Annotated in this window: 189 protein-coding genes, 3 tRNA genes and 1 pseudogene; 83 read left to right on the top strand and 110 right to left on the bottom strand. The window is 63.8% G+C overall.

Features of this window, described 5'->3' with window-relative positions:
- Nucleotides 1-137: pseudogene (locus I2488_RS19890) on the top strand (IS30 family transposase); the annotation flags it as partial.
- A 28-nt stretch (nucleotides 138-165) separates the two neighbouring features.
- On the opposite strand, the gene I2488_RS12230 reads toward I2488_RS19890, so the two are convergent.
- Entirely contained in the window at nucleotides 166-774 is a 609-nt protein-coding gene (locus tag I2488_RS12230; protein WP_196276083.1) for an HAD-IA family hydrolase, read from the bottom strand.
- A gap of 132 nt (nucleotides 775-906) precedes the next feature.
- Nucleotides 907-1,032 (bottom strand): type B 50S ribosomal protein L36, encoded by a 126-nt coding sequence (ykgO, locus tag I2488_RS12225; RefSeq protein WP_011446910.1) that lies wholly within the window; start codon nucleotides 1,030-1,032, stop codon nucleotides 907-909.
- A gap of 133 nt (nucleotides 1,033-1,165) precedes the next feature.
- Here ykgO and I2488_RS12220 point away from each other — a divergent pair, with 133 nt between their 5' ends.
- Nucleotides 1,166-1,975 carry a hypothetical protein gene (locus tag I2488_RS12220; RefSeq protein WP_196276082.1) on the top strand — a complete coding sequence of 270 codons (810 nt, stop codon included), beginning with the start codon at nucleotides 1,166-1,168 and terminating at the stop codon, nucleotides 1,973-1,975.
- Here the strand turns inward: I2488_RS12220 and galE are convergent.
- On the bottom strand, nucleotides 1,969-2,970 hold the full coding sequence (gene galE, locus I2488_RS12215; RefSeq protein WP_196276081.1) for a UDP-glucose 4-epimerase GalE: 1,002 nt from the start codon (nucleotides 2,968-2,970) through the stop codon (nucleotides 1,969-1,971). The two genes, I2488_RS12220 and galE, sit on opposite strands and share 7 nt — an antisense overlap.
- 118 nt (nucleotides 2,971-3,088) lie before the next feature.
- Here galE and I2488_RS12210 point away from each other — a divergent pair, with 118 nt between their 5' ends.
- From I2488_RS12210 to I2488_RS12195, 5 genes are all read left to right on the top strand, one after another.
- Nucleotides 3,089-3,757, top strand: coding sequence for a DUF4136 domain-containing protein (locus tag I2488_RS12210; RefSeq protein WP_196276080.1), 669 nt, complete (start codon nucleotides 3,089-3,091; stop codon nucleotides 3,755-3,757).
- Between the two features lie 80 nt (nucleotides 3,758-3,837).
- Nucleotides 3,838-4,431: a DUF4136 domain-containing protein gene (locus tag I2488_RS12205; protein ID WP_196276079.1), complete on the top strand. Its 594-nt coding sequence runs from the start codon at nucleotides 3,838-3,840 to the stop codon at nucleotides 4,429-4,431.
- Nucleotides 4,428-5,558, top strand: a complete 1,131-nt coding sequence (locus I2488_RS12200) for a M14 family metallopeptidase (protein ID WP_196276078.1) — start codon at nucleotides 4,428-4,430, stop codon at nucleotides 5,556-5,558. Before I2488_RS12205 ends, I2488_RS12200 begins: the two co-directional genes overlap by 4 nt.
- Nucleotides 5,559-5,723: 165 nt before the next feature.
- On the top strand, nucleotides 5,724-5,855 hold the full coding sequence (locus I2488_RS19720) for a hypothetical protein (RefSeq protein ID WP_281390062.1): 132 nt from the start codon (nucleotides 5,724-5,726) through the stop codon (nucleotides 5,853-5,855).
- Between the two features lie 62 nt (nucleotides 5,856-5,917).
- Nucleotides 5,918-6,961, top strand: a complete 1,044-nt coding sequence (locus I2488_RS12195) for a Tat pathway signal sequence (protein WP_196276101.1) — start codon at nucleotides 5,918-5,920, stop codon at nucleotides 6,959-6,961.
- A 3-nt stretch (nucleotides 6,962-6,964) separates the two neighbouring features.
- Here I2488_RS12195 and arsC read toward each other — a convergent pair whose 3' ends face one another.
- Nucleotides 6,965-7,306: an arsenate reductase (glutaredoxin) gene (gene arsC, locus I2488_RS12190; protein WP_196276077.1), complete on the bottom strand. Its 342-nt coding sequence runs from the start codon at nucleotides 7,304-7,306 to the stop codon at nucleotides 6,965-6,967.
- Between the two features lie 187 nt (nucleotides 7,307-7,493).
- Between arsC and I2488_RS12185 the strand changes: the two genes are divergently transcribed.
- Nucleotides 7,494-9,584: a TonB-dependent receptor gene (locus I2488_RS12185; RefSeq protein WP_343071060.1), complete on the top strand. Its 2,091-nt coding sequence runs from the start codon at nucleotides 7,494-7,496 to the stop codon at nucleotides 9,582-9,584.
- Nucleotides 9,585-9,639: 55 nt separating this feature from the next.
- Here I2488_RS12185 and I2488_RS12180 read toward each other — a convergent pair whose 3' ends face one another.
- Nucleotides 9,640-10,149: a (2Fe-2S)-binding protein gene (locus I2488_RS12180; RefSeq protein ID WP_196276076.1), complete on the bottom strand. Its 510-nt coding sequence runs from the start codon at nucleotides 10,147-10,149 to the stop codon at nucleotides 9,640-9,642.
- Between the two features lie 32 nt (nucleotides 10,150-10,181).
- Complete coding sequence (locus tag I2488_RS12175) at nucleotides 10,182-10,946, bottom strand: class II aldolase/adducin family protein (protein WP_196276075.1); 765 nt, start codon at nucleotides 10,944-10,946, stop codon at nucleotides 10,182-10,184.
- Between I2488_RS12175 and I2488_RS12170 the strand changes: the two genes are divergently transcribed.
- A complete protein-coding gene (locus I2488_RS12170; protein WP_343071059.1) occupies nucleotides 10,935-11,627 on the top strand; it encodes an SOS response-associated peptidase in 693 nt (230 codons plus the stop codon). The two genes, I2488_RS12175 and I2488_RS12170, sit on opposite strands and share 12 nt — an antisense overlap.
- Before the next feature lie 3 nt (nucleotides 11,628-11,630).
- Here the strand turns inward: I2488_RS12170 and I2488_RS12165 are convergent, their stop codons facing one another.
- Nucleotides 11,631-12,323, bottom strand: coding sequence for an HPP family protein (locus tag I2488_RS12165; protein WP_196276073.1), 693 nt, complete (start codon nucleotides 12,321-12,323; stop codon nucleotides 11,631-11,633).
- 64 nt (nucleotides 12,324-12,387) lie between these two features.
- Between I2488_RS12165 and I2488_RS12160 the strand changes: the two genes are divergently transcribed.
- A complete protein-coding gene (locus I2488_RS12160; RefSeq protein WP_196276072.1) occupies nucleotides 12,388-13,668 on the top strand; it encodes a chloride channel protein in 1,281 nt (426 codons plus the stop codon).
- A gap of 190 nt (nucleotides 13,669-13,858) precedes the next feature.
- Here the strand turns inward: I2488_RS12160 and rpsI are convergent, their stop codons facing one another.
- From rpsI to I2488_RS12140, 4 genes are all read right to left on the bottom strand, one after another.
- Nucleotides 13,859-14,398 (bottom strand): 30S ribosomal protein S9, encoded by a 540-nt coding sequence (gene rpsI, locus I2488_RS12155; protein WP_196276071.1) that lies wholly within the window; start codon nucleotides 14,396-14,398, stop codon nucleotides 13,859-13,861.
- 2 nt (nucleotides 14,399-14,400) lie between these two features.
- On the bottom strand, nucleotides 14,401-14,880 hold the full coding sequence (rplM, locus tag I2488_RS12150; RefSeq protein WP_196276070.1) for a 50S ribosomal protein L13: 480 nt from the start codon (nucleotides 14,878-14,880) through the stop codon (nucleotides 14,401-14,403).
- A 138-nt stretch (nucleotides 14,881-15,018) separates the two neighbouring features.
- Complete coding sequence (cutA, locus tag I2488_RS12145; RefSeq protein WP_196276069.1) at nucleotides 15,019-15,345, bottom strand: divalent-cation tolerance protein CutA; 327 nt, start codon at nucleotides 15,343-15,345, stop codon at nucleotides 15,019-15,021.
- Nucleotides 15,342-16,406, bottom strand: coding sequence for a COX15/CtaA family protein (locus I2488_RS12140; RefSeq protein ID WP_196276068.1), 1,065 nt, complete (start codon nucleotides 16,404-16,406; stop codon nucleotides 15,342-15,344). Before I2488_RS12140 ends, cutA begins: the two co-directional genes overlap by 4 nt.
- Nucleotides 16,407-16,538: 132 nt before the next feature.
- Here I2488_RS12140 and I2488_RS12135 point away from each other — a divergent pair, with 132 nt between their 5' ends.
- Both I2488_RS12135 and thiS read left to right on the top strand, forming a co-directional pair.
- Entirely contained in the window at nucleotides 16,539-16,910 is a 372-nt protein-coding gene (locus I2488_RS12135; RefSeq protein WP_196276067.1) for a MerC domain-containing protein, read from the top strand.
- Nucleotides 16,911-16,953: 43 nt separating this feature from the next.
- Nucleotides 16,954-17,949: a sulfur carrier protein ThiS gene (gene thiS, locus I2488_RS12130; protein ID WP_196276066.1), complete on the top strand. Its 996-nt coding sequence runs from the start codon at nucleotides 16,954-16,956 to the stop codon at nucleotides 17,947-17,949.
- 106 nt (nucleotides 17,950-18,055) lie between these two features.
- Here thiS and I2488_RS12125 read toward each other — a convergent pair whose 3' ends face one another.
- Both I2488_RS12125 and I2488_RS12120 read right to left on the bottom strand, forming a co-directional pair.
- Nucleotides 18,056-20,320, bottom strand: a complete 2,265-nt coding sequence (locus tag I2488_RS12125; RefSeq protein ID WP_196276065.1) for an NADP-dependent malic enzyme — start codon at nucleotides 20,318-20,320, stop codon at nucleotides 18,056-18,058.
- A 142-nt stretch (nucleotides 20,321-20,462) separates the two neighbouring features.
- Nucleotides 20,463-22,109: a hypothetical protein gene (locus I2488_RS12120; RefSeq protein ID WP_246465637.1), complete on the bottom strand. Its 1,647-nt coding sequence runs from the start codon at nucleotides 22,107-22,109 to the stop codon at nucleotides 20,463-20,465.
- A gap of 138 nt (nucleotides 22,110-22,247) precedes the next feature.
- Between I2488_RS12120 and mutS the strand changes: the two genes are divergently transcribed.
- Nucleotides 22,248-24,824: a DNA mismatch repair protein MutS gene (gene mutS / locus I2488_RS12115; protein WP_196276098.1), complete on the top strand. Its 2,577-nt coding sequence runs from the start codon at nucleotides 22,248-22,250 to the stop codon at nucleotides 24,822-24,824.
- Nucleotides 24,825-24,920: 96 nt separating this feature from the next.
- Nucleotides 24,921-25,538 carry a 5'-methylthioadenosine/S-adenosylhomocysteine nucleosidase gene (locus tag I2488_RS12110; protein WP_196276064.1) on the top strand — a complete coding sequence of 206 codons (618 nt, stop codon included), beginning with the start codon at nucleotides 24,921-24,923 and terminating at the stop codon, nucleotides 25,536-25,538.
- A gap of 119 nt (nucleotides 25,539-25,657) precedes the next feature.
- On the opposite strand, the gene I2488_RS12105 is transcribed toward I2488_RS12110, so the two are convergent.
- Nucleotides 25,658-26,914 carry a NupC/NupG family nucleoside CNT transporter gene (locus I2488_RS12105; RefSeq protein ID WP_196276063.1) on the bottom strand — a complete coding sequence of 419 codons (1,257 nt, stop codon included), beginning with the start codon at nucleotides 26,912-26,914 and terminating at the stop codon, nucleotides 25,658-25,660.
- 91 nt (nucleotides 26,915-27,005) lie between these two features.
- Here I2488_RS12105 and I2488_RS12100 point away from each other — a divergent pair, with 91 nt between their 5' ends.
- The 8 genes from I2488_RS12100 (at nucleotide 27,006) to I2488_RS12065 (ending at nucleotide 32,515) form a co-directional block, all read left to right on the top strand.
- Nucleotides 27,006-27,671 (top strand): queuosine precursor transporter, encoded by a 666-nt coding sequence (locus tag I2488_RS12100; protein WP_196276062.1) that lies wholly within the window; start codon nucleotides 27,006-27,008, stop codon nucleotides 27,669-27,671.
- Nucleotides 27,672-27,747: 76 nt separating this feature from the next.
- Nucleotides 27,748-28,656 (top strand): acetylglutamate kinase, encoded by a 909-nt coding sequence (gene argB, locus I2488_RS12095; protein ID WP_196276061.1) that lies wholly within the window; start codon nucleotides 27,748-27,750, stop codon nucleotides 28,654-28,656.
- 72 nt (nucleotides 28,657-28,728) lie between these two features.
- Complete coding sequence (locus I2488_RS12090; protein WP_196276060.1) at nucleotides 28,729-29,259, top strand: hypothetical protein; 531 nt, start codon at nucleotides 28,729-28,731, stop codon at nucleotides 29,257-29,259.
- 162 nt (nucleotides 29,260-29,421) lie between these two features.
- Nucleotides 29,422-29,721 (top strand): YggT family protein, encoded by a 300-nt coding sequence (locus tag I2488_RS12085; protein WP_196276059.1) that lies wholly within the window; start codon nucleotides 29,422-29,424, stop codon nucleotides 29,719-29,721.
- A gap of 31 nt (nucleotides 29,722-29,752) precedes the next feature.
- Nucleotides 29,753-30,646 carry a bifunctional methylenetetrahydrofolate dehydrogenase/methenyltetrahydrofolate cyclohydrolase FolD gene (folD, locus tag I2488_RS12080; RefSeq protein ID WP_196276058.1) on the top strand — a complete coding sequence of 298 codons (894 nt, stop codon included), beginning with the start codon at nucleotides 29,753-29,755 and terminating at the stop codon, nucleotides 30,644-30,646.
- A 50-nt stretch (nucleotides 30,647-30,696) separates the two neighbouring features.
- Complete coding sequence (locus I2488_RS12075; protein WP_196276057.1) at nucleotides 30,697-31,467, top strand: hypothetical protein; 771 nt, start codon at nucleotides 30,697-30,699, stop codon at nucleotides 31,465-31,467.
- 4 nt (nucleotides 31,468-31,471) lie between these two features.
- Nucleotides 31,472-32,092 carry a MarC family protein gene (locus I2488_RS12070; protein ID WP_196276056.1) on the top strand — a complete coding sequence of 207 codons (621 nt, stop codon included), beginning with the start codon at nucleotides 31,472-31,474 and terminating at the stop codon, nucleotides 32,090-32,092.
- Nucleotides 32,093-32,140: 48 nt separating this feature from the next.
- A complete protein-coding gene (locus I2488_RS12065) occupies nucleotides 32,141-32,515 on the top strand; it encodes a helix-turn-helix domain-containing protein (protein ID WP_196276055.1) in 375 nt (124 codons plus the stop codon).
- A 3-nt stretch (nucleotides 32,516-32,518) separates the two neighbouring features.
- On the opposite strand, the gene I2488_RS12060 is transcribed toward I2488_RS12065, so the two are convergent.
- Both I2488_RS12060 and I2488_RS12055 read right to left on the bottom strand, forming a co-directional pair.
- Entirely contained in the window at nucleotides 32,519-33,148 is a 630-nt protein-coding gene (locus I2488_RS12060; RefSeq protein ID WP_196276054.1) for an LON peptidase substrate-binding domain-containing protein, read from the bottom strand.
- A gap of 5 nt (nucleotides 33,149-33,153) precedes the next feature.
- Nucleotides 33,154-34,050: a tetratricopeptide repeat protein gene (locus I2488_RS12055; protein WP_196276097.1), complete on the bottom strand. Its 897-nt coding sequence runs from the start codon at nucleotides 34,048-34,050 to the stop codon at nucleotides 33,154-33,156.
- Between the two features lie 206 nt (nucleotides 34,051-34,256).
- On the opposite strand from I2488_RS12055, the gene I2488_RS12050 reads away from it, so the two are divergent.
- A tRNA-Gly gene (locus I2488_RS12050) sits at nucleotides 34,257-34,331 on the top strand.
- Between the two features lie 426 nt (nucleotides 34,332-34,757).
- Here the strand turns inward: I2488_RS12050 and I2488_RS12045 are convergent.
- Together I2488_RS12045 and I2488_RS12040 are read right to left on the bottom strand one after the other, a co-directional pair.
- Complete coding sequence (locus tag I2488_RS12045) at nucleotides 34,758-35,777, bottom strand: phenylacetaldoxime dehydratase family protein (RefSeq protein WP_196276053.1); 1,020 nt, start codon at nucleotides 35,775-35,777, stop codon at nucleotides 34,758-34,760.
- 33 nt (nucleotides 35,778-35,810) lie between these two features.
- Entirely contained in the window at nucleotides 35,811-36,815 is a 1,005-nt protein-coding gene (locus I2488_RS12040; RefSeq protein WP_196276052.1) for a carbon-nitrogen hydrolase family protein, read from the bottom strand.
- 148 nt (nucleotides 36,816-36,963) lie between these two features.
- Here I2488_RS12040 and I2488_RS12035 point away from each other — a divergent pair, with 148 nt between their 5' ends.
- From I2488_RS12035 to I2488_RS11985, 11 genes are all read left to right on the top strand, one after another.
- Nucleotides 36,964-37,941, top strand: a complete 978-nt coding sequence (locus tag I2488_RS12035) for an AraC-like ligand-binding domain-containing protein (protein ID WP_196276051.1) — start codon at nucleotides 36,964-36,966, stop codon at nucleotides 37,939-37,941.
- 102 nt (nucleotides 37,942-38,043) lie between these two features.
- Nucleotides 38,044-40,401: a TonB-dependent receptor gene (locus I2488_RS12030; protein ID WP_196276050.1), complete on the top strand. Its 2,358-nt coding sequence runs from the start codon at nucleotides 38,044-38,046 to the stop codon at nucleotides 40,399-40,401.
- A 72-nt stretch (nucleotides 40,402-40,473) separates the two neighbouring features.
- Nucleotides 40,474-41,433 (top strand): MBL fold metallo-hydrolase, encoded by a 960-nt coding sequence (locus I2488_RS12025; protein WP_196276049.1) that lies wholly within the window; start codon nucleotides 40,474-40,476, stop codon nucleotides 41,431-41,433.
- A gap of 5 nt (nucleotides 41,434-41,438) precedes the next feature.
- Nucleotides 41,439-43,052 carry an FAD-dependent oxidoreductase gene (locus I2488_RS12020; RefSeq protein ID WP_343071058.1) on the top strand — a complete coding sequence of 538 codons (1,614 nt, stop codon included), beginning with the start codon at nucleotides 41,439-41,441 and terminating at the stop codon, nucleotides 43,050-43,052.
- Entirely contained in the window at nucleotides 43,049-43,261 is a 213-nt protein-coding gene (locus tag I2488_RS12015; protein ID WP_196276048.1) for a DUF2783 domain-containing protein, read from the top strand. Before I2488_RS12020 ends, I2488_RS12015 begins: the two co-directional genes overlap by 4 nt.
- Nucleotides 43,258-43,806, top strand: a complete 549-nt coding sequence (locus I2488_RS12010; RefSeq protein ID WP_196276047.1) for a VOC family protein — start codon at nucleotides 43,258-43,260, stop codon at nucleotides 43,804-43,806. The genes I2488_RS12015 and I2488_RS12010 overlap by 4 nt, the downstream gene beginning before the upstream one ends.
- Nucleotides 43,803-44,804: a fumarylacetoacetate hydrolase family protein gene (locus tag I2488_RS12005; RefSeq protein WP_196276046.1), complete on the top strand. Its 1,002-nt coding sequence runs from the start codon at nucleotides 43,803-43,805 to the stop codon at nucleotides 44,802-44,804. The genes I2488_RS12010 and I2488_RS12005 overlap by 4 nt, the downstream gene beginning before the upstream one ends.
- 88 nt (nucleotides 44,805-44,892) lie before the next feature.
- Nucleotides 44,893-45,576, top strand: coding sequence for a maleylacetoacetate isomerase (gene maiA / locus I2488_RS12000; protein WP_196276045.1), 684 nt, complete (start codon nucleotides 44,893-44,895; stop codon nucleotides 45,574-45,576).
- Nucleotides 45,573-46,280 (top strand): 3-oxoacid CoA-transferase subunit A, encoded by a 708-nt coding sequence (locus tag I2488_RS11995; RefSeq protein WP_196276044.1) that lies wholly within the window; start codon nucleotides 45,573-45,575, stop codon nucleotides 46,278-46,280. Before maiA ends, I2488_RS11995 begins: the two co-directional genes overlap by 4 nt.
- The gene (locus I2488_RS11990) at nucleotides 46,280-46,918 is read left to right on the top strand and encodes a CoA transferase subunit B (RefSeq protein WP_196276095.1); all 639 of its coding nucleotides are present in this window, start codon (nucleotides 46,280-46,282) and stop codon (nucleotides 46,916-46,918) included. The genes I2488_RS11995 and I2488_RS11990 overlap by 1 nt, the downstream gene beginning before the upstream one ends.
- A gap of 2 nt (nucleotides 46,919-46,920) precedes the next feature.
- Nucleotides 46,921-47,817 (top strand): LysR substrate-binding domain-containing protein, encoded by an 897-nt coding sequence (locus I2488_RS11985; RefSeq protein WP_196276043.1) that lies wholly within the window; start codon nucleotides 46,921-46,923, stop codon nucleotides 47,815-47,817.
- On the opposite strand, the gene I2488_RS11980 is transcribed toward I2488_RS11985, so the two are convergent.
- From I2488_RS11980 to I2488_RS11910, 15 genes are all read right to left on the bottom strand, one after another.
- Complete coding sequence (locus I2488_RS11980; protein WP_196276042.1) at nucleotides 47,805-48,032, bottom strand: DUF2274 domain-containing protein; 228 nt, start codon at nucleotides 48,030-48,032, stop codon at nucleotides 47,805-47,807. The two genes, I2488_RS11985 and I2488_RS11980, sit on opposite strands and share 13 nt — an antisense overlap.
- Nucleotides 48,029-49,213 (bottom strand): TraB/TrbI/VirB10 family type IV secretion system protein, encoded by a 1,185-nt coding sequence (locus I2488_RS11975; protein WP_196276041.1) that lies wholly within the window; start codon nucleotides 49,211-49,213, stop codon nucleotides 48,029-48,031. The genes I2488_RS11980 and I2488_RS11975 overlap by 4 nt, the downstream gene beginning before the upstream one ends.
- Nucleotides 49,210-50,217 (bottom strand): P-type conjugative transfer protein TrbG, encoded by a 1,008-nt coding sequence (trbG, locus tag I2488_RS11970; RefSeq protein ID WP_196276040.1) that lies wholly within the window; start codon nucleotides 50,215-50,217, stop codon nucleotides 49,210-49,212. Before trbG ends, I2488_RS11975 begins: the two co-directional genes overlap by 4 nt.
- Nucleotides 50,214-50,897: a conjugal transfer protein TrbF gene (gene trbF / locus I2488_RS11965; protein WP_196276039.1), complete on the bottom strand. Its 684-nt coding sequence runs from the start codon at nucleotides 50,895-50,897 to the stop codon at nucleotides 50,214-50,216. Before trbF ends, trbG begins: the two co-directional genes overlap by 4 nt.
- A gap of 5 nt (nucleotides 50,898-50,902) precedes the next feature.
- The gene (gene trbL / locus I2488_RS11960) at nucleotides 50,903-52,219 is read right to left on the bottom strand and encodes a P-type conjugative transfer protein TrbL (protein WP_196276038.1); all 1,317 of its coding nucleotides are present in this window, start codon (nucleotides 52,217-52,219) and stop codon (nucleotides 50,903-50,905) included.
- 1 nt (nucleotide 52,220) lies between these two features.
- Nucleotides 52,221-52,550, bottom strand: coding sequence for a putative entry exclusion protein TrbK-alt (gene trbK-alt / locus I2488_RS11955; protein ID WP_196276037.1), 330 nt, complete (start codon nucleotides 52,548-52,550; stop codon nucleotides 52,221-52,223).
- Nucleotides 52,551-52,554: 4 nt separating this feature from the next.
- The gene (gene trbJ, locus I2488_RS11950; protein ID WP_196276036.1) at nucleotides 52,555-53,319 is read right to left on the bottom strand and encodes a P-type conjugative transfer protein TrbJ; all 765 of its coding nucleotides are present in this window, start codon (nucleotides 53,317-53,319) and stop codon (nucleotides 52,555-52,557) included.
- Nucleotides 53,320-53,324: 5 nt separating this feature from the next.
- Nucleotides 53,325-55,796: a conjugal transfer protein TrbE gene (gene trbE, locus I2488_RS11945; RefSeq protein WP_196276035.1), complete on the bottom strand. Its 2,472-nt coding sequence runs from the start codon at nucleotides 55,794-55,796 to the stop codon at nucleotides 53,325-53,327.
- Between the two features lie 5 nt (nucleotides 55,797-55,801).
- A complete protein-coding gene (locus tag I2488_RS11940; RefSeq protein ID WP_196276034.1) occupies nucleotides 55,802-56,077 on the bottom strand; it encodes a VirB3 family type IV secretion system protein in 276 nt (91 codons plus the stop codon).
- Nucleotides 56,077-56,409 (bottom strand): TrbC/VirB2 family type IV secretion system protein, encoded by a 333-nt coding sequence (locus I2488_RS11935; protein WP_196276033.1) that lies wholly within the window; start codon nucleotides 56,407-56,409, stop codon nucleotides 56,077-56,079. The genes I2488_RS11940 and I2488_RS11935 overlap by 1 nt, the downstream gene beginning before the upstream one ends.
- The gene (gene trbB, locus I2488_RS11930; RefSeq protein ID WP_196276032.1) at nucleotides 56,406-57,389 is read right to left on the bottom strand and encodes a P-type conjugative transfer ATPase TrbB; all 984 of its coding nucleotides are present in this window, start codon (nucleotides 57,387-57,389) and stop codon (nucleotides 56,406-56,408) included. Before trbB ends, I2488_RS11935 begins: the two co-directional genes overlap by 4 nt.
- 229 nt (nucleotides 57,390-57,618) lie before the next feature.
- The gene (locus I2488_RS11925) at nucleotides 57,619-59,649 is read right to left on the bottom strand and encodes a Druantia anti-phage system protein DruA (RefSeq protein WP_343071057.1); all 2,031 of its coding nucleotides are present in this window, start codon (nucleotides 59,647-59,649) and stop codon (nucleotides 57,619-57,621) included.
- Between the two features lie 70 nt (nucleotides 59,650-59,719).
- Complete coding sequence (locus tag I2488_RS11920; RefSeq protein ID WP_196276030.1) at nucleotides 59,720-61,408, bottom strand: ATP-binding protein; 1,689 nt, start codon at nucleotides 61,406-61,408, stop codon at nucleotides 59,720-59,722.
- 1 nt (nucleotide 61,409) lies between these two features.
- Nucleotides 61,410-62,060: a hypothetical protein gene (locus I2488_RS11915; RefSeq protein WP_196276029.1), complete on the bottom strand. Its 651-nt coding sequence runs from the start codon at nucleotides 62,058-62,060 to the stop codon at nucleotides 61,410-61,412.
- Nucleotides 62,061-62,215: 155 nt separating this feature from the next.
- Nucleotides 62,216-64,153 carry an ATP-binding protein gene (locus I2488_RS11910; protein ID WP_196276028.1) on the bottom strand — a complete coding sequence of 646 codons (1,938 nt, stop codon included), beginning with the start codon at nucleotides 64,151-64,153 and terminating at the stop codon, nucleotides 62,216-62,218.
- A 237-nt stretch (nucleotides 64,154-64,390) separates the two neighbouring features.
- Here I2488_RS11910 and I2488_RS11905 point away from each other — a divergent pair, with 237 nt between their 5' ends.
- Together I2488_RS11905 and I2488_RS11900 are read left to right on the top strand one after the other, a co-directional pair.
- Nucleotides 64,391-67,438, top strand: coding sequence for a hypothetical protein (locus tag I2488_RS11905; protein ID WP_196276027.1), 3,048 nt, complete (start codon nucleotides 64,391-64,393; stop codon nucleotides 67,436-67,438).
- Nucleotides 67,435-70,407 carry an SNF2-related protein gene (locus tag I2488_RS11900; protein ID WP_196276026.1) on the top strand — a complete coding sequence of 991 codons (2,973 nt, stop codon included), beginning with the start codon at nucleotides 67,435-67,437 and terminating at the stop codon, nucleotides 70,405-70,407. Before I2488_RS11905 ends, I2488_RS11900 begins: the two co-directional genes overlap by 4 nt.
- 3 nt (nucleotides 70,408-70,410) lie before the next feature.
- Here I2488_RS11900 and I2488_RS11895 read toward each other — a convergent pair whose 3' ends face one another.
- The 5 genes from I2488_RS11895 to I2488_RS11875 all read right to left on the bottom strand — a co-directional run bounded on the left by I2488_RS11895 (nucleotide 70,411) and on the right by I2488_RS11875 (nucleotide 82,295).
- Nucleotides 70,411-71,406 (bottom strand): hypothetical protein, encoded by a 996-nt coding sequence (locus tag I2488_RS11895; RefSeq protein WP_214652354.1) that lies wholly within the window; start codon nucleotides 71,404-71,406, stop codon nucleotides 70,411-70,413.
- Nucleotides 71,399-73,138 (bottom strand): nuclease-related domain-containing DEAD/DEAH box helicase, encoded by a 1,740-nt coding sequence (locus I2488_RS11890; RefSeq protein ID WP_196276024.1) that lies wholly within the window; start codon nucleotides 73,136-73,138, stop codon nucleotides 71,399-71,401. Before I2488_RS11890 ends, I2488_RS11895 begins: the two co-directional genes overlap by 8 nt.
- 3 nt (nucleotides 73,139-73,141) lie before the next feature.
- Nucleotides 73,142-79,432 carry a DEAD/DEAH box helicase gene (locus tag I2488_RS11885; RefSeq protein WP_196276023.1) on the bottom strand — a complete coding sequence of 2,097 codons (6,291 nt, stop codon included), beginning with the start codon at nucleotides 79,430-79,432 and terminating at the stop codon, nucleotides 73,142-73,144.
- 500 nt (nucleotides 79,433-79,932) lie between these two features.
- Nucleotides 79,933-80,313, bottom strand: a complete 381-nt coding sequence (locus I2488_RS11880; RefSeq protein ID WP_196276022.1) for a ribbon-helix-helix protein, CopG family — start codon at nucleotides 80,311-80,313, stop codon at nucleotides 79,933-79,935.
- Complete coding sequence (locus I2488_RS11875; protein ID WP_196276021.1) at nucleotides 80,310-82,295, bottom strand: conjugal transfer protein TraG; 1,986 nt, start codon at nucleotides 82,293-82,295, stop codon at nucleotides 80,310-80,312. The genes I2488_RS11880 and I2488_RS11875 overlap by 4 nt, the downstream gene beginning before the upstream one ends.
- 214 nt (nucleotides 82,296-82,509) lie before the next feature.
- On the opposite strand from I2488_RS11875, the gene I2488_RS11870 reads away from it, so the two are divergent.
- Nucleotides 82,510-82,707 carry a hypothetical protein gene (locus I2488_RS11870; RefSeq protein WP_196276020.1) on the top strand — a complete coding sequence of 66 codons (198 nt, stop codon included), beginning with the start codon at nucleotides 82,510-82,512 and terminating at the stop codon, nucleotides 82,705-82,707.
- 3 nt (nucleotides 82,708-82,710) lie between these two features.
- On the top strand, nucleotides 82,711-83,010 hold the full coding sequence (locus tag I2488_RS11865; RefSeq protein ID WP_196276019.1) for a hypothetical protein: 300 nt from the start codon (nucleotides 82,711-82,713) through the stop codon (nucleotides 83,008-83,010).
- Here the strand turns inward: I2488_RS11865 and I2488_RS11860 are convergent.
- The 10 genes from I2488_RS11860 to I2488_RS11815 all read right to left on the bottom strand — a co-directional run bounded on the left by I2488_RS11860 (nucleotide 83,007) and on the right by I2488_RS11815 (nucleotide 89,774).
- Nucleotides 83,007-84,746 (bottom strand): relaxase/mobilization nuclease domain-containing protein, encoded by a 1,740-nt coding sequence (locus I2488_RS11860; protein ID WP_196276018.1) that lies wholly within the window; start codon nucleotides 84,744-84,746, stop codon nucleotides 83,007-83,009. The genes I2488_RS11865 and I2488_RS11860 overlap by 4 nt on opposite strands.
- Nucleotides 84,747-84,993: 247 nt before the next feature.
- A complete protein-coding gene (locus tag I2488_RS11855) occupies nucleotides 84,994-85,671 on the bottom strand; it encodes a lytic transglycosylase domain-containing protein (RefSeq protein WP_246465636.1) in 678 nt (225 codons plus the stop codon).
- Nucleotides 85,672-85,689: 18 nt separating this feature from the next.
- The gene (locus I2488_RS11850) at nucleotides 85,690-86,019 is read right to left on the bottom strand and encodes a DUF736 domain-containing protein (protein WP_196276016.1); all 330 of its coding nucleotides are present in this window, start codon (nucleotides 86,017-86,019) and stop codon (nucleotides 85,690-85,692) included.
- 3 nt (nucleotides 86,020-86,022) lie between these two features.
- Nucleotides 86,023-86,598 (bottom strand): S26 family signal peptidase, encoded by a 576-nt coding sequence (locus I2488_RS11845; protein ID WP_196276015.1) that lies wholly within the window; start codon nucleotides 86,596-86,598, stop codon nucleotides 86,023-86,025.
- Nucleotides 86,595-87,281, bottom strand: a complete 687-nt coding sequence (locus I2488_RS19605) for a DUF2840 domain-containing protein (protein WP_196276094.1) — start codon at nucleotides 87,279-87,281, stop codon at nucleotides 86,595-86,597. Before I2488_RS19605 ends, I2488_RS11845 begins: the two co-directional genes overlap by 4 nt.
- Nucleotides 87,281-88,174 carry a replication initiator protein A gene (locus I2488_RS11835; protein ID WP_196276014.1) on the bottom strand — a complete coding sequence of 298 codons (894 nt, stop codon included), beginning with the start codon at nucleotides 88,172-88,174 and terminating at the stop codon, nucleotides 87,281-87,283. The genes I2488_RS19605 and I2488_RS11835 overlap by 1 nt, the downstream gene beginning before the upstream one ends.
- Before the next feature lie 9 nt (nucleotides 88,175-88,183).
- Nucleotides 88,184-88,456 (bottom strand): helix-turn-helix transcriptional regulator, encoded by a 273-nt coding sequence (locus tag I2488_RS11830; RefSeq protein WP_196276013.1) that lies wholly within the window; start codon nucleotides 88,454-88,456, stop codon nucleotides 88,184-88,186.
- Nucleotides 88,457-88,580: 124 nt separating this feature from the next.
- Nucleotides 88,581-88,910 carry a DUF2285 domain-containing protein gene (locus tag I2488_RS11825; protein WP_343071056.1) on the bottom strand — a complete coding sequence of 110 codons (330 nt, stop codon included), beginning with the start codon at nucleotides 88,908-88,910 and terminating at the stop codon, nucleotides 88,581-88,583.
- Between the two features lie 175 nt (nucleotides 88,911-89,085).
- Nucleotides 89,086-89,355: a transcriptional regulator domain-containing protein gene (locus tag I2488_RS11820; RefSeq protein WP_281390061.1), complete on the bottom strand. Its 270-nt coding sequence runs from the start codon at nucleotides 89,353-89,355 to the stop codon at nucleotides 89,086-89,088.
- A gap of 161 nt (nucleotides 89,356-89,516) precedes the next feature.
- The gene (locus I2488_RS11815; protein WP_196276010.1) at nucleotides 89,517-89,774 is read right to left on the bottom strand and encodes a DNA -binding domain-containing protein; all 258 of its coding nucleotides are present in this window, start codon (nucleotides 89,772-89,774) and stop codon (nucleotides 89,517-89,519) included.
- Nucleotides 89,775-89,966: 192 nt separating this feature from the next.
- Here I2488_RS11815 and I2488_RS11810 point away from each other — a divergent pair, with 192 nt between their 5' ends.
- Entirely contained in the window at nucleotides 89,967-90,227 is a 261-nt protein-coding gene (locus I2488_RS11810; RefSeq protein WP_246465635.1) for a helix-turn-helix domain-containing protein, read from the top strand.
- Nucleotides 90,228-90,275: 48 nt separating this feature from the next.
- On the opposite strand, the gene I2488_RS11805 is transcribed toward I2488_RS11810, so the two are convergent.
- From I2488_RS11805 to I2488_RS11790, 4 genes are all read right to left on the bottom strand, one after another.
- Nucleotides 90,276-90,596 carry a DUF736 domain-containing protein gene (locus I2488_RS11805; protein ID WP_100868183.1) on the bottom strand — a complete coding sequence of 107 codons (321 nt, stop codon included), beginning with the start codon at nucleotides 90,594-90,596 and terminating at the stop codon, nucleotides 90,276-90,278.
- A gap of 11 nt (nucleotides 90,597-90,607) precedes the next feature.
- Nucleotides 90,608-90,976: a hypothetical protein gene (locus I2488_RS11800; RefSeq protein ID WP_196276009.1), complete on the bottom strand. Its 369-nt coding sequence runs from the start codon at nucleotides 90,974-90,976 to the stop codon at nucleotides 90,608-90,610.
- A 227-nt stretch (nucleotides 90,977-91,203) separates the two neighbouring features.
- Complete coding sequence (locus I2488_RS11795) at nucleotides 91,204-91,608, bottom strand: hypothetical protein (protein ID WP_196276008.1); 405 nt, start codon at nucleotides 91,606-91,608, stop codon at nucleotides 91,204-91,206.
- 144 nt (nucleotides 91,609-91,752) lie between these two features.
- A complete protein-coding gene (locus I2488_RS11790) occupies nucleotides 91,753-91,917 on the bottom strand; it encodes a hypothetical protein (protein ID WP_196276007.1) in 165 nt (54 codons plus the stop codon).
- Nucleotides 91,918-92,172: 255 nt separating this feature from the next.
- Here I2488_RS11790 and I2488_RS11785 point away from each other — a divergent pair, with 255 nt between their 5' ends.
- Nucleotides 92,173-92,706 carry a hypothetical protein gene (locus I2488_RS11785; protein WP_196276006.1) on the top strand — a complete coding sequence of 178 codons (534 nt, stop codon included), beginning with the start codon at nucleotides 92,173-92,175 and terminating at the stop codon, nucleotides 92,704-92,706.
- Nucleotides 92,707-92,723: 17 nt separating this feature from the next.
- On the opposite strand, the gene I2488_RS11780 is transcribed toward I2488_RS11785, so the two are convergent.
- The 6 genes from I2488_RS11780 to I2488_RS11755 form a co-directional block, all read right to left on the bottom strand.
- Nucleotides 92,724-93,635 (bottom strand): DUF2493 domain-containing protein, encoded by a 912-nt coding sequence (locus tag I2488_RS11780; protein WP_196276005.1) that lies wholly within the window; start codon nucleotides 93,633-93,635, stop codon nucleotides 92,724-92,726.
- 341 nt (nucleotides 93,636-93,976) lie between these two features.
- Entirely contained in the window at nucleotides 93,977-95,026 is a 1,050-nt protein-coding gene (locus tag I2488_RS11775) for a DUF7146 domain-containing protein (protein ID WP_196276004.1), read from the bottom strand.
- A 1-nt stretch (nucleotide 95,027) separates the two neighbouring features.
- On the bottom strand, nucleotides 95,028-99,377 hold the full coding sequence (locus I2488_RS11770) for a strawberry notch family protein (RefSeq protein WP_196276003.1): 4,350 nt from the start codon (nucleotides 99,375-99,377) through the stop codon (nucleotides 95,028-95,030).
- Nucleotides 99,378-99,420: 43 nt separating this feature from the next.
- Entirely contained in the window at nucleotides 99,421-99,636 is a 216-nt protein-coding gene (locus I2488_RS11765) for a DUF6117 family protein (RefSeq protein ID WP_196276002.1), read from the bottom strand.
- A gap of 66 nt (nucleotides 99,637-99,702) precedes the next feature.
- A complete protein-coding gene (locus tag I2488_RS11760) occupies nucleotides 99,703-101,772 on the bottom strand; it encodes a ParB/RepB/Spo0J family partition protein (RefSeq protein ID WP_196276001.1) in 2,070 nt (689 codons plus the stop codon).
- 125 nt (nucleotides 101,773-101,897) lie between these two features.
- A complete protein-coding gene (locus tag I2488_RS11755; protein ID WP_196276000.1) occupies nucleotides 101,898-103,091 on the bottom strand; it encodes a DUF932 domain-containing protein in 1,194 nt (397 codons plus the stop codon).
- A 484-nt stretch (nucleotides 103,092-103,575) separates the two neighbouring features.
- Here I2488_RS11755 and I2488_RS11750 point away from each other — a divergent pair, with 484 nt between their 5' ends.
- From I2488_RS11750 to I2488_RS11735, 4 genes are all read left to right on the top strand, one after another.
- Nucleotides 103,576-103,890 carry a hypothetical protein gene (locus tag I2488_RS11750; RefSeq protein WP_196275999.1) on the top strand — a complete coding sequence of 105 codons (315 nt, stop codon included), beginning with the start codon at nucleotides 103,576-103,578 and terminating at the stop codon, nucleotides 103,888-103,890.
- 7 nt (nucleotides 103,891-103,897) lie between these two features.
- On the top strand, nucleotides 103,898-105,328 hold the full coding sequence (locus I2488_RS11745; RefSeq protein WP_196275998.1) for a competence protein CoiA family protein: 1,431 nt from the start codon (nucleotides 103,898-103,900) through the stop codon (nucleotides 105,326-105,328).
- A complete protein-coding gene (locus I2488_RS11740; protein ID WP_196275997.1) occupies nucleotides 105,325-106,125 on the top strand; it encodes a TIGR02391 family protein in 801 nt (266 codons plus the stop codon). Before I2488_RS11745 ends, I2488_RS11740 begins: the two co-directional genes overlap by 4 nt.
- Nucleotides 106,126-106,191: 66 nt before the next feature.
- The gene (locus tag I2488_RS11735) at nucleotides 106,192-106,788 is read left to right on the top strand and encodes a sce7726 family protein (protein WP_196275996.1); all 597 of its coding nucleotides are present in this window, start codon (nucleotides 106,192-106,194) and stop codon (nucleotides 106,786-106,788) included.
- Here the strand turns inward: I2488_RS11735 and I2488_RS11730 are convergent.
- The 4 genes from I2488_RS11730 to I2488_RS11715 all read right to left on the bottom strand — a co-directional run bounded on the left by I2488_RS11730 (nucleotide 106,745) and on the right by I2488_RS11715 (nucleotide 110,914).
- The gene (locus I2488_RS11730; RefSeq protein WP_196275995.1) at nucleotides 106,745-107,830 is read right to left on the bottom strand and encodes a beta family protein; all 1,086 of its coding nucleotides are present in this window, start codon (nucleotides 107,828-107,830) and stop codon (nucleotides 106,745-106,747) included. The genes I2488_RS11735 and I2488_RS11730 overlap by 44 nt on opposite strands.
- An 11-nt stretch (nucleotides 107,831-107,841) precedes the next feature.
- Nucleotides 107,842-109,107 (bottom strand): XRE family transcriptional regulator, encoded by a 1,266-nt coding sequence (locus tag I2488_RS11725; protein ID WP_196275994.1) that lies wholly within the window; start codon nucleotides 109,105-109,107, stop codon nucleotides 107,842-107,844.
- A complete protein-coding gene (locus I2488_RS11720; RefSeq protein WP_214652353.1) occupies nucleotides 109,104-109,559 on the bottom strand; it encodes a DUF6932 family protein in 456 nt (151 codons plus the stop codon). Before I2488_RS11720 ends, I2488_RS11725 begins: the two co-directional genes overlap by 4 nt.
- Before the next feature lie 95 nt (nucleotides 109,560-109,654).
- Nucleotides 109,655-110,914, bottom strand: coding sequence for a tyrosine-type recombinase/integrase (locus tag I2488_RS11715; protein ID WP_196275992.1), 1,260 nt, complete (start codon nucleotides 110,912-110,914; stop codon nucleotides 109,655-109,657).
- 512 nt (nucleotides 110,915-111,426) lie between these two features.
- Here I2488_RS11715 and katG point away from each other — a divergent pair.
- Nucleotides 111,427-113,646 (top strand): catalase/peroxidase HPI, encoded by a 2,220-nt coding sequence (gene katG / locus I2488_RS11710; protein WP_196275991.1) that lies wholly within the window; start codon nucleotides 111,427-111,429, stop codon nucleotides 113,644-113,646.
- A gap of 36 nt (nucleotides 113,647-113,682) precedes the next feature.
- Here katG and I2488_RS11705 read toward each other — a convergent pair whose 3' ends face one another.
- From I2488_RS11705 to I2488_RS11670, 8 genes are all read right to left on the bottom strand, one after another.
- Nucleotides 113,683-114,675, bottom strand: coding sequence for a bile acid:sodium symporter family protein (locus I2488_RS11705; protein ID WP_196275990.1), 993 nt, complete (start codon nucleotides 114,673-114,675; stop codon nucleotides 113,683-113,685).
- Between the two features lie 106 nt (nucleotides 114,676-114,781).
- The gene (locus I2488_RS11700; protein ID WP_196275989.1) at nucleotides 114,782-115,747 is read right to left on the bottom strand and encodes an RDD family protein; all 966 of its coding nucleotides are present in this window, start codon (nucleotides 115,745-115,747) and stop codon (nucleotides 114,782-114,784) included.
- The gene (locus I2488_RS11695) at nucleotides 115,747-116,814 is read right to left on the bottom strand and encodes a stage II sporulation protein M (RefSeq protein WP_196275988.1); all 1,068 of its coding nucleotides are present in this window, start codon (nucleotides 116,812-116,814) and stop codon (nucleotides 115,747-115,749) included. Before I2488_RS11695 ends, I2488_RS11700 begins: the two co-directional genes overlap by 1 nt.
- The gene (locus tag I2488_RS11690) at nucleotides 116,811-118,139 is read right to left on the bottom strand and encodes a DUF58 domain-containing protein (RefSeq protein WP_246465634.1); all 1,329 of its coding nucleotides are present in this window, start codon (nucleotides 118,137-118,139) and stop codon (nucleotides 116,811-116,813) included. Before I2488_RS11690 ends, I2488_RS11695 begins: the two co-directional genes overlap by 4 nt.
- Nucleotides 118,136-119,092, bottom strand: a complete 957-nt coding sequence (locus I2488_RS11685; protein WP_196276091.1) for an AAA family ATPase — start codon at nucleotides 119,090-119,092, stop codon at nucleotides 118,136-118,138. Before I2488_RS11685 ends, I2488_RS11690 begins: the two co-directional genes overlap by 4 nt.
- 17 nt (nucleotides 119,093-119,109) lie before the next feature.
- Nucleotides 119,110-120,393, bottom strand: coding sequence for a DUF4350 domain-containing protein (locus I2488_RS11680; RefSeq protein ID WP_196275987.1), 1,284 nt, complete (start codon nucleotides 120,391-120,393; stop codon nucleotides 119,110-119,112).
- The gene (locus I2488_RS11675) at nucleotides 120,390-121,055 is read right to left on the bottom strand and encodes a DUF4129 domain-containing protein (RefSeq protein WP_196275986.1); all 666 of its coding nucleotides are present in this window, start codon (nucleotides 121,053-121,055) and stop codon (nucleotides 120,390-120,392) included. The genes I2488_RS11680 and I2488_RS11675 overlap by 4 nt, the downstream gene beginning before the upstream one ends.
- Nucleotides 121,056-121,118: 63 nt before the next feature.
- Nucleotides 121,119-122,012: a prephenate dehydratase gene (locus I2488_RS11670; RefSeq protein ID WP_196275985.1), complete on the bottom strand. Its 894-nt coding sequence runs from the start codon at nucleotides 122,010-122,012 to the stop codon at nucleotides 121,119-121,121.
- A gap of 170 nt (nucleotides 122,013-122,182) precedes the next feature.
- Between I2488_RS11670 and I2488_RS19885 the strand changes: the two genes are divergently transcribed.
- Together I2488_RS19885 and I2488_RS11660 are read left to right on the top strand one after the other, a co-directional pair.
- Nucleotides 122,183-123,079 carry a c-type cytochrome gene (locus I2488_RS19885; RefSeq protein WP_196275984.1) on the top strand — a complete coding sequence of 299 codons (897 nt, stop codon included), beginning with the start codon at nucleotides 122,183-122,185 and terminating at the stop codon, nucleotides 123,077-123,079.
- Between the two features lie 121 nt (nucleotides 123,080-123,200).
- Nucleotides 123,201-123,560 carry a hypothetical protein gene (locus tag I2488_RS11660; protein WP_196275983.1) on the top strand — a complete coding sequence of 120 codons (360 nt, stop codon included), beginning with the start codon at nucleotides 123,201-123,203 and terminating at the stop codon, nucleotides 123,558-123,560.
- 4 nt (nucleotides 123,561-123,564) lie between these two features.
- Here the strand turns inward: I2488_RS11660 and I2488_RS11655 are convergent, their stop codons facing one another.
- From I2488_RS11655 to I2488_RS11645, 3 genes are all read right to left on the bottom strand, one after another.
- Complete coding sequence (locus I2488_RS11655; protein WP_196275982.1) at nucleotides 123,565-124,005, bottom strand: surface-adhesin E family protein; 441 nt, start codon at nucleotides 124,003-124,005, stop codon at nucleotides 123,565-123,567.
- A 99-nt stretch (nucleotides 124,006-124,104) separates the two neighbouring features.
- Entirely contained in the window at nucleotides 124,105-124,791 is a 687-nt protein-coding gene (locus I2488_RS11650; RefSeq protein ID WP_196275981.1) for an RlmE family RNA methyltransferase, read from the bottom strand.
- Nucleotides 124,792-124,804: 13 nt separating this feature from the next.
- Complete coding sequence (locus I2488_RS11645) at nucleotides 124,805-126,115, bottom strand: Ppx/GppA phosphatase family protein (protein ID WP_196275980.1); 1,311 nt, start codon at nucleotides 126,113-126,115, stop codon at nucleotides 124,805-124,807.
- 158 nt (nucleotides 126,116-126,273) lie between these two features.
- Between I2488_RS11645 and I2488_RS11640 the strand changes: the two genes are divergently transcribed.
- Nucleotides 126,274-126,347, top strand: a tRNA-Gln gene (locus I2488_RS11640).
- A gap of 395 nt (nucleotides 126,348-126,742) precedes the next feature.
- Here I2488_RS11640 and I2488_RS11635 read toward each other — a convergent pair.
- From I2488_RS11635 to I2488_RS11595, 9 genes are all read right to left on the bottom strand, one after another.
- Complete coding sequence (locus I2488_RS11635; RefSeq protein ID WP_196275979.1) at nucleotides 126,743-129,925, bottom strand: Eco57I restriction-modification methylase domain-containing protein; 3,183 nt, start codon at nucleotides 129,923-129,925, stop codon at nucleotides 126,743-126,745.
- A 152-nt stretch (nucleotides 129,926-130,077) separates the two neighbouring features.
- Nucleotides 130,078-130,638 carry a hypothetical protein gene (locus I2488_RS11630; protein WP_214652352.1) on the bottom strand — a complete coding sequence of 187 codons (561 nt, stop codon included), beginning with the start codon at nucleotides 130,636-130,638 and terminating at the stop codon, nucleotides 130,078-130,080.
- A gap of 245 nt (nucleotides 130,639-130,883) precedes the next feature.
- The gene (locus I2488_RS11625; protein WP_196275977.1) at nucleotides 130,884-131,198 is read right to left on the bottom strand and encodes a hypothetical protein; all 315 of its coding nucleotides are present in this window, start codon (nucleotides 131,196-131,198) and stop codon (nucleotides 130,884-130,886) included.
- Nucleotides 131,195-131,395 (bottom strand): hypothetical protein, encoded by a 201-nt coding sequence (locus tag I2488_RS11620; RefSeq protein WP_196275976.1) that lies wholly within the window; start codon nucleotides 131,393-131,395, stop codon nucleotides 131,195-131,197. Before I2488_RS11620 ends, I2488_RS11625 begins: the two co-directional genes overlap by 4 nt.
- A 187-nt stretch (nucleotides 131,396-131,582) precedes the next feature.
- On the bottom strand, nucleotides 131,583-131,786 hold the full coding sequence (locus I2488_RS11615) for a helix-turn-helix domain-containing protein (protein ID WP_196275975.1): 204 nt from the start codon (nucleotides 131,784-131,786) through the stop codon (nucleotides 131,583-131,585).
- An 81-nt stretch (nucleotides 131,787-131,867) separates the two neighbouring features.
- Nucleotides 131,868-132,674, bottom strand: a complete 807-nt coding sequence (locus I2488_RS11610) for a hypothetical protein (RefSeq protein ID WP_196275974.1) — start codon at nucleotides 132,672-132,674, stop codon at nucleotides 131,868-131,870.
- Entirely contained in the window at nucleotides 132,671-133,981 is a 1,311-nt protein-coding gene (locus I2488_RS19805) for a phage integrase central domain-containing protein (protein WP_196275973.1), read from the bottom strand. Before I2488_RS19805 ends, I2488_RS11610 begins: the two co-directional genes overlap by 4 nt.
- A gap of 413 nt (nucleotides 133,982-134,394) precedes the next feature.
- The gene (locus I2488_RS11600) at nucleotides 134,395-135,768 is read right to left on the bottom strand and encodes an alginate export family protein (protein ID WP_246465633.1); all 1,374 of its coding nucleotides are present in this window, start codon (nucleotides 135,766-135,768) and stop codon (nucleotides 134,395-134,397) included.
- 168 nt (nucleotides 135,769-135,936) lie between these two features.
- Nucleotides 135,937-137,349 (bottom strand): sulfatase family protein, encoded by a 1,413-nt coding sequence (locus tag I2488_RS11595; RefSeq protein WP_196275972.1) that lies wholly within the window; start codon nucleotides 137,347-137,349, stop codon nucleotides 135,937-135,939.
- Nucleotides 137,350-138,042: 693 nt separating this feature from the next.
- On the opposite strand from I2488_RS11595, the gene I2488_RS11590 reads away from it, so the two are divergent.
- The 3 genes from I2488_RS11590 to I2488_RS11580 are packed head-to-tail and all read left to right on the top strand — an operon-like array spanning nucleotide 138,043 to nucleotide 142,804.
- On the top strand, nucleotides 138,043-140,442 hold the full coding sequence (locus I2488_RS11590; RefSeq protein ID WP_196275971.1) for a TonB-dependent receptor: 2,400 nt from the start codon (nucleotides 138,043-138,045) through the stop codon (nucleotides 140,440-140,442).
- 10 nt (nucleotides 140,443-140,452) lie between these two features.
- Nucleotides 140,453-141,814 (top strand): MFS transporter, encoded by a 1,362-nt coding sequence (locus tag I2488_RS11585; RefSeq protein WP_196275970.1) that lies wholly within the window; start codon nucleotides 140,453-140,455, stop codon nucleotides 141,812-141,814.
- 36 nt (nucleotides 141,815-141,850) lie between these two features.
- A complete protein-coding gene (locus tag I2488_RS11580) occupies nucleotides 141,851-142,804 on the top strand; it encodes a TauD/TfdA dioxygenase family protein (RefSeq protein ID WP_196275969.1) in 954 nt (317 codons plus the stop codon).
- A gap of 256 nt (nucleotides 142,805-143,060) precedes the next feature.
- On the opposite strand, the gene I2488_RS11575 is transcribed toward I2488_RS11580, so the two are convergent.
- The gene (locus I2488_RS11575; protein WP_343071055.1) at nucleotides 143,061-144,599 is read right to left on the bottom strand and encodes a family 43 glycosylhydrolase; all 1,539 of its coding nucleotides are present in this window, start codon (nucleotides 144,597-144,599) and stop codon (nucleotides 143,061-143,063) included.
- Nucleotides 144,600-144,809: 210 nt separating this feature from the next.
- Here I2488_RS11575 and I2488_RS11570 point away from each other — a divergent pair, with 210 nt between their 5' ends.
- Both I2488_RS11570 and I2488_RS11565 read left to right on the top strand, forming a co-directional pair.
- Entirely contained in the window at nucleotides 144,810-145,688 is an 879-nt protein-coding gene (locus tag I2488_RS11570; protein ID WP_196275967.1) for an LOG family protein, read from the top strand.
- A gap of 4 nt (nucleotides 145,689-145,692) precedes the next feature.
- A complete protein-coding gene (locus I2488_RS11565) occupies nucleotides 145,693-146,208 on the top strand; it encodes a GNAT family N-acetyltransferase (protein ID WP_196275966.1) in 516 nt (171 codons plus the stop codon).
- On the opposite strand, the gene thiD is transcribed toward I2488_RS11565, so the two are convergent.
- Genes thiD through glmM form a run of 3 tightly spaced genes read right to left on the bottom strand, consistent with a single transcriptional unit; the run spans nucleotide 146,193 to nucleotide 148,497 of the window.
- Nucleotides 146,193-146,939, bottom strand: coding sequence for a bifunctional hydroxymethylpyrimidine kinase/phosphomethylpyrimidine kinase (gene thiD / locus I2488_RS11560; RefSeq protein WP_196275965.1), 747 nt, complete (start codon nucleotides 146,937-146,939; stop codon nucleotides 146,193-146,195). The two genes, I2488_RS11565 and thiD, sit on opposite strands and share 16 nt — an antisense overlap.
- Entirely contained in the window at nucleotides 146,936-147,160 is a 225-nt protein-coding gene (locus tag I2488_RS11555; RefSeq protein ID WP_196275964.1) for a DUF1272 domain-containing protein, read from the bottom strand. Before I2488_RS11555 ends, thiD begins: the two co-directional genes overlap by 4 nt.
- A complete protein-coding gene (glmM, locus tag I2488_RS11550) occupies nucleotides 147,160-148,497 on the bottom strand; it encodes a phosphoglucosamine mutase (protein ID WP_196275963.1) in 1,338 nt (445 codons plus the stop codon). The genes I2488_RS11555 and glmM overlap by 1 nt, the downstream gene beginning before the upstream one ends.
- 85 nt (nucleotides 148,498-148,582) lie before the next feature.
- Between glmM and I2488_RS11545 the strand changes: the two genes are divergently transcribed.
- Nucleotides 148,583-149,869, top strand: coding sequence for a dicarboxylate/amino acid:cation symporter (locus I2488_RS11545; RefSeq protein WP_196275962.1), 1,287 nt, complete (start codon nucleotides 148,583-148,585; stop codon nucleotides 149,867-149,869).
- 114 nt (nucleotides 149,870-149,983) lie between these two features.
- Nucleotides 149,984-150,598: a superoxide dismutase gene (locus tag I2488_RS11540; RefSeq protein ID WP_196275961.1), complete on the top strand. Its 615-nt coding sequence runs from the start codon at nucleotides 149,984-149,986 to the stop codon at nucleotides 150,596-150,598.
- Here I2488_RS11540 and I2488_RS11535 read toward each other — a convergent pair.
- From I2488_RS11535 to I2488_RS11525, 3 genes are all read right to left on the bottom strand, one after another.
- A complete protein-coding gene (locus I2488_RS11535; protein ID WP_343071054.1) occupies nucleotides 150,586-151,758 on the bottom strand; it encodes an AI-2E family transporter in 1,173 nt (390 codons plus the stop codon). The two genes, I2488_RS11540 and I2488_RS11535, sit on opposite strands and share 13 nt — an antisense overlap.
- Nucleotides 151,759-151,884: 126 nt before the next feature.
- Nucleotides 151,885-152,520 (bottom strand): sigma-70 family RNA polymerase sigma factor, encoded by a 636-nt coding sequence (locus I2488_RS11530; RefSeq protein ID WP_196275960.1) that lies wholly within the window; start codon nucleotides 152,518-152,520, stop codon nucleotides 151,885-151,887.
- Nucleotides 152,513-152,698: a NepR family anti-sigma factor gene (locus I2488_RS11525; protein ID WP_246465632.1), complete on the bottom strand. Its 186-nt coding sequence runs from the start codon at nucleotides 152,696-152,698 to the stop codon at nucleotides 152,513-152,515. Before I2488_RS11525 ends, I2488_RS11530 begins: the two co-directional genes overlap by 8 nt.
- Before the next feature lie 87 nt (nucleotides 152,699-152,785).
- Here I2488_RS11525 and I2488_RS11520 point away from each other — a divergent pair, with 87 nt between their 5' ends.
- Complete coding sequence (locus tag I2488_RS11520) at nucleotides 152,786-154,639, top strand: CHASE domain-containing protein (protein ID WP_246465631.1); 1,854 nt, start codon at nucleotides 152,786-152,788, stop codon at nucleotides 154,637-154,639.
- A gap of 36 nt (nucleotides 154,640-154,675) precedes the next feature.
- Here I2488_RS11520 and I2488_RS11515 read toward each other — a convergent pair whose 3' ends face one another.
- Together I2488_RS11515 and I2488_RS11510 are read right to left on the bottom strand one after the other, a co-directional pair.
- A complete protein-coding gene (locus I2488_RS11515; protein ID WP_196275959.1) occupies nucleotides 154,676-155,470 on the bottom strand; it encodes a response regulator in 795 nt (264 codons plus the stop codon).
- Nucleotides 155,471-155,517: 47 nt separating this feature from the next.
- Nucleotides 155,518-155,937, bottom strand: coding sequence for a response regulator (locus tag I2488_RS11510; RefSeq protein WP_196275958.1), 420 nt, complete (start codon nucleotides 155,935-155,937; stop codon nucleotides 155,518-155,520).
- Nucleotides 155,938-156,047: 110 nt separating this feature from the next.
- On the opposite strand from I2488_RS11510, the gene I2488_RS11505 reads away from it, so the two are divergent.
- The gene (locus tag I2488_RS11505) at nucleotides 156,048-156,866 is read left to right on the top strand and encodes a Crp/Fnr family transcriptional regulator (protein WP_196275957.1); all 819 of its coding nucleotides are present in this window, start codon (nucleotides 156,048-156,050) and stop codon (nucleotides 156,864-156,866) included.
- Between the two features lie 234 nt (nucleotides 156,867-157,100).
- Here I2488_RS11505 and I2488_RS11500 read toward each other — a convergent pair whose 3' ends face one another.
- Both I2488_RS11500 and I2488_RS11495 read right to left on the bottom strand, forming a co-directional pair.
- A complete protein-coding gene (locus I2488_RS11500; protein ID WP_343071053.1) occupies nucleotides 157,101-157,556 on the bottom strand; it encodes a response regulator in 456 nt (151 codons plus the stop codon).
- Between the two features lie 102 nt (nucleotides 157,557-157,658).
- Complete coding sequence (locus tag I2488_RS11495) at nucleotides 157,659-158,816, bottom strand: N-acetyltransferase (RefSeq protein WP_196275955.1); 1,158 nt, start codon at nucleotides 158,814-158,816, stop codon at nucleotides 157,659-157,661.
- A gap of 165 nt (nucleotides 158,817-158,981) precedes the next feature.
- Between I2488_RS11495 and I2488_RS11490 the strand changes: the two genes are divergently transcribed.
- Nucleotides 158,982-160,085 (top strand): fatty acid desaturase family protein, encoded by a 1,104-nt coding sequence (locus tag I2488_RS11490; RefSeq protein WP_196275954.1) that lies wholly within the window; start codon nucleotides 158,982-158,984, stop codon nucleotides 160,083-160,085.
- A gap of 19 nt (nucleotides 160,086-160,104) precedes the next feature.
- On the opposite strand, the gene I2488_RS11485 is transcribed toward I2488_RS11490, so the two are convergent.
- From I2488_RS11485 to lptF, 3 genes are read right to left on the bottom strand one after another with little or no spacing between them, the layout of a single operon-like run.
- Entirely contained in the window at nucleotides 160,105-160,614 is a 510-nt protein-coding gene (locus tag I2488_RS11485; protein ID WP_196275953.1) for a rhodanese family protein, read from the bottom strand.
- 51 nt (nucleotides 160,615-160,665) lie between these two features.
- On the bottom strand, nucleotides 160,666-161,766 hold the full coding sequence (gene lptG, locus I2488_RS11480; protein WP_196275952.1) for an LPS export ABC transporter permease LptG: 1,101 nt from the start codon (nucleotides 161,764-161,766) through the stop codon (nucleotides 160,666-160,668).
- Nucleotides 161,756-162,997, bottom strand: a complete 1,242-nt coding sequence (gene lptF / locus I2488_RS11475; RefSeq protein ID WP_196275951.1) for an LPS export ABC transporter permease LptF — start codon at nucleotides 162,995-162,997, stop codon at nucleotides 161,756-161,758. Before lptF ends, lptG begins: the two co-directional genes overlap by 11 nt.
- A 227-nt stretch (nucleotides 162,998-163,224) precedes the next feature.
- Between lptF and I2488_RS11470 the strand changes: the two genes are divergently transcribed.
- Nucleotides 163,225-163,668: a hypothetical protein gene (locus tag I2488_RS11470; protein ID WP_196275950.1), complete on the top strand. Its 444-nt coding sequence runs from the start codon at nucleotides 163,225-163,227 to the stop codon at nucleotides 163,666-163,668.
- A gap of 75 nt (nucleotides 163,669-163,743) precedes the next feature.
- Here the strand turns inward: I2488_RS11470 and clpS are convergent, their stop codons facing one another.
- The 3 genes from clpS to I2488_RS11455 form a co-directional block, all read right to left on the bottom strand.
- A complete protein-coding gene (gene clpS, locus I2488_RS11465) occupies nucleotides 163,744-164,082 on the bottom strand; it encodes an ATP-dependent Clp protease adapter ClpS (RefSeq protein ID WP_196276086.1) in 339 nt (112 codons plus the stop codon).
- 251 nt (nucleotides 164,083-164,333) lie between these two features.
- Nucleotides 164,334-165,194 carry a phasin family protein gene (locus I2488_RS11460; protein WP_196275949.1) on the bottom strand — a complete coding sequence of 287 codons (861 nt, stop codon included), beginning with the start codon at nucleotides 165,192-165,194 and terminating at the stop codon, nucleotides 164,334-164,336.
- Nucleotides 165,195-165,326: 132 nt separating this feature from the next.
- The gene (locus tag I2488_RS11455; protein ID WP_196275948.1) at nucleotides 165,327-167,210 is read right to left on the bottom strand and encodes a PHA/PHB synthase family protein; all 1,884 of its coding nucleotides are present in this window, start codon (nucleotides 167,208-167,210) and stop codon (nucleotides 165,327-165,329) included.
- Nucleotides 167,211-167,403: 193 nt separating this feature from the next.
- On the opposite strand from I2488_RS11455, the gene I2488_RS11450 reads away from it, so the two are divergent.
- The 5 genes from I2488_RS11450 (at nucleotide 167,404) to I2488_RS11430 (ending at nucleotide 171,700) form a co-directional block, all read left to right on the top strand.
- Nucleotides 167,404-168,603: an LL-diaminopimelate aminotransferase gene (locus I2488_RS11450; RefSeq protein ID WP_196275947.1), complete on the top strand. Its 1,200-nt coding sequence runs from the start codon at nucleotides 167,404-167,406 to the stop codon at nucleotides 168,601-168,603.
- Nucleotides 168,604-168,751: 148 nt separating this feature from the next.
- Nucleotides 168,752-169,549 carry a crotonase/enoyl-CoA hydratase family protein gene (locus I2488_RS11445; protein ID WP_196275946.1) on the top strand — a complete coding sequence of 266 codons (798 nt, stop codon included), beginning with the start codon at nucleotides 168,752-168,754 and terminating at the stop codon, nucleotides 169,547-169,549.
- Nucleotides 169,550-169,570: 21 nt separating this feature from the next.
- The gene (locus I2488_RS11440; protein WP_196275945.1) at nucleotides 169,571-170,959 is read left to right on the top strand and encodes an RNB domain-containing ribonuclease; all 1,389 of its coding nucleotides are present in this window, start codon (nucleotides 169,571-169,573) and stop codon (nucleotides 170,957-170,959) included.
- Between the two features lie 75 nt (nucleotides 170,960-171,034).
- Nucleotides 171,035-171,108, top strand: a tRNA-Cys gene (locus I2488_RS11435).
- Nucleotides 171,109-171,205: 97 nt separating this feature from the next.
- Nucleotides 171,206-171,700 carry a CinA family protein gene (locus tag I2488_RS11430; protein ID WP_196275944.1) on the top strand — a complete coding sequence of 165 codons (495 nt, stop codon included), beginning with the start codon at nucleotides 171,206-171,208 and terminating at the stop codon, nucleotides 171,698-171,700.
- Here the strand turns inward: I2488_RS11430 and I2488_RS11425 are convergent.
- The 6 genes from I2488_RS11425 to I2488_RS11400 all read right to left on the bottom strand — a co-directional run bounded on the left by I2488_RS11425 (nucleotide 171,697) and on the right by I2488_RS11400 (nucleotide 181,605).
- On the bottom strand, nucleotides 171,697-172,299 hold the full coding sequence (locus I2488_RS11425; protein ID WP_196275943.1) for a hypothetical protein: 603 nt from the start codon (nucleotides 172,297-172,299) through the stop codon (nucleotides 171,697-171,699). The two genes, I2488_RS11430 and I2488_RS11425, sit on opposite strands and share 4 nt — an antisense overlap.
- Nucleotides 172,296-173,657, bottom strand: coding sequence for a sensor histidine kinase (locus tag I2488_RS11420; protein WP_196275942.1), 1,362 nt, complete (start codon nucleotides 173,655-173,657; stop codon nucleotides 172,296-172,298). The genes I2488_RS11425 and I2488_RS11420 overlap by 4 nt, the downstream gene beginning before the upstream one ends.
- Nucleotides 173,654-174,340 carry a response regulator transcription factor gene (locus I2488_RS11415; RefSeq protein WP_196275941.1) on the bottom strand — a complete coding sequence of 229 codons (687 nt, stop codon included), beginning with the start codon at nucleotides 174,338-174,340 and terminating at the stop codon, nucleotides 173,654-173,656. The genes I2488_RS11420 and I2488_RS11415 overlap by 4 nt, the downstream gene beginning before the upstream one ends.
- A gap of 103 nt (nucleotides 174,341-174,443) precedes the next feature.
- Nucleotides 174,444-175,292 carry an SH3 domain-containing protein gene (locus I2488_RS11410; RefSeq protein ID WP_246465630.1) on the bottom strand — a complete coding sequence of 283 codons (849 nt, stop codon included), beginning with the start codon at nucleotides 175,290-175,292 and terminating at the stop codon, nucleotides 174,444-174,446.
- Between the two features lie 176 nt (nucleotides 175,293-175,468).
- Complete coding sequence (locus tag I2488_RS11405) at nucleotides 175,469-180,298, bottom strand: hypothetical protein (protein ID WP_196275939.1); 4,830 nt, start codon at nucleotides 180,296-180,298, stop codon at nucleotides 175,469-175,471.
- Nucleotides 180,299-180,315: 17 nt separating this feature from the next.
- Entirely contained in the window at nucleotides 180,316-181,605 is a 1,290-nt protein-coding gene (locus I2488_RS11400; RefSeq protein WP_196275938.1) for a tetratricopeptide repeat protein, read from the bottom strand.
- A gap of 145 nt (nucleotides 181,606-181,750) precedes the next feature.
- Between I2488_RS11400 and I2488_RS11395 the strand changes: the two genes are divergently transcribed.
- The 4 genes from I2488_RS11395 to galK all read left to right on the top strand — a co-directional run bounded on the left by I2488_RS11395 (nucleotide 181,751) and on the right by galK (nucleotide 186,317).
- A complete protein-coding gene (locus I2488_RS11395; protein ID WP_196275937.1) occupies nucleotides 181,751-182,662 on the top strand; it encodes a LysR family transcriptional regulator in 912 nt (303 codons plus the stop codon).
- Between the two features lie 88 nt (nucleotides 182,663-182,750).
- Nucleotides 182,751-184,070, top strand: coding sequence for a family 1 glycosylhydrolase (locus I2488_RS11390; RefSeq protein WP_196275936.1), 1,320 nt, complete (start codon nucleotides 182,751-182,753; stop codon nucleotides 184,068-184,070).
- A gap of 85 nt (nucleotides 184,071-184,155) precedes the next feature.
- Nucleotides 184,156-185,181: a UDP-glucose--hexose-1-phosphate uridylyltransferase gene (locus tag I2488_RS11385; protein WP_196275935.1), complete on the top strand. Its 1,026-nt coding sequence runs from the start codon at nucleotides 184,156-184,158 to the stop codon at nucleotides 185,179-185,181.
- Complete coding sequence (gene galK, locus I2488_RS11380) at nucleotides 185,178-186,317, top strand: galactokinase (protein WP_196275934.1); 1,140 nt, start codon at nucleotides 185,178-185,180, stop codon at nucleotides 186,315-186,317. Before I2488_RS11385 ends, galK begins: the two co-directional genes overlap by 4 nt.
- 34 nt (nucleotides 186,318-186,351) lie before the next feature.
- On the opposite strand, the gene I2488_RS11375 is transcribed toward galK, so the two are convergent.
- Entirely contained in the window at nucleotides 186,352-189,528 is a 3,177-nt protein-coding gene (locus I2488_RS11375; RefSeq protein WP_196275933.1) for an autotransporter domain-containing protein, read from the bottom strand.
- A 310-nt stretch (nucleotides 189,529-189,838) separates the two neighbouring features.
- On the opposite strand from I2488_RS11375, the gene I2488_RS11370 reads away from it, so the two are divergent.
- Genes I2488_RS11370 through I2488_RS11360 form a run of 3 tightly spaced genes read left to right on the top strand, consistent with a single transcriptional unit; the run spans nucleotide 189,839 to nucleotide 191,778 of the window.
- Nucleotides 189,839-190,486, top strand: a complete 648-nt coding sequence (locus I2488_RS11370; RefSeq protein ID WP_246465629.1) for an RNA polymerase sigma factor — start codon at nucleotides 189,839-189,841, stop codon at nucleotides 190,484-190,486.
- The gene (locus I2488_RS11365) at nucleotides 190,486-191,253 is read left to right on the top strand and encodes a hypothetical protein (protein WP_196275932.1); all 768 of its coding nucleotides are present in this window, start codon (nucleotides 190,486-190,488) and stop codon (nucleotides 191,251-191,253) included. The genes I2488_RS11370 and I2488_RS11365 overlap by 1 nt, the downstream gene beginning before the upstream one ends.
- A gap of 33 nt (nucleotides 191,254-191,286) precedes the next feature.
- Complete coding sequence (locus I2488_RS11360) at nucleotides 191,287-191,778, top strand: asparaginase domain-containing protein (protein ID WP_196275931.1); 492 nt, start codon at nucleotides 191,287-191,289, stop codon at nucleotides 191,776-191,778.
- A gap of 153 nt (nucleotides 191,779-191,931) precedes the next feature.
- On the opposite strand, the gene I2488_RS11355 is transcribed toward I2488_RS11360, so the two are convergent.
- Nucleotides 191,932-193,635: a class I adenylate-forming enzyme family protein gene (locus tag I2488_RS11355; RefSeq protein ID WP_196275930.1), complete on the bottom strand. Its 1,704-nt coding sequence runs from the start codon at nucleotides 193,633-193,635 to the stop codon at nucleotides 191,932-191,934.
- A 154-nt stretch (nucleotides 193,636-193,789) separates the two neighbouring features.
- On the opposite strand from I2488_RS11355, the gene lgt reads away from it, so the two are divergent.
- The 5 genes from lgt to I2488_RS11330 all read left to right on the top strand — a co-directional run bounded on the left by lgt (nucleotide 193,790) and on the right by I2488_RS11330 (nucleotide 198,736).
- Nucleotides 193,790-194,689: a prolipoprotein diacylglyceryl transferase gene (gene lgt, locus I2488_RS11350; protein WP_196275929.1), complete on the top strand. Its 900-nt coding sequence runs from the start codon at nucleotides 193,790-193,792 to the stop codon at nucleotides 194,687-194,689.
- A complete protein-coding gene (locus tag I2488_RS11345; RefSeq protein WP_196275928.1) occupies nucleotides 194,686-195,732 on the top strand; it encodes an SAM-dependent methyltransferase in 1,047 nt (348 codons plus the stop codon). Before lgt ends, I2488_RS11345 begins: the two co-directional genes overlap by 4 nt.
- Nucleotides 195,733-196,018: 286 nt before the next feature.
- Nucleotides 196,019-196,582: a ubiquinol-cytochrome c reductase iron-sulfur subunit gene (petA, locus tag I2488_RS11340; protein WP_196275927.1), complete on the top strand. Its 564-nt coding sequence runs from the start codon at nucleotides 196,019-196,021 to the stop codon at nucleotides 196,580-196,582.
- Between the two features lie 11 nt (nucleotides 196,583-196,593).
- Nucleotides 196,594-197,883 (top strand): cytochrome b, encoded by a 1,290-nt coding sequence (locus I2488_RS11335; protein WP_196275926.1) that lies wholly within the window; start codon nucleotides 196,594-196,596, stop codon nucleotides 197,881-197,883.
- Nucleotides 197,884-197,914: 31 nt separating this feature from the next.
- Complete coding sequence (locus I2488_RS11330; RefSeq protein ID WP_196275925.1) at nucleotides 197,915-198,736, top strand: cytochrome c1; 822 nt, start codon at nucleotides 197,915-197,917, stop codon at nucleotides 198,734-198,736.
- A 182-nt stretch (nucleotides 198,737-198,918) separates the two neighbouring features.
- On the opposite strand, the gene I2488_RS11325 is transcribed toward I2488_RS11330, so the two are convergent.
- Nucleotides 198,919-199,800, bottom strand: coding sequence for a LysR family transcriptional regulator (locus tag I2488_RS11325; RefSeq protein WP_196275924.1), 882 nt, complete (start codon nucleotides 199,798-199,800; stop codon nucleotides 198,919-198,921).
- A 94-nt stretch (nucleotides 199,801-199,894) separates the two neighbouring features.
- Here I2488_RS11325 and I2488_RS11320 point away from each other — a divergent pair, with 94 nt between their 5' ends.
- The 5 genes from I2488_RS11320 to I2488_RS11300 are packed head-to-tail and all read left to right on the top strand — an operon-like array spanning nucleotide 199,895 to nucleotide 203,425.
- Nucleotides 199,895-200,605, top strand: a complete 711-nt coding sequence (locus I2488_RS11320) for a CoA transferase subunit A (RefSeq protein WP_196275923.1) — start codon at nucleotides 199,895-199,897, stop codon at nucleotides 200,603-200,605.
- Nucleotides 200,602-201,453, top strand: coding sequence for a hypothetical protein (locus I2488_RS11315; protein ID WP_196275922.1), 852 nt, complete (start codon nucleotides 200,602-200,604; stop codon nucleotides 201,451-201,453). Before I2488_RS11320 ends, I2488_RS11315 begins: the two co-directional genes overlap by 4 nt.
- 18 nt (nucleotides 201,454-201,471) lie before the next feature.
- Nucleotides 201,472-202,134, top strand: coding sequence for a CoA transferase subunit B (locus tag I2488_RS11310; protein WP_196275921.1), 663 nt, complete (start codon nucleotides 201,472-201,474; stop codon nucleotides 202,132-202,134).
- 12 nt (nucleotides 202,135-202,146) lie between these two features.
- Nucleotides 202,147-202,695, top strand: a complete 549-nt coding sequence (locus I2488_RS11305; protein WP_196275920.1) for a glutathione peroxidase — start codon at nucleotides 202,147-202,149, stop codon at nucleotides 202,693-202,695.
- A 46-nt stretch (nucleotides 202,696-202,741) separates the two neighbouring features.
- A complete protein-coding gene (locus I2488_RS11300; protein WP_196275919.1) occupies nucleotides 202,742-203,425 on the top strand; it encodes a glutathione S-transferase family protein in 684 nt (227 codons plus the stop codon).
- 45 nt (nucleotides 203,426-203,470) lie between these two features.
- On the opposite strand, the gene I2488_RS11295 is transcribed toward I2488_RS11300, so the two are convergent.
- Together I2488_RS11295 and I2488_RS11290 are read right to left on the bottom strand one after the other, a co-directional pair.
- Complete coding sequence (locus I2488_RS11295; RefSeq protein WP_196275918.1) at nucleotides 203,471-205,159, bottom strand: GMC oxidoreductase; 1,689 nt, start codon at nucleotides 205,157-205,159, stop codon at nucleotides 203,471-203,473.
- 26 nt (nucleotides 205,160-205,185) lie between these two features.
- Complete coding sequence (locus I2488_RS11290) at nucleotides 205,186-205,695, bottom strand: gluconate 2-dehydrogenase subunit 3 family protein (RefSeq protein WP_196275917.1); 510 nt, start codon at nucleotides 205,693-205,695, stop codon at nucleotides 205,186-205,188.
- A 121-nt stretch (nucleotides 205,696-205,816) separates the two neighbouring features.
- On the opposite strand from I2488_RS11290, the gene I2488_RS11285 reads away from it, so the two are divergent.
- Entirely contained in the window at nucleotides 205,817-207,037 is a 1,221-nt protein-coding gene (locus tag I2488_RS11285) for an MFS transporter (RefSeq protein WP_214652350.1), read from the top strand.
- Nucleotides 207,034-208,017, top strand: coding sequence for a sugar phosphate isomerase/epimerase family protein (locus I2488_RS11280; protein ID WP_196275916.1), 984 nt, complete (start codon nucleotides 207,034-207,036; stop codon nucleotides 208,015-208,017). The genes I2488_RS11285 and I2488_RS11280 overlap by 4 nt, the downstream gene beginning before the upstream one ends.
- The last annotated feature ends 450 nt before the right edge of the window (nucleotides 208,018-208,467 follow it).

The raw sequence follows: 208,467 nt of genomic DNA, 5'->3' as shown, positions 1-208,467 counted from the left end.
CCCAACAGCAACTCGATGCCATCCTCGCCAACTACAACAACACGCCCAGAAAATGCCTCGGCTTCAAAACTCCAGCCGAAACATTCAACCCGTTGCACTTCGGATGTGAATCCACACCCGGGTCAAGTCCGGGATGACGTTGTTTCTAGGGGAGCGAAATTTCGACTAAAGCAGGCCCAGCGCCACCAGCCGCGCTTCGAGCACGTCCGGATCGCCCACGAAGTGGTGGACGTGCCAGCCCAGCGCCTTGGCGGTGGCGATGTTGGCGGCGTTGTCGTCGATGAACAGCATAGTCTCGGGCGCGCGGTCGAAGCGGCGGGCAGCGAGATGGAAGATCGCCGGGTCTGGCTTGATCAGGCGCTCGACCGCCGAGATCACGATGTCCTGCATGTGATCGAGAATCGGGAAGGTCGGGCGGAACAGCGCCCACGAATCGATGCCGAAATTGGTAATCGCGTATTGCGGCACGCTCCTCGCGGCGAGGCGCACGATCAGGGCGTGCGTGCCGGGCACCGGGCCGGGCAGGCTGGCGAGCCAGTTGTTGGCATAGAGCGCAATCAGATCGGCATGTTGCGGGAACTGCGCGGTGCGCGTGGCAACCATTTCGGCGAACGATACGCCTTCGTCATGCTGGGCGTGCCAGTCTTCGGTGACGACTTCGGAGACGAATCGGGCGCGCTCTGCCGAATCGGGAATCGCGTGAGCATAGATGCCGGTGAGATCGAACTGCACCAGCACGCGGCCGATGTCCCAGACTACTGCCTCTACGCCCATCGCAGCCTCACCGCAGGTGGCCCATAAACGACTGCGCCCCCGCGTTTCGGCGGGGGCAGCGTGGCTCGGCAAGGAGCCGGTCGGTTTCCGGTGCAGCCCCGCCGTCGCGAGACTGCACCGAAACTTGTGAGATCAGCCCTGGCGCGCCTTGAAGCGCTTCTGGGTCTTGTTGATCACGTAGACGCGGCCACGGCGGCGGATCACGCGGTTGTCCCGGTGGCGGTCCTTGAGCGACTTCAGGCTGTTGCGAATCTTCATGTCGAATCCCTTTGCCCGAAGCTGACCGGGCTGAAAACTGAAGCGTGGCCGTTAGTGGGGGCAGACACCCAAGTCAACCCTGCGCAAGGCAATTCGGCCCGCCAGCGCGCTTTCTTGCAAAGGCGGTTTCCCTATGCAAACACCGCTGGATCAGGCGGATCGGGCCTGCAACGGGTATGGGCAGGCCAGCATGTTGATCCAGCCGCAGGGCGTCATCCATAAGCCGGGTGAGCCGTTCTTCCTCAACCCGGCGCTGCTCGCGCTGAACGTGTTCGAGACGGGCATTGCGCCAGACGTGCTCGCGGAGCTGGAAGCGCTGGCTCCGGAAACGCGGGCGATGGAAGAGCTGGGCGGCCGCTATGTCCTGTCCAGTGGCGTGAAGCTCAGCAACGATCGGCCGCGGCACTGGCGCAGCGACATCTGCTGGCTGAGCCATGCCGACGAGGAATCGTTCGCCTGGTTCGATGGCCTCTATGCGCGGCTGGGCCTGGCGGAACTGGTGGCGCCGTTCGTGCCGCATGACCGCGAGGTCCGTCTCTACGCCGGGTTCTTCGTGACGCGCAGCCGCTGCGATGCGCTCGACATGCACTATGACTGGACGCTGGAGAGCAACGAGGCCTTCACCCTGATGGCCCCGCTGACCGCCAACGGCGGCGATCTGGGCATGACCTACGACACCGTCATGGGCGAGCGGCGCGATCTGGCGTACCGGCGGGGCAAGGGCCTCGTGTTCGGGCCGTCGTTCCTGCATTCGACTGCCGTGGGCGCGCTGGACGAGCGCGCGGTGTTCCTGTGCCTGAACTTCGGCACGGACCGCATGGACAACTGGGCGCGAATCGGTGCGACGACCGCGCGGCAGTGCGAATTGCTGCGCCAGCCGGATGGCTCGTTCATCCGGCAGGAGGAATGGCGTCGGCTCTACGGGAGGACCGGCGCCTATTGACCGCGGATCTCGCCGAGCTTGCGTTCCCAGGCGAGGGCGTGGGTCACGATCGTGTCGAGATCGGCGTACTGCGGGACCCACGGCAGCGTGGCCTTGATGCGGCTGTTGTCGGAGATCAGCGAGGCGGGATCGCCGGGGCGACGGCCCTGCAATTCGCGCACGATCTTGCGGTTGGTGACGCGATCGACCGCGTCGAGCACTTCGAGGACAGAGAAGCCCCGCCCGTAGCCGCAGTTCATCGTGAGCGATTCGGACGGGGCAGCGATCAGCGCCTCGAGCGCGAGGACGTGGGCGGCGGCGAGATCGGAGACGTGGATGTAATCGCGCACGCCGGTGCCGTCGGGCGTATCGAAATCGGTGCCGAAGACGCCGACCGAGGCGCGCTTGCCCAGCGCTGCCTCGACCGCGACCTTGATCAGGTGAGTGGCCCCGGCGGTGGACTGGCCGGTGCGGCCCTGTGGGTCGGCGCCGGCGACGTTGAAGTAGCGCAGGGCGCAGTAGTTGAGCGGGTGGGCGGCGGCGACGTCGGCCAGCATCGCCTCGGTCATCAGCTTCGACATGCCGTAGGGATTGATCGGCCGCTGTGGCGCGTCCTCGGTAACAGGCGAGACTTCGGGCGTGCCGTAAGTTGCGGCGGTGGAGGAGAAGATGAAGTGCGGCACACCGGCTTCGACCGCGGCGGCGATCAGCGCGCGGCTCTTGGCAGTGTTGTTGTGGTAGTACTTGAGCGGATCGGAGACCGATTCGGGCACGACCACGGAACCGGCGAAATGCATGACGGCGCGGGTGCCCTGTTCGGCAAAGATGCGCGCGAGCAGTTCGGCGTCCTCGATATCGCCCTGATAGAAGGGAACGCCATCGGGCACGGCAAAGCGGAAGCCGGTGACGAGGTTGTCGATCACTGCGACCGGATAACCGGCGTCCTTCAGCGCCAGCACCGCATGGCTGCCGATGTAGCCTGCGCCGCCGGTGACGAGAACGGGGGGCTTCGACATTGGCATTCTGCTCCTTTGCGCGCAGGGTCTGGCCCGCAAGCGCGTTCATGACTGCGACAGCGCGTGCGCTTTACACGCTCGGGCGGGTCCGCATCAGCCCCTTACGGGATAAATACGAATGAACCGCAAACTGCTTCTGTCTGCCGTCGCGACTTTCATGTTTGCCGGAACGGCTGTGGCGCAGCCGATGGGCGGGCGGTGGGACGGGCCGATGGACCAGCGCCTGCGCGGAACTGACGGCAGGCGCTCGATCGAACCGGCCAAGCGGGTCGAGGTCGAGGCGTTTCAGGCCGCCGATGCCGCGCCGCTGCTGGGCAAGGGCCCGATCACCGTGGCTGCGGCCGATGGCGCGGAGGCCGAATGGAAGCTGCCGGTCTATGAGGCAGCGGTCGTCGATCAGCTGGCCAAGCTCGGTTACGATACGGCGGTGAGCGGTGCGGACGGCGGGCAGATCGCGCAGATCGGCATTCGGCATGAGCAGGTCGTGCCCGAGGAGGCCAAGCGCAAGCCGGTTTCGGGCGCGATGGAAGTGGGCGTTTCCAATCGCGGCAACTATACCGCGATGGCGCTGAACATCGATCTGACCAAGGCCAAGAAGGCGATCATCGCCACCCGGCTCGACGTGCGCATCCGCGACAAGGCGAGCAATCGCGTGTTGTGGGAAGGCCATGCCGAAGCGCAGACGCGCGAGGACGACGACGGGCTGAACAACGGCGCGGTGGCGGCGCGGCTGGCCTCGGCGCTCTTCGCAAAGTTTGCCGATGCGCAGGTGGTTCCGGCGAGTTGAGCACCAAAGCTGTGCCAATTGGCATTGCGGCAGGCAGCGCGGCGTTGCACCACACCTGCATGACAATGGGACGCCGAACAATGAACCGCCTTGCCGCCACTTTTGCCCTGACTGCCCTGGTTGCCACGCCGGTCCTTGCCAAGCCGGCGCCGATCGATGTGACGCGGTTCCATACCGCGCAGACCCTGCCTCGGCTGAAAGGTGCGGCGGTGATCGTGGAAGCAGCGCCCGGTGCTGACCAGTCGAGCCTTGAAAATCAGGTGTGGCTGGCCGCCGTGCAGAAAGAACTCTTCGCCAGCGGCTTTGGTAGCGCGACGCCGGGCGCGGCGGATGTGGTGGCCGAAGTGCGCGTCGACCGGGAGGTGCAGAAGCGCGAGAAGACGCGCGGGCCGGTCAGCGTCGGCGTGGGCGGATCGACCGGAAGCTACGGCGGTGGCCTTGGGGTAGGCCTTGGCTTCAACCTGGGCGGCGGGCCGAAGGAATTCGTGGTGACGCGCCTTGCCGTGCGCATCCGCGACCGCAAGACCGGCGAGGCACTGTGGGAAGGCCGCGCCGAAAATCGCGAGAATGCCAAGGCCAAGGAAGCCGATCCGGCCATGGCTGCGCCGCGTCTTGCGCATGCCCTGTTCTCGGGCTTCCCTGGCACGTCGGGTGATACTATCACTGTTAAATGACAGACATCCGCATCAATGCCGCGTTCGATTCCGGCAACATCGAAGTTCTCTCGGTTTCCGGGGCGAGCGCACGGCTGGCGATCCGCAAGGACCGCGACTCAGAGTTCTTCCAGTGGTTCCACTTCCGCGTAGATGGTGCGGCGGGTCGGGAGCTGGAGCTGAAGATCACCGGTCTTGGCAAGTCTGCCTATCCGGGCGGCTGGCCGGGGTATCGCGCGGCGTTTTCGGAAGATCGCGAGTATTGGGGCCGCACCGAGACCACCTATGATCCGGGCGAGGACGGCGGCACGTTGACCATTCGCCACACGCCGGAGGCCGGCACCTGCTGGTTCGCCTATTTCGCACCGTATTCGATGGAGCGGCATCACGATCTGGTGGCGCAGACGGCGGCGCTGCCGGGCGTGACACACCGCAACCTCGGCACCAGCATCGAGGGCCAGCCGATCGACTGCCTCGAGATCGGTGCCGGTCCGAAACAGGTGTGGCTCTATGCCCGCCAGCATCCCGGCGAATCGATGGCCGAATGGTGGATGGAAGGCGCGCTCGAGCTGCTGACCGACCCGGCCGACCCGCATTGCCGCAAGCTGCGCCAGCTGTGCCGCTTCCACGTGGTGCCCAATGCCAATCCGGACGGGTCGTGCCGGGGGCACCTGCGCACCAATGCCGTGGGCGTGAACCTCAACCGGGAATGGCATGAACCGACGCCGGAGCGTTCGCCCGAAGTGCTCGCGATCCGCAATGCCATGGACGAGAGCGGCGTAGACTTCGCCATGGACGTTCATGGCGACGAGGCGATCCCGCACGTGTTTCTGGCCGGGTTCGAGGGCATTCCTTCGTGGACCGACGAACTTGGCGCATCTTACGAGCGCTATCGCCGCATCCTCGAACGTCGCACGCCCGATTTCCAGACGCGACGTGGCTATCCGATTGCCGCGCCTGGTCGCGCGAACCTGACGATGTCGACCAACCAGGTCGCCCACCGCTTCGGCTGCGTGGCGATGACGCTGGAAATGCCGTTCAAGGACAACGACGACCTGCCCTGCAAGGAGCAGGGCTGGAGCCCGGAACGCTCGAAGCTGCTGGCGCGCGACTGCCTGGCGTCGCTGCTGGAGTGGCTTGAGGGTTAGTCCTCTAATTGTTCGTCATTGCGAGCGACCGCAGGGAGCGCGGCAATCCAGAGCGATTCCGCGCCAACTCTGGATTGCTTCGTCGGCTTTGCCTCCTCGCAATGACGAAGGTGAGAGTTTGCGCCCTTTACGCAAAGTTAAGAGATGAGGGCGCATTGCTGCCGCATGGCCCGCACCATCGCCCTCATACATGCGCCCCTCGCCGACGTCTCGGCGATTGAACTGGCGCGCAAGGCGATCGTGCTCGGCTGCGCCGCCGCGCTGATCATGGCGGGCAAGCCGTTCCTGTTTTTCTGATCCTGCCAAACTGACAGCATCCCTGCTTGCCGCTCCCGGCGATCCGCTGGAGCATGCTGGCGATGGTGTGTTTGCGGTTCCTTGCCAGTGCAGCGCTGATCGCCGGTCTTGCCGGATGTGGCGGCGGGGACGCCAGCGGCCCGCCCGTCGTCGTGCCCTCGCCCACGCCTTCACCGACTGCAACGCCCACGCCAACTCCCAGCCCTTCGCCGACTGCCACCGCGCACGCCGACCTTTCGACCGCTTCCGGGCGGCCGGTGGCAGAGCCCCTGCGCGGGTTGACGATCGAGACCCTCGCCGATCCCGAGGCAAGCTTCACCGCAATCTCCGCACACGCCCGTGCGCCCACAGTGCGGCTGGTGTTCCAGCAGGGCGTGCCTCCCTCGACCTACCGCGCCTTCGTAACCCGATTGCGCCCGCGGGCCTTTATCGTCGGCGAACTGATCGATTCCGATGCCGTGGCCACAACCACCGTGGCCGAGGTGCGCCAGCGCGCCAGCGACTACTGGGCCGCGTTTGGCAGCGATATCGACCTCTGGGAAATCGGCAACGAACTCAACGGCGAATGGGTCGGTACGGGCCCGGCGGAGATCAATGCCAAGCTTGCTGCGGCCTATGACGTGATCGTGCGCCAGCACCATGCCAAGGCGATGATCACGCTCAATTACTGGTCTGGACCGGACTGCTACGCCAATAGCTGGGAAGCCACGGTCAGCTATGCACGCACCATCCCCGAAGAGATCAGGCTTGGCACCGACTACCTTGCCTTGAGCCTTTACGAGACCGCGTGCTCGCCACGCCAGCAGCCCGATGCGGCAGCGATTGCGGCTACGATGAACACGGTCGCGCCGCTGTTCCCCAACGCCAGACTGCTGCTGGGCGAAATCGGGGCGCAACGCTCTGCTGATGGCGTGCCGAATCCTGACCTTGCCGAGAAACAGCGCGTAGCGAACCGCTACATGGGCATGCACGGCGATCTCGCGCGGCTGGTCGGGTCCCGCTTTGTGGGCGGCTACTTCTGGTGGTACTACGCCGATGACGCGGTGCCGCGCGATGCGCCAGGCTCACTCTGGCCGACGATCGAGGCGCAGTTCAACGCCATGTAAGCGTCAGAGAATCTCCAGCACCTTTTCCTTCGGACGGCACAGGCGGACGCCCTTGTCCGTTTCGACCAAAGGGCGTTCGATCAGCTTTGGCTCGGCGGCCATCGCGGCGAGGGCGGTGGCATCGTCGGCTGAGGGCAAGCCGCGTTCTTCGGCGTCGGTGCCGCGCAGGCGCAGGCCTTGTTGCGGGGTGAGGCCGGCGTCGCGGTAGAGCTGGGCGAGCTTTTCGGCGCTGGGCGGGTTCTTGAGGTATTCGATCACGGTCACGTCGGCGCCTGCTTCTTCAAGCATCGCCAGCGTGTTGCGCGAGGTGCCGCAGTTGGGGTTGTGCCAGATCGTTGCCTTCATCGGTGCCTCCTGCGGTTTGCGGTACTGCTTCATAGCCTGACGCTGCAGGCCTGCAACGGCCGCGTTTTGACGCAGGTCAATGTTATTGCGAAAAATTCTCAAAAAACTCCTTGCAACTGCGATTGAGTCGCAATACTCGCCTTCTTGCGAATGATTATCGCAAACAGTGATTGCCAAGGGGACTACCGTGAACCGTCTTTCCAGCCTGCTGCTCGCCGGAACCATGCTGATGCCGACCGCTGCCTTTGCGGAGGATCTGGTGCCCGCTGATGCCGCACTGGATGCCGAGAGCGGGAATACCGTCATCGTCGTGACCGGTACCGCCGACGGCTATCGCCCGGTCGATGCCAACGCGGTGAAGACGCCGACCCCGCTGGTCAATGTGCCGCAGACCATCACCGTGCTGACGCGCGAGCAGCTGGACGATCAGGGTATCACCCAGCTGGGCGATGCGCTGCGCTACGTCCCCGGTGTCGTGCTCGGCCAAGGCGAGGGCCACCGCGATCAGGTGAACCTGCGCGGCCAGAACACCACTGCCGACTTCTACCTTGATGGCCTGCGCGACGACACGCAGTACTACCGCTCGCTCTACAACATCGAGCGCGTGGAGGTGTTGAAGGGCGCCAATGCGCTGCTGTTCGGCCGTGGCGGCGGCGGCGGCGTGATCAACCGCGTCAGCAAGACGCCCGACCTGACCCGCGAGAAGGGCGAGGCCAGCGCCAATGTCGACAGCTTCGGCGCCTTCGCCCTTGCCGCAGACTGGAACCAGCCGTTCGGCGAGACCGTCGGTGCCCGCTTCAACGGCACTTACGAGGAATTCGACAACCACCGCCAGGACTTCGAGGGCCGCTTCATCGGCGTGAACCCGACGGTCGCGTTCGAGCCGGGCGAGAAGACCCGCATCGAGCTGTCCTACAACTATGACGACGATCGCCGCACCACCGACCGTGGCGTGCCATCGCGGGGTGGCAAGCCGCTGACGGGGTATGACGATACGTTCTTCGGCCGCACCGACACAAATATCGCAACGGTACAGGCGCATATCGCGCAGGCCCGGCTCGATCACGAGCTGGCCGATGGCCTCAGCTTCAACGTACTCGGCCAGTACAGCCACACCGACAAGTATTATGGCAACGTCTTTGCCGGCAGCGCGGTCAACGCCGCCAACCAGTTGACGCTCTCGGGCTATTCCAGCGCCAACGTGCGCGAAAGCTGGGTGGGGCAGACCAACCTGGTGTGGGAAGGCAGGACCGGCGGCATCGGCCATACCGTGCTGGCGGGGCTGGAGGTTTCGAGCCAGGACACCTCGAGCCTGCGTTCGGATCCGGTGTTTGCCGGTTCCACTACGGTGACGCTGGCCAAGCGGCTGACGATCCCGGCAGTGACTTTTGCCGCGCCCAGCCGCTCGACCTTCAGCCGGGTCGACACCTGGTCGGCCTACTTCCAGGACCAGATCGAGCTCGCCTCGTTCCTGCAGGTGGTGGCAGGCGTGCGCTTTGACGAGTTCAAGATCAGCGCCGACAACCGCATCCCGCCGGTGACGACGAACAGCCGTACCGACCGCAAGTGGTCACCGCGCTTCGGCGTGATCCTCAAGCCGCAGGAGAACGTCAGCTTCTATGGCAGCTTCACCCGCACCTTCCTGCCGCAGTCTGGTGACCAGTTCGGCGCGCTCGACGCCACGCAGGCGACGCTGGCGCCCGAGCAGTTCGAGAACCTTGAGGCAGGCGTGAAGTGGGACGTGAACCCGAACCTTGCCTTCACGGCGGCGGTCTATCAGCTGGACCGCGAGAACTCGCGCTTCAACAACCCCGTCACCGGCTTCCCCGAGCTTTCGGGCAAGACGCGGGCGAAGGGCTTGGAGCTTTCGCTGGCAGGCCGCGTGCTGCCGCAGCTGCAGGTGAGTCTGGGTTATACGCTGCAGGATGGTGAGGTGCGTTCGGCAACGACCTCTGCCCCGGCGGGGCGCAAGCTGGCGCAGCTGCCGCGCCATCAGGCCTCGGCGTGGACGCGTTATGACGTGACGAACAAGCTCGGGCTTGGCCTGGGCGTCACGCACCAGTCGAAGAGCTTCACCACGATCAGCAATGCGGTGACCCTGCCTGCGTTCACCCGCGTCGATGCGGCGGTGTTCTACGATGTATCGGAGCGCTTCTCGATCCAGCTCAACGTCGAGAACCTGACCGACACCGACTACTTCCCCTCGGCGCACACCGACAACAACATCACCACCGGCGAGCCGATCAACGCCCGTTTGACGGTGCGCGCGAAGTTCTGAAACACCCCCGGCGCTCGTCCCTTCCCCCCTCCCTGAGGGGCGGGCGCCAACCCTTTCAGCCTGCGCCCGGCGCCACGATCGCGGGTGGCGGTGCCGCGCTGATGGTCTCCTCGCCGCGCATGACGCGGGCGGCGCGCTGGATTGCGCGGGTCAGGCGGGGATAGACGCCGCAGCGGCAGATGTTGGTGATGGCGCGGGCGATGTCGTCATCAGTCGGGCTGGCGTTGCTGGTCAGCAGAGCCGCTGCGGCCATGACGATGCCGGGCGTGCAGAAGCCGCACTGGATCGCCTGCTCGGCCACCAGCGCCTGCTGCACCGGGTGAGAGCGATCACCCGACAGGCCTTCGATGGTGGTGACGTTGCGGCCCTCGGCCTCGCCCAGCGAGAGGGTGCAACTCGGCATCGCCTGACCGTCGACGATGACCATGCAGGCGCCGCATTCGCCGGTGCCGCAGCCGTATTTGGTGCCGGTGAGGTTGGCCGCATCGCGCAGCGCCCAGAGCAGCGGGGTATCGTCCTCGAGACGATACTGCACGGGCTGGTTGTTGACGGTGAGGCGGGCCATGGCCGTGGCTTAGCCCGCCGCCACCCGGTCAATCAATCCCGCCAGCTGCGGTCGATCCGGTCGATGCGGCGGGTCCATGCGGCGAAGTCCGCCTCGCCGACGCGGCCACCGGCATTGACCTGCGAGAGATCGCGCTGGTGGACCTTGATCACGTCTTCGCCGACGTGGATCGGCGGGCGGCCCATCGACAGCGTCGCCATCTGGATCTCGCAGGCGCGCTGCAGGCTCCACTGCATGATGAACATCTGCTGGAGCGTCTGCGCCATGACCACCGGGCCATGGTTCCTGAGCATGAGGATGCGCTTGTCGCCAAGGTTGGCGAGCAGGCGTTCGCCCTCTTCGGCGCGGACGGTGACGCCTTCGAAATCGTGATAGGCGAGCTGGCCGATGAAGTTGCAGGCGTAGAAGTTGATCGGCATCAGCCCTTCCTCAAGGCTGCACACCGCCATGGTCTCGGTCGTGTGGACGTGTGCGATCGCGTGGGCCCAGGGCAGGTGGCGGTGGAAGTAGGCGTGCTGGGTAAAGCCGGCCTGGTTGACCGGATAGGGGCTGTTGTCGAGCTTGTTGCCGTCGATGTCGATCTTGACGAGGTTCGAGGCGGTCACCTCGCTGTAGAGCAGGCCGAACGGGTTGATCAGGAAGGCGCCTTCCTCGTCCGGCACTTTCAGCGAGATGTGGTTGTAGATCGATTCGGACCAGCCGAGGTGATCGTAGATGCGGTAGCAGGCGGCGAGTTCCTGACGGGCATGCCATTCGGCGTCGCTGCATTCGATATTCGGCCGCAAATGGGTGGCCATGGCGCTCTCTCCGGCTATGATCTCGTTGCTATGTGCAACTTGTATCGCATGACCAGCAACGTGCAAGCCATCGCGCAGATGTTCGCGCCACTGGCCAATACGCAGGTGAACTTGCCCGCGTTTTCCGAGATCTACCCCGATGCCGAAGCACCCGTGCTGATCGCGCGAGGGCCGACCCGGCGGCTTGGGACAATGCGCTGGGGCTGGCCTCCGTTCGGCGACGTGAAACGTCCGGTGACCAATATCCGCAACCTTGCCTCGCCGATGTGGCGGGCGGCACTGGAGGACCCGAACCGGCGGTGCCTCGTGCCCGTCACGGCCTTCTCGGAGTGGTCGCAGGCGCCTGATCCGGCGACAGGACGCAAGCGCAAGCACTGGTTCGCACTGAAGGAGCAGGAGCTGTTCGCGTTTGCTGGCCTGTGGCGACCGACGGCGGAAGGGCCGCGCTTTGCGTTTCTCACTTGCGCGGCAAACGCGGTGGTCGGGCGGGTGCATCCCAAGGCGATGCCGGTGATCCTCGGCACGGCGGAAGCGGCGCACCAGTGGATGACCGCGCAGGGCGATGCGGCGGTGGCGATGCAGCGGCCCTTTGCCGATGAGGGGATGATGGAGATCGAGGTTGAGGAAACCGCTCCTCCCCCGCCACCGCCGCGCAAGCCGGAGCAGCCCAGCCTGTTCTGACGCCTACTTGTGATCGTCCTCCCAGCGCCGCAGCACGCGGCGTTCGACCGCGCGGAACAGCGCATCGAGATCGTCGGGCTCGACGTCGAGCGTTTCGTCCCAGTCAGCGAGGACGGCGTCGAGGTCTTCGCGGTCGTAGGTCACTGTGCGGATCGGGGCAGGCGAGGGCGGCACGACCGGGATGTGCGGCCACGGGTGGCCAGTCGCGGCGTTGTAGAGCCAGCCGACGCCGACGATGCCGATCACGTTGAGGGCCAGCGGCGCCAGCGGCCCCGGCAGGTGCGCGGCGGGTGCGATTCCGGCCATGGCGCCAAGGATCGCCGCCGCCCCGCCCGGCGGATGGGTGCAGCGCGTGAGCGCCATGACGGCGATAGCGCCGCCGACTGCCAGGCTGACGGCAACCGGCGCACCGATGCCACCAAGCGCGCAAAGCTTGCCCACGGCCATGCCGACCATGACCGAGATGAGATTGCCGCCCACGACCGGCCAGGGTTGTGCGAGCGGGCTGGCCGGGACAGCGAAGACGAGTACCGCCGACGCGCCCACCGGAGCCATGATCCAAGGCAGGCCTTCGCTTGCCGGGATGAGATGGCCAAGCAGCGCAGCGAGCGCAATGCCGAGCAAGGCGCCGAAGGCACCCCTTGGCCAGCCCGTGCGGAACCAGCCGAGCCTTGTGGCCCCCGTTGCGGAACTCATTACCCGTCCTCTCCTTGCCCACCCTCTCCTTGTCGGCCCGCTCATGGCGGTCTAACCCGCTGACATGCAAGCCCCTGATTTCCGAAAGCTGTTTTCGAAGGCGAACTTGCCGACGGCGCGCGCACGGGTCGCGGCGCTGGGTGGGGCGATTTTGCTCAGCGTCGTCGCCGTGCTGTTCGCGCGGGCGGGGGAGTGGGCGCAGACGCTGTTCGCGGTGCTCTACCGGGTAGCGCCGCTCAGTCCGCTTGTCCTGACGCCGCTGGTCTTTGCGGGCGTGGTCTGGGCAACGCGGCGGTGGTTTCCCGCAGCGCGTGGCTCGGGCATTCCGCAGGTCATGGCGGCGGGGCACAACCCTGCCGCTTCCGCGCAGGGGCCGCTGGTCTCGGTTAAGAGCGCGGCGGGCAAGCTGTTTGGCACCACGGCGCTGCTGCTGGTCGGAGGCTCGGCGGGGCGCGAAGGGCCGACGGTGCAGGTGAGCGCGGCGCTGATGGTGGCGGTCCACCGCTGGCTGCGAGTGCCGGTGACGGCGGGCGTAATCATCGCGGGCGGCGCGGCAGGCGTAGCGGCGGCGTTCAATACACCGCTGGCAGGCGTCGCTTTTGCGATCGAGGAATTGGCATCGGCGTTCGAACAACGGCTGGCGGTGCTGGTGATGGCCGTGGTGATGATCGCGGGCGTGGTCAGCCTCGGCCTGTCAGGCGATTACGTCTATTTCGGGGCGATGGCGCAGCGCCTGCCGCTGGCGGACCTTTTTGTCCTCGCGCCACTGGCCGGGCTCGTCGGCGGGGTGCTGGGCGGACTGTTCTCTAGGGCGCTGATCGGGATGGCGTTCTCGCAGAATGCCGCGCTGATTCGGGTGCGGGCGCATCCGATCCTGTTTGCCGCAGGGTGCGGACTGATTGTGGCCCTGACGGGTCTTGCCACCGGCGGATCGAGCTGGGGCACCGGCTATGACACGACCAAGCTCCTGCTCGGCGGCGGCGATGCCTCGCTGCTGTTCGGACCCGGCAAGTTCGTCTCGACTCTGGCGACGGCGCTGAGTGGCGCGCCGGGGGGCATCTTCGCGCCATCGCTGTCGGTCGGGGCGGGCGTCGGGCAACTGCTGGCGGCCAGCTATCCGGGCGACGCGCCCGGCGCGATCGTGGTGCTGGGGATGATCGGCTATTTCACCGGGGTCGTCCGTGCGCCGCTGACGGCCTCGATCATCATCATGGAGATGACGGCGGACCGCACAATGGTCCTGCCACTGTTCGCGACCGCGCTGATTGCCGACTGGGCCTGCGCCAAGGTGTGCAAGCCCAAGCTCTACCACACGCTGGCGAGGCAGTTCGCGCCTGCGGATTGAGAGGGCATCCGCCTTCGGTCGTCATTGCGAGCGTAGCGAAGCAATCCAGTGCGGCTCTGCGCCGACTCTGGATTGCTTCGTCGACTGCATCTCCTCGCAATGACGAAGCGAGAGGCAGGCGCCAGCCCATGAAAAAAAGGGGCCGGTCCGAAGACCAACCCCTGATTTGGTTCTGCCTTGCGGCGGAAGCTTAGCGCTTCGAGAACTGGAAGCTGCGGCGTGCCTTGGCGCGGCCGTACTTCTTGCGCTCGACCACGCGCGGGTCGCGCGTGAGGAAGCCGGCGGCCTTCACGGCGCTGCGCAGTTCGGGTTCGAACTTCGACAGGGCCTGGGCGATGCCGTGCTTGACCGCGCCGGCCTGGCCCGAAAGGCCACCGCCCTTGACGGTGCAGACGATGTCGTACTGGCCTTCGCGACCGGCGACTTCGAACGGCTGGTTGATCACCAGACGCAGGGTCGGACGGGCGAAGTAGACTTCCTGATCACGGCCATTGACGGTGATCTTGCCCGAGCCGGGCTTCAGCCACACGCGGGCCACGGCGTCCTTGCGGCGGCCAGTGGCATACGAACGGCCCTGCGCATCGACTTCGCGAGCGCGGATCACGGCAGCGGGGCCGGTGCGGACGGGAGCGGCTTCACCAGCTTCGGCCGGAGCAGCGGCCACGGGAGCGGCAGCGGTCAGGTCCTTGAGGTCGGCGAGGCTCGACACAGTGTTTTCGGTTTCGGCCATGATTATGCACCCACCTTGTTCTTGCGGTTCATCGAAGCGACGTCGAGCGCCACCGGCTGGGTGCCGCCATGCGGGTGCTCGGCACCGGCATAGAGGTGAAGGGCGCGCATCTGCGCACGGCCGAGGGGGCCGCGCGGGATCATGCGCTCAACCGCCTTTTCAAGCACGCGCTCGGGGAAGCGACCACCGAGGACCTTGTCCGCGGTGACTTCCTTGATGCCGCCGGCATAGCCGGTGTGCTTGTAGTAGGTCTTGTTCTTCAGCTTGTTGCCGGTGAACTTGACCTTGTCGGCGTTGATCACGACAACGTGATCGCCGCAATCGACGTGCGGGGTGAAGCTCGGCTTGTGCTTGCCGCGCAGATGGTTGGCGATGACGACGGCGAGACGGCCGACGACCATGCCTTCGGCATCGATCAGATGCCACTTCTTCTCCACCTCGGCCGGCTTGATCGACCGGGTGACCTTGCTGAGAGCCTTCATGGCTACGGGTTCCCTGGATTTCAGTGCGTCGATCCAAGCGGGAATCCGCTGCTTCACGACGAAGGAAGCGCGCCTTTGTTGCAAATGCCCGCCAGAGTCAAGCAAACTGCGGGTTTTCGGAGAGGTAAAATAATACCGCTACACTTTGCTTGGCCCGCAATCCGTTTCCAGCCAGCCCAGCGTGGCTGCTCCCGCAGCGTCGCAGCGCCAGCCGGAGATCGCGGGCGCATCGTAGGGATGTAGCGCTTCGAGGCGGGCGACCGCCGCGTCCAGCAGGTCCGCGCGGGTCTTGAGCAGGACGGCGACCTCGTTGCCCTCGCCCCGCTCGCCGTTCCAGCGGTAGAGCGAGCGGACGGCAGGGAGGATGTTGGCGCAGGCGATCAGGCGTTCTTCGAGCAGCGTGTCTGCCACTGCTTCAGCGCTTTCCGCGTTGCCGAAGGTGGACCAGATCAGCGCGGCGGTCATTGCTGGCGGTGCCTCGGGCTGCCGAGGATGTGGGCGCACCATACCGTCGTTGCCACGAGCAGTGCGCCGACCAGCTGGTGCAGCACGCCGAGCCAGATCGCGACACCGCTCCATACGGTGACGATGCCGAGCAGGACTTGCGTGCCGAAGACGGAGTGAAGCACGACCGAGGCCTTGCGGTCGGTCCGGCGCAGCTTGCGGGCGACGACGACCAGCACCGCGACGACGGCCCAGGCCCACCAGCGGTGGATGAAGTGGACCAGGAAAACGTCGGACAGCAGCGCGTGGGCCGCGCCCATCGCCCAGTCGACGCCATCGGGATAGACCTTGCCCTGCATCAGCGGCCAGGCGTCCCAGTTGAACCAGCCGCCACCCGCCGAAGTCCCGGCGCGCAGGCCCGCCACCAACGCGCCATAGAACAACTGGAACACCAGCATGACCAGCGCCACCAGACCGACACCGCGCAGACGCGAGCGCCCTTCGCCCCTGCCCAGCGCGATCAGGTCAAGCGCGGTCCAGACGAGACCAGCGAGCGTGAACAGCGCGACCAGCAGGTGCGTGGCGAGGCGGAAGTGGCTGACCTTGACGTCGTTGACGATGCCGGACTTGACCATCCACCAGCCGACCGCACCTTGCAGCGCGCCCAGCGCCAGCAGCGCGAGCAGGCGGGGCTTGTAGCCCTCGGGGATGCGGCGCTTGATCCAGAACCATGCCAGCGGCGCGGCAAAGACGAGGCCGATGGTGCGGGCGAGCAGCCGGTGGACCCACTCCCAGAAGAAGATGAACTTGTAGGTCGATAGCGTCATGCCCGCCGGGCCGTTGACCAGCTGGTACTGCGGCGTGGCGCGATAGGCATCAAACTCGGCCTGCCACTGCGCCTCGGTAATCGGCGGCAGGGTGCCGCTGACCGGCTTCCATTCGGTGATCGAGACGCCCGATTCGGTAAGCCGGGTGATGCCGCCGACAACGACGATGGCGAGGACCATGAAGGCGACGACGAACAGCCAGCGCGACAGGGCGGTGGCGTCGCTGCGAAGCTTGGGCGAGACGCTGTTGCTCATGGCGCTGCCACTGCTCCTGCCCTCGCGGAATCGCAAGAGCGATTGTCGGGCAGGACCGTGGACCTTTGGTCAGGAGAGAAATTCAGGCCGCCGCCTTGTGCGATGTTACATTATAACATATATGACCCCGCGATGAGTGATGCCCTGCTTGCCTTGCGTGCCCGGCTTGACCGGATCGGCGTGCTCCTTTCGGGGCTGTGCCTGATTCACTGCGTGGCGGGGCTGTTCCTCGTCGGCATGCTCGGCGTGGGTGGCGGCGTGCTGCTCAATCCCGACATCCACCGCTGGGGCCTCGCCTTCGCGCTGGTGATCGGCGCGGCGACGATTGGGATCGGTGCGCTGCGGCATGGACGGTTCCTGCCGCTGGCGATTGGCGGGACGGGACTGGCGCTCATGGGCGCTGCGGTGGCCGTGGGCCATGGCGATGCCGAAGTGGCGCTGACGGTCGGTGGCGTGATCCTCGTCGCAACCGCGCACTTCATCAACATGCGGCACTCTCACTAAGGCCACACTTGCGCCCTGCCTCTGCGCCGCTAAAGCGGGCCGCATGACCGGAATGCTCTCCCTTACTGTCAACGGCGAACCGCGCCGTGCCACGCCCGGATCGATTGCCGATCTGGTGCGCAGCCTTGAACTCGAGCCGACCAAGGTCGCAGTCGAGCGCAATGGCGAGATCGTGCCGCGCTCGACGCTGGCCGATGTGGCGATTGCCGAGGGCGACGTTCTGGAGATCGTGCATTTTGTGGGTGGAGGACAGAGCGACGTGGCCGAATCGAATGATACCTGGACCGTTGCCGGCCGCACCTTTCGCTCGCGCCTGATCGTCGGCACCGGCAAGTACAAGGACTTCGAGCAGAACGCCGCGGCGGTCGAGGCATCAGGCGCTGAAATCGTCACCGTGGCAGTGCGCCGCGTCAACGTATCGGACCCCAAGGCGCCGATGCTGACGGACTATATCGACCCCAAGAAGATCACCTACCTGCCCAACACCGCCGGTTGCTTCGATGCCGAAAGCGCGATCCGCACGCTGCGCCTGGCGCGCGAGGCGGGCGGCTGGGACCTGGTGAAGCTGGAAGTGCTGGGCGAGGCGCGCACGCTCTATCCCAACATGATCGAGACGATCCGCGCGACCGAAGTGCTGGCAAAGGAAGGCTTCCTGCCGATGGTCTACTGCGTGGACGATCCGATTGCGGCCAAGCAGCTCGAGGACGCAGGCGCGGTGGCGGTGATGCCGCTGGGGGCGCCGATCGGTTCGGGCCTCGGCATCCAGAACAAGGTGACGGTGCGGTTGATCGTCGAAGGCGCCAAGGTGCCGGTGCTGGTCGATGCGGGCGTCGGCACGGCCTCGGAAGCTGCCGTAGCGATGGAGCTGGGCTGCGACGGCGTGCTGATGAACACCGCCATTGCCGAGGCCAAGGACCCGATCCGCATGGCCCGCGCGATGAAGCTGGCGGTGCAGGCCGGGCGCGATGCCTACCTCGCGGGCCGGATGCCGACGCGCAAGTACGCCGATCCGTCGAGCCCGCTGGCGGGGTTGATCTGAGGCACGATGGCGCGTCCCCGCGCAGGCGGGGACCTCGTGCGTTTTACTGAACGGTTCCGTCACAACACCGAGGCCCCCGCCTTCGCGGGGGCGCAAGGTGTGGGCGTTATCCTACAACCCCCGCTGCCGCCAGCACCGCCAGCGTCAGGATATCCGGCGCGAGCGAGGTCATCGGGGCGATCTGGACGGGCTTTTCCATGCCGATCAGCATCGGGCCGATCACCGCGTTGCCAGCAAGTTCGCGCAGCAGCTTGGCCGAGATGTTGGCCGACTGCAGGCCCGGCATGATCAGCACGTTAGCCGGACCGGAGAGGCGGCTGAACGGATAGTTCGCCATGACCTTGGGATTGAGCGCTGCGTCGGGCGCCATTTCGCCTTCGTATTCGAAGCCGGGGTCCTCGGCATCGAGGATCGCCACCGCGCCGCGGATCGATTCTAGCCAGCGGCCATAGGGATTGCCGAAGGTCGAGTAGGACAGGAACGCGACGCGCGGTTCGTGGCCCATGCGACGGGCGACGGCGGCAGTCTCGCGCGCGATCTGGGCGAGGTCTTCGGCGGAGGGGCGCTCGTTCACGGTTGTGTCGGCCAGGAACACGGTGTAGTTCTTGGCCACCATCAGATGGATGCCGAAGGGCAGGTGGCCGGGCTTGGGATCGAGTACCCGGCGCACTTCCTTCATCGACTGCGCGAACGTGCGCGTCATGCCGGTGATCAGCGCATCGCCATGGCCAAGCGCAACGAGCAGCGAGGCAAAGACGTTGCGGTCCTGGTTGACCATGCGCTTGACGTCGCGTTCCATGTAGCCGCGGCGCTTCAGGCGTTCGTAGAGGTATTCGACCATGCTCGGCACCAAGGGCGAGACGGCGGAGTTGTGGATCTCGTAGGATGCCGGATCGCTGACGCCGAGTTCGGTCAGCAGGTCGAGCACCGGCTGGGTGCGGCCGACCAGCACCGGCGTGCCATAGCCGAAGTCCTTGAACTGGATCGCGGCGCGCAGCACCACTTCGTTTTCGGCCTCGGCAAAGACGACGCGCTTGGGGTTGTCCTTGGCCTGGGCGAAGACGTTGGTCAGCACCGAGGTCGTCGGGTTGAGGCGAGCCTTGAGGCTGGTGCGGTAGGCGTCGAAATCCTCGATCGGCTTCTGCGCCACGCCCGAATCCATCGCCGCCTTGGCGACAGCCGAGGAGACAACTTCCATCAGGCGCGGATCGAACGGCGCGGGGATTATGTAATCGAGGCCAAAGGTGTGGTTGATGCCGTAAGCGGCGGCCACTTCCTCGGGCACTGGCTCACGCGCGAGCTGGGCGATTGCTTCGGCGGCGGCGATCTTCATCTCCTCGTTGATCGCGGTTGCCTGAACGTCGAGCGCGCCACGGAAGATGAAGGGGAAGCCGAGCACGTTGTTGACCTGGTTCGGATAGTCCGAACGGCCGGTGGCGACGATGCAGTCCGGGCGGACGGCCTTGGCATCGGGCGGGGTGATTTCCGGATCCGGATTGGCCATGGCGAAGATGATCGGCTGGGGAGCCATCTTGGCCATCCAGTCTGGCTTTAGCGCGCCAGCTGCCGACAGACCGAGGAAGATGTCGGCACCGACAAGTGCGTCCTCGAGGCTTCGGGCGGAAGTGTCGACCGCGTGCGCGCTCTTCCACTGGTCCATGCCGGATTCGCGGCCGCGATAGATCACGCCCGAACGATCGCACATGATGACGTTGTCGTGGCGGACGCCCATGGCCTTGATCAGCGCAGTGCAGGCGATGGCAGCAGCGCCCGCACCGTTGACGACGACTTTGACCTCGTTGAGCTTGCGCCCGGTCAGGTGGCAGGCGTTGAGCAGACCGGCGGCAGAGATGATCGCCGTGCCGTGCTGGTCATCGTGCATGATCGGGATCTTGAGGCGTTCCTTGAGCGCCTGCTCGATGATGAAGCATTCGGGCGCCTTGATATCTTCAAGGTTGATCCCGCCGAAGCTGGGCTCCATCAGGGCGACCGCTTCGATGAACTTGTCAGCGTCTTCGGTGGCCAGTTCGATGTCGATCGAATCGACGTCGGCGAAGCGCTTGAACAGGACCGCCTTGCCTTCCATCACCGGCTTGGAGGCGAGCGCGCCAAGATTGCCAAGACCAAGGATCGCGGTGCCGTTGGAGATCACCGCGACGAGGTTGCCCTTGGCGGTGTAATCGTAGGCTGTCGCTGGATCGTTGGCGATGGCGCGCACCGGAACGGCAACGCCAGGGGAATAGGCGAGCGAAAGGTCGCGCTGCGTCGCCATCGGCTTGCTGGCGATGATCTCGATCTTACCGGGGCGGATCGTGTTGTGGTAGAAAAGCGCCTCGCGTTCGGTGAAGCGGACGTTGCTTTCCTCGGACATGGTTCCCCCAAGTTTAATCGACAATAGGCAAAGGCAGTGTCCGACCTTTGACGCTACGTCAAGGCGCGCAGGATTGCTGCAACAGTTCGAAAGAACCAAACTTGCCGGAACCGTACAATAGCCGTGCTACGTGCGGTCACGGTCAGAAATCCTTGGGCTTCCACGTCGGGATGCCGAGCGGGCGCACCTTGAACAGCAGGCTCCGGCCTTCCTGCCAGACCAGTTGCAGGCGCGGATCGGCGCGGCGGGGCAGACCGGTGTCGATCAGCCAGACGTAGTCCACACGCTCGACCGGGGCGTACTTCAGCGCGGTGTCGACGCTGCGGCGCCAGCCACCGGCACAGCGACGCGACCATACGAACTCGGACGGGTCCGCGGTAAAGTTGCGGCCCGGGCGGAACCGGGGGACGACCATGTGCAGGCCGGGCACAGCCCAGTTGTCGTTCACCCAGGCCTGGCGATAGAGGCTGGCGAGGCTGGCGAGGTGATCGCGGCGAGTGTTGCGCCAGGATTCATCAAGGCACGAATGCTCGACGAAAGCGAGTACGCGGCTGCCGGGCTCGACGTGGGTCAAGGCCGAAAGCTGCTTGTTGTAGTCCTCGGCATAGCCGTTGAAGCTCCAGGCCGTGACCGTAAGGCGGACCGCGAGCAGCGCCATGCCGGCATAGGCGACGATCCGTGCCCACCCCGGACGACGCGCGCCGCTCCAGTCCTGCAGGCCGAGGCCGAGCATGGCGGCGACTGGCAGGATGCGGATGTCGACGAAGGCAGAGCCGTTGATGTCGCTCGGGATGGCGAGGAACAGCAGGAACACCATCAGCGCGGGCAGGCCCTGACGGAAGCGCCACTTAGCGCCGAGGAAGGGGCCGACCAGAACCAGCAGGCAGGCGATGATGGTCGTACCGGCATCGAGCAGCTTTGACTGATCGCGCAGGGTGAGGACGAAGGACCAGGCCTTCTGGTCCCAGCGCCAGATGTTCATCGACTTGACCGGCGGCGAGAACGCCTTCCACAGCGCGATCGTGACGATCGTGGCGAGCAGCGGCCAGCAAGCCTGCCACAGGCGCAGGCCGATGGCCTTCCAGTCGAGCGTCTTCAGCCACTGGCGGTTGGTCAGGTCACGCCAGCGCCAGCCTTCGGGCAGTTCGTCCAGCGTACGGCCGAGCGCATGCGCACCGACCAGCAAGGCAAGCAGTAGCCCGCCAATGGCGTGGCACAGCATCGCCACGGGCTGCGCCACGACGAGCATCGCGGCTCGAGCCTTGGGATTGCGCTGTTCGAGCCACAGCGAGGCGCCGAATGCCGTCAGGGAAAGACCGGTGGCAAGGATGTAGTTGAGGAAGCCGGTAAGCAGCGGGAAGCTGAACACGAACATCAGCGACCATGCCGCTGCGTGTCCGCCCTTGGCGTTGAGCATGCGGATCGTCCACAGGCAGCCGCCCGCAAACAGGCCAGTGGCAAGCACCGTGCTCCACCACCCGGCGGCAAGGATGCCGAACTGCGCGCCCAGCACCTTCATCAGCACGCCGCCGCCGATGTTAAGGGTGAAGACCCATTTCCAGGTGAAGTATTGTTCGAGCGGATTGCCGGGGCCGGCTGCTTCGATCGCGGCGGCACCCATATGGCCGGGCACGTCGATCAGCGGCGGCACCTCGACCAGCGCGAAGGGGGCGCAGACCAGCAGCACGGCGATGAGGATGCCGGGGCCGGAAAGCCACGGCAGGGCTCCGGCACGAGCAATCGCAGCCTTCAGGGCGCCGAGCCAATCCTTTTCGCGGACTTGCGTCAAACCGTAAGTACCCCCACAAGACCGGAACCCTCTCCACGGCAGTTGCGCTGGAGTTGCGGATATCCCGGTGTCGATGGTTTGAGAAACACGTCGCGCTCGTCTAGCCACGTGCGCGTGACGCCTAATGCCCCAACTCCGATGATGGCGCAATATCTTGCGCTTAAACAGCAGGCTGGTAACTGCCTGCTGTTCTACCGCATGGGCGACTTCTTCGAGCTGTTCTTCGACGACGCCAAGATCGCCGCGCAAGTCCTCGACATCGCCCTGACCAGCCGTGGCGAACATGGCGGCGCGCCGATCCCGATGTGCGGCGTGCCGGTCCATTCGGCGGAAGGATACCTTGCCCGGCTGATCAAGGCGGGGTGCCGCGTCGCCATCGCCGAACAGGTCGAAACGCCTGAGGAAGCGAAGAAGCGGGGCGGTTCCAAGGCGCTTGTGGCTCGCGACATCGTGCGATTCGTTACCGCAGGAACGCTGACCGAGGAGGCGCTGCTCGAACCGCGCCGGGCCAATGTGCTGGCGGCGGTGTGCGAGGTGCGCGGGTCCATCGGGATTGCCGCCTGCGACATTTCGACAGGTCGCATGGAGCTTGAGGAATGCGCGCCGGACCAGATGGGGGCGGCGCTGGCAAGGCTTGGCGCGAGCGAGGTGGTTGCGCCCGAATCGTGGGAGAATGCGCCAGTCGGTTGCGTGCCGAGGCCGAATCGGTCGTTCGGCAGCGATGAAGGCGAGGTCCGGCTCAAGGCCGTGCATGGCGTCTCGACGCTGGACGGCTTCGGGCAATTCACGCGGGCGATGCTGGCAGCGGCGGGTGGTCTCGTTACCTACCTGGACCATGTCGGGCGCGGTGCGTTGCCGCTGCTCTTGCCGCCCGTGGCGCGCGAGGCGGGCACGCACATGGCGATGGACGAGGCGACACGGAGCAGTCTCGAGATTCTGGTCAGTTCCGGGGGCACGCGGCGCGGTTCGCTGGTCGAGTCCATCGACCGCTGCGTGACGGGTGCCGGTGCGCGGCAGCTGGCCGAGGACCTGTCCGCACCGCTGACCGATGCCCGCGCGATCAACCGGCGGCTGGAACTGGTCAGCTGGCTGCATGACGATCCGCTGCTGCGCGGCGACATTCGCGGCATCCTGCGCGCGCTGCCCGATGTCGGGCGTGCGCTCGGTCGCGTGGTAGCCGGACGCGGGTCTCCGCGCGATCTCGGGCAGTTGCGCGATGGGTTGAGCGAAGCCCGTCGCCTGCACGATCTGCTGCGCGCGCGCAGTGACCGTCCCGAGCCGCTCGACGCGATGTTGCCCTCGCTCGCGGGGCATGGCGCGCTGTGCGATCTCTATGCCCGCGCGCTGGTGCCCGCGCCGCCGACGGAGCGTTCGCAGGGTGGCTACATCGCCGAAGGCTACGACGCTGTGCTCGACGAGTTGCGCCGGGTTTCAGGCAATGCCCGCCGCGCGATTGCGGCGCTGGAGGCGAAGTACCGCGACGATACCGGCATCACCGCGCTGAAGATCCGCCACAACGGCGTGCTGGGCTACTTCATCGAAGTGCCCGCAAAGCACGCCGACCGGCTGATGGCACCGGAATCCGGCTTCACCCATCGCCAGACCATGGCCGGGGCCGTGCGCTTCAATGCGCTGGCGCTGCACGAGGAAGCAAGCCGCATTGCCGAGAGCGGCGGCCACGCGCTGGCCGCAGAAGAGGCGCATTTCGAGGAACTGGTGGCACATGCCGTCCGCGCCAAGGAAGCGATTGCCGCCACTGCTGCCGCGCTGGCCCGGATCGACGTCGCGGCAGGGCAGGCCGAGCGTGCGGCGGAAGGCGGCTGGGCTTTGCCGCGTGTGGTTGATGAGCCCTGCCTCGAGATTACCGGCGGGCGGCACCCCGTGGTCGAAGCCGCGCTGGCGGCCAAGGGCGAACGCTTTGTGGCCAACGACTGTACCTTGCGCCCGCAGGATCGCCTGTGGCTGGTCGGTGGGCCGAACATGGGCGGTAAATCGACCTTCCTGCGCCAGAACGCGCTGATCGTGCTGCTGGCGCAGGCGGGCGGGTTCGTGCCGGCGCAGGACGCGACGATCGGGCTGGTCGACCGCCTGTTCAGCCGGGTCGGTGCTGCGGACAACCTGGCGCGGGGCCGCTCGACATTCATGGTCGAGATGGTCGAGACCGCGGCGATCCTGTCACAGGCGACCGAGCGCAGCTTCGTCATCCTCGACGAGGTCGGGCGCGGTACTTCGACGTATGACGGCCTCTCGTTGGCGTGGGCCGTGGCCGAGGCGATCCATTCGATCAACCGCTGCCGCTGTCTGTTCGCCACGCACTACCACGAACTCTCGCGCCTTGCCGAAAGCTGCGATGCGCTGTCGCTCCACCACGTTCGCGCGCGGGAGTGGAAGGGCGATCTGGTGCTGCTGCACGAGCTGGCGGAAGGCCCGGCGGACAAGTCCTATGGCCTTGCCGTAGCCCGGTTGGCAGGCGTTCCCGCGCCAGTTCTGAAGCGCGCCAAATCGGTGCTGGAAAAGCTGGAGAAGGGCCGCGCCGCCACCGGTGGGCTGGCTGCGGGTCTCGATGATCTGCCGCTGTTTGCCGCCGCGATCGAGGCGGCAGAGGAGAAGGTCGATGCTTTGCGCGAGCGGCTCAATGGCCTCGACATCGACGCATTGTCGCCGCGCGAAGCGCTCGATCTGCTTTATCAATTGAAGGCGCAGGCGAATGGTTGAACCCCAGTTTCGTCATTCCCGCGAAGGCGGGAATCCAATCTGGCGCAGCGCTAAATGGTTTCCGGCCTTCGCGGGAATGACGAGGTTTTTTAAGCGATGATCGCCAACCTGACCCCTCTCGGCAGCAAGCGCACCCTTTTCGTGATGGCGGCAGAACCCGAGTATGGCCCGCACCTGCGCGCGCGGTTCGTGCCGCTGATCACCGGCATCGGTCCGGTCGAAGCTGCTTTGCATGTCGGCATTGCGCTCGCGCGGCTGGAGGCGACGGGCGATCTGCCCGACCTGATCGTCTGCCTCGGTTCGGCCGGATCGCGGCGCTGTGCGCTGGGATCGGTCCACCAGATCGGCAGCGTATCGTGGCGCGACATGGACGCCTCGGCATTGGGCGTGGAGCCGGGCGTTGTGCCCTATCTCGACGAGCCGAAGGACCTGCCGCTGGAAACGCCGCTGGACCTGCCGGTCGCAACGCTTTCAAGCGGGGGAGATGTCGTCAGCGGTGATCACTGGGATAGGGTCAGCGCCGACATGGTCGACATGGAAACCTACGCCGTCGCCCGCGCCGCGCGCACCTTCGGCATTCCGCTCATCGGCTTGCGCGGCGTCTCAGACGGACCGGGCGAACTTGCCGGCGCGCACGACTGGCACAAGCTGCTGGGCTATCTCGATGGGGAACTGGCCAAGGCGGTGGATATGCTGGCCGCGCAATTCGGGTGATCGTCCTTTCATCGTCGCTCCGGACTTGATCCGGGGCAGGGCTTTTCTTCGGTGAACGAGAAAAGAAGCCTAGGCCCGGATCAAGTCCGGGCCTACGATTTCAAGGGTGGTGTCTAGCCTTAAAGGCTGAGGAACAGCCCCGCCAGCGCCGCGCTCATCAGGTTGCTCAGCGCGCCTGCGACCAGTGCGCGCAGGCCGAGTTTGGCGATGACCGGGCGCTGGTTGGGGGCGAGGCCGCCGGTGACCGCCATCTGGATCGCGATCGAGCTGAAGTTGGCAAAGCCGCACAGCGCGAAAGTGACGATGGCGACGGTGTGGGCCGACAGTGCGGTGTCCTTGCCCAGTTCGATGAAGGCGACGAATTCGTTGAGGACGATCTTGCTACCGAACAGTCCGCCTGCCTGCATCGCCTCGGCCCAGCCGTCGGTGCCCAAAAGGTAGAACACCGGCGCGAAGACATAGCCGAGCACCATCTGGAACGACAGGTCCGGCGTGCCGAACCAGCCGCCGATCCAGCCGAGAACGCCATTGGCAAGTGCGACCAGCGCGACGAACGCCAGCACCATGGCCCCCACGGCGACGGCGAGCTTCACGCCGGTCTGCGCGCCCTGGCTGGCGGCCATGATAATGTTGGCGGGGCGCTCTTCCTCGTCAGAGGCGAGGCTCGGCTTGACGTGCGGGTTGGGCAGCGCCTCGTCGGCGACTTCGGCGGGAACCGGCGGCTCGTCGGGCATCATCAGCTTGGCCATGAGAATGCCGCCCGGTGCCGACATGAAGGCGGCGGCCACCAGATAGTCGATGCGAATGCCCATGCTGGCGTAGGCGGCAAGGATCGTGCCCGCGACGCCGGCCATGCCCACGGTCATCACGGTGAACAGCTGGCTGGGGTTGAGTGCGGCGAGATAGGGCCGGATCACCAGCGGCGATTCGCTCTGCCCGACGAAGATGTTGCTGGCCGCGCAGAGCGATTCGACCTTGCTGATGCCGGTGACCTTCTCGAGCGCACCACCGATCCAGCGGATCACCAGCTGCATCACGCCGAGGTAGTAGAGGATCGAGATCAGCGCGGCGAAGAACACGATCACCGGCAGCGCCGAAATGGCAAAGCTGGTGCCGCCGATGGCCGGGTCTGCCAGCGGTCCGAACAGGAACTGCACGCCCGCGCGGGCGAAGCCGAGCAGGCTTTCGACGCCGCCTGCCGCGCCCTGCAGCAGGCGATTGCCGACCGGCACGTAGAGCACCAGCGCCGCGAAACCGGCCTGAAGCGCAAAGGCCGCTGCGACGACGCGCAGGCGGATCGCGCGGCGGTTCGAGGACAGCAGGAAAGCGAGGGCAAGGATGAGCACCATCCCGAGTAGACTTGAAGCGACACGCATCGGGAAGGGCTTGCTCCGATAGGCAAAAATTGGTTGCAGTAGTTCCTAATAGCGAATTGGCGCGGGCTGAAAAGCGCGCTATCGGCCCTTGATGGACGATAAAGCCGCTTCCGCTCCCGCAATCCCCCGTTCGCTGTTTGCCCTCTCGCTGCTTTATGGCGGGATGTGCGTGCTGGCGGGCGTGCTGGGCGTGAAGCTCGCCTCGTTGGGGCACTGGCCGGTGCTGGGCGATCTTGCGGTGGAATCGGGGATCTTCGCGTTCCTGCTGCTGGTGGTCATGGCCAGCGCAGTGGCCGAGCTGTTCGGGCAGGACACCGCGAACCGGCTGGTCCGCTTCGGCTTCGTGCCGCTGATCGTTTCGATGATCCTGCTGACAACGGTGATCAACTTGGTCCCGCCGGCGCCGTTCTGGGGCGATCAGGACGCCTTTGCCCGCCTGCTGGGCCAGGGCGCGCGGATGCAGTTTGCGGGGCTTATCTCCTACGGCACCTCGCAAACGCTCAACGTTTTCCTGTTCTCGCGCATTGCTGGCGGGCGGGGCAGGATGCTGATGCTGCGCGCGTGGCTGGCTTCGATGCTCAGTCAGGTGGTCGACACGGTGCTGTTCATCACGATCTCGTTCTACGGGCAGGACCTGCCGCTGCTGTCGATCATGGAAGGCCAGATCATTTCGAAGCTGGTGCTTTCGACCATCATGGTTCCTCCGCTGATCTGGGTGTTCGTGCAACTGGGCAAGCGGCTCGATCGCCCATCCTGATTGAACGGCATAAGCTGCCGCTTGCCGCGCAACGCCAATATTGGATTCCGGAGGGTTTGCGCGTAAGGGCGCGCGCATGAGCCAGAACCACGACCCCGCGATGCTTGCCAAGGCACAGACCCTGACCGAGGCGCTGCCCTATCTCCAGCGCTATGCCGGCAAGACCTTCGTGGTGAAGTACGGCGGCCACGCGATGGGCGATCCCGAACTGGCGCAGGACTTTGCCGAGGACATCGTGCTTCTCAAGGCGGTCGGCATCAATCCGGTGGTCGTCCATGGCGGCGGGCCGCAGATCGGGCGAATGCTGAAAGCATTGGGCATCGAATCGCAGTTCGTCGATGGCCTCCGCGTCACCGACAAGCAGACCGCCGAGGTTGCTGAAATGGTGCTGGCGGGCGCGATCAACAAGGAACTGGTCAGCTGGATCGCCCGCGCAGGCGGCAAGGCCATCGGCATTTCGGGCAAGGACGGCGGCATGGTCATTGCGCGCAAGGTTGAGGCGAAGAAGTCGCCCAAGGCCGTCGCAGGCGAGGATGGCGATCCGATCGTTGTCGACCTCGGCTTCGTTGGCGAGCCCGACCGGATCGATACCACCGTGATCGACACCATCGTCAACGCCGGGATGATCCCGGTGATCGCGCCGATTGGCGTCGGGCCGGATGGTGAGACCTACAACATCAACGCTGACACCATGGCGGGGGCGATTGCCGCCGCGCTGGGTGCCTCGCGTCTGTTCCTGCTGACCGACGTTCCGGGCGTGCTCGACAAGGACAAGAACCTGCTGACCGACCTGCGCCCCGCCGACATCGCGCGGCTGGCCGAAGACGGCACGATCAGCGGCGGCATGATCCCCAAGCTCGAAACCTGCGTCCACGCGGTCGAGGCAGGCTGCGAGGCGACGGTCGTGCTCGACGGGCGCGTGCCCCATGCAATGCTGCTCGAGATCTTCACGGCGCGCGGGGCGGGGACGCTGATCCGGGCCTGACTCACCCGGTCCCAATTAGATTATGTTTGGATTAAGCGCGGAACCGGATCGGTTGCCGCTCGTCCCTGCCGCATGATCCGGACCGCACTTGCCACTGCTGCCGCTTCGGCGCTCGTCTTTCATCTGGGCGGCTGCCAGAAGGGCCCCGCCCAGCCTGCCGCCGATGCGGCGACCGCAGCCGCCCCCGCGGCTGCGTCCAGCACCCTGGCAATTCCCGCGCCCCTGCGGACGACAGAGACCCATGCGTCCCAACCCTCCTTGGCAAAGCGTCCCGAGGAAGTGCTCGACGCCTTCGCTGCCGCTATCGAAGCGCGCGACTGGCATTCGGTTCGCGCATTCTGGGGTGACAAGGGCGCGCGCAGCGGCATGGACGCGGCAACGTTCGCTCAAGCCTGGGGCCGCCTGAAATCTCCCTCGGTGGTGGTAGGTGAAGGGCAGCAGGAAGGAGCCGCAGGTTCGATCTATTACACCGCGCCCGTGGTCATCACCGATGGCGACCGCACGGTCAGCGGCGAGGTCATCCTGCGCCGCGTCAACAATGTCCCCGGTGCGACGGCCGAGCAATTGCGCTGGCATGTCGACAGCACCACGCTCGCGCCCTGAGTTTGGTTGCTGGCGCACCTTGCCTAAATAGTATGTGGCACATACAAAGCGGCGCAAGTGCCGTCCCGTAGCGGCATCGCGGGCACTTGTGGCCCGCCAAGAGGGTCGGCTAGGAGCGGGGAACCGCTGCAAGCCTGCAGGGTCCCTTAGGAAACCGCGCCAATGCTGCTCTACACACTGATCTCGGTCTTTTCCCAGCTTATCGACATCGTCGTTATGGTCGTGATCGTGCAGTTCGTGCTGAGCCTGCTGATCGCCTTCAATGTGGTGAACCTGCACAACAAGGCGGTGGCCGCGGTATGGACGGCGCTGGGCGCGATCCTCGATCCGATGCTCAACCCGATCCGCCGGGTCATGCCCAACACCGGCGGGATCGACTTCTCGCCGATGATCCTCATCTTCGGCCTGCGCATCCTGGTGCAGGTCCTGTTCTTCTTCGCCTCGCTCGCCACGGCGGTTTGAGGCGCCTCACAAAACTGGACGGAATCCCGCAATGACTGCTGCCGTGATCGACGGAAAGGCCTTTGCCGCCACCCTGCGCGCCCGCGTAGGCGACCTTGCCGCTGCGTTCGAGGCCAAGGCCGGGCGCAAGGCGGGTCTCGCCGTGGTGCTGGTGGGCGAGGACCCGGCAAGCCAGGTCTATGTCCGCTCGAAGGGCAAGAGCACCGTGGAAGCGGGGATGAACAGCTTCGAACACAAGCTGCCCGCCGAAACGTCGGAAGCCGATCTGCTGGCGATGGTCGAGCAACTCAACGCCGACCCGGCGGTCGACGGCATCCTCGTGCAACTGCCGCTCCCGAAGCATATCGACGAGCAGAAAGTCATCGCCGCGATCAATCCTGACAAGGACGTCGATGGTTTCCACGTGACCAACGCCGGCCGCCTCGCGGTAGGCCAGCCGGGCTTCGTGCCCTGCACCCCGCTGGGCTGCCTGATGCTACTCAAGGACAAGCTGGGCGACCTTTCAGGCCTCGATGCCGTGGTGATCGGGCGGTCCAACATCGTCGGCAAGCCGATGGCGCAGCTGCTGATCGCGGAAAGCTGCACGGTCACGGTGGCACACAGCCGCACGAAGAACCTCGCAGAGGTGGTGAAGCGCGCCGATATCGTGGTGGCTGCGGTGGGGCGTCCCGAGATGGTCAAGGGCGACTGGATCAAACCGGGCGCGACTGTGATCGACGTGGGCATCAACCGCGTGCCGGGTGCCGAGGCGGGCAAGACCAAGCTGGTGGGCGATGTAGACTATGCCTCGGCTGCCGAGGTCGCCTCGGCCATCACGCCGGTGCCCGGTGGCGTCGGCCCGATGACGATTGCTGTACTGCTGCGCAATGCGCTGGTGGCAGCCTACCGCAACGAAGGGCTGGAACTGGCGGCGGACGCGATCTGACGAAGAGCTACGGGGTGGGCACCGCACAGCGCTTCGGCTAGGCTCAGGCCATGAAGCGTTTGATCCCCCTCGCATTGCTCGCGCTTGCCGCCCCCGCGGTCACTCAACCTGCTCCCGAATCGCAAGGCGCTGGCCGCCCGCAACGCGCCTATGCCAATCCTTCCGCCCTGATTGCTGCCGACATCGGCTTTTCCCGCCTCGCTCGCGAGAAGGGGCAGTGGACCGCGTTTCGCGAGACGGCAGACGAAAACGCGGAAATGTTCGAAGGCGGGCGCAAGCTGGCCAGGACGTTGCTCAAGGAGCGCAAGGACCCGCCTGCGCCGGTGAAGTGGGCGCCGCATCTGGCGTGGATCAGCTGCGATGGCACCGCCGGGCTGACTTATGGCGCGTGGCAAGGCCCCGGCGGCGGCGACGGCGAATACGTCACCGTCTGGCAGCGCCAGTTCAAGGGCAAGATCGACTGGAAGTGGGTGCTTGATGACGGGCAGGATCTCGCCTCCCCTTTGCGCGAAGTTGATTGGGCCGAGGGCAAGGTGGCAGACTGCCCTGCCCGCCGCCGTCCCGCGGGTGATCCACCGCCGCAGCCGGGCAGCAAGCGCGAGCGCAAGGAGGACAGCAAGCTGCCGCCGATGCGTCCGCTGGCAGGCGCAATTCCGGCCTCCGAAGGCGGCGACAGCAAGGACGGCCAATCGCGCGACGGCAGTCTTGCGTGGCGTTCCAGCGTGATGCCCGATGGCAGCCGCCGCTTCACCGCCTGGATATGGAAGGACGGCGCGATGGCCGAAGTGATCGCCCGCAGCTTCAAAGCGAACGGAGCCTGAGGCGATGTGGCAGCTGTTTCTCTCCGCCTTCGTCACGCTGTTCGTGGTGATTGACCCGCCCGGCTGCGCGCCGATCTACGCAGGGCTGACCGCCAATGCGACCGCGAAGCAGGCCTTTTCCATGGCCCTGCGCGCCTGCCTGATCGCCACCGGCATCCTGCTGGTCTTCGCGTTGTTCGGCGAGGACCTGCTGGGCGCGCTGCACATCGAACTCGACAGCTTCCGCATTGCCGGAGGCATCATGCTGTTCCTGATCGCGCTCGACATGGTGTTCGAAAAGCGTACCGAACGCCGTGAGGAGCGGGCCGAGAAGGTGCGCACTGCGCAGCCGCAGGTCGAGGACGTCTCGGTATTCCCGATGGCCATGCCGATGCTGGCCGGCCCCGGCTCGATCGCCTCGGTCATGCTGCTGACGGCGCGGGCCAACGGGATCGAGGAAACGGGCGTGATCCTCGCCGCATTGGGCGTGGTGATGGTGCTGAGCTTCGTCGCGCTTGTTGCCGCGCGCCCCCTGATCCGGGCGCTGGGCTCGCAGGTCGAGGCGGTGATCACCCGACTGCTCGGCGTGCTACTGGCAGCGCTCGCCGCTCAGTTCGTGATCGACGGGATTCAGGCGCAGTTCTAGTTTGGCTTGAGATCAAGCGTTCTAGGTACGAAAAAGGGCCTACTTATGTTGGACAAAGCTTATGCGAAGTCGGGCCAATTTATGGCGGCATCCAAGTCTCTGATCTTGATAGCCCAAGAGGGAAACGACCGGCTCACTATTAATCAAGCTGCCTTTTTCTTTATTGCTGCCACTGCCGACACAATGGGGCGGCCCATGACTCCCTCTGAAATCTTTGATGAAGCAAAAGGCGCTCTCACAAAGAGCATTAAAAATACCTACAAAGTTCTGCTTGAAGACCATCGCGAATATCGCGACATCGCCTTAGGTTGGCTGCGAGCTGAGACCGACGACCTTGATAACCGGCGCAAATTGCTGCGGCTTACAGCGAAAGGACGTTCGGTTGCTGAACGGTTCATCGAACAGTTCGCTAAGGACGTCTGAAGTTTACTGCAGCGTCACTCGCCCGCCGTCGTCGCTGTCGCGCTTGCCGAAGAACTGCATGAGTTGGACCAGCAGTTCGCAGCGGGCGGCGAGCGAATCGGCTTCGAGCAGGGCCTGCTTGGCCGCGGCATCGAACGGGGCGATCTGCGAGACGCCGTTGATCAGCGACATATCGTCGAGGCGGCCGACCGAATCCCAATCGACCGCATAGCCCTGCGCATCGGCGAAGCGGCGAGCTTCCTGTTCGAACGAGGCGCGTTCGACCGCGCTGAGCGCCTCGGCCATGTCGTCCTCGATCAGCTCGGCCTCGATCTGGCGGAACGGCGTGGTCACGTCGAGTTCGCGAATCATGCGGAAGCGCGAGATGCCTTCGAGGACGAGGTTGAAGCGGCCGTCCTCCAAAGCCTCGACATCAGCAATCCTGCCGACGCAGCCGATCCGGAACAGCGGCGCACCCTCGCCCGGTGCCTGCGGCTGGATCATCGCGATACGCCGGTCGCGCGCCAGCGAATCGCTGACCATGGCGCGATAGCGGGGCTCGAAGATATGCAGCGGCAGCTGCAGGCCGGGATAGAGGACCGCGCCTGTCAGCGGGAAGATCGACAGGCGCGTCGTGGTTGCGCTCGCGCCCATCGGGGTCAGCCGAACAGCACGGTGGAGAGCTTGCGGCGGGTGGCCGAAACCCATGGGTCCTCAAGGCCCGTCGCCTCGAAGATCTGCAGCAGGCGGGCCTTGGCGGCGCCTTCGTTCCATTCGCGATCGGCGGCAATCATGGCGAGCAGCTTGGCTGCTGCCTCGTCGCGCTGGCCTGCGGCATAGAGGCCGTTGGCGAAGGCGAGCTGGGCTTCCATGTCGGCGGGGCGCTCTGCCGCCGCAGCGCGCAGGGCGGCAAGTTCACCCTCTTCCGGCGCGTCCTCGGCCAACGCCAGCGCCGAGCGCGCCTGCGCCAGGGCCGGGTCGGCAGCGAGCTTGGGATCGAGCGAATCGAGGACAGCTTGCGCCTCGTCCTTCTGCCCTGCCGCAATCAGCGCGCGGACGAGGCCAGCGTGGGCCTGTGCATTGTCGGGCGCGATCTCGACGATCTGGGCAAAGATGCTCGCAGCACGTTCGCCATCGCCTTCGGCCAGAACTTCCTCGCCCATGGCCAGCAGCGGCGTCACGTCCTGCTCGGGCTCTCCGCCCTGAACCGGCAGTTTGGCGAGAATCTGGTCGAGGTACTGCTTGAGCTGCGATTCGGTGCGTGCGGGCGTGAGGTCGGCCACTGGCTGGCCCTGGAACATCGCATAGACTGTGGGGATCGAACGCACCTGGAACTGCGCGGCGATGAACTGTTCCTCGTCAACGTTGACCTTGGCGAGGACCACGCCCTTGTCGGCATATTCGGCAGCAACCTTTTCAAGCACCGGGGTCAGCGCCTTGCACGGACCGCACCATTCCGCCCAGAAATCGAGAATCACCAGCTTGGTCATCGACGGCTCGACCACGTTCTTGCGGAAGCGGTCTACCGCCTTCTGTTCGTCGAGATTGAGCCCCATGCTGGCCAAGATGCTTCTCCGGTCGGATGATTTCAGGTTTGCCGCACAATGTGGGAAGGCTTGGCGCTTCGGCAAGGGGAATCGGGGCTTTTGCGAAAGACTTCGCAGAACATGCATTTTTGGTGTTGCGCTCTTTCCGAGTCACCGTTAGAGGCGCCCACACCCCAGCCGGACGGGGCACTTTCCCACCGGCCAGAAACGCACGAGCGGGCGTAGCTCAGGGGTAGAGCACAACCTTGCCAAGGTTGGGGTCGAGGGTTCGAATCCCTTCGCCCGCTCCAGTTTTTTCAAATGAAATCATTCTTATATGCTGAGCACGACGGTGTGGCGCTTGCTTACAGCCTCGCTTATGCGCTTTTGTGTAAGCGCTATGTAAGCGGGTCGAGTCGTGCCTTTTCGGCGTTGAATCGAAAATATGCGTGTTAACTTCACCCTGAGCTCGACCGAACTGCTGCTCATTGGACGTTTGTCGAGCAACCAAATCGCGAAGACGGAGGATTGCAGCGAATCCCCCTCTGGACTGAAGGTGCCCGCCTCATCTGAGAAGCAATGCAACGATGGAGCGTAGGCGTCAGTCAAGAAGCCGACGCTGGCCACTCAAAGGCTTATTAGCGATCTCAGCAACAATCTGGGCTTCTTCGCTTTGCGCGACGAACGGAGTTAGAGGCGCTGGCTAAGAGAGCTGGGCCGTCGGCGCCAATCCGCAATCACGGTCGAAACCAGCGTAGAAATCCGGTGTTCGGGTGACAATTCACATACTCACATAAGCTACCCTGAGCATCCAAGATCAGGACCTCGTGCCACAGGCGCAGATCGAGCTTGCCTTCCCGCATTTCGACCATTCGAAAAAAGCTCTCGAAGATCGCCAAGTGGCTTGGATGACTTTTTGCCCAACTCTCAAGATGGGCCAGGGATGAGAATGCAGCAAGGCCGAACGATTTGGCTGCGAACTGGCCATCGAGGTCTACTTCATCCATCAGGCGGCACGATAAGCAGCCCGACTCTATGGGATTGTCGCGTAGGAAGGCCATTCCTGCCGTAAGATGTGGTCGAACGACATCCTCGTATGTCGAGCGTTCCTGTGCCCCACACTGGCTGAAATCTTGACCTGACCGGATCAGGCAGATGTTGTCCGGAAGGTCGACGCGAATCCTTTGGCGTCGAGATTCCTCAACGCTTAAGCTTGCCGATGTATGTTCGCCAGATGGTTCGAAGCTGTCGTTGGCAAGTGTCGTGTCGGCTATCCGATCTCGCATCCCGCCCCAGTAATTGTGCTCTCGCACAGGTTCTCCGAATGGACAACCCAGTGCGGCCGCGCCGGTCGGATTGCGGCTAGAAAACAGCGTTTCAAATCGCTGCGGTCGGACTGAGTAAATTTCGCGCCAAAGGCCCTCGCCCTCAGAAACGCGGTTATCGGCCGACCACCACGATGAAAACTCGGAAGTGCGCCACCAAGCTTCGTACGCCTCTAGCGACGGCCAGTAGGCGATGAACACATCATTCCTAAAGTTCGTCGCATCGACATAGGTTGCACGCGTTACAAAAGATGGCTCATGATTTCCCAGTATTGATGCTCGAAGCTGAGAGACGAATTCACCCGGTTTAGCACCCTCAGGGCGCTGCGCGCCGAAGTAAGCAAATACGATTTCACGGACACTTTCAGGATACTCGGTTTGCCAGGCCGGGACCGGTGGTTCCCAACCATCAGGAAGCTGCTTTTTGGGCATGGGCAAATCTCCGATCCGACTATACTCTGGTCATCAATCGCGCTCAGCCTCATCTACTATAGCAATGTCGCGCGGGGCCGAAGGGGCCTGCGTTTCAACCATGGCGCTTCGCCGCGTGCGGTTTGCGACTAGGTAGAAAACGTCAGCACGCGAATAATGCCCCGTTGGGTCCGCGGCTGCTTTGGCTAGGCTGATCATCGAGAGATCGATGTCTGCGTAGATCAACCCTTCCGCATCTTCGGCAAGCGCGTCGGCCAGTGGACTACCATCAGGGCCGAATATGCGGGCAGTGCCACCACCTATCGGCAAGAGTTCCTGCTTGAAGCCCGTGTCACAAATCAGATCTTGAATCTCTTGGGTAACCAAGGTCGTTGCGGCTAGAACAAAGCACTGCCCTTCTGCGGCGTAAACTTGGCTTACGGCTGTGTTGAGTTCAGGCCCGAGAGCAAATGCCTTGCCAGCGTACAGAGAGAAGCCTGGCCAAGCACCAATATGTATCTGCTCGTTCTGAGCAAACATCGCATGCTTGTTCAGCGGATTGAGATGCTCCCAGCAGCATAGAGCGCCAATTCGACCAAGCGGAGTATCACGAACAAAGAAGTCGCTACCGTCACCTTCACCGAAGATCGTACGCTCTGTGTGGGTTGCCTTCAGTTTGCGGCGGGGCGTAATGGTGCGGGTCCATGGATCGATATGGATCTGACCGATGAAAAGGCTGCCATCCTTTCGCTCGCTATAGCCCAGAACAGTATAGATTCCGCGCGCGATGGCGGCCTGCGCGATTTGTTGTACTTCGTTGCCGTCTGCAGTCATGCAGTTGGCAAAGTGGCGCTGAACATATTGCATGCCCACAGCCGGTGCATCGAGCCAAGCCCACCATGGATAGCCCGGGATCCAGCATTCAGGGAAGGCAATGAGCTTTGCGCCTGCATCGGCAGCTTCGTTAATCAGAGCGATCGTTTTCTTCACGCCCCCATCGAGATCAAAGTAGGCTGGGGCGGCCTGCACACAGGCAGCCTTGAATGGGGCGTAGGTCATTGTTCCGCTTCTCCCAAGGGGATGTTGACCTTGCCTGTTACCCAATTGAAGTCGGCACCGTTGTCCGAAGGGGGCCAACTTCTTGCCTCTACCGGCCCCGTTGTTGTGAGCCCGTGACATTTGCCGTTAGCGGCGCGATAACGGCCATATGGCAAGGAACCTATCCCTGCTGACCACTGACACGGTGCCGACCTCGCACCGCCTGCCGTATTGGCGCGATCTCGTTTGCGATGCGTTTGTCGAGCTTGGTTGCGAATTGCTGCGCCCAGCAGAAAGAGACCGATTTTACGGCCGGATCGGATCACGAACTCTTGGCGATTTGCGATACTCGCAAGTGGCATCCACCGGTCATCTTGTCAGACGGGACAAAAGTCGGATCGCCAGGTCAAGCGCCGAGCATTTCCTTGTCAGCCTCCAGGTGAAGGGAAAAGGCAGGCTGGTCCAAGATGGGCGGCTGGCACTCCTGGAGCCGGGTGATTTTGCACTCTACGACGTCACTCGTCCGTATGAACTCGTGTTCGAAGAGGACTTCGAGCAGCTGGTCATGCAAATTCCGCGGTCGCAGATTTCATCTCGGCTGTTCGATGCGGACAATTTGACGGCTGTTAGTGTTTGTGGTCGATCAGGCGTTGGCCGCCTCGCATCAATGTTGATCGCGCAAACTGCTGATCAATTGGAGGAATTGGATGCGCAGAACCTCGATCGTGTTCAGGCTAGCACACTAGATTTGCTGGCCCACGCTCTGGCTAACGTTAGTGGACGCACCGCAGATCGCGTGTCGGAATCTCAAGAACTCACGATACGGCGAGTTTTGCATTACATCGATGATCGGTTGGGCGATCCAGGCCTGACCTGCGAAGAGGTGGCTGCAGCCAACGGCATTTCCGAACGCTACCTTCGCAAACTATTTCAGTCCAAGGGACACGGTGTAGCGGAATGGATTTGGCAGCGGCGTTTGGAGCGCGCCAAGCTAGACCTTTTGGATCCTCGCCTGGCGCATCGGTCGGTTACCTCCATCGCATACGATTGGGGCTTCAAGGATGCCGGGCATTTTAGCCGCGCCTTCAAGCTGAAGTTTGCCAAGACACCCGGCGAAATGCGCAAATCAAGGGGCGATGCCGCTTAAGGCAACGTAAGGTGCCACCTCAACCAATTCTGCTTTCCCAACTGACCTAGTTCAGGCAGTCAACCGCCTGGCCTCCCCGGCAAGGCAATATGGGAGGCAGAAATGAAGACTACGAAATTTGGGGAAGATCTACGTCGCAGCCTGATTGTCGGGGGTGCCTTGAGCGCTCTTGTGCTGGCACCTTGCCAAGCTTCAGCTCAGGAAGCCCAGTCTTCCGAGGCTCAGGGCGAAACTGGCCTCGCGGAGATCGTCGTTACGGCGCAAAAGCGTGCCGAAGGTCTGCAGAACACCCCGATCGCGATCACTGCTGTATCCGGAGATAATCTCTCGGCACGGGGTGCGTCGAACATTTCGAACCTTCAATCCATCACGCCCAACCTCGTCTTCGATACGACGGCCCCCGTTTCCGGGGTGTCATCGGGCGCGATCGTTTTCATTCGTGGCGTCGGGCAAACCGATTTTCAGCTGACCACCGATCCGGGGGTGGGCACCTACGTCGATGGGGTCTACATGGCTCGTTCGGTGGGCGGCGTACTCGATGTGCTTGACCTTGAGCGCGTCGAGGTGCTCCGCGGCCCACAGGGCACGCTTTTTGGCCGCAACACGATCGGCGGTGCGATCAGCTTGATCAGCAGGCGTCCAGCAGACAAGTTTGGCGTGAGAGCTGAGGCAACAGCCGGCAGTCGCAACATGTACAATGGCATGTTGACCGTCGACTTGCCGCTTTCTGACACCGTCAAGTCCAAGTGGGTCGGATCCTTCAGGCATCAGGATGGATATGTAAGGGGGTTGGCCGACTCCCGCCTTCTCGGCAACACGCAACGGTTTTCGCTTCGGGGCACCATCGAAGCGAAGCTTGGTTCGAATCTGACGGCTACCCTGTCTGGCGATTACGGTGAGGTGCACGAGCAGAACGCGGCCAGTAAGCTTGTCGGGATCTCCATCCTCGCGCCAGGTTCATCGACCCGGACCGACTATCGCTACAACGTGGCGACCGGTGGTGTCATCACGTCAACCACGACCGTGCCTCCCGGTGCGCCGACATTGACCTTCCTGCAAAACCTCACGCCCAATACATACGATGCTCGCTACATCACACCTAATCTCGATACGACCTTCGCGACGGGACCGAACGGTACCGCACTAAAGATCTGGGGCGGCTCGCTGACGCTGGCGCTTGATGTTGGGTTTGGCGAGCTCAAATCTATTACCGCATATCGCGAGACGTCTGGTCGCTTCTCGCGTGACGCTGATGGGTCGCCCTTCGCTGTCGCGCACACTCGAAACTCTGACTATGGGCAGAATCAGTTCAGCCAGGAGCTCCAACTCACCGGATCGGCATTGAACGACAAGTTAAAGTTCGCAAGTGGCCTGTACTACTTCGATGAAAACGGCCACGATATTCTGACCGTAGATTTGCCGGTTCTTTTCGGAACGGTGAATAACTACGCATACGTCAACAACAAGAGCTACGCCGCTTATGCTCAAGGCACATATGCTTTGACCGATGCCCTCTCTGTGACTGGCGGCGTTCGGTATACCAAGGACAAGAAAGCGTATCGAGTTCCGCTCAACGGCGGCGCGATTCTCAATGGCCCTGCGGCTGTGTTCGGACCAGTCGGAACGTTCACGCCTTTCTTCCCGGCCGGCACTTCACGTCAGACATTCGAAAACACGGCGTTCAAGGGGTCGATTGACTACAAGTTCGGGCCGCGCTCCCTGATCTATCTCAGCTATTCGCAAGGTTTCAAAAGCGGAGGGTTCAATACCCGTTACCTTGTCCCTGTACCGGCCGTGGTGCCCTTCGCGCCGGAGAAGTTGAACACTTGGGAAGCCGGAGCCAAGTGGGAAGGCCTCAACCGCCGCCTTCGCCTTAATGCCGCGGCATTCTGGTCTGATTACAAGAACATTCAGTTGGTGGTCTACGATTCCGGAGCGCCGTTAACCAGGAATGCAGGCTCAGCCCGAATCAAGGGTTTCGAACTGGAAGCCACAGCACTCCCACTGGACAGCCTCGAGCTGGGCTTCTCGGCAGGTTACACCGACGCAAAGTACCGCTCAGTTTTGCCGCTCAACCCACTTGTCGCAGCTGACCAGCAAGTGACCCTGAACAGCCGTCTTCCGAACACACCGGAATGGTCGATCAACGCATATGCGGCGCACACCCTGAAGGTTGGCAATTCGGGTGAGATCCGCAGCCGTGTCGACTGGTCGTATTCGAGCCTGGTCGAGAACGACTCCGTGAATTCGATCTTCCTCCGTCAGCCCGGTTATCACCTCATCAATGCGTCGATCGGGTATCATGATGTAGACAAGGGTTGGTCGATCACCGGCTTCGTCAAGAACCTGACCGATAAGCGCTACATCGTCAGCGGCGACTCCAACTTCGGAATTGGCTTCCATGAGGCCAACTTCAACCCACCCCGCGAATGGGGCGTGACCCTTCGCTACCAATACTAGGTCCGACAGGATCTAGGGGACGGCCGTCAGCGGGTCGGCCGTCCCACTTAAACCAAAATCAGAGGAAAAATCATGGCGAAGCCATTTGCGTCGTCGGCTGACATGTCGGCCAAAACCGAGACACTCGAGGTGCTGGATAATGGCGTCTATGCCTTGACGGCAGAGGGCGACCCGAATGTCGGCGCGATCGAAGGCGAGGATTTCCTCGTTTGCATCGAGGCGCGTGCGACCCCCGCGGCGGCGCGCGACTGGCTCACAAAGCTTCGTGAACACACGGATAAGCCAATCAAGTATCTCATACTGACTCACTATCATGCGGTTCGAGTTCTTGGTGCGAGTGCGTTCGATGCCGAGCAGATCGTTGCCAGTTCTGCCACGCGCGACCTCATCGAGGAGCGAGGTCTTCAGGACTGGGCTAGCGAGTTCGGGCGGATGCCTCGTTTGTTCAAGGAGCCCGATGGGATCCCGGGGCTCACGCGCCCGACGAAGGTCTTCGACGAACATATGCGTATTGGTCTTGGCGGCGACCGCGGACACATCGACCTGCATTTCTGCGGGCGGGGCCATACAGCGGGCGACATCGTCGTATGGCACGAGAAGTCAAGAACACTATTCGCGGGCGACCTCGTGGAAGCTGAGGCGGCATTGTACACTGGTGACGCCTTCCATTTTGACTGGTCTGCCGGAACGCTCGACCGAGTGAAATCCTTCCGGCCGGAAAATCTGGTCGGCGGCCGTGGCGCAGTCGCGCGTGGTGCGACAGCCTGCGACGCAGCGATTGAGCAAACCCGTGACTTCCTGAAGTCTATGATTGAGCACACCGGTGCCGTTCACAAGCGTGGCGGAACACTTAAGGACGCGTTCCTGGCATGCCATGCTGCGCTTGAACCAAAGTTCGGCCGCTGGCCGATTTTCGAGCATTGCCTCCCGTTCGATGTCAAGCGGCTGTGGGACGAATTCGAAGGTAAGGACTGGCCAGAAATCTGGACTATGGATCTAGATCGGCTGGTTTGGGCACAGTTGCAGGACTAAGGTCGGTGGCTCGTCCTTCATCCACGATCGAAACACGCGGCAATGTGCGTGTTTGGCGCTCAATCCAACCAACCCCTGTGCCAAAGCCCACTCACAAGGGTGAGCACCGGGTGGTTATCGTTGGGACCGGCCCTGTCGGACTGGCTCTGGCGATAGATTTGGGGCAGCGCGGTCACGAAGTGCTTGTGATTGGCAAATTCGATTTCATTCCCGACGGTTCAAAGGCGATCTGCTTCTCCAAGCGCTCGCTTGATATCCTAGACCGCCTCAAGGTCGGAGGACAGGCCGTTGAACGTGGTGTGACATGGAACGTCGGTAAGGTGTTCTGGAAGGACAGCAGAGAACCGATTTATCAGTTTGATCTGTTGCCAGTTAAAAACCAGAAAATGCCGGGTTTCATCAATCTCCAGCAATATTATCTCGAAGATTTGTTGATCGGACGGATCAGTGAGTTGCCCAATGTCGAAGTGCGATGGGGCCACGAGGTTACTGATGTCAGCACCTCAGCCAGCGGAGCGAAAATTGGGGTCAAGGCCGAAGGTGGCGACTATGAGATCACATGTGAATGGCTAGTCGCTTGCGACGGCAGCAAAAGCACCATTCGCAACAAACTTGACCTGGATTTCGAGGGACGCGTCTTTGAGGACAATTTCCTCATTGCCGATGTCCGCATGAAGGGGGATTTCCCTGCCGAGCGCTGGTTTTGGTTTGACCCGCCGTTCAATCCCGGAAAGTCGGTCCTTTTGCATAAGCAGCCAGACGACATCTGGCGGATCGATTTCCAACTTGGCTGGGATATCGACCGGGAAGCTTGCATCCGCCCGGAGAACGTCAACCCGCTGGTGAAGGCCATGCTCGGCGCCGATGTTGAATTCGAACGCGAATGGTACAGCGTCTACACATTCCAATGCCGGCGGATGGCGCGGTTCGTGCACGGCAGGGCGATCTTCGCAGGCGATAGCGCCCATCTCGTCTCCCCATTTGGTGCGCGAGGCTGCAATGGTGGGCTCGCGGATATCGACAATCTCGGTTGGAAGCTGGATCTTGTGCTGCGCGGTGATGCGCCGGAAGAATTCCTCGAGACCTATAACATTGAAGCGATCACCACCGCAGATGAGAATATTCTCAACTCGACGCGCTCCACCGACTTTCTGACGCCCAAAAGCGCAGTGAGCACTGCATTCCGGGACGCCGTTCTGGATTTGGCTGGCGTGTCAGATTTTGCACGCGCCTTCGTGAACTCTGGGCGGCTTTCAACCGCCGTGGGCTACCCGGATGGTCCGTTGAATTCCCCGGATGAAGGGGATTGGTTGGGTGGCGTAGCATCTGGATACCCGGTCATTGACGCACCTCTCGACGAAGGTTGGCTGTTGGAGAAGCTTGGGGGCCGCTTCGTAATCTTGAGCAACGGCGGGCAATTTGACCCTCCCCTTGGTGTCGATCACATCGATCTAGCAGCGCGGACCAACGCTCGAATCGCCATCGAAAGGTTAGATCTGCGGCCAGGGTCAGCTTATCTGATCCGCCCTGATCAGTATGTGGCAGCCAGGTTTCGGACACCAGACGCGGACAATCTTACAGCGGCGCTGAAGCGATCAAGCCAGGGAGTGAGCGCGTGAGCGAGGCGAACATCCTTAGCACGGCGGACGCCGATACGATCTACGCGCAGCTGATAGATCTGCACCGAGGCCGATCGGATGCGGAGAGCCTCAGGCTGAATGCGCGCCTGATTCTGCTGCTCATCAACCAGATTTCTGATGTTGAGACTGTGCTGAAGCTAATCGCTTCAGCGGAATTCGACACAATGACGGGAGAAATTGCCTCGTGACCGCTCCATTCGCCCTTCAGCGGATTCACCATGTCGCATATCGATGCCGAGAGGCTAAGGAGACTGTTTCGTTCTACGAGCGCGCACTCGGGATGCGATACACAAACGCGTTCGCCGAAGACTATGTCCCTTCGACAGGTGAGTTTGACCCATACATGCACGTGTTTCTCGATTGCGGCGGAGGCAACGTGCTGGCGTTTTTCGAGCTCCCCAATCAGCCCCAGATGGGGCGCGATGAGAACACCCCCGCCTGGGTTCAACATCTAGCGTTCGAAGTCCAGGATGAAGCCGCCCTTCTGGCTGCGAAAACCCACTTGGAGGGTCTTGGTATCGAGGTCTTGGGACCGACGTACCATGGCATATTCCGTTCGATCTACTTCTTCGATCCGAACGGGCATCGGCTTGAGCTCGCCTGCAACATCGGCAGTGCGGATCAGTATGCGGAGCTGGAGCGCCTAGCGCCAATCATGCTGCAGGAATGGAGCGTCACCAAGCGAGCGCCCAAGCATGCTTCTTGGCTTCATCAGGAAGGGGCGGTCGCATGAAGCTCGGCTCACTCAAGGGCGGGAGAGATGGTCGGCTGGTCGTCGTGTCTGACGATTTGGTTTGGTGCGTCAGCGCCGAGACAATCTGTCCGACACTGCAGGCAGCGATCGAAAACTGGGAATTGATCGAACCAAGACTTCTGGACCTTTCACTGGCCCTTGAAGCTGGTACCATTGAACGGTCGCGGTTTGATGATCAGGCGGTTTCCTCCCCACTACCGCGGGCTTATCAATGGGCCGATGGCAGTGCTTATGTGAACCACGTCGCGTTGGTGCGGCAGGCGCGGTCTGCCGCCATGCCTGAGAGCTTCTGGCATGACCCGCTAATGTATCAGGGCGGCTCTGACGCCTTTTTGGGGCCCCGAGACCCAATACCTCTGGCAGACGAATGTTGGGGTTGCGACATGGAGGCCGAAATCGTCGTTGTAACGAACGATGTCCCTATGGGCATCGATCCCTATGCAGCACGCGATCATATCATTCTGGTCGGATTGACCAATGACGTTAGCCTGCGCGGTCTCATCCCCGATGAATTGGCGAAGGGTTTCGGGTTCTTTCAGTCAAAGCCGGCGAGTGCCTTTTCGCCAGTCTTTGTCACACCAGACGCCCTCGGGCCCATGTGGCGGGACGGCAAGCTCCATGGAATTCTGGAGGTTGACCTGAATGGTGCCCCATTAGGTCGGGCCAATGCAGGGATCGATATGACCTTCGACTTTGGGCGTTTGATTTCGCACGCAGCGAAGACAAGGAATCTTGCTGCTGGAACCATCATTGGCTCGGGCACTGTCTCTAATCGCGATGTCGATGGCGGGCCAGGGAAGCCAATCGCACAGGGCGGACTAGGCTACAGCTGCCTGGCCGAAGTGCGGACGGTAGAAACCATCATCCATGGTCGCCCACTTACTCCGTTCATGCGGTCTGGTGATCGCGTCAGGATCGCCATGAACGGTCCCGATGGCCGGTCGATATTCGGTGCCATCGAACAATCAGTCGCTTGATTGGAACAACAGGTCAGGAGCGCAGGCTGCTGACGATTGATCGCGTAGATCCAGAGAAGTTCAAAGCCGCCCGAAAGAAGGATTGAGCATGGAGGCTCCGGCCAATTTGGTTCAAACAGGTTTGCCGCCCATCGTGCTGCACGGCTACTGGCGTTCTGGCACCAGCTTTCGGACAAGATTAGCGCTTGAGTACAAGCGCTTGTCTTACATTCAGGTGGCGCACAATCTGCGGACCGGCCAGCAACGCGAGGCCAACTATCTCGCGTTGAACCCGATGGGCTTGGTGCCGACCGTTCAATGCGGAGATCGCATTTTCACGCAGAGCAGCGCGATAATCGAGTGGCTTGAAGAGGTATTTCCTTCGCCTGCCCTTCTTCCGCCCAAGCCACCTGCAAGGGCGATAGTGCGTGCCATGGCCATGACCATCGCATGCGATATCCATCCGCTGAACAATTTGCGGGTACTGAACGCGCTACGCAATCAATGCAACGCGAGCGCTGATCATGTGCAGAATTGGATGGAAACATGGATAAATGAGGGATTTACCGCGCTAGAGGCGATGATTGCGGAACATGGCGGCCAATATTGTTTTGGCGATCAGTTCACTATCGCCGATTGCCACTTGATCCCGCAGGTCTATTCCGCCGAACGGTATGGAGTCCCACTCGACAGCTACCCTAGGATCAGGGCTGTGGCTCTGTCAGCTCAGCCGCTAGACTGGGTTATCGCTGCGCATCCAGACAGTCAGCATGACCGAGATCTGGCACAGTGAACAAGGTCTACCCGGATGCCACGGCCGCGCTCGATGGCCTCTTGCGCGATGGCCTGCTGATCGCCTGCGGTGGCTTCGGCCTGTGCGGCATCCCCGAGCGGCTGCTCGACGCGATCCGCGACAGCGGGGTGAAGGAGCTGACCTTCGCCAGCAACAACGCCGGGATCGACAACGAGGGCATCGGCAAGCTGCTGCGCACGCGGCAGGTCCGGAAGATGATCGCCAGCTACGTCGGCGAGAACAAGGAGTTCGAGCGGCAGTACCTCGCCGGCGAGCTCGAGGTGGAATTCTGCCCCCAGGGCACGCTGGCCGAGCGGATGCGCGCGGGCGGTGCCGGCATCCCCGGCTTCTATACGAAGACCGGCGTCGGCACGCTGGTGGCCGAGGGCAAGGAAGTGAAGAATTTCGACGGCCAGGACTTTATCCTGGAGCGCGGGATCTTCGCCGACCTGTCGCTGGTCAAGGCGTGGAAGGCGGACGAGACCGGCAACGTCGTGTTCCGCAAGACCGCGCGCAACTTTAACGTCCCCGCCGCGACGTGCGGTAAGGTCTGCGTGGTCGAGGTCGAGGAGATCGTTACCACAGGCAGCCTCGATCCCGACGCGATCCACCTGCCGGGCGTCTACGTCCAGCGCCTGATCGTGGGCGCGCCCTATGTCAAGAAGATCGAGTTCCACACCGTGCGGCAGAAGGAGACCGCGTGATGGGCTGGACTCGCGATCAAATGGCCGCCCGCGCCGCGCGCGAACTTCAGGACGGCTTCTATGTGAACCTCGGCATCGGCATCCCGACGCTGGTGGCGAACCACATTCCCGCAGGCATGACCGTCACGCTGCAGAGCGAGAATGGCATGCTCGGCATCGGGCCCTTCCCGTTGGAGGGCGAGGAAGACCCCGACCTCATCAACGCGGGCAAGCAGACGATCAGCGAACTGCCGCATTCGGCCTATTTCGACAGCGCGCAGAGCTTCGCGATGATCCGCGGAGGGCACATCGACCTGACCGTCTTGGGCGCGATGGAAGTGGCCGAGAACGGCGACATCGCCAACTGGATGGTGCCCGGCAAGATGATCAAGGGCATGGGCGGCGCGATGGATCTCGTAGCGGGTGTCCGGAAAATCATCGTCGTGATGGAGCATTGTGCCAAGGACGGCAGCCCGAAGTTCGTTCGAAGGTGCACCCTGCCGCTAACTGGTACGAACGTCGTCGACATGATCGTGACCAATTGGGCGGTGTTTGAGCGCCCCGATCACAGTTCATTCTTCAGGCTGGTCGATTTAGCTCCTGGGGTGACTATGGAACAATTGATTGCGTACACGCCTGCCAATTTTTCAAATGGCTGATTGTGGCGGTGGAACTTCGACAACTCCGTTACGCGGTAATGACTGCAGATACTCAGAGCTTCTCGCGAGCAGCAGCCGCGCTAAATCTGAAGCAGTCAACCCTTAGCCGACGGGTCTTGCAGTTAGAGGAACAGCTGGGCATCAAACTTTTCGAACGTACCACCAGAGGTGCAGAGCCGACTGAAAACGGCCGTGTCTTCATCGAACAAGCGCGTCGCATCGTTACTGATGTCGACAACCTCCAGACCACAGCCCGCAACGTCAGCTATGGCCTGCAGGGACGAATAGCCGTCGGGTACTGCTCGCCATTGGCATCCGGCAACCTCAAGCTTGCGTTCACCGATTACCTGACCCGTTTTCCGGACGTCCAGTTCGACGGTATTGAAGCGGGTCCGGAAAAGCTCCTCCACGGATTGCAATCCAGGACGATCGACGTTGCCATCGCGCCCATTGGCGTCGTCGATTCCGGCGTTAAGTCTCGCCCGTTATGGTCGGAGCGATTGTTTGCCGTTCTGCTGCCCGACCATGCCCTGGCAGAGCGAGAGCGGATTTACTGGCAGGACCTGCGCAGAGAGGTGTTCGTAGTTCCAACCGCCGGAGTTGGTCCGATCTTGGGCTATCTACTTTCCGCGCGCCTCACCGAGCAAGGCTATCGGCCAGCCATCATATACCAGGATACAAGCCTTGAGAGCGTATTGAGCATGGTTACGGCCAAACGCTTCATCACGATAGCCACCGAAGCTTCGCAGGGCATCGCCTGGCCGGAGCTCAGGTTCCGCGAGATCTATGACCCTGTGGGGCCTGCCCGGCTAGAATATGCGCTCTATTGGCGCGATGATAATGGAAACCCGGCATTGCAGCGCTTTTTCAAACTGATCGAGGAGCGCTACCCAGGCTGAGCCGAGCGGCGGGATTTCGCGAAGCTTCGGTCGGTTGCAATGAACCGCTCGATCATCGGCGCGATCAATCGCTCGGGGGCCGGCGCACCTCTGGCTTCGCCGCCATTCAGGACGGCGGCATAGGCCAGCAGTTCCCGGTGCAACCGTGCCGACACCTCGACCGTCAGCCTCACTGGCTTCTCGTCCGCAAGGTCGGACAGCTTTAGCCGCGTCATTGCCCGCCTCCCAGCACCAGGTCGCGGGTCACTAGCACACGCACCGGAAAGCCGGGCCGGATCGTCAGGGTCGGACGCACATTGAGTTCGCGGCTGACAATCTGTTCGCCGGCGCGGGTTATGCTGTCCTTCGTGCCGCGCCGGACGGCGCGGGTCAGATCGCTGTCGTTGCCAGCCCCCATTTCCGAACCAGCGCCGAGCAATGTTGAAACCAGCGCAGCCTTGAACACGCTGCCCCAGTGGTAGTCGGTCCCATCCTGGAGGCCGGCGAAGCCGGAGGGATCGGAGGCGGGTTGGCGTTCGAGCACGATCGAGCGTCCATCTGGCAGGATCAGCCGGTTCCAGGCGAGCAGCACCCGGCTCTGCCCGAATGCGACATCGGCGTCGTAGTCTCCGATCAGACGCGACCCTTGGGGGATCAGCAGGACACGCCCGGTCGGGCTGTCGTAAACATTCTGCGTTACCTGCGCGGTGACGAACCCGGGGAGATCCGAACGGATTCCGGTGATGAGTGCCGCCGGAATGACCGAGCCAGCCTGCAGGATCGACGCGGCGGCGAGCCCCGTCAGTCGCTCGCCAGAAACGGTGCGCCGGTCGCTGGTCCGATCGAGAAAGGCCTGCTTGCGCACGGCCTCAGTCTGCGGTGCGGCTGATGGCGTCGCAGCTGGTAGATTTGGCTCGGGGGCGGCGGCGGCCATAGCTGCGCTCGAGGTGCTGCCGCCAAAGAACAGACGGCTGCCGCGCGCGGCTTCGCGTTCCTGCACCATGCGCTGGCGGGCAACATCGGCGGTCGCAACCGGCGGGTTCGGCGGCAAAGCCCCGGCAGGCGGCAGCGCGGCAATGTCGCCGCGCCGCTGCGCATCAAGGATTGGACGCCCGAGATCGCCCGGCAGAGGCGGACCCAGCTTGGGGACCTGGCCATAGTCCTTGGGCGCATCTGCAAGGCTGTCGGCAACCGCAGGCTTGTCGGTGTTATAAAGCTCGGTGTTGTCCTTCCGCCCCTGCGGCTGCAGCGCATAGATCAGCGCGCCTCCGACGACGGCAAAGCCGCAGGCAGACGCAATGCCGATCGCCTTGCGCGACAGCCGCATCACGCGCGGAGGATCGCCGCGAAGCCGGACCGCATGCTCCGGGTCGGCCGATGCAGGTTCGGTGCCCTCGTTGACGGCCAGATCGGTCATGCCCGCCTCCGCCGATTGACCGTGATCCGCACGGTCTGCTGACCCTTGCGGCCGCCAAGCCGCAGTTCGGCGGCGGCAAACAGGCGGTCGACGATCATGTAGCGGCCGGCGACCCGGTAGTTCACGAGCTCGGCTTCACCCTTCGCGCCGATCACGAACAGGGGCGGCAATTCGCCCTGTGCGACGCTTTCCGGAAATTCGACGAAAACGCGGACGCCGTCATCGAAGGCGCGCAGCGGGCGCCAGTCCGGCCGGTCGCCATCTATCGTGTAGCGGAAGTTGAGGCTGGCGAGGTCGAGGCCTGCGGCGACGGGCGCGGCGCGCTCGGCTTCAGCGCGGGCGAGGCGGAGCGCGATAAGCTGGTCCTGCGGATAGGTCCAAGAGACCGAGGCCATGTAGACCGAGGGGTTGGCGCGAAGTTCGAGGTGATAGGTGCGCCGGTCCGTATTGATCACGAGGTTGGTGGCGATGTCGGGACGTATCGGCTTGACCAGGATGTGGACGCGGGCCGTTGTGCCGATGCCGCTGACCGTATCGCCGATCATCCAGCGCACCGTGTCGCCCGCTGCGACAGGCCCCGATCCAACCAGTTGCTCGCCCTCCTGCAGGGCGATGTCTGTGACCTGCCCGGGCTTGGCGTAGACCTGATAAAGCGCCCCCTCGGTCCAGGGATAAAGCTGGATCGCGTTGAGGAAGCCGGTGCGCTCGGGCTGGATCCGGGCTGCTTCATTCGCCGCTCCCACCCTGTCCCGCGGCGCGGGGCGAGCCTGGGATGGATGGGAGCGGCCCGCGGCGGTGGGGGCAGCCGCCGGCGGAAGGGATTTGAGTTGACCGGGCAGCGGAAGCGGCACCGGGATCGCGACAATCTGCGGTTCGGGCGAGTTGGCCTGCGAGCCGGCACCCGCCACGGCAGGATCCTGCGCCAGCGCAGGCGCGGCGAGCGCCGTGCTCGCTGCGAGCACGGCCACGAGGGCACGGCGTGCCCCGCGAGCATTTGCAATCATGATCCAAGTTCCTTCGACCAGTTGATGGCGTTGACGAAGATGCCGAGCGGGTTCTTGCGAACGGCATCGGGGGTGCGCGGGGGCTGGACGACGATCGAGAGGATCGCGGTCCAGCGGCTCGTGTCGGCAAGGCTGCCGTCTCGGTAACGGCGCTCAACCCAGGCGATACGGAAGCTCGTCGGCGAGGCCCGGATCACGCTGGTGACGTCGACGCCGACCTGTTCCTTGCCGATCAGGGCGAAGGGATCGTTGGTCCGCGCATAGTCATTGAGCGCAAGGGCGCCCTTGTCTGAGGCGAAGTCGTAAGCCCTGAGCCAGTTTTGCCGCACGACGATGGGGTCGTCCGGAATGGAGCGGACCTCCTCGATGAACCGCGCGAGATGGAACGCGATCTGCGGGTCATTGGGGGTGTAGGCGACGTCGGCGGGGGCAACGGCCTGCGCGGCTCCAAGCTTGTCGACCTCGACAACCCATGGAACGATCGAACCGCGTGCGCCCTGCCAGATGATCCCGCCGGTGAGACAAGTCGAAAGGCCGAGCGCGCCGAAGAAAGCGAGCCGCCAACTGCGTGCCTGGACCCGGGCGGAGCCGATGCGGTCATCCCAGACCTGCGTTGCGCGCTGGTACGGCGTTTCGGGTTCTGGCGTCCTGCCGTAACGGATGGAGGGGCGTCGAAACATGCCTGTCAGTCCTTTTCGCTAACGTCGATGGAAGCGCCGCCCCCGTGGCCGTCGCTGGCCTTCAGGGTGTGAGCCGCGATCGTGGCGCCGTGCGTCAGGGTCTGGCGGTCCTTCATCGCCTTGGCCCAGGCAGGCTGTCCCTGATCGGCGCCTTCCGGCGGCGTTGGCGGGGTGTTCGGTCCGGAGGTGATGCTGCCACCCATGTTGGTGACGGCGGCGCGGCTGCCGTCGCGGAACGACTGGCGCAGGGAACTGCCGGCATTGCGGAGCGGCGATGCCGCTGCACCAATGGCGGCCTCGCCGGCGGCTGCCATCCCAGACCCGACTGCTGCTGCACCGGACTTGCCGGCTGAGCCCATGGCATAAGCCATGGTCGCCCCGCCTGCGGCACGGGAGGTGCCTTGGGCAACGTTGGAGGCAGCGCTGGCCACGGCGCCGCCCGCAATGCGGGCGCCTGCGACCGCGCCCGCGGCCGCACCGCCAGCGAGCAGCGCGGTTCCGGCGGCGCCGCCTGCGCCCAGCTGCGGGCCGCCGGAAACGATGCCATTGGCGATGCCGGGACCGAAGATGCCGAGGCCGAGCAGAGCGAGGCTCGCGAGCACGATCGAGAGCGCGTCTTCGATGGTCGGCTCGCCAGTAATCGCGCTGGTGAACTCGGAGAAGATCGTTGAGCCGATCCCCACGATTACCGCGAGGACCAGCACTTTGATACCGGAGGAGATGACGTTTCCAAGAACGCGCTCGGCCATGAAGGCGGTCTTGCCGAACAGGCCAAAGGGGATGAGCACGAAGCCGCAGAGCGTAGTCAGCTTGAATTCGATGAGCGTGATGAACAGCTGGATCGAGAGGATGAAGAAGGCGATGATCACGATCGCCCACGCGACCAGCAGGATCACGATCTGGAGGAAGTTCTCGAAGAAGCTGACGAAACCCATGAGGTCCGAGATCGAATCCAGCAGCGGGTGCGCGGCATCGAGTCCGACCTGCGCGACCCGGCCCGGTTGCAGGAGTTCGGCGGTCGAGAAGCCCGTGCCGCTGGCCTTGAGACCCAGGCCTGCGAAGCTCTCGAAGATGATCCGGGCGAGGTTGTTCCAGTTGCCGATGATGTAGGCGAAGGCGCCGACGAACAGGGTCTTCTTGACGAGCCGGGCGATGACATCGTCGTTCTCGCCCCACGACCAGAACAGCGCCGCGAGCGTCACGTCGATGACGATCAGCGTGGTCGCGATGAACGCGACCTCGCCGTGGAGCAGGCCGAATCCGCTGTCGATGTAGCGGGAGAAGATGTCGAGGAAGCGGTCGACGACGCCGGTGCCACCCATGCTACTCTCCGATTCCAGGTTGGGATTGGGCGGATGCCGAGGCCATTGCGCTCGCCGACATGGTCCGATCAGGATCGCTCGGGGCTTGCCCCAGGAACCGCCGCCGCTTTTCTACCCAGGCGGCACGGCAAAGCGGGGGCGCAAGCGCCTGCTCGCCTGATGCCGCGCACTGTCGGAGCGTCGCGGGCAGCGGGTCCACCCTGGGCTCGACGGTCATGGCGATCTCGGGCGGGGGCGCCACAGGCTCTTCGCGCAGCTGGAGCGCGGTCATGGTGAGCGCGATGGCGACGAAAGCCACGGCTCCGATCCGCGCGAAGAGCTTGGTGTCCATCGGCTCAGTTCCGGAACATCTGGACAGAAGTTGCGACGTAGCCGCGGCCGGGCGTCAGAAACCGGCGCAGTTGTTCGCGGGCTTGCGCCTTGGCTGCAGCGCCGTTGGCGGCATCGAGCGTCTGCGCCCGGCCGAGCGCGGTGACGCTGGCGATGAGGTCGGCGAGCTGCTGCGACTGCACGGCGAGAAGCTGATTGCCGGCCTGGGCGGCCTGCAGCGCACCGGTCGCCGACTGGCTCGCGCTGACGAGATCGGTCACCGCGCTGCGCGTTCCCTCGATGTTGGCGACCGCGCCGGCCTGGACCTTGAGCGCGTCCTCGAAGGCGGCGACGCTGTTCTGCCAGCGGCTCTCGGCACCTTCGACCATCGCGCGCTGCGGCGCGGTCAGGTCCATGGACTTGTACTGGCGCGCGAACTCGGTCTGGATCTGCTGGACGTCGTAGGCCATCCGCTGCGCCTGGCCGAGCAGCTGCTGGGTCTGGCGGATCTGTTGTTGGAGCGGCGCGAGGACACTGGTCGGGAGGCTTGCGAGATTGCGCGCCTCGTTGATCAGCGACGTGGCCTGGTTCTGCAGCTGGCGGATCTGGTTGTTGATCTGCTCGAGCGTGCGGGCGGCGGTCAGCACATTCTGCGCGTAGTTGGTGGGATCGTAGACGATCCCGCCAAAGCCGAACTGCGCGTAGGCCGGCGCGGGCACCAGCGCCGTCGCGGTCAGCGATAGCAGCGCGGCGCCTGCCGCCATCGCATGGGAAAACCGGTGGGACTTCATGGTCATCACTCCTTCGGTTGGCCCGAAGGGGGATTGGGGCTTCGGGCTGGGGGAACGGATCGAGGGACGGGCAGCATGTCGGCGGCCCAGGCGAGGCCGCGATGGCGTAGCCACGCCCGCGCGAAACCGTCGGTGCCATTGGCCTCGGTCAGTTCGCTGATGGTCAGCTGATCGGTCTTCGAAGAGGTCGCCGTGAAGGCGAGCGCTATCTCGCCGAGACCCAGCTCGAACAGGCGATTGCCGCGGGCTGACTGGCAGTAATAGTCTCGCTTGGGCGTCGCCCGCGCGAGGATCTCGATTTGCCGGTCGTTGAGGCCGAACCGGCGGTAGATCGATAGGATCTGCGGCTCCACAGCGCGTTCGTTGGGCAGGAAGATGCGGGTGGGGCAGCTTTCGATGATGGCCGGCGCGATCGCGCTAGTCTCCACGTCTGCGAGGCTCTGCGTGGCGAAGACGACGCTGGCGTTCTTCTTGCGCAGCGTCTTCAGCCACTCGCGCAACTGCGCTGAGAAAGCGGGGCTGTCGAGCACGAGCCAGCCTTCATCGATGATGATCATTGTGGGTGATCCGTCGAGGCGGCCCTCGATGCGGTGAAACAGGTAGGAGAGCACGGCGGGCGCGGCGGCGGAGCCGGTCAGGCCTTCGGTCTCGAACGCCTGAAAGCGGGTCTTGCCGAGGTGTTCGACCTCGGCGTCGAGCAGCCGGCCGAAAGGACCACCAATGCAATAAGGCGCGAGCGCCTGCTTGAGCGCCTGCGACTGGAGGAGGACCGCGAGGCCCGTGAGCGTGCGCTCGGCAATGGGCGCCGTGCTGAGCGAGGTCAGCGCCGACCAGAGATGTTCCTTGGTGACCGGGTCGACGGTCACGCCCTCGGCGTTGAGGATCGCCTGTAGCCATTCTGCGGCCCAGTTGCGCTCTGCATGCTCGTTGATCCGCGCCAGCGGCTGCAACAGCACCACACCGGCGCTCTCGTCGGCAAGGCTGGAGCCCAGATCCTGCCAGTCGCCGCCGCAGGCGAGCGCCGCCGCGCGGATCGATCCGCCGAAATCGAAGGCGAAGACCTGTGCCTGGTCATAGCGCCGGAACTGGAGCGCCATGAGAGCCAGCAGCACCGACTTGCCGGCGCCGGTCGGGCCGACGATCAGCGTATGCCCGACGTCGCCGACATGGAGCGCGAAGCGGAACGGGGTCGAGCCATCGGTCCGGGCGTAGAAGAGCGGCGGCGCGCGGAAATGATCATCCCACTCCGGCCCGGCCCACACCGCAGAGAGCGGGATCATGTGGGCCAGGTTGAGGGTGGAGATCGGCGGCTGCCGGACATTGGCGTAGAGGTGGCCGGGCAGCGAGCCGAGCCAGGCTTCGATCGCGTTCATGCCCTCGGCGATCACGGTGAAATCGCGGCCCTGGATCACCTTCTCGACAAGCCGGAGCTTCTCGGCCGCGAGCGCGGGATCCGCGTCCCACACGGTGACGGTCGCGGTGACGTAGGCCTGCCCGACGTGATCCGCGCCGAGTTCCTGCAGCGCCGCATCGGCATCGGCGGCCTTGTTTGAGGCATCGCTGTCGACCAGCACCGAGGCCTCGTTGGTCATCACCTCCTTCAGGATCGCAGCGACCGACTTGCGCTTGGCGAACCACTGGCGCCGGATCTTGCCGAGCAGCTTGGCGGCGTCGGTCTTGTCGAGCATGATCGCCCGGGTGGACCAGCGATAGGCGAAAGCCAGGCGATTGAGTTCATCGAGGAGGCCAGGGAATGTGGCGCTCGGAAAGCCAACGACGGTCAGGGTGCGCAGGTGGGCGTGGCCGAGACGCGGCTCGAGCCCGCCGGTCAGAGGCTCATCGGCTAGCAGCGCGTCGAGGTGCATCGGGGTTTCCGGGACGCGAACCCGGTGGCTGCGGGTCGAGATGCAGCTGTGGAGGTAGGTCAGCGTTTCGCCGTCATCGAGCCAGCGAACTTCGGGGACAAAACCGTCGATCAGGCGCAGGAGCTGATCGGTCCGATCTGTGAAGCTATCGAGCAGATCGTGCGGGTTGATGCCCTTCTCGGCCTTGCCCTCGTAAAGCCAGCTTTCCGCGAGAGCCGCGTCTTCGGCCGGCGGCATCCAGCACAACGTGAGGAAGTAGGCGCTCTCGAAATGCGCACCTTCTTCGGCGAACTGCGCGGCGCGTTCCTCTTCGATCAAGGCCGAGACGGGGTCGGGGAAGTCGCTATCGGGGTAGTCCTGTGCGGGACGGCGCACCGCTTCCACGAAAATTGCCCAGCCCGACCCAAGGCGCCGGAGCGAACTGTTGAGCCGCGCAGTCGTCGCGATCAGTTCGGCGGGCGTGGCGCTGTCGAGGTCGGGACCGCGGAACCGCGCAGTCCGCTGGAAGCTGCCGTCCTTGTTGAGCACCACCCCGGGGGCGATCAGCGCCGCCCAGGGCAGGAAGTCAGCAAGCCGGTCAGCCTTGTTCCGGTATTCGCGAAGCGAAAGCATGGCTGTCAGACCCTCATGTAATTGGGAAAGCGCAGGTGCCGGCGCGCGACGTCGACAAATTGCGGATCGCGCCGTGCCGCCCAGATTGCGACCATGTGGCCGAGCGCGAAGATCACGAGTCCGGCGATCCAGAGGCGCAGGCCCAGCCCGATCGCGCCGGCCAGTGTCGCGTTGACGATCGCGAGCCCGCGCGGCGCGCCGCCGAGCAGGATGTGCTCGGTCAGCGCGCGGTGGACCGGGGCCACGTAGCCAGGGACAGCTTCGGGCGGCACGGCGTCCATCAGACCAGAGCCCCGCCGCCGAACGAGAAGAACGACAGGAAGAAGGACGAAGCGGCAAAGGCGATCGAGAGCCCGAACACGATCTGGATCAGGCGCCGGAAGCCGCCCGACGTGTCGCCGAAAGCGAGTGCGAGGCCGGTCGAGATGATAATGATCACCGCGACGATCTTGGCGACCGGACCCTGGATTGATTCGAGGATCGACTGGAGCGGCGCCTCCCACGGCATTGATGATCCGGCGGCGTGGGCGGGCGTGCTGACTGCGAGCAGGGCAAAGCCGCAGGCAATGGCGCCGGAGAGCCGGCCGCGGGCGCGACTAAGGGAATGGGTCATGAGCAGTCTCCTTGGGGTGCTGGGGTGAGAGGGAGGATGCGGTAGTCGCCGTGGGCCTCGAGCCCGGCGACTTGGGCGAGCTCAGCCAGGCGCCGACCGGTGCCATCGCGGATGAGCACGGCGATGACGTCGATGGTTTCGGCAATCAGGGCGCGCGGGACGGTCACCACGCTCTCCTGGATCAGCTGCTCAAGCCGCCGCAGCGTGCCGAGCGCCGAGCCAGCATGGATCGTGCCGACGCCGCCGGGATGACCGGTGCCCCAGGCCTTCAGAAGATCGAGCGCCTCCGGGCCGCGCACTTCGCCGATAGGTATGCGGTCGGGCCGCAGGCGCAGGGCCGAGCGGACCAGGTCGGAGAGCGAGGCGACCCCGTCCTTGGTTCGCAGCGACACGAGATTGGGCGCGGCGCATTGCAATTCGCGGGTGTCCTCGATGAGGACGACCCGGTCGTCCGTCTTGGCGACCTCGGCGAGCAGCGCGTTGGTGAGCGTCGTCTTGCCGGTCGAAGTGCCGCCGGCGACGAGGATGTTCTTGCGGGCAACGACCGCGCGCACAAGCGCATCGGCCTGCCATTGCGGCATGATCCCAGCGGCAACGTAGTCATCAAGCGTGAACACCGCGACCGCGGGCTTGCGGATGGCAAAGCTCGGTGCGGCTACCACCGGCGGCAAGAGCCCTTCGAACCGTTCCCCCGTTTCGGGCAACTCGGCCGAGACCCGTGGGGCGCGGGCGTGAACCTCCGCCCCAACATTATGCGCGACCAAGCGGATGATCCGCTCGCCATCGGCAGCGGACATTCCGCTTCCCGTATCGGCAATCCCGGCGCCAAGCCGGTCGATCCACAACCGACCATCGGGATTGAGCATGACCTCGATTACCGAGGCATCCTCAAGCCAGGCGGCGATCTCGGGTCCGAGTGCCGTGCGCAGCATGCGCGCTCCACGCGACGATGCTTGCGACTGGATCGGAATGACGCTCATTAATTGCCTCGCGGAGGCGAGGCAGCCGACCACCGGCTGCGCTCGCGAGGCAGATCAAGGAGACATCAATCTGTAGTCACGCAACAGCTTTTTGCGGCCGGAGTAAGCTGGCGAAAAGTCAGAAGCGCTGGCGAAGTTGGAACTTGCTGCTTCGGAAATGTTGGACGATCCGGACAGTCCGCCTTGAGGTGGTCAAAGCATCCCGCGGCCGTAGGTTATGAAAGTGCGCCTAAGCAGGGTCGATAGGCAGCCGAAACTGCCCATCGGGATCGGCATGAAGGCTAGCGCGAACGCTAACCGGCCCCAGCCGCGCCAATGCCATTCGTGTTTCCTCGCGCCGGATGCGCTTTGTCAGCCAGCGCTTCCGCCAAGCCTTGGCAATCACTGCTACGCTGGGAGCCGCGCCATCGCCGCTGTCGAGACCCAAAAGCGCATCGCGCGCGCCGGCGACCAGTTCACAGCCGTAGAAAATCCGCGGCGTTGCATGATGCAGGATGGAGTCGCTCTTTATTCCGAGTGCATCGAGCCCCTCGCGGATTTGCCGTAGCCGCGGGCTCGTGCCTTCGCCGAAGCGATTATTCACTCGCCGTGCATCGTGGCGCTCGAAAGCCATTGCTCTAAGTGCCTGGGCGGTTTCTTGTCCGAGATGTAGCGTGCCGAAGCCGCCAGTTAGGCTCTTGCCAATTGCGCCCCAGCGCAGGTCATGGTGAAGCCCGTCGTGGTCGGCCGCGCGGAGGACTAGCCGGTTGTACTGGCTCGACCCCACACCATAGAGACTGGTTGTTGTAATCAGCTTGAGATTAGCGGATTTGACTATTGGCCGACCGGCCATCTGCGACGCGATGATGCTGATCTGGCCACCGTAGCGGTGTGCATAGGCATCCCGCACCTCCTGCGAGGCGAGCAGCAGGGCGACCAGTTTTCCGGACAGCAACTCGTTATACGGGTGGACGGCGCCGCAGATGCTGACGTCCGCAACTTCGCTTGATAGGCCGGCCTTACGAAACTCAGCCAGCACGGTGTCGAGCGCGCGCTTCCCGTCTCGACTTTCAAAGAGTGACTTCAGCGCCTGTGCCGGGGCCCGTTTCAGCTTGGCTGCCTGAAACACATGTTTAGCGAAGAGAAGCTTCGCCAGACCTTCAGCGCGCTTGCGCACAAAAAGAAGGTCGTTCGAGGCGTCCAGCCAGTCAGCACCCGTAGTTACGGATCTGACCTTTCCCCGATGAGGGCGAACGGCGTCACCTAAGCCACGCTCCGTCTCGAAATGGACCTTCAATTCGGCTTCGCGCGCAGCCGCAGCGCCAGCTGCGCGTTGCTCCAAACGGAACACGACCGCTTCACTCGGAGACCGAATCTCTGCCCTGCTCGCCAGATCGTCCCATCGAATTTCATCGATTGAGGCCTGCAGCCGGTTCCAGAGAGCCTGCGCGAAGGCAGTTGCCGTCCAGCAACCCTGCTCATAGAGTTGTTTCGCGCTTTCCGGCAACCAGCCGATCCATTGATCGCGCGCGGTAAGCCGCATTACCGGACTTGCAAGCATTGCGATGCCCATGATCGGCCGGTTGGGCCGGGCAGCATTGCGTATCAATACGAGCATCTGCCGACCTGGGATTGACCGATATTCATGCGCCCAAGTGTGGCGGAAATAACGCCAAATATCGATCAGCGGCAGTCCCGTATCAGCACAGTGCCGCCCGGCTTCACAGACCTCGATCACTGGATCGACGAGACCAGCTAGCGCGGCGTCCTGGTCCTCGAACGGGAGATCGCTAATCTTCGTGAGTTCGCTTGCAAGCGCGGCTCCATCGTCGATCAGATCAATCACGGCCCCTTTGATGCCATGGCGAATGCGACGCTTCTCGGTGCGTTCCAGGAACGCCCGCACCGACGGCTCGGCAAGTTGGCGCGAACGGGCCGCCTGCATGGTTAAACGGACACGCACCTTGATGTCTTCGACGGTCTCCGCAGCGCCGCGCGCAAGGCCAGGCGGTTGAAAACGGAAGCCGCCGTCGTTGCCGGTGCTGACAGACCAGCCCTGCTCAAAAAGGTCCGCCAGAAGAAGGCAGATCGCACGTAGTTTCAGGCTATCGCCATCATCGACAAAACGGCGCGCAAGCGCGCGCAATTCATCGGCGAAGCCAGGGGCTGGCGTACCCGTGAAGTCAATAACCTGCTGAAGGCGCTGATGTTCGCTCGGCGCAAGGAAGGGAGAAAAGGCCCGCGACCGCGTTGGTTCAAATGTAGGTTTGCTCGCGGACACCCAGCCTCCAGATACAGATTGGGGCCGCGCTGGCGGCCCCGCTCCGTATCGCAAATTGCGCGCCGCAAGACTAGACGGCATCGATCCATGAAGATGGGCCGACGTCAAAATCGTCGCTCTCGGCCAGATGCTGAGCCATCATGCCCAACGCAAGCTCGAGCCGCCGCGACCAAAGTTCGATCTGAATCACACTCTCAACGCTCTTGTCGAGCAGCACATCACCAAAGCTGAACAACAGGATTTCCAAGGCCGTCCGAACCTCTTGGGTAGACGACGGCCCATCATAGATGTCCTCGTAGAAGCGGTGAGCGGTGTTTATATGAAGCGTACGCGCGCCGCCCGCGCGGTCAATCCGGAAGAAGGCCTGACCGGGGAGATTTTCAAAGTGCAGACGATACGGCGAAGCTCGCAGCCCAAGGTCGAACTGCCGCTGATAGCCGTGAGCTAGTTCGGCCGTCCGACCCATAGCGCGTTCGGACAAGCTCTGCTCGCCCGGTCTAGGCGTAAGGGCGGCGAGACGCCGTAGGAGCTTGGCGTTCTTGACCTTGCCCCGCAACTGCTCGATCGCCTTCGGCAGGCCGGCTTGCTGTAGCAATTCCCAGATGCGGGGGGAAACGGTGACCTGCTGCTTCGACGTGGTCACGCCGAACAATTCGTCGAGCGTTGCCGAGAATTCGAGCTCGACCTTGATGTAGCGGTCGTTGTTGATGAACGTTGTCCATGGTGTACGAGTTTGTACGTCGATGAGCCGGCCATTACGACTGAAAATGACCCCATGAAAATCCTTCAGGATGGCAAATCGCGGATTGGCATTGAGACCGACCGCGTCGCGAGTCTTGTCAACCGATCCGAAGCTTGGCGGCAACCAAGCGTATCGAAGGGTAATTGCGCCGCAGAAATTCCCTCCGTTGCAATCACGGACTTCGACCCGGACCGGATCAAGAGCCACTGCTCGGTCGTCGTCATGATCGAACAAATGAAAGTCGGACGTTAAAAACAACGGATCAATCGGCTCGACAAATTCATTGTCGACGAAGATCGCCGCCGCATTCCGCAGCTTGTGGTATGTCACCCCAAACTGTCGAGAAAGATTTTCGCGTAGGCCCTGCGCGGTCGACCATTCTAGTCGGTCGAGTTTGTCGATTAGAATGACCGTGCCGGAGCGCCAGCCCTCCGGATGCGTTTGCGCAATCTGCTCGGCAACGAATGGCGGCAACGTCGCAACCGTTGCCGGCGGCACAACGATATCACCATGTGCATCGGTATAGGCACCTTCGGCGAGAGCGTCGAGATCAAGCCTGACACTATGCCAAGCCCCTCCAAGCGTTGCCGAATACACTGTGAAGCGCCGGCCCAAGCTCACCGAGGCGCACGGCAGGCCATAGCCGTATCGCCCAAGCCCAATGCGGTCATTTTCGCGGTGCGTGCCGCCCCACATAACCGCCATTCGGATCATGTCGGGCTCCATACCGTGCCCATTGTCAATCACCGCTACCTGGGTGGGCTTTTTGACCGACGTCGTACCGTCGTAGCCAAAGACGATGTCGATGCGATCGGCATAAGCCTGCAACGCATTGTCGATGAGTTCGGCGATCGCATCACCGTTGCTTCGATAGCCAAGATCCCGGATGCCTCGAACGAAGGCTTCCGGGACCATCAGTCCGAACTTGGACCTTTCGCGGCTTGCCGCCGCATAGGCCCGCTGGGCGGCGAGCACCGCGTCGATGCTCGCCTCCTGCACTCCGTCATCCTTTGCCATCTCAGGCCGCCGCAGCCCATGTCGCTTGGAAGGCGCCGATCCGGCGATGGAGTTGGAAGCGGCTGAGAGCGACTATTTCGGCAACCTCGGCGACGGGAATATTTTCCGTGTGGATGAGTTTGAGTGCCGTCGCAACCGGCGTGGGTGCGGTGGCTAGGATGCGGTTGATGTCGATGCGCGTTTCGATCGCCGTGATTTCGGCAGCCGCGTCTGCCGATGGCAGGCGATCGAGATCGACATAGCTGTGCTCACCCTTGGTCATGGTTGCGCGGGCCAGGGTCTCATAGTCGGGGATCATGCCGATGTGCTCGGCCGCAACGCGCGAGGGAGTTGGCGGCGCCTTGCGAGAGGGGGGACGAGAGCGATCGCCCGGCGCGGCATAACCTCGGCGGACAGTGCGGACAGCCGCGATCACCGCCTTGCGGAAGGCCTTGAGTGCCGTGCCTTGGGACAGGACACCGGCGCCGCGCCACCACAGCGTGACGAACGCCTCGTGGGCGACCTCCTCGTGGCGATCCTCGGGGAAATCGGGGCAGGCGCGATATGTGATGCGGCGCGCGTAGCGCTTGGCCTCGCGACCGAGACGGAGTTGATGGTAGGGCTGCCCGGTCAGGGCGGCCGTAAGCAAATTATCCAGAGTGACGCCGCGCATGCGGAATCTCCTTTCGCTGCAAAGACCTTCGACAATTCAGCTGAAGGCCGATGCAGCGTGGTTGATTGCGGCACATGGCCGCCGCCGACACTGGTCTCGAGCTGTAGTTCACTTAATTGCAAGAATGCGGGCGTTCGTGCGGCGGCCGCTAAAAATCATTCGGCTGCTTCGAGTGCCGCTTCACCTCCTACCGGATCGTCACCGGTTTCAGCTGATTCCTCATCGACTGGCGCCATCTTCTGCTGAAGCGATGTGTAGGCATCGTTGAGGAACTGACTCCAAGCACGCTCACGCTGCGTAAGATACCAGTTGGCTGTCTCCTCGTTCTCGACACTGAGTTCGGCTCGGGCGAGCGCGATCAGCAAGATGTCGAGTGCCTGCTTGGCCTGCGCGCCGCCATCCATCCGCAGGAGCGGATTGTAGAGCGTTTGAAAGAACGGATGCGCTCGGTTGATGAGGACGCCAACTTGCGATCCATTGAGCCAATCTGGCTTGTAGAAGGGCCCGCGCGCCTCGTCGTAGAAATCGATGACGTACGGTCGCCGTTTGGCTTCCTCCTCCAAGGCCTTGCGCGCGGCCTCGATCGAACTGGCCTCGACCTTGGAACGTGCCGCCGCCTGTTCTTCGAATTTCTCGCGCACCTCGGCCTTGATGCGGTCAGCGACACGGGGCTTGTATCCTGACATACCATCGGCGGCAGCGGCAGCGTTTTCGGCATGGGTAGGCTCCGCCGATTTCTCCGCCTTAGCCTGTTGCTTGAGCCGCTCCTCACGGCGCATCTTCCGTTGAAAGGCTTGCTCGCGGCCAAGTTGAGCATCAATCTCCTCCAGCGCAAACAACCGCCATAGATCCTCGATCGGACGCACGGTCTGCTTGTCGTTGGTGATGCCGAACACTTCGTCGAGTTCGGGATCGAAGCGCACCTCGACACCCCAGTGATAGGCATAGGACTGAAGGAGCGGCCAGTCACCGAGGCCTTTGGCGTGATCCTTCACCGATTTCGGGAAGACATCGACAGTCTCAATCTCCCGCCCTGCACGGACGAACGACATGCCACGTCGGGTTTTGCGGATTTCGAAGCGGCGATGCGCGTCGGTGGTCGCCTTCTGCTTGCTTGGCGCTGCTTCGGCGAAACCATAGGGAAAGCGGGCGACGCGAACATAAATTGCGCCCGCGGCCTCCAGAAGCGGGTCGTCGCGGCTGATCTCGCCGAGCGATTCCACTTTAGATAGCGTCATCGCCCCCGTCTCCGCATCGCGCGTATACTTGACCGGAATGTTGTAGTCGGCGCTCATCCTAGAGCCACCCTTGGCTTCATCGAGATAGTAACGGGCGCTCGGGGTAAGGAACAACGGATCGACCGGCGCGACCTGTGTCTTGTCGATATAAAGCGACACACGATCAAGCAGATAACGGTAGGTCACGCCGAAGTCGTCGAGCAAATGCTCTTTCATGAGTGCCGGCGTTTTATAGGATAGCCGGTCGGGCTCGACCCAGACGACGATTGTGCCGTGGTCGAAAGCGAGGCCTTCCTTGTCGAGATATGCTTGTACGAACTCGGGAAGCGTCGCTTCGACGGTCGGTTCAACTGAATGCAGGCCGTGCGCTTTGACGGCGCGGACATCAAGAGTCGCCTTGGTTACGGCGCTCGCTTCGACAGTCTTGGTGTAGACCTCGACCAGTCGCGTCTGATTGATCGACGCATTAGGTAGCCCGAAACCAAACTTGCCGATGAAGCCGGGGTCGTCGAAATGTGTGCCCGCACCCCAGGATAGGGCATACCGCGCCATCTTCGGGAGCATGCCCGACCCGTTGTCGATAAATGCAATCCCTGCCAGTGATTCCGCGCGCTGGTGTGGCTTCAATTGGCGCGGCCGCTCGAAGCAGATATCAATGCGGGTCGCCTTCGCCTCTATAGCGTTGTCGACAATCTCACGCGCGGCAGCTGCGGTGTTGCGATATCCGCTGCGGCGCTGCGATTCGAGCGCTTGCGCAGCGTTGAATAAGGGGAATGGAAAATCTTCCGGCAACCGGGCCAGATATTTTTCCTGCCGCTCAATCTCGGTGAGCAGCCGGTCGTTGGCTTCAAGCATGATGTCCTCCGGTGATCGCGGCACATGGCCGCAGGTGGCATCTTCACTATCGCCAGTTTTTAGCGTGCCGGTGCGCCAACATCAAAATTATTTTTGCTGACGAGACCTCGTATGTGGTTCCCGTCGCCGAACTGATGCAATCACCGCAAATGAATGGAGGTTAGGCAAAGTTTTGGTTTTCAGGCCGAAGATGCCGAGGCAACATGGCCGAAGAGTTGATGCGCTTTTTCGGGCGCAATGGAGGGGGCAATCGAAAGCGGCGCCGAAATCGAGCAACTTCACGCATTGTTGAGCGCGCATTTCGCCGGATTGCGCGCCGAGCGCGGCGACGCGCCCATCTATCTCTTCGAACATGACTTCGACAATGCCGACCTCAAAATGCTATCAGCCGCTGTACGGTCCTCGCTCGCACGGTATCCGATAGAGTCGCACTGGTGGGTACCGCGCCATCTGCCTCTGCTCGTTGCGGCAACCGAGATCGGCTATGTCTATCGTGGCACCGGCACCGACTTTTGGCCGATCTTCGGTGAGCAATTAGGCCAGACATCGCTCGGCGATCGGGGGGCCCTTTCTTCGCTGTTCCGCCAATCGGTGGCGCGGCTTGGTCTGGCTCAGCCCCCTGAGACCCCATGGAATTTTGCCTTCTGTCATATTGCCTGGCCGGTTCTCCATGCAATTCTGCCGATCGAATTGCACCAGCCGCTTGCCCGAGCGGTTCGTGACGTTCGTTCGCATATTGATCTTGGCGCTAGCGACGCTGAGCTAATCGCGCCCGTTCGCAACCGCGCGCGACTGGCCGGTGGCGTTCGGCTGATCGCCTGGCTTGAAGATCATTACACTGCTGCAGCCGTGATCCGACAACTTCTGCAGCCGAGTGGCAACCATGGTATCACCAGTTCAGCGTTGAAGAGAATTGCTGCGGATCTCGCCCAGAATGAGAGCGCCAACAACGCGCTTCGTGAAGCGCGTAAGCGCCAAAGGGCGCTGGAGGCACAACCCAAGGTGCGGCCGAGACGGCGCGCAGAAATCGAGCCTAAGTTCGCGCCGCTGATGCTACGTAAGATCGAGCAGCGACTCTCACTCGCGTTGAAGATACCGCAAATGGAACAGGCAGCGCGTGATGGCGCACGTAGCGCCCTCGACGCGATCCGGTGGCGCGCCTTCCTCTGGGGTGATGGCCGACCGGTGCCAGGGAGGAATATCTTCAGCGATTTTCCGCTACCCGTGCAGATCGACGTATTTCCGGAGCCCGATACTCCGCTGATTGCCGACGTCGCGGCCCTTCCGATTGCCCAACAAGCCAAGGATTTTCTGGGAAGCCTTCGGGTTGCATCGGCTGCGCCGATCCTATTCTCGGACTTTAGCGATGACGGCGATGCCCTGCAGCGCACCGGTGCTGTGATCGCCGACAGCGGCCACTGCATTGTGTTGGTTGGCCCTGTGCAGACGGCTCCGCCTGAGGCAGAGCAACTTGGACGCGTCGCGGGACTGCGCGGGTATCGGCTCGATGTGGCAGACCCTGCTAACCAAGCTTGGCTCGCTTCGATGGGGTTCGCGGTGCGCAAGACCACGCGTTTCTCATGGATCGGCGATGCCGAGATCGAGCAGCATCGCCCCATCCGTCGCTTTCGCGTCGGAAGTTTCATCGCATTCGAGTTGAGTTCTCCTGGTGGCAATTGCGAAGCGCGGTTGACCGCCCCCGACGGCAATCAGTCTGTCCTCTCCGGCACGGACACGTTGCTGGCTGGATTTGCTGCAAAAGACGTTGGGCTTTATCGGCTTCGTTACGGCGCCGGTGAGGAACAGCTATTTGAGGTAATCGCAGTAGATGACGCCCTTCGCCTGCTCACAATAGACATCGATGCGGGCACTGCGTCGACCACCGACCTCGCCGATCGTCAAATCACCCTGCGGTTCGACAGTGTGGCTACGGTCCAAGAGGCCGAACTCCAATTGATGCTGTATTGCGACGGCCGTGCAGTAAAGGTCGTGCGCGAAATCCTACCGGATACGCCATGCCGGCTCGGCGGCGACCACATGATCTGGGACCATCTGCTCGACACTGACACTGTCGAGCAGTTGTTGAGCGCACGCCGCGCAGAACTCTGTTTGACCGTCGCCGGGCTGGTTGAAACCTCCTTCGCGTTCGAGCAGGCTACGGCACCATTCGCATGGAGTAAGCAAGCCGACGGGCAACTCGTCGCGAGCGATGAGAGCGGTAATCTGGAGGTCTTCGCCGCCGTGCCTCAGCAACCGCTTATGCTTGCGCCAGGGACGAATTTTGCGACCATCGACGATGTAAAGCTATTTCGCGCCGGCCATGGTCGTCCATTACAGACAGGTGGCTATTGCGTCGGCCCACGCATCTGGCGTTTGGGCGACGCTCCGAGTGCGCGCAAACCAGATCGCTTGCTACGTCAGTTCGAAGTCGCTCGCGCTCGCGACTGCGAGGCCGATGGTCGCAACATCGTCGATGCGCTGATTGGTTGGGCAGCAGCTGGCGTGGATCATCCGGTCACACAGTTTCGGCGCGGCCAAATTGTGCGTCAACTTGAAGGCTGGATGGTCGAACAAATCTGCGGACACGCTTGGTCGCAGAGGGAAAATGCACTTGCCGAGCACAAAGGTAGAAGCTTCGTCGAAGCATTTCTGGCCGCCTGCGCTCGCTTGAATATCGGTTATTGTAGCCTCCAGATGTCACGAGCGCAGCGTGCATTGCTCGACCGGATATTAATGCGCCTTATCGACGCGCGGGCACTACCGATCACTTTGGACACGAGCCGTGAGCCAATCGAAGAAGACGTTGGCGTTGCACTCGATGAGGTGTTTTACGACGCCTATGTAGCGCTCGCCGACGACATCGAATCCGTCGGTGATATGTGCCCATTCAACCTTGATGACGACGTAGATGTTGGCGAGGTCAGCGAGAATTGGGATAAGGCGCTGCGTGCGGCAGCAAGGGAGGCGGCGCTCATTGAACTGGTCGATCTCCTCCGACCGCTCGACGCTGGTGACACGCTGAGCCTCGCTGATTTTGAATCGATGTTGCCGGACGATGTCGTCGATTTGCTGAACGACTGGATCAGCAAGAATCGGCCACCCCACCACGCGCGACAATGGAACCGCGATCTGGTTGAATCCGCCTACTGGCTTTTCGCGCGGCCGGCCGTCGCAGCGCGGCTGTCATGGAAGGCGGCAGCAGAGCGTCTCCTTGCCGATAGGTTTTCCGCGCGGGCGATCCGCTATGCGGCGCTACGCGCTGGCACTTCGCTGAGGGTAGAATGAGCGACCCCTATATCGATCTGTGCCTCGGAGTTCAGGCGGTCCGCCGCCGGGTCGAACGCGAAGTGGCGGGGCTTGGCGGCGCGACTGGCGTGGCCGCCGCGCCCTATCCCCATCAACTCGCCAATGTGCAGCGAGTATTGTCCGACAGCAGAATTCGCCATCTGATCGCCGATGAGGTCGGGCTCGGCAAAACTGTACAGACGCTGATGATCCTCAATGCGCTGCGCCTGCAAAACCCGCGACACCGGGCGCTCATCCTCGTTCCCGACAATATCGCGCCACAATGGCTAATCGAATGTCAGACGCGCGGACATTTCACGCCGCTGGGCCGGGCACCCGAGGAAGAGGAGACCGGCCCCCATGTCCGTTTGGCCTATTATGACCAGTTGAGTTCCGTAACTGAAATCGATCCCAACATCTATGATCTGCTAGTAGTCGATGAGTTGCAGCGGCTACAGGCCAACGCCCGTCAGCGCATTACCGATGTCGCCGCTGACTTTCGTCAGTTGCTGCTCCTCTCGGCGACGCCAAAGCTCGAGGACGTCGAGGCGTTCCGACAACTGCTCGCCATTCTCGAGCCTGAACGCATGGCAGTCGCGACGCGAACCTCTGACAAGCCCGAGGCGACGCTGCGCGCGCGCGAAGCTGCGGCGGCCGCCTTGATCGGCACTGGCAACCCTGATTCTTGGGAAGCAGCTGGTCTAATGATGCCGCCCGAGCGCGCGCAAGCGCCGACCGTCGCGATGACGCATAGCATATTGAGACGGGTCACCCACACCAATCGTCGTGACTATCCCGACCTGCTGCCCCAACGCGTACTTCACCGCATCGCGATTGAACCCACCTCTGATGAGGTCGCGCGTCAGGAGCAAGTATGGCAGTTCATCGGACATGCCGGCCGCGGATCTGCTGCTACCGATTTGGCGCGTCTTGGCCAAGTCGCGCTGCGATCGCCACGCGCCTTGAGCGAGCGGATCAACATTCTGCGCGGGCGCGATCAGCGCGACCCGCAAGGCTTCCTGGCGGCGGCAGCCAAGCATCTTGAAGCGGCCAATGGAGACAGCCGGATTGAAGCAACGATCGACCTGCTGGTCGACATCTGGAACGAAGATCCGGATGAGGCCGTGCTTATCGTCGCCGAAGATAATCCCACAGTGGACTATCTCGAGCGCATGATCCCGCAGTTCCTGCCGACGATCGGCCCGCGTGGAAAGCGTCGTCCCTTGTCGCTCGCAGTCAATCGTAACCGTGATGCTTCAGCGAGCGATGATCTGGTCGACCTGTTTGAGGAATACGACGACGGCATTGGCGGTTTCATCGCTGGCGATGACCAACTCCTGATCGCTGCTGACGTAGCGCAGGTCGGTCTCAACCTCCAACATGCTCGCAAGCTCATCTTCTTCAGTATGCCATGGTCGCCCGTCGCGGTCGAGCAGTGGATCGGTCGACTAGATCGGCTAGGCAGTGCTGCATTGGCTGATCAGCCCGGCGAACGCACGATCGACATCTACGCGATCTATCAGCGCGGCCAAGTTGATGAGCGTGTGGTCTCCGTGCTTGACGACTTCGCCATCTTTAGGCGCAGCATTCGCCTCGATGGCGATGAGATCAACGTCGTCGGTCAGCATATCGTCGATGCCGCCCTCACACCGCATACGGTCAACTGGCAGGCGCTATCCCAGGAAGCGCGCAACATCGCCAATGACAATGGCGATGCGCTGGCAACGCCGCTCTCCACTGCGCTGCCGTGGACTACGAAGCGCGCGCGGGCGCTTGCCGATCAGTTCGATCGGGCGGGTGCCTTGGGGCCTCTGCTCGAACGCTCGACGGCACGCCGGGCCATCGTCCGAATCGAGACGGGCCTTCGCGGGTGGATGCGGCTGATCGGGCGGGCTAACGGGCTCAGGCTATGGAAGGGCAAGGACCCCGACGAACCGGCCCGGACGTTCCGGATGCTGCATTATTATCGCTCGCCTTATGCGACCGGTCCGGCCGAACCGCGGTTTTCGCTTCCCGGTCTCGATCCTCGTGACGGTCAGCGCTACGCTTATCTTGATAGCCGCCGATCCCTTGAATCCCCGCCGGTGCCGACGGTCTATCTCGACGAGAACTCGGCAACGCCGCTCAACTTCCTCGATCATGGTGACCCCGTTCACGACACACTGGTCAATGAATGGGCGAAGATCGGCCAAAAGGTGCCGACATGTCTGCGGATCAAGCTTCCCGATGGGCATGACTTGGCAAGCGAAGAAGGCCGCGGTGCCTATCTGGTGGCGGTGCTGAACTGGGTGCCGGGCGAGCTATATTTTGACGACTTCGATCGCAGCCATATTGTCCAACTCTTGCAAGACTCCCGGACTCGCCAAGAACAGAAACCCTACTGGGATGCGATTCAGGCGATGGAGGAGGATCTGCGTGCCGATAGGCGCTGGCTTAACAGCCTATTCACGTCTCGCCTCGACGTGCTCGCCGCCAAGCTTGATCGTGGAGCATGGACGCTCGCTACGCCGGATCATGCCGAGGCCCTGTTCATACCGTGGGATGTGAGCGCCCGCGGAGATAAAATTGTGCTGGCAACGGGGCAACGCGCCCCGTTCACCCCGGACATCAAGGCGGCGCAGGGCGCAGGCAGCGTCCTGCTGTTGCAAGAACATAAGAGGCGGCACCAGGCATCGCTAGCCGAATGCCCTGACCTCAGGCAGTGTATCGCCAGCCGTCGCTATCTCATCGCCAGCGAGGGGGATGATCTGATCGCGGCGCGTCAAGCGCTGCTCGATGATGCGACCGCTCAAGGCATGGAGACCAGCGAGCAGGGGTTCGCACGGAGCCGCTTTCGAGCAATCCGTAACGCGCGGGACATGGCGATTCTTGCACGCGACGTCCGGCTTGCCCGGCTCGACGGTCTGATCGATGCCTTGGTTGAGCCTCGCTACAACGAGTACAAATTCATGGTGATGACGCTTGACTAGCAATTAGAGAGCGGTCTCTAGCCAACCTGAAAACGCCGCATGGGCGCCGGCACTGATGATCCATGTCCATCGCTTTTCGCCTGGACGCGCGAGAAGGCGCATCGCGCGAAGATAGTGCGCGGGGACTGGGTGCTGGAACGACAACGTGTCAGACTTCCATTCCGATCGTTCTGGAGCGCCCACCGCGTATCCGCGCGCGAGCAAAGCCCAGGCCCACTCATCCCAGTCGAACAGGTCGAGCGATACGACCTCGCTTCCTGAGACGCCGATCAGGATGGGGTGCCATTCGTTCGCGCTCCGCCCCGGGCGTGCACCGCACCAGACTCCCTCGGGTGCGCTGAGTTTCCATCTGCCAGAAACAGTTGGCTGATTGTGCTGACCGAAATAGCCGTTATGTGACCCCGGAGGATCGATAACCGCGCGCATTTGGGAAGGATCGAGAGGCTGGCCGTCATGGCGAAGCGCCGAGGTCAGCGTTGCCCAGAACTCCTGGATTGCGCCATCACCGCTGCCTGCCGTTCGACGGGCAAGGTGGCGGCGATAGCCAGGCGCTCCCATGAACAACGCGAAGTCTTCAGCACTGGCATGTTCGGGAAGCGAAGCGGAACGGCGCACATATCCATCTAAAACGCCTGCCGCCGGCCTCTCTGCATCGACATTGCCAAGGAACGCGAAGTCGTCGGGCGCGATGGCGATCCAGCGCTGCCGCGACAAAACGAGGCTCGCCTTTCCACCAAGACGCACCGGCGTTATATCGCCGACGTCGATCAGGGCATCGACGACATCGCTGACGCGCCCACGTACTAGGTCCTCGGCGAAGCCGGCGGCCAAGAACTGGCGATGCAGATAAGCCGTGACTCGTGCCCGTGCTGGTGAGCGCCATGCTCGCACGCAGGTGCGCGCAACTTCGGCGACCGACCCGACGGCTGGGCTGCCATCAGGATCGCTTGATAGCCGTAGCCTTGTGCGAAGTGTGTCGGGTGTCAGCGCTTCAAGCATCGCTTCGACTTGCCACCTCGGCTTGTTCTAGCACGCCACGGATGCGCTCATCATGGGTGATCAGGATCAGCACATGGCGGGCGCGGCTGCAGGCGACGTAGAGGTCCGCAGCGGTAAAGCTTGGGCTCAGCGCCGCTAGATCATAAACTACGACGACATCCGCCTCGAGCCCCTTGAACGAGCGCGCGGTGGAGCAGAGAACGCCTTTGCCGGCCCGCCAGTCGGCGGCGGAACTGACGATGCGCGTGCCGGCGACTTCGCTCATCCCCTTCAGACTGCCCCGATCCTTGGCGGCCGGACCGATCAGTACGATCTGTTGCGGCGTTAGTCTTTCGGTTTCGAGCAGGCGACGGAGTTCGTTCCCGACAAGTCCGGCCTGTTGAATCGGCGCGGCGGCTCGCAGCATCCTAACATCAACACCGGTCGGAGCCCCGGCGGGCGATAGCGTTTCGAGTGCTACCAAGTTGGCACTCAGGCGAGCAATGCGCTTGGTGTTGCGACAATTGACGTTGAGTGAGAATCGCGCGGGAAAATCGAAGGGCGGCGGGCTGGCCTGATCGCGCAACGACTGGGCGAGATCCATGAATACGAAGATCAGACCCTTGTCGCCGTTCTGGATCAAAGGAAACAGCGCGTACCACCAGAGTTCCGCGAAATCCTGTGCTTCATCGACGACGAGGGCGCCATAGCGCGGCTCATCGATCGCGAAAAGGCTGGCACTCGCTGCCTCAAGGATGGTCGCGGCGTCTTCATCCCAGAACTGTCGCTGCTCGGCGGGGCTTGCCGGAACATCGAACGGCAGGCCGGCTTCCCCCGCCAACTCGGCTGCCAGCGCATGGAAATGATAGACATCGATCAACTGGGCGATCTCAGCGCGATCGGGATCAGCCGCGAGTTGCTCCCGGATCCACTGCGCCAACTCCTTATTGTAGCAGACCAGCAAGCATCGAATGCCCTGCCGCGCGAATGCGAGCGCGCGCTCAACAGCGAGCAGAGTTTTACCTGAGCCGGCGACCCCTTCTATGAGTAATTGTGGGTTGGCGAACAGTCCACGAAAGGCGAGCGCTTGGTTGTCGGTTAGTTCAAGTAGCTTTTCGCGGCCCGCCTCTATCTGCGGTGACAGCGGACGCATGATTTGGAATTTCGGTAGAAGTACGTCTAGCATCTCAATGAACTCGGATCGCTGCAGCTTACCGGCCTTCTGCGGGAAGGCTCTGAACGCCTTCTCAATCATCCGCTCCAACTCCGGCATGCGATCAACATCAATGAGGACTTGATCTGCCACATCGAGCGGAAGTGTGCCGCTCGCCCGGCCATGCGGAAAGACCACGGCGAAGCCATAGACATAGCGGTTTGACGTAAGTCGACCGCCGGTACGTTCTTCAATGGCATCAGTCAGGGCGTGCATATTGCGGGCAGCCTGAACGAACGGATTGGTGATAGGCTTGTCGCGCTTAGGCAATTTGCGAAACCACTGATGGCCGCGCGCGAACATTTCCTCGCCTCCCTTTACCTCAAGCACGAGTAACCCATAGTTCGGGTGAAAAATGACGAAATCGGCTTCGCCCTCGCGTAGCGGCGCATCGATATCGTCGCGATTGGGCCGCAGCCAAGGTAGCGAATGGACGACGCGATAGACGTCCGGCAACTGATCGCGGAGCGCGATATAAACGTCGCGCTCAGAGCCGTGGATGATCTGGTCGGGCGCAACATCGGGTATCATGATCGCCATGGCTCAGACCCCCAGCACTTTATGGAAGGCGCCTAGGAATTCGAGCGCTTCGGCGTTGATCTGTTCGGCGCGAGCAGTTGGCCGGAGTGAACCATAGACGATGCGATAACGCTCCATGCCGCTGTCTTTCATGCTGGCGCCGACGAGGCCGAAGGTTACGCTACTCGACGATGCCTGAAATGATTTTCCATCGGTGCGCCTGACGAGCATCGGCGCTTTGCCTGGTGCGCTCGCGCGCGTGAACAGATGCCAGGTGCCGCGCGAAAATGGTCGCGCTTCGCCAAGTTTGGTGTTCTCCATCGTCTCGACGTCGAGTTGGACGATGAAGCTATTTTCAAGCGCTCCCTGGATATCGGCGAATTCGGCCGTAAAGGGGAGGTCCCCTCCGGAGCCGGCTAGTGAGGCAAGTGACCGATAGACTGGCACGCCCGTCTCGCTCAACGCGAAAGGCAAATCATCATTGATCGATGTCGACGTCGCGTCGAGCGCTTGAATGATGGCCGCCGGCAAAGCGCGATCGACAAGTAGCTGGTCAAGGTAGCGATCCGACGCGCCGCGACCACGAGCATGCGCCCGCATTGAACCGGGCTTCTCGCGGATCAGTGGATGGCTGATGATGAGGCTTCGATTGCCATAGTCGGGAAGGCGCAGTTCGCCTGGCTGAGGTCGCTCGATCCTCTCGCCCTTGTCTTTGAGATCGGTCGCGAGCAGGTCGAGCAGGCGATCTTCCACCTCCGTGGGCACCCACGGCCGCTCGCCATACAGGACGTGTCGCAGAAACGTCGCACCGAGATGGCGATCGAGATCGGCGTGATCCCAGCGGTTTTTGTGCGAGCGCAAGCACTTATAACAGGAGGATGAACAGGTGCAGCCCTCCAAAAGATCGACCGCGAGCTTGAGGAGGGCGGCAGGGTCGCGCGCAGCTGCGCGGACGAACCCGGCACCCCCAGGCGCCGTGTCGTAGAGAAACACTTCAACTTCGCTGCCGCGCGCGCCGCCCTCATTGAGGGCCGCCCTGTGACCACCGCCAATGTCGGCGGCATCGACGTCGAGCAAGCCCGCGGCCGCAATGCTCAATGCCTCAGCGATCGTGGTGAGCACGATGCGCCCGGCGGTCGAACCAGCTGGCACATGGAGTTCCGGAGCCAGCTTAAACGAAAACAGAGCAATATCGGTCAGGAATTCATGGCCGAGCACTAGGGCACGGCCACGCCCATCGCAAAGCTCGGGTTGTTTGCGATGATCGGGATATGGCCTTGGATGTGGCTTGCTGCTTGCCAGCTTCCCTTCCGACCAGCCAGTTGGCTCGGTACGGCCACAGGCCGGACAATAAAGGAAGCCGGTCTCAGCGGAACCGGGCTTACGTACGCCTAGGTTGGTCACCATCAGTGTCTGCTTGGACGCCCAGGCGGCGAAACCACTGCCATCGGGTCGGTCGAGCTTGCCGAGTTCATGTTGCTGTTCGAACTGCGGCGCGCTGAGCTTCGCCCGCGTCGGACGGGTCGGCAGCGGATTTTCATCGCCGGCCAATTCAAACGCTTCGTCATGCGGATGCGCGAATCCGACCGGGACTATCCAGCGCTCCGCTGGTCCCATTCCCGCCTTCTTCTTGCAGGCCGGGCAATCTTCAGTGTCACCGCGCCGGTGGGTATCGTCGATGTCCTCAAGCTTGGCGTAGCCGCACTTCCCGCACTCATAATAGAGCCGCTGGGCGCGATAGGCGTTGATTCGGTCCTTCTGGAAGCCAGAGTAGATTGCCATCGACCGAAACTTGCGGCCATCGACCCACACTTCGCGTCCCGGCGCATATTGGCTCAGGGCCTGGGTCAGGCCTGCCTGCGGAGAATAGGCGATCTCGGCGCGATATGCGGTGCTCGACGGATCGAACACCGTGAACGACACGACGTCGGTCGGGAACGCGTAGCGTGGCAGGACAGCTTTGGTGAACAGCCGGTCGAGGAGGTTTTGCGGCTTGAGCGGCGCTTCCGGGTTGACCTCGCCGGTCTCGTGAGCCTCTTCGGCAGTCGTTTCGTCCGCCGGAGTGTCGAACATGTCGGCGTCGCCACCATAATCTTCGATGCCAAAGTCGAATGCTGGACCTTCCTCGGCGGCGATCGCAGGGTCGGCCGCCACCAGTTCCACTTCGCGAGTGCCGGCTCCGACAGCTTCGAGTGAGGCAAGCAGCTTTTGAGGCACGCTTGAGAAAAAGGCGTCGGGGTCGCCTTCGATCGCGGCGGATGGGATCACGTCGCGCAACGCGGCGTCGACCAAAGCCACATTCGACGCAAGCCAGATCTTCAGCCCGGCGAACGTAAAGCCCTTGGGGTCGGGGTCGCGGAACTCGGCCAGTTTGCCCAGCGACTCGAAGATATTGGATGCCTGAGCGTCGCCATCTGTGGGCGGCGTTTCAATCCGTTCCTGCTGAAACAAGGATAGGATCAGCGCGAACGCATGCCGCTGCACGATTTCACGATTGTCGAGGTTGAGCACGGGATCGGGTACGGGCCCGCCGACCATGGTCTGCGGATCGGCAAAGAAGCGTTGGTCATGACTGTCCGAACCGGCGAAGGTTAGCACGGTCGAAAGCGATGAACCGCGACGACCGGCGCGACCCGCGCGCTGCTGGTAGTTGGCCCGACCTGGCGGCACGTTGCGCAATGCGACCGCCGTGAGGCTGCCGATGTCGATGCCGACCTCCATCGTAGTCGTGCAACTGAGCACATCCACCGCGCCGGCGCGCTCACCGCGTGGGCCAGGCACATCAAGATCCTGGAAGCGCAGTTCGTACCATTCGGCGCGCGAGAACGCCTGGTCCTGTCCAGCGTCGTTGAGTTGCGCGGTATGTTCCTCAGCGACAAACGGATAGGGCACATAGCCCTGATCACCCTCGGCCTCGAGCCGCTCGACCAGCTTACGGTAGAGATATTTGCGGGTGCGGAAGACGGTATCCGTTCTCGGGTCGAGCGGATCGGTATTCTTTCCGCATTTGACGCAAGTCTCCCCCATCAACAGGTTGGCCGGTTGCGCGAGTGTGCAGTGCCCACACCGGCGCCAATGGACCTCACTCTCTGGTCGCAATCGAACCTTTGCCGCGTTTATGAAGAAGCCTTTGGCATTGTGGTTCTGCGCGAAAGTAGTCGTCAGAAAGTCGATCCAACTCGCGTCGGCCTTCGCGTTCGCCCCAAACTGTGCTCGGTGCCATCTGCCCGTAAGCAACTTCTCCAGCAAAGCGGTATGGCGACCGCTGGTGCGTTTAATCGCTGGACCGTCGGTGGAGTCGATCCATTCACTAGGCGTGCCCTCCACCAACACGGAGCCGGCAGCGAGCGATTGGCTCAGCCATAGGTCGAGCAGTGCCTGGCGCTTCTCATCGTCCGTACCTGTGCCGATTAGCGGAGCGGGAAGCGCAGCCATTCGGCGCTTCTGGTTGTCAGTCAGTATTGCCTCGGGGGCAGCTAGCGCTAGCGGCAGAAGGCCCGTGTGGCGATTGGAAAGAACGCGTGCCAGCGGAGCCCGGACTGACTTCACATGGGTCTTGTTCAGGGTGTCAGCGAGATCACGGAATTCGGCATAGTCGCCGTCGTCGCGCATAAAGCCGTGTACTTTGCGCAAATCGCGAGCGAACTCCTCATGTTCCGCGCCAGGCAGACGGAAGTTGACGTCAAACTTGGCGCACGCATAAAGAATAGCCGGGTACGCGTAGCCGAGCGGCACCGGCTGGCCGAAACGCTCTTCAAGCATGCGCAGCCCAGTCAACAGCAGCGGCCTAATGCTATCCTGTAGGGAGAAATTCTTCAGCTTGCCCGAAAGCCGGGATGCAGCCTGCCGCCCATCGGAGAAGATCAGCGATTTGCGTCCCTTGAGTGGGGAAGTTGCTTCAACGCGCGCAGGCTGGTCGAGCAACTGGACGCTGATCAGTTCCTGAAACGGCTCATCCCCTTTGGTCTGGTGATCCATGATTTGGGAGCCATTGGTCTCGCAGTGGGGGCACTTCTCAAAATGACCGGGCTCGACGTCTTTGCTGGGGCGTGGCAACCAGATTTCGCGGGCATCGGGCGATTTGGACCCCACGCGACCTGTAAACGGATCAAGATAACTGCTGGTGCAATATTTGTCGGCGTCAAAGCCGGGGTCTTCGAGCAAAATCTGGACCGGACGGACCACTCCGTCCACATCGTCTATATCGCCGATGTCCTCTGCCCACAAAAAATCGGGCTGGCTCGGGTTCAACGCGAAGGCATTGAAATAGGCGACACCACAATCGCGACAGGTGTGGAGTTCGAACACGCGTGCGCGGCAACCGCATTCGCGTGTGGACTGTGCATACAGCATTCCCGTAGGGCCGGGCCCGATCCCACCCGGAACAAGCGCGCATGTCTCGTCGGCGCAAGCCCATAACCCTGGGAGGCCGCGGAACAGGGCATGGACGCGCGCCGCAAGCAGAGGCTGACCATCGGGCTCAGCTTTGGCGTAGGACGCAAGTTCGAGCAGCGCATCGGTTGCCGCCGAGCGCATGGCAGTTGAAATCTCGCCGTCAAACAGCAGGCTGCCCATGTCATCCAGAGCGATTGGCGCCTTTGGATCCTCGGTCGCTGGATCGCTCGAAGTCGTCGCGCCACCGGTCAGATTCACTAAGCGCCCGATAACAGGGAGTCCCTCCAGTGCGGCATGGACCGCCCGTTGTAATCCGTCGCGGACAACCAGCGTCTGACCATCTACGATGCTGATATCGGGGAGATTTGCCGATCGCCCAACCTGTATTCCGTCGGCGCCTTTCACTTCCGTCAGCGCGAGATAGGAATTGGCAGTCTGCGCGCAGCCATGTGGGTTAATCAACAGTGTCTCGCTTAAGAATTCAAGCGATGCGTTGACACCGAATACCGTTACTTCGGCCGTCTTCGATGTCGACGATGCGACAACCAATGGATCCGCAGAAAGCGCGTCACGTCGGAAAGTAAGCAGCGGCGCTAGGGCATCTATACGCTGAACGGGATCCACGTCCTTCAACTGTTCGGTTCGACAGGCAGCAAGCGCGGCGGCGAGTGGCGCGTCACCGCTCGCAGACGGCAAACGCGCATGCTTCTTCCCGCGCAGCACCTCGATCATGTCCTCATTGCGACCAGTTAGGCCGCCAATGAATGTCTTGGCGGCTTCACCATCGGAAAAGGATGCGCTGGTCGCAATGACCTGCATCCGGTCTGGTGTGAGACCTAGCCGGTTGCGCAGACGTCGGATCAGAAGGGCGACCTCGGTGCCACTGGCGCCGCGGTAGAGGTGCGCTTCGTCAAGCACGAACAGCAGCCTTTCCTCGGGATTCGCCTCGAAAAAGGCCCGCGTCCGCTCGAATATCGACCGTTCAATCGGCCGTAGCAGCATGTATTCGAGCATGGAGTAGTTGGTGATTAGGAGGTCGGGCGGCTGATCTTGCACCTCATGGCGCAAAAGCAATTCGGGGTCCTCGGGACGCTCAATAGCGCGTTGGAACTTCTGATCAGGCCCGATCCATCGCTTGCCGCTGCCCAGCCATTTGGTCATGCCATTTTCGCCATCGGCGTCAGCCGGCTTGGCAGGCCAGCGACCTAAGGATCGCAACTGATCAATCTGCGCAGCGACAGCCTTGTCGGTCTGAGCGTCGCGCTCAAGGTCTCGATAGAAATTTAGGCTCTTCAACCGCTGCTTGTTTCGGTCCTCGGTCCGCTGGCCGGGATAAAGCGAACGACCCGTGTAGCGGGCGAACTTGGCAGGACGCCCAGCCTGTTCGGTAAACCAATCTCGGACTGATGACGCTCCAAGAAGGCGGCGTAGGCGACCTAATTGGTCGTTCACGAGCGCGTTCATCGGGTAGAGGATGATCGACCGTACGGCGCGCTCCGCGAACTGTTCCGGCCGCGTGGCAGCTTCGTTCGCGAGTTTCATCAAGATTGGCAGGAGAAAAGTTTCCGTCTTGCCTGAACCCGTACCGGTCGTTGCCAGAAGGCAGCGGCCAACCGGATCGGCAATGATCTCCAACGCCTCCGATTGGTGGGGGTACGGAGGATCGAAAACAAGCTTGCCGCCGGCCTTGGTTCCGAGGTGCGTTAGAAAGTCACGCGCTTTCTGGGGAATTGCAAGGTCAGCGAACTTCTTTTGACCCTGATAGATCGGCGTGCTCTCGATGAAGGCGCGCTGTGAAATCGTGCCCGGTTGGTCGAGTATAGAACGCCGGAGGCCAACGAGGCTTGGATTTGAAATATGGTAGGTCGCCTCGATATAAGCGCTCAGTGCTCTATGTAGATTTCCAAGTTCGTTAAACATTCTGCCCCCGAGCGCAAATCGGTCTGTGCACGCCGTTCATCCGACTGACGTGCTCCCCTGATTGTTACCAGTCAGAGTAGAGTTGGCCTCCTTCATGATGGTTGGTTGAGGTGATGGCAACCTGTCAGGCTGCCCCCCCAGACTTGTTAGCCGGCGATCTCGACCGGGGGTGTCCGGCGTCGCCTTCGAAAGCGGCGCGTCCGTGTCTCCGCCCGGCGGCTCGGTTACGTGGATAAGGGCCTCGTCCGACCAATGGCATTTGCAGCGCATCAACTCTCGTAACTTCATGCCGCCGTCTGATCGCTCGCAACAAAAAGATGAGGCATCTATCGGACCGTGGAGCATTTGTGGACCTCAGTACTTAGGTGATGTCAACGATAATCAGGGCAGGTAATAGGGAAGATAATTATCTATAGAGCGCCTGGGAAAATCTAAATTCGTGCACAAATGCCGGCTTTCACTCGGTACGTTCGCGAGAATCCAAGTCGACTGTGCTGGTGTCAGTCAGCGATTCGTTCACTGCCACTGAGACGCCGAGACAAAGCTTGAATAAACCCATCGTATCGTTCCTTACCCTTGGCTTGGGCTGAAGGAGCCGCATGGTCTGGCACTTGGGGCGTCGCAGTGAGCCAGAACCGCACAAACAGCGCTAAGGCCTCATTCCCCACCTCGACGCTGTGATCCAATTCTTCCAGTTTCCGAAGCACGCGATCAATACGTCTACTGAAGGCAGCCTCCATCCGCTCGGACCCGTCTGGCGACAAGAGCGACAGCAACGCCGCCTCGACGATCTCCGCCTGCGAAACCCTGCGGCGGATTGCCAATTCGGCGAGCTGGTCCGCGACTTCGCGCGACAAGCGAAAGGTGTGCTTGGATTTCACAGATCGATCCCGTCGCCGGGGTCCAGCGCGGCCTGACGCGAGTTCGCGACCATTTTTGACCGCAGACGATCAGCCTGGATGGCATCGCCGGCGGTCTGGTCGACAGGGTCAAAATCGAACTCGTTGACTGGCGGTTTTGGCGACGGCGCGATCTCGACATGCAGCGGCAGTTCTGGCTCACGACGAATGCCGCCATTCGCTTCGTCATCAGGTCCCGCAGGGCTGGCTGCGGCGCTCAGCGTCGGCTTCACGAGCGGCAAATCGCTCCAATCGTCGGAGGTCTGTGCACTGTGACGATCTACCGAGGGCTCCGGCGCCTGCCTGATCCGTCGCTTGAGCCGGGGGTCAGCATAATAGCGCGCCTTCTTCGCCCGTACCGGCGGCGCGCCGGACAGCATCACGATCTCGTCGGTCTCGGGCAGTTGCAGGATTTCTCCCTGGGTCAGCAAGGGCCGCGAGGTCTCCGAACGCGAGATCATGAGGTGCCCCAGCCAAGGGGACAGGCGGTGACCGGCATAGTTCTTCATCGAACGCTGCTCTGTCGCGGTGCCGAGAGATTCAGACACGCGCTTTGCCGTCCGCTCATCGTTGGTCGCAAAGGCTACGCGGACATGGCAGTTATCGAGGATTGAGTTGTTCGGACCATAGGCCCGCTCAATCTGATTGAGCGATTGGGCGATGAGGAAAGCCTTGAGGCCGTAGCCGGCCATGAAGGCGAGTGCGCTTTCGAAGAAGTCAAGGCGACCAAGCGCCGGGAATTCGTCGAGCATGAGCAGCAGGCGGTGCCGGGCCTTGCCGGCTTCAAGTTCCTCGGTGAGGCGCCGCCCGATCTGGTTCAGGATCAGGCGGATCAGTGGCTTGGTCCGGCTGATGTCTGAGGGTGGAACGACGAGGTAGAGCGATACGGGGCGCTTTCCGTCGACCAGATCAGCGATCCGCCATTCGGATCGCCTGGTGACCTCTGCAATGACCGGGTCACGATAGAGGCCAAGGAACGACATGGCGGTCGACAGCACGCCTGACCGCTCGTTCTCGGACTTGTTGAGCAGCTCGCGCGCTGCGCTGGCGACCACGGGATGAGGTCCCGCTTCGCCGAGGTGGGGAGTCGCCATCATCGCTTTCAGCGTAGTCTCAATCGTGCGGCCGGGATCCGACAGGAAGGCAGCGACGCCAGCGAGGGTCTTGTCGGGCTCGGCATAAAGAACATGCAGGATCGCACCGACCAGCAGGGCATGGCTGGTCCTTTCCCAGTGGTTGCGCTTCTCGAGGCTGCCCTCGGGGTCGACCAGCACGTCGGCAACATTCTGCACGTCGCGCACCTCCCAGATACCGCGACGCACTTCGAGCAGTGGATTGTAGGCAGCGGATCGGAGGTTGGTCGGGTCGAACAGCAGAACGCGGCTGAAGCCCGAACGGAAGCCGGCGGTCAGCCCCCAGTTCTCGCCCTTGATGTCGTGCACGATGACCGAGCCGGGCCAGGTGAGCAGCGTTGGGATGACGAGGCCGACGCCCTTGCCCGACCGGGTTGGTGCGAAGCAGAGCACATGCTCAGGACCATCGTGGCGTAGATAGTTGTTGTGGAACTGCCCCAGCACCACGCCCTTTTCGGCAAACAGGCCGGCCTTTGCGATCTCACGGCGGGTCGCCCAATGGGCAGAGCCGAAGGTGTTCGAGCCGCGGGTCTCCCGGCCGCGCCAGACTGACATGGCGATCGCCACCACGATTGCAACAAACCCGCCCGAGGTTGCGATCATCCCGCCCCTGTCGAACACGTGCGGCGCGTAGGCATCGTACGAGAACCACCACCAGAATAAGTCGTAGGGCCGATAGACTGGATGGCCGAACAGGGAGAACCAGGGGCGACCGAGTTCAGGCTGGAAGCCGAGGGCTGATGCCGTCCACTGCGTGGCCGACCATATGCTTGCGAGGATGATCAGCGCTACGGCCAGGACCTGGCTCCAAAGGATCTTTGCTGCTGACAACGCCATGCTCCTGCCCGTTGTTCGGAGCGAATTCGGGTGCGATTTCGGCAGTTTTCAAGCGGTTCGGGGCAGCTGCGATGTTGTGGCGTAGGATTGGTAAGGCTGGCGCAGATCACGCCGGCAGGACCGGCGAGCCCGCACCAGCTTGAAGAACATAATAAGAACGAATATCGCTTCTGCCTGCCGATTCGGCTTCAGCACAGGAACGATGATCATGCAGCACAACATGGCGCTGCGCGAGGCTGCGCGCGCGATCTACGAAAGCGTTTATCCCAGCAGCGACTGGACCCCGGTGCCGTTCGACGAGGCTGAGCGCTACGGAACGATCCACTATCGCAATGCCGTCGATGCGGCCCGCCGGGCAGACGCGTGCCTCAATGGCGATGTCGCCCACCAACTCGTGCTGATCTGAGCCATGAAGGTCCGCATCACGGATGCCGAGCTGGCGCGCTGCATCGGGATTGGCCTCGCGGTCACCGGCAAGCGCGGGCAGAGCATGGACGCCGAGGTCAGCATCCTGCGCCAACTCGGCCGCTATGATCTCTTTCGCAATGCTGATGCGGCCGAAGCGATGTCGAGCGACGTCCCGCTGTTTCCGGATGACTATGGCGTGGCGCGCGCGAAAGAAGTCTTCGAGGCGAAGACTGCCGAGTTGCGCGCCCGGCATGGCGATTTTAACTGGCCTTTGAAGCTCGACCGCACGTCCGGCAGCTAGATCCCGATCCCGCGCGAATGGCCAAGTGTCCAGTCGATGCCCCCGCCAGCCTTGAGCGTTCCGGTGACGTGCTGGCCGAGATGCCCATCGAGAGCGGGGCGCCAGGGGACCAGCGCAAAGCCGAGGCCATCATCGATCATCGCAAAACGTCCCGATGCGAGGTTCAGCCGCTGCCGATAGGTTCCGGCAACAGGCTCGCCATCGCCCGTCGGCCGATAAGGCAGGCCCGTCTGCCCTGTAATGGCTTCGCCGACCTCTGCCAGTTCGCGCGATCGCAGCACGTTCAGAATATCCCGCGCCAGAACGACACGGCTCGCGCGGCGTGTGGCCAGACCTTCGCTGACCAGATGCTCGGCCCGATCGCGTTTGGCTTGCTCGATCTCCACGCCGAACCCGCCGCCGGTGGGAACGGGTTCGGATGCAAGCAACTGTCGGTCGAGCCAAGTGCTGCCGCGCGCTTTGACCTGATCTCCCAAAGCCAGATCAGACTGGACCCACAATGACGTACCGGGCCGGCCGCCGCGATCAGTCCAGGTTCTGAGCTCGACGATCGCGCCCGGAGCGGCATCGCCGGTCCGCTCAAGGTCGGCGAAGCGCAAATGGTGCAGCCGTCCATCGGCACCATCGATAACAGCATAGGCACTTCCCGCCAGTTCGTCGTGGAGCCCGCGTGCGACCAGGCGGCCAATGATGCGCTCGGAATGGGCGGGATCATGCAGGGCAAAGTGCTCGCCACTGCGTTCGATACCGAGCTCGCCCATCGCACGGTGCATCGTCTTGATGATGTCACGCCGGACGCCGAGCTGGCGCAATGTCGGTTCGAGATCCGGTTTTAGCGTCCAGCATCCGGGTACGACGCGCGACGCAAGACCGAGGCGCTCCAGCTTTCCGACGCGACCGATCAGGTGGCGCTCCATCGAGGTCTGCGGCCGTTGCTGCTCGGGTCGCAGATCGACCAGGCCGCCAAGTCCATCGGCGATGCGCTGCAATCTTCGGTCGAGGCTGGTCCAACGGTCGGCGCCCACCTCGCGGGCCAGTGCCCGGTCGATCTCGCGCTCGGTGCGCGGGCCGAGTTCGATCGTTACACGCTCTTCGGCGCGGTTGCGCATGCCCTCGCGGATGTAGTCCTTGTCGATGACAAGGTCGCGGCCATCGTCGGCCTTGCCCCTGACTAGAATGTGGATGTGGGGATTGTCGGTGTTCCAGTGGTCGAGCGCGACCCAGTCGAGCTCTGTTCCAAGGTCCCTGGCCATGTCACGCACCAGTTCGCGGGTGAACGTCCGGACATCGGCAAGTTCGCCCGAATCCTCCGGCGAAACGATGAAACGGAAGTGATGCCGGTCGCCAGCGCAGCGCTCGGCGAAGGCAGCGCCGTCCGGTGGTTGATCGCCTGCGCCGAACAGGGCGGCATCCTGCCCGTCGCGGGTCACGCCTTCGCGCTTGAGGTACGTGATGTGGCGCGCGAGCGGCGCGGCGGTGAACCGCGAGCCGACGTGCCGGACCACGCGCGCCTTGACCACGACGCGGCGCTGGCCCTGGCTCGCCCGCATGCGGAGCGCGGCACTGCGGCCGCGGGCGTTACGGCCGGTGCTCCGGCGGCCCCCCGCGGTAATCCCTACGCGGCCAGCCTTGTTCGACAGCGCGCGAACCTGAGCGACCAGCGACTTGGGTTTGCCCGACCTGCCGCCACGGTCGCGGACCTGTCCGGGCCTGATCCGGAAGTCTTCGTCGCTCATCTGGAGAGGCGGTGGCGGAAGGGCGACGGCGCTAAAAATGGCCGAACCGCGTGGTTTTCTGGACATCGTGCCAGCAGGGCTTGCTCGCGGCTGGCGCCGAAAGGCCAGCAATTCCAATCACCTCCAACCCACCCGACGGCGCTGCTTTTATCTTGCCATCCTCCCCGTCCCTTCCGTCCTACCAGCCCCCATAGGACCGAGCCCACGCCAATCCACGCCATCACGCGCGAGAGGGGCCAAGCGGCCTTCACTGCGACGCCGTGCCCACGACGGGAGCGAACAGGCCGCCCAAAGGGCGAGCGGGCTCCCGCGAAAACTGCAAAGGCGCGGCGGTGACAAGGGAACCGGATGCGCCGTCGCCGCGCGCCGCGAAAAGCTGGCTCTGCGTCCAGGACAGGCCGACCGGTTGCACGGGCATGGCGTCGGCGACGCTTGCCGCCATGCCCGAACCCTGCAGCCGGGGTGCAATGCGCGCGACATAGCTGACGGTCTCGGCGGGCAGCGGGCGCCCCTTGTCGCGCCAGTCCTCGTAGCGGCCAGGACCCGCATTGTAGGCGGCCAGAAAGCCGGACGCGCCGTAGCTGTCATACAGTTCGCGCAGATATCCCGTGCCAGCCAGAATGTTGTCGCGCGGATCGAACGGGTCGCTGCCGAGACGGAACCGGGCGCGCTGGCGCGCCCAGGTTGCCGGCATCAACTGCATCAGGCCCATTGCTCCTGCGGACGAGACCGCCCCGACTCGCCCCGCGCTTTCGATGCGCATGACCGCATAGATCCACGCCTCGGGAATGCCGAAGCGTTGGGCGGACTCGGCCACATGGGAAGCAATCGCGATGGTACGCGGCGGCGCCGGGTCGGCCGAAACCTGCCCGAAGGCAGGGGCGGCGGCGGCCAGTGCCAGCGCAGTCGAGGCGTGGCGAAGCATGCGGAGCGGCTCCATGGCTCAGTTAGCCGCGTCGCGCCGCGCTGGCCGCGACCAGACGAGGACATGGGCATTGCCGTCACCCTGGAACAGGTTGGCGCGCAGCGGCTGGATGAACAGCGGATCGTCGATCTGCAGCGTGAGATATGCACCGGCCTTCTCACCGGTGCGTCTCCAGGCCGCTCCGATTTCCTTGGCTTCGTCGTCTTCACCGGCGATGATGCGGTAGTCCGGTGCGTTCTCGCTGTCCGAAGGATCGGCCGGAACGAGGACGAGATCGATATCGAGCGAGAGCGTGTGCAGGTGGCCCGCATAGCCGCCTTCGGCGGCAACAAAGGTTCCTATACGCATGGTTCAGTCTCCTGCTGGGGGTTGAGGTCGGTCGAACTGACGGGGATCGGCAAACCAGACGTGGCGACCATCGCCAGCCTCGTCGGTCCACACGGGCGCTGCGCGGCCGATCACATTGCTGACACGCAGCTTGCCGAAGTAGCGGCCATCGAAACTGTCCGGTGCAGCCAGGTTCATGACGAAGAGTTCGCCGGTGTGGAGTGTGTGGCACCCCGCCCAGGCGGGGAGCGGACGGCCGTGGCTGTCGCGGGCGCGTGCCACGCCGGCGAATCTGCTGTCTATGGTCACGCCGTGCCCGAAGCGGCAGACGCGCTGACCGCTGACGGCAGCGACGCGCTTCAGCAGCGGAACGCCGGCCGGGAGATAGTGCCGTTCGGCGAGCAAAGAGCGGAGCGGTACGGGCGGCTCGATCGCCACGCGTTCGCCAACATGGAGGCTGGCGCGACCACGGATCGCGTAGAGCCCGGTGGGTACACTCGCACTGACATTCCAGACCGCATAGTGCGTTATCGGCACGGTCAGCGTGGCCAGCGTGGCGAGCGCCACGGCGGCGGCGGCGATAGTGGCCCGGGCCTTCATGGCAGCAGTTTCCGGCGCAGCAGCCAAGCATGATGGCGCGCGGGACTGTAATCACGGGGCTGCTCGCGGCCCGCCAGGCGGTTATGGATGTGGCGCCAGTGATCGGGCGCGACCTCGCAGGGATCGATCCCGGCGCCTTCGATCTGGTCGATCAGACGGAAAACCTGCGCCACCTTCGGCCACCCGCGCACGGCCAGCAGTAGGTCGCCGCCCGGTTGAACTTGCGGCACTGGCGTGCACGTTTTGCCCGGCTCGACTGCGCGAACAATGTCGAGCGATGAGCGCACCGTCCCGTACTGGTTGGACGCCCAGCGCACGAGGCCGAACACCTGGCCGGCAGCGTAGCTCTCTTCCCGGCAGTGGCGATCGATGATCCGCTCGGCGACGGGCTTGCCGAACTTGAGCCAATCTTCCTGCCGACCCTCGTGCCAGACCAGCGCGACGCGGGTCAGCCCGCGGTCGCTATCGTCTCCCGTTTCGGCGGGGAATTGCGGCGGTGCGGCGCCGTTCGTCCACAGGCGCGGCTGCGTTAGCAGGAATCCGAAGGATTCCTTGTTAGCATAGTTAGGAGCGTCAGAACCCGAGGATTTCTGTGCCTTTGCGGGCGATTTCGGTTCCCGATGGTCCGAGCTTGCGGTTCCTAATCGTCCGAGCGGCGCGGTTCCTGATAGTCCGTGTGCCATCACGACATATCCACAGGCTTGGAGGTGACTGGGCGCAGACCGACACGCCGCATCGCGACTTCAAAACTGTCGGCAGGGTGAGCGACGAAGATCAGCCGCTCGCGGCCAAGCGCATGTTCAATGGACAGCGCGTAGCCCGGTAGTGCCTGCCGGCGGACGATATCGCGCAGCTCGAACGCGAAGCGCTTGGGCGGCGACAGCGCTCCGGACTTGAGATGGAGGTGCTGGAAGTCGAAGCTCCAGCCGCCTTTCTGCTTGCCTCCGTGTTTGCGCACAAGACGGTAGAGCCAGCGCTCAAGCCCGCCCGTCAGCGCGAAGTAGGCAGGGTCGATGGTCAGCACGAGCGCCTGATCGATGACGCCTTCGTAGAACCAGTCGGGAATGATCATTTCGATGCCGAGGGCACGGCCCGAGCCGTCGAGACGCTCCTTCCACTCGTTGATCCAGGAGAAGCGATGCCGCCGCCGCGCGTCCCGCTGACGGATCGATGTGGCGATCGTGGTCGACTGCAGCCGGTCGAGACCGGCCTTCAGGCGCTCGTAACTTGCCTTGCCGGTGCCGCGCCGGGTGAAGGCGAGGATCTCGTGCGGTGTCGCGGCAATGAGGCGCGAAGTGGGTCTCCCCCGGTCACGCGCCTCGACGATCTGGCTCGCCACCCAGATAAGTACGTCGGCATCCCAGATGGTCGCCATGCCGTGCTCGGCGGTGGCTTCGACAAGGATCGAGACTTCGCCCATCCGGAAATCGATCGGCGCGACGCGCTTCGACTTGGCGAGGCTGAAGAACGGCCAAGCCATCAGGTCCTGCGCATCGCGGGTGGCGATGTCGCCGCCATGGCTGACGAACAGATCGAGCTGCTCGGCAGCGGAAGAAAAGACCGGAGCGCGGGGCATGGGAAAGTCTCAGCGCCGAACGGGCGGCGTGTAGCCATCGAGGCGCTTGGCCGGATGCACCACGCCGTTGCCGGGATCGCTGGTCGAGCGGCGCAAACCCTGTTCGGCCCAGGCGTCGAGATCGGACACAGAATAAACGATGCGGCCGCCAAGCTTGCGGTAGACCGGCCCGGTGCCGAAACAGCGGTGCTTTTCGAGGGTGCGAGCCGAAAGGCCGAGATGGACAGCGGCATCGGGGGTGCGCAAAAAACGCGCGGTTACAGGTGAGGGTCTGGCGTCCATGGCAAGGCTCCGGCTTCAGCAAGCAGCCGCAGCGGGCTGTCGCTTGGTGTCGCGAGCATTGGCGTGGAGCCGGGGGCTTGAAGGAGTGACAGAATGCGGGCGCGCATTTCTGTCACCCCCCAAACTAGCAGTGCAGGAGGAGCTTCCTGTAATCACGCGCGATCAGGCGGCGCGCCTCGGCAACGAGGCGGAGCACATGACGTCGCTCGCCCGATCCCTTCCACATGGCGCCAGCGAGCGGGCGCTGCTTCGGGAAGACGAGGCCGTAGGCGAGATCGCGCGATGAGGCGCCTGCCTCAAGCGCGTCGTAGATGGCCAGCAGCCGAGCGAAGCGGCCTCGCTGGTAGGCCGACGGTGCGCCCGAGCGGTCAGCGCCTAGGCGTCCGCTTCGGGTCAGCCGATCAAGCCGGGCCGCGGCGGCAAGGCGCACGGAGCAACATGCATCACACGGCACGATCAGCGACAGGACAGGTCGGGCAGCAGCACGTCGTACACAAAGGCGAAGGCGGGCCGGTCCGTGTGAAAAGACAGCATGACGCTCGTTGGTGCTGCGGCCTTCCGTCAGCGGTTCGCAACCTGGGGGAAGCGGAATGGCGCATTGTGCGTCTGGGGTTTCGAGGATGATGACATCAGGCGCAGCGTCGGGTGACCAGAGCGCGGGATCCTGACGGGGATCGGACTTGGGGTTGTTGGGGAAAGCTGAGCCCCCATCGCCGGGACAGGCCCTCCTGTTCTTCCAGGGCAGCGGAAGGCCGCGCTGCCATTCTTGCCAAGGTGGCTGCATAGTCCGCCCGGTAATCCGGATTGCGCCGCAGGAACTCCTGGGCGAAGTCGGCAAAGTCGTGATTGGCGTATTGGCGGGCCATCGAAGGCGACCGCCAGGATGCTTCACCTGACATCGCAATCCCCTTGAGCGCTGTGGCTAACAGGCCAAGCCACAAGCATTTCGCGGGTTTAGATGAGTCGGAAGTAACCGAGAGGGCGTAACGCTGTTCGTACAAGGCCCTGATCAGTACCGGTAGAATACTGATACCATCAGCCCCGCACAGATCGGACGCGCCTATTTTCGGTTGAGCAGGTCACGATAACCAGAGCGAGCAATCCAGCGGGCTCGCTCCAGGTGGCTGGCATGAATGGCTTTCGCCCGTTTCGGGTCCGCAGAAACGTCAAGATTTAACACAATTCTCGCGACTTCCTGCCAGTCCGCCCCTTCGGCGTCTGCATCAAGTAGACGCAAATAGGTGACGAGGTGCGTCTCGTCGTAAGGGGTGATTGTCTCCCCGTCGGGCGAATGATCATCGAGCTTCGGCGTTGTCATGGCGTTTGCCTCGCATCTGATTCGACGCGCGATCTGGCTATAGCACCGTTTTGGTGATTGTATTTGCGGCTAATCATTCTCCCATTTTCGGGAGATCGCTATGCGCCGAACGGACAACTGCAATCGTAACTCATCGTAAACGCGAACGACGCGCTGCAACTGACGACCCGTTTTGCAGAGTATACTCCGTGGTTGAATACTCTGCAATGGTGGTTTGTGCGCGCGATGAAGTTGCGCGAGGTCCTTGCCGCCAATCTGAAACGCCTCCGGCTTGCGGCCAATCTGTCGCAGGAAGAGCTTGCACACCGGGCTGATATCGACCGGACCTACGTCAGCAGCCTCGAGCGCGGTCGTTATAGCGCGTCAGTCGACATGATCGAGAGTCTGGCAGCGGCCCTCGAGACCGAACCCTCCATTCTCCTCGTCAGATTCCCCGGTCCAGGCGATGCCTGATCAGCTGAGACCCCGCCCGGCAGGCGCCGGGCGGGGCTGGCTTGGCGGTCAGTCGCCGTTGGTGCGGCGCGCGCGCGACCAGATCAGGTTGTAGCTCTTGCCGTCCTCGTCGTCGAAGAGGTTGGCGAAGATCGGGGCGGTGAAGCTGGGATCGTCGAGCTTGACCGAGAGATAGTCGCGGCCTTCGTTCGAGGTCTTGGTCCAAGCGGCGCCGATTTCCGCGCGGCCAACGAAGACCCGGTGCGACGGTGCGTTCTCGTTGTCGCTGGCTTCGGGGACGATGCGGACGTTCTTCTGCTGCACCGACATGGTGACGATCTCGCCCTTGTATTCGTTGCCGGTCTTGGTGAAAGTTCCGATGTTGGCCATGATGATTTCTTTCAAGTTGGTCGAACCCGCGCCCATCGCGGCCTCGATGGCTGGTTGATGGCAGGGGCTTGTGCCCGCTGCACCGGGACGGCCGGAACGTGAGTGGAGGACGGCGGCCAGGCGGCTTTCTTGCCTCGCGAGGAATGGGCGGCACGCTCAGGGGAAGAAAGTTGGCGCAGACGGCGTTGCAGCAAGGGATCAAGCGGCGAAGCCATCCCCTGCCAACCAAAGCCATTGACGAGGCGGCATTGGGTCCAGGTCCCGCTTGAGCAGAAATTCATGGCCAGGCCCGGATTTGCCTGACCGGCAGCGAGCAAGGTGATTTCGTTTGTCGCGTGACCGTTGATCGTTTCCGCATCCCGGCCTTCCAGCGACTTCAACGCGCCTGTCGCGGGTCGGTCGAGATCCCGCAATCGGCGGTCGTTGTCCTGGCGCCGAAAGGCCGCGCATTCGTGTCCAGGCTCGACCCGGCACCCGCCTTGGCTGACCCCATCCGGACGACGAGGGCAGAACGCTCCTGATCCCAGCACCTCGCTCGTCACGGCCGATCTGACCGTGCCAGCCCCGTCCGGCACTTGCCGGGCGGGGCTTTGAGGGGGCGTCAACGCTATAGGCGGGCGCGGCTCCATTGCGTCCAGGACGCAGCCGCGATGACAGCGGCGCCTAGCAACGAAACGGTGAGCTGCCATGCGCCCTGGGGCATGGTCGCAGCCGCAATACCGTGAGCAGCGTGATAGCCGGCGATCGCGGCGGGCGCGGAAAAGGCGACGCCAACTACCGCCCGCGTGAGGTCGGACTTGGCGAAGCCCAGCGCGAGTTGGGCGGCGGCGAGCAATGTAATCGCGGCGATGGCGGCAACGGCAAACGCTGCGAGGATGCCGCTGTCACTGCGATAGGTTGCTGAACCCGCGAGGAAGGCGACGAGCAGCGGCAGGGCGTTGAGTGAAAGGCGGAATAGCAGCGCGTAGCACATGAAAACCGCGACAATTATCAGGGTAAGGCCGATCAGCATGGCGTCCTCCTTGAAGCCAAGGGCAAGGGACGCGCTCTCCTCCTCCACCGCAGCGCAATGTGCCCGGCAGTCATAGCAGATATGAGTGCAGGCCGGAATACCCGATGGGCATCCGGCCAGCGCGCGATGTGCGGCGGGGCGCGGTCAGGGGTTGAAGGGGTCATATTCGCGAACGATGCTGCTGGGATCGCCGTCGAACTCGGCGGTCGGGACGGCGGCGTAGCCGTTACCGGCGTGAAACAGGGTGACGCAGACCATCAGGGTGCGCGCGAGGCTCCAGGCGTGACGCTGTGCGATGGTGAGTGACATGTTCGAGCTCCTGTCTCGGAGCAGGGACCATCCCCGCTCGACAGGCTCCGGACAGACGGCGCAAAGCCGCAATCACCACGAAGGTGCTCAGCACCGTAGTGGCCGCACGCGAACGCGTAGCGGACCCTTTACGGGTTGATTGAAGGAGGCTTTGAGGCGGCCAACGGATTGGCCTTTGAGAGTGGGGTTGTTCCCCGATAGATGTGCGGATGGTGGCTCTGGAGCGCCTTGCGCTCGTGAGCTAAGCACTTGCCAATGAACACGGTGCCTAAATCGATAACTCCGGAATTGAAGAGCTTCTGCCAGTCAATTTCGTCCGACCGCCCGGTTTACATCCGATCCAAGCGGTCGTCTGATGCACAAGCCTCGGCCTGCTTTGACAATGTGGCGCGCAAGATATCCCGAGCGGGTGGTTCAATTGCCTACGGTTGGGCGATTTGGCAAATCCCCGGCCTGTACTTTGAGGCTGAGCATCACGGAGTCTGGCGCAATCGACGCGGTGACTTGCTCGACGTCAGTCCGCAGTTGGGAGATGTCGCAAAGATACTTTTCCTGCCGGATGCGGCGGCGGTCTACGATCCAAGTCGGTTTCGGTCCAACGTGATCGCGCCAGCCAGCAACAGCCCCGTTGCGATCGAGTTTGTCGCCATGGCCAAGGCCCGCAACGCAATTCTCGATCGGTATCGAACGGATGAATACATTGCAGTGACCTTGAGCGCCGCAGATCAAGCTGCGCTTGATGCGATAACGCTACGTTTGAACGATCTGTGGAAGTCATTTGGAAAATGATCAGTCTGTGACGAGGCTCATTCAATCGCCCAAACTGAAATCCCAAGCTTGCGCGCCTTGTCGACGAGGTTGGCATTGATCCCATTGCCTGGGCAGGCGACCACGGCCTTGGGCAGCGCTTCCAGCATCTGATCGTTGCGACGGAATGGTGCCGCCTTCTTGAACCGCTCCCAGTCTGGCCGGAACGGGACATGGACGATCTTGCGATTTCGTGCCCAGAGCGACGCGATGTGTTCGCCGCCGGTCGGGTTGCCACCGTGGAACAGGACCATGTCAGGATATTTGGCGAGAACCTTGTCGAGCGCGGCCCAGATGCGATTGTGATCCTGGTAGGCGGGGCCGGACGTGAATGCGATCCGGGTGCCGACTGGCAGCAGTGGCTCGGTTTCTGAGCGGCGTTTGGCAGCAAGGAAGTCGCGGCTGTCGATCATGGCGGCGGTCAGGGTGCGGTGGTTGACCAGTGATCCAGTGCGCGGGGTCCATGCTTTGCGAAAATGCGCTTCAAACTGGTCGGAAGCGGCTTCGCGCATGAACTCCATCGCGTTGCGCCGTTCGATCAGGCCGATGCCTTCATTGATCAGCCGTTCAAGCTCGACCGATTTGACTTCGGAGCCATCCTGTTCACGCTGCCCACGCTTCTGCGCATCCTCGTTGTCGTCGAGGTCGCGCTGGATCCGGCCCTCGGCGCGGTGGAAGAGGTTGGTGAGTGACCAGCACAGGTCCTCAAGGTCGGGTTCGAGCCTGGTGTCGATCATTGTTGCGATCAGCGCGTCGAACATGTCGGCGACAGCGCCGGCGGCGATGCGTTCGTCGGGAAGTGGTCGCGGGTCGGCTTCGTCGGAGAAGGGTCGATAGCCGTAGAGGGCGATTTCATCGAGGAGATGGGCGGTGGGCGACATTTCGTGATCGGGTTCGAAAGGCTCGGACATGATCGGCGTCCTTGAGGTTCTGAGCCGGGCACCTCGCCCGGCCTTTCGGCGATCCCTCTGACCGGCTGGGGCGCGGGCGCACCTGAAAGGCCGAAGCGAAGCGGAGGATGGCGGTGCGGCGGCTATTTTGCTTCGCGATGGAATGGCGCGCGAATTTTTGTCTGTCGCATCGCTTGATGCGATGCTTTGGCGCGCCGCCGGAAAATAGTCGCCGCACCGCCATTGCGGCCGCGCCGCAGCCGGTCTCTTGGATCGCCTCCGAAGAAGGCCGGGCGGGTCCGGCACGACTGCACGGACCTGCGCATCCGGGGATCATCATCCCGATCCCGTCTCGGCCCAGCTCAACGACGCTGGAAACGCGCCCGGTCGGACTCGTGCAACTGATCAACAATCCGCTCGCCAAGCACCGATGGCCCATGTTGGCGCAGGTCGTCGTTGAAGTCGCCCAGCGCGGGCATGAGCGAGAGCAGTTCGATCCCCGCCGTCGATGCCCGGTCGGTCAGGATTGAAAACGCCGCGTCTCCGGCAGCATCGCGGTCGCGGGCAACGTAAAGGCGGCGCAGCACTGGCGAGAACTGAATGGCGGCCAAGTGCGACGAGGAGGTGGCAGCGGCGAGTGGCAACGTCGGCAGGACTTCGCGCAACGACAGCATGGTTTCGATGCCCTCGCCCGCGGCCATGACATCCTGCATGTGCCCGAACCGGATCGCGTTGCCCAGGATATTGCCCATTGCACGGCGCGGCGATGCGACTGCGGCTTTGGCACTTCCAGATGGATCGAGCCAAGTGCGATGCGTGCCGGTCTGGGCGCCGTCGTCATCGGTGACCGATGAGATCAGCGCCGCAAATACACCAGGAGTCCCGGGCACGTCGTCGTCATTGGGCCGATAGTAGCAGCGGGGGTGGAATCGCAATGCTGGCAGGTCGGCGAGATGTACGATGCCGCGCGATTGCAAGTAGGTCGCCGCCAGTGTGCCGATGATGGGCCTGGAAGCAGCGAACAGCCGCCGTGCAGCCGTTGGCGACCCTGCGCGCGCCGGTGGACCGGCCGGGTGCTTCCGCTGTTCGCCGTCAGCCGATGGCGGCAACGACAGGAAGCGCTCGGCCTCATCGATCGTCTCGGCAAGCCGCCCGTGGCGCTGGTTGAGCCGAATGAGATCGATGAGGTCGCCATGTTCGCCGGTGGCGGCATCGACCCAGTTGCCGATTGTGCCGCGCTCGGTCTCGAACAGACGAACATAGAGGCTGCGCCCGGGCGTTCCGGCAACATCGCCGACCATCCAATAGCGCCCCTCGCGCCGACCGGCGGGGAGGTAATGGCGGCAAACTCCTATCGCGTTCTGTGCCAGCCGTTCCGACAGGTCCGCCGCGCGCGTTGAAAGCCTGCCCATTTCAGGCGGCCTTCCTGTCGAGGATGCGGGTCAACGGATGACGGTCGAACAGGCGTTCGAGCACGTGGCAGCCTGCCACTGTGTCGTCAGGGACGAACAGCCTCAGCTTCCAGCTGATGATCTCAGAAAACAGCCCCATCGCTTTCAGCCGGTCAACCGCTGTCGGAGCAAACCCGGTCAGTTCTATGCGGTTCACCTGCATCAACCGCGAGCAGCGCAATTGGAGGCCATCGGCGAGATTGAGCACCGTATGCCCCTCACGCAGTAAGACCAGCGCCTGCGGTGGCGACAGTTCGGGCGTGTCGGTCGTCGCCGTAGCGCTCGCGGCCCATGCCGGGGACACTCTGCGCCCGACGATGCTTATGCCATCGTCGGTCTGGAGCCGGTAGACGCGGGTCGATTCCTCGGGGAGCCGCTTCCAGATTGGCAGCAGCAACCCGGTGACGATGTGCAATTCGCTTTCCGTGAACTCCTCGACCTGCGCCACCTCGGCCTGCCAGGTTGCAGCGAATTCCCGCTCGTCCGCTTCCACCCACGCTGTCTCGGGCAGGTGGCTGAGTGCGAGGTTCAGCCGCTCCATCGGTCGGATCAACCGGACCCGGCGTTCGACCTCGCCATCATCCAGCATCAGACTGCGGGCCGGAAGCTGGACGGCAGCGCGCTTCGAGCGGGAATTGACCAGAAGCCGCGCGCCCGGTTCGCGGAGCAGCTCGATCGCCTTGTCGAGCGTCAGCGGCTGGTTGCGCTCACGCATGGCGATGGTGAGCAGCCGGGTTTCTGCGCCGGTGGCGGGATGGACATATATGGGCTCGCTGCGCGTGACGCTGAAGCTGTCCGCCACAAGCGTTTCCAGCCCGACATCGTAGGAGCCAGCGGCGATCGCACTCTCGACCTTGGCGCTGAGCAACTGCTCGAACACCGTGAACAGCACGTTCTGCATGGCGATGGTCAGCGCCAGCAGCCGATTGAGGAAAGTCGTGATCGGCGGCAGGTCGTCCTTCAGGCATCCACAGCCATCGGTCAGCGATAGCCCGGCCATGGCCTCGAAGGTCGCCAGCGAACAGTGCTCGACCTTTCCCGCATAGATCAGCAGGTAGAACTGCCGCAGCGCTGCATGGGCATATGGGCTTTCGAGATTGTCTTCAGGACGGAACAGCCCCTGGCCGCCCGTCTGGCGTTGGCCGCGGGTAATCGCACCGAGCGTGTCGAGCCGCCGCGCAATGGTCGAGAGGAAGCGTTTTTCCGCCTGAACGTCGGTGGCGACCGGACGGAACAGCGGGGGCTGCGCCTGGTTGGTACGGTTGGTCCGACCGAGCCCCTGGATCGCGGTATCGGCCTTCCAGCCCGCTTCGAGCAGGTAGTGGTGCCGCAGGCGCTGGTTCCGGCTCCCAAGATCCGCATGGTAACTCCTGCCCGTCCCGCCCGCGTCGGAGAAGACGAGTATCGGTTTCTTGTCCTCCATGAACGCCTGCGCTTCGGCGAGATTGGCATGGGCGGGCCGGTTCTCGACAGCGAACCGCTCCCCGTCCGCATCGACCTTGCGGACAATGCGCCGCGAACGTCCGGTCACCTCGGCGACCCTGTCGGTGCCGAACCGCTGGACGATCTGGTCGAGAGCGCCTTGCACCGGCTCCATCGATGCCAGCTTCTCGATCAGGCGGTCGCGCCGGTTTATGGCTTCGCGGCACTCGATCACGTTCCCGGCATCGTCATAGGCAGGACGTGAGGCGAGGTTGCCATCACCATCGGTGTAGGTCTCATAGAGCTGGACCGGGAAGCTGTGCGCCAAATAGTCGAGAACATATTCGCGAGGAGTCACATCGCAGGAAATGTCGTTCCATTCGCCCGGATCGATCTCGGCGAGACGGCGGGACAGCAGGGCTTCGCCAGTCGAGACGATCTGCACGACGGCGGCGTGGCCATCGGCAAGGCCCTGCTCGATTGCCCGGATCAGGGTCGGCGTCTTCATCGCGGTGATCAGATGGTTGAAGAAGCGCTGCTTGGCGGACTCAAAAGCCGAACGGGCTGCCGATTTCGCCTGGCGGTTGAGGGTGCCCTCGCGGCTGCTGGTGACGCCGGAGGCTTCGAGTGCCGCATCGAGGTTGTTATGGATGACCTGGAAGGCCCCGGCATAGGCGTCGTAGATGCGGACCTGGTCGGGGGTAAGCTTGTGTTCGACGAGTTCGTACTCGACACCTTCGTAGGACAGCGAACGGGCTGAATAAAGTCCAAGCGCCTTGAGGTCGCGCGCTAACACTTCCATCGCCGCGACCCCGCCGGCTTCAATGGCCGCGACGAAATCGGTGCGCTTGTCGAACGGGAAGTCTGCGCCGCCCCACAGGCCAAGGCGCTGGGCATAGGCGAGGTTCTCGACCGTGGTCGCGCCGGTTGCCGAGACGTAGAGCACGCGGGCATCAGGCAGCGCGTGTTGCAGCCGCAGCCCGGCGCGGCCCTGCTGCGAAGGAGCGCTGTCGCCCCGGTCGGATTTGCCGCCACCAGCGTTCTGCATCGCATGGCTCTCGTCGAAGACTATGACTCCGTCGAAGTCTGACCCCAGCCAATCGACGATCTGCTGGACCCGCGAAACCCGGTTCTCGCGCACATCGGAGCGTAGCGTGGCATAGGTCGTAAAAAGGATGCCCTGCTCGAGCCGGATAGGTGTGCCCTGGCGGAAGCGGGCGAGCGGCTGGATCAGCAAGGGTTCCTGTCCGAGCGCACGCCAGTCCCGCTGGGCGTCTTCGAGCAGCTTGTCAGACTTCGAAATCCACACCGCGCGGCGGCGGCCCTTGAGCCAGTTGTCGAGCAGTACGCCTGCGACCTGGCGTCCCTTGCCCGCGCCCGTGCCGTCGCCGAGGAACCAGCCTTTGCGGAACCGGACGGCGTTATCGCAATCATCAGGTGCGGCCTCGACCTTGTCCCAGGTGGCATCTACGGCCCAGGCCCCGGCGAGATGTTCGCTATGCGCTTCGCCCGCGTAGATCACGGATTCGAGCTGGGCGTCGGAGAGCAAGCCCTGTTCGACTAGCCCATCGGGCAGATGAGGCTGGTACCTCGGTTTGGGCGGGGCGACCGAGGCCATGGCGGCGGACTGGACGAGGCGGGTGGGATGCGCTTGCGCGCCCGGGATCCGGATCGATTGCAGCACATAAGGCTCGTAGAGGGCGTCGGTCAGGCGGCCGCCAGTGGTCGCAGCACAATCGACAGTGTCATAGTCGAGCACGGTTCCGGCAGGTTCAACCGGCGGCACGGCAAGAAGGCGGGGTTTGGGTTCGACGACGCGGCGACTGGCGCTAGCGATCTTTTCCGGCGACGTGACGGCAGGCAAGACCGCAACCGGCGCCCGCGCTGGCAGTGCATCGACCAGCGTTCGCAGCAGGCTTGGCAGGTCGGTGGCCATCTCATGCGACTGCGGAAAGACGCCGGGATCGGCTGCAGGCACCTTGTCGATTACGGTCAACCGGGTCTCGAAAGTCGTACCGTGGCTGGCGTAGATGCTGCCTGCGATCGGCGCGGTGAAGACCACCCGAGCGCCTTCCTGCAACCGAATGAAACTGCCGCGCCAGTCGGCATGATCCGATGCACAGTTCCTCCCCGTGATCGCGACGAGCCTCCCGCCATCGGCAAGTCGGGCCAACGCTGAGGCAATATGCCGGAATGCGGCATCGGCGACGCGGGTCTCGACGCCGAGTGCGGCCGAGAATGGCGGGTTCATGACGACGCAGCTTGGTTCCAAACCGGGTTCGAGCCGATCATGAATCTGCGCCGCATCGTGCGCGGTCACGCACGCACCCTCGAACAGAAGCTGCAGCAGCGCGTGGCGTGTGTCGGCGACCTCGTTGAGCGCGAGGCCTGCGCCGGCAAGTTCGGCCTGTATCGCCAGCAACCCGGTTCCCGCCGACGGTTCCAGTACCAATTCGCCCGGCTGAATGTTCGCGGCGAACCCGGCGACCCAGGCGAGGCCAAGCGGCGTCGAGAACTGCTGGTATTGTACCATGTCCTCGCTGCGCCGGGTGTGGGTGGGGGCGAGCCGGGAAATGCGTTCAATGAGCTTCAGCCGCTCGAACGGGTCGGCGGTCTTGGCGTGGATGGCAGGGCCATAGCGGCGCAGGAACAGCAACTGGGCGATTTCGACCGCTTCGTAAGCGGTCTTCCAGTCCCAGGCCCCGCTGGCATCGCTTGCACCAAAGGCCGATTGCATGGCGGTGCGAATGGCGGGAGCCTCGATCCGGCGACCGGCGGCAAGATGACCGAGTAAGTCTTGGGCGGCTGCAATGATGAAGCGGGCAGTCTGGTCCGGACGAGCGGAAGCAAGCGGGCGCACGGCGGCACCCGCCAGTGACGAGTTGGTCATGTCATGATCCTTCGATTGGAGTTGTGGTGATGCCTGGCCGCGCTCAAGCGGGCGGAATGTAGGCCTCGTAAGGGTTGCCGGGGGCGGGATGACCAAACGGAGTCATCACATAGGCGTCGCCATCGCGGCCAACTGCACAAAGGACATAGCGGGTCTCACCGCTGCCGACCTCGGTGCATTCCATCAGCGCGAGGTTGTCTTCGCGAGCTGCCCTCAGCAGCGTTTGGAAGTTGGTGCGGGCATATTCGGGGATAGCCATCGGCGGCTCCTGGTTTTGGGAACATCGGGAGATGGCGGGGCGACCGAAGCCGCCCCGCGCACCGGTTCACTCGGCGGCGATCGCCAACGGATCGAACTCGTTATCCTCGTCATTGAGGAAGTCGGGCAGCTCAGTGTCAGGCGCTTCCTTTTCGGCAGCTTCGACAACTGGCAGTCGCAGCGGTTCGGGTAGCCAGCCCGTGTCTTCAAGCAGCCGTTCGGCCTCGCGCGCCATGTCGCCCTTCTTGAGATGCTCGATCAGCACGGCGGTCGCATCGCCCCTGGCTTCGCGGACGGCCTCGACGATCCGGGGCTTGGTCACGCGGCCAAGGTAGTTGTCGACTGTGGGGGTCCAGCCTGCCTCGGCCATGTCGAGGCCGACGACCGATGCCAGGGCATCAGCCGCAGCGATCCGGGAGGCAATGCCGTGTGCGGTTATCTGGCCGCCGTAGCCCTTGACCGGTTCGAACAGCGCGTTGACGCCGAGCGAGACGCAGTGAGCGAGAAGCGCCATCTGCTCGTTGTGGGCGAGCGCGGTTAGCGCATCCCACAGCGCGCCAGGCTCGTCGGGCAGGCGCGCCGCCCACTGCTCGTGCCGTTCCTGGATCGCCAGGCTCCACGGCGTTTCCCGCAGGTCCGGAGCGACATTGCCGAGCCAGGCCTGGGTGACGCCGATCTGCACGCAGCCATGGGTGCCGTGCGGCCGAAACACCGACAGGGCGAGTGCGTGGAGAACGGCAATGAATGCCGCCTGTGAATCCTGCGCGAGAGCATTGCGCAGCGCCACCGTGCGCACGGCCGTCAGCTCCGAAACGAGCCTGTCGGGAAGCGGGCGGATGGTGTCGTCCTCCTCATCGCCCTGGTGCTCATCCTGGACCTGACCGCCAACGCTGATCGCCGGGCCGGTTCCCTGCTGGCCTGATTCGCGATCGACTGATATGCCCCGGTCGTCGGCAACCGGTTCGTCCTCGGGCCGGACATAGCCGCGATCGATCCGCAGCCGACCATCATGGGCCAGCGAGACGAACACGCCCGCGCGTGCCATCTCTTCGGGTTCATAGACCACCGGGCGAGAGGTGAGCGGTGTCAACTCGGCATCGATCTCGGTCAGCCGGGCATCGACTTCGTCGGGCAGGTCGCAGCCATCGCGGTATTCCTCGCCGATGGCATCGTATTCCTCGACCAGTGCATCCAGCCGCGCCTGTTCCTCGTCGGTCAGCGGAACCGTCGTGCCGATGATCCGGCGCTTGCCGCGCTCGCAGCCGAAAGGAAGGTCGATGGCGGCTTCGACCCATTTCCAGCCCTCGGCGCCGATTTCCTGCGCCGCTTCATTGAGCTTTTCGTTCACCAGCAATTCGACCAGCGCCGGATCCTGCAACCAGCCATCCTCTTCGGCCGAGAACAGGTCGCGCATCACATAGCCGCCGGCCTCGGTGTAGGCGTCGATGCCGATGAAGCGGACACGGCGGTCACTGGCGGCAATCGCCTGTTCGGTCAGCAACCGGCGGATCTGGTGCGCGGAGATGTACTGGCTGCCATTCACCTGCTCCCAGACCTGCTCCTGGCGGGCATGGTTGTCGGTGACCGAGAAAGCCATGAGTTGTTCGAGCGACATGCCGTCTTCGCCGTACACATCGAGCAGACTGGGTGAGACCGACGCGAGCCGCAGGCGCTGCCGCACGGTCGAGACCGAGACGAAGAAGCGCGCCGCGATGTCCTCCTCCGAGAAACCTGCCTCGATCAGCGCGCTGAAAGCGCGGAACTGGTCGAGCGGGTGGAGCCCCTCGCGCATCACGTTTTCGGCGAGCGAGTCTTCTTCGGCGATGCCGCCCTCGCGCACCACGCAGGGGACGGGCTGGTCTTTTGCCATACGCTTCGACTTCACCAGCAGTTCGAGCGCGCGGAAGCGGCGGCCCCCGGCCGGAACCTCGAACAAACCGGTTTCCTGGCCATTATCGTCCAGCATGGCGCGGACGTTGAGGCTCTGGAGCAGGGTGCGGCGATAGATGTCTTCGGCAAGGTCCTCGATCGAGAGACCCGCCTTCACGCGCCGGACGTTCTTCTGGCTCAGCACCAGCTGCGAGAACGGGATGTCGCGCGAGGAACTGAGCACGAGCTTGGGAACAGACTTGGTCATGGCAATTCTCCATGACGGGCGCCGGGAGCCTTTCTCTCGGCCTCGACCCGTCACGAAGCGAAGCGCCGCCCTCTCACTCTGGAGAGGGCAGCGCCACGCTTGAGCAATACCGTGATGGCCCGGGCTCAATGGACCCGGTCGAGCAACTTCTTCGCCTTGCCCTCCATGTCGAGCCGGGCGTCCTGATGGGCCTTGTCGCGGGCGAGCGCGGTGATCCCCTGTACGAAGTCGAAGATCGATTCCGGTGGACGACCTTCCTCGGCGAGCACGGTTTCGATGATCTTGCCGGTCTCGGCTTTGGAAAACCCGCGTGCCCTGAGGAAGTCGCTGCGGTCCTCGTCGGTCCGGGCTACGATGCGTTCGCGCGCCGCCTTGATGCCGTTGACGAAGGGCAGCGGAGAGGAGTTGGCGAAGCCTTCCAGCGCCGGTGCGGCTTCGTGCGCGAAACGGTTCGCCGCATATTTGCTGTGGCGGATGCTGATTTCCTCGAAGTCCTCCACGCCCCACAGGTTCCGGTTCTGGCAAACGGCGCGCAGGTAGAAGCTCGCCATGCCCAGCGTCTTCGCCCCGACCTCGGAGTTCCAGCAGTAGAACCCGCGGAAGAAGAGATCGGGCGATCCGTCGGGTAGGCGGCCTGCTTCGATCGGGTTGAGATCGTCGACCAGGAACAGGAAAACGTCCCGGTCCGAGGCGTAGAGGGTGGTCGTGTCCTTCGAGATGTCGACGCGGGGATTGTAGGTTCCGGTCGACCAGTCGAGCACGCCCGGAACCTTCCAGCGCGTGTCGCCTGTGCCGTTGCCTGCGATCTTCTGCACAGCTTCGACGAGCTCATGGTCGTAGATCCGACCATAATCGGGGCCGGTCACTGCGCGCAGTTCAAGTCTGCCGTTGTCGGTTTCGAGCGTCTTGATCTGCTCGGTCCGGTTCGAGGTCAGGCCATATTGGAGGTTGATCGCCGCCAATGGCGCGGGAAGCTGGCGAAGATAGGCAGCGGGGGCACCGACCTGGCTTGCGAGCTGGCCGAAGCTCCAGTGGGTCGGCGTGAGCGGTGCATCCGCGCCGGGCAACAACAGCGCCAGGCGCTCGGGATCGTTGCGATTTGCCTCGACGTGGATCAGCGCGCTTTCGACGACGCGGGTCCGGCTGCGCTCCGAGCGGCCACGCACCGAGCGGGCCAGATCGCCAAGCGAAAGAAACCGTTCATCGTCGGGACGCGAAAACCACTCCGACGAAACCCGACCAACCCTCTGGCCGCGTGAGACATCGACCTTGTAGCCGCCGCCGACATCGCGGCGCGCATCGAGAACCTGCATGTTCATGGGAAATCTCCATGACGGGCGGCCGGGAGCCTCTCTCTCGACCCTCATCCCGTCACGGCGAAGCCCGCCATCCTCACACTCTACCTGCTGATGCTGGGCGTCGCGCGAGCGGCCAGCGAGATTACCAAGACAAGAAACCGCACCCTGATGGAGGCGGTGGTCGCTTTCCTGCCCGTGCAGGCGGAAAGGCGGGGTCTGTCGGCTTTCCGAGCCTGGACATGCACACCTGGCCGCCGGAGGCAGAGTGCGTGCGGGGCCTCCTGGTTGGACGCCGCGCCCGCAGGAGCGCGCAGGAACTGCGCGCGGGACCGTGCGCGCCACCAGCCCCGCTCTGCGTCTCGGGGCGTTGCGGGGTGCCCCCGCATGAAGGGGTAGGCGGAGACAGCGTAGCGGCTCCGGCTCAGGGGAAGGCATTCCCCTTCCGTTTGGGGGATTTCGTTCCTGTTATGTTTGCCTTCTTGAGACGTTCAATTATGGTTACCCCATGACAAGCCGACCTAATCTTCCCGCATCGCTCGAAACGATACGCACGAGTCTTCAGGCCAGGGCGATTCTGGATGTGCTTGCCAAAGAAGGCGGAACGAACAGCAGGTTTCTGGAGACATGGCTCGCTACGATTGGCCTCACGGCATCGAGCCGCACCATGGCCGATCTACTGGATCGCCTTGAAAAGGATGGGCTGGTTCGACTGGAGCAGGTGGACACTTACCACGTGGTCCGAATTCGGCGATTTGGAGGAGAGGTCGCATCCGGTCTGGAGGCCTTGGACTGGATTGCCAAGCCCGAACTTCCAGAGTGACGTAGTCGTGAGCCGTCATCAGCGCACCATCCTGATCGCCGATTTCGAACTTCCTCGAGGTGCGGTCCCGATCGAGCAGTTGATGGACATGCCCCGCGCCGGATGGGGTCACCTGCGATCACAGATCAACGTGCGGCGACGCGAGGATCGGTCCAAACCACTCGCTCGGTGCAGGATCTGCGAAGGTGGCGTTTTCATCAGGGTGCAAGCGACCAGGGACGGACACATCCCCATGTACGCGCACTACCCGGAAGCGGACAGGCAGTGCCCCTGGTACGAAGGCAACAATCTGCGCCCCGATGACACTCGAGCGGCTCAATACCAGGGGCATCAGGAATCCGCGCTGCACCGCCGACTCTGTTCAACAATCGAGCAGCTGGTCAAGGCCGATCCGCGTTGCACGCACACTGCCGTGAACACCTACTTGCGACCCGAAATCCACAAACGTGGTCGCTGGCCGGATGTCTATGCTGACCTGAGCGACGTCGGGCGCTTTGCGCTTGAAGTGCAGCTGTCGAAGCCGTTTGCACCGGAAATCGCGGCCCGCCATGTACATTATGATTCCGAAGGCGTCGCCCTGGTATGGATCTTCAATTCACTTGAAGACCCTATGCCTCAGGGGTTTCATGATGTCGTCGCCATGCAGCGCGGCAATGCTTTTGTTTTCGATGACGAGACAGAGGCGGTATCGATCGAGCGTGGGACGTTGGTCCTGAAGTGCTTCCTGGAAGATGGTCTTGGCGGCTGGCGTGTGCCGAGAATGATCGGACTGGATGAGTTGCAGACTGGCGCAGGACGGTCAGCCTTTGTGGAGGACTGTCGGTCGGAGGCCTTGAAACAGCGGTGCAAGCAGCATCGGTCGCGTTGGTGGGATGCCATGAAAAAGGCTGGCAAGGAACGGCCGAACTCGCCGGAATACAGCGAACACCATGAAGATGGCTGGGCCGACATGAAGGCCGCTGTTCCCGGTCTGTGGCAGTGGGAGCGGGATTTTTGGACAGAGCGGTCCCACCGTGCCCGAGCACATACTGCAGTGCTCTACGCGATCTTGTGTTCGATTGCGCACAGCGCGGAGGCCGGGCGACCTATCCTTCATGTCACCAAGTTCTCCGGCGACAGCGCCGTTTTGTCGATGCTGAACAGCAAGCTCAGCGGGGCGGATTTCAAACACTGCGCCAGCCTGATCGAGACCTTCGTTCGAGCAACGGCATTGTCGGATTTGCTCGAAAAGCCCTCGCTCAAGCGGATAATTGCGGAAGCCCAGGCGACCGACACTCAGGTCAAGGAGGACCATCCGCTGTGGCGAGCCATGGCACGCCTGTTCCCGGAAGTGCTGGATGGCCTGGTCAGGGCGGAGCTTGACGATCTGGGGCAGTTGCCATGTTGGGCATCTCCAAGCCCCAAAGAACCGATCGCCGACCTGGCGGCCGCGCAATGAAGCCGCTGTTCTCGCAGGCGGAACTCGAAGCGATCGCCGGTGCCCTCGGCGATACCGACATCGGTTTGAAGGGCGCGGAGATCGAACTGCTCATTGCCACGTGCGGCATGACCGATCCTGGACCGATCACCAAGCGCACGAGAATCTACAACGCATTCGCGGACAGCCAGAACCAGAGGCGGGATCGCACACGGATTCTCGGCTTCATTCGGCATGCCATGAAGCCGGCGCGCTATATTCGCCAACCCGAGCGCTTCGAGCCGATGCGGACAAAATTGAACTTCGCACTGGCGTTTGCCGGGCTGGTCGTAACCGAAGCCGGCGCACTCGAATCCGTCCCTGTCGCAACGACACTGACCGAAGCCCAGCGTCGAGCAAACGAATTGCGGTGCGACCTTGAAACGCGAGGTGCCCATGCGGATGTGCTCGTTTTTTGCCGCGCCGAACTGGTGGCGGACGACTATTTCCATGCCGTCCAGGAGGCCGTGAAGAGCGTCGCGGCCAAAATGCGTGCGAAAACGGGCTTGACCGATGATGGCGCGACGCTGGTGGGTCGCGCCCTGTGCGGGACTCCTCCAATGATCGCGATCAACCCGCTTTCGAGCGAAAGCGAAAGGGGGGAACAGCGCGGCTTCGCCAATCTCGTGAAAGGAACTTTCGGCATGTTCCGCAACCCGACAGCGCATGAGCCTCGCATTCACTGGCCGATGTCCAAAGGCGACGCGCAGGATCTTTTGACCTTGGTTTCGTTGATCCATCGTCGTCTCGATGCCAGCCACATGCCGGCGCGCGGATAGGACATGACAAGCCCAGCGTAAGATTGGCCGTTGCGCCGGGGCTATTCCCGCGGCTATCGATTCGACATGGCTTCGAGACCGCTTCGGGACAGTGATGTAAGGCAAGCCGCCTATCGGCGGCTGCTGACGCATGCCCAAGCCTGTCCCGACACCCTCGTAATCGACGAACTTGGCCTCGATCACGGCAGTTGCCGGATCGATATCGCAGTGATCAACGGCCACATACGTGGCGTCGAAATCAAGGCAGAGGCCGATACGCTGGACCGCCTGCCTCGACAGGTGGCAGCCTACGGCGAGGTCGTTGACAAGGCTTTGTTGATCGTTGCGCCGAAGCATCTCGAGCCAGCCATGGCGATTGTCCCAGACTGGTGGGGCGTCATGGTTGCAGAACGTGGCGCAAGCCGGGGCGTGAAGTTTCGGCGCGTGCGTGCGGAGAAGGCAAATAAGGGCATCGATCCGCTCGTTCTGGCGCGCCTGCTCTGGCGCCCTGAGGCGCAGGCGATCTTGCGAGGCCTTGGCGTTCCGGAGCGAGAACTCCGAACACCACGGGCTATGCTCTACAAGATGTTGGTTGATAGGTTGCCGCTGCGCCGTCTCTCACAGACTGTTCGTGAGACTCTCAAGGCCCGAACATCGTGGCGAGATCGGCCACCACTTTTGTGATGTGATGGTTTGAGCCGACCCACCGCCATGTGGACAGGCTCCCGGTGCTCGCAATCCCGTCTCGGCATTGCTCGATATAATCGCTGCCAGGCGAGAAGCCCGAGCCAAGAAAATGGGCTGAACCTGTGACCGTGCCGCTGCATCCCCGATACTGCCCGAAGCCGTTGTCACGCACGTTGACGCCCTTGGCAATAATCCAGCCATCGTCACAGGCGTAGCGGATCGTCGCCGAAGGCTTCACTTTCCTCATATCCATCTGTGTGTAACCATTGGCGGCAATGGCATAATCAGAAAATGTCGGTTTGCGGACAGTCTCTCCCAGAGCAGTCGAAAGCGCCCTGAAAAACGTCCATTCCCGCCGCGGCCAGAATTGGATTGGGCCGGTGACCTCTGCCATGGAAGCCGGAAATGACGTGCCCGAAAGAATGAGACTGCGCGCAGTCGCCATAGTATTTGATGCCTGGATCGCAGCGGTGACGATGTTGATCAGTACCTCTTGTGGATCCCAGGCTGGGGCTTCGAGATCGAGAACCACATCGCAGTTGGCAATGATCACACCGAGCTGCTGCAGAATTGCACCCACATTGGCGTCGAAGGCGGGATCCAAGGCTTCATCGAGAGAACAACGCAATACGACCCCGGTCTGCATCATCGCGTTCGCGGCCTTCACGGCCGAACGGTAGGCTGCGTTGCTGTCGAGTCTGATGACCGGGATAAGCGTTGCGCCCCGCGCGAAAGCCTCCTCGCACAGGTATTGCATTGGATGCTTGCCGCCCTGCATCACCTCAGCCGGATCCAGCAGCCCGCAGTCGAGCAGCGCAAGGCGCGTTCCCCATTTTGCGCGAAAGCGAGCGGCAAACTTTGCGAGGTGATCGTCGATCGACTTCGAAGGAGTCCAAGTGTCGAAATCGAAATCTGGGGGGGTGATTTCGATAAGAGGAACGGTTCTGTCCTTGACGGCGTCGGGCAGGCGCAAGAGCGCCTGGTATTCGCCTAACCGCCATTTGAGGATCGGAACGTAGTCTGTGTGCGTGATCGGCATAGCGTCGCCCCTCAAAGTTCGAATTGGCGGCGTACTTCGCCGTTGCCCACAAGCGTGCGAAACAGGGTGTAGTCATTCGCATCTCGCCGGATCCGACCCGCGATTACCGAGGGAGAAACACCAAAGCGCTTGGCATCGGCCATTACCGACTTGTCGTTCCGGGTGAACCGCGACACCGCGAGGTTCCAGCTCGCTTCCGGGATCAGCGCTTCCTGAGCGAAATAGTCGGCATCCTGCTCAACCTTGTCGGCGGCCGGCGAATCATTGTCGTCAAAGATCGCCGCGTACTCGCCCAACCTGATGTGTAGCTTGAGATGTCCGATCTCGTGGAGGAGCGTGAACCAGAAGTTGTCGAGCCGGTCGTGGCGCAGCGTCATCGCGACAATCGCATGATGATCGGCCGATGCCAGCGCGGCACCGTCGAGCAGTGTGCCCGGCAGGTGACGTTCGATCACAAGTGATATGCCCGCGTCGCGCAGATAATCGGCCGCGATACGCGGGCCGTTGTCGTCGAGGCTGAGAGCAACCAAGCCGCGTACCCAATCGGTAGTGAGTCGATCTCGGTCGAATGCCCGTTCGGGCGGATTGCGATCCGCAAGGGTTCGAACGCGCGCTTCCCACGCGGCAATGGCGGCCTCATGCACTTGCCCGCTGGAACGCACCGACTTGCGGTGCAATGCCATCGGCACAAACTGCGAATGCGCGCCGTGCAAGAACGCCGGGATCAGATCGCCTGCGGCCTTCTTCGCCTGCGAGAGCGTCCCTGAGAAATCCTCGAACCATCCACGCTTGTACATTTCAGCGAGCGGAAAGGCCTGCCAGACATTCGGATCGACGCTATCGAGTTTCGGGCTTCCGACCAGTTGGGCACGCTCGACGATGCGCACGTTCAGGGCATCGGCCACCTCAGTCAAGCGGTCGAGGCTCGCCATGCGGTAGCGGTCGGATTCGTAGCGCTGGATCTGCTGCTCGGCGACGCCAAGGAAGTCGCCTAGGTCCTTCTGGCTCATGCCACGCGCGATGCGCGCCTGGATGAGGATGTCTGGAAGGTCATGGAGGCTCTCGGCCGAGAAGGCAGAGATCTTGCCGGCGCGCAGGTCTTCGTAGAACCGGACCTCTTCCGCCAGTTCGTCGATCTGGCTGCGAAGAGCCGAGCGTTGCGCCTTGGCGAACACTTCCGGGAAATTGTCAGTGGGGGCTTCCAGGGCGGCAACGGCGCCTTCCAGCTTCTCAATCGAAGCCTTGGTTGACCTGTACTGCTTTTCATTGGTGATCATGGCGTCGCTCCTTTCAGCGGCGCGAGCGGGATGCGGAGAATACCCTTGGGCTGGCCTGACGATTTCTCGACCTGGAAGAAGTCGAGGAATGGGCCGCTCGGACCATTGGGCATCCCGGCAATAAACATCTCGCCGAGGTATTTTGCTTTTTGCGCTGCGCGTTTGTTGTCGAAATCGAGAAGGACCGGATCGAGCTTGGCCGGATCCACCCCGACATGCTCCCAGCAGCCGTCATAGTCGCCGGGGTGGGGTTTCGCGGTTACGAAGCTCCCGTCCAGATAGACGTAGCTACAACCGGCGGAGGCAAGAGCCTGGGCCATGCGGACAAAGCCATCGAACAGCCACTTGCGGTGCGGTGTCGTCGCGAAGCGCGCCTCGACCTCAGCAAGGGTCGTGTCGTGAATGCCTGGCGGCAGCACGGCCCAAGGGCAAGGCGAGCCCAGCTCGATCAAGTCCGGTATCATGAACACAACAATATAATTGTGTTGTTCGTTTGTCGAGTCTGATTTTGTTCTCGCCTAATGCGGAGAATACCGAGGGTTGCCGGCTAAGCGGCGAGCCGGAGAATGGTGGACTCGCGCCCGTTGAGGAGGTTTTCGATCTTGGTCGAAACTCGCTCGACCGCGAGCCGTAAGGCTTCGTCGATGTGGACATAGTTCTGGGTTGAGCCCCGCGCGCCATGACCGAGCAGCGCCTTGATGGTCAGCTCCGAAAAGCCCATGTCGCCCGCGACACTGCCGAAGGTATGGCGGAGCACATGCGGCGTGACGCCCTTGATCCCTGCGATTGCGCACAAGGCGCGCAGGGTTTCAGGAACGCCCGAGTAGGGCCGGTCTACAAAGTCCGACGGGAAGAACAGCGACAGTCCGCGCTTCTTTGGCAGGGATTCGAGCAACTGGATCGCTGCCTGGCCGATCGGGCGCACTTGCCCATCGGTCTTGGTGTCGGGGAAGTGGACATATCCGCGGTCAGCGTGGAGCCAACTCCGTTCCATGCCGATGACCTCGGAAATGCGGTAGCCGGTGAGCAGCAGCGCTCGGACTGCGGCGAGGCCAGTCGGATTTTCTCCGTTCCGTTCGGCGATTTCCATTGCTTCGCCGAGGCCACGGATCTCAGTTGCATTGAGCCGGCGCGTGCGGGGCTTGCCGGCGATCTTGCGAACGCCCGCTGCGGGATTGTTCTCGACGATGTCATAGCGAAGCGCATGGGAAAGGAGGCTTTGCAGCGTCGAGACGGCGCGTCCGGCAACGCCCGGCCCACCCGCAGCCTTGCCACCGCGCCCACCTTCCTTCCGGGGTTTGGCCGTCTTTCCAGCAACGATGTCCATTTGCATCTTTTCGATGTCGGCGATGCGCAAGGCGCGGACTTGCCGAGTGCCGATCAAAGGCACGATATGCGTCTCGATCCGGCTGCGATCCATGGCCAGCGTAGAAGCCTTGATCGGCCTGTGCTTGCGGCCGAGGATCATCCCGGCTTCGGCGTTCTCGAGATACCAATTGCAGACTTCCCGGATCGTGATGGCTGCCCTGGACTGCGCTCGCTCCTCGGCCGGGTCGGCACCGCCGACGACCGCTGCCAACTTCAAGATCGCCTGCTTGCGCGCTTGTTCGACGGTGAGGACGCCATAGCGACCGATCACGATCCTGCGGCTGCGCCCTTCCTCGTTCCGGTATTGAAGCACGAATGCCTTGAGGCCTGACGGGATGACGCGGACGCCAAATCCGCGCAGCTCCGAATCCCACAGGAACGCCTGTCCCTTCGCAGGGATCGCGAGCGCGTCGATTGCTGTCTTGGTGAGCTTGCCCATGCCGGCTTGTCCTTTCGGACGTTTTGCTTACACAAGCCGGAGTCCGTGGCAATGTACGCACAATGTAAGCGAGCGGGAAGAAACGACAGGTTGGAATTGGGTAGTCCTAGCGTAGCGTCGTTTCGATATTTGCGCTTATATTCAGAAGGATAGAGTTCAATAGCGGGCTCTGGAGTGGTCTCGGCAGATGCAATCCGGCATTTTGCCAAGGTTGGGGTCGAGGGTTCGAATCCCTTCGCCCGCTCCAGTTTCTCACTTCACCACATCGCAGATTTCAAGGTTGGATCATCCCTTCGGGGAACCCTTGCGTCGTTTAACCGGCTCATCGCGGCAAGCTAACGGGAGCGTGGTTCCAAGCTCTTTGTCTGAGATCGAATTTATTGCCAGATTGCTTCCAGATGAACGACCACGCCGATAACTGTGATAGGACTAACCCGTTGGTCTGCCGATTTTGAGTGATTTATCCGATTGCCAGCCCGCCGCTGCGCGGGGCAACAGGAGGAGAGAAACTCATGCAGATCAGCAGGATCGCGCTCGCCGCCGTACTGGCAGCCGCCATGCCGCTCGGCAGCGCCGCCTTGGCCGAAACTACAACGCCGACGAGCGAGCCAGCGGCGAAGGAATGGTACCCGAAGACGCTGGACCTGACCGCGCTGCGCCAGAACGAGGCGACCAAGGCCAATCCTTATGGTCCGGACTTCGACTACGCCAAGGAGTTCGCCTCGCTCGATCTCGATGCGGTGAAGGCCGATATCCGCAAGGTGCTGACGACGCTGCAGCCGTGGTGGCCCGCAGACTATGGCCACTACGGCCCGTTTTTCATCCGCATGGCCTGGCACAGCGCTGGTACCTATCGCACCGGTGACGGGCGCGGCGGTTCGGACGGTGGCGAACTGCGCTTCGAACCGCTCAATTCCTGGCCGGACAACGTCAACCTCGACAAGGCCCGGCGCCTCGTCTGGCCGATCAAGCAGAAGTACGGGCGCAAGCTTTCGTGGGGCGACCTGATGATCCTCACCGGCAATGTCGCCATGGAGGACATGGGCTTCAAGACGCTGGGCTTTGCCGGCGGGCGCGTCGATGCCTGGCAGCCCGATCTGGTGTTCTGGGGGCCGGAGACCAAGCTGCTCGACGACAAGCGCCGCGATGGCAAGGGCAACCTCAAGGGGCCGCTGGGCGCCACCCAGATGGGCCTGATCTACGTGAACCCTGAAGGTCCGAACGGCGTGCCTGACCCGCTGGCGGCCGCGGCAGATATCCGCCGTGCCTTCGGCGCGATGGCGATGACGGACGAGGAGACGGCCGCGCTGATCGCCGGTGGCCACACCTTCGGCAAGGCGCATGGCGCACACAAGCCGGACGACTGCGTTGGCAAGGATCCCGGACAGGGCACGATCGAGCAGCAGGGCCTCGGCTGGGCCAACAAGTGCGGCAAGGGCAATGCCGAGGACACCGTGACCAGCGGACTCGAAGGCGCATGGTCGGCCAATCCGATTGCCTTCACCACGCAGTATCTCGACAACCTCTATGGCTTCGAGTGGGTCAAGACCAAGAGCCCGGCAGGCGCGACACAGTGGATCCCCAAGGACCCGGCGGCGGCGAACCTCGTGCCTGATGCGCACCGGCCCGACGTGCGCCATGCGCCGATCATGTTCACCACCGACATCGCGCTGCGCGAGGACCCAGGCTTCCGCAAGATCACGCTGGGCTGGAAGAAAAACCCTCAGGCGTTCAGCGATGCCTTTGCCCGCGCGTGGTTCAAGCTGACCCACCGCGACATGGGGCCGCAGGCGCGCTACCTCGGCAAGGATGCGCCGAAGGTGACGATGGTGTGGCAGGACCCGCTGCCCAAGGCGACTTACGCTCCGGTCGATGCCGCTGACGTTGCGGCGCTGAAGGGTTCGATCCTGTCGTCGGGCCTGACCACCGGTGAACTGGTGCGGGCGGCGTGGGCCTCGGCCTCGACCTTCCGCGCGACCGACATGCGCGGCGGCGCCAACGGTGCCCGCGTGCGGCTTGCTCCGCAGAAGGACTGGGCTGTGAACGATCCGGCTGAGCTGGCCAAGGTGACGGCCAAGCTTGAGGAAATCCGTGGCAGCTTCAACAAGGCGGCGAAGGGCGGCAAGCAGGTGAGCCTTGCTGACCTGATCGTGCTGGGCGGCAATGCGGCCATCGAGCAGGCGGCCAAGGCGGCTGGTCAGGACGTGAGCGTTCCGTTTACGCCGGGCCGGGTCGATGCGACGCAGGCGCAGACCGACGTCGAGTCCTTCGGCTACCTGCAGCCCAAGGCAGATGCCTTCCGCAACTACTATGCGGCGGATTCGTTCTACGGGCCGACGGAGGCGCTGGTCGACAAGGCGGACATGCTGGGGCTGACCGTGCCTGAGACCACGGTGCTGATTGGCGGGATGCGCGTGCTTGGTGCCAATGCGGGCGGATCCAAGGCGGGTATGTTCACCAGCCGTCCGGGCACGCTTAGCAACGACTTCTTCGTCAACCTGCTGTCGATGGACACTGTGTGGGCGAAGTCGGCGACGCCGGGGCTCTATGAAGGCAAGGACCGGGCCAGCGGTGCGGCAAAGTGGACCGCGACGCCGGTCGATCTGGTGTTCGGTTCCAACTCCGAGCTGCGCGCCGTGGCCGAAGTCTATGCCTCGGATGACGCGAAGGCGAAGTTCGTGACCGACTTCGTCGCGGCGTGGACCAAGGTGATGAACGCCGACCGGTTCTGATCGAAAGGCATTAGCGAGCGGCGGCGGAGTTTCGGGCTACGCCGCCGTTTCCTGTTCCGGGGCGCTCTCGGCCAGACGAGGCGCGATCAGGGCGCAGGCGATGAGCTGAAGCTGGTGGAACACCATGACCTGCAGCAGCACGATGCCGACCGAGGCAGCGGGGAACAGGACGCCAGCCATCGGCACCCCGGACGCGAGGCTCTTCTTGGAGCCACAGAACAGCAGCACTACCGCATCTTCGCGCGGGAGGTTCATGGCTTTGGCAGTTTGCCAGGTCGCGACGAGCACTAGGGCGAGCAGGACAAGGCATACCAGCGTCAGCACCAGCAGGCTTAGAGGAGCCACGCGCTGCCACAGGCCTTCGACCACCGCCGCACCGAACGCGGCATAGACGACAAGCAGGATCGAACCGCGATCGACTTTGCCCAGCCACGCCTTGTTGCGGGCGACGAAACCGCCGATCCACGGACGTAGCAGGTGTCCGGCGACGAAGGGCAGGAGCAGTTGCAGGACGATGGTTTCGGCTGAACTCCACGAGAAGCCGCCGGTCGTCCCGCCCATCAGCAGCGCCACGAGCGCGGGGGTGAGGAAGATGCCAGCGAAGTTTGAGAACGATGCCGCGCAAACTGCCGCAGCCACGTTGCCCCGGGCGATCGCGGTGAACGCGATCGAGGATTGGACCGTCGAGGGCAGAAGGGCGAGGAACAGCAGGCCTGCGCCGAACTCGGCGGGAAGGAACGGCAAGGCCCGTGCCGCAAGGCCGAGAACCGGGAACAGCACGAACGTTGCGGCGAGGACCGCGAGGTGCAGCCGCCAGTTGCGTGCACCCTCCCATATCGCCTCACGCGAAAGCTTGGCGCCGTGCAGGAAGAACAGGAGCACGATCCCTGCATCGGCCGCAGCACCGACCACCGGAACCATTGCCCCGCGTGCGGGCAAGAGGCTGGCGAGAAAAACCGTGGCGATCAGCGCCAGGAGAAATGGATCCAGCAAGGTTACGACCTGACGGAGGGTATGGCGCCGGGTCATTCCGTGAGAGGTCCTTCAAGCAGTGTCTGGGATTTCAAGCCGCGTAAGCGCTGAGATCGCAGCGGTAAAGTGATCGGGCCGTGCTGTCCATCGAGGCCGATGCCGGTCAACCGTGCTTGTCCGCCTTGCGCTTGCCGAAGCGCATGCCGGTTTCGAGGCGGGCGCGCAACTGGGCGTAGTAGGCTTCGAGGAAGGCGCGCTCGTCACCTGCGCCCGCGTTCCAGCCGATCTTGCCGCATATCGTCCGGGCAACGTCGCGCAGGGCATCCTCGCGGTTCTCGCGCAGGACCCGTTCGAGGACCTGGAGTTCGAATTCGCCGTAGACGGCAAGGTCGGCATCGCTGAAGCGGTACTGGACGCCGGTGGCCTGCGAGACGCCACGTGCCCCATCGCTGACCGAAAGGGCCTGCTCCAGCTTGCGCTTGGGCGCTTCGACCACCCACGTTCCCGCGATCAGGTCTCCGCAGCGCAGCCTGTCACGGTTGAAGAAGGGGAACAGCGCAAAGAGCAGGAACCAGACCAACCCTGCCCATGCGGCCATTTCGGTATCGCCACCTTCGACGCTGGCGACGATGATGAAGATCACCGGCATGAACAGTTCGATGTCACGCACGAGATTGCGGGCAATCACCGCTTCGGTGGTCAGCCGCGCGCCGTCCTTGCCGCGCGCGCGGGCGGCGACGCGGATGCCGGTTATGCGCTTGCCCGGCGTTGCGCCCCGGGGGCCGAGTTCGAAGAACAGGAACCACGCGTTGCGGAAAAGGAACAGCGCGATGGTCCAGACCACGACTAGCGCCTGCACTGCACGCCCGGCTGGGCTATCGTCATTGTTGAAATTGATGCCCACGCCGTTGGCGGCATAGGCGATGAGCAGCGTGGTGCCGATCATCGCGCCGACGATCATGGCGAGATCGAGGAACAGCGCGGCCGCGCGCGCGCCGCGCGAGGCCAGAACGAAGGGCAGGGGCACGCCTTCTGGTGTGGTGACTAAGCGGCGACGGCGGTCTTGCAACGCCTGCGGGGACCGGGGCGAAGACTTGTCCTTGCGGCGGAAGGGCAAGCGCAGCGCCATCAGCGGGCATCCCGACGGAAGGCGAAGAAGTAACCGGTCCACAGCACCAGCATGAAGCTCCCGACAGTCAGGCGGGAGGGGGTGGAATCGATCAGTTGCCGACCAAAGCCTTCGAGCAGGGCGGCGACGATCAGCATGAGGACCACGCCGGTCATCACCTGCGCGGCGCGGCGACCTGCGGCTGCTGCGGCATCCATGACCGACATGGTGCCGGGAAAGGCCATGGCACGACCGATGTGAATGCCCGCCGCGCCTGCCAGCAGGATCGCAAACAGTTCCGTCGTGCCGTGAATGGCGAGCCAGCCGACGAAATCGAGCAGCAGGCCCTGTCCGTGGTAGAGCCAGAGCATCGCGCCCAGGAGAGCGGTGTTGTGAACCAGCAGCAGCATCGTCGGCAGGCCGAAGGCGAAGCCCAGCGCGAAGCACATGATCGAGACTTGCGCGTTGTTGCTGAACAGGCCGGCAGCAAAAACGCTCATCCCGTTCTGGTCCTGATTGCCGAATAGCGTGCCGTGCAGCACTTCGCGGCTGGCTCCGGGCACGCGCTCGTCGGCAAAGCCGCCGGGAACGAGTGAATAGTACCAATCAGGGTTCGACGCCACGAGCAGCCAGCCGACAGCAGTGCCCGCGATCATCAGCGCGAGCGCAATCAGCAGATCGATGCCTAGGCCGCGCACACTGGCGCTCCACCCGCCGCCGACAAAGCCGCGAAACCACGACCACAGCGAGGCGCGCGGGCCATAGACGAGGAACCACGCGCGCTGGGTGAGGGCTTCGAGGTAGGCGACGAGAGCAGCATCCAGCGAGGTTTCACGCGCGATCGACAGGCTGGAGGCGGCGGTGCGATAGAGCGCGGGGAGCGCCAGCAGGTCCTCGTCCGAAACGCCGCGCGTGCGCCCGGCTTCCATGCGCTTGAGCACCGCTTCGAGGCGCTTCCAGTCGGCTTCGCGTTCGAGGCGGAAGCGGTCGGAGCGCAACGCGGCCTGTTCGGCAGCGACGGCTGCTTCGGTCGGCTTGGCGAACCAGCCGCCAATCTTCTGGGCGATGCCTGTGGTGACGGAGTTCATCCGATGCGCCCTTCGCGCTTGATGGCAAGATAGGCATCGAGCAGCCGCGTGCCGATCTGGTCATGCGGCGCTTCGAGTACGCGCACGCCAAGATGGCGGAGGCGCTGAAGCACGATCGCGCGCTGCCTGGAAAGCGTCGTAGCGGTGACGGCTTCGGCGACCGATTGCATGTCGGTGACAGTGGCGGTGGCGAGGCCTGCAAGTTCGGCATCGGCCATGACCACAAATAGCACGAGGTGGCGCTCGACCAGTCGGCCCACGTTCTCGACCATCAGCTCGGCGCTGGTGGGGTCGGAGAAATCGGAGAACAGCACGATCAGTGAGCGGCGCTGCAGGCGCGCGGCGAGCGTGGAGAGGGCCAGTGTGAAGTTGGGCTCGCCCGGATGGTAATCCAGCTGGGCGGCAGCGCGTTGCAGGCGGGCGAAATCGCGGCTGTCGGTGACGAAGGGCGTGGCGACTTCGGGGCGCGCAGCAAAGCCGAACAGGGCGACACGATCCTGCGCCTTCAATGCGACATAGGCGGTGGTGAGGGCGGCGGTCACGGCGCGATCGATGCGGGGCAGGCCCTCGATCGGCTCGCACATCGCCTGACCGCAATCGAACGCGAAGACGATCTGGTTGTTGCGCTCGACCTCGTATTCCTTGGCGAAGAGGCGGGCGTGGCGGGCCGAGCTTTTCCAGTCGATGCGGCGGCGGTCCATGCCGGGTTCGTATTCGGCCAGCGCTTCGAATTCCGTGCCTTCGCCACGGATGCGCCGCGCGATCAGGCCGAACTGGGCATCGCGCAGGAAGATCTGCAGCGCCGGGCTGCGCACCGGGGCGATGTTCGGCCAGACGCGGACTTCGCTGTCGAGATCGCGCGAGGCTTGGCGGTGGGCGAGGCCGAGCGGGCCGCTCCAGCGTAGCCACAGGCGGGTGATCTGGCCAGTGCCACGCCGGGTGGGGATGATCGTGGTGGTGCCGCTCCATGCGCCATCGGCGAAAGCGAGCGGCAGGGCGATGCGGCCGCCCGCGGCAATGCGCGGGTCGCAGGCGATGGCGGCATCAGGGCGGATGCCGTTGCGCGCGCGGGCAAGCGAGGCGACGACGGTGAGTGTGGCAGGTTCGCCGACTTCGCTATCGGACGGGGCGTGGACCTGCACGTCGTCGAGGGAGCCCGCGAACAGGCCATCAAGCACGATCAGCACGAGCAGCGCGCCGCCGAAAGCTGGCGCGGCGATCCATGCCGCCGGGGCCGCTGCCGCCACGATCAGCGCCAGCGGAGCAAGGCCTGCGAAGAGCAGGACCGCTCGGCCCGAAGGCAGCACGGCGGGAGGCTTGTTCAACGCGGCGCTTCCGTGCCTTCGACCAGCGCGGCGACAATCGTTTCGACCTGCTTGCCCTCGATCTCGGCAGCGGGGCTGAGCATCAGGCGGTGGCGCAGGACGGCAGTGGCGAGGGCCTTTACGTCATCAGGGATCACATAGTCGCGACCATCGAGCGCGGCACGGGCGCGGGCGGCACCGGCGAGCAAAACGGCAGCGCGGGGGCTGGCGCCGACAACAAGGTCACCGCTCTCGCGCGTTGCTCGGACGAGCCGCACCACGTAATCGACGATCGATTCGGCGAGTGTGATGGAGGCGATGGCACTTTGGGCGCGGCCCAGTTCCGCGGCAGTGGTGACCGAAACGACGCCGAGTTCGGCGGGCTTGGGTGCGCCCTTGCCTTCGCCATAGCGGGCGACGATGCGGGCTTCTTCCTCGGCCGAGGGGTAGCCGACGATGAGCTTGAACAGGAAGCGGTCCAGCTGGGCTTCGGGCAGCGGATAGACGCCCTGGCTCTCTATCGGGTTCTGCGTGGCGACAACGGTGAAGCGTTCGGACAGGGCATGGACTTCGCCATCAAGCGTGACGCGGCGCTCCTGCATGGCTTCAAGCAGGGCGGCCTGCGTCTTGGGCGGGGTGCGGTTGATTTCGTCGGCCAGCAGCAACTCGTGGAAGATCGGACCGCGCGTGAGGGTGAACTGGCTGGTCTGGAAGTTGAACAGGTTGGAGCCGAGGATGTCGCCCGGCATCAGGTCCGGCGTGAACTGGATGCGCCCGAAATCGAGGCCGAGAGTGGCGGCGAAAGTCTGCGCCAGGAAGGTCTTGGCGGTACCGGGAGGGCCTTCGAGCAGGACGTGGCCGCCCGCGAACAGCGCGACGAGCAGGTGATCGAGCACCTCTTCCTGCCCGACGATCGCCTTGCCGACCTCGGCGCGGATCCGGCCGGACAGCGCGCCGAGGTCGGCAAGGGACATTGCTGAGGTCGTCTCGGTCACTTGAGGTGCCTTTCTATCTGCTGCAGCACTTGGGCGCGCTTCGTCAGTTCATGGGGCTTGCGCGCATCGCGCAAGTGGCGCGCGGCCTCGGAAAAGGGTGGTCCGGCGACGGCGCGGCGGACTTGCGCGGCGTCGATCAAACGCTCGGTCTCGTGCGGTTCGAGACCCTTGGGTAGCCCTAGCGTCAGCGCAATACGCTCGCGGGTGGCATCGGCGTAGGGCGCAGCGGCGAGGTGGACGCGGCCGGCGCGGCGGATCAGACCAGCCGCGTTGGCGACCAGCGCCGCCTTGCCGAACGCGATTTCCTGCGCTTGCGCCAGCGCCGGGCCGAAGCGGTTGAAGGCGCGCCAGGCAATCGCCAGCGCGGCGAGGAAAAGGCAGATCGTGGCGGCAAGGAACGGCGGTTCGAACGCGAGGGTCAGCAGATTGCGGCTGGCACCGAAGCCGTTGAAGGTCATGTCGAAGGTGATCGGTTGGCTGCGATTGTCAGCCGTGGCCAGCACGAGATCACGGGCGAGCATCGCGGTGTTACGGTCAGCCAAGCCCCAGTTGTCGAGCAGGTCGGGCTCGAACACCAGGACAACAGGGTAGAGGTCCTCGTCCTCGCCGCCATAATTGGGGTCAATCCCGGCAAGCTTGTTGAGCGCAGGGTAGTAGCCGTCGTCGTCGAGAAACGCGGCGAGGGGCTTGCCGCTGCCGGTGGTGAGGATGGGGACGAAGCCCTTGCCTGAGCCCGTTTCGACTTGACGGTCGTCGGGGAACTTGCCGCGACGGTTGCCGAGCTTCCAGCCACCGGCAGGCGGTGACTTTTCGTCGCCGATCTCGACGGTGACGTTGTCGGCGAAGCCCTTCCATTCCGGCGCTTGGGTGCCGAAGACCTGCACCCAGCCGCGCTTGGCAGCCTTGGCATTGGTGCTCATGGCCAGCCACTTCGGCGCCACGACGATGGTCGGCCCCCAGTAGCGGTGGGCATCGATAACCTTGGCGATCTCCTTGCCATCGGCATCGGCTGGCGGGGTAAGGATGAGAAGACCAGCGGTGCTCTCGAGCGCGCGGCGGTTGCGCTGGCGCTGGACGTCGAGTCCCTCTGCTTCGAGCATTCGGGCAAGGCCGGCATAGCCATTGAGGCCCTGACCACCGACGTGCGCGCCGCCATTGTTGGCATTGCCGCCGGTCCCGTTGCCGAGGAACCACAGCAGCGCGACGAACGCGAGCGCGCCGACCAGCAGCATGCCGATCAGCGTGCTGCGGGAGAACGGGGATGGCGCGGGGGTGCTCAAGCGGTTGTGCCTGTCAGCGGTGCGAGGGCGAAGCGCGAATAGGCGGCGCGCGCGGTGCTCCACTCGTCAGGCCCCAAGGGGCGCAGGGCATAGCGGGCGCGCTCAACCAGGCTGGCGATGGTGCCAAATGCGGTGCGCGCTTCTCCGGGCAGGCCTGCGATCATGCCGATCTCGCGCGCGGTGCTGGAGGGGGCGAGCCAATCGGGCCGGGCGCGGGCGATCTGGCCGACGCTGCGCTTTAGCAGGAGGTGCGCGGCTTCGCCATAGAGGCCCTGCGCAGCAAGCCGGTCCGCGTCTTCCAGCAGGGCCAGCGCCTCTTCGCGCCGGGGCGTCCATTCTGGCTCGGCCACTTTCTGGCGGGTGCCACGTTCGCGCCACAGCGGCCAGAGCAGGCTCCACGCGATCCACAGGACGCCAAGACCTGCGCCGATCAGCATGACCATCTCGATCACGCTCCAGCTACCGCCGAGCAGGCGGCCGAGCGGTGAGAGCAGCCATTCAAGGAAGCGGCCAAGCGCTTTCAACCAATCCGGCGTGATCGGGGCCGGGTCGGGCGGGACTGGAGCGAACTGGATATCCCCCGATTCGCGGATCGACCGCCACGCAGCCTCGGCTGTGGCCGCGTCGTTTGCTGGAACTGTCGCCGCTGCAGGTGCCGTCACTCGCGCAACCTTGCACGAGGCTGATGGTGGAGCAAGCGCAAGTCTTCGCCCTTTCGGACGGTCTTACTGGCCGCGAATCCGCTCCATCGGGTAAGTGCCAAGTATTCGCAGGTCTTTGGCAAAGAAGCCCAGCTCCTCAAGCGCGAGATCGACCGGGCGTTCGCCGGGGGCACCGACGATGTCGGCAAAGAATTCGGTGGCGGCAAAGCTGGCGCCACGCTGGTAGCTTTCAAGCTTGGTCATGTTGACGCCGTTCGTCGCAAATCCGCCCAGCGCCTTGTAGAGCGCGGCGGGAATGTTGCGGACCTCGAATACGAAGGTGGTCATAGCCGGACCGGAGATAGTGGCGGGATTTCGCGGCGTTTTCGAGAGGATGACGAATCGGGTAGTGTTGTCGTGTGCGTCCTCGACGTTATCCTCGATGACCTTGAGACCATAGAGTTCGGCGGCAATGCGCGGAGCCAGCGCGGCCACTGTCGGATCGCCGAGTTCGGCGATGTAGGCTGCAGCGCCGGCAGTATCGGCATAGCTCATCGGCACGATGCCCCGGTCGCGCAGATAGAAGCGCGACTGGCCCAGCGCCTGGGGGTGGCTGTAGGCGGCGGTGAAGGGACCATCGCCGAGCGCCATCAGGCTGGCGTGGATCTCGAGGAAGTGTTCGCCGACGATGGACAGCCCGCTTTCGGGCAGTAGGAAGTGGATATCCGCCACGCGCCCATGCTGAGAGTTTTCGATCGGGATGATCGCCTGTCCTGCGCGACCTTCCTTCACGGCATCGAGCGCATCCTCGAACGAGAAGCAGGGCAGCGGCAGGCAATCGGGCAGGGCTTCCATCGCCGCGCGGTGCGAGTTTGCGCCGGGCGCGCCCTGGAAAGAAACCGCGCGGGCCGGATCGGCGGCTGCGGCTGCGGCCATCTGCTCGACAAGGGCGAGGGCTGGGGCTGGATAGCTTTGCATGACGCGCGGGCGTTAAGCCGCTCCGTCCTTTCGGGCAAGCGTGTTCGAATTTGCCTAGATCGCATTTGGCCTTCAAACCATCTTGCGCTGCGGGATGGCCCTGACTAGAGGGTCCCCGAACTCGCGCGGGTGTCGGCAAGGTGCTGACGTTGCGCCTATGGGGCTCGTAAATGGACGATCGTTTCAATACCATCGCCGGATGGACCTTGTTCGGGGGCATCGTGGCTCTGGGGCTCTCCAGCCTGTCGGCACACTACTTCCTTGCCGACAAGGAGCACCGTCCGGAAAAGATGGGCTACGCGATCGAAGGCGTCGTCGAAGAAGGCGCCGAAGGTGGCGCCGCGGCTGAACTGCCGCTGGCGAATCTTCTCGCTGCCGGCGACGTTGCCAAGGGCGAGGCCGTCTTTGCCAAGTGCAAGGCCTGCCACACGGCCGAACAGGGCGGCGCCAACGGTATCGGTCCGAATCTTTATGGCATTGTCGGCAAGCCGGTAGGCAAGCACGCGGCCGGTTTCGCTTATTCGGCCGATCTTGCAGGTCATGGCGGCAACTGGGATTTCGCCACGCTGAACGAGTGGCTGAAGAACCCCAAGGCTTTCGCGGCCGGTACCAAGATGTCGTTCGCGGGCCTGCCCAAGGGCGAAGACCGCGCCAACGTGATTCTCTATCTCAACTCGCTCGGCTCGAACTTGCCGCTGCCTGCGCCTGAAGCCGTCCCGGCTGCCGGCGCTGCTCCCGCAGCAACTGCTGCCCTCGTCGGCGATGCTGCCAAGGGCGAGGCCATCTTCGCCAAGTGCAAGGCTTGCCACACTGTGGATCAGGGCGGCGCCAACGGCATCGGTCCGAATCTGTTCGGCGTCTATGGCGAAGCGGTTGCCGGTGACCGTGGCGGTTATGCCTTCTCCGATGCGCTCAAGGGCCATGGCGGCAACTGGGATGACGCGACGCTGGACCAGTGGCTGACCAGCCCTGCGAAGTTCGCTCAGGGCACCAAGATGACCTTTGCGGGTATCTCCGACGCCCAGCAGCGCGCCGACGTGATCGCCTACCTGAAGTCGAAGAAGTAGGCTTCGCCTCCAGCGGAAATTCAAAAGGGCGTCCGGAGCGATCCGGGCGCCCTTTTGCTGTCTTTGGTGCCGGTTGCCCGCGCGCAGCGACAGGCGCATCGTTACGCTTTGGGAGAACTCAATGCGCCTGCTCGTTGCTTTGCCGCTCGTCATGATGATTACCCAGGCAACCGCGGCGGAACCGCCCGCAGCGATACAAGGAAACTGGACCGTCGATCTGTCAGCAAAGCCGGAAGAGCCTTACTTGAAGCCGATGGTGCTGCAACTGGAGGCCGACGGCACCGTGAAGGGAAGCTTCTACGAGAGCGAGATCCTCGCGGGTCGTTGGAAGACTGACCGCGGTCGCACATGTGTCAGCTTCCGGACGACCGATGGTGCCGGACCTTACCATACCGCGGCGTGCCTCGTCGGCGATCACATGGAAGGCCAGACTTGGGCCGAGCATCGCAATTTCCTGTTCAACTGGAACGCAAAGCGCTGATGCGTCAGTCGCGGCAGGCCTCGGCCATGATCGCCGCGTTCAGCGTATCGGGCTCAACCGGCGCATACTGATCGGCACTGTCCGCATCGACGGCGTTGCGCGAGACGATCTGCCCCGATGCGCCATAGTCCGTCGCCGCCGCTATCAGCACCCGCCGCGCGGTGCAGTCATAACGGAACAGGATGACCTTGCGGCCCGTGGCGAGCCCCGCAGCAGGCGCAAAGTCGAAACCTGCCCAGACCTGGCGGACCGCGAAGCTGCGTAGCATGCTCGGCGGCAGCTCATGCACCGATTCGGGACGGACCAGTACCTCGGTACGATCCTCGGCCACGCCGATGACCTTCCAGTCGGCAGACCATCCTCTTGCCGCGATCTCCTCTGCCCCTGCCGCGCCAGAGAGTCCGAGGAGGGTGAGGGGAAGCAGCAGGTTGCGGATGGAGGTCATCGGGGCGGCTCCGGATTGGGTCGGTTAACGCCCTGATAACCATGGTCACCCTGCGCGCCAGTTAGGGGTTTACCCTGAGTCCCGCGATGCGACAGCAGGCTAGCCGTCGGTTAACGCCTCGTTCGCCCGGCCCTTGAAGCCCTGCGCGATCACGTACCACTCGGAGGAATCCTTGCGGCTCGACGGTGGCTTGGCGTGCTTCACGGTGGTGAAGTTCCTCTTGAGGATGTTGAGCAGGTCGCCATCCGTGCCGCCGGCAAAGACCTTGGCGACGAAGGCACCGCCCGGGGCAAGCGTCTGGATTGCGAAATCGACGGCAGTCTCGACCAGACCCATCGTGCGCAGGTGGTCAGTCTGCTTGTGGCCGACGGTGTTGGCGGCCATGTCGGAGATGACAAGGTCGGGCGGTCCGTCGAGTGCGCCTTGCAGCGCTTCGGGTGCCTCGTCGGCCATGAAGTCCATCTGGAAGATCGTCACCCCTTCGATCGGGTCGGTCGGCAGGAGATCTATGCCGACAATCTTCGCTGCGGGCGACTTCTTGCGCACCACCTGGCTCCAGCCGCCCGGTGCGATGCCGAGATCGACTACGCGCTTCGAGCCCTTGAGCAGGCCGAATTTCTCGTCGAGGTCGATCAGCTTGAACGCGGCGCGGCTGCGCCACCCTTCGGCTTTCGCCTGCTTTACGTACGGATCGTTGAGTTGGCGCGACAGCCAGCGGACCGAAGAGGCCGAGCGGCCCTTGGCGCTCTTGAGTCGCTCGTTGGGATTCTTGCCGGAACGACTCATGATAAATGACGACTCATGCTGCTTCCGTTCGTTTGGGCCCGCGCGGATCAGCGCCGGTGGCCATGAGGCTGCGCAGGATGCCTTCGCGAATGCCGCGATCGGCGATGCCCAGGCGCTCGGCCGGCCATATGTCGAGTATCGATTCGAGAATCGCACAGCCTGCCACGACCAGATCGGAGCGTTCCCGCCCGATGCAGGGCACACCAATGCGTTCGGCCGGTGTCATCGTCGAAAGGCGGCGGGAGATATCGCGCATGGATTCAGCAGGCACGATCAGCCCGTCGACCGCGCGCCGGTCATACTGTGGCAGTTCGAGGTGGAGTGATGCCAGCGTGGTGACCGTGCCGCTGGTGCCAAGCAGGCGGATCGAGCGATCACCCCGAGCGGCGTGCCGGATCGGCGTGACGCGCGCAGTGAAGTCGGCAAAGCCCTCGTCAACGCGGCGGCGCATTTCGGCATAGGCAACCGCGCGCGCTTCGGGGTGGTCGGCAATTGCACCAATGCTCTCTGTCAGCGACACGACGCCCCACGGCACCGATTGCCAGTCGAGGATGCGCGGCACCGTTTCGCCGGTTTCGACCAGCACCATTTCGGTCGATCCGCCGCCGATGTCGAAGATCATGGCGGGGCCATTGCCCTGCTCAAGCAGGATGTGGCAGCCGAGCACGGCAAGCCGTGCCTCTTCCTGGGCGGTGATGATGTTGAGGTGAATACCGGTTTCCTCGCGCACGCGATCGATGAAGGCCTGACCATTGCTGGCGCGGCGGCAGGCTTCGGTGGCGACCGAGCGGGCGAGGTGAACGTTGCGCTTGCGCAGTTTATCAGCGCAGACGTGGAGTGCAGCAAGCGCACGGTCCATCGCTTCGTCAGACAGGCGTCCGGTCTGCGCGAGACCTTCGCCGAGCCGCACGACGCGGCTGAACGCATCGATCACCACGAAATGCTCGCCCGATGGTCGCGCAATCAGCAGGCGACAATTGTTGGTGCCGAGATCAATCGCGGCATAGGCTTGGCGGTGGTGCGGGAGCGGCTTCTGCCAGCCGGAGGACCGTTCCGGGACAGGAGGCGATGCAGGCTGTGCCACCGTAGCCATGATGGCCGGGGCAATAGCCTCGTTGCTGCCGCTGCCGCGTGCTGCGGGCGGACTGGTCTTGCCGGCAGATTTGGGTGGGACTCCGCTCCCGCTCTTGCCGCGTGGCCGACGGGGCTTCTTCCTTTGCCCCTTCTTGCCGACGACCGCCTTTCCGCTGGTCGTCTTTCCGTCAGCCTTCTGGCCATCCGGACGCGCGTCTTGCCCATTTGCCGGCGGAATGAAACCCGCCATGACTCGTATTCGCTTATGTTTTCCCACGCTGCCTGATGCCGCCGGGTACTTGAGCGCAATGCTAGCGATGTGCCGCTCTGCCCGCAAGACCGGCTCCAAAAATGCCGATTGAACCGCTTGACTTGGGGAACGGCGCCCCCTAGTTGCGCGCCTCACACTGCCCCGTCGTCTAATGGTAAGACTACGGATTCTGATTCCGTCTATCGAGGTTCGAATCCTCGCGGGGCATCCATTTTTTTACAGAAAAACTCTGCATATCAGGGCGTTGGGCTGCATTGCCTTTGATTGCCCCCACATTTTACCCCACATCGCTCTCGACTGCGGGATTCCGGCCGGAAAGAAATTTCAGGTGGCGGAGCGCGTGTCAGGCCAAAACGCTGGCTCTGTCAGTGCAGTAGTTGACTACACACCGTACGCGACAAATCGCAGGCGGAAAGGCTGCAAATCTGCGCCATTCCAGCGGCGGCAGCTTTACCGTCAAATGTGACTTGGTGGTCTGTGCGCCAGTCGGATTCACTAAAGTTGCCCGGAACAGCCCGGATTTCCGCCAATTTCGTCCGCTGTCCCCATTGTGCAGCCCGACTTGCTTTCAAGTCATGCCAATGGTCGCGCTGGCATCGCGCCAATTCAGACATTGGCCTCCAGCAAGGTGATTTCATCGGGGGTCAGATCGAACAGCGCATAGACCTTGGCGTTGATCTCGGCTTCCAGCCGGGCGATCTCGGCTGTCAGGCCGTGGATTTCGGCGCGGCTGGTGGTGATCCAGTTTTCCCAATCGTTGCGTTCCTGAAGCGGGATTTTGGCCTTCAGTGCCTTTTCCACTTCCTTTTGGAAGGCGGCGAAGTCGGGCAGGTTCCACCATTCCTTCAGCTTGCCAGTCAGCTTGGCATTGGCCGGATCAACAGCAAGGTCGGGAATGCGGCGGGTGATCGCCTGTTGCAGTGCATAGCGCCTTTCTGCGGCTGCTTGGGCGGCTTCGGCCAAAGAGCCGAGTTCGGCACGTTGAAAATCCGTGCCCTTAGCTATCGGCAGCGTTTCCATATGTTGGGCCGTCGCCTCAAAAAAGCCGCCTCTGACAGCAGTGGTGCGCGACGTGAAACAAAACCACGCGAGTTTTGAATTTAGGAATGCCAGCAGGCTTTTATCGTCAGTTGGCACAAAGTAAGTCTTGTTGTTCGATAATGCGCCGGTCCGTTCGAAGCTGTGAATTGGGGAATCTTGAAAGTGGCCGTAAGCGATTTTCCCGGCTTCGAAGCCGGGGAGATACGCCTCCTGCGCCTGCTGCAACTCGAACCACGCCTGCTTGGTGGCGCGCTTCTCCAGCTTGTCTTTGAACGGTAGCAGCCAATCCCGGATGGCGGGATAGTCATCGATCCGCACCCGATTCTTGGGAATGTAAATGATCCACAGGCCGCGCGACTCCGCACGCCAGCGCTTCAAATCCTTGCCTTCCAGAAATGGCTTCAGCAGTTCCTCCGAACGCGGGTCGTCACGGCACAACTTTTCCTTGGTCGGCGTATCGATGACAAAGGCCTCATTTAGACCGGTCTTGATCCCGTAAAGCGGTGAGCCATAGACTTCCTTCAGCGTTGACTTGCCCGCCGTGATTTTCGACCGCAGTGCGCGCAGGGCATCACCTTCCAGTTCCCATGAACCGCGCCCCAGCGCCTCTTGCGGGAAGGGCTTGGCCGCATCGGCAAAGGCATCGGCAAAGCTGTCTGTCGGCATTTCACCGATCTTCCAGAATTGCAGTTCGTGCCCCGGTGGCGGGCTTCCTGCCCGCATGGTCAGGATCGCGGGATAGGTGGTGACGCCTTCGAAAATCTGGTGGTCGCCAAAATCCACCACGGTTTCCAGCGTGGCCTTGGCGCGCAGGAAATCGCGCAGCGGTGCGCCCGATCCGGTCTTGAAGAATGTGCTGCTGCTGATGAAGCCCAGCCGCCCGCCGGGCTTCAGCAGCTTGATCCCGCGTTCGAAGAAATAGGCGTAAAGGTCGGCCCGGTCGGAAACGACTTCATAGCGCTTTTCCAGCCACGGCTTCATGGGTTTGATCAGTTCCATGCGCACATAGGGCGGATTGCCCAGCACCACGTCGAAACCGCCGCTGGCGAAAATCTCAGGAAATGCGGTTTTCCATTCGAACCCGTGGCTGCGATAGGCAAAACTGGCGTCTTCGATCAGGCTATCGCCAACGCGCAGATTTGCGTCCAGACTGTCCAGCACCTTGCCGCGCCGCGCGGTCTTGATCCACAGGCTCAGCTTGGCGATTTCCACGCTCTCGCTGTTCACGTCCACGCCGAACAGGTTGTGTGTCAGGATTTCGCTGTCAGGGTCCAGCAGGTCGCCCGCCATGCCAGTGCCGGACAGTTCGGCCAGCTTGGTGTTCACCTGCCCAAGTTCGGCTTTCAGGTAATCGAAAGCCATGATCAGGAACACGCCCGATCCGCAGGCTGGATCGACAATGCGCAGGGCGGTCAAGCGGTCGCGGTATTCGGCCCATGCCTGTCGTTCCGCCTTCGCCGATTTCCACGCAATCGCCTCGTCATCGGCATTCGCGCCCTTGGCGGCATATCGGCCAAGGATTTCGGCAAATATCTCTTTGCAATGCGTGCCCAGCGTCTGATCGACAATGAAGCGCGCCACATAGTCCGGCGTATAGACCACGCCGTCACGCTTGCGCCGCCCGCTGGTGCCGCTGGTCCTTTTCTCCACCGGCGCTTCGCCCAGCGCTTCGGCCTGAAGCTGTTCCACATCGGCAATCGACTGCTCGAATATGTGGCCCAGCACCGTGACGGAAATTTCGCTGGCAAAGTCATATTCCGCCAGCCGCTTGAAACCCTCGCAGATATGGTCCGGCACGGCCAGTGCATCGATGGCGGCGTTCGGCTGGAACAGGCCGCCATTGTAGCGCGGGATTTTGAGCTGGTCGTTGCCCCGGTCAATCGCGTTGAACAGGCCCAGGAAGGTCTGCCAGACCGGCTTGGGGTTGTAGGGGTCGCGGTGCTGGAAGGCGTTCAACAGGCTGTCATCGGGCAACAGGCCATTGTCTTCGGCAAAGGCGATGAACAGCACTCGGTCTAAAATCGTCTGGCCCAGCCGGATCGCCTCCAGCGGGTCGCCTTCAGGCAGGGCAGTGCGAACCGCCCCAATCAGATCGCTGCGCAGGGTGCGATAGTCGGCATAGAGCCGCGCGGTAATGTCGCGGTCTTCCTTCCGGCTTTCCTCCAGAATCGCCAACGTCTGGCCGGAAAGCAGGTTGTCCGCCGACAACAAAAGCATGAAGCGCTGATATTCGGCTGGATCATGAAGTTTCGCCAGATCGAAGCTGTCGTGGAATTGCCGCCCGTCCGCATAGCTGTAGAGGCGGATTTCCAGATAGTTGGAAACCAGCACCCATTTGGTGCCCACGTTGTCGCTGGCGTATTCCCATGCCTGTTGAACCGGGGTCTTAGCCCGGCCCGGCATGATGGCATCAAGGTTCTTGGTCTTTGCGCCCTTCAGTTCGAACGGGGCGATGATCCGCCGTTCGCCCTTGCTGAATTGCCCTAAGGCAAGGTCAACCGATCCCGCGCCAATCTGCGCTTCAACGTCAACGGTCCACTGGCCGCTATCGTTGAAGTCCTGATAGCCCAGCACGTCGCATATGATCCGCTGTTTGAAATTGCCGTGGAGGGCAGTTTCCTTTTGCGTCTCTATCGAGCGGTCGCGGATAGTTTCACCCCACTGGCGCAGGATTTCGAGCTTTGCAGGATCAGGCGCGGCGGCGCGGGCGATATGGCGTTTGATTGTCTTGGTATTGAACAGTTGCACACTTCACCCCCTGCACCGGCGTAAGGCTTAGCAGCGGGTGCGGCTGGACGCCAAGGGGGCATGGTCGAGACGCGCAACGGCAAAATTGCGGGTCCTACCTCGCATCATCAAGTTATCCATGCGCATACGGACCGCATTTCGAAAGCGTGTCGTCACTTTGAAGCATGGTTACAGTTTGAAGTTTGAGTTCGGCGCGCCTTCGCGCCAATGTTCTGAGATGTCCCGCAGCGTTTGCCGATGATGCGCCCGCCGGGCTCTAGTCGCTTCAGGCCAAACTGAAATGCGACCTCCGGGTCTGCACCTTTGAGCAGGTATGCAAGCGCAGCCTCCAAGTTGACCGCGTGGAGATCGGGAATGCCCACTTCCATGCCCAAGCGTCCACCAATCGGTTTGCTGCGAATGACACGCGCCCGGTAAGGCTGCCCGGTGATCCTGCGAAGCCAGCCGCGTTGAAGCGCGGTCAGGTACGACACGAGATTAGCAGGCACATGAGCCAGCAAGTGGCAGTGCCCGCCTTTCCCTGCGCCATTCTCATGTGTCCAGACCCATGCGGTGTTGCAGCCATACCGGGCCAGTGCCTTGGCCATCAGATCGGTGAAACGCCCGGTTGCCTTCGCCATGTCGGTCAAGGGCACGCCAGCTGCTTCCCAATGAATTGTAACCATGCGCGTAAAAGGCAATCCAATGGTGGCGGCATGGCTGGAGGCTGCCAACAGGTTGCCGATTTGTGGGGCGCTGAGGCAATGACTTTCGCGGCTGGCAGTGTTGCGCGCGCCTCCCCGACGTTTGCCACCTGTCCGCGTGTTTGAAACTTCACCGGGTTGAGGATTCGGTGAAGTTTCAAACGATGATGTAGGGTTTACGGACGCCCTAGAATGCGCGCACTTCGTGTAGTTGGCACGTGCCATGCTATTTAACGCGCGCACGTTTAGGTGTCGCAGCACATTTGCTTGGCCAATCAGCAGGTGGGAGACTGAGGCACGGTGTCAGCATAGATCCTGGCAACCCACACGATAGCTGTCTTACCGCTGGAGTTGCGTCGCCGTTTGCCGCTGGCGAAGACAAGTCCCTTCCGGCGCAACTCAGAAATTCGCGGCAGGATCGAGGTGCGATCAAACCCGATTGCCAAAGAGGTTTCGTGCGCGGTCAGACCTTCATGAGCAGCCTCGTAGATCACCGCGTAGCTCAAGCTCTGCAAGCGGCCCATGCGCTCGGAGTTGGCCTCTGCGATGTGCGGGATGTTGCCGATCGAATTGCAGGTGGAAGTGGTCATTCCGCCGTCTCCCGAATCAGAGTAGGCAGACGATGCTTATCGAGCAGTTTGTCCAGCCAATTGGCTTGGGCTTCACTCAGTGGTGAGTGATCCACGACAAGCTGCCCGAGGAAGCTGCCGGTCTTACGAGAGAGCCTGTGAGGGCCGTTGAGCAGAGCCAGTGCCGCCGTTCGGTGGTCGGTGAACAGATCAACCATGACACGCTCCTCCGTTCAAGGCCGACACCAAGAGTATGATCGCCAATTCTGCACCGACCTCCTGCGCAAGGATCAGAAACTTCTGTGGCGCCGGGGGATGGCCAAAAGATTGGAGCGACCAGCCTCCAAGCAGGTCGCCGCGGGTCCCGGCCTTGCCCGCCGGGTTTTCGTTCGTCCGGTGCATGGCTCAGCAAACCTCCCCAAATGCCGGGAGGTTGGCGAGGTATTCATCGACACTCGCAAACTCAATCAGCGTCTTGGCACCCAGTTTCTTTGCACGAATTTTCTTGTCGCGCAGGAGTTCATATGCGGTGGTTTTGCCAAATCCGTAGCGCGTGCATGTCGCTTTGATGTCGCCATGCGTCGCAGAAACCGCTTTCGTGTTGGTCATGTTTTCGTCTCCGCCAGCGTACGAGCGGAGTTGCGTGGACGCTGGCGGAAGCTCAGCTACGTTTCCAACGGCACCGGGTCGTTACGTTGTTTTTATTGGCTCGGCGGGAGGGGTAAGCGCCCCCATGATTCGGTCATCTCCGGGGCAGGGCCCGTCAGTGGGGTCCAGATAGCCCCAAAGGTCTTCCACAAATCGGGCAAACGGGCTTCGCCAGCCCTTCGTTGCCTTTTCACTCGGATTAGAGACGGTTGGCGACTTCCCCGTTGCATCTTCAAAGATCCTGCCCAATTCTGGGATCAGCCTGCCCAGCCAACCGCTTCGGTCCTTCTTTTGGGCGTGATAGGAGGTCCTAGGGAACGCCTCACCAATCTTCTGCACCCTAGCGGCAGCTTGCGCGAAAACACCCCTCCACTGATCGCGGAAGCCATCCGGCGAGTACCGGGGCACCGAGTCTGCAATCTGCTCGTCCAATGAGTTACCCGCTCCGATCCCGGTAGAAACAGCGTCAGCAATTGCACCAATCAATGCAGCCTGAATCAATGCAAGGTTCTCGATACGGTCAGCAGAGCTTGGGGTTGCGGTAGATCGGGCGTAACCAATTGCATGGAGGCCCTTGTTCAAAAGCCTGAGCCCGGCTTCAACGTCATCAATTGCTCCTTCGATGTCTTCCGCCGATATCCGGTGCTCTTTGGCGATATCACGCGGCCCGCTCGCAAAACCTGCCGTGGCAACCTTGTCCGCAAATTCGGGGAGGCGGTCCTCATGAACCCCGATTTTTCTGAGGGCATTGAAGACCAAATCAGTGTGGTCCCTTGCACGATACTCCTCCGTTGGTTGGAGAATCACGTATCCCGCCGCCTGTAGGAGTGTATTGATTGGATCGTTCATCTCTGCCTCACACGCGATTCCAATCTGCGAAGCGGAGTGACGTTGCCTGCAATGCCTGTGAGCGAAGGTGCAGCGAAGCGCCCCCAAGCTTCCATCAATGCGCGGCGCATGTCGCGCAGATCGGATCGAAGATATGCTTGCTCCGTTGCCGTGCCGACGCGGTGGGCCAGCGCCATTTCGGCCACCATTGCGGGGATAGTTGGCATCTTTTCGGCGGCCCAATCACGGAATGCGGATCGGAAGCCATGCACCGTTTCAGTTCGGCCAGCTGTCCGTAGGGCTTTGGTCAGCGACATATCGGAAAGCGGCCCGCCGCGCGTGCCAGCAAATATTAGCCCCTTGCGCATGTCTTTTGGCGCAAAGGCTTCAAGTAGCGCAACGGCGGCATCAGACAGGGTGACAACGTGCCCCTCTTTCATCTTCATCACCGACGCAGGGCGCGTCCATGTCCGGGCCTCCAGGTCGATTTGCTCCCATGTCACTTGCCGGACTTCACCGGAGCGCGCGGCAGTGAGGATGGCGAACAAGACGGCATAGCGGCTGGCGCTTGCGCCCTTGCCAAGCTCGTCAGCGATAAATGCGGGCACTTCGGCGAAGGGCATCGCTGCGAAGTTGCCGCCGCGCGCCTGCTTGGAAAGGCCAGTGCGCAGTTCGCGGGCATCGGGCAACGCATCGGTACGCCAGCCGCGCGCCTTGGCGAAGGCAAGCACTTGGCCAATGCGGCTGCGCACCTTGCGGGCCATTACGGGCTTGTCGGTCCAGATCGGGGCAAGCGCGGTGATGACTTCGGCGCTGCCAATCGCGTTCACTTTCAACTCCCCTAGCTTGGGGTTCGCATGTTCTTCTAGCGAAGCCTTGAACGCCTTGGCCGTGCGCTCGCTCCAGCCGGACTTGAGCGCCTTGTGCGCTTCTGTCACCGCCTCGGCAAAGCTGGGCACCTTCACCCGCTGCCGGTCCCGCTCAACCTTCGGATCATTACCCGCCTTGGCGAGCTTGCGCAGCGCCGCAGCCTTTTCCCGCGCTTCGGCCAGCGAGAGGCTCTTGCGCAGCATAAGGGGAATCTCTGAATGCCGGGGATCGCCTTTGCCGAATGCCTCGGTGCCAAGACCATCAACGTCAACAGTGCCAAGACCTATGTCTCTGCGCTTGCCGTCTACCTGAACGCGAAGCATCCACGACTTCGCGCCGCTGGGGGCGACCAGCACGAAGAGGCCATCCCCGTCCTGATAGGCGCGCTTCACCGGCTTACCGGACGATCCAAATCCGGGCTTGGCATTGCGGACCTTGGCAACGGTGAGCTTCCCCACACTATTTCCCCCACATTCACCCCCACACTTTATTGCGGCTTTTGGCGAACGTCAACGGTAGGGTACGGAATAGCTATGTCACAAACTATCGTATTTGCTTGGTTTAATCGGAAGGTGACGGAGTGCAGCGGAAGCTAGTTACAATCCTCGCGGGGCATCCACTTGCCATTATAATCATAGCGTTGTGGTGTGCGGGCAGTTTCTACCTGCCTGTGTCGGACACATGATCGCGGTGGATGACTTGGAATTCCATGGCTGACGGCCCGTGCATGCGACATGGATGCGACATCAGGCACGGTCTTTGTTGTCGATTCGTCCGGCATCTTGCACCACATGCCGATCCGCTGTCCAAATGACGCGGTTACTTGGCCTGACGCAGCCTTTCCAAGACGTCTGACAAAGCCATTTGTGCATCAGAATGAGGCTAGCACCGCCGAGCTGACATAGGTGGTGTTGCCTGTAGCTGGCGCATTGGGTGCGGCGCGCAGGAAGCGTCCCTTGGCGAGCCAGAACGCATTGACTTCTCCACGCAGAAACCCCGGCACGATCCAGTAGCGCATCCGGCCTTCGATCTGGTGGCCGGCGAAAGTGCCGGACTTGCCGCTGGCATCCCGCACGCCGGTCGTGGCGAAGCTGTCGGTCCTTTCGGCCAGCCATAGCGGATGATAGGTCGCGAAGGCATCGAAGCGTTTGCCGGGTGCGACTTCTGCGCGCAGGCCGGGGCTTTTGATGTTGCTGCGCCCGATGGCGGCGAGCACGCCGGCCGGGCTGAAATCGGCGCGGCGCATGCCGAAGAGTGTATCGAAGCGACCGTATGAGCCGCCGGGGCCGTCGCCGCTGGCGTAGTCGTACTCGACCGAGAGGCGCAGGTGCGCCGGGCCGGGAAACAGGTAGCCGGCGTCGGCGTGGATGAACCAGGCATCGACATCGAGCTTGCGGGCGCCGGTCCGCGCGGTCTCGCTGACTTCGCCGAATTGCCATGCACCTTCGATCTCGAAATCGGGCTTGCCTGCCTTGGGCTCGCGGATCAGGCGCGCGGCAACGGTGTGAAGGTTGCGATCGCGCGTGGCGCGCGACGGGCTGTCGCGCTCCTGCAGGCGGAAGTATGAAGCTTCTGCCGTTGCTCCGAACACGGTCTTGGGGCGCCAGACGAGGCCGCCCCACAGGCGCAGGTCGAAGCTCTCCTTGTCGAGGCCGTAACGGTTGGCGAGGACCGAGGCCTGATCATCGGGCTTGCGGATCTGCGGCAGCGTGTAGATCAGCGTCGCGGCGGTGCCGTCGCTGGTCTTCAGGTCAGCCCGCAGGCCGGTGTAGCCATTGGTGGTATTGCGATAGTCGTCCGCCGCGATCAGGCGGCGCGAGCCGAGGTTGAGCACGAAACGCCCGGCTTCGAGCGTCAGCTTTGTGCCTTGCGCCGGCGTCAGATCGACGGCCACATAGCCTTGCACGACCTCGAGCGTGTTGACGTCGTTGGCGCTGACCGAACTGCCGGGCTTGCCCAGCCATGCGCGGCTGTCGAACATTTCCGCGCCGATGCGGAAGGTCGGCGTGGCCTTGTATTCGACAGCCAGAGTGGTGCGCAGGGCGACCTGCTGGTCGGTCGGCGGAAGGTTGATGCGCGGTTGCCCGGTAAGGGTCTCGTAGCGCAGACGCACGGACCCGCCGATCGTGACGTTGGATGGCGAGCCGACGAGAGACTGGAGACGTGGCGTGTCGGCCAGGGCATCGCCGGGTGTCAGGAGAAGTGCAGGAACAGCTGCAGGCAGAAAGCATGCGAACGACTTCAAGGCAGGCTCCATCGCGACCATGCGGCCGTCCAATGAAGCAACGCTTGAGCGCGCGCTGCGCTTGACCGGGAGGTTGCGCTGCCCCGGTTGGACGGCTGATGCAATGTTTCTGCTTTCAGGACAAGTGTGTCCGGGTGATGACACGGGCTGACCGCTGCGGGAGTCGCGTCAGAGTTCAGGGTTGAAGTGGTCCGCCAGCTCTCCCGGCGCGAAGCCGTGGGTGTAGGACTGCGGATCGAGCGGCAGCATTCCGGCGTTCCATTGCTCCCACGCGGTCTTGAGCGAGGCGAAGTCCTGCGGCTGCCGGTCCTTCAGGTTGGCCCGCTCGAGAGGGTCGGCGGCAACGTCGAACAGGAACTCGTTCTGGCCGACCTTCAGGTATTTGAGGTTGCCGCGACGAGCCGCGCGCTGGGCGTGGTTCCTGTAGCGCCAGAACAACGTGCGCTCGGGCAGTTCGCCGCTTGAGAGCGCGGCGGTGATGTCTTGGCCGTCGCTGGGGAACGAAGCATCGGGTGCAGAACCCGCCGCAGCGAGGAAAGTCGGCAGCCAGTCCATCGAGATGATCTGGGCATCGCTGGTGGTGCCCGCGCGGGTCACGCCCGGCCAGCGGACGATGGCGGGGATGCGCAGGCCACCTTCGAGCAGTTCGGTCTTGCGGCCGCTGAAGGGCCAGGTGTCGGAGAAGCGCTCGCCGCCATTGTCGCTGGTGAAGACGACGATGGTGTCCTGTTCGGCCCCGCTGGCCTTGAGCGCTGCGAGGACGCGGCCGATCTGGTAGTCGAGACGGCGGACCATGGCGGCATAGATCGCCGCACTGCCGCCATCGAAATGGAAGAGCGCCTTGGGGTCTTTCAGCTGGGCGATGCGGGCGGATTCGCTCGCGTCGTCAGGCCCTTCCCACGGCCAGTGCGGCGCGGTGAAGTGGAGCGACATGAACCACGGGGCCTTGGCGGACGAGGCTTCGCGGATTTCTTCGATGGCGCGGTCGGCGAGGAGGTCGGTAAGGTAACCGGCCTTGTCGACCGGCGTCGGCCCGTCCCACAGGTCAGGCTGGCCGTTGCTGGTGGCGTGGGTGTAGTAATCGACGCCGCCGCTGCGGATGCCCCAGAAGGTCTGGTAGCCGCTCTTGAGCGGGCCGAAGTCGGGCAGGCTGCCGAGGTGCCATTTGCCGATCAGCGAGGTGCGATAGCCCGCTTTGGCGAGCTGCGATGGCAGCGTGGGGTGCGTGGGCGGCAGGCCGATGTTGGGGCGGAACGCCAGCGGCTCTTCCAGCCCCACCGGCAGGCGATACTGATAGCGCCCGGTGATCAGGCCGACGCGCGTGGCGGTGCAGACCGCGCTGTTGGCATAGGCATTGGTGAAGCGCAGGCCCTGCGTTGACAGCTTGTCGAGCACCGGGGTCTCGAAATCACGGCGGCCGTAGCAGGACAGGTCGGCATAACCGAGATCGTCGGCCATGATGTAGAGGATGTTGGGCTGCTTGGCGCGCTTGCGGGCAATCGCGGGCATGGCGGCGAGTGCCACAGTTGCGGCGGCTCCGCCAAGGGTGGCGCGGCGGGTGAGATTGAAGGTCGAGGTCATGGTGCGGTCCGTGATTGCTGCCGGCAGGTGGACCCGCGCGTGGTCGCGTAAGGCAGCATGAGCCTATCGCCGACAGGATCAATGTCTATTAAACCGATAGACAATTCAACTTCCCCGTCGGGAAGTTTTCCTTTTGCGGTGAAATGGCGCCGCTCGGGTTGACCATGAAGACTCAACTAGATAGGTAGAGAATAACCCGCAGGGCTCTCGACGATCAGGTCGGCCTGCACGCAAGGGGCCTGATCCGCGGCATTTGATGGGAAGCAGCTTGCTCCGCGTAAACAACCGCTAAAGCGCGCGATGCTGGGGCGACGGCGCCAGGCATCGTGTTCCCCTCCAGCAAGAGGTGATACGATGCGCAACATGATCCTGCACGCCTAAGCGCGCAACCACCGGACACACTTGACCCACCTGCCGCCCTGACCGGGCGCGGTGCGGCAACGTCCGAATCCCCCACATAACGCCAGTTCGGCGCGGTCCGCGTGGGCCGTCGCCCGGAGGAATGCGTCATGCGACCGCTTACCAGCTCCGACCTTGCGGATCTGGCCCGGTATCCCGCGTCCCTGCAACAGTCGATCGTTGCCCTTTGCGGCGTCGCCCCAGGCGACACTGCACGCGAAGCCGTGCCCGTTCCCGCCATCTTTAGTCGTCGCTCCCAGGCAGCGGCACGCTTTGGTTCAGGGAAGTAACACAATGAACAGGGTTTTTTGTTTCAAGCAGCGCCAGTTGATCCTCGCCTGCGTAGCGCTGGGCTCGCTGCTTGGCGCGGCTCCGGCCTCCGCCACCGAGCAGCCTGCCGACGTCGAGGCTCCGGCAGCCGCTGCCGAAGAGGCCGGTGAGGCCATCGTCGTCACCGCCTCGCGCCGTCGCGACGAGGACGTCCAGGACGTGCCCGTGGCGATCAGCGTGATCAGTGCCAATGCGCTGGAAAAGCGGGGCGACTTCACGCTCGGCCAGATCCAGCAGCAGGTGCCGAGCCTGCAGGTGTTCAGCTTCAACCCACGCAACACCAACATCAACATCCGCGGCCTTGGCTCCAACGTTGCACTGACCAACGACGGGCTGGAGAACGGCGTCGGGTTCTACATCGACAACGTCTATTATGGCCGTGTCGGCCTTTCGCAGTTCGACCTGGTGGACTTGCAGAGCATCGAGGTGCTGCGCGGGCCGCAGGGCACGCTGTTCGGCAAGAACACCACCTCGGGCGTGATCAACATCACCTCGCGCAAGCCGAGCTTCGAGCCGGAGTTCTCGGGCGAGGCGAGCATCGGCAACTACGGCTTCCGCCAGATCCGCGCTTCGGCTTCGGCGGGTATCGCTCCCGATCTGCTGGCGGTGCGCATCTCCGGCGCGATCAGCGGCAATGATGGCTTCCTGTTCAACAAGACAACGAGGACCCGCGCCCAGAACTACCGCAACGAGAGCATCCGCGGCCAACTGCTGATTACGCCCGACCCGGACTTCGAAGTGCGGATCATCGGCGACTACGCGAAACAGGAGCAGGACCACGTCCTCTCGGTCTTCGCGGACCTGCACACGACCTATCTCAACGGCGCGACGATCCCCAACAACTTCGCGCAGCGCGCGGCGCGCTTCCCGAGCTATGCGCTGCCCGCCTTCAAGCCGTTCGACCGCGTGGGCGAGGCCGACAGCCACTACCAGTCGAACATGGAAGGCTATGGCGTTTCGAGCGAGGTCAACTGGGACTTCGGCGGCGCGGCACTGGCATCGATCACCGCCTATCGCTGGTGGGACTGGAACCCGGCCAACGATGGCGACAGCACTTCGTTGCCAATCACCACCAAGGCCCAGCAGGCCAATCGCCAGCGCCAGTTCAGCCAGGAGCTGCGGCTCGCCTCCAAGGGCAATCGCACGGTCGATTACGTGATCGGCGCCTACTACTTCTGGCAGATCGTCAAGGGTTATGGCGCCACCCGCTATGGCTCGGCGGCGGCGCTGTGGAACCTGCCCGCAGCCAACCAGACCATTGCCAATGCCGCGCTCGATGGCTTCGAGGCCAACTCCACCTCGACGCCGGAGACGCGCACCTTTGCCTTGTTCGGCCAGACCGACTGGCACTTGTCCGACGCCCTGACCCTGACGACGGGTCTGCGCTGGACGCATGAGAAGAAGTCGGGCGCGTTCAGTCAGTTCTGGGTCGATGGTGCCGATCTTTCCGGCTTCACCCCGGCACAGGTGACGGCGATCAACGCAATCCGCACGCAGTTCAATCCGGTTACCAGCTTTTCGACTGAGTTCAGCGACAACAGTCTGTCGGGGCTGGTCACGCTGAACTGGAAGGTTGCAGCCGATGCCAGCCTCTACGGCAACTATTCGCGGGGCAACAAGTCGGGCGGCCTCAACCTCACCGCCCTGCCCGCAGGCATTCAGCCCGAAGTCGCGCCGGAAAAGGTCGATGCCTTCGAGCTGGGCTTCAAGTCGCAGTTCCTGAACCGTCGCGCCACGTTCAACGCCGCTGCCTTCTGGACCGAGATCCGCGACTATCAGTCCGCGATCACCGAGCAGGTGCCCAACACCGTCAACGTGCGGCAATACATCGCCAACATCCCCAAAGTGCGCTCGCGCGGGGTGGAAGGCGATCTGGCTTTCGAGGCGAACGACAACCTCTCGTTCACGGCATCGGCCAGCTACACCGATGCAAAATATGTCGAATATGCCAACGCGCCGCAGGCGGTGGAGAACCTCAACCTCGGCGGCATCCAGGACCTTTCGGGCAAGCCTCTGTCCGGGGTGCCCAAGTTTGCATGGTCGGTCGGGGCAGATGGCAGGGTGCCGCTGGGCGAACTCGGCGGGCGGGAACTTAGTCTCTATGCCCATGCCGATTACGCCCACCGCTCGAGCTTCAACACTTCCGCCACCAACTCGGCATGGGCGCAGGTGCCAGGCTTCGGCATCGCCAATGCGCGCATCGGGCTGAAGACCGCCGACGGCCTGTGGGACCTGTCGGTCTGGGCGCGCAACCTGCTGAACGAAGACTACTTCCTCAACCTCTCCCCCGCCAATACCGGCTTGGTCACCGCGCAGGTGGGCGAGCCTCGCACTTACGGTGTGACGCTGCGGACGCGACTGTGAGGCCCCGCGCATGACCACGCGATCCTCCGCCGCTTCGCCTTCGGGCAGCTATCACCGCCTCGCTGCGATCTACGTGCCGGTCACCGCCGCCGCACAGCCAGTCGCGGCCTGGCTCCCCGCCATCCTTGCACGTGACTATGGCGTACCGCTGACTCTTGTCGGCACGCTTTATCTGGCCGGCCAGTTGCTCAACTGCGCGCTCGATCCGGTGGTCGGCGCGCTGAGCGACCGCACGCAGAGCCGCTTTGGCAGGCGGCGGCCGTGGGTGGCGGGCGGAGGCGCGCTGTTCGTTGCCGGCAGTGCGATGCTGTTCTTCCCGCCGGCCAGTCTCGGCCTTGCGTGGCTGGTCGCAGCACTCGCCGCATACTACATCGGCCTTGCGCTGCTCTCGACGCCGCTGCTGGCGTGGAGCGGGGAGATTGCCACCGGCTATCACGACCGGACCCGCGCGGCTTCGATCTTCACGCTGTGGCAATCCATCGCGCTGGTCGGCGCACTTGCACTGGCCGCACTGGCACAGCATCTGCGGCCCGGCGACGGGCAGTTGCAACTGACGCTGTTCGGCTCGCTTGTCCTCGCCGCCGCCATCCCGGCGCTGTGGCTGACGCTCTCCAACCGCGATGACAGCGCGCCGCCCTTGCTGGCAGTCCCGCTCTCGCCGCTGGCCGCTGCGCGGGCCGTGTTCGGCAATCCGCTGCTGCTGCGCGTCCTCGCCTCGGATGCCGCGGTCCGCGCCGGCCAAGGCATCCGCACCACGCTGCTGCTGTTCTACGTGACGTTCTACCTCGGACGGCCGGAATGGGGCGCGGGGCTGTTCCTGTTCCAGTACGCCTTCGGCATGCTTTCTGCGCCGATCTGGCAGCGCATCGGCGTAGCTCTGGGCAAGCGCCGGGCTGCCATTCTCGCCGAAGTGTTCCAGGCGCTGATCAACCTCGCGCTGGTGCTGACCACGTCCGACCGGTTCTGGCTGGTCCTTGCACTCGCCTTTGCCCAGGGGCTGACGCAGGGCTCGGGCAACATCATGCTGCGTTCGATGGTCGCCGACGTGGCCGACAAGCACCGCGCCGAGACCGGCGAGGAGCGGACAGGACTCTACTATTCAGTCTTCGCCTTGGCCGACAAGATCGGCGGTGCGCTCGCCGCCGGGATCGCCCTGCCACTGATCGCCTGGTTCGGCTTTGATCCGAAGGCTGTCAGCAACACCCCGCAAGCGCTGAACGGATTGGTGCTGGTCTTCGCAATCGGCCCCGCTCTCGCCCACGCCATTTCCGCTGCCGTCATCTCGGGCTTCGCGCTCGATGCCGCGCAGCATCACGCCATTCGCCGCCATCTGGACACCGCCGCCGACCCCGCGCTCCAGCCGGCCGAATAACACCCCCAGGCCCAACCTCACGCAGGAGTAACCCGCATGAATGCCATCACCACTTATGCCAACGCCAAGGACCCCAACTCCCCGCTCGAGATCGTGCCGATCACCGGCACGATCGGGGCCGAAATCCGGGGCGTGACGCTCTCGGGCGATCTCGATGCGATAACCGTCCAGGCTATAAAGGACGCGGTCGTGCGTCACAAGGTCGTGTTCTTCCGGGGCCAGAAGGAACTGGATGACGCGCGCCACGAAGGCTTCGCCTCGCTGTTCGGCGATCCGGTGGCGCACCCTACCGTGCCGGTGGCAGAAGGTTCGCGCTACCTGCTCGAACTCGACAGCAAGGAAGGCTACGCGGCCTCGAGCTGGCACACCGACGTGACCTTCGTCGACGCCTATCCCAAGGGCTCGATCCTGCGCGCGATCACCATCCCTGAAGCGGGCGGCGATACCGTCTGGGCAAATGGCGAGACAGCCTATGAAAGCCTGCCAGAAACGCTGCGCCAACTGGTGAACAACCTCTGGGCAGTCCATACCAACCTCTACGACTACGCAGCTGTTCTCTCGAACGCGCCAAAAGGCGATGCGGTGGAGAAAGAACGGCAGCTGTTCCAGAAGAACGTCTTCGCCTCGACCGTCTATGAAACCGAGCACCCGGTGGTCCGCGTCCATCCCGTTTCGGGCGAGCGCAGCCTGCTGCTGGGGCATTTCGTCAAGCAGTTCGTCGGGCTGAACCAGGCGGATTCCTCACGTCTGTTCCAGATCCTGCAGGATCACATCACCCGGCCCGAAAACGTCGTGCGCTGGCGCTGGCAGCCGGGCGACGTGGCGTTCTGGGACAACCAGTCGACCCAGCACCGCGCCATCGCCGACTTCGGCCTCCAGCGCCGCACCCTGCGCCGCGCGACCATCGCCGGTGAAGTGCCGGTGGGTATCGACGGTCGCCACAGCCGCACCGTACGCAAGGAGAAGGCCACCGAATACCAGCCGGCCTGAGGGCAGGCAGCGGGGCGGCACCCCTCAATGCCGCCCCGCATCATACCGATACTCACAGGCGGTGCGGGCCGGGAGCCTTGAGTTCATGCCCGCTGCCCGCTGCCCGCTGCACAAGCATAAGCAGACCGAGGTGCTGCACCTTCCTTTGCTCCGCGTCGAAGTAGAGACTGGGCGAAGCAGTGAATCGAACAAGAACAGCAGCTGGCCACAGGCCACTCGATGGGCTGTTCGCCGCCGGGCGCTCAGACCCAGATTGTCATGTCAGGGCCATGTACCGGAAGTTGCGGAAGATGACGCTGCCATTGCCAGTCGCAAAGAGGGCCGGGCGCAGGCTCAGCAGGTTGTCGACGGTGTTGGCATTGTAGCCCGACACCTCGCTGCGCACCTCGTGACGCGTCCAAGCCTTGCCGTCGAGGCTGTAATGCATGGTGACGATCTGGGCGTCGTTGGTGATCCGCATGAACAAGCGACGTGAAGCCGGGGCGGGCTCGGGCCAGTAGGAGGCCTTGCCGCCGCGGTAAGTGGTCATGCGCTTGCCGTCGATGCCCATGCCGAGGAACAGGCGCTCGTCGAAGAACAGGAGCAGGCCGCCCGTGGCCTCGCCCATGAGTTCCAGTTCGACTTCGAACTGGTAGGCCCTGTCGCCAACTTGCTGCGTCAGCGGGGAACAGTCGGCCGGGCTCGTGCCCTTGCCGGCGAGGGTCAGAGTGCTGTCGACGATTTTCACGCGCCCTGCTTCGGCGGGCGGGCTGGCATGGAGGCTCCACAGGGTGCCGAGGCGATCCTGCATGAAGCTGTCGGAATGGGGCATGCCGTGCGGGACGGCTTGGCCGGATGGCTTGGGCAGCGGCTTCGACAGGTCGCCCCCGGTGGCGCGGAACCAGCCGTCAGCAGTCCATTCGATCGGCTCAAGCAGGGTTTGGCGGCCAAGCGTCTGATAGCCATTTTCATAGCCGTGGTAGACCATGTACCACTTGCCACCGGGGCCTTCCACGCAAGTGGCGTGCCCGCGCGACCACCACAGCTTTTCCGCCGAAAGCGTGCGCTGGATCGGGTTGTGCGGGCAATGCTCCCACGGACCGTGGATCGACCTTGAGCGTGCCGCGACGATCATGTGGCCGGTTGCCGGACCGCTTGTGCCGCCAACGGCGTTGACGAGATAGAAGTATTCGCCGCGACGGAACAGCTTGGGGCCTTCGGGCGACCACGCCTCGGTGATCCAGTCCTCGGGGTAGCGCCAGGCCTTGTAGGCGTCTTCGACGGGGCCTGCGGTGGCGAGGCCATCGGCGGTCAGCCGAACCCGCTTGCCGTCGTTGAAGAACAGGTAGCGGTGCCCATCCTCGCCGACGACATGGCCGGGGTCGATCAGTCCGCCGACGCCAAGATCGATGGGATCGCTCCATGGCCCTTCCATGGATGGCGCGTGGATCACGTAGATGTTGGCGAAGCTTGGCAGAGGCGGTGACCATGGGGCCTTCATGAACGGGATGTAGATGAAATAGCGTCCGTCATGCTTGGCAATGTCGACGGCAAAACCGGTGCCGACCGGCTTGCGCAACGCCGGGCCCAATGGCCGCCAGTTAACCAGATCGCGCGAATGCCAGATCAGCAGGCCGGGCGCTGCATCGAACGACGAATGGGTCATGTAGTAGTCGTCGCCGTCCTTGAGCACGGACGGGTCGGGATAGTCACCGGGAAGGATGGGATTGAGGTAGCATCCGTCGCCCAGGTCAGCCTTGCGCTGCCCTTCGATGCCGCGTGCCCACCGGGGCTTCTTGGATGTCGTTGTCGGCATGGAGGCAGTGCCTGCATCGAGACGCGCTGATCCCAGCAACGACCCTGCCAGAGCGAATTTCATGGCTGTGCGGCGCGATTCCATGGGTGTCTCCAATACATCAGATCCGAGATTCTTTTTCAGAAGCGGCGATCGGGGGCAAGTGCTGGTCGACCGAAGCGGTGGTGACAGGGCTTGCGCTTTCTCTCGCGGCGACCGACCTATGTGCGCATGACTGAAGAAGAAAAGCAGCACGAGCTGACCAAGCGCAAGTTCTACAAGGCCGAGCAGGAAGCCGGTTTCGTCGAGAACCACCCCAAGACAACACCGCAGCAGCAGGACCCCGCCTACCGCCTCGCCTTCCGCGATACCGACTTCCTCCTGCGGGAGGAACTGCGGCCGGTGCGGTTCCAGCTGGAACTACTGAAGACCGAAATGCTGCTCGACGAATCCGACATCGGATCGACGCTGGTAGTCTACGGCTCGGCGCGCATTCCCTCGCCCGAAATGGTCGATGCCGCGCTGGCGACCGCAACCACGCCGGAGCGCAAGGCGGTGATCGAGAGCCTCGTCGCCAAGGCAAAGTACTATGAGGAAGCGCGCAAGCTAGCGTTCACCGCCAGCAAGTGCGGACTTGTGGAAGACGGCAAGCGGCAGTTCGTGATCTGCTCGGGCGGCGGGCCTTCGATCATGGAAGCGGCCAATCGCGGGGCTCATGAAGCGGGCGCGGAATCCATCGGGCTGAACATTGTCCTCCCGCATGAGCAGGCGCCCAACGGCTACGTCACGCCGCACCTTTCCTTCCAGTTCCACTACTTCGCGCTGCGCAAGATGCATTTCCTTTTGCGCGCGCGGGCGGTGGCGGTGTTCCCGGGCGGGTTCGGTACGTTCGATGAATTCTTCGAGCTGCTCACGCTGATTCAGACCGGCAAGATGAAGCCCATCCCGATCCTGCTGTTCGGCGGCGACTACTGGAACCGCGTGGTCAACTTCCGCGCGCTGGCCGAAGAGGGCGTGATCAACTTCGAGGACATCGAACTGTTCACGCCGGTCGAAACGGCGGAAGAAGCGTGGGACCACATCGTCAAGTTTTACGACCTGGATTGCTGATCCGATGATCCGGACCGCGCGGTTGCTGTTGCGCCCCGTGCGCCCCCAGGATGATCTGGCGGCAATGCATGGAATCATGCGCCAGCCGCGTGCGATGGCCTACTGGTCCACTCCGCCACATGGCGATGAGGCGGCTACGGCAGAGTTCCTCGGCAACATGGCGGAGATCCCGCTACTGGAGGGTGAGGACTTCATCGTCGAGCATGAGAGCCGGGTTATCGGGAAGGCGGGGTTCTACCGCTTTCCGGACCTCGGTTACATGTTCGATCCGACGGTATGGGGGCAGGGCTTCGCGCGCGAGGCAGTAGGCGCAGTGGTCGCCCGCGGATTTACCGTCCACCACCTGCCGCGCATCCAGGCTGACGTCGATCCGCGCAACAAGGCGTCGATCCGGCTGCTGGAACGACTGGGTTTTACCGAAACGCATCGTGCCGCACGGACCTGGCTGGTCGGCGAGGAATGGTGCGACAGCGTCTATTTCGCGCTGACCCGCGAGGAGTGGGATCAGCGCATCGCCTGATGGCCGAGCGGGCCATGGCCCTTGCCGAAGCCGGGCGCGGCAAGCAGGGCGGCGCGAACAAACTCGCGGGCGTCCTCGACTGCTTCTTCAAGCGATGCGCCGCTGGCGAGCAACGTGGCGATGGCGCTGGACATCGTGCAGCCGGTGCCGTGGGTGTGGCGGGTGTCGATCCGCGAGGCCGTCCAGACCCGTTCCGGCCGGCCCGGAATGACAAGGCGATCGATCACCTCGGGGCCATCGGCATCCCCGCCTTTTGCAATGTAGGCAATTCCCCGCGTCTTCATCGCAACATCCCCGCCAAGCGCTTCAAGTTCGGGAACGTTGGGCGTTGTAAGCGTGGCGAGGGCCATCAGGCGTTCAAAAGCCGCAATAGTCGCCGCGTCGGCGAGAGCTGCCCCGCTGGTGGCGATCATCACCGGGTCGAACACGATGGGCACGGACAGGCGTTCCAGCCGATCTGACACCACCGCGGCGATGTCCGGCGAGCCGAGCATGCCGATCTTCACGGCGTCGACCCCCAGATCGTTCACGCAGGCATCGATCTGCGCCGCGACGATGGCGGGATCGACGGGAAGCACAGCATGGACGCCGGTCGTATCCTGCGCAGTCAGGGCGCAGATGGCGGTCATGGCATAGCCGCCAAGCATGGTGATAGTCTTGATATCGGCCTGAATCCCGGCGCCGCCACCGGAGTCCGACCCTGCAATCGAAAGGACGCGCGGTGGCTTCATCCCTTGAACTTGCGCTCCGTCGAGGGCGGATGCTTGGCGTGGAGGGCCTTGGCACGCGTCGGGCGGTCCATCAGTTCGCCGCCGCAGTTGGGGCAGCGATCGTCGAGTTCCTCGGCGCATTCGGCGCACCACGTGCACTCGAACGAGCAGATGAACGCGCCGGGCGCTTCGGCCGGAAGGTCCGTGCCGCACCGTTCGCAGTCCGGGCGCATTTCCAGCATCAGGCGGCCTTCCGCACGGCGTCGCAGATCTGGTCGACAACCGCTTCGACTTCGTCTGCATCGTCACCCTCGGCCATGACGCGGATGACCGGCTCTGTGCCCGAGGGGCGGATGACGAGGCGCCCCTTGCCCAGCAGGCGGGCTTCGGCATCGGCAATCGCCTGCTTGACGATCTTGTTATCAAGCGGCTTGCCCCCAGCAAAGCGAACATTCTTGAGCAATTGCGGGACCGGATCGAACTGGTGCAGCAGTTCGCTGGCAGGCTTGCCGCTTTCCACCAAGGCGGCAAGCACCTGCAGCGCGGCGACCGTGCCGTCGCCGGTGGTGGCATGGTCGGTCAGGATCATGTGGCCGGACTGTTCGCCACCGACGTTGAAGCCACCCTCGCGCATGCGCTCGAGCACGTAGCGATCGCCGACCGAAGTCCGCTCGAGCGTGAGGCCCTTGCCATTGAGGCAGCGTTCGAGGCCGAGGTTCGACATGACGGTCGCAACCACGCCGCCGCCGCGCAACTCGCCGCGCGCTGCCAGCTGGGTGCCGATCAGCGCCATGATCTGATCGCCGTCGACAGTCTGGCTCTTCTCGTCGACCACGATCAGGCGGTCGGCATCGCCATCGAGGGCAATGCCGATGTCGGCGCGCACTTCGCGCACCTTCGCCTTGATCGCATCAAGGTGAGTCGAGCCGACGCCAGCATTGATGTTCTTGCCGTTGGGTTCGACCCCGATGGCGATGACTTCGGCGCCCAGTTCCCACAGGGCCGAGGGCGTGACGTGGTAGGCTGCACCATTGGCGCAATCGATCACGATGCGCAGGCCATCGAGCCGGACATTGTCGGGCAGGCTGGCCTTGACCGCGTGGATATATCGTCCGCGCGCGTCCTCGATGCGGCGGGCGCGGCCGACTTGCGTGGCGTCGGCCAATGGGAGGTCCTGCGCCAGCATCGCCTCGATGGCGAGTTCGGCGTCATCCGATAGCTTGAACCCGTCAGGCCCGAACAGCTTGATGCCGTTGTCCTCAAACGGATTGTGGCTGGCCGAGATCATCACACCAAGGTCCGCGCGCATCGAGCGCGTGAGCATGGCGACGGCGGGCGTCGGCATCGGGCCGAGCAGCACCACATCCATGCCGACCGATGTGAAGCCCGCTGTCATGGCGCTTTCCATCATGTAGCCGGAAAGGCGCGTGTCCTTGCCTATGACCACGCGATGGCGGTGGTCGCCGCGCTGGAAATAGGTGCCTGCAGCCTGCCCGACCTTCATCGCGGTGGCGGCGGTCATCACTCCGGCGTTGGTCCGGCCCCTGATACCGTCGGTGCCGAAGAACTTGCGTGCCATGAAACGGCCATTCCCTTTTATTCGTGTGCCCAATCCGGGCGCCCTGCGTTGCCTTGCCGTGCAACCTAGCTAAAGTCTTCTCAAGATGACCTTACCGCCTTCTGAAAATTCGTCCATCTCGCAACCGCCGATCCCGACGATCCGCGCGGGCTGGATATTTGCAGCGCTGGTTGGTGGTCTGGGTCTTGGCCTTGCGCTGGCCTTCATCAATCCGGCAATGCTCGATCCGGTGCTGGTCGTAGCCCAGCCGGTTGGTGCGCTATGGCTCAATGCCCTGCGCGCAACGATCGTGCCGCTGGTGGTCTCACTGTTGTTCACCGGCATTGCACAGACCGTTGCTGCCGCCCGTGCCGGAGCCCTTGCGCGTCGCGCTCTGCTGTTCTTCTTCACAATCCTCGCAGGCGGGAGCGCGATGGCGGCGTTGCTGGTTCCGGCGATCCTTTCGATCTTCCCGATGCCCACGGCAGCGGCCGAGGCCCTGAGGGCCAGTGTTGCGCAGATCCATGACAAGGCGACGGTGCCGGGTTTCGGCGCGTTCCTGCAATCGCTGGTGCCAACCAACGTGCTGCAATCGGCAGCGGCTGACCAGATACTGCCGGTGATCCTGTTCACCGCCGTGTTCGGCCTTGCCGCCACTCGCCTCGCCGAAACACAGCGCCGGTCGCTGACGACATTCTTCGAGGCCGTGGCCAACGCCATGCTGGTGGTGATCGGCTGGGTGCTGCTGGCGGCTCCACTCGGCGTGTTCTGCCTGAGCCTGTCCGTTGCCGCGCAGAGCGGTACTTCGGCGATTGGCGCGTTGGCCCACTACGTTCTGGTGGTGACATCGGCCGGTACGGTCATCTTCCTGACCGCCTATCTCGTGGCCGTGTTCGGCGCGCGCCTGCGGCTGGGCGAGTTCGCGCGAGCAGTGCTCCCGGCACAGGCATTGGCCCTATCCACCCAGTCCTCGCTGGCGACCTTGCCGGCCATGCTGACGGTTTGTCGCAAGCTGGGCGTGCGGGACCAGACGTCCGATCTCGTGATGCCGCTTGCGGTGGCCCTGTTCCGGGCGACGGGACCGGCGATGAATTTCGCGGTGGCGATCTATGTGGCGCACTGGTTCGGCATGCCGATCACCCCGTCGATGCTGGTGGCAGGCTTCGTCGTGGCGACGCTGACCACGCTCGGCGCGGTCAGCCTGCCGGGGGCGATCAGCTTCGTCACGTCGATCGGGCCGATTTCCATTGCCATGGGCGTGCCGGTGGAACCGCTTGCGATTCTGGTAGCGGTCGAAGTGCTGCCTGATCTGATGCGCACGCTAGGAAACGTCACCATGGACGTAGCCGTGACGGCGGCAGTGGATCGCGCCCACGGTGAACCTGTGCGTTAAGTGCAACTGTTGTTTCGATAATTTCAACGATCCTTGGCGGGAAGGTGACGCAACCAACCCCTACCTTGCGCGTTGGTCTGCGACGCAGATTTCCAAGCAAGGACGCAAAACATCATGGCGATCACCCTTCCTCCGCTGCCTTATGCCGATACCGCGCTCGAGCCGAGCATCTCGGCCACCACGCTGCAGACGCACCATGGCAAGCATCACAAGGCCTATGTCGACAAGACCAATGCCGCCGTCGACGGCACCGATCTTGCGGACAAGAGCCTTGAGGACATCATCGCGGCTGCCGAGGCGAAGGGTGACAAGGGACTGTTCAACAATGCCGCCCAGAGCTGGAACCACGCGTTCTACTGGAACAGCCTGACGCCCGACGCGTCAGAGCCGACCGGCGATCTGGCCGCGGCGATCGAAGGCAGCTTCGGCTCGCTCGACCGGCTGCGCGAGGAACTGGCGGCACAAGGTGCGGCACACTTCGCCTCCGGCTGGGTCTGGCTCGTAGCGCGCGGTGACAAGCTGGCAGTCGGGCAGACGCACGATGCGGCGACCTTTGCGACCGGCGATGCCAAGCCGCTGCTGGTCATCGACCTGTGGGAACACGCCTACTACCTCGATCACAAGAACCTGCGCCCTGAATACCTCAAGGCCGTTATCGAGAAGCACCTGAACTGGGCTTTCGCTGCCGAGAACCTCGGTCGCGATGGTACATGGACCTATCCGGCCTGACCCGTTTCTGCCTGCCCGTCCTCGTCGATTCCGGCGAGGCGGGCGGGTTCGAACAGCGATTCACCGAAGAGAAAGCCGACGATATTTGGTCGGCCGATATGATCGAGCAGCGCAGCGACTGTCAGCAGGATCGGTACTGAAAGCAGCGCACCCAGTACGCCCCAGATCCACGAGAAGTAGCTGATCGACAGCAGGATCGCGACGGGATTGAGCGTGAAGCGCGCGCCAAGGATCGACGGGGTCACCACGTTTGATTCAAGCGCGTGCAGTCCAAGGTAGGCGAGCACCGGAACAAGTCCGACCGCAACGGTGGAGGCGGTGCCCAACCCGACCAGCGCCAGCAGCCCCATCATCACCAGCGGGCCGAGGTAGGGCAGGAAGTTGAGGACGAAGGCTAGTCCGCCCCACATCACCGGAGCGCTCATGCCGAAGCCCCAGGCCCCCAGCGCGACGATCACGCCCACGCCGAAGTTAACCTGTGCCACGGTCAGGATATAGCTGGCCACACGCTCCTGGACGTCGCGCAGGACTCGGGCGAGGCGCACCGATGCGTTGAAGGAGTGCCGGTCGAGCAGGATGCGTCGCTTCATGCGAATCCGCGATTCGATCATAAAGAACGTCATCAGCAGGGTGAGCAGTGTTTCCAGGATCACGCTCGGCGTCGCGAAGGCCACCTGCTCGATCACCGAAGGGCTGGCGACGACGACCTCCCTCGATGCAGAATGGCCGGTGATCCGTGCAAGCTGCCGATTGACGTCGGCAATCCACGAGAGGTTCCCGCGCAATTCGGTAAAGCGCCGCGCCACCTGCCGGGCCAGCGTGGGCACCTGATCGACCATCACGAATGCCGGCTGCAGGATCAGCAGCAAAGCCATCAGCACCACCGCGATGAGTGCGCAGATGGCGATGAACGAGGCCAGCATGTTGGGCAGGCCAAGCCGGGTCAGCCGATCGGCGAGAGGCGACAGCACGATCGTGAAGATCATGGCCGTGACCGGCGGCAGGAACACTACCGAGCCTATCGAAAGCACGAAAGGCAGCGCCAGGAACAGCCCGAGGCCAAGCAAAAGGACGATTGCGGACTGCAGTCGTGCGCGCTCCCCCGCCGGATCCGGCGTATCAAGCGGCAGTGTCTGCAGATCGGGCAGAGGGTGGTTCACGGACAGTTGCCTGACAGGAGTTTCGTTCGCTCATCCACCCATGTCAGGCGCCAATCAAGGGTTTCGGTAGATCCCGCCGCATTTTGCCGCCCCCTGTTGCAAGTGCGGCATCCAACCGCACCTGCCTCAGTTGTGGCCGCCAGCCTGCACCGTGTCTTCGAGTTCGCTCATGATTGCGGAATGCGCGACGGCATCGTCCGTGCTACGGCGGGGAATCTGCCCGTTCTCGATCATCTGCGACAAGGCGGCGCGGGCGCGTCCGACGCGGCTCTTGATGGTGCCGACCGCGCAACCGCAGATTTGCGCTGCTTCCTCATAGCTGAAGCCCCCAGCGCCGACCAGGAGCAGCGCCTCACGGCGTTCCGGCGGGAGCGTCAGAAGTGCACGATGCATATCGGAAAGGTGCATCGGCCCTTCCTGCGCTGCCGGGGCAACCAGAATGCGCTCGGCAACCGTCTCGTCGTAGTCGGCGCGGAAACGGTTGCGCCGCATGTCGGTAAGGTAGGCATTGCGCAGGATGACGAAAGTCCATGCGCGCATGGACGTGCCGGGTTCGAACCGCTCCTGCGCGGCCCACGCCTTGAGCAGGGTTTCCTGCACGAGATCGTCAGCCAGATCCGGCCTTCCGCACAGGCCTCGGGCGAAGGCGCGAAGATGCGGGATGACGCCCGTCAGCTCGCGCTTGAATGTGGCGGGATCGCTTGCGGGACGAGGAGATTTGTCAATCGGCTCATCGGCTGGCGCAGGGTGGACCTCAGCCATTGGAAGGATCGTCCAGCTTGTTCAGCAGGTCCGCAAAACTGTCGGGCAACGGTTCGTCGAGCACGGAATCGTATAGGCGCTTCAGTCCGTCCGCCCATTCCGGCGGGCGCGATTTTCCGCCCCTGCGCCGCTGTTGACCGGGATTCATCGGTTTTTCTTTCGACATTCGCTCTGTCAACGCCTCCCCCTCCAGGGATAATCCATAAAACGACCGCAAGGGCGCGGCAGATGCGTATTACTAACAGCGCCGTCTGCTTCGTGCACCTTGCCCGGTGCGGGCAATCACTCCGAAACGCTCCGGCGCGCGGTTTCGTTATGGAACGATATTCGTCGCGGTCGGTTCCCGCTAAGTCGCCGCATCGTGCAATTCGATTTGCGGCGCAGATCAGTGTACCGGAAGGAGCGGGCCTTCCGGCAAAGCCTGCCACAAAGGGGATACGGGCGCGCGATGGAGAAGTTGCTTGCCCAGAAGAAGATGACGCCGCGGTGGTACGAGCGTTTTCCTCGGGCAGTTCCTGTCGGGATCTTCGGATTGACGATGGCGGTGACGCTGCTCAGCGTGTTCGCCATCGAGACGGCAGAAGATCGGCGCCAGACTGCCATGACCGCGCAGACGGCCCAGGCTGTAGCGTCCGGTCTGGAAAGGCGCTCGAACGCCAACGCCGCCTACCTGAGATCAAGCGCCGCTCTCTTCGCAACCCAGCAGATGGTCGAAGCCCCGCTGTTCCGCACTTTCATACGGCAGTTGCATCTCGATGGCCGGTATGTCGGTTCGGACGGCATCGGCTGGGCCATGAAGGTCTACCGCGACGACATTCCCACGGTTGAGGCGATCATGCGGGCTGGCGGAACGCCTGACTTTGCGGTGCATCCGCAGCCCGAAGAGGCGCGCCCCTTTGTCGTGCCGGTGATGTTCCTCGAACCGGATACGGACCGCAATCGGCGCGCGATCGGGTTCGACATGTTCTCGGAGTCCATGAGGCGGGCGGCGATGAAGGCGGCAGAGCGCACAGGCCAGCCGACCGCTTCTGGCGCAGTCGTGCTGCAACAGGAAGGCAGCCCTGCCGGCGCACCGGGCTTTCTTGTCTACATGCCGGTCTACACGCTCGGCAGCGAGCAAGCTGGCCGTGCGCTCAGGGGTTTTGTCTACTCCCCGTTCAACGCGCAGCGGTTTCTCGAATCGTCGATCGACGTGAACCATCTTGGCGGGGCCGGAGTGCGCCTGTCCGATGAGGACAGCGCCGGGCGCCGCGTCATGGCCGTGATTGCGCCGGAGCAGGGGTCCGGCCAATTTGTTCGCCGGGTCATCGATATTGCCGGTCACCGCTTCATCCTCGAGATCGAGGCTCCGGCCACGCCAATGCTGTCCACCATGTCGGTCATGTCGCTGCTGTTCGGCCTGCTGGTGGCGACGCTTCTGCTCGTGCTGGCCCGGCTGCTCACCCAGCAGGCGGTCGAGGACCGCATTGCACTGGCCTGGTTCGAGCAGCAGTCCTCGATCCGCAACTCCCTGACGCGTGAGCTCAACCACCGCGTGAAGAACACGCTCGCCAACGTGCTGTCGATCATCTCGCTCACCCGTCGCCGGGCAACGAGCCTGGCCGAGTTTGCCGACAGCCTCGAGAACCGCATTCGCGCGCTTTCGGCGACGCATGACCTGCTCACCCAGTCGGACTGGGGCACCACGCCGGTCGAGGCGGTGGTGCGTGCGGAACTGGCGCCTTATGCCCAGGACTCGCAGCGCCATCTGCAGATCGGCGGGCCCGATGTGGAGCTCGCCCCGAACGATGCGCTATCGTTGGGGTTGGCGATCCACGAACTGGCAACCAACGCGGCCAAGTACGGAGCGCTCAGCGTCGAGAGCGGCCGTGTTTCCGTCAACTGGGCAATGGCCGGGGAGAACGTGGCGCGCATCGACTGGATCGAGCGCAACGGGCCGCCGGTCGACCCGACCAAACGGCGCAAGCGCGGTTTCGGTACAGAGCTTATCGAGAAGATCGTCGCTCACGAACTGCGTAACCCGGTGGACCTTCGTTTCGATCCGGAGGGGGTGCATTGCAGCCTGCTCATTCCGGTGCGGCGTCGTGGAGACTTCTCCATACGACAAGGGCGCAGCTGACGCCGCGCCCTTGTGCGATCCGGTATGCGGGCCGACCTACAGAGGTCGGCTCGATCCGAAGAACAACGCCTGGCTGATCGCCGTCCGGACGGTCTGCTCCTGAAACGGCTTGGTGATCAGATAGGTCGGCTCCGGCCGATCGCCCGTCAGCAGGCGTTCGGGGTAGGCGGTGATGAAGATGACCGGCACCGAGCCGATCTTGAGGATGTCGTCCACCGCATCAAGGCCCGAACTGCCGTCGGCCAGCTGGATGTCGGCCAGGACCAGGCCCGGTTGTTCGCGCTGAACGATGTCCAGGGCCTGCGTACGGGTCGCAGCCATGCCGCAGACATCATGCCCGAGCGAGCGGACCAGATCTTCGAGCTGCATCGAGATCAGCGGCTCGTCTTCGATGATCAGCACCGACGTTGCCGATTCGCTGTCGATCTCGGCGATCGCGTCCTGCACCAGCAGTTCCACGTCCGCCGGTTCCCGGTCCATGATGTAGGCGGCTTCCTCGATGCTGAAGTCCTCCAGCGTCGTCAGGAGCAGCGCCTGCCGGTTCGCCGGTGTCATCGCCGCAAGGCGCTCCTGCGCTGCAGCCTCATGCTGGCCCAGCGTACCGGACGAACGATCGGCTGTATCGACATAAGCTGTCGACCAGACGCGATTGAAGGCGTGATAGAGCTGCGGCCGGCCTTCGCCGATAGAAGCGCGCAGGGTTTCATCGGCCAGCGCAGCTTCGAGCGTGGCGCGAACAAAGGAATCGCCTGCGTTCTGGCTGCCCGTCAATGCACGGGCATAGCGGCGCAGATAGGGGAGTTGATTGGCAACCTTGGCACCCAGAGACATTCGTACCCCTTCCCGGTCAGTATCGTGCGCTCAAACGCGCGATACCGTCATCCGGTTCCCGGGCTGGAACAAGTGGAAATCGTCAATGGCTCGACGGCCAATGCAGGTGCTGCCTGCAACACTGCAACGACCCAGTCGGCCAGAAGGTCCGGAGACGTCGGCTTTCTGAACTGGATCGCAAAGCGGTGGCTTTCGGGGACAGAGCCGGAATCGAGCGCCGAGGTTATCGCCACCTCGCAGCCGAGGTCACGCAGACGGCACGCCAGGTCCAGCGAATAGCCGTCGGGCAATTGCAGGTCGAGCAGTGCTGCCGAAGGGCGCTGCATCTCTAAGATCTGTTCCGCAGCGGCAACCGTAGTCGCCACCAGCACGGTCAGACCGCGCTCGATCAGTGCGTCTTCGATGGCCATCGCCACGAGAACGCTGTCCTCGACGACCAGCACGAGGTCTCCTCCATGCGCGTCCATTTCCGTTCCCGTTTTTTGTTCCATGCGGGAACCGTAGGGCACATCACGGGAACAAACCCTGTCTTTTGACATAGCATGGCTGACGGAGGCGTGTTGAGTGAGGAGTGCGAATGGGCAGGGACGATGCCGAAGCGGGTTTCGGCAGCAGGCCGGACGGGCAGATCGATCGACAGGGAGGAGGGGGACATCTCGTGCTGAACGGTGGCCAACCGTGCCTCGCCTGCCCGTTGGCGGATTGCGAAGCCCTGCATCAGCCGCCGCCGGATCTGCGTCATTGGATCGCCGCGTTCCGGCATGGCGAGATGCGCTTCACCCGCGGCGAGCAGGTGTTCGGACAAGGGACGCGCCCCGCCTTTCTCTACACGGTGCTGTCGGGCGTCCTCATGCGCACGCGTCTGCTCGAGGACGGGCGTCGACAGATCATCAATTTCATGTTCCCGGGTGATTTCGTCGGCCTGCAAGCAGCCCTCGATGCCGAGATGAGCCATGCGGTCGAGGCACTTACCAACGCCACACTGTGCACTTTCGTGCGCGAGAAGTTCTTCGACCTTGTCGCGCAGCAGCCTCGCCTCTCTTTTGACCTGACCTGGCTGGCGGCGCACGAGGAGGCCGCGCTCGAAGAGCATCTCGTCTCGCTGGGCCAGCGCAACGCCCGCGAACGCATGGCGGCGCTGGCGGTGTTTCTCGTGCAGCGCGGCATCGATACCGGGATTGCGCCAGCGGGCGTTCTGACCCTGACCGTCACGCAGGGGCAGATCGCCGATATGCTGGGCCTGTCGCTGGTCCATACCAACCGCACCCTTCAGGCACTGCGGCGCCTCGGACTGGTCGATTGGACGCTGTCGACGATCAGCATTCCCGATATCGACGCGGCAAAAGCCTACGCGAAGATCGATGGCAGCAACTTTTCTTCGCGCCCTTACATTTAGCCTTTGAATTTGTGGGATAAAAAATTTTCCAGCGTCTGGAACCGCCTTCAGGGATGCTCGTTTAGGGTATGTCACCGCCGAGACCCCCCCCTCCCGTCCAAGCGGCTGGTGATACGATCCCGAAAGGTCCCCGATGGAAACGTCGGGGACCTTTTTTTCGGAAAGATCGGCCCCGGTCGTGCCGCAAGGCGTGGCCGGGGTTTTGATTGGCTGGGGGAGCCGGTCGAGGGCGACCTATTGCCCCGAGAGCGCGTGGCGGATCCGGCCGAACAGCCCGGCCGGCCGCTCCTTTTCGATCAGGGCGATCAGTGCTTCGGTCTGGAACGGCTTTGCAAGGACATGACCAAGATCAGCCGCGGAGGCCGGGATCGACGAAGGCGTAGCCGTGGTGAACACGATCAGTGGTGGACTTTCGCCGAGCTGGATCGCCAGTTCCGCCAAGGCCCAGCCATCGTCACGATCGGCGAGGTGAACGTCGAGCACGAGCAGCGACGGCACGGCAATTTCAAGCTGGACCATCGCCTCGGCCACGCTCGCGCAGATCACCACCGGCTCCGCGCCCGCCTCCTGCAGTGCTTCGGCGATATCCATGGCAACCAGCCCATCGTCCTCGACCACGAGGGCTGGGCCAAGCGTACGCAACGCCTTGCGCTTTCTGGCGCTCTTGCCGACCTGTTGCGTGCTTGGCACCCTGGACCTGTTCCCGTGATTGGCCATGACCGGCCTTTCTTCCGAACGCCGCGACGGGGGAGGCAGTTCCGTGTGCCCCTCCATTCGATCAGGCGCGACGCCTCACAGCGGCTTGTCGTAGATCACGTAGGTCTTGTTGACGTGGCTGTCGATGGCTTCGGCGATCGCATTCATCCCCTGGTTGTCCTCGAGAATCCAGCCGATCTCGCCGCGTGAGGCCCCGTACTCGCGCACGGAGTTGCGACGGATCGCCTCGATCATCATGAAAGCAAGCTGGCTGGCCAGACGCGAGGCCTGCAGCCGCTTGCGCACGCCCATCAGCGGCACGCGCATTGTGCGGACGCGCGGCTTGCGCAACCACAGCAGAAGCTTGGCCCAGTTGAACGGAAACAGGCTTCCGCCCATGGGCTTGAGCACTTCGTTGAGATCGGGCAGCGTCATCATGAAGGCCACCGGCTCGCCCTCGTACTCGGCGACCATGATCAGGTCCTCGCGCACGATCGGCTTGAACTTCTTGCCGGCGTACTTGATCTCGGTGTCGGTGAACGGGACGAAACCCCAGTTGTCCGACCAGGCATCGTTGAGAATGTCGAGGATCAAGGCCGCTTCGGCATCGAACTTCGACCGGTCGACATTGCGGATGCGGATCTTCGCATTCTTCTCGCCCGACTGGACGATGCGCTGGATCAGCGGCGGGAATTCCTTGGTGATGTCCAGCTCGTAGGTGTTGAGAGTCTTTGCAGGGGCATAGCCAAGCGCCTTGATGTAATCGTCGTAGCGCTGGGGCTGGTGTCCCATCATCACCGTCGGTGGATGGTCGAAGCCGCTGGTCAACTGCCCCGGCTCTTCCCAGATCGACATTGACAGGGGCGCCAGCACGCGGGTCATGCCCTTTTCGCGCAGCCAGTCCTCGGCGCGGCCGATAAGGGCCTGCGCCACGGCTTCGTCCACGGCCTCCAGCAGGCCCCAGTTCCCGGTGCCGGGGCCCATGCCCTGTTGCGGGTCCATGGCAATGGCCAAGCGGTCGATATGGGCCGAGATGCGTCCGACCACTGCGCCCCCGCGCCGGGCGAGGAACAACTGGACGTCGGCATGTTCGAAAAACGGGTTCTTGCCCGGCGTGATCAGCTCTTCGGCTTCCATTCGCAGTGGCGGCACCCAGTTGGGGTCATTGGCATTGAGGCTGTATGCCAGATCGACGAAGGCCTTTCGGTCAGCCTTGCCGGAAACCGGAGTGATGATTACTTCGCCTTGGGCCACGATCTTGCCTTTGTTTGCGGATATGGGGTCGTCGCCGGTGGGACTGCGGTCCCGGCCGGTAGATTGTCAAGCCGCAGGGCGCGGTGTGGGGACGCCCAGAGGCTATTGCTTGGTGCAAAAAGCCAGCCGCAGCTGGCAGATACGGGTCATACTGGAATTTGTGGCATGATTGCGACCGATACGCTTGAATCTCCCCGCGACGCAGCCCCAGCCGGCACTGATGCGCCGAAGCTGCCCCGTAGTCTCGCGGGCACGCCCGACGACAAGGAAATGCTCCGCTCCGCCGTCGAACTGACGCGCGACATCGCGACCGCGCGGCCTGGTATCTACTGGCCGGACATGCTGGCCTCTGCAGCGCTCGGCTATGCCGCGCTGGCAGGTGCGATCCTGATCGGCAATCCGGTGGCGGCTGCGCTCTCAGGCGTCGTTGCGGCGCTGGCACTCTATCGCGCGCTGCTGTTCATTCACGAGTTGACCCACATACACAAGAACGCACTGCCCGGGTTCCGCTTCGCGTGGAACCTGCTGGTCGGCATCCCGATGCTCACGCCCTCGCTCATGTACGAAGGCGTCCATACCCTGCACCACGCCAGAACTCGCTATGGCACGGTGGAGGACCCGGAGTACCTGCCGCTCGCGCTGATGAAGCCGTGGTCGCTTCCGCTGTTCGCGCTGGTCGCGCTGCTCCTGCCGATCGGCCTGCTGATCCGTTCGGCGCTGCTCGTGCCGCTCGGCGCGGTGATCCCGCCGCTGCGCCGTCTGGTCTGGGAGCGTGCATCTGCGCTCTCCATCAACCCGGAGTTCCGCCGCCGTCCGCCCGAAGGTGACTTCGCCCGCATGGTGTTTTGGCAGGAGCTTGGCGCCTCGGCCTGGGCGCTGTTCGTGGTGTGGTGGAGCGCAACGCATTCGTGGCGCCCGCTGCTCATCGGCATTGCGGTCATCTCGCTGACCGCATTGCTCAACCAGATCCGCACGCTGGTCGCCCACTTGTGGGAGAACGAGGGCGAGGCGATGACCGTGACCGGGCAGTACCTCGATTCGGTCAACGTGCCGCCGCCGGCCGCGCTTGCGCCGCTATGGGCACCGGTCGGTCTGCGCTACCACGCGCTGCACCACCTCCTGCCATCGATGCCCTATCACTCGCTGGCCGAGGCGCACCGCCGGATCACGGCGCACCTCGGCACGGCGTCCACTTATGAAAAGGGCAACTACAACGGCCTCTTGCCGCTTGTCGGCAGGCTCGCGCGCAGCACCATGATGCCGCGCTGAGCGGGAGGGCCGCGCTGCCTCAGGCGGCGCGGCGGTTCCAGGGCATCACGGCGAGCAGGCGCGCCATGCCGCACCATCCGGTCGCACCCGCCATCAGCAGCCCTGCGCCGACGAAGCCCGACAGCAGGACAAAGCCCTGCGCCACGGTCAGCGACAGCACCACGCCCAGCAGGATCAGCAGCCCGGCGATGATCTGGACTTGCCGCATGATTTCCAGCGGCGCCTTCGCATCGGTCCTGACCGGCAGACCGGCAGAGCGCCAGCCGTCAATGCCGCCTTCAAGGATATAGCCCGGGCAACCCGACATGGCGGCGAGCTGCGGTGCATTGGCCGCCGTGCGCATGCCGGACCGGCAATGCCAGATCACGGCCGGATGTCCGGACACCGGCTGAAGCGCCGAGAGCGGCATGTTCGCTGCGCCCGGAATTGCTTGCCGACGGTGTTCGTCGGCATCGCGGATGTCGATGAGCCGAGCGCCCTGATCGAGTAGCGCCTTGGCTTGTGCAGGGGGGATGGTTGGAAGCGTCATGGCCTCCATATATTAGGTAAAGCGCAAATTAGCAAGATCTAATTTTAAGGTCTATTCCTCGGTACGAATCAGCACGGTCTCGCCGATCAGCAGGAACAGCACGAACGGCGCCCAAGCCGCGAGCAGGGGCGGGTAGGCACCGAAGTTGCCCATCGCCAGCGCGGCATTGTCGAACACGAAGTAGGCAAAGCCCAATGCCATGCCGATCACCGCGCGCACGAACAGGTGTCCCGAACGCGCAAGGCCGAACGCGGCAACGGCGCCGAGCAAAGGCATCAGCAATGCGGAAAGCGGCCCCGAAAGCTTGTGCCACCACTTGCCGTCCAGCTCTGTCGTGCGGAAACCGGCATCGCGAATGGCGGCAAGCGACCCGGTCAGTTGCGTCAGCGACTCCGCATCGGCATCGACGCGGCTGATCGTGACCTGCACAGGCTCGACCGTCTTGCCGAAGACCTCGTCATGCCCGATCGCCGTCTTGCGGGCGCTCTGCACGTCGAACAGCACCGGCTCCCGGAACTTCCAGCCCGGATTGGCATAAGCAGCCGAAGGCGAAGTAACGATCTCGGTGACCATGCCGGTCGGGTCGCGGCGGTACCAGCTTACGCCTTCCATCCGCATCGCCTTGCCTTCGCCGGAAACAGAGCGGGCGAACAGGATGTTCGGCCCGTCCTGCAACCACACGTTGGACTTGACCGCCGCCTCCTTGGGGATGGGCCCATAGTCGACGTTCTGCCAAGCCTTCAGCGTGGCGGTGGAGCGCGTCACGATGCGCTCGTTGAACCCGAAGGTGACCGCCGAAGTGACCGCCGCGACGAGAAACAACGGCGCCAGGACCTGATGCGCCGACAGCCCTGCTGCCTTCATCGCGATCACTTCGCTGTTCTGGTTCAACGTCATCAGTGTGATGATCGTCGCCAGCAGCACCGAATAGGGCAGGAACCGGCTGATCAGCTGTGGCATGCGCAGCGAGACATAAGTCAGCAATTGCGCCTGGCCATTGCCCGGCGCCGCCAGAACATCGCCGCTCTCGCTCAGCAGATCGAGCATCTGCAGGACCAGCACGAGCATCAGCAGCACGGCGACGATCCGCACGGCGAACATCTTGCCGATGTAGATCGCCAGCGTCCGCGACGGGAAGAACTCAAGCTGCATGGGCCGCCTCTTCCTCTGCAGGCGTCACTTCGTCACGCAGCCGCTTGCGTTCGAACAGCTTGCGCACCACGCGCGATACCTTGGCAAAGCCCGTTTCCAGCGCGCCGATCGGCTGGCCGCCCGGCACATAGGCAATCTTCCAGTACATCCACAGGATCAAGGCCGAGAACGCAACGAACGGGCCCCACAGCGCGACGACCGGGTCGATGCGCCCGAGGCTCGCCACGTCCTGCCCGTACTGGTTAACCTTGTGATAGGCCACGACCAGCACGATCGAAAGGAACACGCCCAGCGCCGAGGTCGAGCGCTTGGGCGGCACCGCAAGCGCCACCGCCAGCAGCGGCAGCAGGAACATCATCACCACCTCAACCAGCCGGTAGTTGAGGCTCGCCTTGGACTGGTTGCGGACTTCTTCGGAGTAGCGGTCGTTCCAGCCGATCTGCAGCAGTTCGGGCAGGAAGTATTCCCGGTCGGCGTCGCCACGCTGCCGGAACTGCTCGATCTTGGGCAGGTCGATCGGTAGGTCGTGGCTGGCGAAAGTCAGCACGCGCGGCGAAGCGATTCCCGGACCGTCCTGCACGATCTGGCCATCGGTCAGCCGCAGGATCACCGTGTCCGGGCTTTCCTTGTTGGCAAAGAAGCGTCCCTCGCGCGCCGAGATCACCATGACCTGTCCGTTCGAGGTCTGCAGCCGGGCAAAGATTCCGCGAAGGTCACGACCCTCGTCACGGCTGGAATCGACGCGCAAGGCGGTGCGATCCTGCAGCGAATTGAACTCGCCGACCTTGATCGAGGCGCCCAGCGCGCCCGAGCGCAGCTCGAACTGGAGCTGCTCGTAGTAATAGCGCGACAGCGGCTGGAGATAGCTGACGATCAGCAGGTTCAGCGCGGCGAGGCCGATCGCAAACATGTAGGGCACGCGTAGCAGGCGGGTGTAGGACAGGCCCACTGCGCGCATCACGTCCAGTTCGGAGCTCATCGCGAGCTTGCGGAAGGCGAAGAGGATGCCGAGCATCAGTCCGAGCGGAATGGCGAGGCTGGCATACTCCGGCAGCAGGTTCGCCAGCATCTTGAACACGACGCTCACCGGCCCGCCCTCGGTCGCCACGAAATCGAACAGCTTGAGCATCTTGTCGAGCACGAGCAGCGATGCGGCCAGCACGAACACCGACAGCATCGGCACGAAGACGAGCCGGGCGATATAGCGATCGGTGGCGGTGAGAAACTTCACGGGCGGTCTGGATCGTATTCCGTTGGGCAGGTGCTTGTCAGGTCGGCCATGCCCGATTGGCCGGACACAAGTGAACCCGCCATGAGCAATGCGACCGACTAGCGCGTGGTGCGCAGGCGGGGAAGGGAAAAGCGGAGCACTTTGGAGATTTACTAACTAAAGATATGGAAATGCCAAACTAAAAGATATAGCCCTCTGGCGGATGCAAGCTTCTGGAAGGTAAATCCATGTCACACGAGCAAACCGGACTTGCCTGGTCCGAACGTTTCGCCAAGCACGAAGCCAACCCTGAACGCCTCGACGATCTCGCGCAATGGTGCGAGCGCCTTGGCTCCCACGAACAGCGTGACGGGTTCCGGCGCGTTCTTCAGGAAATCTCGCCCGCCGCTTCGGCGGAGGAAGCCGAGCGCAAGAATGCTGCCATCGAATGGATCTCGCTCCTGTCGGATTCCGGCGCCTTTGAGAGCGCGGCCATTGCGTTGATTCCGCGCGATGCGATCTTCACGGGCGGGCGGTTGAAGGACGGATCGTTCGTCGCGCAGGTGATTCTCGATGGCGACGTAGGCGCCCATTCGCGCGCTGCGCAGAGCCTGCCGATGGCATGGATTGCCGCATTGCTGCGGGCATTCGCACGGCAGGCAATCGAAGCGCGTTCCGTCACCGCGCACTGATCCATTGCAGCCTGAAAACGCAAAAGCCGGGCTGATGGCCCGGCTTTTCGCGATTCCGGCGAGGTTCAACCCCGGTCAGGCCTTCTCCAGCGTGCACTGCAGGGGGTGCTGGTTCTGCCGGGCGAAGTCCATCACCTGGTTCACCTTGGTTTCGGCGATCTCGTAGGGGTAGACGCCGCACACGCCAACACCACGCTGGTGGACGTGGAGCATCACGCGCGTCGCCTGCTCAAGATCCATGTGGAAGAAGCGCTTGAGGACCATCACCACGAATTCCATCGGGGTGTAATCGTCGTTCAGCATCAGCACTTTGAACTGGCTGGGCTTTTTCGGCTTGGCGCGGGTCTTGGTGGCAATGCCGATCTGGTCATCCCCGCCGGGCCCACGCGTGTCATCACCCTCCGCACAGCGCAGCGGGACGGACAGGTCCGGTCGGAAAGAAACACGCACGTTCATGATGGTTCGCAATATCGCACTCAGCGGCGCGCTTCACAAGGGGCACGAAGGGGATGGTGCCAGGACTTGGGCGAATTGTTGCCGGGACACGACAGCTTCCATGACAAAAGGCTTTGTGACCAAGCGCTTCATGACAAAAGGGCCGACGGGTCAACCCCATCGGCCCTTGATCTCTCGGCAGGCAGCGCGGATCACGCTGCCCGTAAGGCTCAGGCGGCCTTCTTGATCTTTTCGACCGCGAGGCTGACGCGGGTCGAGATCGGCTGGAAGGCTTCGTTGGCGAGCTTCAGCATCGCTTCGCTGTTCTTCGAGCTGGCGGCAACCGCAGCGTCGAAGTTCTTGCGGAGCAGAGCCGACTGCTTCTCGAAGAATTCGGTGGGCGACTTGACCGTGGTCAGTTCCTTGACGTCGGCGGTCATCGCTTCGAAGGCAGACTTGGTCTCGGCGACGTAGCCCTTGGTCATTTCCTGCAGGCCGGTGGTCAGGATCTTGGTCGATTCGACCACGGCTTCGACGTTGCCCTTGGCGAATTCGCCGGCATCGCCAAACGCGGCCTTGGCCTTTTCCTGGGCGTCCTTGAACGCGGCGGTCATCTTTTCGGTCATTTCGGTGGTGGTAGCCATTGCGAACAGTTCCTTTCTGGGCGCCGCCTTCTTTAGGACGACGCTTGTTTTCTTCACGCTTGGAGTGGCGGTGAAAGGACGCTTTGCTGCGGGCTTCACCGCGGCCGCCGGCGCTGCCACGATCGGCTTGGCCTGACGGACCTTGGGTGCAGGCTTGGGTGCCTGACGGACGGGCTTCGCCTTTACGACCTTGGGCTTGGCGGCCTTCGGTGCGACAGGTTCGACCACGGCAGGGGCTGCGACCGGCGCTTCGACAGCCACGGCCACCGGTTCGGCAGCGGGCTTGGCCTTGCGCGGCCTGGAAGCCTTGGGCTTTACGGCAACGACCGGCTCGGCAGCTTCGGGTTCGACAGCTTCCACGACCGTTTCCGGAGCGTCGGCCAGCGCAGCGGGCGCTTCCACCACGGGGGCGGAGGTTTCCGGGCTTTCCTTCGTTTCTTCGACCATCGTGGCGACTCCTGCTTGCGCAAGAAACGATGTGAATCGCCACTTGCTGCACTGCACAAAATAGGAATCGCGCTGCCGATGTCAAGAAAATTGTGCAGTGCACAAATTCCGTTTTGGATCAGTCTTGGACGCTCAGCGACTGCGCACGTAGCGTCCCGGCGCGTCTTCGATTACCGCGTCACCCTTGCCGCCCGGAACGCGCTTGCCCTTGGCCGCAACTCGCGCCGGCGCCTGTCCGCCGATCCATTCGATCCAGTCCGGCCACCAGCTCCCCTTGGTTTCGCTGGCACCGGCCACGAATTCCTCAAGGCTCCCCGGATTGCCGGGATTGAGCCAGTACTGGTACTTGCCGGACTCGGGCGGGTTGACCACGCCTGCGATATGGCCCGATCCGGCCAGGACGAACTTCCACGCGCCGGACAGGTGGCGGGTCAGCTTCCACACGCTGTTAGCCGGTGCAATATGGTCTTCCCGGCCCGCCTGGATGTAACACGGCGTTGCAATGCGGCGCAGGTCCACCGGGGTGTTGTCGACGACCATGGCGTCCGGAATGACCAGACGGTTGTCGCGATAGAGATCGCACAGGTAGGCCTGATGCCATTTGCTCGGCAGGTTGGTGGTGTCGCCGTTCCAGTGGAGCAGGTCGAATGCCGGGTAGTCCTGCCCGAGCAGATAGTTGTTCACGACGTAGTTCCAGATCAGGTCCGTGCCGCGCAGCGCGTTGAACGTTGCGGCCATGTAGCGTCCGTCGAGATAGCCGTCGGTCGAAAGGCTCTGCAGCATCTTCAGCTGCCCGTCGTCGATGAAGTTCTTGAGCTCGCCGGCGTCATCGAAATCGACTTGCGCCGTGAAGAACGTGGCGCTTGCCACCTTCTCCGCGTCGCCCCTGCGCGCCAGAACGGCGAGCGTCGCGGCCAGCGTCGTGCCAGCCACGCAATAGCCGATGGTGTGGACCGCCGGCACCTTCAGCCGTTCGCGCACGTGGTCGATCGCTTCGATCTGGCTGCGCACGTAATCGTCCCACAGCACGTCGGCCATCGAGGCATCGGCGGATTTCCACGAGACCACGAACACAGTCAGCCCCTGCGCCACGGCCCAGCGGATGAAGCTCTTTTCCGGATTGAGATCGAGGATGTAGAAGCGGTTGATCCACGGCGGGAAGATCACGAGCGGCGTCTCGAACACTTCCTCGGTCGTCGGGGTGTACTGGATCAGCTGGAACAGCGGCGTTTCGTGCACCACCTTGCCGGGCGTCACCGCGATGTTCCGCCCCAGTTCGAAGGCATCGGGATCGGTGTGGGTCAGCTGCCCCTTGCGCAGGTCCTCGAGCAGGTGCTCCACGCCCTTGACCAGGTTCTCGCCCTTGGTCTCCATCGTCCGCTCGATCACCACCGGGTTGGTGAAGGGGAAGTTCGCGGGCGAAAGCGCGTCGGTCACCACCTTGGTGGCAAAGCGCAGCTGCTCCTTGCGTTCGGGGCTTAACCCTTGCGCCTCGTCCGCCATCTGCTGCAGCTTTTCCGACAGGAACAGATAGGTCTGGTGGATCAGTGCGAAGGCGGGTTGTTCCTGCCAGCGCTTGTCCTTGAAGCGGCGGTCCTGTCGCGGCAGCGCGGGCGTCTCACCGTCCTTGTGCTGGCCCATGCCCGCGAACTGGCCCATGACCGACGACCACAGCGCCATGCTCTCGTTCCACAGCTTCGCCTGCGTCTCGGCCTGCGCGATCGGCAACTGGCCCGCCATGGCCATGAAGGTCTGCGTCCACTTGCCGATGTCGCCCAGCCGGTTGAGCATCGGCTCGACTTGCCCTGCCTGTTCGGCGCTGAAGTCCAGCCACATCTTCTGGAGCTTGGCCGCCGACATCGCCCAGTGCTGCAGGTCGGCAGGATCGGTGGAGACGACTTCCGCTCCCGGCACCAGCGGCGCAAACATCGCGCGCATCGCTTCCCCCTGCTGGCGGAAGAGGTCCTCGAACACGACAGAATCTGCCGACGAATCGTCCACCGTCTTACCCGTCATTGTCGTTCCCTGCCGTTACGTCATGGCTCTTTGGCATCGGACTATACACAGCATGTGACAGCTTGTTAGCCCGCAGTTGCATCCACCGAGCGACGTTTGCCGTCCATCGACAGCAAGGTTTCCACAAGTGGGCAATTGGCGTAAGGGCCAAGACGCGGCGCTCCTGCCGCGCCTTTTCGACGAGTATTCAACCGTGGACGAAGAATTCTACCGCATGAAGCGCCTGCCGCCCTACGTCATTGCCGAAGTCAACGGCATGCGGGCCGCCGCGCGCGCCGCCGGTAGGGACATCATCGACCTCGGCATGGGCAACCCCGATCTTCCGCCGCCCGACCACGTGATCGAGAAGCTCTGCGAAGTGGCCCGCAAGCCCGATGCGCACGGCTACTCGGCCTCCTCGGGCATCCCCGGCGTGCGCAAGGCTCAGGCGAACTACTACGGCCGCCGCTTCAACGTCGATCTCGATCCCGAGACCGAAGTGGTCATGACGATGGGCTCGAAGGAGGGCCTCGCCAGCCTCGCCACCGCGATCACCGCTCCCGGCGATGTGGTGCTGGCCCCGAACCCGAGCTATCCGATCCACACCTTCGGCTTCATCATCGCCGGCGCCACGATCCGCTCGGTGCCGACCACGCCGGACGAGCGCTACTGGGATTCGCTCGACCGCGCGATGAAGTATTCGGTGCCGCGCCCGTCGATCCTGATCGTCAACTACCCGTCGAACCCGACGGCCGAGACGGTCGACCTCGCCTTCTACGAACGCCTCGTCGCATGGGCGAAGGAGAACAAGGTCTGGATCCTGTCGGACCTCGCCTATTCGGAACTCTACTACGACGGCAACCCGACCCGTTCGATCCTCGAGGTACCGGGCGCAAAGGACGTGGCGGTGGAATTCACCTCGATGTCCAAGACCTTCTCGATGGCGGGCTGGCGCGTCGGCTTTGCCGTCGGCAACCAGCGCCTGATCGCCGCCCTGAAGCGCGTGAAGTCCTACCTCGATTACGGCGCCTTCACCCCGATCCAGGCCGCGACTTGCGCCGCGCTCAACGGTCCGCAGGACATCGTCGTCAAGAATCGCGAACTCTACCAGAAGCGCCGCGATGTGATGGTCGAAGCGTTTGGCCGCAGCGGCTGGGAAATCCCCAGCCCCAAGGCCTCGATGTTCGCCTGGGCGCCGCTGCCGCCCGCGCTCAAGCACCTCGGCAGCCTCGAGTTCTCCAAGCAACTCCTGACCCATGCCGAAGTCGCGGTTGCGCCGGGCGTCGGCTATGGCGAGGACGGCGAGGGCTACGTGCGCATTGCCATGGTCGAGAACGAGCAGCGCCTCCGCCAGGCCGCGCGCAACATCAAGCGCTACCTGCAGTCGATGGGCGTCAATTCGTCGGCCGCCTGAGGCCTGAACAGCGAAAACCGATGACGGCCCTCTCCGCCCGCGCGGGGAGGGCCGTTGCCGTTCTGCGCCATCCGTCAAATGAGGAGACTGGACCGGACGCTGACACTCGGGCAACCTTGCCGCGACAAACAGACAACGGGTGCCCCAGATGAACTTCCACGAGCGAGTCACCGTCACCGTCGAGGACCACGTCGCCCACGTCCTGCTCGATCGCGCCGACAAGATGAACGCGCTCGACGATGCCATGTTCGAAGCCATCGTCAGCGCCGGACATCACCTCCACACCGAACGCGGCGTGCGCGCGGTGGTGCTGTCGGGCGCAGGCCGCTCGTTCTGCGCAGGGCTCGATCTGTCGAGCATGGGCAACACCTCGCGCTGGGAAGGCGACGGCCTCACCGCCCGCACCCACGGCAACGCCAACCGCGCGCAGCAGGCGGCGATGGTCTGGCGCAAGTTGCCGATGCCGGTGATCGCGGCGGTTCACGGCGTGTGCTTCGGCGGAGGCCTGCAGGTGGCGAGCGGGGCGGACATCCGCTTCATCGCCCCCGATGCGCGGCTGGCGGTGATGGAAGTGAAGTGGGGCCTTGTGCCCGACATGGCCGGATATGCCCTGTGGCGCGGCAACGTGCGCGACGACGTGCTGCGCGAACTGACCTACACCCACCGCGAGTTCAGCGGCGAGGAAGCCGTACGCTTCGGCTTCGCCACCCACGTGAGCGCCGATCCGCTGGCCGATGCCATGGCGCTCGCCCGCACGATCGCCTCCAAGAGCCCCACCGCCGTGCGCGGTGCCAAGATGCTCTCCAACCGCACGCCCGACATGACCGTCGACGAAGTGCTCATGGCCGAATCGGTTGCCCAGCACGAACTGATGTATTCGAAGAACCAGATGGAAGCGGTGCGCGCCGGCATGGAAAAGCGCGCCGGAGAATTTGTCGATCCGTAACAGCCTGCTAGGCTTTGCCGGATGAAGGCCATCCACGATCCTACCGGAGCACTCGCAACCGGCCTTGCCGCGATCCGCCAGCAGTATCAGGTGCCCGATGGCTTCCCGCCCGAAGTCCTCGCCGCCGCCGAACGCGCGGCGGCAAAGGCACCGGGGCCAGAGCACGAGGACCGTACCGGCGAGCCCTTCGTCACGCTCGATCCGGCCAGTTCGACCGACCTCGATCAGGCCTTCCACATCGAGGCAGTCGGCAACGACCTGATCCTCCACTACGCCATCGCCGATGTCGCGTGGTTCGTGGCCGATGGCGATCCGGTCGATGCCGAAGCGTGGAAGCGCGGTGAGACGCTCTACCTTCCCGATGGCAAAGCCGGTCTCTATCCGCCCGCTCTGGCCGAACGCGCAGCAAGCCTCCTGCCCGATGGCCCGCGTCCGGCGGTGGTGTTCACCGTGCGCCTCGGTGCGGATGGCGAGCCTCGACTCGAATCCGCCCGCCGCGCCCTGATCCGCAGCCGCGCCAAGCTGGCCTACGACAGCGTCCGTCTCGACCAGTTGCCCGCCGATTTCGCCCGCTTCGCCGATCGCATGAACGCTGCCGAAGCCGCTCGCGGTGCCGCCCGCGTCGATCCGCCGGAACAGGAAGTCGAAGCGCTCGGGTCTGGCCGGTATGCCCTGTCCTTCCGCCCGCTGCTGCCTTCCGAACGTGCCAACGCCACGCTGTCGCTTGCTGCCAACCTCGCCATAGCCGCTGCGCTGCAGAAGGCCGGGACCGGCCTGTTCCGCGTGATGGCTGGTCCCACCGCGGCAGCAATGGCGCGTCTGCGCTCCACCGCCGCAGGCCTCGGCCTTGACTGGCCGGAGCACGTCGATCTCAAGACGCTCGAACGCTCCCTCGACCAGCGCAATCCGAACCACGCCGCGTTCATGCTCGCGGTGCGCAGGGCGGGGGGTGGTGCGGGCTATGCGCCGTGGATCCCGGGCGTCACGCCGTGGCATGAAGCCATCGCCGCGACTTACGCCCACGCCACTGCCCCCTTGCGCCGCCTGGCTGACCGCTATGTGATTCGCGCCACGCTCGCCGTCGCGGGCGGAAAGCCAGTCGAACCGGAAGTCGAAGCCGCCTTCGAGCGCCTTCCCGCCGTGATGGCCAAGGCCGAGGCGCTGTCCGGCCAGATCGAACGGGCGGTGATCGACCTTGCCGAAACCGTGATGCTCCAAGGCCGCGAAGGCGAAATCTTCCGTGCCTGCGTGACCGACACCGACGGCGATTCGGCGCGGGTCCAGTTGCTTGACCTCCCCGTTGTCGCCCGTGCTCGCGTTGCCGGTGCAGCCCCCGGCCAGCGCGTGGACCTTAGCCTCACCGGCATCGACAGCAAGCAGCGCCGTCTCCAGTTCGCCCCGGCAAGCTAAGCACTCCGCAAGAACCGCTTGCGGCAGCGCGATCTTCCCGCTAACCGCGCCAAACCACGCAGCTCCTGCGATCGAGGCCCGATGGCGGAGTGGTTACGCACCGGATTGCAAATCCGTTTACGCCGGTTCGATTCCGGCTCGGGCCTCCACTTCTTCCAGATCAACCATTCGCAACGTCCCGCCCTGCGCCAGCGCATTCCTGTCGCATGGCGCGAAGCGGCAGGGCACTTCGGGCGTCCTCCCGGCATGAGCGAGAGCAGAGAAGACCTCAAGGCCATGGCCGAGCGCGTGCTGGCCGCAGCCAAGCGCGCCGATCTGATGCTGGCAACGGCTGAATCCTGCACCGGCGGCCAGCTGGCGGCGCTGTTTACCAGCATCGAGGGCCTTTCCAGCCAGTTCGACCGGGGCTTCGTGACCTACACCGCGCGCTCCAAGTCCGACCTGCTCGGGATCGATCCGATGCTCGTCATCCGCCACGGCGAAGTCAGCCGCGAAGTCGCGCAGGCCATGGCTGCAGGCGCTCTGGAACATTCGGCGGCAGGTCTGGTCTGTGCGATTACCGGCTTTGCCGGACCCGGCGAACCGGACGACGAGACCGGGCTGATCCACCTCGCCGTACTGCGCAAGGGCGCGCCGCCGATCCTTCGCGAATGTCATTTCGGCGAGCGCGGCCGCGAGGAGAGTCGCGACATGACCGTGCGCGCCGCGCTCGAAATGATGGCCGAAGCGCTGGGCGCCTAGTCGATCACCAGGTAGTATCCTGCGGCGTTGCTGGATGGATTGGTCAGCACGATCTCGAAGCGCCCGCTGAACAGCGGCGTCCACATGCACTCGCGGGAACGAGCCTTGGCGGGCGGGCAGACCGGCTTCGCCTCGCCATCCAGCACGGTGAAATCGAGCGCGGCCTGTCCCGGTGTTGCCACAGCGACGCGCGCAGAGCGGCCGCCGTCGAACAGTTGCGGCAGGCGCACCGTTGCGCCGGGGTTGAGCATCCCTGCCTTGTAAGCTGGCCCCAGCACCCGCCCGCGATAGGGCGGCGTCCGCGGCATTTCAGCTTTGGCGCGCCATGCCGACACCGGATCTGCCTCGCCTGGCATCGCCCGCGCACCGAAATTGTCGAGCGCGGCAAGGATCACGCCGAGTCTTTGCGGTTCGCCTTGGGCGCTGTCGGCTTCGGCCAGCAGGGTTGCCACTGCCTCGGTCGGCCCTGCGGCATTGGTCAGCGCAACTCGCACCGGCACCTCGCGGTTGGCGCTCTGCGTCTTGGCAGCACACCCGCCCAGCGCGGCGGCGCAGGCAAGGTCGGCCAATACAGAGACAGTCAGAGCAAAGGCTTTCATGGGGCAGGCTCCAGAATGAATTGCGCGCCGCGCGGCGCATCACCCAGCCGCAGGATCAGGCCGTGGCGTTCGGCGATGGCGCGGGAGAGAGCGAGGCCGAGGCCATGGCCGGGCTTGTCGCCGGGCACGGTGGCGCGGGAAAAGCGTTCGAACACGCGGTCACGCTGGTCATGCGGGATGCCGGGACCGTTGTCCTCGACCACCACGTGCGGACCGGGCCGCAGAATGAGCCGCACATGCCCGCCTTCGGGCACGTACTTGATCGCGTTGTCGAGCAGGTTCGACAGCAGCCGGGTGATCTGCATCCGCTCGCCCAGCATGGTAACCCCTTGCGTGATCGATGTTTCCAGCGTGAGGCCCGCGTCCTCGGCGCTGTCTTCGTAAAGGTCGGCAAGGCTCTCTACCAAGGCGGTCATGTCGATCTCGGCCAGCCCGGCCAGATCGCCGCGGCGGCTCTCGGCCGAGGCGATGTCGAGAAGCGAGTCCAGCATCGAGAGGATCGCGCGGATGTCCTCGCGCGATTGGCCGATCGGGCCGCCCTCGGCCTCGGGCCGCGCCTGCATCGCCGTGCCCAGCCGGTTGTCGAGATGCATCAGCGGCGTGCGGACTTCGTGGGCAACGTGCTCGGAAACCTGCTTGTAGGCCTTCAGCAATTGCGCCTGCCGCGCCAGCAGACGCGCGCCATGGCCGGCCATCTCGTCGATCTCGTCGCCCCCCCGCTGGCGCGCCGGAAAGCTGGCGGCGCGTCCGTCCGCCGCCGCGCCCAGTGCCGCGTTCACTGCGTCCATCCGCCGCGCAAGGTGCCGCGCCGTGATCCACGCCACGAAGGCCACCGCCAAGACGATCGCTGCGCCAACGGCAAGGAACGCCGCCGACAGCACGCCGAGCGCTGCGCGGTCGCGGTCATACTCGCGGCCCACCAGCAATTGCAGGTCCGGCGCAAGCTTGGCCCCTTGCGCATAGACCTCGGTGCCATCGGCAAGCGCGACAAAGCCCTCTTCTGAGCGCGCGGCATTGAGTTGCGGCCAGCGCGTGACGTCCCCCGCCAGCACCCGTCCGGCGCCATCGGCAACCAGATAGTGCGAGCGCCTTCCCTCGAGGCTGACCACGTCCTGCCGGTCGTTGACGCGGCGCAGCAGCTCCTCGCGTCCCGCCGTTGCGTAGATGTCGATCAGGCCGGCCAGATCGGTCGCGACCGTGGCGGAAAGCGAGGCGCGGGTCTGGCGCTGGACGGTGATCGTGGTGACGGCGAACAGCACGGCAACCGCGATCACCGCGATCAGGATTGACGCCGTGGTCAGTTGGCCGAAGATCGACCTTACCCGAAGCCTTGATGCCGGGCCTCGCGCAGGCGTCATTCGCCTCTCGTCAGCCGGTATCCGGCGCCCCAGATCGTTTCGAGCGCGGGCGTGGTAAAGCCGTCTTCCAGCTTGCGCCGCATCCGGCCGATGTTGACGTCTACGACATTGGTCTGGGGATCGAAGTTCATGTTCCACACGTCGCGCAGCAGCATCTCGCGCGTTACGGTCTCGCCTGCGTTCTCCATGAAGTAGCGGAACAGCGCGAATTCCTTGGGACTTAGCGCGATGTGCTTGCCCGATCGGAACGCGGTGCGCGCCTTCACGTGGCATTCGAAGGCGCCATAGATGATCACCGCGCCGTGGACCGCGCCTGCCGCGCGGCGGTGCAGCGCGCGCAAGCGGGCAACCAGTTCCTGCGGTTCGTAAGGCTTTGAGAGATAGTCATCGACGCCCGCCTCCAGACCCTCGATGCGGTTCTCGCTGCGGCCCAGTGCCGAGAGCATCAGCACCGGCGTGCCGACGCCCGCCGCGCGCAGGCGCGAGACGATGGTCAATCCGTCGATGTCGGGCAGCATGCGGTCGAGGATGATCACGTCGAAATCCTCGGCCCCGGCGCGCTGCAGGCCCGCCGTTCCGGTCTGCTCCCACGCCATCCGGTCGCCGTCGGCCAGCATGAGGTCCTGCACCGCCTGCGCCGCGCGCGGATCGTCTTCCACATACAGGATGTTGAGACCGCTCATAATTCCGGAACTCCGGGTTCGACCTCTGCCACAGGGCCAAACCGTCCGGCGCGATCATTTCACGCCGGACGGGGGCCATGCAACACTTCGTTTCGTGCGCGTTTCAGCGCATGTCCTCGACCGAGACCCAGCCCTTGGTGCCGAAGCTGTCCTGGACCTCGACGAACAGACCCTGCCGCTGACCGGTGGGGGTGAGAGCGGTTCCGGCGCGCACCGTGCGCAGTGTTGCGGACTTGAGATCGGCGGCGGCGTGCATCTTGGTGTCGACTGCCGTGGTGGCCGCAGCGGGGGCTGCTGCAGGAGCGGGCGCCGGTGGGGGGACGAGCGAAGCGAGCGACGGTCCCTGCGCCGATATGCCGTTGAAAGCCTTGACGAAAGCTTCGATCAGCATCTGCCCGTCCTTGCTCCCGGCATAGGCCGCGCCGGTCGCACCGCTGGCCACCGCACCGATGGTTCCGCCGCCATTCCCGAAGGAGATCGTGGTCTTCTTGACCTCGCCCGAGCCCGAGGCGACGGTCTGGCCATTTGCCGGGCTTATCAAACGGATACCTGCTGCGACGACCTTCTTCTTGCCGCCGAAGCCGCCGAACATGCCGAGCATGGAGCCGCCGCCGGGAATGCCGCGCAGCATCCCGCTCGCCGCGCCCGAGCGGACGAGACCTTCCATGGCAACTCCCTTCGCCTTTTCAATGGCTTGGTCGACTTCTTCCTTGTCGCCCGCGATGACGTTCATCAGGAACGTAGCGGGCTTGCCACTGGCGGGATCGTGGAGCGCGAAGCACCCGGATTCGCGGGCCATCGCGGCGATCAGCTCGCGCGGGGAGGACAGGCCGTACTTGGTCCAGCCTTGCGTATCGCCATCGACCAGCGCGACGGTGCCGTAGCTCGTCTCGCACTTGTTCAGGGTGACTGGCGGCTCCTTGTCGGCGGCCAGAGCGGCCGTGGAAGCCATTGAAAGTGCAGCGAAAGCCAAGGTCTTGCGAAGCATCAGATGTCCCCTCGTAGCGGGGCCGCACCCTCGCGCGGCCCCTTTCCAACTCTGGGGCAACTCTCCCCCAACTCCCCCGCAACTCCCACACAACTGTCCCGTCACTCTCGTGACAAATGCCGTTACTCCCGGCGGCGCGATCAGGGTGCCTTCGGGCCGAAGGCGATGGCGCCTGCAACATTGCCGCTGGTCGTCTGGAGATAGTACCCGACGCCGGCGTGCGTTGCCCCGACCCCGGCGAGGAAGCCCTCGATCGAGACGCCGCTCGCGCCGCTCAGGACCATCTGGTTGGTGTTCGCTCCGAAGGTTGTCCCGCTGGTCCGCAACGACAGCGATGGTGCCGCCAGGCCACCGCTGGTCGACATCGCGACCGGCGCGCCCGAGACTGTCAGCGCCGCTTCGAAGCCGACCTTGGCGGCAGAGAAATCGACTGCCAGCTTTGCATTGTCGAGCGTCCCGACGACCGCGTCCGTGGTCGAGGGCCGGGTGCTGCCGACGACCTGGTAATCGATCTTCCCGGTGGTCGGGACATTGGTCGCGGGCTTGCCCCAGACGCTGGAAAGGCCGCCATTGCCGAGCGTGGTCGTGGGGCCCTGGCCAAGGCCGGTGATGCCGCCGCCGATCCAGCGCGACCAGGCGACGATGCCGTTGGCGTTTCCTGCGTCTGCGTTCGTCGCGCCATTCAGCTCGAAGAAGCCATCGACCTTCGTGAGGCCGCCATTGCTGTTGGTGGTGACCGCCGCCGCATTCTCGAACGTGGCAAAGCGCCCACCGCCGAGGTAGCCGACGTATTTGGCGATGCCGTCCGGTGCGGCCGTTGGAGTGGTGCCGCCGCTACCCGAACCCGCGCCACTGCCCGTGCCGACCTTGAAGGCTGCGGCTCCGATGATGTTCTTGCCGCTGCCGGCGGGACTGACGGCGGTGTAGGTCAGGCCGATCTTGTCGGTGCTGCCCGCCCAGTTGCCGAAGGCTGCGATATAGCAGGTGCCGGTGCTGCAAGTGCCCGAATGATCGTCACCCGGCACCACGAAGCTGAAGCTCTGGTTCGAGAACACGCTGAAATCGCTGGTCGACTGGCTGATGTCGGCCAGACCGCCGGGGGTGGCGAAATCGAAGGTATAAGCACCTCCGCCCGCACCGCCGGTGGGCATGACGATCTTTGCTTCCATGCCGACCTTGGGCAACGCGAGCCCGAAGTTGACCTTGAAGCTGCCGGTGAAGGTGCCCGGAGCGCCCGAGCCGTCGATCCAGGTAGGCTTGGTCGCGGCGTAGAGATCGTATTGCACGATGCCCGTCGTCGGCACTGCAAAGTTCGTCGGCAGGGCGCGGGACATCATGTAGTGGAAGCCCTGATTGGCGTTCAGGGTGAAGACGTTGGCGCCGGTGTTGGTGCCATTGAACCAGCGACCGACCAGTACGTCGGCATCGCCTGCCACGTCGCTGATGGTCATCGTGCCCGGGGTGCGAGTGAAGTTCCCCGGTCGGGTATAGCTGGTCAGGCCGCCATTGCTGTCGAGCGTATAGGCCAGGGCGCTGAAACCTGATTCACTGCCCGCCAGCAGCGTTCCACTCGAGAGCCGCAGCGTGGTGATGAAGTTGATGCGTGGGGACGTGCCGTTGAAGCCGCCGGTGTAGCTGGTGAGCACGCCGCCGGTGCCGGTGCCCCCTCCGGTGCTCCCGCCCGGCAGGGTGCCGTCCTTGGCGAAGATCACCGCGCCTTGCAGGCGTCCGGCGCTGAAGCTGCCGCCATAGGTTTGCCACATCAGGCCGAGGCGTTCTTCGGGCTTCGTTCCCGCAAAATCACCGTAGAGGCTGATGTTGCAGCCGACCCCGGTGCAGCCCTGCCCGGTGCCGGTCATGCCCGCACCGAAGAAGAAGTTGCCAAGCGAGTCGTAGATGACTTCCTGCATCTGCCCGTTCGCATAGTTCGGCGTGCTGAAGGTATAGGTCACGTCGCCGCTGGCCTCGGGCATGACGATCGTGCCGAGCGTGCGGAAGGTGAGCCGGGTGTTGTTGGTGGAAAAGCCGATGGTCAGCGCAGCGTCGAACGTACCGGGCGCGGTGCGTCCGTCGGAATAGACCGGGCGCGTGGCGGCCAGCACCTTGTAGTCGATGGTGCCTGAAGTGGGCAGCGTGCCGCCCCAGGGTGCCAGCACGACATAGGGCAGGCCGTTGTTGACGCTGAAGCCGTACTGGCTGTTCTTGAACTTGGCGATGCCATCGTAGAAGCGCCCGACGATCGCGCTGGAATCGCCCGCAACGTCGGTAACCTTGGCGGAAACGTTGGCGATGTCACCGGCCGAGGTCAGGGCCCCGGTGCTGTCGATGGCGGCGGTGCCGCTCGACGGCTGGATGTTCCCGGCGTTGCCCGCGATGGCCTTTGTGCCCGCAGCGTTCGAAGGGAAACCGCCGGTGTAGCTGGTCAGGCGGGTGCCGCCCGTACCGCCTCCGGTGCCGCCGCCTGAGCCGGGGAGCCCCGAGAACAGGTCCGGATTGCCGCCGCCTGCGAGATAGACATAGAAGTTCTGGATGAAGGTCAGCGTCGCACCGTCGAACAGCGCGGCGAGCACGCCCGCATCGGTCAGCGCCTTGAGGTAGGCGAGGATCTGCGCCTGGGTGAGCAGGGTATATTCCGAGGGCTTTCCGCCGCCTGCAAGGAAGGCGTAGTAGGCTTCGAGCGCGGTGACATAGGTCGCATAGACCGGCAGCGCGGTGTAGCCATCGGGCGTGCCGCCGCCAGCGAGGAACGCGTAGTAGGCGGTGAGGAACTGGGCCTGTGCGCCAAGCAGGGTCGAAAGCTTGCCGCCGTCGATCAGCGCCTTGATGTATTGCTGGAGCAGGGCGAGGTCGGCGCCGGTATAGGCGCTCGGCACGCCGCCTGCCTCGAGATAGGCGACATAGGCCGAGAGCGCATCGGCGAAAGCCTGATAGTTCGGCGGGGTCGGCAGGCCGGTGTAGAGGTCTGGGTTTCCGCCATTGGCGAGATAGGTGAAGAACGCCGAGTAGAAGCCGGCAAGCTGGCCGAGGAAGGCATCGCTTGCGCCCACTGCGGAAAGCGCAGCGAGATAACGGCGGATCTCGTCCTGTGTCAGCGAAGTGTAGGCTGATGGCAAGCCGCCGTTGGCGAGGAATTCGTAGTAGGCCTGCAGGGCCGAGGCGTAGCCGGTGAAGACGTTGTAGGGCAGGCCCTGCCAGCCATCGATCGTGCCGCCGTTGCCGAGATAGCGCAGGTACTGGACGTAGAACGAGGCGGTGCTTTCGCCCAGAAAGCGGGTGAGAGCGCCGGCACCGGCCAGCGCATCGAGATACTGCCGCAGCAGTGCCTGATCGAGACCGGTGTAGGCCGATGGCAGGCCACCGCCTGCGAGATAGGCCTGATAGGCCGACAGCGCCTGCGCATAGCCAGTGAATACGTTCGCAGGCAGGCCCTGCCAGCCGTCGATTGTGCCGCCCTGCTTCAGGTAGGCGAGATACTGCGCATAGAAGTTTGCCTGTTCGCCGAGCGCCTGTTCGAACAGGCCGGTGGCCTGCAGGGTTTCAAGGTATTGGCGCAGCGTGGCGGGATCGCCATTGGCATATTGGCTCGGCAACTGGCCGCTCTGCAGATAGGCGAAGTAGGCGGTCAGCGCGACGCGGTACTGCTGGATGAAGGCGGTGCCGCCATTGGCAAGATAGGCCTGCAGCAGCGCGCGGTCGGTCTCCGCCAGCCGCACCAGCAGGCCGGAATCGTTGAGGAAAGTGATGTAGGCGTTGAGCGTTGCCTGCGTGGCGCCCTGGAACGCCAGCGGATCCCCGCCGCTGCGGATGAAGGCGAAGTAGGCGCTGGTCAGCGTGGTGTAGCGCGCGACGAACTGGTCGGCATTGCCGCCGCCGAGGACGAAGGCGAGGTAGGCATCGACCAGCACGCGGTTCTGGCTGGACAGGGCGGCAAAGCCATCGGTGCGCGAGCGGTAGGAGATGAAGGCGTTGATGTCTGTCAGCGAAGTGCCGCTGAACGACGAGGGTGCCGCGCCAGAACGGACCAGATCGAGGAACTGCACCATCAGCCCGGCATAGACGGTGAGGAACTGTGCCTGCGACTGGCCGCTGGCGAGGTAGTTCAGATAGGCTCGGATCACGTCGGCCTGTGCCTGGTTGAACGGCTGGCCGCCGTAGAGGCTTTCCAGCCGTGCGGCATAGGCGACGAGCGCGGCGAGATCGTTCGAGGGGAAGGTCTCGAGGCTGGGGTTGGCGACGGCGGCTTCGATACGCTGGCCGGAGGAGACGATGTCGCCCGAGGCTCCGGCGGCGGCGAGGGCTTCGCCGAGGACCACCGGCACGCCGTTCTCGGCGGCGGCGACCGGGCCGCCCTCGCTGATCGAGGCGACTTGCGGTTCGGGGGCGGGTGTCGGGGCCGGGGCCGGAGCCGGCGTCTGCACGGCAAGCTGCTGCTGGCGCTGCGGCGTAATCTGCGGGGCAGGCGCTACCGGCGCTGAGGTGGCAAGCCGCGGGTGGCCGTTGCTGACTTCCCATGCCTGCCCGGCGTTGAAGCGCTTGGTCTCGCGCCCGTTGGCAATGGTGGCAAGGCCGGTGAGGACGCGGCCAGTGGCCTTGGTCTTGCCGCTGGCGTCGGTGCTGACCGAGAAGCTGCCCGAGGAACCCGCGCCGCTGATCTTGCCGTTGCCTTCGCCGCCGAGGCGCACCACGGTTTCGCTCATCCCTGCGCCGGTGACGGTGACGTTGCCCTTGTAGAGATCGACCGTGCCATCGGGCCGGAGCTGGAACTCTGCGCCTTCGACGAAGGAAAGCATCGCGCCGCTGGACAGGCGGATCTGCGTCACGCCCGAACCTTGGGTCACGCGCTCGCCGCGCAGGGCGGCGGCGGCGAGGTCGGCATTGTCGGCAAAGACCACTTCCTGCGCCTGCGCGCGGGTGGCAAGCGCGAGGCTGGAGGCTCCGATCAGGAGGGCGGTGAGGGCTGAAGCTTTCATGGGGCTGGTCTCCCGGATCAGAATTCGAAGCGCGCGCCGGCCTGCACGGTCCAGCGTTCGTGATCGTAGAGGGCGATGTTCGACCAGTTGCGCGACCAGGTGGCCTTGGGCTGGAGGAACAGGCGCGGCAGGACGGCGATCTTGACGGCGGCGGTCAGGTCAACGCGCTCGTCATGGCGCTTGCGCATGAACAGCAGGTCGGCGCGGTCGTAGCGGCGCAAGTCGAAGGCAATGCCGCCGACGACGGCGACCTTGGGCGCGATCTGGATTTCGGCGCCCGCGCTGGCTCCGGCGAAAGTGTTGGATTCGGCGTCGCCTGCCTGTTTGCGGGTTTCCTCGTGGCCGCCGATCAGGTTGATCGAGAACTGCCGCGCGGCAAGGCCGAGACCGACGGCAAAGCGGTCGGCATCGCGCAGGGGATCGCGATCGTAGTCGAACCGGGTGTACTGGACCGAGGCGGAGAGGGCTTTGCCGCCGCTGAGCATGTGGGTGTACTGGCCGATCGCGCCATAGGCGGTGCGGAAGCCCGTGTGGCCGAGCCAGTACTTCTGCACCTGCCCCGAGAGCGAGGCGACATCGCGGTTGGCGAAAGTGTGGGCGAAGCCTGCGGTGCCGGTGAGGCTGGCCTGATCGAAGGCGGCGGAATCGAGATTGTCGCGAAAATTCGCAAGGAGCGAGCCGAACACGCGGTTCGTCCGGCTGACCGCGCTGACGGCGGAGATGCCGCCCGACAGGTCGTAGAACTCGTCCTTCTGCGCGCGGGCGTTGTTGCCCAAGGTGCCGGGGCCGAGCGCGGCGAAGAGCGGGATGGTGATCGAGGTGAGCTGCGTGGCGGAATTGATGTTGCTGTCATGGCCGAACGAGCTTTCCGCAAAGCCTGACAGGTCGGAGCCGCCGCCCTTGATCTGCTTGTCGAACTGGCGGACGAAGCCGGTGAAGCGTTGGCGGACGGGATCGGGGATGGTCGGATCGTCAACCACGGTGGCAAACTGGGCGCGGGCGGTGTCGATGTCTCCGGCAAGAGCGTAGGCGCGGGCGAGTTCGGCGCGGGCGGGGGCATTGTCGGGCTGGCGGGCAAGGACGCGCTGCAGGGCGACGATGGCTTCGCCATAGTGCCCGGCGTCGGAGGCGGCGAGGCCGAGGGCATAGTCGAACGCGGGGTCTCCAGCCTTGGCGCGTTCCTGTTCGGCGAGGGCTTTGTACCGGGTTTCGGCCTCATTCGCCTGGCCGAAAGCGGGTGCGGGCAGGGCCGCTGCCACGGCCATGGCACAGGCTATGGCCTGCAGGAAAAGGTGCTTGGTCGCCATCGTACCCCTCGCGACTGGATGATGGCGTTCCAGCTATCGCGCGGGCGCGGGGATGTCCGATGACAATGGTTGTCAGGGGGGTGACAAGGGCTGTGCGGAGCATGGCGCATAGACACAGGCTATGCTTGCGGGCTAGACCAAAGCCATGAGCAAGCCCCCTTCGCGCCTCCGCCTTGATCCTCGCGCCGTCGCCACGTTCTGGCGGGTGTGCGAGACCGGCTCGATCAGCGGCGCGGCGCGGGCGCTGAACATCTCGCAGCCATCGGTCTCGAACACGATCTCGTTGCTGGAGCAGCGGCTGGGGGTGACGCTGTTCGCGCGCTCGCGCAGCGGCATCGTGCTGACGCGTGAGGGTGAGGCACTGCGTGAGCGGGCCGAGGCGATGGTGCGGCTGCTGGAGACGGCGGCGGTCGAGGTCGACCATGCCGCGCGCAACGTGGCAGGCCCGCTGCGGATCGGGGGCACGCCGGGGGCGCTGGTCAGCCTGCTGCCCCAGGCAGTGGCGCGGCTGGAGGAGCGCGTCGGGCCGTTCGCGCTGAGCGTGGTGGAGCGTCCGGACCCGCAACTGGCCGACCTGTTGCGCAAGGGCTCGATCGACCTTGCCTTCGTGACGACCGAGATCGAGGCCTGCCCGCCGGATCTGATCGAGGTGACGGCATCGCGCGATTCCTTCGCGCTGATCGTCGGGCGGCGGCACGACAATCTGGGCGACACGGTTTCGCTGCGCGAGGTGGCGGAATTGCCGTGGGTGCTTCCTGAGGCGCAAGGGGCGTTCCGGCGGCAGGTCGATGCGCTGTTCCTCGCCGCCGGGGTGGCGGTGCCGCAGAACGTGATCCGCTGCGATTCGCTGCTGACGACCAAGGCGATTGTCCGCCACAGCGACCGCGTGACGATCCTGCCGCGCACGGTGGCAGCGGCCGAGCTGACCATCGGCGTGCTGCGCGCCATTTCGATCGGCGAGGCGACGTTCGAGCGCAGCGTTGGCGTGCGCTATCTGGCCGAGCGCGGACTGCCGCCGCTGGGGCGGGCGATGCTCGAGGTTCTGGCGCAGGCATAGGCTGGCGCAATGGCGGGGCGATAATCGGCTATTTTACCTGATGGCTTGGGCGGCGTAGGTCCTGCGCCAAAGCCTTTGGGGAGAGACCATGTTTGATCGCCGTTCCGTTCTGGCCGGGGGCGTTGCCCTTGCCGCGACCGCGCCGCTTTCCGCGAAGCCTGCACGCAAGGCCGCGCCGAACCCGCGCTTCCCCGATGGCTTTCTGTGGGGCGCATCGACCGCGCCGCACCAGATCGAGGGCAACAATACCGCGTCCGACCTGTGGTACCTCGAGCACCAGCAGCCGACCGTGTTCCAGGAGCCTTCCGGGGACGCGGCCAACAGCTTCCTGATGTGGGAGCAGGACCTCGATCTGGTGAAGTCCATGGGACTCAACACCTATCGCTTCGGGGTGGAGTGGGCGCGGATCGAACCGGCCAAGGGGCAGTTCAGCGAGGCGATGCTGGGGCATTACCGGCGCATCATCGAGGGCTGCCGCGCGCGGGGGCTGGCGCCGGTCGTCACCTACAGCCACTTCAGTGCGCCCTTGTGGTTCAGCGCGCAGGGTGGCTGGACCAATCCCGAGAGCGCGGAGCTGTTCGCGCGCTACTGCACCCGCGTGACGCAGGCGATGGGCGCTCAGATGCACAGCGCGATCACGCTCAACGAACCCAACATCCTGCTGCTGCTGAAAGCCATGCTGCCAAAGCCCGTGTGGGACATCCAGAAGCTGACGCTGGAGACGGCGGCGAAGCGGATGGGCGTCTCGCGCTTCGTCTGCGGCAACGTGGCTTCCTACGAAGATCTCGGCGATCTCCAGACCGGCCTGCTGGCCGCGCACAAGGCGGGGCGCGTGGCGATCAAGGCCGTGCGGCCCGATCTGTCGGTGGGCGTATCGCTGGCGATGCTCGACGATCAGGCGGTGGGCAAGAACTCGATCCGCGACCGGATGCGCGGCGAACTCTATGGCCCGTGGCTCGAGGTGGCAAAGGCCGACGACTTCATCGGCGTGCAGAACTACGAACGCGCGCTGTGGGGTGACAAGGGCAGGCTGCCAGCGCCTGAAAGCAGCGCACGCAACTGGTCCGGCACGGAAATCTGGCCGGACTCGCTGGCGGGAGCGGTGCGCTATGCCCATGCCGTGACAGGCCGGCCGGTGCTGGTTTCCGAGCATGGCGTGGGCAGCGATGATGACGCGGTGCGCGCCGCGTTCATTCCGCCTTCGCTGGCCGGCCTCAAGCAGGCGATGGACAATGGCGTGCCGGTGCTCGGCTATTGCCACTGGTCGCTGGTCGACAACTTCGAATGGATTTTCGGCTTCCGGCCCAAATTCGGCCTCGCCAGCTTCGATCCGGTAACGTTTGAACGCAAGCCCAAGCCGAGCGCGGCGGTGCTGGGGGCGATCGCCAAGGCCAACGCCTTGACGTGAGGCGCGAAATCGAATGCGTCGTGCACTGCTCGACGAGCCGTGGTAGGCATTGGCAATCGATTGCAATAATGCCGTGGAGAGGCTCATGACCCAGTTCGTGCCGGACGATCATCCGCATCGTCGCCAGAACCTGCTCAACGGACAGTGGGTGCTGGTCTCCCCGCACCGGGCCAAGCGGCCATGGCAGGGCGAGACCGGCGAGGTGGTCAAGGCGCAAGGGCCCTCGCACGATCCGTCGTGCTACCTCTGCCCCGGCAATGCGCGGACGAGCGGCGAGATCAACCCGGACTATCCCGGCGCATTCGCCTTCGACAACGACTTCCCGGCGCTGCTGCCGGATACGCCCGGACCTGACAGCGCCGATCCGGTGTTCCGGATTGCACCTGCGCGCGGCACGGCGCGGGTGATCTGCTATTCGCCCGACCATTCGCGCACCATGCCCGACATGGACCTGCCTGCGATCCGCAGCCTCGTCGATTGCTGGGCGCAGGAAAGCGCAACGCTGGGCGAGCGTTTTGCCAACGTGGCGGTGTTCGAGAACAAGGGCGCGATGATGGGCTGTTCGAGCCCGCACCCCCATGGCCAGATCTGGGCCAGCGATTTCGTGCCGACCGAGGTGGCCGATGAAGATCGCGAGCAGGCGGCCTGGCGGGCAAGCCGTGGCCGCGTGCTGCTCGACGAAGTGGCAGAGCGCGAACTGGCTGCGGGTGAACGCGTGGTCGAGGCCAACGACCACTGGCTGGCAGTGGTGCCGTGGTGGGCGGTCTGGCCCTTCGAGATCCTGCTGATCGCGCGCGACGAGGTCGGCCGGATCGAGCAGCTTTCACCGCAAGCGCGCGATGCGCTTGCCGAAATCCTGCGCAAGGTGACGCGGCGCTATGATGCGCTGTTCAACACCAGCTTCCCCTATTCGATGGGTTGGCACCAGTGCCCCGCCGGCAGCGCCGATCCGGCGGCGTGGCGGCTCCATGCCCACTTCAATCCGCCGCTGCTACGCTCGGCCACGGTGCGCAAGTTCATGGTCGGCTTCGAGATGTTCGCCGAAAGCCAGCGCGACCTGACGCCCGAGACGGCGGCGGCCCGCCTGCGTGCGGTGGAGATCGCGGCGTGAGCGGGATTGGCGAGCGGCTGCTTGGCGGATTTGCCGAAGCTTTCGGCGGCCAGCCGGCGCTGGTCGTACGCGCGCCGGGGCGCGTCAACCTGATTGGCGAGCACACCGACTACAACGACGGCTTTGCCATGCCCATCGCCATCGGGCAGGAAACCCGCGTCGGGTTTCGTGCCGGAAGCGGACCGTTGCGGGTAACCGCGCTCGATTTTGGCGAGACCGACAGCTTTGATCCGGCGAACCCTGAGCGGGTCGGCGGCTGGCGCGACTACGTGCGCGGCGTGGTGGACCAGTTGCGGCAGGCGGGCATTGCCGTGCCTGGCGGTGAACTCGCGATTGCCGGATCGATCGCCAAGGGCACCGGGCTGTCGTCCTCGGCCTCGCTCGAAGTGGCGGTTGCTCGCGTCATTCTCGAGAGCGTCGGCCAGAGTTTGGACGCCGTGCAGTTGGCCCTGCTCGCCCAGCGCGCCGAGTGCGATTTCGTCGGCGTGCGCTGCGGCAACCTCGACCAGATCGCCTCTGCCGCGACCACGCTCGGCCATGCGCTGCTGATCGATTGCCGCAGCCTTGCCCTGCGCCAGATCGCGATGCCGGCCGATGCGGTGGTGATGATCGTACAATCGGGCGTCGTGCGCGGGCTGGTCGATGGCGAATACAACCGCAGGCGCGCCGAATGTGAGGCGGCGGCCGGCATCCTTGGCGTTGCGTCTTTGCGTGATGCGGATGAGGCGATGCTGGATGCCGCGCGCGGGCGCATGGATGAAAACACTTATGCCCGCGCCCGACATGTCGTGACCGAGAACCGGCGGACGCTGGATGCGGCCGAGGCGCTTGAGGCGGGCGATCTGGTCCGCATGGGCGCTTTGATGCGCGAGAGCCATGTTTCGCAAGGCAAGGACTTCGGCATTACCGTGCCGTTTACCGATGCGCTCGCCGGACTGATGAACGAGGCAATTGGCAAGGATGGCGGCGCGCGGCAGACCGGAGGCGGCTTTGGCGGCGCAGTGGTGGGCCTGATGCGCAAGGACCGCGTCGCGGCCGTGCGCAACGCGGTCCTCGAAAGCTATCGCACCCCTTCGGGCGAGGTGCCGCTGATCTGCATCGAGACGCCCGCGGCCGGAGCCGGGCCGGTCGCCTGACCAGCCCGATCACCTGACCAACCGGGCGAGCCGATCAGAACGCGATGCTGAGCGAGGCGCGCACCGAGTAGTCGACCCCGCCCTGGATCTGCTCGGCTCCGCCGGCCAGCTGCCAGGTGTAGTCCATGCCACCCAGCAGCAGGCGCGCTTCGGAGGTCCAGCCGGACTTCATGCGATCCGCCACGAGACGGAACTGGTTGCCATCCTCGAAGTTGGCGACCGTATCGCCGAGCTTGCCAGCCATGCGCGCACGGTAGCCGCCTTCGAGCTCGATGGTCAGCGGGCGCTCGTCGCGGTTGACCTCGCCCGCGCTCCACGAAGCGGTGAGGCTGCCGGTGCCGGTCAGCAGGTCGGACGTCCGCTTGGCCACGGTCAGCGCGATCTGGTCGCTGCCACCTTCGGTGTAGCCCTTTTCGCTCAAGCGGTAGTAGTCGAACCTGGCCATCGGCTTGAGCGAGAGGTTGCCGCCGAGATCGGCGCGGTAGGACACGCCGCCTTGGCCGCCCACTGTCCAGCCCTTCCAGCGGCCATTGGCGGTGTAGGACAGGGCCGTGCTGTTGACTGCGCCGGTAAACTGCCGCGTGGAATTGAGCGAGACGCGGCCGCCCGAGGCCTTGGCGAAGGCGTAGAACGGGCCCGAGGCAAGGCGCCAGAACAGGCCGAGCTCGTAGTTGCTGGCATCGGTCTTCTGGTACGTCGAGGTCGCGATGTCGCCCTTGGTGTAGAGGAACGACAGGCCGAGGTAGCCCGCGCCGATATCGCGTTCGAGCCCGGCGGAAAGGCCCCAGCCTTTGACCTTGAACGCGGCGGTGCCGGTCTGGTCCTTGGTGCCGCGGAAGTAGATCGGTTCAAACCAGCCGCCCACGTCGCTGATGTCGAAGATCGAGCTGTCATCCATCAGGTGGTGCGAGCCGAGGCGGCCCGAGCGGGTGACGAAATCGAACACGCCGCCGGCATAGTCAGGTAGGAGCTGGTCGAACTGGCCCTGCAGCGCGGCGGCGTCTGCTGCTTGCAGGAAGCTGCTGCCGAGGTTGGTCACGACGGTGCCCTGCTTGTAGATCGCATCGTAGGCGGCCGCCTGCGGGGCGGTGAGGCCGAGCTGCGCCGCGGTCTTGCGGGTCACGGCCAGCACCAGCGTCTCGCCGACGCGGTTGATGGCGCCGTTGAACAGGACCGGGAGCTTGGTGTTGGTGGCGTCGAACACCGGCGAGCCGGTCAGCGTGCCCGCTGTCAGGATCGTGTAGTTGCCGACGGCCTTGTCGAGCGAGGAGATCGTGGCTGTGACCTTGGAGCCGCTGGCGAAGGTGGCCGTGTTGACGTTGATCTGCGAGGCGGTGCCGGTGGTGCCGTCGATATAGACGTTGAGCGCGCCGCCCGAGTTCACGGTCAGGCTGTCGAAGGCAAGCGTCGTGGCGCTGCTGGCGCCGAACTTGCCGCCATTGACCGTCACGTCGAGCTGGCCGGCGTTGGCGAGGGTGCCTGCGAAGATCGAGGTGCCGCCCAGCGTGAGCGTTCCGGCGTTGCCGACCAGATCAAGCTTGCCGACGAAGAAGGCGCTGTCGCCCATCGTCATGGTCGCGGTGCCGCTGCCGAAGTCGATGTTGCCGACGTAGCCGCTGTCGCCCGAAAGCAGGACCGAATCGTTGCCCGCGCCGAGGAAGCTGTTGCCGAAGATGCGGCCCGAGGCGACATCGAGCACGTCGTTGCCGCTGCCGGTGTGGATGTTGCCAGTGATCGAAGTGTAGATCGTCGGGTTTGCCGGGTTGTAGCCGCTCGCCGCCTTCTCTGCGTCCTGCGCCTTCTTGTCGATGGCGTTGAGGTACTGCTTGATTGTCACCCCACTGGTGTTGGCGGTGAGGTCGATCGCGCGCAGGTCGTCACCGCTGGAGCCGGTGACCGAGATGAAGCCGGTGTTGTTGAGGCTGGTGAGCGTGCCCGACTTGTCCTGGATGGCATAGGCGGTGCCTTCACCCGGCGAGGACAGGACGGCCTTGATCGTGCCGCTGTTCGACAGGCTCGGCACGGTCGACCCTTCGTTGATCAGGATGGCGACGGCCTTCTGGTCAACGGAGGTTGCGCTGATCGTGCCCGAAACGCCGATGCCGTTGGCCATGGTCACCGTGCCGCCCTTGCCGCCGATCACGACGGCATAGGCATCGGTGTTGGAGTAGACCGAATTGGCGGTGACATTGCCGTCGAGCGCGAGCGAAAACTCGCCGTCGCGGCCCTTGACCTTGCCGATCACGATGTCGCCGGCCGCGCCGACAAGGATGCCGGGGCTGTTGCCGACCGAAGTGATCGTGCCGGTCACTTCCGAGGAATCGGCGACGCCGTCGTTGTCCTCGTCGGTCTTGGTGCTGTCGAGGTCATAGGGCGCGGCGTCGAGCAGGATGCCGCCCGCAACGCTGCCGCCGATTTCGACCGCGGCCTTGCCGGTGCGCAGGTCGGTGCGCGAGAGCGTCTTCGAGGTGCCAGCATCGTTGGTGTAGCTCGAACTTTGCGAGATCGCGCCCTGGATACGGACCGAGCCGCCGACGTTGCCGCCGACCACGAGCCCTTGCGCGCCTGCTCCGACCACCGCGACGGTGCCTTCGGCCGTGACGTTGCCGGACACGCCCCTGGTGCCGATGCCGACGCTGTTGTCGCCGACAACCTTGATCGTGCCGGTGTTCGAGATGCTGCCGGTGAGGTCCGACTTGGCGACCATGCCGCCCGAGTTGAGGCCTTCGACAGTGATCGTGCCGGTGTTCTTGAGCGTTGCTGTGGTCGTCGCGCCCGGGCCGACGAGAATGCCGTAGCGGTTGCTCGCCGAAGCGATCGGGCCGTCGACCACGCCATTGTTGTCGGTATCGGCACCATTGAAGCTCTCGGTGACGGTGATCGTGCCGCCGTTGGTCACCGTCGTGTTGCGTCCGGCTTCGACCAGGATGCCGGTGTCGCCGTTCTTGCCGCCGGTGTTTGTGATCGTGCCGCCCGAAGCGACCGTGGCGGTGTTGTTCGAATCCACCGTCACGGCGTTGCCGCCCGTCGCCAGCGTGATCGTGCCACCGCTGGCGACAGTCACGTTGCCTGCGGTCGAGGTCTTGAGAGGCGTGGTCGTGCTGGTGCTGACCGTAGTATCGGCGAGGGCCGCCTGCGGGGCCAGCAGGGCCAGAGCAAAGGACGCTCCAGTCAGCGTCGACAGAATGGTGGTGCTGCGAAGACGGTCCATAAACCCCTCATGAATTCTGACAAAGTTGGCCCGCGCCGGGGTGCGGTCGGCGCGGGCCGAGGTGGTCGGACTGCTGGGGGCACCACCAATCCGATCGACAGGTCGGAGGACCGAACGGCTGGGTGCCGGACGATTGCCTCCGCAGCACCTAACGCGCAGAGCCGTGCAACCCTTCGGACGGGCTGCGAAATAAATGCGGCGATGCGATTCGGTTATTGCCGTAAATCTGGCGTTCACTTGGGAACCGGCAGTCAGAGGGCGTGGCCTCCCTGCGTCCGGCGGGGGGAACTGGTGCGAACGGCGGGTATCCTTGACCTTCTACGGCGACATGCGCTCGGAAGCGGTCCCGGCTGATGACAGCCTGATTGCGGCCGGAGATCCGATTCATCGTGAGGCGCTCGACGACGCGGCGCTGATGCGCGAGGTCGCGCACGGTTCCGTCGACGCCTTCACCCTGCTGGTCGATCGCCATTCGCCCGCGCTCTATCGCGTAGCCATGCGCATGCTGTCCGATGCTGCGGAAGCGGAGGACGTGCTGCAGGATTGCTTTGCGCGGCTGTGGCAGAATGCACCACGCTGGAGCCCGAGCGGCGCGGGACTTGTCGGCTGGCTGCACCGGGTGACGATGAACCTGTGCTTTGATCGCAAGCGCCGCTTCCGCGTGGTCACGGTCGAAACTCTGCCCGATCCGGCCGACGAGACACCTTTGGCGGACCGGCGAATCGAGGCTGACCAGGCATCCCAGGCGGTGGCCGATGCCCTCGGCGATTTGCCGGAGCGCTACCGGGCCGCACTAGTGCTCTGTTACTACGAAGGATTTTCGAACGCCCTTGCAGCGGAGGTACTCGACCTCAATATCAAGGCGATGGAATCGCTGCTGTTCAGGGCCCGCAGGCAGATGCGCACGCTGTTGGAAGCGCGCGACGTTTCGTGCGCGGATCTCGAGGCGCAGGGCTGATGGCGCGCAAGGTTCCGGCCTCGCCCGCGCGTAGCGATGCGGCGCTCGATCTGGTGCTGGACCGGGCGCCCCGGCCCGCCCTGCCGCCGGGCCTTGCCGCGCGGATCGTGGCGCAGGCCACCGCGCTGCCGCAGCTTCCGGCTGAACCCCAAGCCGAGGCAGAGCAAGTTGCGCCGCGAGAAGCCGCACAAGTGATCCCGTTTGCCGCTTCAGCGCCGGTCTCCGTTGCTCCGTCGCGCAAGCGCTTTGCAGTCGGTGGTTTCGCCGCGATGGCTGCCACCGTGGCTGCAGTCATTCTGCTGGGCCAGTCCGGACAAAGGACTGCGCCTGCGGGTGCGCCGGCCGGAATGATGGCTCGGAAGCCGCCTCAGGCAGAGCAGCCCGAGGTGGCGATCCCCGCCGCCCAGCCCGCCACGCAACTTGCGCAGGTACGGGTTGGCCGGAACTCGCCTGAACCCGCTGTCGCCGCCAAGGCTGCGACTTCGCCTGCTGCTGCTACACCTGATCCGGTGACCCAGCCGGCGGTCGCGCCCGAGGCGCAACTGGCGGCAACCGCTCCGCCCGCACCGCGTGAATCTGCAGGCCCCAAGGTTGATCCATCGCCGCGCGCCGTTCCTCCGCGCGGACTGATGGGGCCGCCCGTCCCGCAGCAACAGGGCTGGGGCTTTTCAGGTGGTGCGTCGGGCGGGACGCTGCCGGGCGGGCAATCGTTGCCGAGCCAGACGACCGGAACGGCACCGCCGCCGCCTGCGCCCTCCGGCAACTAGCGGCAGCGTAGGCGCTGGGCTAAGGGCTTGGCCATGCAACAAGAACCGATCCTCGTGCTGACCACCGGCGGCACTATCGACAAGGCCTATTTCGACGCGCTCAGCGAATACCAGATCGTCGAGAGCGGCATCCCGGCACTGATCGCCGAGGCGCGCGTGGCACTGCCGTTCCGGGTTATGGAACTGATGCGCAAGGACAGTCTCGAACTGACCGACGCCGACCGTGCGCTGATCGCTGCCGCCGTGCGCGAGGCGCCGGAGCGCCACGTCGTCATCACCCACGGCACCGACACCATGACCGAGACGGCCAGAGCGCTCAGTGACATCACTGACAAGACCATCGTGCTGACTGGCGCACTGTCACCGGCGCGCTTTGCCGAGACAGACGCGCACTTCAACCTCGGCATGGCCTTCGCCACCGCGCAGGTGGCGGCGTCCGGCGTGTGGATCGCCATGAGCGGGCAGGTGTTCGATGGCCTCAAGGTCCGCAAGGACCGCGCGGCGGGCAAGTTCGTGAGCGTCTGACGGGCCTCTCGGTAAGCCCGTAGCTGCCGACCCTCCCTTCTATCGTCATCCCCGCGCAGGCGGGGATCCAGAGTCAGAAAATGCCGTCGCTTCGGCGACGACAGTCTTCGTGGCTGGATTCCCGCCCGCGCGGGAATGACGAAGAGATGGGGCTCAGGCGGTCAGAAACTCCTTGGTATAGCGCTCGCGCAAGCTGCGCTTGTCGACCTTTTCGGTGCCGAGGCGCGGCAGGGCCTCGGTCACTTCCCAGAAGCGCACGGGGATCTTGAACGGGGCGATGTGGGCCTTGAGAAACTCGCGCAGTTCCTCGTCGGTGGCCGAGCAGCCCTCCTTGGCGAGATAGACCGCGGCGGGGACTTCGCCCAGCTTCTCGTCAGGCAGGCCGAACACGCTGGCCTCGGCGATGCAGGGGTGGGCGTAGATCGCGCTTTCCACCTCGATGCACGAGATGTTCTCGCCGCCGCGGATGATGATGTCCTTCTTGCGGTCGACGATGAACAGGTAGCCCTCGGGATCAAGGTAGCCGAGGTCGCCGGTGCGGAAGTAGCCATCGGGCATGATCGCCTCGCGCGTGGCCTTCTCGTTGTCCCAGTAGCCGAGGAAGTTCGCGATCGAACGGATCGAGACTTCGCCGACCTGGCCCTGCGGCAGCGGCTTGCCGTCGTCGTCAAGGATGGCCAGATCGACCAGCGGGCGCGAGGCGGTGCCGGTGCTGCCGGGCTTGGCGAGGTAGTTCTCGTTGAGGTTGCCGCAGCCGACGCCGTTGGTTTCGGTGAGACCATAGCCCAGCAGCGGGAAGGCGTGGGGCAGGGCCTTGCGGATACGATCGACATGCTCGATCGGGCGTGGCGCGCCACCAGCGGCGAACGACACGCAGGTCGACAGGTCATACTTGTCGCGGTCCGGGTGGGTGGCGATCTCGAAGCTCATCAGCGGCACGCCGACGAAATAGGTGACCTTCTCCCGCTCGATCAGCTTCATCGCCTCGACCGCGTCCCACTTGGCCATCAGCACCAGCTTGCGGCCCAGCGCGAAGGACTGGAGGAACACCGGCACTTCGCCGGTCACATGGAACAGCGGCACGTTGACCAGCGTGACGGGCTGCGAACCCTCCGCCGGGCCTTCGCCGCGCGCGGTGAGGATCGCCAGCATGGCGGCAGACTGGCAGACGTAGTTCATCGTGCCCTGCACGACACCGCGATGATCGGAATAGGCGCCCTTGGCCATGCCGGTGGAGCCGGAAGTGAAGAGCACCGTGGCAAGATCGTCGCCAGTCAGCTCGGGCAGGATGGTTTCCATGCCGCCGCCACCCGCCAGCAGTGCGGCAAGGCCCTGCTCGTAGGGGCAATCGTGGCCCATCGGCAGGATCTGCGCGCCGTGGGCGTGGCCTTCGAGGCGCGCGGCACGTGCGGCGTCGGCAATGACGAAGCGGCACTTCACCAGATCGATGCCGTGGGCCAGCTCTTCACCTTGCCACCAGCCGTTGAGCAGCGTGGCGCAACCACCCGCCATCAGCACGCCCATGTAGGCGATGACCCAGTTGGCCGAATTGCGCGCGGCGATGCCGACGCGTTCGCCCTTCTGCAGTCCAAGCCCTTCGACCAGCCCGCCTGCGACATGGCGTGCGGCCTTGTAGACATCGGCGAAGCTCAGTCGCGTGTCGCCGTCAACGATGAAGGCCTTCTCGCCCTGCGTGGCGCAGAAGTAGGCGAAATAGGCGGGCAGGTGTGGCGGGGCGGCGGCAATCATCGGCAATTGCTGCCCGAACCTTTCGATCGGCACCGTGTGGAACATGCCACCTTCGGCAGTGAGCGCGCCGAAGGCGCTGTCCATGGCAAGGTCCAGCTCGGTTTTCATGATACCCTTTCGTCTCCTCACCCTGGCACGCTCTGCTTGCGCGCTCTTTTCGGGTTTGCCTGCAACCTTTTCCCTGTGCCAATACGTTACCCCATTGGGCGCGTTTGACAGCACGAAAACACGTCCGTTCACGAAGTTCTAGGGAGTTCGTTTCTTGCTGTCACTACTGTCAACAGCAACCGCGCTTGCCGTAGCGTCGGCATCCGCCAGCGCCGGACATGTGCCGATTCGCTGGACGGATCTGGGCATCGGTCCGATCGCGCTCGACCTCGGCTTCTTTGCACTGAAGTGGTATTCGCTGGCCTATCTCGCCGGGATCGTGCTGGGCTACTGGCACCTGTCGAAGATGATCAGGCAGCCCGGCTCACCGATGGCGCAGCGCCATGCGGACGACCTGTTCTTCTATGCCACGCTCGGCATCATTCTCGGCGGTCGGCTCGGCTATGCGATCTTCTATGCGCCCGAACTGCTGACCCACCCTGAAAACCTGATCAAGCTGTGGGAAGGCGGAATGAGCTTCCACGGCGGATTGATGGGCACTGTCCTGGCCATCGCCTGGGTTTCATGGCGTGGCGGGCTGAACTTCGTGCGGGTGTGCGATTACATCTCGGTCTGCGTGCCGTTCGGGCTGCTGTTCGGCCGCCTTGCAAACTTCGCCAATGGCGAGCTGTGGGGACGTGAGGCCGGACCGGACGTGCCTTGGGCCATGGTCTTTCCCGGCGGTGGGCCCGTCGCGCGTCACCCGAGCCAGCTCTATGAGGCGGGGCTGGAAGGTCTCGTGCTGATGATCTTGCTGCTCCTCCTGTTCTGGAAGACCAGGGCGCGCTGGCGGCCGGGCCTGCTCGTCGGCACCTTCACGCTCGGCTATGCGCTGTCGCGCTTCACGGTCGAATTCTTCCGCGAGCCTGACGCACAACTGCTCGATTTCGCGCTGCAGACCGGCCTGTCGATGGGCCAGTGGCTGACCATTCCGATGATGGCGGTCGGCCTGTTCTTCCTGATCCGCGGCCTGATGAGCAAACCGGTCGCCGCAGGGGGAGCCGTGCCGGCGTGAGCCAATCGCTGCTGGAGACGTTCACGCGGCTGATCACCAACACCGGGCCGATCAGCATTGCGCACTACATGGCCGAATCCAACGCGCGCTATTACTCCAGCCGCGATCCCTTCGGCACGGCGGGCGATTTCATCACCGCGCCCGAGATCAGCCAGATGTTCGGCGAGCTGATCGGGCTGTGGCTTGCCGACATGTGGATTCGCGCCGGACGGCCGGAGCCGGTCCACTACGTCGAACTGGGGCCGGGTCGCGGCACACTGGCGCGCGATGCGCTTGGGGCGGCGAAGCGTTATGGTCTGAGCCCTCGGGTGCATTTCGTCGAGACCAGCACGGCGTTGAAGGCGCTGCAGCTTGAACTGCACCCGTCGGCCTTCTGGCATGCCGACCTCTCGACCTTGCCGACCGATGGTCCGCTGCTGATCGTTGCCAACGAATTCCTCGATGCGCTGCCGGTGCGCCAGCTCGTGCGCACGGGCGAGGGCTGGCGCGAGCGCATGGTCGGCGTTGTCGACGGGCGTCTGGTGCCGGTGGCGGGATCGGCGGCGATGGATGCGGCAGTGCCGCAGGCACGGCGCGAGGCGCCCGAGGGTTCGATTCTCGAGACCTCGCCCGCGTCGGCTGCGGTGATGTATGAAGTTTCGGGCAGGTTGGCGAGCCAGGGCGGAGCCGCGCTGTTCTTCGACTATGGCCATGCCGAACCGCGCTTCGGTTCCTCGCTGCAGGCGGTGCGCGCGCATCGCAAGGTCGATGTCTTTGCCAGCCCCGGCGAGGCTGATCTGACTGCTCACGTTGATTTCTCGGCCCTCGCGCCGATCGCGCTGTCCCGCGAGGTGCAGTGGCTCGGCACGGTCGAGCAGGGGCGCTGGCTGCGTGCGCTCGGCATCGAGGCACGGGCCGAGGCGCTCGCCGCCTATGCCCCCGCCTATGCCGAGGCGATCCACGCTGCGCGCGAGCGGCTTACCGGGGAAGGCCAGATGGGCGTCCTGTTCAAGGTGATGGGACTCGCCGGGCCGCGCTGGCCGCAGGGTGCCGGATTCGGCTGAGGCGTCGGCGCTGCGTCACCAACCGTCGCGCTCTTGAAATCCCCCGGAAATACGGGCCTGAAAAAGGGCTAATTCCCGCACCAAAATGCCTGTTGGCAAAGCCGTGGCTTTGCGTCTATCAGGCGCGCCAAGTGGGGGCCGGGGCCGTGCATTGCGCGTGCCCGGTTCCCGTGCGGTTCCGGTGTCCATGTGGTTAGCCCCATGGGCAATTTCCAGAGCCGTTCCAAAGGGGCAAGTTGGACCGTGCGCGATCCGCGTGCGCGGCGGCAGCAGGCAGGGAATTTCAATGGCTGAACAGGCAAGCATCGACACTTCGGCACAAGCCGAAGAAGGCGTGCGCCGGCGCGATTTCATCAATATCGCGGCGGTGAGTTTTGCGGGAGTTGGCGGCGCTGCCGTGCTGGTCCCGCTGGTAAGTCAGATGGCGCCGTCGGCGGACGTTCTGGCGCAGAGCTCCACCGAGATCGACATTTCGGCGATCCAGCCGGGTCAGGCGATCAAGGCGGTCTTCCGCAAGCAGCCGGTGTTCATCCGCAACCTGACGCCGGAAGAAATCGCCGCTGCCGAAAAGGTCGACGTGTCCTCGCTGCGCGATCCGCAGTCGCTGGAAGAGCGCACCAAGGAAGGCAAGACCAACTGGCTCATCACGATGGGCGTCTGCACCCACCTCGGCTGCGTGCCGCTCGGCGCCGGCGAAGGCGAAGTGAAGGGTGAGTTCGGCGGCTACTTCTGCCCGTGCCACGGTTCGTCGTACGATACCGCAGCGCGCATCCGCAAGGGCCCGGCACCGAAGAACCTCGAGGTGCCCGAATACGCATTCACTTCCGACACTGTCGTGAAGATCGGCTGAGGACAGGAAACATGAGCTTTCCCTGGGCAAACGAATACAAGCCGGCCAACGGCCTGACGCAGTGGCTTGACGAAAAGCTGCCGCTGCCCCGCTTCGTCTACAACGCGGTCGGCGCCGGCTACCCGGTTCCGCGCAACCTGAACTACATGTGGAACTTCGGCGTTCTCGCCGGCTTCTGCCTCGTGCTTCAGATCGTGACCGGCGTCATCCTCGCGATGCACTACGCCGCGAACGCAGGCGTGGCCTTCGACAGCGTCGAGCACATCATGCGCGACGTGAACTGGGGCTGGATGCTGCGCTATGCGCACGCCAACGGCGCCTCGGCGTTCTTCGTCGTCGTCTATCTCCACATCTTCCGCGGCTTCTTCTACTCCTCGTACAAGGCCCCGCGCGAGATGATCTGGCTGCTGGGCGTGGTCATCTTCCTGCTGATGATGGCAACCGCGTTCATGGGCTACGTGCTGCCCTGGGGCCAGATGTCGTTCTGGGGTGCCAAGGTCATCACCGGCTTGTTCGGCGCGATCCCGGTCGTCGGCGAACCGCTGCAGGTGTGGCTGCTGGGCGGCTATGCGCCTGACAACGCCGCGCTGAACCGCTTCTTCTCGCTGCACTTCCTGCTGCCCTTCGTGATCGCGGGTGTCATCATCCTGCACATCTGGGCGCTGCACATCCCCGGCTCGTCGAACCCGACCGGCGTCGAAGTGAAGAGCGAGAGCGACACCGTTCCGTTCCACCCGTACTACACGGCGAAGGACGGCTTCGGCCTGGGCGTGTTCCTGCTGATCTACTGCGCGGTGCTGTTCTTTGCGCCGAACATGCTCGGTCACCCGGACAACTACATCCCGGCCAACCCGCTTTCGACGCCTGCCCACATCGTTCCGGAATGGTACTTCTGGCCGTTCTACGCGATCCTGCGCGCCTTCACTGCGGACTTCTTCTTCATCCCGGCCAAGCTGATGGGCGTCCTTGCGATGTTCTCGGCGATCCTGGTGTGGTTCTTCCTGCCCTGGCTGGACACCTCGCCGGTGCGTTCGGGCCATTATCGTCCGCTGTTCCGCAAGTTCTTCTGGATCCTGCTGATCGACGTCGCCGTGCTCGGCTACTGCGGTGGCGCTCCGGCTGCGGAACCCTACGTGATGATCTCGCAGATCGCGTCGATGTACTACTTCCTGCACTTCCTCGTCATTCTCCCGCTCGTTTCCTCGATCGAGAAGCCGGAACCGCTTCCGTTCTCGATCACCGAAGCCGTGCTGGGCAAGGATGAGAGCGCAGTGCTCAACGCCAACCCCGCTGCTGCCTGACAGCCACGAAGCGTAAGAGAAAGAGAACCCTATGGTCCGTCTTTTTGGCCCCCTCGTCGGCCTCTTCTTCGCGGTCGCGCTGCTCTGGTCGTTCGGTAACGGCGCCTATGTCGCGATCACGGAACCCGCTGCTCCCACCGCGGAGCACGAGTTCCACCTTCACCCCAAGGAAGTGCACTTCGCTTCCGACGGCGCGTTCGGCAAGTTCGACAAGGCCCAGCTGCAGCGCGGCTTCCAGGTCTACAAGGAAGTCTGCTCGACCTGCCACTCGCTCAAGCACGTCGCCTTCCGCGACCTCGCTGCCCTCGGTTACTCGGAAGCCGAAGTGAAGGCGATTGCCAAGGAATGGGGCACCAAGCAGCCGACCTTCGATCCGAAGAGCGGCGAGCGTGGCGAGCGTGACAACATCCCGTCGGACTACTTCCCGACCGTGTACTACGCAGGCCAGGGCAATCCGCCAGACCTGTCGCTGATCACCAAGGCCCGTCACGACGGTGGCGCCTATGTCCACTCGCTGCTGACCGGTTACCAGGAGCAGCCTGCCGAGCTTCTCAAGAAGTTCCCGGACGCCAAGACCCCGGACGGCCTGTACTACAACCCGTACTTCGCGAACCTCAACCTCGCGATGCCGGCTCCGCTGACGGGCGACGGTCAGGTGACCTATTCGGACGGCACCAAGGCAACGGTTGACCAGATGGCGACCGACGTCTCGGCCTTCCTGATCTGGACCGCCGAACCCAAGCTGGACAAGCGCAAGCAGACCGGTTGGGCAGTCCTCGGCTTCCTGCTGGTCGCCACGGTCCTGGCCTACCTCGCCAAGAAGAACGTCTGGGCGGATAAGAAGGGCGAATAAGCCTTTCCTGCCAGATCGGCAAAACGAACGAGGCCACCGGAAACGGTGGCCTTTTTCGTGTGTCTGGCCGGTCCGCGGATTTTCGTCATTGCGAGGAGGCGAAGCTGACGAAGCAATCCAGAGCGTCACAGCAAACCGCCCTGGATTGCTTCGCTACGCTCGCAATGACGGAGAGGGCTGTGTCAGGCGGGCGTTCCATCGATCCGCAGGTCGCTCGCCCGCCGGAACAGTTCCAGAACCAGCGGGTCGTTCTCGGTGTTGCGGATTGCCACTTCGAAGCGGATCTTGCGGGTGGGCGCGGGCAGGACTTCTGCCAATACGCCTCTGTTCAGAAGTGGCCGCACCATCGGTTCGGGGAGTACTGCCGCGCCGCCGCCGCCGGTGACGATGTCGATCAGCGTCCGCACGTTGTTGCAGGTGCCGATCGAGCGGGGCGTGACGCGGTTGGCCGCAAGCGTTTCCATCGTCACGCCATGCAGCGGGGACAGGTCGGGGATCGACCACACCGGTAGCGGCTGCGCAAAGCCTCCCGCCTCCACTGTGCGCGCGCTTGCCGCCCAGACGAGGCCGACCGAGCCGATCGGCGTGGTACGGATGCCCGGGCTGGCCACTGGCCCTGCTAGGAAGGCAAGATCGATCGTGCCGCCGAGAAGCTGCTGAAACATGCGCGCGGTCAGGTCCAGCTCCAGTTCCAGCGTCACCCCGGGCAAGTCCTGCTCGATCGCATGGACGAAGCCGGGAAGACACGAAGCCGCCGCGATCTCGCCCGAACCGATGCGCACGACGCCGCTCGCGCCTTCGAAGCCCGACGCCGTCAGCAATGCCTTTTCGAACCCCGCCCACAATGGCTCGCATTCCTGCACCAGCCGCCGCCCGCGCGCGGTCAGTACCATGTTGCGGCCCTCGCGGCGGAAAATGGCGATGCCGAGCTGCTCCTCGATCTCGCGCACGCGGGCGGATATGGCGGGCTGCGTCGTGTTCAGCCGCTCGGCCGCAGCGCGGAATGTGCCGAGCCGCGCGATCCACAGCAACGTCTCCAGATGATAGATCGCTATCCGCTTCATTGATCAGACATTGTTATCGATTGTGATAAAAAACAATCGCTCTTTTCAATTTGTATCCTGTGCTAGCACCTCGCTCGAAAAGGAGAGTCTGCCGATGTCGAAGAAGCTCTATGCCGATGCCACTGCTGCGCTTGATGGCCTGCTGCGCGATGGCCTGCTGATTGCCTGCGGCGGGTTCGGCCTCTGTGGCGTTCCCGAGCGCCTGCTCGATGCCGTGCGTGATTCGGGCGTAAAGGACCTGACCTTTGCCTCGAACAATGCCGGGATCGACAACGAGGGCATCGGCAAGCTGTTGCGTACGCGGCAGGTCAGGAAGATGATCTCCAGCTACGTCGGCGAGAACAAGGAGTTCGAGCGTCAGTACCTCTCGGGTGAGCTTGAAGTCGAATTCTGCCCGCAGGGTACCCTGGCTGAGCGTATGCGTGCAGGGGGCGCCGGCATCCCCGGGTTCTACACGAAGACCGGCGTCGGCACGCTGGTGGCCGAGGGCAAGGAAGCCAAGGTCTTCGACGGGCAGGAATACATCCTCGAATGCGGCATCTTCGCCGACCTCGCGCTGGTCAAGGCGTGGAAGGCGGACGAGACCGGCAACGTCGTGTTCCGCAAGACGGCGCGCAACTTCAACGTGCCTGCAGCGACCTGCGGCAAGGTCTGCGTCGTGGAAGTCGAAGAGATCGTGCCGGCGGGTTCGCTCGATCCGGACAGCATCCATCTGCCCGGTGTCTACGTGCAGCGCATGATCGTCGGCGCGCCCTATGACAAGAAGATCGAGTTCCGCACCGTGCGCGAGCGGGAAGCGGCATGATCCGGCGCGCGCTGCCTCTGATGGCGGCGCTGGCGGCTACGCAGCTTTCGGGCTGCGTCGCTGCGGCCATCGCACCGCTGGCCGCGACGGGCGCGCTTGGTACCAAGGCGATCAAGGGCAAGAAGAAGCCCGATCCGGCCAAACCTGCGCCCACGCCTGAAGTGACCGTGGGGCAGGGCGTTTCGGCCACGCCGCCGCTGCTGGCTCCTGCCCCTGTCGTGCCGGAGCCTGCTGCGGCCGCGCCGATGGTCGAAGCGGCAGAGGCCCAAGCAGAGGTTGATTCGTCTTACGATCCCTACGGCGCGCTTGCCGCCTACGTTCTGGCGCAGGTCGAGGCGACCACGCCGGGCAAGGTGCGCACATCTGCCCTGCTCGATCAGCGCAGCTTGGTCGAAATCCCTCGGATGAGCCCTTGTGCTGACCAGCGCGGCGCGGTGCTGATCGATCTCGATCCCGGCGACAAGGCCTTCGACCTCGACGATCCGCCGACCCCGGTGCCCGGCCTCGCCCAGCACCTGCGGCGCATTCGCGGTACCGGCACGGCGGTGGTGTGGATCGCCTCGTTGCCCGATGGCGATGCCAAGCGGCTCGGCACGATCCTAAAGGCGACCGGCCTCGATCCGCTGGGCATCGATCAGGTCATGCTCCTGCATTCGCGCGAGACCCGCAAGCAGCAGATCCTCGATCGCGCCGACGAAGACTGGTGCGTGCTGGCCATCGCCGGGGATCGCAAGGCCGATTTCGACGAGGTCTTCGACTATCTGCGCAATCCCGATGGCCCGGTGGCCATCGCGCTCGAACAGTTCATCGGCGCTGGCTGGTTCCTCGCGCCGCCTCCCATCAAGTGACACGAAAGAGCAAGACCCATGACCACGCATGACGGGCTGAAGACCGGCTGGAGCCGCGACGAGATGGCAGCACGCGCCGCGCGCGAATTGCAGGACGGCTTCTACGTGAACCTCGGCATCGGCATCCCGACGCTGGTTGCCAACCACGTGCCCGAGGGCATGACGGTGACGCTGCAGTCGGAGAACGGCATGCTCGGCATCGGTCCGTTCCCCTATGCGGGCGAGGAAGACCCGGACCTGATCAATGCCGGCAAGCAGACCATCAGCGAACTGCCGCACTCGGCCTATTTCGACAGCGCGCAGTCCTTCGCGATGATCCGCGGCGGCAAGATCGACCTGACCGTGCTGGGCGCCATGGAAGTGGCCGAGAACGGCGACATCGCCAACTGGATGATCCCGGGCAAGATGATCAAGGGCATGGGCGGCGCGATGGACCTCGTCGCCGGGGTCAAGAAGATAATCGTGGTGATGGAGCACTGTGCCAAGAACGGAGACCCGAAGTTCATCCCCAACTGCACCCTGCCGTTGACCGGCAAGGGCGTGGTCGACATGATCGTCACCGACCTTGCGGTTTTCCAGCGTCCGGACCACAATTCGCCGTTCCGCCTGATCGAGTGCGCCCCCGGCGTCTCGGCAGAGGAAGTCCGCGCCCGTACCACGGCGCACTATATCGATCTGTAAGAAGGACACGAAATGGCGACCGACCTGACCACGATACCGCTCAGCCGCATCGACGGCAGCCCGGACACGCTCGGCAACCATGCCGGCAAAGTCCTGCTCGTGGTCAACGTCGCCTCGAAGTGCGGGCTGACGCCGCAGTACGAAGGGCTTGAGGCGCTCTACAAGGCCAAGGCTGGCAGCGGCTTTGAAGTGCTGGGCTTCCCCGCCAACGATTTCGGTGCGCAGGAACCGGGCAGCCACGAGGAAATCGCCGAGTTCTGCAAGCTCAACTACGGCGTCTCCTTCCCGCTCTTCGCCAAGGCCGACGTCACCGGTCCGGCCAAGCAGCCGCTCTATGCCGCCCTGACCGAAGCTGCCCCGACCAAGCAAGGCCCCGCGCAGGAGTTCCGCGACAAGCTCAAGGGCTATGGCATGACGCCGACCGAGGACCCGGAAGTGTTGTGGAACTTCGAGAAGTTCCTGATCGGCCGCGACGGCAAGGTCGCCGCCCGCTTCGCCCCCGGCGTCACGCCTGACGATCCAGCGCTGGTGGCGGCGATCGAGGCGGAACTGGCGAAGTAACGCGCGAGCCTTGCGCGCATTTCATGGGGCGCTAGGTTCGCGCCCCATGAGCTACACCCTGATCACCGCCAACCGGAATTACTCGAGTTGGTCCCTGCGGCCATGGCTGCTGATGAAGGCGCTCGGCATCCCGTTCACGGACCGGATCGAGCCTTTCACCAAGCCTTCGAACTACGACGAATTCCGCGCCTTCTCGCCTACCGGACAGGTGCCGGTGCTGCTCGATGGAGCGCGCACGGTGTGGGATTCGCTCGGCATCGCGCTCTACCTGGCCGAGCGGCACGACGGCGTGTGGCCGGATGACGAGGCAGCCCGCGCCTTTGCGATGTGCGCTGTCACCGAGATGCACGGCGGCTTCTCGGCGCTGCGCAACGATTGCACGATGAATGTCGGCGTGCGGGTAAAGCCGCGCCCGATGCGCCCCGCACTGGTTCGTGACGTGGCACGCGTGCGCGAAATCTTCGAACAAGGCCTCGCACAGTTTGGCGGGCCGTGGCTGGCAGGGCCGGCCTTCACCGCGCTCGACGCGTTCTTCGCCCCCGTAGCCTTCCGCATCCGCACTTACGGGCTGGACGTAGGCAAGGGACAGGCATGGGTCGACCATGTGATCGCCCACCCGGCCATGCAGCAATGGGAAGCCGAGGCCCTGGCCGAAGCATGGCGCGAGGAAAGCCACGAGGCGGAACTCGCCGATGCGGGCGAGATCACCGCCGATTATCGCCAGAGCTGAAGCTGGTTGCCTGAAGCGCCCTCCCCGGAAGGAGGGCGCTCCCGATCAGATCGTTCCGGCCTTGAGGAATTCGGCTGCGTGGTGCGCCGCGCGGGCCGAAAGTGCCATGTAGGTCAGCGAAGGGTTCTGGCAGCCGCCCGATGCCATCGCCGCACCATCGGTGATGAACAGGTTCGGCACGTCGTGTGCCTGGTTGTACTTGTTGAGCACCGAGGTCTTCGGATCCTTGCCCATGCAGGCCGTGCCCATCTCGTGGATGCCAAGGCCCGGCGGCACCAGGTTCGTGCGAGCCTGCACGATCGTGCCGCCTGCGCCCTCGATCATGGCCTTGCCATCCTCGAGAATCGCCTTGGCCATCTTCTTGTCGTTCGCGCCATGCGCGCAATCGACGTGGACGATCGGCATGCCCCACTGGTCGGTCTTGTCGGTCAGGGTGACGCGGTTGTTCGGATCGGGGATCATCTCGCCGAAGCCGGAGAACATCGCCATCCACTCGCCCGGATGGCTGACGCGCGCCTTGAGCGCCTCGCCCACGCCCGGCGCCGAGTTGGCGACCGCGCGCCAGCCCATGCGCTGGACCGAACCTTGGAAGCCATAGCCGCGAAGGAAGTCTGCGGTCTCTTCGCGGCCCGGCAGGTTGCGATAGCGCGGGATGTAGAGACCGTTGGGACGGCGTCCCTTGTAGGTCGTGTCCGGTCCCGGCATCCGCGCGATGTAGCCGAGGCCGTAGAGGTGATCCATCAGGTTGCGACCGACCATGTCCGACGAGTTTGCAAGGCCCCGCGGATTGGCCTCGCTGCGCGAATTGAGCAGGATCTGCGCGGTCGGGATGGTCGAGGCGCAGAGGAACACCAGCTTGGCCTCGTAGGTGCGGCCCTGCTTGGTGTTCTGGTCGATCACCCGCACCCCGGTGGCCTTGCCGGTCTTCGGATCGGTGATGATCGAATGGGCGATGGCGTCGGTGACGATGGTCAGGTTGCCGGTCGCCTCGGCGGCAGGCAAGGAAGACGACAGGCTGGAATGATAGGCACCCAGCGAGCAGCCGCGTTCGCAGAACGAGCGGTTCATGCACTGGTTGCGGCCCAGCGCGGTGTGATGCTCCTTCGGCTCGGTCAGGTGCGCGCAGCGGCCGATGATGACCTTGCGATCGGGGAAGCGGCCTTCGACTGCCGCCTTGAACGCCTTCTCGCCATCGTTCATCGCCATGGCGGGAAGGAACTTGCCATCGGGCAACTGGGGCAGGCCTTCCATGGAGCCGGACACGCCGATGAACTCCTCGACGTGGTCATACCAGGGCGCAAGGTCGGCATAGCGGATCGGCCAATCGGCGCCGTGGCCGTCGCGCGCGTTGGATTCGAAGTCCATTTCCGACATGCGGTAGGTCTGGCGTCCCCACATGATCGAGCGGCCGCCGAGGTGATAGCCGCGGATCCACCAGAACGGCTTGTCTTCGGGCGTCGAATAGGGGTGCTCGCTGTCCTTCACCCAGTACTGCTGCGTGGCGGTGTTCACGGCATAGCAGTTGCGCTGCACGGCATAGTCGCGCGCCAGCTCCTCTTCCGGAATGCTGCCGCCGTTGGGCACTTCCCACGGCTGCATCCAGTCCGTGTAGGATGCCCCGTGCTCCAGCTTGCGGCCGCGCTCGATCACGAGCGTCTTGAGCCCGCGCTCGCACAGTTCCTTGGCGGCGATCCCGCCGCTCATGCCCGATCCGATGACGATTGCGTCAAACATTGTGTATCCCCTCCTCGCGGGCGTGATCAGAAGAACGACAGGCCGGCCGACGCGCGCGTCTTGGGCGTGATCGGCAGCGAGGGCTGCAGCGGCCCCGGCGCATGCTCGTAGCTCAGCGCCACGGTCGCCCCCGGTTCGGAATTGTAGAACAGCACGATCATCAGTTCGCGCAGTCGCTTGTACGGACGACGCTCGAAGTTCTGCGCGTCATAGGGCTGGAGAAAGGCCATGCGCTGCTTTGCGGAAAGCGCGGTGAACGCCTTGCCCGTTGCCGCACGAGCTGCCGCATCGATCGCGTCCAGCTCGGCCAGCATGGCGGCGCGTGTGGCGGGCGAGGCCCAGTTCTGCAGCATTGCGGCAAAGCCGGCGGGAACCTTCGCGTCGATCGCGCCCGGCGTATCGGTACGAGGGATAAGCGTGTCGGCATAGGCATTGGCCAAGGCCATCTGCGTTGCCGGCAGGCTTGCTGCCGGAGTCGCTGCCAATGCATCGAGCGGGAGCGCGGCGACGCCCAAAAGGCTCGCCAGACTTGCCAAAAAATCCCTTCTTTCCAGCGGGATATGCTGCATCATCCAATCTCCCGTGCAATTCGTTGTTGCGTCTTTGCGCGCTTGCGGCGACAGTTTCGCGAAACGGTATGGGATCGGGGGCCTGAAATTGTCAACGCTGTCACTGAAGATTCGTCTGTTCGCCATGATGGCCCTGCAACTCGCGGTATGGGGTGCCTGGGCGCCGAAGCTGTTTCCCTACATGACCATGCTGGGCTTCAGCGCAGGGCAACAGGGACTGGTAGGAACCTGCTGGGGCATCGCCTCGGTCCTCGGCATCTTCTTCTCGAACCAGTTCGCCGATCGCACCTTCGCTGCTGAGCGGTTCCTCGCCGGCAGCCACGTGATCGGCGGTCTCGCCCTGCTCGGCACGGCATTCAGCACCAGCTTCCTGCCGTTCTTCGTCTGCTATCTGGTCTACAGCCTGGTCTATGTGCCGACCCTGTCGGTGACCAACACCGTGGCCTTCACCCATCTGCCCAATCCCGCCGAATATGGTTCGGTTCGCTCGGGCGGCACGGTCGGCTGGATCATGGCGAGCTGGCCTTTCGTGTTCATCCTCGGTGCCCATGCCGATGCGGCGCAGGTCCGCTCGATCTTCATCGTCGCGGCAGTGATTTCCTTCATCATGGCGGCGTTCTCGCTGGGCCTGCCGCACACCCCGCCGCGCACCGAGGGCAATGTCGACAAGCTGGCCTGGCGCCGTGCGCTGGGCCTGTTGAAGAAGCCGGTGGTCGCCGTGCTGTTCCTCGTCACCTTCATCGATTCGGTCGTTCACAACGGCTACTTCGTGCTGTCCGATGCCTTCCTCACCAATCGCGTCGGCATTGCCGGGAACCTTTCGATGGTGGTGTTGAGCCTTGGGCAAGTCGCCGAGATCCTGACCATGCTGGTGCTGGGCAAGGTGCTGGCGCGGCTCGGCTGGCGCTGGACGATGATCGTCGGCATCCTCGGTCACGCCGCGCGCTTCCTCGCGTTCTCTTTCCTGGCAGACAGCATTCCGGCGATCATCGCGGTGCAGTTGCTGCACGGCATCTGCTACGCTTTCTTCTTCGCCACGGTTTACATCTTCGTTGACGAGGCCTTCCCCAAGGACGTGCGCTCGTCGGCGCAGGGCCTGTTCAACCTGTTGATCCTCGGGGTCGGCAACATGGTGGCGAGCTTCATGTTCCCGGCCATCGTTGCCCGCCTGACCGGCCCCGATGGCGTGGTCGATTACACCGCGGTGTTCCTTGTGCCTGCAGGACTTGCCGCGCTCGGTGCAGTGCTGCTGCTTCTCGCCTTCCGTCCCGAAACCCATGGGCCCGCCAAGGGCGTGGAGATTGCATGATGTCCCAGTCCTCGCTCGATCGCCGCTCGTTGCTGGCAGCCCTTGGTGCTGCCGGAGCTGTCGCCGTGGCTGATGCGCCCGCCTTTGCCCGGGCCATGCGCCGCAAGCCGTTCTTCCAGCGCATCGGCAAACCCATCGGCCTGCAGCTTTACACGCTGGGCGATCTGCCGACGAAGGATCTTGATGGCACGCTGGCCAAGCTTGCCGCCGTCGGCTTCACCGATATCGAGCTGCCCAACTTCTACAACCGCACCCCGAAGGACCTGCGCGCTGCGGCGGACAAAGCGGGCGTGCGTTACAGTTCGATCCACATGAACATGCCGGGGCCGTTCACCGGCGGTGCGCTCAACCTGCTGAGCCCGGCGCAGCAGATCGCCGACGGTCTCAATACGCTCGGCATCTATCAGGTATTCCTGCCGCTCTGCCCGCTGCCCGAAGGCTTTTCGGTGCCGCAGGGCAAGAACCCGCAGGTCGCCATCGGCGATGCCCTGCGCGCGGCCGGCGCCGATCACTGGAAGCGCACGGCCAACCTGCTCAACGAACGTGCCGCGGCGCTGAAGCCTTTCGGCATCCGGCTGGGTTATCACAACCACAACATGGAATTCGCCCCGCTCGACGGTGGCGTTACCGGGTGGGACATCCTCCAGCGCGAGACCGACCCCGCGCTGGTCAACTTCGAACTCGATCTCGGCTGGACCGCCGCCGCCGGACACGATCCCGCCGCTGAGCTGATGAAGCTGAAGGGCCGGGTCAAGGCCGTCCATGTCAAGGACATCAAGGCGACGACCAAGACCAACTTCGTCATGGGCCAGGACCCGACCGAGGTTGGATCGGGCAAGCTGGAATGGGCGAAGATCCTTCCTGCCGCGCTGGCCGCAGGCGTCGAGCACTATTTCGTCGAGCAGGAACCGCCCTTCGCGATGGACCGGCTTGCCGCCGTCACCAAGAGCCACGGCTTCCTGTCACGCTTCGTCGCCTGACGCGCCGAATACAGTCTTGAGGGGGAAAGGGGGAGCTTTCGGGCTCCCCTTTTTCATTGCGGGCTGACAGCCGGGTCAGTTGCGCAAAAAGAAAGGCCGGTCCGAAGACCAGCCTTGGAAAGTTTGGGAGAGGATGCCTGAAAGGCCTCTCCTATGTGCGATTCGCGGCCTGATTCCGCAAGTGCGAAGGACGGAATTGCAGTTGCGAGAAATGCAATTGCTTTGCGATGACCACTGACGATGCGCACTGCGCTTTACGCGAGGCCAGCAGGCCTGTGCATGCAAAAAAGCCCCGCTCTTGCAAGCGAGGCCTTTAACCCATTTGGAGTGTTTCCCCGGGGAAACACTCCATCATGGCGTTGCGTGTGTTGGTGTCAGAGCTTGCCGGTGAGTTCCGGGACCAGCGTGAAGAGGTCGCCGACGAGGCCGATGTCGGCGACCTGGAAGATC

This window comes from Novosphingobium jiangmenense (assembly GCF_015694345.1).
Taxonomy (GTDB): domain Bacteria; phylum Pseudomonadota; class Alphaproteobacteria; order Sphingomonadales; family Sphingomonadaceae; genus Novosphingobium; species Novosphingobium jiangmenense.
Note: the sequence above shows the minus strand (reverse complement) of the source record. Positions and strands in the feature narration are given on the sequence as shown.

Excerpts from the sequence above, each read along its gene's own strand:
- I2488_RS12230 (WP_196276083.1), bottom strand. The coding sequence starts at position 774 with ATGGGCGTAGAGGCAGTAGTCTGGGACATCGGCCGCGTGCTGGTGCAG.
- ykgO (WP_011446910.1), bottom strand. The coding sequence starts at position 1,032 with ATGAAGATTCGCAACAGCCTGAAGTCGCTCAAGGACCGCCACCGGGAC.
- I2488_RS12220 (WP_196276082.1), top strand. The coding sequence starts at position 1,166 with ATGCAAACACCGCTGGATCAGGCGGATCGGGCCTGCAACGGGTATGGG.
- galE (WP_196276081.1), bottom strand. The coding sequence starts at position 2,970 with ATGTCGAAGCCCCCCGTTCTCGTCACCGGCGGCGCAGGCTACATCGGC.
- I2488_RS12210 (WP_196276080.1), top strand. The coding sequence starts at position 3,089 with ATGAACCGCAAACTGCTTCTGTCTGCCGTCGCGACTTTCATGTTTGCC.
- I2488_RS12205 (WP_196276079.1), top strand. The coding sequence starts at position 3,838 with ATGAACCGCCTTGCCGCCACTTTTGCCCTGACTGCCCTGGTTGCCACG.
- I2488_RS12200 (WP_196276078.1), top strand. The coding sequence starts at position 4,428 with ATGACAGACATCCGCATCAATGCCGCGTTCGATTCCGGCAACATCGAA.
- I2488_RS19720 (WP_281390062.1), top strand. The coding sequence starts at position 5,724 with ATGGCCCGCACCATCGCCCTCATACATGCGCCCCTCGCCGACGTCTCG.
- I2488_RS12195 (WP_196276101.1), top strand. The coding sequence starts at position 5,918 with ATGGTGTGTTTGCGGTTCCTTGCCAGTGCAGCGCTGATCGCCGGTCTT.
- arsC (WP_196276077.1), bottom strand. The coding sequence starts at position 7,306 with ATGAAGGCAACGATCTGGCACAACCCCAACTGCGGCACCTCGCGCAAC.
- I2488_RS12180 (WP_196276076.1), bottom strand. The coding sequence starts at position 10,149 with ATGGCCCGCCTCACCGTCAACAACCAGCCCGTGCAGTATCGTCTCGAG.
- I2488_RS12170 (WP_343071059.1), top strand. The coding sequence starts at position 10,935 with ATGGGTGGCCATGGCGCTCTCTCCGGCTATGATCTCGTTGCTATGTGC.
- I2488_RS12175 (WP_196276075.1), bottom strand. The coding sequence starts at position 10,946 with ATGGCCACCCATTTGCGGCCGAATATCGAATGCAGCGACGCCGAATGG.
- I2488_RS12165 (WP_196276073.1), bottom strand. The coding sequence starts at position 12,323 with ATGAGTTCCGCAACGGGGGCCACAAGGCTCGGCTGGTTCCGCACGGGC.
- I2488_RS12160 (WP_196276072.1), top strand. The coding sequence starts at position 12,388 with ATGCAAGCCCCTGATTTCCGAAAGCTGTTTTCGAAGGCGAACTTGCCG.
- rpsI (WP_196276071.1), bottom strand. The coding sequence starts at position 14,398 with ATGGCCGAAACCGAAAACACTGTGTCGAGCCTCGCCGACCTCAAGGAC.
- rplM (WP_196276070.1), bottom strand. The coding sequence starts at position 14,880 with ATGAAGGCTCTCAGCAAGGTCACCCGGTCGATCAAGCCGGCCGAGGTG.
- cutA (WP_196276069.1), bottom strand. The coding sequence starts at position 15,345 with ATGACCGCCGCGCTGATCTGGTCCACCTTCGGCAACGCGGAAAGCGCT.
- I2488_RS12140 (WP_196276068.1), bottom strand. The coding sequence starts at position 16,406 with ATGAGCAACAGCGTCTCGCCCAAGCTTCGCAGCGACGCCACCGCCCTG.
- I2488_RS12135 (WP_196276067.1), top strand. The coding sequence starts at position 16,539 with ATGAGTGATGCCCTGCTTGCCTTGCGTGCCCGGCTTGACCGGATCGGC.
- thiS (WP_196276066.1), top strand. The coding sequence starts at position 16,954 with ATGACCGGAATGCTCTCCCTTACTGTCAACGGCGAACCGCGCCGTGCC.
- I2488_RS12125 (WP_196276065.1), bottom strand. The coding sequence starts at position 20,320 with ATGTCCGAGGAAAGCAACGTCCGCTTCACCGAACGCGAGGCGCTTTTC.
- mutS (WP_196276098.1), top strand. The coding sequence starts at position 22,248 with ATGATGGCGCAATATCTTGCGCTTAAACAGCAGGCTGGTAACTGCCTG.
- I2488_RS12110 (WP_196276064.1), top strand. The coding sequence starts at position 24,921 with ATGATCGCCAACCTGACCCCTCTCGGCAGCAAGCGCACCCTTTTCGTG.
- I2488_RS12105 (WP_196276063.1), bottom strand. The coding sequence starts at position 26,914 with ATGCGTGTCGCTTCAAGTCTACTCGGGATGGTGCTCATCCTTGCCCTC.
- I2488_RS12100 (WP_196276062.1), top strand. The coding sequence starts at position 27,006 with ATGGACGATAAAGCCGCTTCCGCTCCCGCAATCCCCCGTTCGCTGTTT.
- argB (WP_196276061.1), top strand. The coding sequence starts at position 27,748 with ATGAGCCAGAACCACGACCCCGCGATGCTTGCCAAGGCACAGACCCTG.
- I2488_RS12090 (WP_196276060.1), top strand. The coding sequence starts at position 28,729 with ATGATCCGGACCGCACTTGCCACTGCTGCCGCTTCGGCGCTCGTCTTT.
- I2488_RS12085 (WP_196276059.1), top strand. The coding sequence starts at position 29,422 with ATGCTGCTCTACACACTGATCTCGGTCTTTTCCCAGCTTATCGACATC.
- folD (WP_196276058.1), top strand. The coding sequence starts at position 29,753 with ATGACTGCTGCCGTGATCGACGGAAAGGCCTTTGCCGCCACCCTGCGC.
- I2488_RS12075 (WP_196276057.1), top strand. The coding sequence starts at position 30,697 with ATGAAGCGTTTGATCCCCCTCGCATTGCTCGCGCTTGCCGCCCCCGCG.
- I2488_RS12070 (WP_196276056.1), top strand. The coding sequence starts at position 31,472 with ATGTGGCAGCTGTTTCTCTCCGCCTTCGTCACGCTGTTCGTGGTGATT.
- I2488_RS12060 (WP_196276054.1), bottom strand. The coding sequence starts at position 33,148 with ATGGGCGCGAGCGCAACCACGACGCGCCTGTCGATCTTCCCGCTGACA.
- I2488_RS12055 (WP_196276097.1), bottom strand. The coding sequence starts at position 34,050 with ATGGGGCTCAATCTCGACGAACAGAAGGCGGTAGACCGCTTCCGCAAG.
- I2488_RS12045 (WP_196276053.1), bottom strand. The coding sequence starts at position 35,777 with ATGCCCAAAAAGCAGCTTCCTGATGGTTGGGAACCACCGGTCCCGGCC.
- I2488_RS12040 (WP_196276052.1), bottom strand. The coding sequence starts at position 36,815 with ATGACCTACGCCCCATTCAAGGCTGCCTGTGTGCAGGCCGCCCCAGCC.
- I2488_RS12035 (WP_196276051.1), top strand. The coding sequence starts at position 36,964 with ATGGCAAGGAACCTATCCCTGCTGACCACTGACACGGTGCCGACCTCG.
- I2488_RS12030 (WP_196276050.1), top strand. The coding sequence starts at position 38,044 with ATGAAGACTACGAAATTTGGGGAAGATCTACGTCGCAGCCTGATTGTC.
- I2488_RS12025 (WP_196276049.1), top strand. The coding sequence starts at position 40,474 with ATGGCGAAGCCATTTGCGTCGTCGGCTGACATGTCGGCCAAAACCGAG.
- I2488_RS12005 (WP_196276046.1), top strand. The coding sequence starts at position 43,803 with ATGAAGCTCGGCTCACTCAAGGGCGGGAGAGATGGTCGGCTGGTCGTC.
- maiA (WP_196276045.1), top strand. The coding sequence starts at position 44,893 with ATGGAGGCTCCGGCCAATTTGGTTCAAACAGGTTTGCCGCCCATCGTG.
- I2488_RS11990 (WP_196276095.1), top strand. The coding sequence starts at position 46,280 with ATGGGCTGGACTCGCGATCAAATGGCCGCCCGCGCCGCGCGCGAACTT.
- I2488_RS11980 (WP_196276042.1), bottom strand. The coding sequence starts at position 48,032 with ATGACGCGGCTAAAGCTGTCCGACCTTGCGGACGAGAAGCCAGTGAGG.
- I2488_RS11975 (WP_196276041.1), bottom strand. The coding sequence starts at position 49,213 with ATGACCGATCTGGCCGTCAACGAGGGCACCGAACCTGCATCGGCCGAC.
- trbG (WP_196276040.1), bottom strand. The coding sequence starts at position 50,217 with ATGATTGCAAATGCTCGCGGGGCACGCCGTGCCCTCGTGGCCGTGCTC.
- trbF (WP_196276039.1), bottom strand. The coding sequence starts at position 50,897 with ATGTTTCGACGCCCCTCCATCCGTTACGGCAGGACGCCAGAACCCGAA.
- trbL (WP_196276038.1), bottom strand. The coding sequence starts at position 52,219 with ATGGGTGGCACCGGCGTCGTCGACCGCTTCCTCGACATCTTCTCCCGC.
- trbK-alt (WP_196276037.1), bottom strand. The coding sequence starts at position 52,550 with ATGGACACCAAGCTCTTCGCGCGGATCGGAGCCGTGGCTTTCGTCGCC.
- trbJ (WP_196276036.1), bottom strand. The coding sequence starts at position 53,319 with ATGAAGTCCCACCGGTTTTCCCATGCGATGGCGGCAGGCGCCGCGCTG.
- trbE (WP_196276035.1), bottom strand. The coding sequence starts at position 55,796 with ATGCTTTCGCTTCGCGAATACCGGAACAAGGCTGACCGGCTTGCTGAC.
- I2488_RS11940 (WP_196276034.1), bottom strand. The coding sequence starts at position 56,077 with ATGGACGCCGTGCCGCCCGAAGCTGTCCCTGGCTACGTGGCCCCGGTC.
- I2488_RS11935 (WP_196276033.1), bottom strand. The coding sequence starts at position 56,409 with ATGACCCATTCCCTTAGTCGCGCCCGCGGCCGGCTCTCCGGCGCCATT.
- trbB (WP_196276032.1), bottom strand. The coding sequence starts at position 57,389 with ATGAGCGTCATTCCGATCCAGTCGCAAGCATCGTCGCGTGGAGCGCGC.
- I2488_RS11920 (WP_196276030.1), bottom strand. The coding sequence starts at position 61,408 with ATGGCAAAGGATGACGGAGTGCAGGAGGCGAGCATCGACGCGGTGCTC.
- I2488_RS11915 (WP_196276029.1), bottom strand. The coding sequence starts at position 62,060 with ATGCGCGGCGTCACTCTGGATAATTTGCTTACGGCCGCCCTGACCGGG.
- I2488_RS11910 (WP_196276028.1), bottom strand. The coding sequence starts at position 64,153 with ATGCTTGAAGCCAACGACCGGCTGCTCACCGAGATTGAGCGGCAGGAA.
- I2488_RS11905 (WP_196276027.1), top strand. The coding sequence starts at position 64,391 with ATGGAGGGGGCAATCGAAAGCGGCGCCGAAATCGAGCAACTTCACGCA.
- I2488_RS11900 (WP_196276026.1), top strand. The coding sequence starts at position 67,435 with ATGAGCGACCCCTATATCGATCTGTGCCTCGGAGTTCAGGCGGTCCGC.
- I2488_RS11895 (WP_214652354.1), bottom strand. The coding sequence starts at position 71,406 with ATGCTTGAAGCGCTGACACCCGACACACTTCGCACAAGGCTACGGCTA.
- I2488_RS11890 (WP_196276024.1), bottom strand. The coding sequence starts at position 73,138 with ATGGCGATCATGATACCCGATGTTGCGCCCGACCAGATCATCCACGGC.
- I2488_RS11885 (WP_196276023.1), bottom strand. The coding sequence starts at position 79,432 with ATGTTTAACGAACTTGGAAATCTACATAGAGCACTGAGCGCTTATATC.
- I2488_RS11870 (WP_196276020.1), top strand. The coding sequence starts at position 82,510 with ATGCAGCACAACATGGCGCTGCGCGAGGCTGCGCGCGCGATCTACGAA.
- I2488_RS11865 (WP_196276019.1), top strand. The coding sequence starts at position 82,711 with ATGAAGGTCCGCATCACGGATGCCGAGCTGGCGCGCTGCATCGGGATT.
- I2488_RS11860 (WP_196276018.1), bottom strand. The coding sequence starts at position 84,746 with ATGAGCGACGAAGACTTCCGGATCAGGCCCGGACAGGTCCGCGACCGT.
- I2488_RS11855 (WP_246465636.1), bottom strand. The coding sequence starts at position 85,671 with ATGCTTCGCCACGCCTCGACTGCGCTGGCACTGGCCGCCGCCGCCCCT.
- I2488_RS11850 (WP_196276016.1), bottom strand. The coding sequence starts at position 86,019 with ATGCGTATAGGAACCTTTGTTGCCGCCGAAGGCGGCTATGCGGGCCAC.
- I2488_RS11845 (WP_196276015.1), bottom strand. The coding sequence starts at position 86,598 with ATGAAGGCCCGGGCCACTATCGCCGCCGCCGCCGTGGCGCTCGCCACG.
- I2488_RS19605 (WP_196276094.1), bottom strand. The coding sequence starts at position 87,281 with ATGGCACACGGACTATCAGGAACCGCGCCGCTCGGACGATTAGGAACC.
- I2488_RS11835 (WP_196276014.1), bottom strand. The coding sequence starts at position 88,174 with ATGCCCCGCGCTCCGGTCTTTTCTTCCGCTGCCGAGCAGCTCGATCTG.
- I2488_RS11830 (WP_196276013.1), bottom strand. The coding sequence starts at position 88,456 with ATGGACGCCAGACCCTCACCTGTAACCGCGCGTTTTTTGCGCACCCCC.
- I2488_RS11820 (WP_281390061.1), bottom strand. The coding sequence starts at position 89,355 with ATGTCAGGTGAAGCATCCTGGCGGTCGCCTTCGATGGCCCGCCAATAC.
- I2488_RS11815 (WP_196276010.1), bottom strand. The coding sequence starts at position 89,774 with ATGACAACGCCGAAGCTCGATGATCATTCGCCCGACGGGGAGACAATC.
- I2488_RS11805 (WP_100868183.1), bottom strand. The coding sequence starts at position 90,596 with ATGGCCAACATCGGAACTTTCACCAAGACCGGCAACGAATACAAGGGC.
- I2488_RS11795 (WP_196276008.1), bottom strand. The coding sequence starts at position 91,608 with ATGCTGATCGGCCTTACCCTGATAATTGTCGCGGTTTTCATGTGCTAC.
- I2488_RS11790 (WP_196276007.1), bottom strand. The coding sequence starts at position 91,917 with ATGTCACTCACCATCGCACAGCGTCACGCCTGGAGCCTCGCGCGCACC.
- I2488_RS11785 (WP_196276006.1), top strand. The coding sequence starts at position 92,173 with ATGAACACGGTGCCTAAATCGATAACTCCGGAATTGAAGAGCTTCTGC.
- I2488_RS11780 (WP_196276005.1), bottom strand. The coding sequence starts at position 93,635 with ATGTCCGAGCCTTTCGAACCCGATCACGAAATGTCGCCCACCGCCCAT.
- I2488_RS11775 (WP_196276004.1), bottom strand. The coding sequence starts at position 95,026 with ATGGGCAGGCTTTCAACGCGCGCGGCGGACCTGTCGGAACGGCTGGCA.
- I2488_RS11770 (WP_196276003.1), bottom strand. The coding sequence starts at position 99,377 with ATGACCAACTCGTCACTGGCGGGTGCCGCCGTGCGCCCGCTTGCTTCC.
- I2488_RS11765 (WP_196276002.1), bottom strand. The coding sequence starts at position 99,636 with ATGGCTATCCCCGAATATGCCCGCACCAACTTCCAAACGCTGCTGAGG.
- I2488_RS11760 (WP_196276001.1), bottom strand. The coding sequence starts at position 101,772 with ATGACCAAGTCTGTTCCCAAGCTCGTGCTCAGTTCCTCGCGCGACATC.
- I2488_RS11755 (WP_196276000.1), bottom strand. The coding sequence starts at position 103,091 with ATGAACATGCAGGTTCTCGATGCGCGCCGCGATGTCGGCGGCGGCTAC.
- I2488_RS11750 (WP_196275999.1), top strand. The coding sequence starts at position 103,576 with ATGACAAGCCGACCTAATCTTCCCGCATCGCTCGAAACGATACGCACG.
- I2488_RS11740 (WP_196275997.1), top strand. The coding sequence starts at position 105,325 with ATGAAGCCGCTGTTCTCGCAGGCGGAACTCGAAGCGATCGCCGGTGCC.
- I2488_RS11735 (WP_196275996.1), top strand. The coding sequence starts at position 106,192 with ATGGCTTCGAGACCGCTTCGGGACAGTGATGTAAGGCAAGCCGCCTAT.
- I2488_RS11730 (WP_196275995.1), bottom strand. The coding sequence starts at position 107,830 with ATGCCGATCACGCACACAGACTACGTTCCGATCCTCAAATGGCGGTTA.
- I2488_RS11725 (WP_196275994.1), bottom strand. The coding sequence starts at position 109,107 with ATGATCACCAATGAAAAGCAGTACAGGTCAACCAAGGCTTCGATTGAG.
- I2488_RS11715 (WP_196275992.1), bottom strand. The coding sequence starts at position 110,914 with ATGGGCAAGCTCACCAAGACAGCAATCGACGCGCTCGCGATCCCTGCG.
- katG (WP_196275991.1), top strand. The coding sequence starts at position 111,427 with ATGCAGATCAGCAGGATCGCGCTCGCCGCCGTACTGGCAGCCGCCATG.
- I2488_RS11705 (WP_196275990.1), bottom strand. The coding sequence starts at position 114,675 with ATGACCCGGCGCCATACCCTCCGTCAGGTCGTAACCTTGCTGGATCCA.
- I2488_RS11700 (WP_196275989.1), bottom strand. The coding sequence starts at position 115,747 with ATGGCGCTGCGCTTGCCCTTCCGCCGCAAGGACAAGTCTTCGCCCCGG.
- I2488_RS11695 (WP_196275988.1), bottom strand. The coding sequence starts at position 116,814 with ATGAACTCCGTCACCACAGGCATCGCCCAGAAGATTGGCGGCTGGTTC.
- I2488_RS11685 (WP_196276091.1), bottom strand. The coding sequence starts at position 119,092 with ATGTCCCTTGCCGACCTCGGCGCGCTGTCCGGCCGGATCCGCGCCGAG.
- I2488_RS11670 (WP_196275985.1), bottom strand. The coding sequence starts at position 122,012 with ATGCAAAGCTATCCAGCCCCAGCCCTCGCCCTTGTCGAGCAGATGGCC.
- I2488_RS19885 (WP_196275984.1), top strand. The coding sequence starts at position 122,183 with ATGGACGATCGTTTCAATACCATCGCCGGATGGACCTTGTTCGGGGGC.
- I2488_RS11660 (WP_196275983.1), top strand. The coding sequence starts at position 123,201 with ATGCGCCTGCTCGTTGCTTTGCCGCTCGTCATGATGATTACCCAGGCA.
- I2488_RS11655 (WP_196275982.1), bottom strand. The coding sequence starts at position 124,005 with ATGACCTCCATCCGCAACCTGCTGCTTCCCCTCACCCTCCTCGGACTC.
- I2488_RS11650 (WP_196275981.1), bottom strand. The coding sequence starts at position 124,791 with ATGAGTCGTTCCGGCAAGAATCCCAACGAGCGACTCAAGAGCGCCAAG.
- I2488_RS11645 (WP_196275980.1), bottom strand. The coding sequence starts at position 126,115 with ATGGCGGGTTTCATTCCGCCGGCAAATGGGCAAGACGCGCGTCCGGAT.
- I2488_RS11625 (WP_196275977.1), bottom strand. The coding sequence starts at position 131,198 with ATGACCACTTCCACCTGCAATTCGATCGGCAACATCCCGCACATCGCA.
- I2488_RS11620 (WP_196275976.1), bottom strand. The coding sequence starts at position 131,395 with ATGGTTGATCTGTTCACCGACCACCGAACGGCGGCACTGGCTCTGCTC.
- I2488_RS11615 (WP_196275975.1), bottom strand. The coding sequence starts at position 131,786 with ATGACCAACACGAAAGCGGTTTCTGCGACGCATGGCGACATCAAAGCG.
- I2488_RS11610 (WP_196275974.1), bottom strand. The coding sequence starts at position 132,674 with ATGAACGATCCAATCAATACACTCCTACAGGCGGCGGGATACGTGATT.
- I2488_RS11595 (WP_196275972.1), bottom strand. The coding sequence starts at position 137,349 with ATGACCTCGACCTTCAATCTCACCCGCCGCGCCACCCTTGGCGGAGCC.
- I2488_RS11590 (WP_196275971.1), top strand. The coding sequence starts at position 138,043 with ATGAACAGGGTTTTTTGTTTCAAGCAGCGCCAGTTGATCCTCGCCTGC.
- I2488_RS11585 (WP_196275970.1), top strand. The coding sequence starts at position 140,453 with ATGACCACGCGATCCTCCGCCGCTTCGCCTTCGGGCAGCTATCACCGC.
- I2488_RS11580 (WP_196275969.1), top strand. The coding sequence starts at position 141,851 with ATGAATGCCATCACCACTTATGCCAACGCCAAGGACCCCAACTCCCCG.
- I2488_RS11575 (WP_343071055.1), bottom strand. The coding sequence starts at position 144,599 with ATGCCGACAACGACATCCAAGAAGCCCCGGTGGGCACGCGGCATCGAA.
- I2488_RS11570 (WP_196275967.1), top strand. The coding sequence starts at position 144,810 with ATGACTGAAGAAGAAAAGCAGCACGAGCTGACCAAGCGCAAGTTCTAC.
- I2488_RS11565 (WP_196275966.1), top strand. The coding sequence starts at position 145,693 with ATGATCCGGACCGCGCGGTTGCTGTTGCGCCCCGTGCGCCCCCAGGAT.
- thiD (WP_196275965.1), bottom strand. The coding sequence starts at position 146,939 with ATGAAGCCACCGCGCGTCCTTTCGATTGCAGGGTCGGACTCCGGTGGC.
- I2488_RS11555 (WP_196275964.1), bottom strand. The coding sequence starts at position 147,160 with ATGCTGGAAATGCGCCCGGACTGCGAACGGTGCGGCACGGACCTTCCG.
- glmM (WP_196275963.1), bottom strand. The coding sequence starts at position 148,497 with ATGGCACGCAAGTTCTTCGGCACCGACGGTATCAGGGGCCGGACCAAC.
- I2488_RS11545 (WP_196275962.1), top strand. The coding sequence starts at position 148,583 with ATGACCTTACCGCCTTCTGAAAATTCGTCCATCTCGCAACCGCCGATC.
- I2488_RS11540 (WP_196275961.1), top strand. The coding sequence starts at position 149,984 with ATGGCGATCACCCTTCCTCCGCTGCCTTATGCCGATACCGCGCTCGAG.
- I2488_RS11530 (WP_196275960.1), bottom strand. The coding sequence starts at position 152,520 with ATGGCTGAGGTCCACCCTGCGCCAGCCGATGAGCCGATTGACAAATCT.
- I2488_RS11515 (WP_196275959.1), bottom strand. The coding sequence starts at position 155,470 with ATGTCTCTGGGTGCCAAGGTTGCCAATCAACTCCCCTATCTGCGCCGC.
- I2488_RS11510 (WP_196275958.1), bottom strand. The coding sequence starts at position 155,937 with ATGGACGCGCATGGAGGAGACCTCGTGCTGGTCGTCGAGGACAGCGTT.
- I2488_RS11505 (WP_196275957.1), top strand. The coding sequence starts at position 156,048 with ATGGGCAGGGACGATGCCGAAGCGGGTTTCGGCAGCAGGCCGGACGGG.
- I2488_RS11490 (WP_196275954.1), top strand. The coding sequence starts at position 158,982 with ATGATTGCGACCGATACGCTTGAATCTCCCCGCGACGCAGCCCCAGCC.
- I2488_RS11485 (WP_196275953.1), bottom strand. The coding sequence starts at position 160,614 with ATGACGCTTCCAACCATCCCCCCTGCACAAGCCAAGGCGCTACTCGAT.
- lptG (WP_196275952.1), bottom strand. The coding sequence starts at position 161,766 with ATGCAGCTTGAGTTCTTCCCGTCGCGGACGCTGGCGATCTACATCGGC.
- I2488_RS11470 (WP_196275950.1), top strand. The coding sequence starts at position 163,225 with ATGTCACACGAGCAAACCGGACTTGCCTGGTCCGAACGTTTCGCCAAG.
- I2488_RS11460 (WP_196275949.1), bottom strand. The coding sequence starts at position 165,194 with ATGGTCGAAGAAACGAAGGAAAGCCCGGAAACCTCCGCCCCCGTGGTG.
- I2488_RS11455 (WP_196275948.1), bottom strand. The coding sequence starts at position 167,210 with ATGACGGGTAAGACGGTGGACGATTCGTCGGCAGATTCTGTCGTGTTC.
- I2488_RS11445 (WP_196275946.1), top strand. The coding sequence starts at position 168,752 with ATGAACTTCCACGAGCGAGTCACCGTCACCGTCGAGGACCACGTCGCC.
- I2488_RS11440 (WP_196275945.1), top strand. The coding sequence starts at position 169,571 with ATGAAGGCCATCCACGATCCTACCGGAGCACTCGCAACCGGCCTTGCC.
- I2488_RS11430 (WP_196275944.1), top strand. The coding sequence starts at position 171,206 with ATGAGCGAGAGCAGAGAAGACCTCAAGGCCATGGCCGAGCGCGTGCTG.
- I2488_RS11425 (WP_196275943.1), bottom strand. The coding sequence starts at position 172,299 with ATGAAAGCCTTTGCTCTGACTGTCTCTGTATTGGCCGACCTTGCCTGC.
- I2488_RS11420 (WP_196275942.1), bottom strand. The coding sequence starts at position 173,657 with ATGACGCCTGCGCGAGGCCCGGCATCAAGGCTTCGGGTAAGGTCGATC.
- I2488_RS11415 (WP_196275941.1), bottom strand. The coding sequence starts at position 174,340 with ATGAGCGGTCTCAACATCCTGTATGTGGAAGACGATCCGCGCGCGGCG.
- I2488_RS11410 (WP_246465630.1), bottom strand. The coding sequence starts at position 175,292 with ATGGCTTCCACGGCCGCTCTGGCCGCCGACAAGGAGCCGCCAGTCACC.
- I2488_RS11405 (WP_196275939.1), bottom strand. The coding sequence starts at position 180,298 with ATGAAAGCTTCAGCCCTCACCGCCCTCCTGATCGGAGCCTCCAGCCTC.
- I2488_RS11400 (WP_196275938.1), bottom strand. The coding sequence starts at position 181,605 with ATGGCGACCAAGCACCTTTTCCTGCAGGCCATAGCCTGTGCCATGGCC.
- I2488_RS11395 (WP_196275937.1), top strand. The coding sequence starts at position 181,751 with ATGAGCAAGCCCCCTTCGCGCCTCCGCCTTGATCCTCGCGCCGTCGCC.
- I2488_RS11390 (WP_196275936.1), top strand. The coding sequence starts at position 182,751 with ATGTTTGATCGCCGTTCCGTTCTGGCCGGGGGCGTTGCCCTTGCCGCG.
- I2488_RS11385 (WP_196275935.1), top strand. The coding sequence starts at position 184,156 with ATGACCCAGTTCGTGCCGGACGATCATCCGCATCGTCGCCAGAACCTG.
- I2488_RS11375 (WP_196275933.1), bottom strand. The coding sequence starts at position 189,528 with ATGGACCGTCTTCGCAGCACCACCATTCTGTCGACGCTGACTGGAGCG.
- I2488_RS11365 (WP_196275932.1), top strand. The coding sequence starts at position 190,486 with ATGGCGCGCAAGGTTCCGGCCTCGCCCGCGCGTAGCGATGCGGCGCTC.
- I2488_RS11360 (WP_196275931.1), top strand. The coding sequence starts at position 191,287 with ATGCAACAAGAACCGATCCTCGTGCTGACCACCGGCGGCACTATCGAC.
- I2488_RS11355 (WP_196275930.1), bottom strand. The coding sequence starts at position 193,635 with ATGAAAACCGAGCTGGACCTTGCCATGGACAGCGCCTTCGGCGCGCTC.
- petA (WP_196275927.1), top strand. The coding sequence starts at position 196,019 with ATGGCTGAACAGGCAAGCATCGACACTTCGGCACAAGCCGAAGAAGGC.
- I2488_RS11335 (WP_196275926.1), top strand. The coding sequence starts at position 196,594 with ATGAGCTTTCCCTGGGCAAACGAATACAAGCCGGCCAACGGCCTGACG.
- I2488_RS11330 (WP_196275925.1), top strand. The coding sequence starts at position 197,915 with ATGGTCCGTCTTTTTGGCCCCCTCGTCGGCCTCTTCTTCGCGGTCGCG.
- I2488_RS11325 (WP_196275924.1), bottom strand. The coding sequence starts at position 199,800 with ATGAAGCGGATAGCGATCTATCATCTGGAGACGTTGCTGTGGATCGCG.
- I2488_RS11320 (WP_196275923.1), top strand. The coding sequence starts at position 199,895 with ATGTCGAAGAAGCTCTATGCCGATGCCACTGCTGCGCTTGATGGCCTG.
- I2488_RS11315 (WP_196275922.1), top strand. The coding sequence starts at position 200,602 with ATGATCCGGCGCGCGCTGCCTCTGATGGCGGCGCTGGCGGCTACGCAG.
- I2488_RS11310 (WP_196275921.1), top strand. The coding sequence starts at position 201,472 with ATGACCACGCATGACGGGCTGAAGACCGGCTGGAGCCGCGACGAGATG.
- I2488_RS11305 (WP_196275920.1), top strand. The coding sequence starts at position 202,147 with ATGGCGACCGACCTGACCACGATACCGCTCAGCCGCATCGACGGCAGC.
- I2488_RS11300 (WP_196275919.1), top strand. The coding sequence starts at position 202,742 with ATGAGCTACACCCTGATCACCGCCAACCGGAATTACTCGAGTTGGTCC.
- I2488_RS11295 (WP_196275918.1), bottom strand. The coding sequence starts at position 205,159 with ATGTTTGACGCAATCGTCATCGGATCGGGCATGAGCGGCGGGATCGCC.
- I2488_RS11280 (WP_196275916.1), top strand. The coding sequence starts at position 207,034 with ATGATGTCCCAGTCCTCGCTCGATCGCCGCTCGTTGCTGGCAGCCCTT.